This window comes from Sphingomonas sp. (genome assembly GCF_965200135.1).
Classification (GTDB): Bacteria; Pseudomonadota; Alphaproteobacteria; order Sphingomonadales; family Sphingomonadaceae; genus Sphingomonas.
Genome location: NZ_CBDATK010000013.1, coordinates 223,747 through 404,159, shown reverse-complemented (window position 1 = coordinate 404,159; position 180,413 = coordinate 223,747). Strand labels below are relative to the sequence as shown.

165 protein-coding genes, 1 tRNA gene and 4 pseudogenes (1 of these 170 running past the window's edge) are annotated in these 180,413 nt (G+C 68.2%); 72 read left to right on the top strand and 98 right to left on the bottom strand.

Annotated features, from left to right (window positions below; genetic code table 11):
* The coding region (locus ACOFKS_RS15555) for an ABC transporter permease (RefSeq protein ID WP_419810166.1) at positions 1 to 337 on the top strand (337 nt) is incomplete at its 5' end.
* On the opposite strand, the gene ACOFKS_RS15550 is transcribed toward ACOFKS_RS15555, so the two are convergent.
* The 4 genes from ACOFKS_RS15550 to ACOFKS_RS15535 all read right to left on the bottom strand — a co-directional run bounded on the left by ACOFKS_RS15550 (position 327) and on the right by ACOFKS_RS15535 (position 3,434).
* On the bottom strand, positions 327 to 866 hold the full coding sequence (locus ACOFKS_RS15550; protein ID WP_419810165.1) for a GNAT family N-acetyltransferase: 540 nt from the start codon (positions 864 to 866) through the stop codon (positions 327 to 329). The genes ACOFKS_RS15555 and ACOFKS_RS15550 overlap by 11 nt on opposite strands.
* Positions 867 to 877: 11 nt before the next feature.
* Positions 878 to 1,663 (bottom strand): LysR family transcriptional regulator, encoded by a 786-nt coding sequence (locus ACOFKS_RS15545; protein ID WP_419810164.1) that lies wholly within the window; start codon positions 1,661 to 1,663, stop codon positions 878 to 880.
* A 140-nt stretch (positions 1,664 to 1,803) separates the two neighbouring features.
* Positions 1,804 to 2,232, bottom strand: coding sequence for a Co2+/Mg2+ efflux protein ApaG (apaG, locus tag ACOFKS_RS15540; RefSeq protein ID WP_419810163.1), 429 nt, complete (start codon positions 2,230 to 2,232; stop codon positions 1,804 to 1,806).
* Positions 2,229 to 3,434 (bottom strand): trans-sulfuration enzyme family protein, encoded by a 1,206-nt coding sequence (locus ACOFKS_RS15535; RefSeq protein WP_419810162.1) that lies wholly within the window; start codon positions 3,432 to 3,434, stop codon positions 2,229 to 2,231. The genes apaG and ACOFKS_RS15535 overlap by 4 nt, the downstream gene beginning before the upstream one ends.
* Before the next feature lie 123 nt (positions 3,435 to 3,557).
* On the opposite strand from ACOFKS_RS15535, the gene ACOFKS_RS15530 reads away from it, so the two are divergent.
* Positions 3,558 to 4,907, top strand: coding sequence for a phospholipid carrier-dependent glycosyltransferase (locus ACOFKS_RS15530; protein ID WP_419810161.1), 1,350 nt, complete (start codon positions 3,558 to 3,560; stop codon positions 4,905 to 4,907).
* A gap of 9 nt (positions 4,908 to 4,916) precedes the next feature.
* Here the strand turns inward: ACOFKS_RS15530 and ACOFKS_RS15525 are convergent, their stop codons facing one another.
* The 6 genes from ACOFKS_RS15525 to uvrC all read right to left on the bottom strand — a co-directional run bounded on the left by ACOFKS_RS15525 (position 4,917) and on the right by uvrC (position 11,813).
* The gene (locus ACOFKS_RS15525) at positions 4,917 to 6,017 is read right to left on the bottom strand and encodes a glycosyltransferase family 2 protein (protein WP_419810160.1); all 1,101 of its coding nucleotides are present in this window, start codon (positions 6,015 to 6,017) and stop codon (positions 4,917 to 4,919) included.
* Complete coding sequence (gene leuB / locus ACOFKS_RS15520) at positions 6,018 to 7,061, bottom strand: 3-isopropylmalate dehydrogenase (protein ID WP_419810159.1); 1,044 nt, start codon at positions 7,059 to 7,061, stop codon at positions 6,018 to 6,020. It abuts the gene before it with no gap.
* A gap of 28 nt (positions 7,062 to 7,089) precedes the next feature.
* The gene (recO, locus tag ACOFKS_RS15515; protein ID WP_419810158.1) at positions 7,090 to 7,821 is read right to left on the bottom strand and encodes a DNA repair protein RecO; all 732 of its coding nucleotides are present in this window, start codon (positions 7,819 to 7,821) and stop codon (positions 7,090 to 7,092) included.
* Positions 7,822 to 7,838: 17 nt separating this feature from the next.
* A complete protein-coding gene (locus ACOFKS_RS15510) occupies positions 7,839 to 8,693 on the bottom strand; it encodes a GNAT family N-acetyltransferase (RefSeq protein WP_419810157.1) in 855 nt (284 codons plus the stop codon).
* On the bottom strand, positions 8,690 to 9,640 hold the full coding sequence (locus tag ACOFKS_RS15505) for a polysaccharide deacetylase (RefSeq protein ID WP_419810156.1): 951 nt from the start codon (positions 9,638 to 9,640) through the stop codon (positions 8,690 to 8,692). Before ACOFKS_RS15505 ends, ACOFKS_RS15510 begins: the two co-directional genes overlap by 4 nt.
* Positions 9,641 to 9,890: 250 nt before the next feature.
* Positions 9,891 to 11,813, bottom strand: a complete 1,923-nt coding sequence (gene uvrC, locus ACOFKS_RS15500; protein ID WP_419810155.1) for an excinuclease ABC subunit UvrC — start codon at positions 11,811 to 11,813, stop codon at positions 9,891 to 9,893.
* Positions 11,814 to 11,883: 70 nt separating this feature from the next.
* Between uvrC and ACOFKS_RS15495 the strand changes: the two genes are divergently transcribed.
* Entirely contained in the window at positions 11,884 to 12,642 is a 759-nt protein-coding gene (locus ACOFKS_RS15495) for a class I SAM-dependent methyltransferase (protein ID WP_419810154.1), read from the top strand.
* A gap of 254 nt (positions 12,643 to 12,896) precedes the next feature.
* On the opposite strand, the gene ACOFKS_RS15490 is transcribed toward ACOFKS_RS15495, so the two are convergent.
* The 9 genes from ACOFKS_RS15490 to ACOFKS_RS15450 form a co-directional block, all read right to left on the bottom strand.
* The gene (locus tag ACOFKS_RS15490) at positions 12,897 to 13,202 is read right to left on the bottom strand and encodes a hypothetical protein (RefSeq protein WP_419810153.1); all 306 of its coding nucleotides are present in this window, start codon (positions 13,200 to 13,202) and stop codon (positions 12,897 to 12,899) included.
* A gap of 22 nt (positions 13,203 to 13,224) precedes the next feature.
* Positions 13,225 to 13,863, bottom strand: a complete 639-nt coding sequence (locus ACOFKS_RS15485) for a F0F1 ATP synthase subunit B (RefSeq protein ID WP_419810152.1) — start codon at positions 13,861 to 13,863, stop codon at positions 13,225 to 13,227.
* Positions 13,856 to 14,347 (bottom strand): ATPase, encoded by a 492-nt coding sequence (locus ACOFKS_RS15480; protein WP_419810151.1) that lies wholly within the window; start codon positions 14,345 to 14,347, stop codon positions 13,856 to 13,858. The genes ACOFKS_RS15485 and ACOFKS_RS15480 overlap by 8 nt, the downstream gene beginning before the upstream one ends.
* Positions 14,348 to 14,389: 42 nt before the next feature.
* The gene (locus ACOFKS_RS15475; RefSeq protein WP_419810150.1) at positions 14,390 to 14,617 is read right to left on the bottom strand and encodes a F0F1 ATP synthase subunit C; all 228 of its coding nucleotides are present in this window, start codon (positions 14,615 to 14,617) and stop codon (positions 14,390 to 14,392) included.
* Positions 14,618 to 14,671: 54 nt separating this feature from the next.
* Positions 14,672 to 15,454, bottom strand: a complete 783-nt coding sequence (locus tag ACOFKS_RS15470; protein ID WP_419810177.1) for a F0F1 ATP synthase subunit A — start codon at positions 15,452 to 15,454, stop codon at positions 14,672 to 14,674.
* A gap of 34 nt (positions 15,455 to 15,488) precedes the next feature.
* The gene (locus tag ACOFKS_RS15465; RefSeq protein ID WP_419810149.1) at positions 15,489 to 15,803 is read right to left on the bottom strand and encodes an AtpZ/AtpI family protein; all 315 of its coding nucleotides are present in this window, start codon (positions 15,801 to 15,803) and stop codon (positions 15,489 to 15,491) included.
* Positions 15,804 to 16,089: 286 nt separating this feature from the next.
* On the bottom strand, positions 16,090 to 16,458 hold the full coding sequence (locus tag ACOFKS_RS15460; protein WP_419810148.1) for a YdbL family protein: 369 nt from the start codon (positions 16,456 to 16,458) through the stop codon (positions 16,090 to 16,092).
* A complete protein-coding gene (locus tag ACOFKS_RS15455; protein WP_419810147.1) occupies positions 16,458 to 16,631 on the bottom strand; it encodes a YnbE family lipoprotein in 174 nt (57 codons plus the stop codon). Before ACOFKS_RS15455 ends, ACOFKS_RS15460 begins: the two co-directional genes overlap by 1 nt.
* A 20-nt stretch (positions 16,632 to 16,651) precedes the next feature.
* On the bottom strand, positions 16,652 to 19,792 hold the full coding sequence (locus ACOFKS_RS15450) for an intermembrane phospholipid transport protein YdbH family protein (RefSeq protein WP_419810146.1): 3,141 nt from the start codon (positions 19,790 to 19,792) through the stop codon (positions 16,652 to 16,654).
* A gap of 78 nt (positions 19,793 to 19,870) precedes the next feature.
* Here ACOFKS_RS15450 and radC point away from each other — a divergent pair, with 78 nt between their 5' ends.
* The 6 genes from radC (at position 19,871) to ACOFKS_RS15420 (ending at position 24,544) form a co-directional block, all read left to right on the top strand.
* Positions 19,871 to 20,557: a RadC family protein gene (radC, locus tag ACOFKS_RS15445; protein WP_419810145.1), complete on the top strand. Its 687-nt coding sequence runs from the start codon at positions 19,871 to 19,873 to the stop codon at positions 20,555 to 20,557.
* Between the two features lie 65 nt (positions 20,558 to 20,622).
* Positions 20,623 to 21,060 (top strand): hypothetical protein, encoded by a 438-nt coding sequence (locus ACOFKS_RS15440; RefSeq protein WP_419810144.1) that lies wholly within the window; start codon positions 20,623 to 20,625, stop codon positions 21,058 to 21,060.
* Between the two features lie 58 nt (positions 21,061 to 21,118).
* Positions 21,119 to 22,453, top strand: a complete 1,335-nt coding sequence (purB, locus tag ACOFKS_RS15435; protein WP_419810143.1) for an adenylosuccinate lyase — start codon at positions 21,119 to 21,121, stop codon at positions 22,451 to 22,453.
* A gap of 56 nt (positions 22,454 to 22,509) precedes the next feature.
* Positions 22,510 to 22,812, top strand: a complete 303-nt coding sequence (locus ACOFKS_RS15430; protein ID WP_419810142.1) for a hypothetical protein — start codon at positions 22,510 to 22,512, stop codon at positions 22,810 to 22,812.
* Positions 22,809 to 24,350 carry a methyl-accepting chemotaxis protein gene (locus ACOFKS_RS15425; protein WP_419810141.1) on the top strand — a complete coding sequence of 514 codons (1,542 nt, stop codon included), beginning with the start codon at positions 22,809 to 22,811 and terminating at the stop codon, positions 24,348 to 24,350. The genes ACOFKS_RS15430 and ACOFKS_RS15425 overlap by 4 nt, the downstream gene beginning before the upstream one ends.
* A 44-nt stretch (positions 24,351 to 24,394) precedes the next feature.
* Entirely contained in the window at positions 24,395 to 24,544 is a 150-nt protein-coding gene (locus ACOFKS_RS15420) for a hypothetical protein (RefSeq protein WP_419810140.1), read from the top strand.
* 48 nt (positions 24,545 to 24,592) lie between these two features.
* Here the strand turns inward: ACOFKS_RS15420 and ACOFKS_RS15415 are convergent, their stop codons facing one another.
* The 3 genes from ACOFKS_RS15415 to dnaK all read right to left on the bottom strand — a co-directional run bounded on the left by ACOFKS_RS15415 (position 24,593) and on the right by dnaK (position 28,758).
* A complete protein-coding gene (locus ACOFKS_RS15415) occupies positions 24,593 to 25,651 on the bottom strand; it encodes a serine hydrolase domain-containing protein (RefSeq protein ID WP_419810139.1) in 1,059 nt (352 codons plus the stop codon).
* 22 nt (positions 25,652 to 25,673) lie between these two features.
* Positions 25,674 to 26,795 (bottom strand): molecular chaperone DnaJ, encoded by a 1,122-nt coding sequence (gene dnaJ / locus ACOFKS_RS15410; RefSeq protein WP_419810138.1) that lies wholly within the window; start codon positions 26,793 to 26,795, stop codon positions 25,674 to 25,676.
* 61 nt (positions 26,796 to 26,856) lie between these two features.
* Positions 26,857 to 28,758 carry a molecular chaperone DnaK gene (gene dnaK / locus ACOFKS_RS15405; RefSeq protein ID WP_419810137.1) on the bottom strand — a complete coding sequence of 634 codons (1,902 nt, stop codon included), beginning with the start codon at positions 28,756 to 28,758 and terminating at the stop codon, positions 26,857 to 26,859.
* Between the two features lie 163 nt (positions 28,759 to 28,921).
* Between dnaK and ACOFKS_RS15400 the strand changes: the two genes are divergently transcribed.
* The gene (locus ACOFKS_RS15400) at positions 28,922 to 29,341 is read left to right on the top strand and encodes a copper chaperone PCu(A)C (protein WP_419810136.1); all 420 of its coding nucleotides are present in this window, start codon (positions 28,922 to 28,924) and stop codon (positions 29,339 to 29,341) included.
* Here ACOFKS_RS15400 and ACOFKS_RS15395 read toward each other — a convergent pair.
* Both ACOFKS_RS15395 and ACOFKS_RS15390 read right to left on the bottom strand, forming a co-directional pair.
* Positions 29,338 to 30,198 (bottom strand): CPBP family intramembrane glutamic endopeptidase, encoded by an 861-nt coding sequence (locus tag ACOFKS_RS15395; RefSeq protein WP_419810135.1) that lies wholly within the window; start codon positions 30,196 to 30,198, stop codon positions 29,338 to 29,340. The genes ACOFKS_RS15400 and ACOFKS_RS15395 overlap by 4 nt on opposite strands.
* A gap of 104 nt (positions 30,199 to 30,302) precedes the next feature.
* A complete protein-coding gene (locus ACOFKS_RS15390; RefSeq protein ID WP_419810134.1) occupies positions 30,303 to 31,526 on the bottom strand; it encodes a threonine synthase in 1,224 nt (407 codons plus the stop codon).
* 108 nt (positions 31,527 to 31,634) lie between these two features.
* Here ACOFKS_RS15390 and ACOFKS_RS15385 point away from each other — a divergent pair, with 108 nt between their 5' ends.
* A complete protein-coding gene (locus tag ACOFKS_RS15385) occupies positions 31,635 to 32,081 on the top strand; it encodes a DUF4126 domain-containing protein (RefSeq protein WP_419810133.1) in 447 nt (148 codons plus the stop codon).
* Between the two features lie 211 nt (positions 32,082 to 32,292).
* Positions 32,293 to 32,541, top strand: a complete 249-nt coding sequence (locus tag ACOFKS_RS15380) for a BrnA antitoxin family protein (RefSeq protein ID WP_419810132.1) — start codon at positions 32,293 to 32,295, stop codon at positions 32,539 to 32,541.
* A 55-nt stretch (positions 32,542 to 32,596) separates the two neighbouring features.
* On the opposite strand, the gene ACOFKS_RS15375 is transcribed toward ACOFKS_RS15380, so the two are convergent.
* From ACOFKS_RS15375 to ACOFKS_RS15365, 3 genes are read right to left on the bottom strand one after another with little or no spacing between them, the layout of a single operon-like run.
* Positions 32,597 to 33,139, bottom strand: coding sequence for a nucleotide exchange factor GrpE (locus tag ACOFKS_RS15375; RefSeq protein WP_419810131.1), 543 nt, complete (start codon positions 33,137 to 33,139; stop codon positions 32,597 to 32,599).
* 13 nt (positions 33,140 to 33,152) lie between these two features.
* Positions 33,153 to 34,193, bottom strand: coding sequence for a heat-inducible transcriptional repressor HrcA (gene hrcA / locus ACOFKS_RS15370; RefSeq protein WP_419810130.1), 1,041 nt, complete (start codon positions 34,191 to 34,193; stop codon positions 33,153 to 33,155).
* Positions 34,194 to 34,234: 41 nt separating this feature from the next.
* Positions 34,235 to 34,492: a GCG_CRPN prefix-to-repeats domain-containing protein gene (locus tag ACOFKS_RS15365; RefSeq protein WP_419810129.1), complete on the bottom strand. Its 258-nt coding sequence runs from the start codon at positions 34,490 to 34,492 to the stop codon at positions 34,235 to 34,237.
* 179 nt (positions 34,493 to 34,671) lie between these two features.
* On the opposite strand from ACOFKS_RS15365, the gene rph reads away from it, so the two are divergent.
* The 3 genes from rph to ACOFKS_RS15350 are packed head-to-tail and all read left to right on the top strand — an operon-like array spanning position 34,672 to position 36,230.
* Positions 34,672 to 35,388, top strand: coding sequence for a ribonuclease PH (rph, locus tag ACOFKS_RS15360; protein ID WP_419810128.1), 717 nt, complete (start codon positions 34,672 to 34,674; stop codon positions 35,386 to 35,388).
* Positions 35,385 to 36,020: an RdgB/HAM1 family non-canonical purine NTP pyrophosphatase gene (gene rdgB / locus ACOFKS_RS15355; RefSeq protein ID WP_419810127.1), complete on the top strand. Its 636-nt coding sequence runs from the start codon at positions 35,385 to 35,387 to the stop codon at positions 36,018 to 36,020. The genes rph and rdgB overlap by 4 nt, the downstream gene beginning before the upstream one ends.
* A gap of 6 nt (positions 36,021 to 36,026) precedes the next feature.
* Positions 36,027 to 36,230, top strand: a complete 204-nt coding sequence (locus ACOFKS_RS15350; RefSeq protein WP_419810126.1) for a hypothetical protein — start codon at positions 36,027 to 36,029, stop codon at positions 36,228 to 36,230.
* 41 nt (positions 36,231 to 36,271) lie between these two features.
* On the opposite strand, the gene ACOFKS_RS15345 is transcribed toward ACOFKS_RS15350, so the two are convergent.
* On the bottom strand, positions 36,272 to 36,826 hold the full coding sequence (locus tag ACOFKS_RS15345; RefSeq protein ID WP_419810125.1) for a CAP domain-containing protein: 555 nt from the start codon (positions 36,824 to 36,826) through the stop codon (positions 36,272 to 36,274).
* A gap of 18 nt (positions 36,827 to 36,844) precedes the next feature.
* Between ACOFKS_RS15345 and hemW the strand changes: the two genes are divergently transcribed.
* Positions 36,845 to 38,056 (top strand): radical SAM family heme chaperone HemW, encoded by a 1,212-nt coding sequence (gene hemW / locus ACOFKS_RS15340; RefSeq protein ID WP_419810124.1) that lies wholly within the window; start codon positions 36,845 to 36,847, stop codon positions 38,054 to 38,056.
* Here hemW and ACOFKS_RS15335 read toward each other — a convergent pair.
* Entirely contained in the window at positions 38,011 to 39,198 is a 1,188-nt protein-coding gene (locus tag ACOFKS_RS15335; protein WP_419810123.1) for a penicillin-binding protein activator, read from the bottom strand. The genes hemW and ACOFKS_RS15335 overlap by 46 nt on opposite strands.
* An 11-nt stretch (positions 39,199 to 39,209) precedes the next feature.
* Between ACOFKS_RS15335 and rsmI the strand changes: the two genes are divergently transcribed.
* The 6 genes from rsmI (at position 39,210) to ACOFKS_RS15305 (ending at position 43,656) form a co-directional block, all read left to right on the top strand.
* Positions 39,210 to 40,052 (top strand): 16S rRNA (cytidine(1402)-2'-O)-methyltransferase, encoded by an 843-nt coding sequence (gene rsmI, locus ACOFKS_RS15330; protein ID WP_419810122.1) that lies wholly within the window; start codon positions 39,210 to 39,212, stop codon positions 40,050 to 40,052.
* A gap of 146 nt (positions 40,053 to 40,198) precedes the next feature.
* Positions 40,199 to 40,726 carry a hypothetical protein gene (locus tag ACOFKS_RS15325; RefSeq protein WP_419810121.1) on the top strand — a complete coding sequence of 176 codons (528 nt, stop codon included), beginning with the start codon at positions 40,199 to 40,201 and terminating at the stop codon, positions 40,724 to 40,726.
* A 225-nt stretch (positions 40,727 to 40,951) separates the two neighbouring features.
* A complete protein-coding gene (locus ACOFKS_RS15320) occupies positions 40,952 to 41,470 on the top strand; it encodes a hypothetical protein (protein WP_419810120.1) in 519 nt (172 codons plus the stop codon).
* Between the two features lie 116 nt (positions 41,471 to 41,586).
* Positions 41,587 to 41,937 (top strand): YraN family protein, encoded by a 351-nt coding sequence (locus tag ACOFKS_RS15315; RefSeq protein WP_419810119.1) that lies wholly within the window; start codon positions 41,587 to 41,589, stop codon positions 41,935 to 41,937.
* A gap of 38 nt (positions 41,938 to 41,975) precedes the next feature.
* Entirely contained in the window at positions 41,976 to 42,944 is a 969-nt protein-coding gene (gshB, locus tag ACOFKS_RS15310; RefSeq protein ID WP_419810118.1) for a glutathione synthase, read from the top strand.
* A gap of 115 nt (positions 42,945 to 43,059) precedes the next feature.
* The gene (locus tag ACOFKS_RS15305; protein ID WP_419810117.1) at positions 43,060 to 43,656 is read left to right on the top strand and encodes a DedA family protein; all 597 of its coding nucleotides are present in this window, start codon (positions 43,060 to 43,062) and stop codon (positions 43,654 to 43,656) included.
* 2 nt (positions 43,657 to 43,658) lie between these two features.
* Here ACOFKS_RS15305 and ACOFKS_RS15300 read toward each other — a convergent pair whose 3' ends face one another.
* Positions 43,659 to 44,531 carry a tyrosine-type recombinase/integrase gene (locus ACOFKS_RS15300; RefSeq protein ID WP_419810116.1) on the bottom strand — a complete coding sequence of 291 codons (873 nt, stop codon included), beginning with the start codon at positions 44,529 to 44,531 and terminating at the stop codon, positions 43,659 to 43,661.
* Between the two features lie 111 nt (positions 44,532 to 44,642).
* On the opposite strand from ACOFKS_RS15300, the gene ACOFKS_RS15295 reads away from it, so the two are divergent.
* Both ACOFKS_RS15295 and ACOFKS_RS15290 read left to right on the top strand, forming a co-directional pair.
* Positions 44,643 to 46,811 (top strand): primosomal protein N', encoded by a 2,169-nt coding sequence (locus ACOFKS_RS15295; protein ID WP_419810115.1) that lies wholly within the window; start codon positions 44,643 to 44,645, stop codon positions 46,809 to 46,811.
* 61 nt (positions 46,812 to 46,872) lie between these two features.
* Positions 46,873 to 48,438, top strand: a complete 1,566-nt coding sequence (locus ACOFKS_RS15290; RefSeq protein ID WP_419810114.1) for a tetratricopeptide repeat protein — start codon at positions 46,873 to 46,875, stop codon at positions 48,436 to 48,438.
* A 22-nt stretch (positions 48,439 to 48,460) separates the two neighbouring features.
* On the opposite strand, the gene ACOFKS_RS15285 is transcribed toward ACOFKS_RS15290, so the two are convergent.
* On the bottom strand, positions 48,461 to 49,108 hold the full coding sequence (locus tag ACOFKS_RS15285) for a hypothetical protein (RefSeq protein ID WP_419810113.1): 648 nt from the start codon (positions 49,106 to 49,108) through the stop codon (positions 48,461 to 48,463).
* Between the two features lie 72 nt (positions 49,109 to 49,180).
* Between ACOFKS_RS15285 and ispH the strand changes: the two genes are divergently transcribed.
* The 5 genes from ispH to dcd all read left to right on the top strand — a co-directional run bounded on the left by ispH (position 49,181) and on the right by dcd (position 53,733).
* On the top strand, positions 49,181 to 50,143 hold the full coding sequence (ispH, locus tag ACOFKS_RS15280) for a 4-hydroxy-3-methylbut-2-enyl diphosphate reductase (protein ID WP_419810112.1): 963 nt from the start codon (positions 49,181 to 49,183) through the stop codon (positions 50,141 to 50,143).
* A gap of 158 nt (positions 50,144 to 50,301) precedes the next feature.
* Positions 50,302 to 51,276, top strand: coding sequence for a hypothetical protein (locus ACOFKS_RS15275; protein WP_419810111.1), 975 nt, complete (start codon positions 50,302 to 50,304; stop codon positions 51,274 to 51,276).
* 295 nt (positions 51,277 to 51,571) lie between these two features.
* A complete protein-coding gene (gene thrB / locus ACOFKS_RS15270) occupies positions 51,572 to 52,522 on the top strand; it encodes a homoserine kinase (protein ID WP_419810110.1) in 951 nt (316 codons plus the stop codon).
* On the top strand, positions 52,519 to 52,983 hold the full coding sequence (rnhA, locus tag ACOFKS_RS15265) for a ribonuclease HI (RefSeq protein ID WP_419810109.1): 465 nt from the start codon (positions 52,519 to 52,521) through the stop codon (positions 52,981 to 52,983). Before thrB ends, rnhA begins: the two co-directional genes overlap by 4 nt.
* Positions 52,984 to 53,178: 195 nt before the next feature.
* Positions 53,179 to 53,733, top strand: a complete 555-nt coding sequence (dcd, locus tag ACOFKS_RS15260; protein ID WP_419810108.1) for a dCTP deaminase — start codon at positions 53,179 to 53,181, stop codon at positions 53,731 to 53,733.
* 1,404 nt (positions 53,734 to 55,137) lie between these two features.
* On the opposite strand, the gene ACOFKS_RS15255 is transcribed toward dcd, so the two are convergent.
* From ACOFKS_RS15255 to ACOFKS_RS15240, 4 genes are all read right to left on the bottom strand, one after another.
* Complete coding sequence (locus ACOFKS_RS15255) at positions 55,138 to 55,566, bottom strand: ExbD/TolR family protein (protein ID WP_419810107.1); 429 nt, start codon at positions 55,564 to 55,566, stop codon at positions 55,138 to 55,140.
* Positions 55,567 to 55,609: 43 nt separating this feature from the next.
* A complete protein-coding gene (locus tag ACOFKS_RS15250) occupies positions 55,610 to 56,089 on the bottom strand; it encodes an ExbD/TolR family protein (protein WP_419810106.1) in 480 nt (159 codons plus the stop codon).
* Between the two features lie 86 nt (positions 56,090 to 56,175).
* Positions 56,176 to 57,009, bottom strand: coding sequence for a MotA/TolQ/ExbB proton channel family protein (locus ACOFKS_RS15245; protein ID WP_419810105.1), 834 nt, complete (start codon positions 57,007 to 57,009; stop codon positions 56,176 to 56,178).
* Between the two features lie 63 nt (positions 57,010 to 57,072).
* The gene (locus ACOFKS_RS15240; RefSeq protein ID WP_419810104.1) at positions 57,073 to 57,741 is read right to left on the bottom strand and encodes an energy transducer TonB; all 669 of its coding nucleotides are present in this window, start codon (positions 57,739 to 57,741) and stop codon (positions 57,073 to 57,075) included.
* 237 nt (positions 57,742 to 57,978) lie between these two features.
* On the opposite strand from ACOFKS_RS15240, the gene ACOFKS_RS15235 reads away from it, so the two are divergent.
* Positions 57,979 to 58,827: a hypothetical protein gene (locus tag ACOFKS_RS15235; protein WP_419810103.1), complete on the top strand. Its 849-nt coding sequence runs from the start codon at positions 57,979 to 57,981 to the stop codon at positions 58,825 to 58,827.
* Between the two features lie 2 nt (positions 58,828 to 58,829).
* Here the strand turns inward: ACOFKS_RS15235 and ACOFKS_RS15230 are convergent, their stop codons facing one another.
* The gene (locus ACOFKS_RS15230) at positions 58,830 to 59,201 is read right to left on the bottom strand and encodes a dihydroneopterin aldolase (protein ID WP_419810102.1); all 372 of its coding nucleotides are present in this window, start codon (positions 59,199 to 59,201) and stop codon (positions 58,830 to 58,832) included.
* A 131-nt stretch (positions 59,202 to 59,332) separates the two neighbouring features.
* Between ACOFKS_RS15230 and ACOFKS_RS15225 the strand changes: the two genes are divergently transcribed.
* The 4 genes from ACOFKS_RS15225 to ACOFKS_RS15210 all read left to right on the top strand — a co-directional run bounded on the left by ACOFKS_RS15225 (position 59,333) and on the right by ACOFKS_RS15210 (position 62,284).
* A complete protein-coding gene (locus tag ACOFKS_RS15225) occupies positions 59,333 to 59,827 on the top strand; it encodes a GNAT family N-acetyltransferase (protein WP_419810101.1) in 495 nt (164 codons plus the stop codon).
* A gap of 116 nt (positions 59,828 to 59,943) precedes the next feature.
* A complete protein-coding gene (locus ACOFKS_RS15220) occupies positions 59,944 to 60,507 on the top strand; it encodes a DUF1285 domain-containing protein (protein WP_419810100.1) in 564 nt (187 codons plus the stop codon).
* On the top strand, positions 60,504 to 61,100 hold the full coding sequence (locus tag ACOFKS_RS15215) for a CoA pyrophosphatase (protein WP_419810176.1): 597 nt from the start codon (positions 60,504 to 60,506) through the stop codon (positions 61,098 to 61,100). The genes ACOFKS_RS15220 and ACOFKS_RS15215 overlap by 4 nt, the downstream gene beginning before the upstream one ends.
* Complete coding sequence (locus ACOFKS_RS15210; RefSeq protein ID WP_419810099.1) at positions 61,091 to 62,284, top strand: CCA tRNA nucleotidyltransferase; 1,194 nt, start codon at positions 61,091 to 61,093, stop codon at positions 62,282 to 62,284. Before ACOFKS_RS15215 ends, ACOFKS_RS15210 begins: the two co-directional genes overlap by 10 nt.
* On the opposite strand, the gene ACOFKS_RS15205 is transcribed toward ACOFKS_RS15210, so the two are convergent.
* Both ACOFKS_RS15205 and parC read right to left on the bottom strand, forming a co-directional pair.
* Positions 62,200 to 63,870, bottom strand: coding sequence for a putative bifunctional diguanylate cyclase/phosphodiesterase (locus ACOFKS_RS15205; RefSeq protein WP_419810098.1), 1,671 nt, complete (start codon positions 63,868 to 63,870; stop codon positions 62,200 to 62,202). The two genes, ACOFKS_RS15210 and ACOFKS_RS15205, sit on opposite strands and share 85 nt — an antisense overlap.
* A 42-nt stretch (positions 63,871 to 63,912) precedes the next feature.
* Entirely contained in the window at positions 63,913 to 66,171 is a 2,259-nt protein-coding gene (parC, locus tag ACOFKS_RS15200; RefSeq protein WP_419810097.1) for a DNA topoisomerase IV subunit A, read from the bottom strand.
* A gap of 273 nt (positions 66,172 to 66,444) precedes the next feature.
* On the opposite strand from parC, the gene ACOFKS_RS15195 reads away from it, so the two are divergent.
* The 7 genes from ACOFKS_RS15195 to purQ all read left to right on the top strand — a co-directional run bounded on the left by ACOFKS_RS15195 (position 66,445) and on the right by purQ (position 72,116).
* Positions 66,445 to 67,266, top strand: coding sequence for an alpha/beta hydrolase (locus ACOFKS_RS15195; RefSeq protein WP_419810096.1), 822 nt, complete (start codon positions 66,445 to 66,447; stop codon positions 67,264 to 67,266).
* A gap of 76 nt (positions 67,267 to 67,342) precedes the next feature.
* A complete protein-coding gene (gene kynU, locus ACOFKS_RS15190; RefSeq protein WP_419810095.1) occupies positions 67,343 to 68,569 on the top strand; it encodes a kynureninase in 1,227 nt (408 codons plus the stop codon).
* A gap of 83 nt (positions 68,570 to 68,652) precedes the next feature.
* The gene (locus ACOFKS_RS15185; RefSeq protein ID WP_419810094.1) at positions 68,653 to 69,510 is read left to right on the top strand and encodes a hypothetical protein; all 858 of its coding nucleotides are present in this window, start codon (positions 68,653 to 68,655) and stop codon (positions 69,508 to 69,510) included.
* A 2-nt stretch (positions 69,511 to 69,512) separates the two neighbouring features.
* Complete coding sequence (locus ACOFKS_RS15180; RefSeq protein WP_419810093.1) at positions 69,513 to 70,367, top strand: DUF4349 domain-containing protein; 855 nt, start codon at positions 69,513 to 69,515, stop codon at positions 70,365 to 70,367.
* 80 nt (positions 70,368 to 70,447) lie between these two features.
* A complete protein-coding gene (purC, locus tag ACOFKS_RS15175; protein WP_419810092.1) occupies positions 70,448 to 71,227 on the top strand; it encodes a phosphoribosylaminoimidazolesuccinocarboxamide synthase in 780 nt (259 codons plus the stop codon).
* Positions 71,224 to 71,454 (top strand): phosphoribosylformylglycinamidine synthase subunit PurS, encoded by a 231-nt coding sequence (gene purS / locus ACOFKS_RS15170; RefSeq protein WP_419810091.1) that lies wholly within the window; start codon positions 71,224 to 71,226, stop codon positions 71,452 to 71,454. The genes purC and purS overlap by 4 nt, the downstream gene beginning before the upstream one ends.
* Positions 71,451 to 72,116, top strand: coding sequence for a phosphoribosylformylglycinamidine synthase subunit PurQ (gene purQ / locus ACOFKS_RS15165; RefSeq protein ID WP_419810090.1), 666 nt, complete (start codon positions 71,451 to 71,453; stop codon positions 72,114 to 72,116). Before purS ends, purQ begins: the two co-directional genes overlap by 4 nt.
* On the opposite strand, the gene ACOFKS_RS15160 is transcribed toward purQ, so the two are convergent.
* On the bottom strand, positions 72,113 to 72,850 hold the full coding sequence (locus tag ACOFKS_RS15160) for a queuosine precursor transporter (RefSeq protein ID WP_419810089.1): 738 nt from the start codon (positions 72,848 to 72,850) through the stop codon (positions 72,113 to 72,115). The two genes, purQ and ACOFKS_RS15160, sit on opposite strands and share 4 nt — an antisense overlap.
* A gap of 59 nt (positions 72,851 to 72,909) precedes the next feature.
* Between ACOFKS_RS15160 and ACOFKS_RS15155 the strand changes: the two genes are divergently transcribed.
* Positions 72,910 to 72,986: transfer RNA gene (locus tag ACOFKS_RS15155), tRNA-Arg, on the top strand.
* Between the two features lies 1 nt (position 72,987).
* On the opposite strand, the gene ACOFKS_RS15150 is transcribed toward ACOFKS_RS15155, so the two are convergent.
* From ACOFKS_RS15150 to ACOFKS_RS15135, 4 genes are all read right to left on the bottom strand, one after another.
* Positions 72,988 to 74,310, bottom strand: a complete 1,323-nt coding sequence (locus ACOFKS_RS15150; protein ID WP_419810088.1) for a recombinase family protein — start codon at positions 74,308 to 74,310, stop codon at positions 72,988 to 72,990.
* Positions 74,311 to 74,748 (bottom strand): hypothetical protein, encoded by a 438-nt coding sequence (locus ACOFKS_RS15145; RefSeq protein ID WP_419810087.1) that lies wholly within the window; start codon positions 74,746 to 74,748, stop codon positions 74,311 to 74,313. It abuts the gene before it with no gap.
* Positions 74,749 to 75,035: 287 nt separating this feature from the next.
* Positions 75,036 to 76,952: a CocE/NonD family hydrolase gene (locus ACOFKS_RS15140; protein WP_419810086.1), complete on the bottom strand. Its 1,917-nt coding sequence runs from the start codon at positions 76,950 to 76,952 to the stop codon at positions 75,036 to 75,038.
* A gap of 476 nt (positions 76,953 to 77,428) precedes the next feature.
* Complete coding sequence (locus ACOFKS_RS15135) at positions 77,429 to 77,785, bottom strand: VOC family protein (protein WP_419810085.1); 357 nt, start codon at positions 77,783 to 77,785, stop codon at positions 77,429 to 77,431.
* A gap of 20 nt (positions 77,786 to 77,805) precedes the next feature.
* Here ACOFKS_RS15135 and ACOFKS_RS15130 point away from each other — a divergent pair.
* Positions 77,806 to 78,941 (top strand): IS3 family transposase gene (locus tag ACOFKS_RS15130; RefSeq protein ID WP_419810084.1). Its coding sequence is split into 2 segments (ribosomal slippage): positions 77,806 to 78,093 and positions 78,096 to 78,941, totalling 1,134 coding nucleotides; the frame shifts between segments, so codons are not numbered across the junction.
* 297 nt (positions 78,942 to 79,238) lie between these two features.
* On the opposite strand, the gene ACOFKS_RS15125 is transcribed toward ACOFKS_RS15130, so the two are convergent.
* Positions 79,239 to 79,745: an Lrp/AsnC family transcriptional regulator gene (locus tag ACOFKS_RS15125; protein WP_419810083.1), complete on the bottom strand. Its 507-nt coding sequence runs from the start codon at positions 79,743 to 79,745 to the stop codon at positions 79,239 to 79,241.
* Positions 79,746 to 79,843: 98 nt separating this feature from the next.
* Here ACOFKS_RS15125 and ACOFKS_RS15120 point away from each other — a divergent pair, with 98 nt between their 5' ends.
* A complete protein-coding gene (locus ACOFKS_RS15120) occupies positions 79,844 to 80,824 on the top strand; it encodes a DMT family transporter (RefSeq protein ID WP_419810175.1) in 981 nt (326 codons plus the stop codon).
* 277 nt (positions 80,825 to 81,101) lie between these two features.
* On the opposite strand, the gene ACOFKS_RS15115 is transcribed toward ACOFKS_RS15120, so the two are convergent.
* From ACOFKS_RS15115 to ACOFKS_RS15100, 4 genes are all read right to left on the bottom strand, one after another.
* A complete protein-coding gene (locus tag ACOFKS_RS15115) occupies positions 81,102 to 81,725 on the bottom strand; it encodes a helix-turn-helix transcriptional regulator (RefSeq protein WP_419810082.1) in 624 nt (207 codons plus the stop codon).
* Positions 81,726 to 81,953: 228 nt separating this feature from the next.
* Complete coding sequence (locus ACOFKS_RS15110) at positions 81,954 to 82,454, bottom strand: transposase (protein ID WP_419810081.1); 501 nt, start codon at positions 82,452 to 82,454, stop codon at positions 81,954 to 81,956.
* Between the two features lie 366 nt (positions 82,455 to 82,820).
* Positions 82,821 to 83,834 carry a phosphotransferase enzyme family protein gene (locus tag ACOFKS_RS15105; protein ID WP_419810080.1) on the bottom strand — a complete coding sequence of 338 codons (1,014 nt, stop codon included), beginning with the start codon at positions 83,832 to 83,834 and terminating at the stop codon, positions 82,821 to 82,823.
* Positions 83,827 to 85,119 (bottom strand): aspartate aminotransferase family protein, encoded by a 1,293-nt coding sequence (locus tag ACOFKS_RS15100; protein ID WP_419810079.1) that lies wholly within the window; start codon positions 85,117 to 85,119, stop codon positions 83,827 to 83,829. The genes ACOFKS_RS15105 and ACOFKS_RS15100 overlap by 8 nt, the downstream gene beginning before the upstream one ends.
* A gap of 106 nt (positions 85,120 to 85,225) precedes the next feature.
* On the opposite strand from ACOFKS_RS15100, the gene ACOFKS_RS15095 reads away from it, so the two are divergent.
* Positions 85,226 to 86,461 (top strand): MFS transporter, encoded by a 1,236-nt coding sequence (locus tag ACOFKS_RS15095; protein WP_419810078.1) that lies wholly within the window; start codon positions 85,226 to 85,228, stop codon positions 86,459 to 86,461.
* On the opposite strand, the gene ACOFKS_RS15090 is transcribed toward ACOFKS_RS15095, so the two are convergent.
* A complete protein-coding gene (locus tag ACOFKS_RS15090; protein ID WP_419810077.1) occupies positions 86,453 to 87,109 on the bottom strand; it encodes a TetR/AcrR family transcriptional regulator in 657 nt (218 codons plus the stop codon). The genes ACOFKS_RS15095 and ACOFKS_RS15090 overlap by 9 nt on opposite strands.
* Before the next feature lie 314 nt (positions 87,110 to 87,423).
* Between ACOFKS_RS15090 and ACOFKS_RS15085 the strand changes: the two genes are divergently transcribed.
* A complete protein-coding gene (locus ACOFKS_RS15085) occupies positions 87,424 to 89,655 on the top strand; it encodes a TonB-dependent receptor (protein WP_419810076.1) in 2,232 nt (743 codons plus the stop codon).
* Positions 89,656 to 89,889: 234 nt separating this feature from the next.
* On the opposite strand, the gene ACOFKS_RS15080 is transcribed toward ACOFKS_RS15085, so the two are convergent.
* A protein-coding gene (locus tag ACOFKS_RS15080) for an IS3 family transposase (protein WP_419807427.1) occupies positions 89,890 to 91,010 on the bottom strand; the annotation gives its coding sequence in 2 pieces (ribosomal slippage) (positions 89,890 to 90,761 and positions 90,761 to 91,010; 1,122 coding nt in all).
* 81 nt (positions 91,011 to 91,091) lie between these two features.
* On the bottom strand, positions 91,092 to 92,051 hold the full coding sequence (locus ACOFKS_RS15075) for an IS481 family transposase (RefSeq protein WP_419810075.1): 960 nt from the start codon (positions 92,049 to 92,051) through the stop codon (positions 91,092 to 91,094).
* A 452-nt stretch (positions 92,052 to 92,503) separates the two neighbouring features.
* On the opposite strand from ACOFKS_RS15075, the gene ACOFKS_RS15070 reads away from it, so the two are divergent.
* Positions 92,504 to 92,665 carry a hypothetical protein gene (locus tag ACOFKS_RS15070; RefSeq protein WP_419810067.1) on the top strand — a complete coding sequence of 54 codons (162 nt, stop codon included), beginning with the start codon at positions 92,504 to 92,506 and terminating at the stop codon, positions 92,663 to 92,665.
* A 304-nt stretch (positions 92,666 to 92,969) separates the two neighbouring features.
* Here the strand turns inward: ACOFKS_RS15070 and ACOFKS_RS15065 are convergent, their stop codons facing one another.
* The 8 genes from ACOFKS_RS15065 to ACOFKS_RS15030 form a co-directional block, all read right to left on the bottom strand.
* Positions 92,970 to 94,808, bottom strand: coding sequence for a sialate O-acetylesterase (locus ACOFKS_RS15065; RefSeq protein ID WP_419810074.1), 1,839 nt, complete (start codon positions 94,806 to 94,808; stop codon positions 92,970 to 92,972).
* Between the two features lie 181 nt (positions 94,809 to 94,989).
* Entirely contained in the window at positions 94,990 to 95,583 is a 594-nt protein-coding gene (locus ACOFKS_RS15060; protein WP_419810073.1) for a hypothetical protein, read from the bottom strand.
* A 394-nt stretch (positions 95,584 to 95,977) separates the two neighbouring features.
* Entirely contained in the window at positions 95,978 to 97,270 is a 1,293-nt protein-coding gene (locus ACOFKS_RS15055) for a DUF3320 domain-containing protein (protein WP_419810072.1), read from the bottom strand.
* Entirely contained in the window at positions 97,225 to 98,787 is a 1,563-nt protein-coding gene (locus ACOFKS_RS15050) for an AAA domain-containing protein (RefSeq protein ID WP_419810071.1), read from the bottom strand. The genes ACOFKS_RS15055 and ACOFKS_RS15050 overlap by 46 nt, the downstream gene beginning before the upstream one ends.
* On the bottom strand, positions 98,693 to 101,305 hold the full coding sequence (locus ACOFKS_RS15045; protein ID WP_419810070.1) for an AAA domain-containing protein: 2,613 nt from the start codon (positions 101,303 to 101,305) through the stop codon (positions 98,693 to 98,695). The genes ACOFKS_RS15050 and ACOFKS_RS15045 overlap by 95 nt, the downstream gene beginning before the upstream one ends.
* Entirely contained in the window at positions 101,305 to 102,111 is an 807-nt protein-coding gene (locus ACOFKS_RS15040; RefSeq protein ID WP_419810069.1) for a DUF4011 domain-containing protein, read from the bottom strand. Before ACOFKS_RS15040 ends, ACOFKS_RS15045 begins: the two co-directional genes overlap by 1 nt.
* A gap of 292 nt (positions 102,112 to 102,403) precedes the next feature.
* Positions 102,404 to 102,847, bottom strand: a complete 444-nt coding sequence (locus ACOFKS_RS15035) for a hypothetical protein (protein WP_419810068.1) — start codon at positions 102,845 to 102,847, stop codon at positions 102,404 to 102,406.
* A 334-nt stretch (positions 102,848 to 103,181) separates the two neighbouring features.
* Positions 103,182 to 103,343, bottom strand: coding sequence for a hypothetical protein (locus ACOFKS_RS15030; RefSeq protein WP_419810067.1), 162 nt, complete (start codon positions 103,341 to 103,343; stop codon positions 103,182 to 103,184).
* A 259-nt stretch (positions 103,344 to 103,602) separates the two neighbouring features.
* Between ACOFKS_RS15030 and ACOFKS_RS15025 the strand changes: the two genes are divergently transcribed.
* On the top strand, positions 103,603 to 104,232 hold the full coding sequence (locus tag ACOFKS_RS15025; RefSeq protein WP_419810066.1) for a DUF3800 domain-containing protein: 630 nt from the start codon (positions 103,603 to 103,605) through the stop codon (positions 104,230 to 104,232).
* A gap of 184 nt (positions 104,233 to 104,416) precedes the next feature.
* Here ACOFKS_RS15025 and ACOFKS_RS15020 read toward each other — a convergent pair.
* Both ACOFKS_RS15020 and ACOFKS_RS15015 read right to left on the bottom strand, forming a co-directional pair.
* Positions 104,417 to 105,375: pseudogene (locus tag ACOFKS_RS15020) on the bottom strand (IS1595 family transposase).
* An 84-nt stretch (positions 105,376 to 105,459) separates the two neighbouring features.
* Positions 105,460 to 106,785, bottom strand: coding sequence for a glycoside hydrolase 5 family protein (locus ACOFKS_RS15015; protein WP_419810065.1), 1,326 nt, complete (start codon positions 106,783 to 106,785; stop codon positions 105,460 to 105,462).
* Between the two features lie 81 nt (positions 106,786 to 106,866).
* Between ACOFKS_RS15015 and ACOFKS_RS15010 the strand changes: the two genes are divergently transcribed.
* Entirely contained in the window at positions 106,867 to 108,078 is a 1,212-nt protein-coding gene (locus ACOFKS_RS15010; RefSeq protein ID WP_419810064.1) for a glycoside hydrolase family 27 protein, read from the top strand.
* The gene (locus ACOFKS_RS15005; RefSeq protein WP_419810063.1) at positions 108,075 to 110,387 is read left to right on the top strand and encodes a TIM-barrel domain-containing protein; all 2,313 of its coding nucleotides are present in this window, start codon (positions 108,075 to 108,077) and stop codon (positions 110,385 to 110,387) included. The genes ACOFKS_RS15010 and ACOFKS_RS15005 overlap by 4 nt, the downstream gene beginning before the upstream one ends.
* Here ACOFKS_RS15005 and ACOFKS_RS15000 read toward each other — a convergent pair.
* Positions 110,384 to 111,976, bottom strand: coding sequence for an alpha-L-fucosidase (locus ACOFKS_RS15000; protein ID WP_419810062.1), 1,593 nt, complete (start codon positions 111,974 to 111,976; stop codon positions 110,384 to 110,386). The genes ACOFKS_RS15005 and ACOFKS_RS15000 overlap by 4 nt on opposite strands.
* A 65-nt stretch (positions 111,977 to 112,041) precedes the next feature.
* Here ACOFKS_RS15000 and ACOFKS_RS14995 point away from each other — a divergent pair, with 65 nt between their 5' ends.
* Positions 112,042 to 113,649 (top strand): DUF5597 domain-containing protein, encoded by a 1,608-nt coding sequence (locus tag ACOFKS_RS14995; RefSeq protein WP_419810061.1) that lies wholly within the window; start codon positions 112,042 to 112,044, stop codon positions 113,647 to 113,649.
* A 54-nt stretch (positions 113,650 to 113,703) separates the two neighbouring features.
* Positions 113,704 to 114,843 (top strand): endo-1,4-beta-xylanase, encoded by a 1,140-nt coding sequence (locus ACOFKS_RS14990; protein ID WP_419810060.1) that lies wholly within the window; start codon positions 113,704 to 113,706, stop codon positions 114,841 to 114,843.
* Positions 114,844 to 114,918: 75 nt separating this feature from the next.
* Here the strand turns inward: ACOFKS_RS14990 and ACOFKS_RS14985 are convergent, their stop codons facing one another.
* Positions 114,919 to 118,416 carry a TonB-dependent receptor gene (locus ACOFKS_RS14985; protein ID WP_419810059.1) on the bottom strand — a complete coding sequence of 1,166 codons (3,498 nt, stop codon included), beginning with the start codon at positions 118,414 to 118,416 and terminating at the stop codon, positions 114,919 to 114,921.
* Positions 118,417 to 118,650: 234 nt separating this feature from the next.
* On the opposite strand from ACOFKS_RS14985, the gene ACOFKS_RS14980 reads away from it, so the two are divergent.
* The 6 genes from ACOFKS_RS14980 to ACOFKS_RS14955 are packed head-to-tail and all read left to right on the top strand — an operon-like array spanning position 118,651 to position 127,588.
* Positions 118,651 to 120,165, top strand: coding sequence for a tryptophan halogenase family protein (locus ACOFKS_RS14980; protein WP_419810174.1), 1,515 nt, complete (start codon positions 118,651 to 118,653; stop codon positions 120,163 to 120,165).
* Entirely contained in the window at positions 120,165 to 121,637 is a 1,473-nt protein-coding gene (locus tag ACOFKS_RS14975) for a tryptophan halogenase family protein (protein WP_419810058.1), read from the top strand. Before ACOFKS_RS14980 ends, ACOFKS_RS14975 begins: the two co-directional genes overlap by 1 nt.
* Positions 121,634 to 123,265, top strand: coding sequence for a tryptophan halogenase family protein (locus ACOFKS_RS14970; RefSeq protein ID WP_419810057.1), 1,632 nt, complete (start codon positions 121,634 to 121,636; stop codon positions 123,263 to 123,265). Before ACOFKS_RS14975 ends, ACOFKS_RS14970 begins: the two co-directional genes overlap by 4 nt.
* A complete protein-coding gene (locus ACOFKS_RS14965) occupies positions 123,262 to 124,794 on the top strand; it encodes a tryptophan halogenase family protein (RefSeq protein ID WP_419810056.1) in 1,533 nt (510 codons plus the stop codon). Before ACOFKS_RS14970 ends, ACOFKS_RS14965 begins: the two co-directional genes overlap by 4 nt.
* Positions 124,791 to 125,795 carry a cupin-like domain-containing protein gene (locus tag ACOFKS_RS14960; RefSeq protein ID WP_419810055.1) on the top strand — a complete coding sequence of 335 codons (1,005 nt, stop codon included), beginning with the start codon at positions 124,791 to 124,793 and terminating at the stop codon, positions 125,793 to 125,795. The genes ACOFKS_RS14965 and ACOFKS_RS14960 overlap by 4 nt, the downstream gene beginning before the upstream one ends.
* Positions 125,792 to 127,588 carry a glycoside hydrolase family 9 protein gene (locus tag ACOFKS_RS14955; protein WP_419810054.1) on the top strand — a complete coding sequence of 599 codons (1,797 nt, stop codon included), beginning with the start codon at positions 125,792 to 125,794 and terminating at the stop codon, positions 127,586 to 127,588. The genes ACOFKS_RS14960 and ACOFKS_RS14955 overlap by 4 nt, the downstream gene beginning before the upstream one ends.
* A gap of 3 nt (positions 127,589 to 127,591) precedes the next feature.
* Here ACOFKS_RS14955 and ACOFKS_RS14950 read toward each other — a convergent pair whose 3' ends face one another.
* Both ACOFKS_RS14950 and ACOFKS_RS14945 read right to left on the bottom strand, forming a co-directional pair.
* Entirely contained in the window at positions 127,592 to 128,626 is a 1,035-nt protein-coding gene (locus tag ACOFKS_RS14950; RefSeq protein ID WP_419810053.1) for a cupin-like domain-containing protein, read from the bottom strand.
* Entirely contained in the window at positions 128,623 to 131,100 is a 2,478-nt protein-coding gene (locus ACOFKS_RS14945) for a glycosyl hydrolase 115 family protein (protein ID WP_419810052.1), read from the bottom strand. The genes ACOFKS_RS14950 and ACOFKS_RS14945 overlap by 4 nt, the downstream gene beginning before the upstream one ends.
* 143 nt (positions 131,101 to 131,243) lie before the next feature.
* Between ACOFKS_RS14945 and ACOFKS_RS14940 the strand changes: the two genes are divergently transcribed.
* Genes ACOFKS_RS14940 through ACOFKS_RS14930 form a run of 3 tightly spaced genes read left to right on the top strand, consistent with a single transcriptional unit; the run spans position 131,244 to position 135,222 of the window.
* The gene (locus tag ACOFKS_RS14940; protein ID WP_419810051.1) at positions 131,244 to 132,377 is read left to right on the top strand and encodes a fumarylacetoacetate hydrolase family protein; all 1,134 of its coding nucleotides are present in this window, start codon (positions 131,244 to 131,246) and stop codon (positions 132,375 to 132,377) included.
* Complete coding sequence (locus tag ACOFKS_RS14935) at positions 132,374 to 133,147, top strand: SDR family NAD(P)-dependent oxidoreductase (protein ID WP_419810050.1); 774 nt, start codon at positions 132,374 to 132,376, stop codon at positions 133,145 to 133,147. The genes ACOFKS_RS14940 and ACOFKS_RS14935 overlap by 4 nt, the downstream gene beginning before the upstream one ends.
* The gene (locus ACOFKS_RS14930) at positions 133,138 to 135,222 is read left to right on the top strand and encodes a GDSL-type esterase/lipase family protein (protein WP_419810049.1); all 2,085 of its coding nucleotides are present in this window, start codon (positions 133,138 to 133,140) and stop codon (positions 135,220 to 135,222) included. Before ACOFKS_RS14935 ends, ACOFKS_RS14930 begins: the two co-directional genes overlap by 10 nt.
* Positions 135,223 to 135,231: 9 nt before the next feature.
* On the opposite strand, the gene ACOFKS_RS14925 is transcribed toward ACOFKS_RS14930, so the two are convergent.
* The gene (locus ACOFKS_RS14925) at positions 135,232 to 136,647 is read right to left on the bottom strand and encodes a sugar porter family MFS transporter (protein WP_419810048.1); all 1,416 of its coding nucleotides are present in this window, start codon (positions 136,645 to 136,647) and stop codon (positions 135,232 to 135,234) included.
* An 84-nt stretch (positions 136,648 to 136,731) separates the two neighbouring features.
* Positions 136,732 to 137,790, bottom strand: coding sequence for a LacI family DNA-binding transcriptional regulator (locus ACOFKS_RS14920; RefSeq protein ID WP_419810173.1), 1,059 nt, complete (start codon positions 137,788 to 137,790; stop codon positions 136,732 to 136,734).
* Between the two features lie 159 nt (positions 137,791 to 137,949).
* Between ACOFKS_RS14920 and ACOFKS_RS14915 the strand changes: the two genes are divergently transcribed.
* The 4 genes from ACOFKS_RS14915 to ACOFKS_RS14900 are packed head-to-tail and all read left to right on the top strand — an operon-like array spanning position 137,950 to position 142,933.
* Positions 137,950 to 139,083 carry a glycoside hydrolase family 43 protein gene (locus ACOFKS_RS14915; protein ID WP_419810047.1) on the top strand — a complete coding sequence of 378 codons (1,134 nt, stop codon included), beginning with the start codon at positions 137,950 to 137,952 and terminating at the stop codon, positions 139,081 to 139,083.
* Positions 139,084 to 139,087: 4 nt separating this feature from the next.
* The gene (gene xylB, locus ACOFKS_RS14910) at positions 139,088 to 140,542 is read left to right on the top strand and encodes a xylulokinase (protein WP_419810046.1); all 1,455 of its coding nucleotides are present in this window, start codon (positions 139,088 to 139,090) and stop codon (positions 140,540 to 140,542) included.
* 5 nt (positions 140,543 to 140,547) lie between these two features.
* Entirely contained in the window at positions 140,548 to 141,861 is a 1,314-nt protein-coding gene (xylA, locus tag ACOFKS_RS14905) for a xylose isomerase (protein ID WP_419810045.1), read from the top strand.
* Between the two features lie 22 nt (positions 141,862 to 141,883).
* Positions 141,884 to 142,933: a Gfo/Idh/MocA family protein gene (locus ACOFKS_RS14900; RefSeq protein WP_419810044.1), complete on the top strand. Its 1,050-nt coding sequence runs from the start codon at positions 141,884 to 141,886 to the stop codon at positions 142,931 to 142,933.
* On the opposite strand, the gene ACOFKS_RS14895 is transcribed toward ACOFKS_RS14900, so the two are convergent.
* Positions 142,921 to 144,597 (bottom strand): glycoside hydrolase family 43 protein, encoded by a 1,677-nt coding sequence (locus tag ACOFKS_RS14895; protein WP_419810043.1) that lies wholly within the window; start codon positions 144,595 to 144,597, stop codon positions 142,921 to 142,923. The two genes, ACOFKS_RS14900 and ACOFKS_RS14895, sit on opposite strands and share 13 nt — an antisense overlap.
* A 153-nt stretch (positions 144,598 to 144,750) precedes the next feature.
* On the opposite strand from ACOFKS_RS14895, the gene ACOFKS_RS14890 reads away from it, so the two are divergent.
* Positions 144,751 to 145,773 carry a glycoside hydrolase family 5 protein gene (locus ACOFKS_RS14890; RefSeq protein WP_419810042.1) on the top strand — a complete coding sequence of 341 codons (1,023 nt, stop codon included), beginning with the start codon at positions 144,751 to 144,753 and terminating at the stop codon, positions 145,771 to 145,773.
* Between the two features lie 20 nt (positions 145,774 to 145,793).
* On the opposite strand, the gene ACOFKS_RS14885 is transcribed toward ACOFKS_RS14890, so the two are convergent.
* From ACOFKS_RS14885 to ACOFKS_RS14840, 10 genes are all read right to left on the bottom strand, one after another.
* Positions 145,794 to 147,227, bottom strand: a complete 1,434-nt coding sequence (locus ACOFKS_RS14885) for a GH1 family beta-glucosidase (protein ID WP_419810041.1) — start codon at positions 147,225 to 147,227, stop codon at positions 145,794 to 145,796.
* Between the two features lie 79 nt (positions 147,228 to 147,306).
* On the bottom strand, positions 147,307 to 149,172 hold the full coding sequence (locus ACOFKS_RS14880) for a hypothetical protein (RefSeq protein ID WP_419810040.1): 1,866 nt from the start codon (positions 149,170 to 149,172) through the stop codon (positions 147,307 to 147,309).
* A 382-nt stretch (positions 149,173 to 149,554) separates the two neighbouring features.
* Positions 149,555 to 150,049 (bottom strand): phasin family protein, encoded by a 495-nt coding sequence (locus ACOFKS_RS14875; protein ID WP_419810039.1) that lies wholly within the window; start codon positions 150,047 to 150,049, stop codon positions 149,555 to 149,557.
* Positions 150,042 to 151,535 carry a WS/DGAT/MGAT family O-acyltransferase gene (locus ACOFKS_RS14870; RefSeq protein WP_419810038.1) on the bottom strand — a complete coding sequence of 498 codons (1,494 nt, stop codon included), beginning with the start codon at positions 151,533 to 151,535 and terminating at the stop codon, positions 150,042 to 150,044. The genes ACOFKS_RS14875 and ACOFKS_RS14870 overlap by 8 nt, the downstream gene beginning before the upstream one ends.
* Before the next feature lie 206 nt (positions 151,536 to 151,741).
* Entirely contained in the window at positions 151,742 to 152,098 is a 357-nt protein-coding gene (locus tag ACOFKS_RS14865; RefSeq protein ID WP_419810037.1) for a cytochrome P450, read from the bottom strand.
* 73 nt (positions 152,099 to 152,171) lie between these two features.
* Positions 152,172 to 153,716, bottom strand: coding sequence for a DHA2 family efflux MFS transporter permease subunit (locus tag ACOFKS_RS14860; RefSeq protein ID WP_419810036.1), 1,545 nt, complete (start codon positions 153,714 to 153,716; stop codon positions 152,172 to 152,174).
* A 151-nt stretch (positions 153,717 to 153,867) separates the two neighbouring features.
* Positions 153,868 to 155,151, bottom strand: a complete 1,284-nt coding sequence (locus ACOFKS_RS14855) for an efflux RND transporter periplasmic adaptor subunit (RefSeq protein ID WP_419810035.1) — start codon at positions 155,149 to 155,151, stop codon at positions 153,868 to 153,870.
* Positions 155,148 to 156,554: an efflux transporter outer membrane subunit gene (locus ACOFKS_RS14850; RefSeq protein WP_419810034.1), complete on the bottom strand. Its 1,407-nt coding sequence runs from the start codon at positions 156,552 to 156,554 to the stop codon at positions 155,148 to 155,150. Before ACOFKS_RS14850 ends, ACOFKS_RS14855 begins: the two co-directional genes overlap by 4 nt.
* Entirely contained in the window at positions 156,551 to 157,006 is a 456-nt protein-coding gene (locus tag ACOFKS_RS14845; RefSeq protein ID WP_419810033.1) for a MarR family winged helix-turn-helix transcriptional regulator, read from the bottom strand. The genes ACOFKS_RS14850 and ACOFKS_RS14845 overlap by 4 nt, the downstream gene beginning before the upstream one ends.
* A 65-nt stretch (positions 157,007 to 157,071) precedes the next feature.
* Entirely contained in the window at positions 157,072 to 157,368 is a 297-nt protein-coding gene (locus ACOFKS_RS14840) for a hypothetical protein (protein WP_419810032.1), read from the bottom strand.
* Positions 157,369 to 157,455: 87 nt separating this feature from the next.
* Between ACOFKS_RS14840 and ACOFKS_RS14835 the strand changes: the two genes are divergently transcribed.
* Positions 157,456 to 157,773, top strand: a complete 318-nt coding sequence (locus ACOFKS_RS14835) for a PilZ domain-containing protein (RefSeq protein ID WP_419810031.1) — start codon at positions 157,456 to 157,458, stop codon at positions 157,771 to 157,773.
* 2 nt (positions 157,774 to 157,775) lie between these two features.
* Here ACOFKS_RS14835 and ACOFKS_RS14830 read toward each other — a convergent pair whose 3' ends face one another.
* Genes ACOFKS_RS14830 through ACOFKS_RS14820 form a run of 3 tightly spaced genes read right to left on the bottom strand, consistent with a single transcriptional unit; the run spans position 157,776 to position 161,419 of the window.
* Positions 157,776 to 158,321: a hypothetical protein gene (locus ACOFKS_RS14830; protein WP_419810030.1), complete on the bottom strand. Its 546-nt coding sequence runs from the start codon at positions 158,319 to 158,321 to the stop codon at positions 157,776 to 157,778.
* Between the two features lies 1 nt (position 158,322).
* Positions 158,323 to 158,775, bottom strand: coding sequence for a peroxiredoxin (locus ACOFKS_RS14825; RefSeq protein WP_419810029.1), 453 nt, complete (start codon positions 158,773 to 158,775; stop codon positions 158,323 to 158,325).
* Positions 158,750 to 161,419 carry a glutamine-synthetase adenylyltransferase gene (locus ACOFKS_RS14820; RefSeq protein ID WP_419810028.1) on the bottom strand — a complete coding sequence of 890 codons (2,670 nt, stop codon included), beginning with the start codon at positions 161,417 to 161,419 and terminating at the stop codon, positions 158,750 to 158,752. Before ACOFKS_RS14820 ends, ACOFKS_RS14825 begins: the two co-directional genes overlap by 26 nt.
* 98 nt (positions 161,420 to 161,517) lie before the next feature.
* Between ACOFKS_RS14820 and ACOFKS_RS14815 the strand changes: the two genes are divergently transcribed.
* Entirely contained in the window at positions 161,518 to 161,655 is a 138-nt protein-coding gene (locus ACOFKS_RS14815; RefSeq protein ID WP_419810027.1) for a hypothetical protein, read from the top strand.
* A gap of 225 nt (positions 161,656 to 161,880) precedes the next feature.
* Here ACOFKS_RS14815 and ACOFKS_RS14810 read toward each other — a convergent pair whose 3' ends face one another.
* From ACOFKS_RS14810 to ACOFKS_RS14800, 3 genes are all read right to left on the bottom strand, one after another.
* Positions 161,881 to 162,531, bottom strand: coding sequence for a sigma-70 family RNA polymerase sigma factor (locus ACOFKS_RS14810; RefSeq protein ID WP_419810026.1), 651 nt, complete (start codon positions 162,529 to 162,531; stop codon positions 161,881 to 161,883).
* Positions 162,532 to 162,626: 95 nt separating this feature from the next.
* Positions 162,627 to 162,767: a hypothetical protein gene (locus ACOFKS_RS14805; RefSeq protein WP_419810025.1), complete on the bottom strand. Its 141-nt coding sequence runs from the start codon at positions 162,765 to 162,767 to the stop codon at positions 162,627 to 162,629.
* A gap of 41 nt (positions 162,768 to 162,808) precedes the next feature.
* Entirely contained in the window at positions 162,809 to 163,621 is an 813-nt protein-coding gene (locus ACOFKS_RS14800) for a response regulator (protein ID WP_419810024.1), read from the bottom strand.
* 259 nt (positions 163,622 to 163,880) lie between these two features.
* On the opposite strand from ACOFKS_RS14800, the gene ACOFKS_RS14795 reads away from it, so the two are divergent.
* The 3 genes from ACOFKS_RS14795 to ACOFKS_RS14785 all read left to right on the top strand — a co-directional run bounded on the left by ACOFKS_RS14795 (position 163,881) and on the right by ACOFKS_RS14785 (position 166,102).
* A complete protein-coding gene (locus ACOFKS_RS14795) occupies positions 163,881 to 164,063 on the top strand; it encodes a NepR family anti-sigma factor (protein ID WP_419810023.1) in 183 nt (60 codons plus the stop codon).
* A complete protein-coding gene (locus tag ACOFKS_RS14790; RefSeq protein WP_419810022.1) occupies positions 164,056 to 165,687 on the top strand; it encodes a sensor histidine kinase in 1,632 nt (543 codons plus the stop codon). Before ACOFKS_RS14795 ends, ACOFKS_RS14790 begins: the two co-directional genes overlap by 8 nt.
* Before the next feature lie 280 nt (positions 165,688 to 165,967).
* Positions 165,968 to 166,102, top strand: coding sequence for an entericidin A/B family lipoprotein (locus ACOFKS_RS14785; protein WP_419810021.1), 135 nt, complete (start codon positions 165,968 to 165,970; stop codon positions 166,100 to 166,102).
* A gap of 58 nt (positions 166,103 to 166,160) precedes the next feature.
* Here ACOFKS_RS14785 and tatC read toward each other — a convergent pair whose 3' ends face one another.
* The 11 genes and pseudogenes from tatC to ACOFKS_RS14730 all read right to left on the bottom strand — a co-directional run bounded on the left by tatC (position 166,161) and on the right by ACOFKS_RS14730 (position 175,294).
* A complete protein-coding gene (gene tatC, locus ACOFKS_RS14780) occupies positions 166,161 to 166,940 on the bottom strand; it encodes a twin-arginine translocase subunit TatC (RefSeq protein WP_419810020.1) in 780 nt (259 codons plus the stop codon).
* Positions 166,937 to 167,341 carry a Sec-independent protein translocase protein TatB gene (gene tatB, locus ACOFKS_RS14775; RefSeq protein WP_419810019.1) on the bottom strand — a complete coding sequence of 135 codons (405 nt, stop codon included), beginning with the start codon at positions 167,339 to 167,341 and terminating at the stop codon, positions 166,937 to 166,939. The genes tatC and tatB overlap by 4 nt, the downstream gene beginning before the upstream one ends.
* A gap of 32 nt (positions 167,342 to 167,373) precedes the next feature.
* Positions 167,374 to 167,625, bottom strand: a complete 252-nt coding sequence (locus ACOFKS_RS14770; RefSeq protein ID WP_419810018.1) for a Sec-independent protein translocase TatA — start codon at positions 167,623 to 167,625, stop codon at positions 167,374 to 167,376.
* A gap of 30 nt (positions 167,626 to 167,655) precedes the next feature.
* Positions 167,656 to 168,197, bottom strand: a pseudogene (gene scpB, locus ACOFKS_RS14765) (SMC-Scp complex subunit ScpB).
* A gap of 9 nt (positions 168,198 to 168,206) precedes the next feature.
* Positions 168,207 to 168,589: pseudogene (locus tag ACOFKS_RS14760) on the bottom strand (segregation/condensation protein A); the annotation flags it as partial.
* Positions 168,589 to 169,590: a glycoside hydrolase family 3 N-terminal domain-containing protein gene (locus tag ACOFKS_RS14755; RefSeq protein WP_419810017.1), complete on the bottom strand. Its 1,002-nt coding sequence runs from the start codon at positions 169,588 to 169,590 to the stop codon at positions 168,589 to 168,591. The gene ACOFKS_RS14755 and the pseudogene ACOFKS_RS14760, both read right to left, overlap by 1 nt.
* A gap of 188 nt (positions 169,591 to 169,778) precedes the next feature.
* Positions 169,779 to 170,507, bottom strand: a complete 729-nt coding sequence (locus ACOFKS_RS14750; RefSeq protein ID WP_419810016.1) for an SPOR domain-containing protein — start codon at positions 170,505 to 170,507, stop codon at positions 169,779 to 169,781.
* Positions 170,507 to 172,231 carry an arginine--tRNA ligase gene (argS, locus tag ACOFKS_RS14745; RefSeq protein ID WP_419810015.1) on the bottom strand — a complete coding sequence of 575 codons (1,725 nt, stop codon included), beginning with the start codon at positions 172,229 to 172,231 and terminating at the stop codon, positions 170,507 to 170,509. Before argS ends, ACOFKS_RS14750 begins: the two co-directional genes overlap by 1 nt.
* Positions 172,232 to 172,315: 84 nt before the next feature.
* Positions 172,316 to 172,570, bottom strand: a complete 255-nt coding sequence (locus ACOFKS_RS14740) for a hypothetical protein (RefSeq protein WP_419810014.1) — start codon at positions 172,568 to 172,570, stop codon at positions 172,316 to 172,318.
* 155 nt (positions 172,571 to 172,725) lie between these two features.
* Positions 172,726 to 173,880, bottom strand: coding sequence for a DUF1501 domain-containing protein (locus tag ACOFKS_RS14735; RefSeq protein WP_419810013.1), 1,155 nt, complete (start codon positions 173,878 to 173,880; stop codon positions 172,726 to 172,728).
* 4 nt (positions 173,881 to 173,884) lie between these two features.
* Positions 173,885 to 175,294 carry a DUF1800 domain-containing protein gene (locus ACOFKS_RS14730; protein WP_419810012.1) on the bottom strand — a complete coding sequence of 470 codons (1,410 nt, stop codon included), beginning with the start codon at positions 175,292 to 175,294 and terminating at the stop codon, positions 173,885 to 173,887.
* Between the two features lie 174 nt (positions 175,295 to 175,468).
* Here ACOFKS_RS14730 and ACOFKS_RS14725 point away from each other — a divergent pair, with 174 nt between their 5' ends.
* Positions 175,469 to 175,753, top strand: a complete 285-nt coding sequence (locus ACOFKS_RS14725) for a hypothetical protein (RefSeq protein ID WP_419810011.1) — start codon at positions 175,469 to 175,471, stop codon at positions 175,751 to 175,753.
* Here ACOFKS_RS14725 and ACOFKS_RS14720 read toward each other — a convergent pair.
* From ACOFKS_RS14720 to ftsZ, 3 genes and pseudogenes are all read right to left on the bottom strand, one after another.
* The gene (locus tag ACOFKS_RS14720; protein WP_419810010.1) at positions 175,750 to 176,910 is read right to left on the bottom strand and encodes a deoxyguanosinetriphosphate triphosphohydrolase; all 1,161 of its coding nucleotides are present in this window, start codon (positions 176,908 to 176,910) and stop codon (positions 175,750 to 175,752) included. The genes ACOFKS_RS14725 and ACOFKS_RS14720 overlap by 4 nt on opposite strands.
* Positions 176,911 to 176,920: 10 nt before the next feature.
* Complete coding sequence (locus tag ACOFKS_RS14715; protein ID WP_419810009.1) at positions 176,921 to 179,287, bottom strand: SPOR domain-containing protein; 2,367 nt, start codon at positions 179,285 to 179,287, stop codon at positions 176,921 to 176,923.
* A 686-nt stretch (positions 179,288 to 179,973) separates the two neighbouring features.
* Positions 179,974 to 180,413, bottom strand: a pseudogene (gene ftsZ, locus ACOFKS_RS14710) (cell division protein FtsZ); it runs 1,019 nt beyond the window's last position.

Here is a 180,413-nt window from a genome sequence, read left to right as displayed (position 1 = left end):
CGGCTTTCTGGGCGCGATGTTCCTGTCACTGCTGGGCGTGCTGACCTCGATCTGGGCGGAGAAGTTCGACCACGCCGCCGCCGTCACCAACTTCGTCATCACGCCGATGGCGCTGCTGTCGGGCACCTTCTACTCCGTCGACCGCCTCGCCCCGGCGTTCCGCGCGTTCAGCCACGCCAACCCGTTCTTCTACATAATCTCCGGGTTCCGATACGGCTTCCTCGGCACCAGCGACTCGCCGGTGGCGATCGGCGGCATCGCCATCCTGGTGATCGACGCGGCGCTGGCGGCGCTGTGCTATGTGTTGCTGCGGCGCGGGTGGAAGCTCAAGAACTGACCCGCCATTCGTCGGCGAGCAGGCCCAGGATGACGCTGTCGCGCACGCCGATGTGCGTTTCCCACTCCGCGCGCAACAATCCCTCGCGCCGGAAGCCGAGCCGTTCCAGCAGCTGGAGCGAACGCGCATTGTCCGGGTCGACATCGGCGTAGACGCGCCGCGCCGCCGCCGTGCCGAACAGCAGGTCGATGAGCGCGGTCACCGCCTCGCCCGCATAGCCGTGGCCCCAATGGTCGCGGACGAGCAGATAGCCGATCTCCCACACGCGGGGCCGGTGCGGATGCGCGGCAAGCGTGCCGATCGCGGTATCGTCATCGCCCAGCGTGATCGCCCAGTTCTGCCAGTCGCGCCCTTCTCGCGGCGCCAGATAGTCGCGGGTGGTCTGGAGGTCGGCCTGCGGCGCGCTCGACCACCAGCGCATCAGCAGCGGGTCGCGATAGGCTTCATGCAGCGCCTCCGCGTCGGCGACGAGCGCCGGTCGCATGGTGAGCCGCGCGCTGGCGAAGCGGTCCGCGATCCGGTCGTTCAAACGCCCCCCGTTCAAACGCCCAGCGCCGCGACCAGCGCCTGCACCTTCTTCTGGCGCCATTGCGGCAGCGGCGCGACCAGCCAATAGCCGCTGGGCGACGGTGCGGGCGCGCCCACCGCGACGACCCGGCCCGAGGCGAGGTCGGCGCGCGCGATCAGCTCCGGCACCGTCGCGCGCCCCAGCCCGGCCGCCGCCGCGTCGACCGCCAGCCCCGCGTCCGCGACCCCGATCGTCGCCGCCGGGTCGGGCGCGCCGGGCCAGCCGATCGTGGCGCTCGTCGTGTCGCCGGGCGCGGCGACGGTGACCAGCCCGTCCGCCTCGATCGCCTCGCCCTCCTCCGCCCCCGGCCCCGCGCCCCAGCGGATCGCGAGGTCCAGGTTGGCCTGCGCGAAGTCCAAGCTGTCATCGGCGGCGAGCAGGATCAACCGCAGGTCGGCGTCGGCGGCGGCGATCGCGGCGAGGCGCGGCATCAGCCACTTCTCCGTCACGTCGCGTGGTGCTGCGATGGTCAGCGACTTGGACGACTGGCCCGCCTGCATCGCGCGCACCGCTTCCTCGAATTGGAGGAATCCGTCGCGCAGCGGCGCCAGCCCGGCCTCGGCCTCCGGCGTCAGCTCCAGCCCGCGCGTGGTGCGGCGGAACAGCACGGTGCCGAGCGTATCCTCCAGCGCCCGGATCTGTTGCCCGACCGCGGCCGGGGTCACCGCGAGCTCGTCGGCGGCGCGGGTGAACGACAGGTGCCGCGCGGCGGCGTCGAGCACGCGCAGGCCGTTGAGGGGGAGGTGGGTGCGTTTCACCTAAATCCTCCCCGGCACGGGGAGGGGGACCGCCCGGCGCAGCCGGGTGGTGGAGGGGGCCAACCGCGAGCGACTCGCTAATGGCCCACCCCCTCCGTCACGCGCTCCGCGCGCGCCACCTCCCCGTGCCGGGGAGGATTTCAAGAAGCCACCGTCGGGGCCACCAGCGCGAACTTCGGTATCTCGACCTCGAACGTCCGGCCGTCCTCGCCGATCATCCGATAGGTCCCCTGCATCGCCCCTGCGGGCGTCGCCAGCGGACAGCCCGAGACATAGTCGAAGCTGCCGCCCGGCTCGATCAGCGGCTGCTCGCCGACCACACCCTCGCCCTCCACCGAATGCCGCGCACCGCGCCCGTCGGTAATGACCCAGTGCCGCGTCAGCAGCTGCACCGACGCCGGGCCCTTGTTCTCGATGCGAACGTGATAGGCCCAGAACCAGCGCCCGCGTCGCGGCTCGGACTGTTCGGGCAGATAGCTGACCGAAACCCGCACGACGACCTCGCCGGTGGTCGCGGCGTGGGGAAACAGGAAGGTGAGCGCGCCCTCTCCCGCCCCCTCAGGCGTCACAACCCCACCGCCGTCAGCGCGCGGTCGAGGTCGTCGATCAGGTCGGCGGGGTCCTCCAGCCCGACGTTGAGGCGCAGCAGCCCCTCCGTCACGCCCATCTCCAGCCGCTTGTCCTCCGCGACGCTGGCATGGGTGGTCGACGCCGGGTGCGTCATCAGCGACCGCGAATCACCGATGTTGTTGGAGATGTCGATCAGCTCCAGCGCGTCGAGCAGCCCGTGCGCCTGCGTCCGCCCCTCCACCTCGAACGCGAAGATCGCGCCGGCGGCGTCCATCTGGCTCATCGCGAGGTTGTGTTGCGGGTGGCTCGCCAGCCCCGGATGCAGCACGCGCGGGACGCGACCCTCCAGAAACCGGCCGACCGTCACCGCCTGCTCCGACTGGCGCTTGATCCGAAGGTCCAGCGTCTCCAGCCCCTTCAGCACCACCCAGGCGTTGAACGGCGACAGCGTCGGCCCGGTGTTGCGCGTGAAGGGCAGCAGCGTGTTGTCGATGAACGCGCTCGTCCCGCACACCGCGCCGGCGAGCACGCGGCCCTGCCCGTCCATCATCTTGGTCGCGGAATAGGCGACGACGTCCGCGCCCCACTCCATCGGCCGTTGCAGCGCGGGGGTGGCAAAGGCGTTGTCGACGACCGTCACGATGCCGCGATCGCGCGCGATCCCGCACACCGCCTTCAGGTCGACAATGTCCATCGTCGGGTTGGCGGGCGTCTCGAAGAAGAACACCTTGGTCTCGGGCCGGCAGGCGTCGACGAACGCCTGCGGATCGCGCGCGTCGACCACCGTCGTGGCGATGCCGAATTTGGGCAGCAGCGTATCGGTCAGCCAGCGGCACGACCCGAACGCCGCGCGCCCGCCGACCAGATGGTCGCCGGCCTGTAGCTGGCACAACAGCGCCGCGGTCATCGCCGCCATCCCCGTCGCGGTGGTGCGGCACGCCTCCGCACCCTCCATCAGGGCGATGCGGCCCTCCAGCATCTCCACCGTCGGGTTCTGGAGGCGCGAATAGGTCATCCCCGCCTGCTCGCCCGCGAACCGCGCGGCGGCGTCGCCCGCCTTGTCGTAGCAATAGCCCGACGTCAGGAACAACGCCTCCGACGTCTCGCCCCATTCGGAACGCGCGGTGCCGCCGCGGACGGCGCGGGTGGCGGGACGCCAGCGGTCGGTGATCGAGCGGTCCTGCCCGGTATGGCGCTTCATGCCGCGCGCTTTGCCCGTTGCGTCCCGGTGCCGCAAGGGAGTGGTTGGGCGGCGGGTGTCGAGTGGACCGACGAGAGGGTGGGCTGTCCTACACGCCCCCGCCTGTGCCACACCGCGGGCACGATGGCCGACCCGACCCGCTCCACCCCCGCCCCCGGTCTCGCCGACCCCGCCCGCGCCCCGTCTTCCGCGCCGACGTACCGTGAGGATCGTGAAGTTCCGCGCGATACCGTCGCCGTCTGGCGGGCGCGAGCGACGCATCCGGTCGGGGCCGCGATCCTGCTCGCGGTCGTCGCGCAGCTGCTTTTCACCTGGCATCTGGCGACCCCGCACACGCTGGTGTTCGACGAGATCCATTACGTCCCCGCCGCACGTCGGCTGTGGGCGCTGACCGGCCCCGCCAATATCGAGCATCCGCTGCTCGGCAAGGCGCTGATCGGGATCGGTATCGCGCTGTTCGGCGACGACAGCTTCGGGTGGCGGATCATGGCGACGCTGGCGGGCACCGCGACGATGGTCGGACTGTACGCGATCGCCTGGCTGACGTTCCGCGACGTCCGCACGGCGGTCGTCACCGGGTTGCTCGCGATCCTGAACTTCACGCTCTACGTCCAGGCGCGGATCGCGATGCTCGACGGGTTCATGGCCGCGCTGGTGGTCGTCGGCGCGGCGGCGATGCTGTGGTCGATGCGGAGCGAAGGCGCGGCGGTCGGGCGGCGGTGGTTGCTCGGCAGCGTCCTGCTGGGTCTGGCGGCGGGGGTGAAGTGGGTGGCGGTGCCCTATGGCGTGCTCGCCGCCGTCGCCTACCTGCTGGCGCGCGGTCCGACGCGGTGGCCCGGCCTTACCATTTGGGACGCGGCGTGGCGGCTCGCGCTGGGCAGTGGCATCGCCTATTTCGCGACCTTCCTTCCCGCCTTCTTCTACGCGTCGGAGCCGCTGACGCTCGCGACGCTGCTGCCGTTCCAGCTCACCATGTTCACGCAGCAGACGCAGGTCTTGCCGCACCACACCTATCAGTCCGCGTGGTGGAGCTGGCCGCTGCTGATCCGCCCGATCTGGTATCTCTACGAGCCGGTCGACGGCGCGCAGCGTGGCATCCTGTTGCTCGGCAATCCGGCGATCATGTGGGGCGGGCTGATCGCGGTCGCCGCGTGCCTATGGGGGTGGCTGCGCGAGCGATCGGTGGCGCTGGGCGGCGTCGCGGCGCTGTGGCTCGGCGGCTGGGGGATGTGGGCGCTGATCCCCAAAAGCCTTGGCTTCTATTACTACTACTACCTGCCCAGCCTCTGGCTGCCGCTCGCGATCGCCGCCGCGTTCCACCGCTTCGGCCAGGGCCGCGCCCGGCATTGGGATGAGTCCTTCGTCGTGCTGAGCGCGGGGTTGTTCCTCTATTTCTGGCCGATCATCTCCGCCGCGCCGCTTTATGGCCCGCAGGCGTTCCAGCACTGGATGTGGTTCGGATCGTGGCTCTGATCGCGGCCCCTAGTATCGACCCCAGGTGAAGCGCGACGATAGCGCGTAGTTCCACACCGCGCCGACCAGTACCCCGACCAGCGCCGACACCGCCCAGGCGCCGCTTCGCACGTCGTGGAGGAACCCGGCGATGCCGACGTTCGCCACCGCCCCGACCGCGCAGACCGCCGCGAACGAGACCCAGCCGTCGACCAGCTGCCGCCAGCCCTTCAGCCGCCGGTCGCGATAGGTCAGCGCATTGTTGAGGAAGAAATTGCCCGTCAGCGCCACCAGCGTCGCGGCGATCTGCCCCGCCAGGAAGGTCGCGCCGAGCCCGAGGTAGAGCAGCGACAGCACCCCCATGTGCACCGCCGTGCCGAGCAGCCCGATGACCGAGAACATCGCGAACCGGACCGGCACCACGCGCCCGAACATCCGGTCGTAGAGCGCGATGAGATATTCCAGCGCCACGACATGGTCGAGCTTCGACTCGCCCTCCGTCCGCACGCGAAAGGTATAGGGCAGCTCGGCGAAGCGCAGCGGGCGGGGGCTGGTCGTCATCAGGTCGAGCAGGATCTTGAACCCGATCGCCGACAGGTCGGGCACCAGACCGCGCACGATCGCGGTGCGGATCGCGAAGAAGCCGCTCATCGGATCGGACAGGTCCGCCTTCAGCACGCGGCGCGCCAGCCGCGTCGCGAGCGCGGACTTCGCGACGCGGTCCTTGTCCCACTCGCCCGTCCCGCCGCCCTCGACGAAGCGCGAGCCGACGATCAAGTCGAGGTCCGGGTCCGCCGTCAGCCGGTCGAGCATCGCGGGCAGCAGCGTCTCGTCATGCTGCAGATCGCCGTCGATCACCGCCACCACGGGGGCCGCGGTCGCGCACATCCCTTCGACGCACGCGGACGACAGCCCGCGCCGGCCGATGCGCTGGATCACCCGCACCCGCGGGTCCGCGCGCGCCAGCTCGCGTGCGGCTTCCGCCGTGCCGTCCGGGCTGTCGTCGTCGACCAGGATCACTTCCCAGCCGCGCCCCGCCAGCGCGCGGTCCAGCCGGCTCACCAGCTCGGCGACGTTGCCGCGCTCGTTGAAGGTCGGGACGACGACCGCCAGGTCGAGCGGTCGCGCCATTCAGAGCGCCGCCAGCACCGCGTCGCCCATCGCGCCGGTGGAGAGCGACCCACCCAGGTCGGGCGTCCGCGCACCACCCGCGATCGCCGTCGCCACCGCCGCCTCGATCCGGTCGGCGGCATCCCCCTGCCGCAGCGAATGGCGGAGCAGCATCGCGGCGGACAGGATCGCCGCACACGGGTTGGCCTTGCCCTGCCCGGCGATGTCGGGGGCGGAGCCGTGGATCGGCTCGTACAATCCCTTGCCGTCCTCATCGAGGGCGGCGGACGGCAGCATGCCGATCGAGCCGACGCACATCGACGCCTGATCGGACAGGATATCGCCGAACAAATTGCCGGTCAGGATGACGTCGAACTGGCCGGGATCGCGCACCAGCTGCATCGCGGCATTGTCGACATACATGTGCGTCAGCCTGACCTCGGGGAAGTCGCGGCGCACCTCGTTCACCACCTCGCGCCAGACGGCGGAGGTCTCCAGCACGTTCGCCTTGTCGACCGACAGCAGCAGGCCCCTGCGCCCCGCCGCCGCCGCGAAGCCGATCCGCGCGATCCGCGCGATCTCCGCCTCGTCGTAGCGCATGGTGTCCTGGCCATAGCGCAGCCCGGTCTGCGTGCGCCCGCGGACATGCTCGCCGAAATAGATGTCGCCGGTCAGCTCGCGCACGATCAGCAGGTCGATCGCGCGCGCGATCTCGGGCTTCAGCGCGCTGGCGTCCTCCAGTCCGGGGAACAGGCGGACCGGGCGCAGGTTGGCGAACAACCCCAGCTTCTTCCGCAGCCCCAGGATCGCCTGTTCGGGGCGCAGCTCGCGTTCCAGCCCGTCGAACTGCGGATCGCCGACCGCACCGAACAGCACCGCGTCGGCGCGCTGCGCCAGCTCCAGGCTTTCTGGCGGCAGCGGATGCGCGGCGGCGAGGTACGCCGCGCCGCCGACCGGTGCCTCCTCGAACGTCAGGCCGAGGTCGAGCGCGTCGAGCACGCGCCGCGCCTGCGCGGTGACTTCGGGGCCGATGCCGTCACCCGGCAGAACTGCGATCAGAGCCATGCCCCTGCCCTTGCCGGTCGAAGCCGCCTCACGCAACCGCGCGCTGCAACCGTTCGACCAGCCGCTCGCGTGCGGCCAGCGCCGGCGCGCGGCGGTCGATCAGGATGTCGCGGGCGAGGAAGTGGCCGGTCAGCCGCAGCCCGTCGAAGATCTCGGGCCACCCCGCCGCGCCGCCGTCGCGCAGGAAAGCGGGCAACGGCAACAGCTTGGCCTCGTAGCCCAGCGCGCTCGACCGGCTGACGGCGCCGCCGCTGCGCGGGCTGACATAGCCGAGGTCGTCGGCCGCGCCGCTGTCGACGCAGCGGTCGAGGTCGAGCCCGAAGCCCAGCTCGGCGAGCAGCAGCAATTCGTACCGGACCAGCGCCGCCGCCCAGTCGCGCGCCGCCGGCGCCGCCTCGATCGCGCCGAGCACGCCGTCGAGCCCGTCGTGGAGGTGCGGATAGGGCTGCGCCTCGGGCAGCGCCGCCGCCGTCAGCGCGCAGGTCCAGTCGAGCGCCGCCGCCGCCAGCGGCTCGGCATGGAGCACCGCGCGCGAATGGATCGGCTCGACCGTCAGCGCCGCCAGCTGCTCGCCGGTACGCGCGCGCCACTCGCCGAGCACGGTGTTCGCCGGTTGCAGCACCGGCCGCAGCCGCCGCGAATGACCGCCACGGACATAGCCCGGCTGCACCCCGTCGTCGCGGGTGAAGCACCGCACCACCGCGCCATGCTCGCCATGGCTGCGGACCGCGAGGACGATGGCTTCGGCGCGCAGGTGCATCGCGGCCGTCTAGCAGTTCAGCGGCGAAAGCGCTTCAGCCCCGGTGTCCGGCGCTTGGCCATCGCGACCAGCGCATCCCACGCCCGCAGCGCCGCGACCAACGCCCGGTTCGCGGCCGTCGCGCGCAACAGCAGCAGGTCGACGCAGGGCACGCTGTTCGTGGCGAACCGTCGCTTGTGCTGGCCGTCACCCTCGGTGAAATCGAACCGGGCGAAGCGGTCCGCGAACAGATCCCCCAGCGCCTCGCCCTGCAACACTGCACCCGGCGACAGCTGCGACCAGGCCGGATCGTAACCGACATGCTCGTAGCGGAGGGTGTCGCGATCGGCGGTGCAGCAGAGATAGGCGACGGGCGTGTCGTCGACCCGCAACAGCCATGCCCGCGCGCCATCGGCAGCCGCGAGGCGGAGCAACGGCGCGGCGTCGGCGGGCAGACCCTCGTCGAGCAGTCGCTCCTGATAGGTACTGACCGACAGCGCGCGGGCGGCGGCGTGAAAGGCGGCGATCTCGTCGGGCGTGCGGTAGCGGCGGACCTCGTGGACCCCGAGCCGCCGCGCCTTGCGCCGCAGCTGTGCGCGGGCGTTGGCGGAAAGACCCGCGCGCCATGCCGCTTCGCCGGCCGTCAGGTCGATCCAGGAACGGTCGTAGCGCTGGCGGACGAAGGCGATGAGGCCGTCCGTCTTGATTGCGGGTAACGCGGCGACGGGCAACGAGGTCAGCAGAAACCCGTCTTCCTCGGCCGCGAGCGCGCCGCGCGGTGGCACCACGCCGGCGCGGACATCGTCCAGCGACAGGGCGATGCGTCGGAGCCGGCGGGACACGCTCAACAGCGTCCGCGCGCCGATCCCGAAACGCACCGCGGCGGCGGTCACGCCGCGCGTTCCTCGACCCAGTTGGACCAGAGCTGTTCCGCCTGCCGCCGCGCGGTGCGAAGCCGGGCGGGGCCGAGCGGCCGGTCGGCGCGGTCGAGCGGGAGGTCGGGGCGATCGCCGAACCATCGCGTCGGCAGCGTCGCGCGAGACCGGTCGAGCGTCGCGCAAAGCTGGTCGAAGCGGCGGACATGGACGGCGTTGGGACGAATGCCCGCGCGGTTCGACAGCTCGAAGCTGTGGCTGACGATCGTCACCGCCGCATGACCCTGCGCGATCGCGTGGTCCAGCGCGGCGGTCGCCTCGGCGCCAGACAGCGCGCAGGGCTGGAACGGCCGCAACCGGCCGGGGTGTTCCTCGATGAGCGAGACCGGCACCTCGACGACGCCGTGTCGCGCGACGGGCGCGATCTGCGCGGCGGGCAGGCCGATACGGCTCGACGCGGGCGCCTCCGCGCCGTTGTGGCTGCTGTCATAGGCGAAGCCGAGCCGCGCCAGCGCCGCCAGCGTCGCGTCGTCGGCGGTATAGCTGCCCGCCCGGAACGCGATCGGGTCGGACGCGCCCGCCGCGATCAGCAGCTCGGCGGCGGCGGCGATCAGCTGCTCCTGCTCGCGGCCGTCATATGCCCACAACTCGAACCGGCCATGCGCGTCCGCGTCGCCGGCGCGGGCACCGGCCCAGTGCGGATGCAGATGCAGCTGCACCTCCTGACCCGCCGCCAGGATCGTGTCGACGACGGCCCGGATCGGCGCGAGGCCATAAACCAGCGCCGGCAGCGGATCGACGAAGAAGCACGCCTTCAGGTCGTGTCGCGCGAGCAGGTCGAGCTGATACGACAGCCCGACGCCGCCGGGTTCGATCGACCGCCGCCACACCTCCGTTGACGCCAGCCCCGCGGCATGGTGCCGCCACGCGACCTCCGTGTCGATCGTGAGGAAGACCTGCGGCATCGTCGGCTGGGTAGCCGGGCGGGGTGAAGGAATGGTTGGCGCGGCCGAGGCATCGATCGTCCCTGTCGATCCACGGCGGGACGGTCGGTCGTTTGCGGGCCAAACGCTTGTTTGCCTTCACGTCGAGACGAAACGGATCTCCGCTCTATCGTCGAGATCAAGCAACCGCCAAATCTGGACATCGCAGGTCAGCACGTCACGCGGGCATGGCGCTTGATCTCGTTTTCAGCCCAGCCGCATCGTCGTTCCCTCACTTCGCGTGATAGAAGTCATACACCTGCTGCGCGACGCTGCCGCTTACGCCCGGCGCTCTCTGCAGGTCCTCCAGGCTGGCGTTGCGGACCGCGCGGCCGGTGCCGAAATGCATCAGCAGCGCCTTCTTGCGCGCCGGACCGATGCCCGGCACCTCGTCCAGCGGCGATGCGCCGATCGCGCGCGCGCGCTTTTCCCGATGCGCGCCGATCGCGAAGCGGTGGACCTCGTCGCGCAGGCGCTGGAGGTAGAACAGCACGGGCGCGTTGACCGGCAGCTGGAAGTCGCGGCCGTCCATCAGGTGGAACACCTCGCGCCCCTCGCGGCCATGATCCGGCCCCTTCGCGACGCCGATCATGCACACATCCTCGATCCCCAGATCCTCCAGCACCGCCTTGGCGGCGTTCAGCTGGCCGCGGCCGCCGTCGATCAGCACCAGGTCGGGCCAGGTGCCGCCGTCGCGGTCGGGGTCCTCGTCCAGCGCGCGCGCGAACCGCCGCTGGAACACCTCGCGCATCATGCCGAAATCGTCGCCCGGTACGGTCGCCTTGTTGCGGATGTTGAACTTGCGATACTGCCCCTTGCGGAAGCCCTCCGGCCCCGCGACCACCATCGCGCCGACCGCGGCGGTGCCCTGGATATGACTATTGTCATAGACCTCGATGCGGTCGGGCGGCTCGGGCAGATCGAACAGCTCGGCGACCTCGCGCAGCAGCTTCGCCTGCGTGGTCGATTCGGCCAGCCGCCGGTCGAGCGCCTCGACCGCATTGCGCTTCGCCTGATCGAGCAGGCGGCGCCGCGTGCCCCGCTGTGGCGTCCCCAACGCGACCTTGCGCCCGGCCTGCTGCGCCAGCGCCTGCGCCAGCACCGCCTGATCGGGCAGGTCGCGATCGACGAAGACGGTGCGCGCGGGCGGCACCTCCTCGTAGAATTGCATCAGGAACTTCGCGAGCACCTCCTCCTCCGGCACGTCGGCGACATGGCCGGGGAAGAACGAGCGGTGGCCCCAGTTCTGTCCGCCACGGATGAAGAACGCCTCGATCCCGACGACGCCGTCCTTCGCCGCGAGCGCGAAGATATCGGCGTCGCCGACCCCGTCGGCGTTGATGAACTGCGTGCCCTGGATGAAGGTCAGGGCTTTCAGCCGATCGCGCAGGATCACCGCGCGCTCGAAATCCATCGCCTCGGCCGCGCCCTGCATCTCCGCGCCCAGCTTGGCCTGGACCTGCGTCGCCTTGCCGGCGAGGAACTGCTTCGCCTCGCCGACCAGCTCGGCATAGCCGTCCGTGTCGATGCGGCCGACGCACGGGGCCGAACAGCGCTTTATCTGGTAGAGCAGGCACGGTCGGTCGCGGGTCTTGAAGAAGCCGTCGGTGCAGGAGCGGAGCAGGAACAGCTTCTGCAGAGCATTCAACGTGTTGTTGACCGACCCGGCGCTGGCGAAGGGGCCATAATATTCGCCCTTCCACTTGCGCGCGCCGCGATGCTTCTGGATGCGCGGGAAGTCCTGATCGCCGCGCAACAGGATGAACGGAAACGATTTGTCGTCGCGGAGCAGCACGTTGTAGGCGGGGCGATAGCGCTTGATGAGCTGCGCTTCGAGCAGCAGCGCTTCCGCCTCGTTGTTGGTCGTCACCACCGTCATCGCCCGGCATTGCGAGACCATCCGCTGGAGGCGTTTGGGCAGGTTCTTGACCTGGACGTAGTTGGCGACGCGGCTCTTCAATGCACGCGCCTTCCCGACATAGAGCACGTCGCCCTTGGCATCGAGCATCCGGTAGACGCCGGGCGCGGGCGGCAGCGTCTTCAGCACGTTGCGGATCGCCGCCACGCCCGCGTCCAGATCGGGCGTATCCGAGCCGCGCACGGTAAAGGTCGCCTGCTCCTCGTTGAAGCGGGTCGGGGGGCCATAGCCGGACATGACGAGCGATGTAGGAGTCGGCGCGGGGGCGGGCAACGTGTTAGGGTGCGACAGACCCAGGAGAGATGCCATGCGACTCGTCACGTCCTTCGCCGCAGCCGCCGTCCTGACCACCGCCGCGATGGCGCAGCATGCCGCCCACCGCGCGCCGTCGGCGATCACCGCCGCGCTCGCCGATCCCGGTCGCCCCGCCGCCGACCGTGAGCGCGACGCCAATCGGCACGCCGCCGACATCCTCGCCTTTGCCGAGGTGAAGCCGGGCGCGAAGGTCGCCGACTTCATCATGGGCGGTGGCTATTGGACGCGGGCGATGGCGCCGCTGGTCGGGCCGAAGGGCCACGTCTACGCCTATCAGCCGGCCGAGTTCATCCGGTTTCGCGCCGCCTACGGCACCGAGCAGGAGGCGGCCGTCGCAGGCCGCGCGAACGTGACCGCCAATCGCCAGTCGCTGGCGGACTTCGGGTTCGGCGAGCCGCTCGACGCGATCGTCACGGTGCAGAACTGGCACGACCTCCACCTCAAGATGGCGCCGCCCGAGGCGGGCGGCCAGATCGCGCGGCGGCTGTTCGGGATGCTCAAGCCGGGTGGCGTGCTGGTGGTGGTCGACCACGTCGGCAACCCCGGCGCGACGCCCTTCGCGGTCGCCGACACGCTGCACCGGGGCGATGCGGCGGCGACGCGCAGGGAGATCGAGGCGGCGGGTTTCCGCTTCGACGGCGAGCTGCCGGTGCTCCACAACGGCACCGATCCGCACACCGCGCTGGTGTTCGATCCGGCGATCCGGGGCAAGACCGACCAGTTCGTCTACCGCTTCCGCAAGCCGCGATAGATCGGCGGCTCAGCGCGGACCCAACCGGCGGACCGCGTGCACCGCGCCCGCCACATCGTCGATCTCGACCTGAGGCGTGGAACCCCGCACGATCGCGGTGACCGTTCAGACCAAGGCCCCGTCCCGTTCGACTGCCGATGCGTCGAGCATCGCCGCGGCGAGGACCGGGTATCGATCGTCGCGCGCGCGAGGGCCGCGATTAACCGTGTCGGCGGGAGTAAAGTTGGTTTCGGCTGTGTCCCGCCGAACCCCATCTACCTGATCGCGGCGAGGTCCGTTGCGACCTTGGTCATCACCGCGGCGGTCAGCTTGTCGGGCGCATAGCCCTGGAGCTGGGTGAGGCTCATCGTCTTGAACATCTCGTAGGACGGATGCGCGGTAAGCTCGGGCAGGTCGGCGTCGATCACCGCCTTGCCCTTGGTATCGGCGACGATCGTCTCGATCGGCGTGTCGAGGTTGAGCCGCGCCGCCGGGGCGGTGGCGGCGGGCGCAGCGGCCGGGGCCGGGGCCGGTGCGGCGGTGGCGGTCTGGGCGGTGGCGAGCAGCAGCGCGACGATCATCTGGTATTCCCTTCCGACGAAATCAGTTCGGGCGACCTAGCCCCGCGATGGTGCGATCGACCAGCGTGCGGTCGGCATCGACGCCATGCTTGCTGGCGATGAGCGAGGCGGCGGCGCGCGACGCGGCATCGGCGGCGTGGGCGCGGACCTCGGCCAGCGCGGCGCGCTCGGCGGCGGCGATCTTGTCCTCCGCCATGCGACCGCGACGCTCGACCAGCTCGGCCGCGTCGACGTTCGCCTTGGCGATCAGCGCGTCGGCCTCCGTCTGCGCGTGGGTCAGCATCTCGCCCGCCGTGCCCTCGGCGGCGGCGATCTTGGCGGCGTAGCCGTCACGCAGCGCCTCCGCCTCGGCGCGCAGCGCCTTGGCCTCGTCGAGCTGGCGGCGGATGTCGGCGATCTGCTTGTCGAGCGAGCCCGCGATGACGCCCGGCACCTTCTTCCACAACAGAATAGCGATGAACACGATCATCGCCAGCGACACCACCACCCCGCCGGTGACGTAGCCGCCGAGCAGCGACGCCTCCTCGTGATGATCGGCGCCGCCATTGGCCTCGGTGGTGGCGTGGCCACCGGTGTGCGGCATGCCCTGCAACTTGTCCGCCTCGGTCAGATTGTGGATCACGGCCGCCGTCTGCGGATCGCTGGAGGTTCGATCAGGCATGAAGCACCTTCTGCACGGCGGCGCGAGCCTCGTCGGCGGAGACCTGCGCCCCCGAGACGCGCGCGACGATCGCCTGCGCGGCCTCTGCGGCAACGCCCTCGATCTCCGCGATCGCGCGATCGGCGGCGGCGCGGATCGACGCCTCGCCGGCCGCGAGCTTGTCCGCCTGCTGGCGGTTGGCGGCGGCGAGCGTCGCTTCGCTCGCCTTGGCGGCGGTGGACCGCGCCTCCGCCAGCAACGCCTGCGCGCGCTCGCGGTTGGCGGCGTCGCGCGCCTGCCACTCGGTTTCGGCCTGGTCGGCGGCATCGCGCGCGGCGGCGGCCGCGGCGAGATCGCCGGTGATCTGCCCGTCACGTCCCGCGATCGTCGCCTGCACCTTGGGCAGCATGCCGCGGCCGACGACCATGAAGACCAGGCCGAAGGTCACCACCAACCAAAATATCTGCGACATGTAGGTCGCGGCGAGCTGCGAAATCTGGGGCATCGGGGTTCCTGCAGGGACCGGTAGCGACCGGCCCCCAGGGGGTTACGCGACGAAGATCAGGATCATCGCGACGACGAAGGCGAGCAGGCCCAACAGCTCCGCCGCGGCGAAACCGATGAACAGGCGGCCCTGCTGACCGTCGGCCGCGCCGGGATTGCGCAGCGCGCCCTCCAGGAACGAGCCGAACACGTTGCCCACGCCGATCGCGGCCATGCCCGCGCCGATCGCGGCGATACCGGCACCGATGAGCTTCGCTGCTTCTGCGTCCATGATTTCAGTCCTTTACGTATGTCGAAGTGGAAGAGGTGGAGGGCGTGATCGCCCCTAGTGAAGATTGACCGCGTCGTTGATGTAGAGCGACGTCAACAGCGCGAAGACATAGGCCTGGATGGCGGCGACCAGCACTTCCAGCGCGGCGATGCCGATCATCAGCAGGAACGACGGGATACCGACGCCGATGCCGAGGCCGATGCCGGCGTTGTTGCTGTTGATGACGAAGCCCGACAGCACTTCGAGCAGGACGTGCCCGGCGGTCATCGCGACGAACAACCGCAGCGCGAGGCTGAACGGGCGGACCATGAACGAGACCAGCTCGATCAGCGGGATCAGCGGCAGCAGCCAGACCGGGGTGCCGTGCGGCACGAACAGGCTAAAGAAATGGAGGCCGTGCCGCCAGAAGCCGACGATCAGCACGATCGAAAAGCTCATGATCGCGAGCACGCCGGTGATCGTGAAATGGCTGGTGAAGGTAAAGGGATGGACGCCGACGACACCTAGCGGCAGCAGGCCCAGGATGTTGGCGAAGAGGATGAACATGAAAAGCGAGAAGACATAGGGGACGTAGCGCTTCCCCTCCGGACCGACGTTCGCGGCGAGCATGTTGTCGATGAACTTCGCCGATCCCTCGACCGCCATCTGCCAGCGGCCGGGCACGAGGTCGCGCTTCAGCCCGCCGAGCATGAACACGACCAGCGCCACCACCGTCACGCACATCCACAGCGCGGAGTTGGTGAAGGCGATCTGATGCCCGCCGATGCTGAAGCCATCCCAGATCGTCTGCACCTCGAACTGGTGCATCGGGTCGATCTTGCCGCCGCCTGCCGCCACTTGGTTCAAGTCCCTAACGAAAACGCCCGAAGCTTCACTTCGAGCGTTTGGAAAGCCGAATAATGTTCCTGAACGCCACGCCGATCCCGAGGAACAGCAGCAGCAACAGGAGCGCTGGGGAGGTGCCGAACAGCCGGTCGAGGACCCAACCGATCAAGGCACCACCGATCATTCCCCCCAGAAGCTCGGCGAGCACACGGTTGCCGAGGTTGTAACTCTCGGTCGCATCCGTCTTGCCCGCACCCGTCCGGTGCGCCTCGGCAGCTTGCGCCTGCTTGAGCCGCGCATCGAGCGAGGTCAGGCGGGGGTCGTCGCCGAGGGGGTCTGGTCCGGACTCGTTTTCGGCCATGTACATGTCCCGTCACGAAAGACGGGCAGGCGCATGAGAGCCGAAAGGCGTGCCCGCCAAGGCATGGGCCGGTTAGCCGGGGGGTGCGGGGGTGTCAACCGCCGCGACCCCCATGCATGTTGCAAAGCAACATGCGAGACGGGCGGAGCCGCGCTTCGACGTCACGGGATTTTATTGCCGTGACGGCCCCGCCGCGGCAAAGCCGCGTCGGACGGGTCGGCCTCGCCGCTCGCCGGCCGAGCTTGGCGGTCGCGCGTGCTGCTGCGCTGCGCGCGTGCCGCCGGCGCTACACACAGCGCGAATCGCGTTCCGGTGCGCCGCCCCCGCGCGTCTGCCAAGCACCACCGGGGGTGCGGTATTTCTCCCCCGCCGAGGTCTTCGCGATCAGGTTGCAGCCCGAGGTGAACGCCAGCTGCTCCACAGTCGCGCCCGACGCCTGCGCTTTGGCCGTGTAGGCGGACTTGCGCTGGATATTGATCGAGCTGACCAGCGCGCGCAGGTCGGCCGAGCCGGCGCCGACGACGCCGAGATAGCCGTCGGGCTGCTCGCCCACCTGCCCCGCCGAGCGCGCGGCGGCATAGGCGGGATCGCGCTGCGCCAGCGCCGGCGTGGCGAGGGTCGCGATGAAAGCGAGAACGGCGATGGACGTACGCATCAGAATATCCCTGGGTTCTGCTGGATCACCGCCTTGGCTTCGCTGTCGAGGCGGTAGACGACTTCCTGTGTGACGCTGATGTTGAGGTTGATCTCGATCGGCTTGGTCGGCGCGGTGACATTGACGCACCCACCCGTCACCGCCGCCATCCCGACAATCAGAACTCTCGTCATCCTCGTCAACTCCGTTTCGGTCATGGCACGGTCTCGCTTTCGGGGGGCTGAATGGGGGCGGGTGCGCCCGGCGGTCCGGCGCGCTTGTTCTGTTCGTCGAGCAGCTGCGGCAGGTTGCGCTGAATCAGCCGCCGGGGGTCGTAGAAGCTGGCGGTCGCGTCCAGCAGACCCCGGAACGGCGCCTTGATGCGGATGTTGAACAGTAAGGGCAGGCGCTGCAACCGGCGCACCAGCAGCCCGGTGATGCCGCCGCGCGCCGCGCCCTCGCCCTGGCTGACGCCGGCGAAGCGCACTTCGGTCACCATCTCGCCCGCGAGCGGCCCGTTCATGACGATGGCGAGGTTACGATAACGCAGCGATTTCAGCGCCTGGAACGCGAGGTTGGGCCAGAAGCCGATGTCCTTCTGCCCCAGCGGCCCGACATAGGCGATCGTGCCGCCGCCCGGCCGCACCTGCAGCCGCCCGTCGACGATCCGGCCGCCGTCGGCGTCGAACACCATCGGCAGCACGCCGTCGAAGACGCCGGTCGCGTCGAGGTTCTTGAAGTCGAATTGCTGGAGGAACTGGTCGGCCGCGATCGCGTCGACGCGGAACACCATGCGGCGCTGCACGGCCTGGCCGAAGTCGAGCAGCGTCGGCTCCAGCGTCAGCGTGCCGCCCGCGAACGGCCAGCGCGCGCCCTCCACCCGGACCCGCGCGCTCGCCAGCGTCTGAAAGCGGACGACGCCGTCGGTCACCGCGATGCCGGGGTTGACCGACGCGACGGTGAACGTCTGGCCCGGCGCGCTCTCGAGCGCCAGCAGGTCGGTAAAGCGGATGGTGCCGGCGATGCCCTGCACCGGGCCGAAGGCGGCGGCGAGGTCGGTCGCCTGCGTGGTGAAGCTGCCGGTGCTGGTCACCCCGGCCGCGGTCCAGTCGATCGCGCCCTCGCCGGTGACGGTGCCGCGCACATCGGCGATGACGCCGAAGGTGACGGGCGTGAGCTGATCGGGTTGCAGCGCCTTGTCGAAGACGAGGCCGGGGACGGTGAAGCGGGCGTTGCCGGTGCCGCTGGCGAGCGCGTGGGTCAGGCGGACGTCGGCGACGGAGCGGGTGCCGCCGGGTGCGCGGACCTGGCCGGTGGCGGCGACCTGTCCGTTCGCGAGCGTCAGCGCGACGTCGCGGACGGGGAGCGACTTGAAGCGCGGCTGGCTAACCTGCGCGTCACTGACGGTGAGCGCACCGCCGAGCGTCAGCGCGCCGCCGGCGAGACGCCATTCGCCCGCCGCGTCGTACAGCAGCAGCGGCACCGCACCGATCTGGCCGCCCGCGCCGGCGAAGCGACCGGCGAGGCCCGCCGGCCACGCGCGACCCTCCAGCGTGGCGATGTCGAGCCGCGTCAGCCGCTCCGGCGACCCGAGCCGCGCCGCGACCCCGTCGATCGCGAAACCCCGATCGCTCAGCCGCAGCCGCGCGCCGGTCGCGGCGAGCGTCAGCGGCGTGGTCCCGAGCCGCCCGGTCAGCCGCGTCGCGCCGAGCGAGGCGCCGCCGCCCAGCGTGCCGCCGCGCATCGTCACCAGCGCAGGCCCGGTCGGGCAGAGTTTGACCCCACCCGGATCGAGCACGAGCCCCGAAGCGGCGACACGCTGCCACGTCACCGGCGCGCAGGCGGGGTCGAGCGTCAGCGCGCCGCCGGTCCAGCGCAGGTCGACCGGCGTCGTCAGCCCCTCCACCCGGCCGTCCCCGAGCGGGCCGGACACGGTGGCCGTCGTGGCCAGACGGACGTCGCCGCCGACCACCGCGAAGCGCACCGGCGCCAGCGCCAGCCGCGCGTCGCCGGCGACATAGGGCGCAACCGTCGCGGTGCCGCGATAGCCCGGCCCCGGCGCGAACCGGATCGTGGCATTCGGCAACCCGCCGCCGCCAAGCCGAGCGACCCCGGCCAGCCGCAGTCCGGCCGCCGGCGTCCAGGCGGCACTCCCCTCGCCTGCCGCCAGCATGGCGCGAGCGCCGCTGGCAGCGGTCAGCGCCGCGTCGGCGACGGTGACGCTGGTGCCGGCCGCGCCGATGCCGGCGACCAGCCCGACGTCGCCGTCGAACGCCCGCGCCGCGCCGGTCACGGCGGCCACGACCTGCCGGACCAGCGGGCCGACCGGCGTCCCCTCTCCCGCCGCTCCGAAGCCGCGCAAGGCGGCGTCCCAGCGCGCGCGGGTCCAGCGCAGCCGGCCGTCATAGCCGAGCGTGGTCGCCGCGGCAGGATCGCGGCGCACCGCCCCGGCCAGCGTCACCGTCTCCGCCGCCACACCCTCGCCGGTGACACCATGCGCGGTGAGGGTCACCGTGCCGCGCGCGTTCGACAAGCCACCGGCGAGAACGACCCGCCCGGCGAACCGCGTCGCGCGCGCGACCGGGTGGCGCAGCGCCTGCGCGGCGAGGTCGGCATCGACGCGCCAGGTGACCGCGCGACCCAGCCCGATCTCGCCGCTGCCGTTCACATTGGCATAGCCCGCCGCGACGCCGCCGCATGCCGCGCCGGCCGTCTCGCCCGACCCTTCGACCCGCACCGCGTTGCGTCGCGTCGTCACCTGCACCACCGCGCGCGGCATCGTCGCGGCGCATTCGCCGCCGAGCCGTGCGCTCGTCACCGCCAGCCGCCCGGCGAACCCGCCGTCCAGCCGGCCGCTACCGCTCAGCTTCGCGCCGATCAGCCCGACCGGCGTCTCCAGCCGCACGCGCGCATCCTCGACGTCCAGCGCCAGCGCCGGCAGCGCGAACGGCTTGCCCGCCTCGCCGGCGGGGATCAGGCGGTCGATGCTGCCGAACGACAGCTTGCCGTCGACCAGCCGCGCCCGCACCCGCACATGCCCGGCGCGGACGCCGGTCAGATACGGCCCGCGCAAGCCCACCGCGGTGCGCGCCTCCAGCCAGTCGGCGACCAGGTCGGGGTGCGCGGGATCGCCGAGCACGACGTTCACCAGCCGCTGCCGCCCGAAGCCCAGGTCGGCGATGCCGTAGCGCGCGGGCACGCCCTTCGCCGCCAGGAAGCGGTCGGCATAGCGCGTCGCGAGCGGCTTGCGCTCGATCCACAGGCCCACCAGCGCGACGACGACGAGGACCAGCAACGCCAGCAGCAGGCGTCGCCCGCGACGAGGGCGGCGCGGCGCTTCTTGCTCGTCCTCCACGCCTGCTCCCACGCTCACGCGCCGCCTTTATGCGGGCGTGACGCTTGCGTCCAATCGGACGTCGGTTAGGTTCTGCCGATGGCGGACGCCGACCCCCCTGCCGACGCGCTCGGCCACCGCGCGCGGCTGCGTGAGCGGCTGGCGGCGGGCGGGGGCGAGGCGTTCCACGATCACGAGCTGCTCGAGTTCCTGCTCGCGCTCGGCCGCCCGCGCGTCGATACCAAGCCGACCGCGAAGGCGCTGCTGCGCGAGTTCGGCGGGCTGGGCGGGGTGTTCGCGGCCGATCATGCCTCGCTGGCGCGCGTCCCCGGCATGGGCGAGCTGTCGATCGCGTCGCTGCGCGCGGTGCAGGCGATCGCGGTGCGGCTGGTCAAGTCGCGGATCGCCGACCGGCCGGTGCTGGCGAACTGGCAGGCGCTGCTCGACTATCTGCGCGCCGACATGGCGCATCACGCGGTGGAGCGGTTCCGCGTGCTCCATCTCGACACGCGCAACCACCTGATCCGCGACGAGGCGAGCGAGGGCACGATAGATCAGGCGGCGGTCTATATTCGCGAGGTCGTCAAGCGCGCGCTGGAGCTGGGGTCGGCGGCGGTGATCCTGGTCCACAACCATCCCTCGGGCGACCCGGCGCCGAGCCGCGCCGACATCGACATCACCAAGGCGATCGCCGCCGCCGGCAAGCCGCTCAACATCGCGGTCCACGACCACCTGATCATCGGCACGCAGGGACATGCGAGCTTGCGGGCGATGGGACTGATCTGAGTTGCAGCCCGCGCCGCATCGCGCATAATCGATGCTGTTGTCCCATGACCCAAGGAGCCGACTCGATGCGTGTACGCCCGACCAGTCTCGCCCTCACCGTGCTCATGATGTCCGCCGGCGCGATGCTGCCCGCTTCCGGCCTCGCGGCGCCGAGACGGCACGGCCGCGTCGCCACCCGACCCGCGCTCCCGCCCGGCAGCCATCCGGCGACGGGCCACACCTATCCGCACAGCTTCGGGCCGCTGACCGTCCGCACCTTCGACCAGACCCACTTCGTCGGCACCTACCCTTATCATACCGGCCGGATCGAAGCCGATGCGCGGGGCGATACCGTGACCGGCTACTGGTATCAGGTCGAGGGCGGCCACCCCTGCGACACCGAGCGCGGCGGCACCAGGAACTGGGGACGCGTCACCTTGACCTTCGCGCCCGACGGCACGTCGTTCCGGGGCGTGGAGGGCTATTGCGACGACGCGCCCAGCTATCCGTGGAACAGCCAATAACGACCGGCGCTTCCGGCTCGGATCGACATGCGCGCGCGTGCCGCCTAAGCGCGCGCGCATGATCCTGCGCTATTCCCGCCCCGCCATGACCGCGATCTGGTCGGCGGAGAACCGTTACCGCATCTGGTTCGAGATCGAAGCGCACGCCACTGATGCGCTGGCCGAGCTGGGCGTCGTTCCCCGCGAGGCGGCGGCGGCGCTGTGGCGGTGGTGGGACACGCAGCCCGCGATCGACGTCGCCGCGATCGACGCGATCGAGGCGGTGACCAAGCACGACGTGATCGCGTTCCTGACCTGGGTCGCCGAACAGGTGGGCGACGAGGCGCGGTTCATGCATCAGGGCATGACCAGTTCCGACGTGCTCGACACCTGTCTGGCGGTGCAGCTGGCGCAGGCGAGCGACCTGCTGATCGCCGATCTCGACGCGCTGCTCGGCGTGCTCGAACGCCGGGCGCAGGAGCACAGGCTGACGCCGACGATCGGGCGCAGCCACGGCATCCATGCCGAGCCCGTGACGTTCGGGCTCAAGCTCGCCTATGCCCATGCCGAGTTCGCCCGCGCGAGGACCCGCCTGCTCGCCGCGCGCGCCGACATCGCCACCTGCGCGATCTCCGGGGCGGTCGGCACCTTCGCCAATATCGATCCGCGGGTCGAGGCACACGTCGCGGCGAAGCTGGGGCTGACGATCGAGCCGGTCTCGACCCAGGTCATCCCGCGCGACCGCCACGCGATGTTCTTCGCGACGCTCGGCGTCGTCGCCGGCTCGGTCGAGCGGCTGGCGACGGAGGTCCGCCACCTCCAGCGCACGGAAGTGCTGGAGGCGGAGGAGTATTTCAGCCCCGGCCAGAAGGGTTCCTCGGCGATGCCGCACAAGCGCAACCCGGTGCTGACCGAGAACCTGACCGGGCTGGCGCGGATGGTGCGCGGCTATGTCACCCCGGCGCTGGAGAACGTCGCGCTGTGGCACGAGCGCGACATCAGCCATTCGTCGGTCGAGCGCTATATTGGCCCGGACGCGACCGTGACGCTGGACTTCGCGCTGGCGCGGCTGACCGGCGTGATCGACAAGCTGCTGGTCTATCCGGCGCGGATGCAGGCGAATCTCGACCGGATGGGTGGGCTGGTCCACTCGCAGCGCGTGCTGCTGGCGCTGACCCAGGCGGGGGTGAGCCGCGAGGATGCGTACCGGCTGGTGCAGCGCAACGCGATGAAGGTGTGGGAGTCCGACGGCGCGCTGTCGCTGGAGGAGCTGCTCAAGGCGGACGCCGAGGTAAACGCCGCGCTGTCGCCCGAGCGGATCGCGGCGGAGTTCGACCTGGGCTATCATTTCAAGCACGTCGACACGGTGTTCGCGCGGGTGTTCGGCGACGGAGCGGAGATACACGCCGGATAATCCAGGTTACCGGCGTGGCTAACGCGCGAGTAAGGTGCGTCGGATATGGCCCCGCCATGGACCTTGTCTCGCGATCCTCTCTGGCCGCGGCCGTGCTACAGGTGGGGGTGGTGGTGGCGGGGCTGGTAACGGCAGCGATCGCGCCGCCGACGACAGGCGCGATGCTGGCCGTGCCGCTGAGCGGAACAACGCTGGCGACGACGATCAACCTGGCCCTCGCGGCGGGCGCGACGATCGAAGGACCCGGACCGATCAGCGGCTCGGTCGTGGTGCGCGGCGAACGCCGCCGCCTGTTCGGACCGATGCGCGCCCACGGCGTCGCCCTGCTCGCCGCGTCTGCGTGGATGTGCGGCAAGTGACCGCGCCGCCGATCTCCGACGAGCTGATGCTGTTGCGCCGGCAGGGCACGATCCTGCTGGTCGGCATGGCCTGGGTGACGATCGCGCTGCTCGGTCTGTTCGGAATGCTCATGCCCGGCCGGGACGCACGGCTGGTGATCATGATCGGCCTGATCGCCAATATCGGCCCCAGCTACATGATCTGGCGCGGCCGGCAGGACACGGTCACGCGGCTGATGGTGGGAACGCTGGCGGCGATCTATCCGGCGCTCGGCGTTTCGCTGCTCGCGGGACATCCGTGGCAGATGGACGCGCATATGTACTTCTTCGTCGCGCTCGCGGCGCTGACGGTGCTGTGCGACTGGCGGCCCATCCTGCTCGCATCCGTCCTCATCGCCGCCCACCACCTGCTGCTGGAGCTGTTCGCGCCGGCCCAGGTGTTCACGGGCGTCGGCAATTTCGGGCGCATCGTCTTCCACGCGCTCGCCGTGGTGCTGCAATGCGCGCTGCTCGGCTTCATCACCGTCAAACTCCGCAACCTGATCCTGCGCGGCGATCGCGCGCGCACCGAGGCCGAGGCGATGGCGCGCGACGCGATCGCGGGCCGGGGGCTGCTGGAGGCGGCGATGGCGACGGCGACGGCGGCGGAGGCGCGTGTGACGCAGGAACGCGACCGGCGGGAGAACGCCGAACGCGAGGGAGAGCGCCGGCGTCGTGCCGACATGGTCGCGCTCGCCGAACGCTTCGAAGCGTCCATCGCCGACATGGTCGGCAGCGTCGGTGCCGCCTGCTGCGAGCTGGACGACTCCGCGCGTTCGCTGGCCGACCTGGCGCAGCGCGCCAACCGTGAGGCCGCGCAGACCGCCACGTCGGTGTCGGCCTCGACGCTTCACGCCGGCGCGCTGGCGGGACAGGTCCGTCATCTCAGCCACTCGATCGGGCAGATCGCGGGGTCGGTCGATCGCCAGGCGACGCTCAGCGGCGCCGCCCGCAGCGCGTCCGCATCGGTCCACGACGCGGTATCGGCGCTGACCAGCCGCACCGCCGCGATCGAGGGGTTCGCCGACACCATTCAGGAGATCGCCGGGCAGACCAACCTGCTCGCGCTCAATGCGACGATCGAGGCGGCACGCGCGGGCGAGGTCGGCCGCGGCTTCGCGGTCGTCGCGGGCGAGGTGAAACAGCTCGCCGGTCAGGCCACCGCCGCGACGGGCGAAATCCGCACCTTGGCCGGTTCGGTGGGGGCCGGGGCGGACATCGCGCGCGGCTCGCTCGACGCGATCGCCGCGATGGTCGAGGACGTCGCCCGCGCCGCCGAGGCGATCCGCGAGGAAGTATCCTCGCAACGCTCGACCGCCGCCGCGTTGGAACACAGCGCGGCGGAAGCAGCGGGCGGAGCCCAGATGGTCGCCGACGATTTCCGTGGTATCGTGCGGATGGCGGGCGACACGGAACGACTGTCCGTCAAGGTGTCGGCGTCCGCCTCGGCATTGACGGGCGTCTCGCGCGGGTTGCAGGCGGCAACCACCCGTTTCGTAGAGCAGCTGCAAGCCGCCTAGTAAGCGAGTTGCAAATTCTGCATTCGTGATCGCGCGTAACAAAATTGCGCGATGTCGAAACTTTCTCCACATGGGTCCGCGTCGGCATCGTGCCGGCAAGGAGACCAACAATGCGCGTCATGGAAACGCTGACCGGCAGCTTGCTGTCGATCGCGACCACCGTGCTGGCGGTCGGGGCGGTTTTCGCCTTTTAAGTCAGCCCAATCCCGCCCTCTGCGAAGAGGGCGGTGCGGGGCCGCTGTTCAGACCGTCGCCAGAGACTCCGCCAGCGACGAGATCGTCGCCTGCGCCACGTCGGTATTGTTGAAGATCACGATCGTCCGATCGCCGATGAGATCGTGGGCGATGAGCGCACGATAGCCCTCGACTTTCCCTGCCTCCCACGCCCAGCGGCGGCCGCCGATCGTCCGGACGCGCCCGCCCAGCGCATAGTCCTCTTGCGCCCAGGCGATCGTCGTCAGCGCCGCGCGCGATCGAGCGCTCAGCAGCGCGCCGGAAAAGATGCCGTGTGCGGCGCGTAGGGCGTCGTCCACGGTGGCGAATACGACGCCGCTCGCCGCCACGAAGGGCGGCAATGGCGCCATCTTCGGTTTGAGCGGGTCCAGCGTGGCATAGGCTGATGCGGTAGCCGCATCACGCCCGCCGCGCGTGTCGACCAGTCCCGCGCGCCACATGCCGAGCGGCGCGAAGACCAGCCGGTCGAGGATGCCGGCGAACGGCAGGCCGGTCACCCGCTCCAGCAGCGCGTGGACGATGACCCAGTTCAGCGCCGAATATTCCCAGCCCGTCCCCGGCGCGAACGCCACGTCGCCGGGACCAAGGCGCGCCACGATCGGCGCCGACCCCTCGGTGGACGCACGCAGGCTCGGGTCGGCGCGAAGCGCGGCGGCCAGGCGGTCGGGGATGCCGCTGGTGTTGGACAGGAGATGACGAAGCGGAACCGCCCCGCCCTGTGTCTCGCGCATCGCCGGCAGCCAGGTGCCGATCGCCCGGGCGAGATCGAGCCGGCCCTGCTCGACCAGCCGCAATACCGCGACCGTCGTCAGCCACTTCGATGCCGAACCGAAGGCGAAGCGGGTCGTGAGGCCGATGGGCCGGCGGCTCTCGACATCCGCCCAGCCGAACGCCTCAACGAAGTCGCGCCGCCCGCGCGTCGCACAGGCGACGATCCCGTTGAAGCGATGCTCGCGCGCGAAACTGCTCACGATCGATCCGGTCGCTGACGTCGGCCGCGTCGCGCGTGCCGGCAGCATCGCCAGCGCGCCGATGCCGCCGACGACCGCCCTGCGCCCGATCGTCACTACACCCGCTCCCCGTGGTCGGTCAGCCCGCCACAGCCTTCTTCAACTTCGCGAAGAACCCCTGGCTCGCCGGGCATTCGTCGCCCGTCTCGGTCTCGCGGAACATCTCCAGCAGCTCGCGCTGGCGGGTCGACAGCTTGGTCGGGGTCTCGACGTCGATCTGCACCACCAGGTCGCCCACGCCCCTGCCCTGCAACACGGGCATCCCAGCGCCCCGATGGCGGAGCTGCTTGCCGGACTGGATGCCCACCGGGATGCGGATCTCGTGGGTCTGGTCGTCCAGCCCCGGAATGTGGAGCGTGCCGCCCAGCGCAGCGGTGGTGAAGCTGATCGGCGCGCGCGCGAACAGCGTCGTGCCGTCGCGCTCGAACAGCGCGTGCCGCTTGACGTGGAGGAAGATGTACAGGTCGCCCGGCGGTGCACCGCGCGCACCCGCCTCGCCCTCGTTGCCCAACCGGATGCGCGTGCCCTCGTCGACGCCGGGCGGCACCTTGACCTCCAGCGTCTTGGTCTGTTCGACCCGGCCGTCGCCGCGACAGTCGGGGCACGGGTCGGCGATCATCTCGCCCGACCCCTGGCAGATCGGACAGGCGCGCTCGACGACGAAGAAGCCCTGCTGCGCGCGGACCTTGCCATGGCCGGCACACTGACGGCAGGTCGTGCTGCTGGTGCCGGGTCGCGCGCCCGAGCCGTGGCAGGTGCCGCACGGCGCCGACACGTCGACGGTGATCTCCGTCTCCTTGCCGTGGAACGCCTCTTCCAGCGTGATCTCCATGTCGTAGCGCAGGTCCGCGCCGCGCCGCGCCGCCTGGCGACCACCCCCCCGCTGGGCGCCGCCCATGAACTCGCCGAACACGGATTCGAAGATGTCGGAGAAGCCGCCGAAGTCCTGCGCGCCGCCGCCGCCAGCGCCGTTCTGGAACGCGGCGTGGCCGAACCGGTCATAGGCCGCGCGCTTCTGCGGGTCCTTGAGGATGTCATACGCCTCGGAGACGGCCTTGAACTTGGCCTCCGATTCCCGGCAACCGGCGTTCTTGTCGGGGTGATATTTCATCGCGAGCTTGCGATACGAGGTCTTGAGCGTCCCCGCGTCGGCGGTGCGCTCGCATTCCAGCAGCTCGTAGTAATCGATGGTGGTGGTCATCGCCGGCCCCGAACGCAAAATGGGCCGTCACTCCCGACGCGGGAATGACGGCCCGGACACATCACTTCGTCTCGTCGACCTCGGAGAACTCGGCGTCGACCACGTCCTCCTTGGGCGCCTCGCCCGCGCCGTCCTGCGACGGCGATGCCTCCGACTGCGCCTGCTTCTCGTAGATGGCCTGGCCGAGCTTCATCGCGACCGTCGCCAGCGCCTGCGCCTTTTCGGTCATCTGATCCGCGTCGCCGCTCTCGACCGCCGCCTTGGCCGCATCGACCGCCGCCTGGATCTCGGACTTGAGCGACTCGTCGACCTTGTCGCCGTTATCCGCCAGCTGACGCTCGGTGGTGTGGATCAGCGACTCGGCGTTGTTCTTCGCCTCCGCGCCCGCACGCCGCCTCTTGTCCTCGTCGGCGAACTTCTCCGCGTCGCGGACCATCTGCTCGATGTCGTTGTCGCTGAGGCCGCCCGACGCCTGGATGCGGATCTGCTGCTCCTTGCCGGTGCCCTTGTCCTTGGCCGACACGTTGACGATGCCGTTCGCGTCGATGTCGAACGTGACCTCGATCTGCGGCACGCCGCGGGGCGCCGGCGGGATACCGACCAGATCGAACTGGCCCAGCATCTTGTTGTCCGCCGCCATCTCGCGCTCGCCCTGGAACACGCGGATCGTCACCGCGCCCTGATTGTCGTCGGCGGTCGAATAGGTCTGCGACTTCTTGGTCGGGATCGTCGTGTTGCGGTCGATCATGCGGGTGAACACGCCACCCAGCGTCTCGATGCCCAGCGACAGCGGCGTCACGTCCAGCAGCAGCACGTCCTTGACGTCGCCCTGCAACACGCCCGCCTGGATCGCGGCGCCCATCGCAACGACCTCGTCAGGGTTGACGCCGGTATGCGGCTCCTTGCCGAAGAACGCCTTCACCGCCTCGCGCACCTTGGGCATGCGCGTCATGCCGCCGACGAGCACGACTTCGCTGATGTCGTCGGTCTTCAGCCCGGCATCGGCCAGCGCCTTCTTCATCGGCTCGATCGTGCGCTTGATGAGGTCGTCGACCAGCCGCTCCAGATCGGCGCGGTTGATCGTCTTCACCAGATGCTTCGGCCCGTTTTGATCCGCGGTGATGAAGGGCAGGTTGACCTCGGTCGAGGCGGCCGAGGACAGCTCGATCTTCGCCTTTTCCGCCGCTTCCTTCAGCCGCTGAAGCGCCAACTTGTCCTTCGACAGGTCGATGCCCTCGTCCTTCTTGAAGCCCTCGGCCAGATACTCGACCAGCTTGTTGTCGAAATCCTCGCCGCCCAGGAAGGTGTCGCCGTTGGTCGCCTTCACCTCGAACACGCCGTCGCCGATCTCGAGGATCGAGACGTCGAACGTGCCGCCGCCGAGGTCATACACCGCGATCGTCTTGCCGTCCTGCTTCTCCAGGCCATAGGCGAGGGCCGCCGCAGTCGGCTCGTTGATGATGCGGAGCACTTCCAGACCCGCGATCTGGCCGGCGTCCTTGGTCGCCTGACGCTGGGCGTCGTTGAAATACGCCGGCACGGTGATCACCGCCTGCGTCACCGTCTCGCCGAGGTAAGACTCGGCGGTCTCCTTCATCTTCTGCAGCGTGAAGGCGCTGATCTGCGACGGCGAGTATTCCTTGCCGCCCGCCGATACCCACGCATCGCCGTTCTGACCCTTCACGATCGTGTAGGGGACGAGCTGCGTGTCCTTTTTGGTGATCGGGTCGTCGAAGCGGCGGCCGATCAGGCGCTTCACCGCGAAGATCGTGTTGTCGCCGTTGGTGACCGCCTGGCGCTTGGCCGGCTGGCCGACCAGCCGCTCGCTGTCCTTGGCAAAGGCGACGATCGACGGCGTGGTGCGCGCGCCCTCCACATTCTCGATCACCTTGGGCTTCCCGCCCTCCATCACCGCGACGCAGCTGTTGGTGGTGCCGAGGTCGATACCGATTACTTTAGCCATGTGTCCGAATAGCCCCTGACAAGCATGAAAACCGAAAAGGCGGCGCGTCCGTTACGGCAGCGCAACCTGTGTTACTTGGCGCGATATAGGTGCGGGTCGGCTTGCCGCAAGAAGGGTGCAGGCGTAGGCGGCGGCGATGCGATTTGCGATACGGGACAGGGCGATGCGGGCGGCAACGGCGGCGACGCTGGCCGGGCTGTTGATGGGATGTCAGCCGCCGCAGCGCGAGATCGGCGACGTGTGGGTCCGCCTGCCCGCCGTACCCGGCCGCCCCGCCGCGGCGTACTTCCACGCGACCGGCGGGGTTCAGGACGTGGCGATTACCGGCATCACCAGCCCGCGGGCGGGACGCGCCGAGATGCACGAGAGCATGGCGGCCGGGATGCGCCCGATCGCCACGGTCGCGCTGGACGCAGGCCAGGACGTGCGCTTCTCGCCTGCCGGCCGGCACGTCATGCTCTACGATGTCGACCCGCGCGTGAAGCCGGGTACGACGATGCCGCTGCGGTTCGCCTTTTCCGACGGCATCCAGGTCACGCTGGACGCCAAGGTCGTCGCCGCCGCCGACCCCGCGCCCTTCTAGCCGGCCGGGGACCGCTCGCCAAACTGTCCGGCCAGCCACGCGCGGCGCAGCACCCACAGCCCGGCGGCGGTACAGATCAGCAACGCCGGCAGCGCCGCCTCCGGCCCGAAACGGCCGCCGTCCAGCCAGTCCGCGACCGCAGCCTTGGGCGTCGTCGTCAGCGGACCGCCGGCGAACCCGTCCGTCCCGCTCACCGCCGCGCCGAAAATCCACCCCTGCGTGAAGTTCCAGCCCATGTGGACGCCGATCGACGCCCAGATGCGCCCGGTCAGCATATAAAAGGCACCGAGCAGGATGCCCGCCTCGAACGCGATGCACACCGCCGCGAACGGCGACGCATTGGGGTTGGTCAGGTGCAGTCCGCCGAACAGCAGCGCCGACAGCGCCAGCGCCCACCACGGCCCGGCCGCGCGCCACAGGAGGCGGAACACGACGAGGCGGAACAGCAGCTCTTCCAGTATCCCTGACTGGATCGTGTTGGTGATCGCGCTTGCGATGGCGCTGGCGGGAACGGGTCGGACCGTGACGAAGCCGGCAAAAGCCATCACCCCGACCGACACCGCCATCAGCACGCCGCCGACACCCAGCCCCGCGAGCCATTCCGGCAACAACCGCGCCGCCGCGAACTCGCTCGCCCGGCGATCCTCGCCCAGCCGCACCGCGAGGAGGTAGGCCGCGACGACGATCGCCAGCGACACCGCCATCACACCGACGCCGATCCAGCCCGTCGCGATCGTCATCGGTCCGCCCCGCGCCGCGCGCACGACGAAACTAAGCCCCCCGACCGCCAGCCCGAACAGCACCCCCAGACCCAGAAACAGCCCGACCATCCAGCCCAGCGCCCGCAGCCAGCGCAAGCGCCCCGGCTTGAGTATGCGCCTGTCACCCAGTTCGACCATCCGACCCCCCGATTTCCGTCATGCAATAGAGCGCCGCGTCCGCCTCGTCACCCCGCGGGGAGCTACAATCCCGCAAGATCGATCGGGCCGTCCTTGTCGAGCGTCGCCCCCGCCGGCGGCAGCGGGTATTTCAGCCCCGTCGCACAGTTGAACAGCACCACCTGCTCGTCCTCGTCGACCTCGCCGGTGCGGACCGCCTCGCGATATGCCGCCAACGTCGCGCCGCCTTCGGGGCAGAGCAGCAGCCCGTCCTTCCTCGCGCAGTCGTCGGCGGCACGCAGGATGGCGGGGTCGCCGACCGCCAGCGCCTTGCCGCCGCTCGCCCGCACCGCGCGCAGGATCAGGAAATCGCCGACCGCCTTGGGCACCCGGATGCCGGCCGCGACGGTATGCGCGTCTTCCCAGCGCTCGGCATGCTCGACGCCCGCCTCGAACGCGCGCACGATCGGCGCGCAGCCCGCCGCCTGCACCGCGTACATGCGCGGCCGCTCCGGGCCGATCCAGCCGAGCCGCTCCAGCTCGTCGAACGCCTTCCACATCCCGATCAGCCCGGTGCCGCCGCCGGTCGGATAGAAGATGGCGTCCGGCAGCGTCCAGCCGAGCTGCGCCGCCAGCTCCAGCCCCATCGTCTTCTTGCCCTCGATCCGGTACGGCTCCTTCAGCGTCGAGAAGTCGAACCAGCGCCCTTCGGCCGCCCCGCGACCGACGATCGCGCCGCATTCGTCGATCTGCCCGTTGACGCGATAGACGCGCGCGCCCTGCGCGGCGATCTCGCGGATGTTGACCTCGGGCGTCTCCTCCGGCGCGAGGATCACCGTCTCGATCCCGCACCGGCTGGCATAGGCGGCGAGGGCCGCGCCGGCATTGCCGTTGGTCGGCATCGCGATCCGGGTCACGCCCAGCTCGCGCGCCATCGCCACCGCCATCACCAGCCCGCGCGCCTTGAACGATCCGGTCGGCAGCCGCCCCTCGTCCTTGACCAGCACGTTCGCGCCGCCGCTGGCGGGGATCGGCACCAGCGGCGTCTCGATCTCGCCCAGGCTGACGATGCTGTCGGTACGCCGCACCGGCAGCAACTCGCGCCACCGCCACAGGTCGGTCGGGCGCCGTTCCAGCGACGATCGCGGGAGCGTCGCCGCCACGCCGTCGAGGTCGTAGCGCACCAGCAGCGGCCGCCCCGCCCGGCTCAACCCGTGCAACCGGTCGGCCTCGTAGCGCTCGCCGGTCAGTGAGCATTCCAGATGCGTGACGAAGGTCGGACGCTCGGCGGTCAGGTTCGTGTTCATGCCCGACGCCTTATCTCCCCCGAGCCCCCGTCGTCATGCGCCAACTTGCCCGGCATCCATGCGCCGGCTGCGGCGTTGTCGCGGCAACCGTCACTTTGGAGCATGCCGATGAACCCCTCCTTCCTGATCGGCCTAGTCGCGGGCCAACGCGCGATGACCCCGCTGGCCGTCCTCGCCGGTGCCGCGCGCGACGGGCGGCTCGACGCCGACGCGCCGGGCGTCACGCTCCTGGCCAATCCACTGATCGCGGCAGGCGCGGTGGCGCTGGCGGCGGGCGAGATGGCGGGCGACAAGATGACAACCGCGCCCGACCGCATCGTCCCCGCCGGACTGGCCGCGCGGCTGGCGACCTCGACCTTCGCCGGCGCGGTGCTCGCCGCGCCGGGCAAGCGCCGCCGGGGTGCCGCCATCGCGGCGGCGGCGGCGGTCGCCTCCTCCTACATCGGCTGGCGCCTGCGCTGTGCCGCGATCAAGCGCTGGGGCCAGACCGCGACCGGGGTCGTCGAGGATGCGGCGGTACTCGCGGCCGGGCAGGCGATCGTTTCGCGTCGGTGATCGGCCGGCAAGCGCAGCGCCTCGCGTAGTTACAATCAGCCGTAAAGATTGAATTTCGACGCCGGAAAGGACGCGGACGACCGCGGCAAGAAAGGCATCTCGCTCGTGCTCGGGGCGCGGGTTTTCAACTACGTCGAGGTCGGGACCCGGACGGCGGTATATGTAAAGCGAGGCGTGGCCACACGCTTCATCTCTGTCAGGAGAAGCAACGATGGCGAGCGACGGCTCCGCGATAGCGCTACCAGCGGATCCGAATGGTCCCGAGGATTTCAACGTCACGGTCGAGGCGCTGGAACTGGCACTGGCCGAGCGCCGCGAGCAGTTGCGCGGGGCACAGCGGCTGCCGACGAAGCAGCAGGTGACGCTGCGCCTCGATCAGGACGTGCTGGCCCGGTTCCAGGCGACCGGCCCCGGCTGGCAGTCGCAAATCAACGCGGCCTTGCGCGCTGCGGAGGTCTGACGGCGCGGGCGCAGCGGTTCGAACTGAAACCATGGCCCGGCGCCGTCACCCGGCCCTATCCCGCCGCTTTCGCCACCCCGACCAGCGCCGGGCGGAGCAGGCGATCCTTGATCATGTAGCCCGCCTGCATCTCCTGCACGATCGTGCCCGCCGGCTCGTCGCTCGGCACCTCCAGCATCGCCTGGTGGCGGTTGGGGTCGAGCGTCTCGCCCAGCGCTGCGATCTTGGTGATGCCGTGGCGCGCGAAAACGCCGTCCAGCTCGCGGCCGGTCGCCTCCAATCCTCCGACCAGCCCTTTCATCTTGTCGTCGGCGCGCAATTCGGCCGGCATCGCCGCCAGTCCACGCCCCAGATTGTCCGCCACCGACAGGATGTCGCGCGCGAAGCTGGTCGCGGCATATTGGCGCGCGTCGGCGGCTTCCTTCTCGGCGCGTCGGCGGACGTTCTGGATCTCGGCCTGCGCGTAGAGCGTCGCCTGCCGCGCCTCGGCGAGTTGCGCCTCCAGCTCGGCGACCCGGTCGTGCGCGGCCACTTCGGGCGCGGCTTCGGCGGTCTGCTCGCGCAGGTCTTCACCCTGCTGCGTCGTCTCTTCGGTCATGTGGTTTCCTGTGTCAGCCCATCAAGCGGGCAAGCGTTGCTGCCGTAAAATCAACCATGGGCACGACGCGCGCATAGTTCAACCGCGTCGGGCCGATCACGCCGACGACGCCGACCACGCGCCCGCCCGGTCCGCGGAACGGCCGCGCGATCACCGACGAGCCGCTGAGCGCGAACAGCTTGTTCTCCGCGCCGATGAAGATGCGCGTGGCGTCGCCGGCCGCCGCCGAGTCGAGCAGCTGCGCGATTTCCTGCTTGCCCTCCAGGTCGTCGAGCAGGTCGCGGACACGCTCCAGATCGGCCACCGCCGCCGCGTCGATCAGCCGGCCTTGCCCGCGCACGATCAGCACCGGGCGACGCGCGGTGTCCTCGCTCCACACCGCGAGCCCCTCGCGGACCAGCGCCTGCGCCGCGCCGTCCAGCGCCGCGCGGCCCGCCGCGATCTCGCGCTCGACGCGCAACCGCGCCTCCGCCAGCGTCAGCCCGGCCAGCGTCGCGGTCATGTAGTTGCCGGCTTCCGTCAGCGCCGACGGCGTCATCCCGGCGGGCAGCGCCACCACCCGGTTCTCGACCGCGCCGTCCTCACCGACCAGCACCGCCATCGCCCGATCGGGCGCCAACGCGACGAAGCCGATCTGGCGTAGCCGCGCCTCGTGCTTGGGCACCATCACCAGCCCCGCGCAGGCGGATAACCCGCTCAGCGCCGCCGCCGTCGTCGCCAGCGCCTCCTCGACCGGCCCGCCGGCGCCTGCGCGCGTCTCGATCTGTGCGCGCTCTTCGGGCGAGGGCTCGGTCGCCTGCATCATGCCGTCGACGAACAGGCGCAATCCGATGTCGGTCGGCATCCGCCCCGCCGAGGTATGCGGCGCAGCAAGTAGCCCAAGCTCCTCGAGCTGTTGCAGTACCGTACGGATCGAGGCGGGCGACAGGTTCAACCCCGCCTGCGCGAGCGTCCTTGAGCCGACCGGCTGCCCGTTCGCGAGATAGCCGTCGACGACGCGACGAAAGATGTCGCGCGCGCGGTCGGATAATTCGGTGACGGGCAGCGACGCCATGCCGCGACTGTAGGACGGCGCCGCCCGCCCGTCATCCGACTTTAGCGATACCGCCAGCCACCGTGATGGCGGTAGCGGTTATGCCAATAGCGGCGGCCGTCCCAATAGCCGCGCCCATGGTAATAGTTGCCGATCACCAGCACTGGCCCGCGATGCAGATTGGGGCGAACGTTGGGACGACAATGGCCGTACGGACCGCGATGACCGCCCGGACCACAGCCCTGGCGGGCCTCGGCGGGAGCGGCGGCGGCGAGCGTGGCGCCGGATGCGAGCGCCAGAACGAGTATCTTCCTGAACATAGGCAGACCTTTCAGCTACTGGTAAGCGACACGGCGCACGGATGCGCCGGTAACAGAACGTCACGATCGTCCGAGCCGTTCCGATCGCGGCGCCCACGAAATTGTCGCGATTTGTCGCCGGGCTGGCCCGCCGCGCCGCACCCGGCTACGGCGACGGCTCACACCAGGAGTTCCCCTCTATGCGCCCCAGCGGTCGCGCCCCCGATCAGATGCGCCCGATCACCATCGAGCCCCGCTTCACGCGCCACGCGGAGGGATCGGTGCTGATCGGCTTCGGCGATACCAAGGTGCTGGTCACCGCCAGCGTCGAGGAGCGCCTGCCGCCATGGATGCGCGGCAAGGGCGAGGGCTGGGTGACCGCCGAATACGGCATGCTGCCGCGTGCCACCCACACCCGCGGCAGCCGCGAGGCGGCCAAGGGCAAGCAATCGGGGCGGACGCAGGAGATCCAGCGGCTGATCGGCCGTTCGCTGCGCGCGGTCACCGATCTGAAGCTGCTCGGCGAGCGCCAGATCACGCTCGATTGCGACGTCATCCAGGCCGATGGCGGCACCCGCACCGCGTCGATCTCGGGCGCCTGGGTGGCGCTCCGGCTCGCGATCGACGGGCTGATGAAGGACGGCAAGATCGCCGCCGACCCGCTGACGCAAAAGGTCGCGGCGGTCAGCTGCGGCATCTATGAGGGCACGCCGGTGCTCGACCTCGACTATCCCGAGGATTCGACCGCGCATGCCGACGGCAATTTCGTGATGCTGGAAGACGGCCGCTTCGCCGAGGTCCAAGCGACCGCCGAGGGCGCGTGCTACGACGAGGAGGCGCTGCTGCGCCTGCTGCGGCTGGCGCGGATGGGGTGTGCCGACATCTTCAAGGCCCAGGCCGAGGCGGTGCGGGCGTGAGCCTCGACCTGCCGGGTCCGCAGGCGGTCCGCAAGCTCGCCCCCGGCAGGCTGGTCATCGCCAGCCACAACGAGGGCAAGGTGCGCGAGATCAGGGCGCTGCTGGCGGCCTATGGTATCGAGCCGGTGTCGGCGAAGGAGCTCGACCTGCCCGAGCCGGTGGAGAACGGCACCACCTTCTTCGCCAATGCGGAGCTGAAGGCGCGCTCGGCCGCCGACCTGTCGGGGCTGCCCGCGCTGGCGGACGATTCGGGGCTGTGCGTCGATGCGCTGGGTGGCGACCCCGGCGTGTTCACCGCCGACTGGGCGGAGACGCCGACCGGCCGCGACTGGCCGCTGGCGATGCGAAAGGTCGAGGATGCGCTCGCCGCCAAGGGGCCGGACGCGAGCCGCGACGCGCATTTCGTCTGCGTCCTGGCGCTCGCCTGGCCCGACGGGCACGTCGAGTGGTTCGAGGGCCGCGCCGAGGGCTCGCTGACCTGGCCGCCACGCGGCACGGTGGGGTTCGGCTACGACCCGGTGTTCGTGCCGCTGGGCGACGACCGGACCTTCGCCGAGCTGGAGCCCGAGCAAAAGCACGCGATCAGCCACCGCGCCGATGCCTTCGCGAAGCTCGTCGCGGCGGTGTTTTAACGTCGAATGACGCCCGACATTCACCCTGTCACGCAGGGACCGGACCACGCGCTGCACCCGGTCGGCGGCGACGCCGGCCCGCCGCCGCTACTCGCCGCAGCCGGCACGGTGGTGGTGTGGATCATGTCGGGCGCGGTCCTGAGCGCCCTCGCGATCGCGGCCGGGTTCGTCTGGGCGAGGTGGAGGCTGGCGATCCTGGTCGGTAAATAGCTGCCTGCCGAATGCTCGGGCTTCGCCGGCGGGTGCGGCGGCTAATAGGCCCGGCGACCGGCCACGTTGCCCGGCATCAAATACCGGCACACCAGAAAATCGCGCCCGTGATCGCTGGCGAGGCCGCACCCTACCCGCGTCGTCCCGCGCCACACCATCTGCGTGTAATGCGCCACGTCGGCCCACCGGCCCGTCCGGCTGAAACCCGGCGCGGCGAGGTTGACGAACAGCCGTTTCTCCGCCGCCCAGCCATCGAGCATCTGGTCGTAGGTGTAGACACCCCGCGCACCGGCCCACAGGTTCTCGCCCTCGCGCCCGCGCCGCTCCGGCTGTTCGGAACGCGCGAACCGCCCAGTGACCGCCATCGACCGCGCATAGTCGAGCGCCTGCGCCGCCAGCCCCGCGTCCCAGACCAGCGGCGGCACCCCCACCGCCGCCCGCTCGCGCGCGTGCCGCGCCAGCATCGTCTCGCGCAGCAGCGCGGCGCTGCGCGGGGCGGCGGTCGGGCTATCGTCGCGCTTGTTCTGGCGACCGGGCAGTTCGGGCACACACGCGGTCAGCGCCAACAGGCTCAGCAGGTGGCGTCCGCGCGGCATCCGCGCCATATCGCGCGGGTGACCGACCCCGACAACCTCGCGCTCTACATCCATTGGCCGTTCTGCGTCCGCAAATGCCCCTATTGCGACTTCAACAGCCATGTCCGCGAGACGGTGGACCAGGACCGCTGGCGCGCCGCGCTGCTCGCGGACCTCGCGCACGAGGCGGCGCTGACGCCGGGCCGGCGGGTCGGGTCGGTGTTCTTCGGCGGCGGCACGCCCTCGCTAATGCCGCCCGCGACCGTCGCCGCTCTGCTCGATGCGACGGCGGCGCATTGGGGGTTCGCGCCCGGCGTCGAGATCACGCTGGAGGCGAACCCGTCATCGGTGGAGGCGGCGCGCTTCGCCGATCTCGCGGCGGCGGGGGTGAACCGCGTCAGCCTGGGGCTGCAGTCGTTCGACGACGCGGCGCTGCGCTTTCTCGGCCGGGCGCATGACGCGGCGGAGGGGATCGCGGCGCTCGCCACCGCGCAGCGGGCGTTCGCGCGTGTCAGCTTCGACCTGATCTACGCGCTGCCGGATCAGACCCTGGCCGCGTGGGAAGCGCAGCTCACCCGCGCGCTGGCGTTCGGGACCGAGCACCTGTCGCTCTATCAACTCACGATCGAACCCGGCACGCGCTTCGCGACCGAGGCGGCGGCAGGGCGGCTGGTGCTCCCCGATTCAGACCTCGCCGCCGACCTGTTCGAGGCGACGCGCGCGCGGACGGCGGCGGCGGGACTGCCCGCCTACGAGACCTCCAACCATGCCCGGCCAGGCGCGGAGAGCCGCCACAACCTGACCTATTGGCGCTACGGCGATTACCTGGGCGTCGGCCCCGGCGCCCATGGCCGGCGCGGCGGCTTCGCGACGCAACGCCGCCGTAAGCCGGAGAACTGGCTCGACGCGATCGATCGCAACAGCCACGGCCTCGAACGCGAGGACGCCCTCACCCCGCACGAGCGCGCCGAAGAGGCGCTGCTGATGGGGCTGCGGCTGGCGGAGGGGGTGGACCTGCGCCGGATCGCGGCTCTAGCCGGTGGAGAAGCACCGGTCGATTTCGACGCGGTGCGGCGGCTGGAGCAGCTCGGCCTGATCGCGCTGATGCCCGACCGGCTGCGCGTCACCGAGGCGGGCGCGCTGCTGCTGGATGCGATCTTGCCGGAGGTGGTGACGGATGCGCCCGTCCCGCCGGCGGGCGGCGACTACCGCCCGAACCCGCTCGGTGCCGGGCTGACCACCACCGCCTGACCGCCCCTGATCTCCTGCACCTCCAGCGCGCGCTCGGCGACGCCGTCGCGGCCGAAACGGAACGCGCCGTCCAGCCCGGCGAACCCGTCCGTATCGCGCAACCGCGCTTCCGGAAACCTAGCCCCGATCGGCCAGTCGCGCGCGATCCGCACCGTCAGCAGCACCGCATCGTACCCCAGGCTCGACAGCCGATACGGCCCCGCCCCGAACCGCCCGCGATATTTGGCCGCGAACTGCCGATACAGCCCATCCGAAACACTCGCGAACCACGCACCCGCCAGCTGCGGGCGCGCGGCGATGCCGGATTCGGTATTCCACAACTCGGTGCCGAGCACGCGCGCACTGGGCGAGCCGCGCTTCGCGCCCGCCGCCGCCGCCGCCGCGGTCGGCCCCGCATCGGCGATCAGCACCGCGCCATAGGGCGCCTTGGCCCCCACCCGCGCCGCCGCCGCCGCGATCGCGGCCGGGGTGCGGCTATAGGTCTGAAGCGACAGCACCTGGCCCCCGCCGGCCTCCACCGCGCGCAGGAACGCGGTCGACGCGCGCTCGCCGTACAGCCCGTTGGGCACCATCCCCGCAAAGGTCGTGACGCCGCGCGCCCGCGCGTAATCGACGACCCGCTCGATCGACTGCGCGGGAACATAGCCCATCACATAGGTGCCGCCGCCCGCGACGCCGGTATCGTTGGAAAAGCTCAGCACCGGCACCCCGGCGGCATGCGCGATCGGCCCGACCTGCCGCGCATCGTCCGCCAGCAGCGGCCCCAGGATCAGCTGCGCGCCGTCGTCGATCGCGCGCCTGGCCGCCGCTGCGGCGCCGGTCGCGGTGTCGTAGTTGGTGACGCGCACCTGCGTCGTGTTGGTGTCGAGCATCGCCAGCTGCGTCGCGTTGGCGATCGACTGACCCACCCCCGCATTGCCGCCGGTCAGCGGCACCAGCAGCGCGACGCGGTTGCGCGCGGTGTCGCGCGGGATACCGACCTCCACCTGCGGCGCCTGATAGGCGGGGCGCTGCACCGGCGGCGGTGCGCGCTCGACGCCGGGCGGCACGACGGTGGAACAAGCGGCGAGCAGCGCGCCCGCGGCGACGGCGGCGAAGCGCCCGATCCAGCCCCGTTGCCGGACCCCTTCACCCTCTGCCATGACCCGCTCCCATGAATGTTCTCGAGCCGGGCCTCTACATCGTCGCTACCCCCATCGGCAATCTCGGCGACCTGTCGCCGCGCGCCGCCGACATCCTGTCGCGCGCCGACCTGTTGGCGGTGGAGGACAGCCGCGTCACCGCCGGATTGCTCAGGCACATTGGTACGAAAACACCCATGACGCCGTATCACGATCACAATGCCGACGCGGTTCGTCCCGGCTTGGTAGCGCGGCTGGCGACGGAGGCGATCGCACTGGTCAGCGACGCGGGCACGCCGTTGATCTCCGATCCCGGCTTCAAGCTGGTCCGCGACGCGCGCGCGGCGGGGCATAGCGTGATGACGATCCCCGGTCCGTGCGCGGCGGTGGCGGCGCTGACGCTCGCCGGGCTGCCGACCGACCGCTTCCTGTTTCTCGGCTTCCTGCCGGCCAAGGCGGGCGCTCGTGCCGCCGCGATCGCCGAGGTCGCGGGCATTCGCGCGACGCTGGTGATGTATGAATCCGGCCCACGCCTCGCCGCCTGTCTCGCGACACTCGCCGAGGGGCTGGGCGACCGCGAGGCGGCGGTGACGCGCGAGATCACCAAACGCTTCGAGGAGGCGGTGACCGGCACGCTGTCGACGCTGGCGAGCTGCTATGCCGACGTGCCGCCAAAGGGAGAGATCGTGATCGTCGTCGCCCCGCCCGGCGAGGCGGCCCCCGCCAGCGCCGACGATGCCGACGCGGCACTGGCTGAGGCGCTCACCCGCCTGCCCGTCGGCAGGGCCGCGAGCGAAGTGGCCAAGCGCTTGGGCGTGGACCGGCGCGAACTGTACGCTCGGGCGATGCGGCTCAGGAAAGCGGCGGAGGAGTAATCGACGAACCTGCGACAGCTGCCGTCGGCGAGGATTGCAAATCGCGGACCACGTTGCGACCGTTGCACCATGTACGGTTGGGTGCGATCCGGGGGGATACGGAACGCTCCTGAGTAAGGCCGTCATGCCACGAAGGGGGGCGCAGCATGGATTTCAAGTTCAGGATTTTCGGCGAGTCGAGCAATCACGGCTTTACGTACCGCAAGGACAATCTGCCGTCGTTGAACGAGCTGGACATGATGAACGCCATTATGACGGCAGCGACGGGCGATCTCACGCTGCCGGGCATGGCGAAAACCGCCTTCGAGCTCCGCGATCCGACCGCGTCGGATGTCGGCAAGGCGGCGGGGATGGTGGGCAACATGGTGTTCGCCGAGCTGATCCAGTTGAACATCATGAATCTCGCCAAGAAGAGCGGCGGTCATGGCTGGGTGGGGCTGTGGACGTGGGAACACAACATCATCATGAAGGACCAGCACCGGTTTACCAAGGTGACGCTCGGCGGTGATAACCCCGGCCTGGACTTCATGCGAAAGATCAAGCCGACGCTTGAAGCCGCCGGGATGAGCAATCTGGGCGTGCTGAACGCGATCGGCATGGCGCTCAGCAAGTATGACGAGTGGATCGGCGACGGGCAGCCCCCCAGCTATTCGATACAAATCAAGAAAGGTTAGCAGGAGTCAACTGCCGGGCCAGAGTGGATCGTCGAACCCGCGCCATGAGCCGAACATGCGACGGGCATGCTGCCGCTCTCCCGCCGACCGCTTGTACTTGGGTCGGTGTTGATCGAATGTCCGGGTCCACGGTCCGGCAGATGTCGGCCGAACTCGGTGCGACGCCATGTTGTTGCTGCGCCACGACTGGATCGTCACTGGATTCACGGACTGAGAGGGAACACCATGTCGTTTCAGATCATCGCGTCGGGTGCCGGCGGTTTTCACTATCAGAACGACAATGCCGTCGATCTCGACGATTTCAACATGGTCAAGTTTTTGAACTCGGTACAGTTTTCAAAGCCGGAAGTATCCGATGCGATCCAGTGGGCCGCCGAGCAAGCCAGCCCTTCCGCAGATATGTCGGATGCGGTCGGTGCGGTCGCGCATATCGAGTTGCTGCAACTTCTCATCGAGTCGGTCGACATGCTTGCCACCTGTGGTGGCGCCGACAGCGGCTTTATCAGCTTGCTTACAATCCAAAAACACGTGCTTTGGGCGGATGACTCTCGATTGGAGAAGTTCAACTTCTCCGGCAAGAGCGAGCCCGGTCTGCAGTTCGTGCGGCACATCCGCAAAGCGCTTACCGATACAGACCTGAGTACCATCGGCGTGATCTTCCAGCTCGCCGCTGCGACGAGCAAATATCACAGCAAGATCGGGAGCGACGGGACGCCCAAGCTCTGGATCCGCCTCTCGCATTGAGTCCTCGCTGAGCCTGGAGGTAGCGTGACCACAGGTCGCGCTCGTCGCGCGGCGTGCCGGCACGGCTTGCGTGACATCGCCCCGCTCCGCTAGCCAAGGCCGTGCCGCGCTCCAGATTGTCCAGGCAAGCCGCCGACGCCGCCGGTCGTCGCGGCGAAACCTATGCGGCGGCGTGGCTGGAGCGGCGGGGCTGGACGATCCTCGACCGGCGGGTGAAGACCAGGGCGGGCGAGGTCGATCTGGTCGCGCGCCGCCCCGGCCTGGTCGCGTTCGTCGAGGTCAAGGTCCGCCGCACCGCCGCCGAACTGGACCATGCGATCGACGAGCCCCGCCTCGCCCGCGTCGCCGCCGCCGCCGAGCTGCTGATGGAGCGCTATGCCGAACCGGGCGACGACGTCCGCGTCGACGTCATCCTGCTCGCGCCGGGCAGCCTGCCGCGTCACCTGGAAAATGCCTGGCAACCTTGACCCTCCCCGCGACGCGGCGGGTGGGCTAAGGACAGCATATGACCACATCCCTCACCGTCGCCGTCCAGATGGACCCGCTCGCCGGTCTCAACATCGCCGGCGATTCGACCTTCGCGCTGATGCTGTCGGCGCAGGCGCGCGGGCACCGGCTGTTCCACTATCTCGCCGGCGACCTGAACTACGCCGCCGGGCGCGTCTGGGCGCGCGCGCATCCGGTGACGGTGCGGCGCGTGGCGGGCGATCACTTCACCTTCGGCGAGCCGGTATCGCTCGACCTCGGCGCCGACGCGGACGTGGTGCTGATGCGGCAGGACCCGCCGTTCGACCTCGGCTACATCACCGCCACGCACCTGCTCGAACGGATCGCTACCCGAACGCTGGTGGTCAACGACCCGGCGCAGGTCCGCAACGCGCCCGAGAAAGTGTTCGTCCTCGACTATCCGCAGTTCATGCCGCCGACGCTGGTCACCCGCAACCTCGACGAGGCGCGCGCCTTCCTGGCCGAACACGGCGCGATCGTCGTCAAGCCGCTCCACGGCAACGGTGGCAAGGCGATCTTCAAGGTCGAGGCGGGTGGCCTCAACCTGTCCGCGCTGTTCGAGATCTTCAACCAGACCTGGCCGGAGCCGCACATGGTGCAGGCGTTCCTTCCCGAGGTCGCGGCCGGCGACAAGCGCATCGTGTTGGTCGACGGCGAGGTCGCGGGCGCGATCAATCGCCTGCCGGGCGAGGGCGAGATCAGGAGCAACCTCGCGGTCGGCGGCTCGGCGGTGAAGACCGAGCTGACCGATCGCGAGCGCGAGATCTGCGCCGCGCTCGCACCCGAGCTGAAGCGGCGCGGGCTGCTGTTCGTCGGCATTGACGTGATCGGCGGCAAGTGGCTGACCGAGATCAACGTCACCTCGCCGACGGGCATCGTCGCGATCGAGCGGTTCGACGGGACCGACGTGGCGGCGATGATCTGGGAGGCGGTGGAGGCGAAGGTGGGTCAGCGAGCCCCCCTATAGGCGAGCGGACGATCATGTGCTTCGACTTCGCTCAGCACGAACGGACGCTTGGATGCGCCCGCCCGGACTCCGTTCGCCCTGAACGAAGTCGAAGGGCGGGAAGCGATCGTCGCACATGACCGACTTCATCCTCGATGCCATCACCCAGGCCGGCTATCTCGGCATCTTCCTCCTCATGGCGCTGGAGAACATCGTCCCGCCGATCCCTTCGGAGGTCATCATGGGGCTGGCCGGCATGGCGGTCGCGCGCGGCGACATGGCGCTGGTGCCGCTGGTGCTGGTCGGCACCGCCGGGACGACGGCGGGGAACTGCTTCTGGTACTGGCTGGGTGTGCGCTTCGGCTACGAGCGCTTTCGGCCGTTCGTCGAGCGCCACGGCCGCTGGCTGACGCTCGACTGGTCGGGCGTCGAGCGGCTCCACGCCTTCTTCGTCAGGCATGGCGGCTGGGTGATCTTCGTGTTCCGCTTCATGCCCGCCTTCCGCACGATCGTCTCGCTGCCGGCCGGCATGACGCGGATGCCGCTGTTCCGGTTTCTAGTCTGGACGTTCGCGGGCAGCCTGATCTGGAACACGGTACTGGCCGAAGCGGGCGTGCTGCTGGGCAGCCGCTTCCAGGACCTGCACCGCTATGTCGGCCCCGCGACGATCGCCGTCTTCGTGGCGATGGCGGTCGGCTACGCCTGGCGCGTCGCGACGTGGAAGCCGGACTAGCCTCACGCGCGCGGGTGTGCGCTCCGATAGACGTCCATCAGATACGCCGCGTCGACTGCCGTGTAGATCTGTGTCGACCCCAGGCTCGCATGGCCCAGCAACTCCTGCAACGCACGCAGGTCCGCGCCGCGCCCCAGCAGGTGCGTCGCGAACGAGTGGCGCAGCGCATGCGGAGTCGTCCGCTCGCCCAGCCCCAGCCGCCCGCGCGCCGCCCGCACCGCACGGCGCACCATGCCGGCTGAGAGCGGCCCGCCCTTCGCGCCCCTGAACAGCGGCTCGTCGCCGCGCACCGGCCACGGCGTCGTCGCCGCATAGGCCTCGATCGCGCCACGCACCTGCGGCAACAGCGGCACGACGCGGGTCTTGGCGCGCTTGCCGGTGACGCTCAGCGTCTCGCCCAGCGGCAGCACCCGCGCCGGCAGCGCCATCGCCTCACCGATCCGCAGGCCCGCGCCATATAGCAGCAACAGCACCGCCCAGTCGCGCGCGCCGATCCACGGCGCGGCGGCGTCGTCCGCCACCTCTTCGGCCAGCGCCACCGCGTCCGCCGGCGACACCGGGCGGGGAATGCCCTTCCTGACGCGCGGGCCACGCAGGCGCGGCGCGTCGGCCCCGGCAAAAGCGAGAAAGCCGCGTACCGCCGACAGCTCGCGCGCCGCCGACGCATTGGCCAGCCCCTCGCCACGCCGCGCCGCCAGGAACGCGCGCAGGTCGGCGGTGGTGACGCGGGTCAGGTCGGTCGCCGGGCCACCCCAATGCCGCTGCAGGAACGTGAGCAATCGCTCGGCCGTCGCCTGATACGCGCGCACGGTATGCGCCGACCGCCGCCGGTCGCGGGCGAGATGCTGGCCGTAGAGCGCGGGAAGGTCGGTCACGGCATTCCTTCGTCACCCTGGGGTCCGGCTGCTGCCCGCGGTTCAAGAAGAAGCCGGACCCTGGGTCAAGCCCGGGGTGACGCGACGCGGGGCAGACTCCATATGCCCTCCATGTCCCGCGCCCGCGTCGTCCTCCTCAATGCCGCACTCGGGCCGCTCGACTACCGCGTCCCCCACGGCATGACGGTCGAGCCCGGCTCCGTGATCGTCGCGCCGCTCGGCCCGCGCCAATTGCTCGGCTGCGTCTGGGAACCCGAGCGGATGCCGTCGGACGCGGAGGTCGGCGACAACCGCCTGCGCCCGCTGCTCGCCGCCGCCGACGTGCCGCCGATCCGCGAGCCCCTGCGCCGCCTGATCGAGTGGACCGCTGCCTATTATTTGGCACCACCCGCCGCCGTGTTGCGGATGACGCTCGCCTCGACCAGCGCGCTGGAGGGCGCGCGGCTGGCGATCGAATACCGCGCCACCGGCACCGCGCCCGAGCGCCTCACGCCGCAACGCGAACAGGCGCTGGCGCGGATCGGCGACCGTCAGGGGCTGATCCGCGAGCTCGCCACGATCGCCGGCGTGTCGGACGGCGTCGTCCGGGGGCTGGTGAAGTGCGGCGCGCTGGAGGCGGTCGAGGTCGACATCGACAGTCCCTACCCCGTCCCCGATCCCGACCACGCCCCGCCCGAACTGTCGGCGGATCAACACGCCGCCGCCGCCACACTCGCCGCCGACGTCGCCGCACGCACGTTCCAGCCGACCCTGCTGGACGGCGTCACCGGCTCGGGCAAGACCGAGGTATATTTCGAGGCCGTGGCGCAGGCGCTGCGCGACGGCCGGCAAGCGCTGGTCCTGCTGCCCGAGATCGCGCTGACCGAACCCTTTCTTCAGCGCTTCCACGCCCGCTTCGGCTGCGAGCCCGTCGCCTGGCACTCCGGGCTGCGCTCGACCCAGCGCCGCCGGGCCTGGCGCGCGATCGCGGCCGGCGAGGCGCGCGTCGTCGTCGGTGCGCGCTCGGCACTGTTCCTGCCCTATGCCGATCTCGGGGTGATCGTCGTCGACGAGGCGCACGAGACCTCGTTCAAGCAGGAGGAGGGCGTCCACTACCACGCCCGCGATGTCGCGGTAATGCGCGGCAAATTCGAAGGCTGCGCGATCGTCCTCGCCTCCGCCACGCCGGCGATCGAGACCCGCCATCAGGTGGCGCTGGGTCGCTATGCCGAGCTGCAATTGCCCGAGCGTCACGGCGCGGCGCAGATGCCGCATATCGAGGCGATCGACCTGATCGCCGAGCCGCCGGAACGCGGCCGCTGGCTGAGCCCCCGCCTGGTCAAGGCGATGATCGAGACGCGCGCGCGTGGCGAACAGGCGCTGCTGTTCCTCAACCGTCGTGGCTATGCGCCGCTGACGCTGTGCCGGACCTGCGGGCATCGTTTCCAGTGTCCCAACTGCACCGCGTGGATGGTCGAGCACCGGCTGATCCGCCGCCTCGCCTGCCACCATTGCGGCCATGCCGAACCGACCCCGCGCGTCTGCCCCGAATGCAAGGAGGAGGACACGCTGGTCGCCTGCGGTCCCGGCGTCGAGCGGATCGCCGACGAGGTCGCCGCGTTGATGCCCGAGGCGAAGGTCGCGGTGGTGACCTCCGACACGATCTGGTCGCCCGCCAGGGCAGCCGAATTTGTAGCGCGGATGGAGGCCGGCGACATCGACGTGGTGGTGGGCACGCAGCTCGTCACCAAGGGCTATCACTTCCCCAACCTGACGCTGGTCGGCTGCGTCGATGCCGACCTGGGGCTGGAAGGCGGCGACCTGCGCGCGGCGGAGCGCACGTTCCAGCAGATCCGCCAGGTCTCGGGGCGGGCCGGACGTGGCGAGAAACCGGGCCGCGTCTTCATCCAGACCCACTCGCCCAAGGCGGCGGTGATGCAGGCGCTCGTCACCGGCGACGCCGCCGCCTTCTACGCCGCCGAAACCGACGCGCGGGCGGAAGCCGGCGCGCCGCCCTTCGGCCGCTATGCCGCGATCGTCGTGTCGTCGGAGGATCAGGCCACCGCGCACGAGACGGCACGGGCGATCGGCCGCGCCGCGCCGGAGGTGGACGGCATGCACGCCTACGGCCCCGCCCCCGCGCCGCTCGCGATGCTGCGCGGTCGCCACCGCTTCCGCCTGCTGGTCCACGCCAGACGCGCGCTCGACGTGCAGGACGTGATCCGCGACTGGCTCGGCGGCGTGGACTGGCCCGCCAGGGTGCGGGTGACGGTCGACGTCGACCCCTACAGCTTCTTGTAGGGGCCTTGCGGCACCTGCCTTGTCCGCGTTAGCTTGCGGCAAAATAATGGGGGATTGCCGCATGTTCCGCCGCCTGCTTGCCGCCACGGCCGCCACGCTCCTCGCCACCACCGCCGCGCAGGCGGAGTGGTATGAGGCGAGTTCCAAGCATTTCGTCGTCTACTCGGACGACAGCCTGGACAACGTGAAGCGATATACCGAGCGGCTGGAGCGGTTCGACAAGGCGATCCGCGTTCTGCATAACGACCTCCGCGATCCGGATCGCGGCAAGGCCGGACGTGTGGTCGTCTATGTCGTTCCGTCCGTCGACGACGTGCAGCGGCTGCGTCCGCGTGCGGCGGGATTTTGGGTGCCGCAGGTCACGCCGGTCGTGGTCATGCCGCGCAACACAGGCGGCGGCAGCACGCACGGCTTCACGGCACAGGCGGTGATGTTCCACGAATATACCCACCACTGGATGCTGACGACGTGGTCCGACGCCGCGCTGCCGGCCTGGTACACCGAAGGCGCGGCTGAATTCCACGCCACCGCCATGATCCGCCCCGACGGCATCATCTTCGGCGCGCCACCGGCCTACCGTCAGTATGGAGTCGACACGTTCCGCAACCAGATGCCCGTCTCGGCGCTGCTGCGCGCGGTGCCCGGTCGACTGGAAGACCTGCAGAGCGAGGCGCTGTATGGCCGCGGCTGGCTGCTCACCCACTATATGACCATGAATGCCGATCGGCGACGGCAACTGGCGACCTATATCGCCGCGATCAACTCGGGCAAGACGATCGAGCAAGCGGCACCGCTGCTGGGCGGCGTCTCGGACCTGAAGCTTGACAGCTATGTCCGCCAACCGACCTTCCAGTCGATCACCATTCCGATGAGTGACCTGACGATCGGCACCGTCGATGTCCGCCGGCTGACGCCGGGAGAGGCGACGGTGATGCCGGCGCTGATTCGCTCGCGCTCGGGCGTGAACCGGCAGACGGCACCGGAGGTCGTGTCGCTGGCGCGGCGAATCGCGACGCAGTTCCCGAACGATTCCGCCGTCCAGAACGAGCTGGCGGAGGCCGAGTTCGACGCCGCCGGACTAGGTCGCCCGGCCGACTCGGCCGCCGGCTATGCCCGCGTCATCGCCGCTTGCGATCGTGCGCTCGCCGCCGATCCGAAGTCGGTCCACGCGCTAATCTATAAGGGCATGGCGCTGGAGGAGCTTGCGGTAGACACCGGCAAGACGGATGCCGCGATCTGGGCGGCGGTTCGGCGCTGGTACATCGCCGCCAATCGCGCGGACACGGAAGATGCCGATCCGCTGCTTCACTTCTACGACAGCTTCGGGCGCGCGCATCAAGCTCCCACCGCCGGTGCCGAGGGCGGGGCGCTCTACGCCTATGCGCTGGCACCACATTATGAGGGTGCACGGATAGACGCCACGAAGATACTGCTGCGCCAAGGCAAGGTGGCGCAGGCACGCATCGCCTTCGCGCCCGTAGCCTACAGCGGTGATGGCCGTAGCAAGGAAGCTGCCGACATCCTGGCGGCGATCGACGCCGGCAACGCCGAAAGCGCACTTGCGGTCATCGAGAAGCTGGAAGACAAGGCGGAGGAAGCACGCAAGAAGGCACGCGGACAGACGTAAGGCTGCAAGCGCTGCGCGGACCTTACCGCGTCGCGTTGTACCGCAGCTGCACATCGGTCAGCTGAAACCCCACCAGCGCCTCGAAGCTCGCGCGCAGTACCGCCTGGCGGACCTGCGGCTGCGTCAGCGGGTCGGTCGCCGCGTCCTCCTCGCCGGCCTTGCGGCGCCGGGTGAGCTGCGCGCGGATGTCGGCGGGCAGTGTCGCTGCCGCGCGCGACACCGTGGCCGACGCCTGGCCGCGTGTCACCGCCCGGCCCTGACCCGCGTCGAAGTGGACCCGCACCGTGCCGATGCGCTTCGCCACCACCGCGCTGCCGCCGCGCACCACCGTGATGAAATAGCGCAGGTCGACGTCACGCGGCCCCGTCGTCCGCATCCGCCGCGCGTCGATGTCGAAGGTCACCGCCGTGCCGATCTGCTCGCCCGCGTCGTTGCACGTCGACCGGACGTTGGTCAGCACCGCCGTCATGTCGATCGCGCTCGCGTCCTGGCTGGTCGCCGGATCGAACAGCGTCACGTCGCCCGTTCCCGCCGGCACCGCCACGGTCGGGCAGGCCGAGCGCACGGCGGTGACGCCGCCCGTCTCGTCCAGCTCGCCTCGCCCGGCGCACCCCGCCAGGCCGACCAGCCCCAATCCGACCAGGGCCGTCCCGAATGCCTTTACGCCCACGCTACTGCACTCCTTGACCATGGCAGCGCCATAGGAACCGCCTTTCGCGCGCGCAAGCAATGGCGTAGGTGGATGCCTGTGACCGATCTTCCCGCCAAACCCGCGCTCGAACTGCTGATCGCCGCCCCACGCGGCTTCTGCGCCGGCGTCGACCGTGCCATCCGCATCGTCGAACTCGCCATCGAGAAGCACGGCGCACCCGTCTATGTCCGGCACGAGATCGTCCATAACAAGTTCGTCGTCGACGGCCTGAAGGCGCAGGGCGCGGTGTTCGTCGAGGAGCTGGATACGGTGCCCGACGGCGCGCCCGTGGTGTTTTCCGCGCATGGCGTGCCCAAATCGGTGCCGGCGGCGGCGCAGGATCGCGGCCTCGCCTATCTCGACGCGACCTGCCCGCTGGTCAGCAAGGTCCATCGCCAGGCGGAGCGGCTGGTCGCGGCCGGGCGGCACATCGTCTTTATCGGCCATGCCGGTCATCCGGAGGTGATCGGCACCTTCGGTCAGGTGCCCGCGGGCTCGATGACGCTGGTCGAAACGGTCGCCGACGCGGAGGCGCTGGTGGCCGCCGATCCCGACAACGTCGCCTTCCTGACGCAGACGACCCTGTCGGTCGACGACACGGCGGCGGTGGTCGCCGTGCTTCTGCGCCGCTTCCCGTCGATCCAGGCCCCCAAAGGCGAGGACATCTGCTACGCTACCTCCAACCGCCAGGCGGCGGTCAAGGCGATCGCCGCGCGGTGCGACGCGATGCTGGTGATCGGCGCGCCGAACTCCTCCAACTCGCTGCGCCTGGTCGAGGTGGCGGTCCGCGAAGGCACGCCCGCACGGCTGATTCAGCGCGCCGCCGAACTCGATTGGGCGTTCCTGGACGGCGTCGCCGTGCTCGGCATCACCGCCGGCGCGTCCGCCCCGGAGCTGCTGGTCCGCGAACTCGTCGCACGGCTGGGCGAACGCTTCGACCTGACCGAACGCGAGGTCGAGACGACCCGCGAAACGATCGCCTTCAAGTTGCCGCGCGAATTGGAGGCGGCGTAAGGGAAAAGGATCGGGCCTCGCGGCCGCCGTCGAGCCGAGATCGATACTTCCCTCGTGGCGTGACCCCGAAACGGCGCCTGCACGGGGGCCACCATACAATCCGGGATGGTCACGCTTCTCGTCGCTCGCAATGGCCTCACGAAACAGAGGGTCATTGCATGTCGTTTCGCGTTCTTGCCGCTGCCACACTCGTTACCGCTCTGCCCTGTTCGACAGCCGCGAGTGCCCTCGATCCCGATCCGAACGCCGCTTCTCTCAACGGCGAGGCGGCGTTGCAGGCAGGCTTCCCGTCCGATCCGCGCGTCGTCGAGGTCCGCGCAGGGGGCGTCAACCGAGCCCGAACGGTCGGCACGCAGTGCACCGGCTTCATCGCCGATCAGCCGGACTACAAGATCACCTATCAGCCGCGCTCCGGCTCGCTGCCGCTGATCTTTTCCGTGGTCTCGGATAGCGACACGATGCTGGCGATCAGGGCGCCCGACGGTGCCTGGTACTGCGACGACGACAGCGGTGAGGGGAGCAATCCCGCGATCCGGTTCAACAATCCGCGCGGCGGCGGGTATTCGATCTTTGTCGGAACATATGATTCCGGTGGCAACGCCCGCGCGCAGCTCCGGATTTCGGAGCTTACCAGCTCGGTTCCCTCGGCGGCCATCTTCAACGGTGGCGGCACCGTCGCCGCGAGCGCCGGCTCGGCTGGCACGCGGCCAAATCCTGACACGCCGTCCTATAACGGCTCGGTCACGCTGGCGACCGGGTTCGGCGGCGCCCGACAGGTCAGGGTCCGGGCGGGTGGCGATATCGATGCGCGCATCGTCAGCCAGCAATGCACCGGCTTCGTCGGTGCCCGACCGGACTACAAGGTCGTGTATCAAGCGCAGGCGACCGGCGGAAAGGTCGGCAGCGCGCTACCGTTGATCTTCACCGTGCGATCGGACGCAGACACCATGCTGGTCATCAACGGCCCGGATGGCCGCTGGTATTGCGACGATGACGGTGGCGACGGCAACAATCCCCTGGTCCGCTTCGGCGCGCCGGCAAGCGGACGTTACGACGTATTCGTCGGGACCTATCGGGCAGGCGACACGGTCGTTGCGGACCTGAGTGTCGCGGAACAAGCCAGCGGCCGATAGCCTCGTTCGTCCGGCCACGCGTCGCGGACGCTTGCCGTCGTCGGCGATGTGCATGAGCGAGGCCGCGACGGGATGGCGCTCGTCTGATCGATAGCGACAAGGCGGCAAACGCGAGCTTCGCGCCGTCAGAGCCAAACGAACCCTGTCCTACACGCCCACCCCTCGCTAAGCGCGCCGGGATGCCGATCGACCTGCCCTGTCGCCACCGCGTCTCCGCTCATCGCCTCGCATCGGCGGTTCGTCGGAACCGTTGCGTATTCTCAGTGATCTTCGACATCGTTCGGCAGGCCCGCTGATGGCCGTCTACACCCATGTGTCCGCCGAATCGCTCGCGCGCTTCCTCGCCCGCTACGATGTCGGCGAGCTGGTGTCGGCGAAGGGCATCGCCGAAGGTGTGGAAAACTCCAATTACATGATCGACACGACGGGTGGCCGTTACTTCCTGACGCTCTACGAGAAGCGCACGGATGCGAATGACCTGCCCTTCTTCCTGGCACTGCTCGATCACCTCGCCGCGCGCGGGCTGGCCGTGCCGCCCGCGATCAAGGACCGCGCCGGCGTCGCGATTCAGCAGCTGGAGGGCCGCCCTGCCTGCCTCATCCAGTTCCTGCCCGGCGTGTCCGTCTCACAGCCGACCGTGGCGCAGGCACGCGGGGTCGGGCGTGCGATGAGCGACCTGCACCGCGCCGTGATCGGCTTCCCGCTCCAGCGCGAGAATTCGATGGGCGCGGGCCACTGGCGACCGCTGTTCGAGTGCTGCGGACGCAGCCTCGACCGCATCCAGCCCGGCCTCCACGACGCGATCGGCCATGCGCTCGACGTCGTGCTCGCCGCCTGGCCCGACCGCTACGGCCAGCGCACGATCGTCCATGCCGACCTTTTCCCCGACAACGTGCTGATGCGCGGCGACGAGGTGACGGGGCTGATCGACTTCTATTTCGCCTGCACCGACCTGCGCGCCTACGATCTGGCCGTCGCGCACACTGCGTGGAGCTTCGACGTCACCGGCACGCATTACGACTCGGGCGTCGGCGACGCGCTGCTCGCGGGCTATGGCGAGGGATCGGCGCTGAGCGGCTACGAACGCAAGGCGTTCCCAACGCTGGCGGCGGGCGCCTGCCTGCGCTTCACGCTGTCGCGTGCGTGGGACTGGCTCAACACGCCCGCCGACGCGATGGTGACGCGCAAGGATCCGCTCGCCTATTGGCGCCGCCTCGCGGTCTACGCGCCGGAGCTGATCGCATGAGCGACGCAGAGTTGGAGGGGGAGCTCCCCTTCGTCGAGATCGCCACCGACGGCGCCTGCAAGGGCAATCCCGGCCCCGGCGGCTGGGGCGCGCTGATCCGTTCGGGTACGCGCGAGAAGGAGTTGTCGGGCGGCGCACGCGACACCACCAACAACCGCATGGAACTGACCGCCGCGATCGAGGGGCTGAACGCGCTGAAGCGCCCGTGCCGCGTGAAGCTGTCGACCGACAGCCGCTATGTCATGGACGGGCTGACCAAGTGGATTCATGGCTGGCGCAGGAACGGCTGGCGGACGGCCGATCGCAAGCCGGTCAAGAACGCCGAGCTGTGGCAGGCGCTGATCGAGGCGAGCGCGCGCCATCGCATCGAATGGCTGTGGGTGAAGGGCCATGCCGGCCATCCCGACAACGAGCGCGTCGACAAGCTCGCCAGCGCCGCGGCGAAAGCGGCGGCGTCTTAGTTATTCCCTGCTTCCTGCCCCGCGAGCGGGCCGATCGGGAAACAAGGGCCTCGTGGACGACACCCGTGGGATGGCGGCGGCACCGCTGCCTCGCTTCACCCACCGCCGCCAGAGAACCGCCGTGCCTACGCGCTCCGGACCGTATCAGCGCCATCCCGCTTGCCCCGCCCACGCTTTGACCGCATCACGCGCGGCATGGCCATTCAATCCGACCGCTGGATCCGCGAGCGCGCGCTTGCCGACGCGATGATCGAGCCCTTCGTCGAAGCGCAGCGGCGCGAAGGCTGCATCTCCTATGGCCTCTCCTCCTACGGCTACGACGCGCGCGTCGCGGACGAGTTCAAGATCTTCACCAACGTGGATTCCGCGACCGTCGATCCCAAGGATTTCGCGCAGAACAGCTTCGTCGATCGCAAGACCGATTGTTGCATCATCCCGCCCAACTCGTTCGCGCTCGCTCGCACCGTCGAGTATTTTCGTGTGCCCCGTGACGTGCTCGTCATTTGCCTGGGTAAGTCCACCTATGCGCGGTGTGGGATCATCGTGAATGTAACCCCGCTCGAACCCGGTTGGGAAGGCCACGTCACGCTGGAATTCTCCAACACGACCCCGCTGCCGGCGAAGGTCTATGCGAACGAAGGCGCGTGCCAGTTCCTGTTCCTGCAAGGGAACGAGCCCTGCGAGATCAGCTATGCCGACCGTGCCGGCAAGTATATGGGCCAGCGCGGTGTGACGTTGCCTCGGCTTTAGGCCGTGCTGACCCAACGTCATTGTGACAGGGACGTACCAGACTGTCCGCCTCGGCGCGCAGGGACTTGCGAGACAAGAACCGCAAGCTCGTCACTGCCGCCGCAATCGTGGCCTTAACCGCTGCGAAGCTCCGCCAAGAATCGAAGTCTTCACCCGGACGGGCGCCGCACCGCTCCTTCACCAATGCTCGCGAGCGTCGCCCCCGCGCCTAGCTTCTCGCGGCCAGCCTCGCGCCGCCCACGTCGCGTGAATTGAAATGAGACTCGACGACCGCACTCGCCCACCACTCTTCAGGACGCCAGGTCATCGCCAACGTCGTAGACCCAAGATGCCGCCGGCGCACGGAGGGGACCAGCATAAGGGGCCCGCCCGGCCACCGCCTCCGATCAAAACTTCGTGCCAGTCATAGCCGCGGCCAGCGGTCGGCGATCATCCGCTGCGGCGGCACGATGTTTTCCGTGCCGGTGCCGATCCGTGGACCGGCGTGATCTTAGCGGTCGACGTCGGCGGCAGCATTCTGACGAGCAGCGACGCGGTCGATCGCTCGGGTTATCAATCACCTTGGCCGTGCGATCCTCATCCGTAGCGGTCGCCAAGGGCAGCGGAGAGTATCGATCCTCGTCAGGCGGCCGCAGCGGGCAACCCTGCCGCACGTCGACGTCGACACGTTGTTTCACTCCATTAGCCAGTCGGATCATTGAACCGATATCGCGCGACCGTTCGGCCGCGAACGGACGACCCCTTTGACATCGATGTAGAGGCGTCAGCCGCGTGAGGTCGTCGGCTTCCGGCCTTCAGCTATGCGGGATGGAGACTTACTGCATAGAAGCGCTGCTCCTCCTCCGCGCTTCGCCGCCACCGTAAGCTCAACGGAGCCGATCGGCCTGAAGTCGGCGAGTTCCTGCAAAAGATGAACGCCGACCGCTTCGCGCGGAGATCAGGAAGGCACGCGGTGGTGGCGACCGGCTCGTTTCAATCCGTGTCAGACCGCGAGTCGAAGCATGGTTGCGTCTATCGCAGTCGATCGACCTATACACATCGAGGCGGTCTCGACACGCCGGCACCGACCGGCTGAGAACGCCGCCATTTCCGATAGAGAACCAATCAAACTCAAGGGGCCGCATACGTGCGGACGCCAGCCGATCACGAATAGGCAGCGACAATCGTCCTTGGCCGGCATCTCCAGCGCGCCTCAAAATGCAACGGTACGCTTGAGCGGTGCGATGTACTGGCACGCGAGTTTCATGCCGGGCAGCTACTGCCATGCTCAGGATCGTCGAGCATCGTCCTTCGCTCACAGGAGAGCTCCAGTCACTTCCCGCAGCGGTGCGGACAGCGCATCTGTCTCAACAAAAAAGGGCAGCCCCGAGGGACCGCCCATTTCCGCCACTCGATACGACCGGATCAAAAACGATTGTAATACTGCTCGTTGCCGATGAATCCGAGCTTTGTGATCGCGGAGCGCTTGACGATCGCCAGCGTCTTGTCGACGATCTCGTAACGCGCGTTTGCGTCCGGCTGGAAGTGCAGCTCCGGCTCGGGATTGAGCTGAGCGCTCTGATCGAGATAACTCGCCAGCGTCGGCTCGTTCACTGGGACGCCGTTCCACGTCACGGTCCCGGCGGCGTCGATCGCAATCTTGTTCTTCTGCGGGTCGACAGGCGGCTTGGGCTGATTGGGATTCTGGACCGGCAAATCCACCTTCACCGCGTGGGTCTGAACCGGGATGGTGATGATGAACATGATGATGAGCACCAACAGAACGTCGATCAACGGCGTCATGTTGAGATCCATCATCGGCTCGCCATCGTCTTTGCCGCTGCTCATGGCCATGACGAACTAACTCCTGAATACGATTGCTGTAAGCCGGCCGCCGTTACAGGCGCGGCGAGTTTTCCACGGCGGTCGGCTCGGAAATGAACCCGACCTTGGCGAAGCCGGCCATCTGCATGTTGTAGATCGCCCCGCCTACGCAGTTCCACGGCACATTAACGTCGGCGCGGATGTGCGCCTCCGGCAACTCGAGATCGGGGTTGCCGACGCCACCCTGCCGCGCAATCTCGGCCCTCAGCTTGGCGACCGCACGAGAGAGCAGCTCGTCATGGCCGACGCGGGTCTGGCCCCAGAATACCGCGCACTGTCCGTCCGAGCCCTGCAGCACGGATAGCGAGACGTTCTCCGGCTTCGTCGTGGTCGGATCGAAGCGTACGTCGGGAAGCTTCAGCTTCACCGACTGGACCACGACCGGCACCGCGATCAGAAAGATGATCAGCAGCACCAGCATCACGTCCACGAGCGGCGTCGTGTTGATGTCCGACATTGTCGTATCGTTGTCGCCGCCAACGCTCATTGCCATTGCAAAATCACCTTACTCTGGTTCGGCAGGAGCGAGCCTCCGCCATATCAGCCCGGTGCCGCGACCGGCGACACCGGGCCAGTCGCTTAGCTGTTGTTCGGCGTGCTGCCCGTGGCGCCGAACGTCGACGAACCGCTGGTGGCGCGCGCCGGCGCAGCGGCGGCAGGCTTGTTGGAGCCAGTCGCGGTCGCAGGAGCGGCGGTGCGGATCGTCGGCTTCACCGCGCCATTAGAAGCGAGGAAGCCCAGCACGTCGTTCGAAAAGGCCGAGAGGTCCTCCTGGATCGACTTGTTGCGACGCTGCAGCCAGTTGTAGCTGAGCACTGCCGGCACCGCGACGACCAGGCCGAGCGCGGTCATGATGAGCGCCTCACCGACCGGACCTGCCACCTTGTCGATCGATGCCTGACCCGCCGCGCCGATGCTGAGCAGGGCGCGGTAGATACCCACCACAGTGCCGAACAGCCCGATGAACGGCGCGGTCGCGCCGACGGTGCCGAGGAACGCCAGGCCCGCATTGAGCTGCGAGTTGATCGACGCTTCCGAACGAGCCAGCGAACCGTGCAGCCAATCATGCGCCTCGACCGGATCGGTCAGCTTGCCGTGCTGCTCCTGCGCCGCGAGTCCGTCATCGACGATCTGGCGGTAGGCGGAGTTCTTCTCCAGCTTGGCCGCGCCCTCGCGCAGGTTAGCCGAGTTCCAGAAGCCCTGCCGGACGCGCTTCGCCTGGCCGCGAATCTTCTGCTGCTCGAACAGCTTGGTGAAGAGAATGTACAACGAAACGACTAGAAACAACACCAGGATACCAAACGTCGTCCACGAGATCGCGCCGCCGGCCTTGAGCGCGGGGACGAGGCCGTACTGCTCGGCGGCGGCGGCGCTGGCTGCGTTGCCCGCAGCGGAGAGGAAGGTGATGGGCATGATAGGGTCGGTCCTTCAGCAAAAGTTGGTGGCGGGCCGGAGCCTGCCGGTTTGAACAGCAGGCTAGTCTTGCGGGAGAACCCAACGGACCGGCAGAGTGTAACTCGACGTCATCGCGTTGCCGCTATCGTCCTTGGCCGGCGAGAATCGAACCCTGCTTCGGGCGATTCGGCACGTGGTGTCGTCAAGGTCGGAATTGCCGCTCGACGCGGAGACAGTGCAACCAGTGACCCGGCCATCGACACCCACGGTCAGTCTCGCGACGACGCGACCCTGTGCTCCGGCGCGCTGTGCCGCCGGCGGATAAGCGTCGGGCCCGAAGAAGCGACCGGGATCACCCTTCAGACCGGCCGCTTGCGAAACGCGCGGCGCAATCACGGGTGCGGGCGGAGACGGTGGCGGGGCGGTCGGCGTCGGAATGTAGACCGGCGGCGGCGTCGGCACCGTGTTGATGATGACCGGCGGCGGATTGTTCGTCTGAACGATCGGCGGCGGCGACACCACGGGCGGCGGCGGCAGGTTCTGCTCCGGCGGCGGGGGTGGCGGCTCCTCGGGCGGCGGCGGCGGCGGCGGCGGCGCGACGTCGAACACGTTGAGGTTCTTGTTAACCTTCTTCGCGAAGTCCATCGCGAGTCCGGTCACGAATGCGTAACCGACTCCCGCGACAATCAGGCAGACGACGAAGATCGCCACCATGCGGCTGCCGGTTGTGTCACGATCAGCGTATGCCATGCGGCTCTTGATCTCCTTGGAACGCTCGCCTCCGTGTCGAACGGGGGTGGAGCCCGTGGCATGAAAACGGTCGGCTGGGATGTTGTATCCCGGCAAACCCGATTCGTGTATCGCCGCCGTGGGCCGCACGCAAACGCTTTCCGGTTACACCTGCGAGACTCCCGACCGAACCAGCCATTGCCTCGACGCCCAAGTCGTTCCTTGGCGGTTCAGCCGAAAGGCGATACCGACGCCGCCATGACGCCACGTTTTCTGCTGTCGACCTTCGCCGTGCTTGCCCTTTCGCCAGCGGGCGGGGCGCAAATCGTCGTCCCGACCGCTGCCGCGTCCGCGCCTGCCGGACCTAGTTACGCCGACATGATCGACCTGGTGCTCGCGGCACCCGTAATTGCGGACGCGACGATCCGTTCGACGACCCGGTTGAAGGGGGCCGACATCGTCGGCGTTCCCGCCGGTATCGAGCGCCTTTATATCGAGGCCGACGTAACGGCGTTGATCCGCGGTGCCGGCGGCCTGCCGCCGCAGATCGGCTATCTGCTCGATGTCGCGACCGACGCGCGCGGCCGGACGCCACCGTTGAAGAAGACGCGCGTGCTCCTGTTCGCCCGCCCCGTTCCCGTGCCGGGCCAACTCCAGCTGATCGCGCCGGACGCGCAGCTCGGCTGGACTCCCGCTATCGACGGCCGCGTTCGCGATATCGCCCGCGCGGTGCTCGCCCCCGACGCGCCGCCGCGCATCACCGGCGTCGGCCAGGCATTCCACGTCGCCGGCGCGCTGCCGGGCGAGGGCGAGACGCAGGTGTTCCTGCAGACCGCCGACAGCCGCCCGGTCTCGCTGTCGGTGCTCCGGCGGCCCGGCGAACGTCCGCGCTGGGCGGTGGCGTTGTCGGAGATCGTCGACGATGCCGCCGCACCCCCGCCGCGCGACACGCTGCTCTGGTATCGCTTGGCCTGCACGCTGCCGCCTCAACTTCCCGCGCGCGCGATCGCCGACCTGGCGCCCGACGATGCGGCCAGGGCGCAAGCGGATTACGGCTTCGTGCTGGCCCAGCTCGGCGCGTGTGGCCGGACGAGGCCGACGCGCTGACGCTAGCGCCGGTGGCGCACCAACGTGATGCCGATCGATTCGCCCGCCTCCGCGATCGCCAGCTTGACGATATCGACCGTCACGCGCCGCACCCGTCGATCCTGCAGGAACAGCGTCTCGCAGATGTGGTCCGCCACCCCTTCGATCAGGGTGAAGTGCACCCCCGGCGGCAGCGCGGCGGTCGCCGCATGTTTCAGGTCGAGGTAATTCTTCGACGCCGACAGCTTGGTGTCGGGCTTAAACGATGCCGCGCAGTCGAGCTCCACCGCCAGCGAGATTCGAAGTGGCTGCGGCAGCCGCGTCTCCTCCGAATAGATGCCGGTCAGGACCTGCACTTCCAGATCGCGCACGTTCAGGGTCAGCCGGTCGTCCATGATCTGGTAATAGAACAACGCCTCGGATTCGTCATGCTGAAGTTGCGCCCGCTCCCCAGCACCCCACGCAGGCGGTTGCGCTGACTGCCCGCGACGCTACAGCGCCCGCCCTCCGCAATCCCGAGCCAGCCTTGCCCAACCTAGTTCCCCTTTCCGCCGTCGACCCCGCCGTGATCGAGATGTTGCTCGATCGTGCGTTCGAACCCGAACGGCGCAGGCGCACCGCCTACAAGGTGCGCGGCGACGCCCGCGAAGTCCCAGAACTCAGCTTCGCCGCAATCGACGGCGACGGGCTTGTCGGCAGCATCCAGTGCTGGCCCGTCCGCTTCGTCCCGGATCGCGACATATCGGTGCCGCTGGTTATGGTCGGACCCGTCGCGGTCGACCCCGCACACCAGCGCTCGGGGCTAGGTCGGCGATTGATGGATCATGCCCTCGCCGCCGCCGCCGCTTCCAGGCGGGACGACGGCCTCGTCCTGATCGGCGACCCGGAATACTATGGCCGCTTCTTCGGCTTCACTTCCGATCGCACGGGTGAATGGCGCCTCCCCGGCCCGGTCGACCGCCACCGTCTGTTGGCAAGGGGCGCGCGCGTGCCCGCCGGACCAGGCGAGCTGGGCCCTTAGTGCCTTGTCCTGCCGGGATCGGAACGGCAGGCGATTAAAGACTACTCACCAGCCCACGCATCGTCGGTTCAGGATGGCGGTTGCCCCCTCCCGTCCCCCACCCTACCTCCGCCCCCATGCCGTCCGATCCTCTTCCCGACCTATCTGCGCTGAGCCTCGCCGAGGTCGCGCAGCTCGTCGAGGAGCGCAAGCTCCCACCCGTCGAGCGTTGGAACCCGACCCATTGCGGCGATAGCGAGATGCGAATTGCGCGCGACGGCACCTGGTTTCATCAGGGGTCGCCGATCGGCCGTCCGGCGATGGTGCGGCTCTTCTCCACCATCCTGCGGCGCGAGCCCGACGGCGGCTTCGTCCTCGTCACCCCCGTCGAGAAGCTCGACATCGAGGTCGAGGACGCGCCGTTCACCGCGGTCGAGATGAAGGCCGAGGGCGAGGGCCGCGACGCGCGCCTCGCCTTCCGGCTCAACACCGGCGATCTCGTCACCGCAGGCGCGGAGCACCCGCTGCGCTTTGCCGGCACCGCCGACGAGCCCCGGCCCTATCTCCATGTGCGCGGCGGGCTGGAGGCGCTGGTGTCGCGCGCGCTCTACTACGATCTCGCCGAGCGTGCGCTGGCGGACGGCGACGACCCGCCGGGCGTATGGAGCGACGGCGCCTGCTTCCCCCTTCAACCGGCATGACGCTCGCCGAGCGGCTCGCCGCCGCACTCGCGCGCGGACATGACGAAGCGCCCGAACTGCTGACCGGCGATCAGGTCGGGCTCGATGCCGGGCCGGACGACGCGCTCACCCCGGCGGCGGTGCTGGTCGCGGTTACCGACCGTCCGCGCCCCGGCGTCATCCTCACTCAGCGCGCCGACACGCTGCGCCGCCACGCCGGCCAGGTCGCCTTTCCCGGCGGGCGACTCGATCCCGGCGAGACGATCGTCGAGGCCGCGCTGCGCGAGGCGGAGGAGGAGATCGGGCTCGACCCAGCTCTCGCGACGGTGATCGGCCCCGTCGACCGCTATCGCACCGTCACCGGCTTCACCGTCACGCCCGTCCTCGCGGCAATCCCCGCCGACCTCGTCTTCGTGCCGAGCGAGCACGAGGTCGCCGCCGTGTTCGAGGTGCCGCTCGACCATCTGCTCGATCCCGCCAACCAGATCGAGCAGGACACCGTCTGGCGCGGGGTCGATCGACGCTATTGGGAAATCCGCTGGCAGGACCGCCGCATCTGGGGCGCGACGGCGGCGATGATCGTCAACCTGTCGCGGCGGCTCAGATGGTCGTGAGCCTGCCGCCCTCGCCGTGGCGCGAGCGGCCGGGGCTTGCCGAACTGGTGACCGCGCTGGAAGATGCGCGCTACGTCGGCGGTGCGGTGCGCGACACGCTGCTCGGGCTACCCGTCGCCGACATCGACCTCGCCACGCCGGTCGAACCGCAAGAGGTCGTCCGCCGGCTGGAGGACGCGCGGATCAAGGCGATCCCCACCGGCATCGCCCACGGCACCGTCACCGCCGTGTCGCAGGGCACCGTGGTGGAGGTGACCACGCTGCGCCGCGACGTCGCGACCGACGGCCGCCATGCCGTCGTGGCCTATACCGATAGCTGGCACGAGGATGCCGCGCGCCGCGACTTCACGATCAACGCGCTCTACGCCGATCCGGCGACCGGCGCGGTGACGGACTTCTTCGGCGGCATGGACGACCTTGCCGCCCGCCGCGTCCGCTTCATCAGCGATCCGCTACGCCGCATCGCCGAGGACCACCTCCGAATCCTGCGCTTCTTTCGTTTTCACGCGCGGTTCGGCGAATCGGTGGACGAACCCGGCCTCGCCGCCTGCGTCGCGCGGGCCAACGACCTGATGGCGCTGTCGCGCGAGCGGGTCGCCGCCGAGCTGCTCAAGCTGCTGGTCGCGCCCGGCGCGGTGGCGACCGTGGAATTGATGCTCGCGCACGGCGTGCTCCGCCCGGTGCTGCCGGAGATCGCGAGCGCCGATCGCCTGCGTGCGCTCGCCCTTGCCGAAGCCGACGCCGGCATCGCCCCCGATCCCGTCCGGCGCCTCGCCGCGCTCCTGCCTGCCGACCCGGCCCTAGCTGAAGCGGTCGCCGGCCGCCTGCGCCTGTCGAAGGCGCAGCGGTTGCGCCTGACCCTCGCCGCCACGCCGCGCTCGATGCCGCCGCGCGAGGACGCCTATCGGAACGGCCATTACGCCGCGGTCGATCGCGCGCTTCTGACGGACGGCGATGTGAGCGACCTGCTCGACTGGTCCGCCCCGCGCCTGCCGCTCGGCGGCGGCGCGCTGGTCGCGCGCGGTCTCTTGGCCGGCCCGACCGTGGCGGCCGCGCTCCGGCAGGTCGAGGACCGCTGGATCGCAGCGGGCTTTCCCGCTCAGGCGCAGGTCGAGGGGATCGCCGATACGGTGGTGGCCGCGATCATCGCAAATGCGTCCGCCGCCTCCAGCGGTCGCGCATAGTAATAGCCCTGACCGTAGGTACATCCCAGCGCCGCCAGCGTCTGCGCCAGCGCGTTCGTCTCCACCCCCTCCGCGGTGGTCTGCTTGCCCAGCGCCTGCGCCAGGCTCAGCACCGCGCGCACGATCGCCACCTTGTCGCGATCCGCCAACATTCCCGTCACGAAGCTGCGGTCGATCTTCAGGATGTCGATCGGCAGCTGCTGGAGATAGGCGAGGTTGGAATAACCCGTCCCGAAGTCGTCCATCGCCAGCGTCGTACCCAGCGCCTTGAGCTGCTGTAGCGTCTCCGCGATCCGCTGCGGATCGCCGACGATCGCACTTTCCGTCAGCTCCAGCGTGAAGCGGTCGCCGGTCAGCCCGGTCGCGTCGAGCGCCGCCTGCACCACCGGCGCGATGGTGTCGCGCTGCAACTGGATCGCCGACAGGTTGACCGCCAGCTTCACCTCGCAGCACCCGCCCGCCATCGCGTCCCAGGCGGCGAGCGTCCGCGCCGCCTCGTCGATCGCCCAGCGGCCCAGCGGCACGATCAGCCCCGACTCCTCCGCAACCGGGATGAAGTCGTTGGGCAGGTGCTCGCGCCCGTCCTCGTCCGTCCACCGCGCCAGCGCCTCGAAGGCGACGATGCGGTTGGTGCCGAGGTGGCAGATCGGCTGGTAGTTCAGCCGCAACCGGCGATCTTCGATCGCGCGGCGCAGCGCGGTCTCCATCGCGAACTGCGCGCGGGCCACCGAAAATGCCTGAGGCTGATAGGTCTCCGTGCGGCCGGTCGCCTTGGCGCGCTTCACCGCGAACTGCGCGTGACGAACCAGCTCGGCGCTGTCCTGCTCGCCGTCGGTATCCATCGCGATGCCGATCCGGCATTCCACCGCGACCTCGAAATCGGTGAGCCGGAACGGGGCCTGCAACGCCGTCGAGATGCGGTTGGCCAGCACCTCCGCTTCGTCGGCATCATCGTCGATCGTCATCAACACGCCGAACTCGTCGCCGCCGATCCGCGCCAGTACGTCGCGCGCGCGCAACGCGCCCTTGATGCGACGCGCGACGGTAATCAGCAGTTCGTCGCCGACCAGCGAGCCCATGCAGGCGTTGACGCGGCCGAAGCGTACCAGGTCGACCACCAGCACCGCAAAACGCCCCCGCTCCGCCGCCGCCTCCAGCATGTCGCCGAAGCCTTCGCGGTTGAGCAGCCCGGTCAGGCTGTCGGTGGTCATCTCGCGGCGCAGGCTGCGTTCCGATTCCAGTCGCGCGGTCTGGTCGAGCAGCGTGATCGTGCAGCGCCGCCCGCCCAGCGCGACCCGCCCCAGCCCGACGCGATAGTGACGGCTGCCGATCGTCTCTCCGGTCGACCAGTCGAACTCGATATTGCGCTGTTCGCCGGCCATGAACCGGTCGAACGTCGCCGACAGCGAGAGCAGCACCTGCGAGCGCTCGGCGACGACGCCCAGACCCGTCAGCCGATAGGCTCGATTGATCGCCTCGAAGCGCCAGCCCTCGTCGCGCCGGATCAGGTGCGCGGCGGGCACCGGCACCAGCTCGACCCCGGCTTCCAGCAGCTCCGGCGTGATATGATAAGCAGCCGATGCCATGCGCTCGGCTCTAGGCCGGCGTTGGTTACGGCACCCTTAAATTTAATTGAGCTTTGCGAAGCGGTTATCTCGCGGGAAACCGGTCGGCGGCATCCGCCCGGCCGCCCCACGCGCCGCGCGCCAAGGCCCCATGTCGGCCTCGCTCCGCATGCGCCCGCTGTCACCGCCCATCGGCCAGCTGAGCCCGCGCGCAAGTGCAAAGGTGATCGCGTCGGACAGCCCGCCGTCGCGATAGCGCTGCAACTGCATACCCTGCCCGCGGCTCATCTCAGCCAGCTCGGCGAGCGGAAATACCAGCAGCTTGCGATTGTCGCCGATCGCGGCGACATAATCGTGATCGACGCCGACCGGCCTGACGATCTTCAGCTTCTGCCCATTGCGCGGCGTCACCACCGTCTTGCCCTTGCGCGTCTCCGCCAGCACGTCCGCGACCGGCACCACGAACCCGCGCCCGTCCGACGCCACCACCAGCAGCCTGGCATCGCGTCTGGCGGCCAGCAGCGACAGCACCCCGACGCTGCCGTCCAGATCGATCAGCGCGCGCACCGGTTCGCCGAAGCCGCGCCCGCCCGGCAGCTTGTCCGATGCGAGCGTAAAGAACCGGCCGTTCTCCGCCGCCAGCAGCAGCTTGTCGGTGGTCTGCGCGTGGAACGCGAAGGCCGGCCCGTCGCCCTCCTTGAACTTCAGCGTTTCCGCCGAGCCGAGATCGAGATGCCCGCGCATCGCTCTGATCCAGCCGCGCTGCGACAGCACCACCGTGATCGGCTCGCGCTCGATCATCGCTTCCAGCGGGATCTCGCGCGCCGGCGCCGCTTCCTCGACCAAGGTCCGCCGCTTGCCCAGCACGGTGTCGGGACCATAGCGATCGCGCAAGCGCTTCATGTCGCGCTTCAGCCGCGCCTTCTGCCGCGTTTCCGACGCCAACAGCTGCTCCAGCTCACCCGCTTCCTTGCTGAGCTGGTCGCGCTCCTTGACCAGCGCCATCTCCTCCAGCCGCCGCAACGATCGCAGCCGCATGTTGAGGATCGCCTCCGCCTGCCGGTCGGACAGGTCGAACTCGGCCATCATCACCGGCTTGGGCTCGTCCTCGGTGCGGATGATCTCGATAACGCGATCGAGGTTGAGATACGCGATCAGATAGCCGCCGAGCAGCTCCAGCCGGTCGGCGATCCGTTGCAACCGATGCTCGCTGCGCCGCTTGAGCACCACGAACTGATGATCGACCCACTGCGCCAGCGTCTCGCGCAGCGACAGCACGCGCGGCGTCCGCTGCGCGTCGAGGACGTTGAGGTTGAGGCTGAACCGCGACTCCAGCTCGGTCAGCCGGAACAGCGAATCCATCAGGATGCCGGCGTCGACCGTCCGGCTGCGCGGCTCGATGACGATGCGGATGTCGGCATCCGATTCGTCACGGACGTCGCCCAGAATGGGCAGCTTCTTGTCCTCGATCAGGCCGGCGATCTCCGCGATCAGCTTGCCCTTGGTCACGCCATAGGGGATTTGCGTGACGACGATCTTCCAGCCGCCGCCCTTCTCGCGCTCGAACCCCCAGCGCGCCCGGATGCGGAACGAGCCGCGCCCGGTGGCATAGGCTTCCGCGATCGCGGCGGGCGAATCGACGACGATGCCGCCAGTCGGGAAATCCGGTCCCTTCACATGCGCCAGCACCTGCGCGTCGTTGGCGGCGCGGTCGTCGACCAGCAGCATCGCCGCATCGAGCAGCTCGGCCGCATTGTGCGGCGGGATGCTGGTCGCCATGCCGACCGCGATCCCCGCCGCGCCGTTGGCGAGCAGGTTGGGGAACAGGCCGGGGAACAGCTCCGGCTCTTCTTCCTCATTGTTATAGGTCGCGCGGAAATCGACCGCGTTCTCGTCCAGCCCCGCCATCAGGTCGATCGCGACCTGCGTCAGCCGTGCCTCGGTGTAGCGATAGGCGGCGGGATTATCGCCGTCGATGTTGCCGAAATTACCCTGCCCGTCGACCAGCGGATAGCGCAGCGAGAAGTCCTGCGCGAGCCGGACCATCGCGTCATAGACCGAGGCGTCGCCGTGCGGATGGTATTTGCCGATGACGTCGCCGACGACGCGAGCGCACTTCTTGTAGCCCGACGCCGGATCGAGCTTGAGCAGCCGCATCGCCCATAACAGCCGCCGATGCACGGGCTTCAGCCCATCGCGCAGATCGGGCAGCGATCGCGCGGTGATCGTCGACAGCGCATAGACGAGGTAGCGCTCGCTCAACGCGCTATCGAACGGCGCATCCACGATCGCATCGAACGGGTCGGTTGTGTCGGTCACCATGCGCGCCGGTCGCTAGCAGAGCGAGCGATCGTTCCACAACCGTTCCCCTGTGCCTCGACCCCGAGTCCTTCGAATGTGGACGGACGACCGCTGTCCTGCACGGCCGCAATCTGCCACGCTGAACCCACCATGCCTGTCCCTCGCCTTTTCTCCCGCACCGTGAGCTCTTGCCATAGAAACGCGGCGGCGTTTTCGCGTCCCACGTACCGTAAGGTTAGTGAAATTCCACGGCGCCGACTCGCCCTGGCACTGCTCCTCCTGCCGCTGGCCGCCATGACCCCGCCCAAGCTCCTCACCTGGCCCGACCTCGTCTCCCGCCCCCGCCCCCATGCCGACGCGACGGTCAGCTACGGCACCGATCCGCATCAGAAGGTCGACGTCTGGCTCCCCGCCGGAGCCGGCAGGCACCCCGTCGTGCTGATGGTCCATGGCGGCTGCTGGACGACGAGCATCGCCGACCGCACGCTGATGGACTGGATCGCCGCCGACCTGCGCGCGAGCGGCGTCGCGGTGTGGAACGTCGACTATCGCGGCGTCGATCGGCCAGGCGGCGGCTATCCCGGCACTTTCCGGGACGTCTCGACGGCCGCCGACGCACTGAGGGCCAACGCGGCGCGCTTTCGCCTGGACCTCACCCGCGTCGTCGCGGTCGGTCATTCCGCCGGCGGCCACCTCGCGCTCTGGCTCGCCGCCCGGCCGAAGCTGCCCGCCGCCAGCCCGCTCCGCACGCCGCACCCGCTGCCGATCGCGCATGTCGTCAGCCTCGGCGGCCTGCCAGACCTGGAGGCCACCGCCGCCGCGCCAGACAATGGCTGCGGGACCGAGGTGATCCAGCAGCTCACCGGCGGGCATTTCGCGGACACCAGCGTCCCCCGCCTGCTCCCGCTCGGGGTGCCGCAGGACCTCGTCAACGGGACCGACGACAAGATCATCCCCGCCCGCCTCGCCACCGGCTATGTCGTGCAGGCAAAGGCGAAGGGCGACCGCGTCGCGCTGCACATGATCCCCGCCACCGGCCACGTCGAGCTGATCGCACCGGAAACCGCGGCATGGGCGCAGGCGAAGCGGCTGATTCTGGAGGTGCTGAAAAAGTGAAGATCAGCTCATCGAGAATAGTGACTTCCCCAATGTCGGTCATCCCCGCGTTCGCAGGGATGAGGGGGGTGTACCGATGACCCCCGCCGACGCCCGCGCCCTCGACGCCGCCGACCCGCTCGCTCCACTCCGCGAGCGCTTCGTACTGCCCGCCGACACCATCTATCTCGACGGCAACTCGCTCGGCCCCCTCCCCCGCGCCACCCCCGCCGCGCTCACCCACGCGGTCGAACAGCAATGGGGCGACCGCCTGATCCGCAGCTGGAACGAGGGCTGGATCGACGCCCCGCTGCGGGTCGGCGCCCTTCTCGCCCCGCTCCTTGGCGCGCAGCCGCACGAGGTGATCGTCGGCGACTCGACTTCCGCCAACCTCTACAAGCTCCTCGCGGCCGCGCTGCGCTATCAGGCGGACTTGGACCCAGCCCGGCGCACGATCGTCAGCGAACTCGGCAATTTCCCGACCGACCTCCACATCGCGCAGGGTGCCGCCGCCGCCGTCCCCGACGGCCGGCTCCACGCCGTGCCGCGCGGCGACGTGGCGGCGGCGCTCGGCCCCGACACCGCCGTCCTGCTGCTTACCCACGTTCACTACAAGACCGCCGAACGCTGGGACATGGCCGCGCTCACCGCCGCCGCCCACGCCGCCGGCGCGCTGGTGCTGTGGGACCTCAGCCACTCCGCCGGCGCCGTCGCGCTCGATCTCGACGGCTGCGGCGCCGATCTCGCGGTCGGCTGCGGCTACAAATACCTGAACGGCGGCCCCGGCGCCCCCGCCTTCCTCTATGTCGCGGAGCATCTGCAAGGCCGGCTCCACAATCCCATATCGGGCTGGATGGGCCATGCCGAGCCGTTCGGTTTCGCCGACGCCTATGCGCCCGCGCCGGGCATGAAGCGCTGGCTTTCCGGCACGCCCGCGATCCTCGGCCTCGCCGCGCTGGAGACGGGCTTGGACATCTGGACGGCGATCGATCGCGATCGGGTCTGGGCCAAGAGCGCCCGACTGTTCGACATCATGGCGGCGGCGGGCGATGCGCTCGGGCTCGATTGCGTCAGCCCTCGCGACCCGGCGCGACGTGGCAGCCATATCAGCTTCCGCCATCCCCACGCCTACGCGCTGGCCCAGGCCCTGATCGACCGCGGCGTCATCGGCGACTTCCGCGCTCCCGACATCCTGCGCCTCGGCCTCACCCCCCTGTATCTCAGTCAACAGGACGTGGCGCGTGCGGGCGAGATACTCGGTGAGGTGCTCGCGAGCGAGCCGTGGACCGAGGAACGATTCACTATGCGACACGCCGTCACATGAAATAAGGCAGATTGTGGCAAGAATGTGTCTTGACTTAATCTCCATCGGCTGAGTAGATATTAGGGGTTCAGGGGAGAGACGCGATGCGGTGGCTGCTGGTCGGGGTTGCGGGGTTGGCGCTGGCGGCATGTTCGCAGGCTCCTCAACAAGGATCGCCCTCTCAATCCACCGACGCCGCCGCGTCCGAAGCCGACGCCCCCGGCATCAACGTCACCGCCGCGCCCGGCGTCGCCTTCACCTATCGCTACGGTTTCCGCCTGCCCTCGGACCGCATCGCGCAGGTGCAGGAGGCGCACGCGCAGGCTTGCGAGAAGCTCGGCATCGCCCGCTGCCGGATCACCGGCATGCGTTATCGCCTGATCGGGGAGAACAACATCGAGGGCGAGATGGACTTCAAGCTCGACCCCGCTCTCGCGCGCGGCTTCGGCAAACAGGGAATCACCGGCGTCGAGCGGGCCGGCGGCAAGACGGTGGACGTCAGCATCGCCGGCACCGACGCCGCCGCGCAGATCAGCAGCGCCAGCACCGATCGCGCCCGCGCCGCCGACGAACTTCAACGCCTCGACGCCGCGATCGCGAAGGCCACCACCGGCACCGAACGCGCGGAGCTGCAAGCGCAGCGCGCCGACATCGCAAACCGCGTCGCCACCGCGACCAGCGCCGCCGCCGACGCACGCGACAGCCTCGCCACGACGCCCGTCACCTTCGACTACGGCTCCGGCCCGGCGGTGCGCGGGTTCGACACCTCCGCCCCGCTCACCAGCGCGCTCGACACTGCCGTCGCCTCGGTCCAGTTCACGCTGACGGCGGTGCTGGCCCTGCTCGCCATCTTCGGCCCGCCGGCACTGGTGATCGCACTGATCGTGTTCGGCGTCCTGCGCGCACGAGCCGCGTTGCGCCGGCGGCGACCGGCGATCGTGACCCCGACAGGAGGCGAGTGACGATGCGACGGCTCACGCTCGCAACGGCGATGCTGCTACCGTTCGTCGCCGGCTGCTCGGACGGGTCGCGCACCATGGAGCGCGGATCGAGCGGCAGCCCGGTGCTCGCCGAGGCGGCGGCGCCGTCAGCGGCCGACAACACGGCACCGCAGATCGCCTATAGCTACGCGCTCGGCTATTCGTTGCCCGCCGACACGATCGGCACCGTCCAGGCCAGCCACATCGCGCTCTGCCGTCAGCTCGGCCCCAACCGCTGCCGCCTGGTCAAGACCAGTCTCCAGCGTGCCACGTCCAGCCTCTACGACACCACCGCGGCAACCGAACTGCTCGTCGACGCCCGTATCGCCGGGGCGTTCGGCAGCCGTCTCGACGCGGCCACCACCGACGCGGGCGGCAGCGTCGCCAGCCGCACCGTCACCGCCGAGGACGTCACCAAGCAGGTGATCGACGTCGGCGCGCGCGTCAGGGCCAAGCAGGTGCTGGCCGACCACCTGCTCCAGCTCATCAACAGCGCCAACGCGCCGGTCGGCGACCTCGTCGCGGCGGAAAAGGCCTTCTCCGACGCGCAGGAGGAACTGGATGCCGCGCGGAGCCTGCAGGCGACGCTCAGCCAGCGCGTCCGCATGTCCTCGGTCGACATCAGCTATGGCAGCACCGCCACGACCGGCAACTGGGCGCCGGTCCGCCGCAGCCTCGCCACGGTCGGCGAGACGCTCGCGAGCAGCATCGCCGCGCTGGTGACGTTCGTGGTCGCCGCCCTGCCCTGGGTGCTGCTGCTCGGCGGGCTGATCTGGGTAATGCGCCGGTTGCGCTGGCGGCCGCGCTGGCCGTGGCGGCGGCGGGCGGCCGTTGATTGAGCGGAGCCGGGCCCGTATAGCGCGCCCCTTCACCGCCCCGGCTGCCGTGCCGCCGGGGCGCACCGTTTCAGGGGAAGCACATGGCGCGCCGCCGGCAGATCTACGAGGGCAAGGCCAAGATCCTCTACGAGGGGCCTGAGCCCGGCACGCTGATCCAGTATTTCAAGGACGACGCCACCGCCTTCAACAACCAGAAGAAGGGCACGATCAACGGCAAGGGCGTCCTCAACAACCGTATCTCCGAGCACATCTTCACGCTGCTCGACACGATCGGCGTGCCCACCCATTTCATCCGCCGCCTCAACATGCGCGAGCAGCTGATCCGGCAGGTGGAGATCGTGCCGATCGAGGTGATGGTCCGCAACGTCGCCGCCGGTACGCTGTCCAAGCGGCTGGGGATCGAGGAGGGCACCAAGCTGCCCCGGACGATCATCGAATATGCGCTGAAGGACGACGCGCTCGGCGACCCGATGGTCACCGACGAGCATATCGCCGCGTTCGGCTGGGCCTCGCAGGACGAAATGGCCGATATCGCCGATCTGGCGATCCGCGTGAACGACTTCATGTGCGGGCTGTTCGCCGGCGTCGGCATCCGGCTGGTCGATTTCAAGCTGGAGTTCGGCCGCATCTGGGAGAACGACTGGTCGCGCATCATCCTGGCCGACGAGATCAGCCCCGATTGCTGCCGGCTGTGGGACATGACCAGCAACGAGAAGCTCGACAAGGACCGCTTCCGCCGCGACCTGGGCGGCGAGGTCGAGGCGTATCAGGAGGTCGCCCGCCGGCTCGGCCTGCTGCCGGAGGGCGGCGACAATGCCGTGCTCGACCTCGAATCGCACCGCAAGCGGAGGGGCAAGTGAAGCTCCGCATCGTCGTGACGCTCAAGCCCGGCGTGCTCGACCCGCAGGGCCGCGCGATCCAGCATGCGCTGGCGGGGCTGGGCTTCGACGGCGTCAACGACGTCCGCGCGGGCAAGCTGCTGGAACTCGACGTCGCCGACGGGACCGACGACGCGACGATCGATGCCATGTGCCGCCGGCTGCTCGCCAACACGGTGATCGAGAACTATCGGATCGAAAAGGCGTGAAGACCGCGGTCATCGTCTTTCCCGGCTCCAACTGCGACCGCGACCTGGCCGTCGCGCTGGAGCAGGTGACGGGGACGGCCCCAACGATGGTCTGGCATCGCGACACCGAGCTTCCGGACGGCATCGGGCTGATCGCGGTGCCGGGCGGCTTCTCCTATGGCGACTACCTCCGCTCCGGTGCCATCGCGGCGCGGTCGCCGGTGATGCGCGCGGTGATCGACGCGGGGGGCCGAGGCATCGCGGTGCTCGGCGTCTGCAACGGGTTTCAGGTGCTGACCGAGGCGGGGCTGCTGCCGGGCGCGCTGATGCGGAACGAGGGGCTGAACTTCGTCTGCCGCGACGTGGCGCTGACCGTCGCCAACGCGCAGTCCGCCTTTACCGCCCGCTACGATGCCGGCGAGACGATCAAGGTGCCGGTGGCGCATCACGACGGCAACTACGTCGCCGATGCCGACACGCTGGACCGACTCGAAGGCGAAGGCCGCGTCGCGTTTCGCTATGCCGAGCCGATCAACGGCTCCGCGCGCGGGATCGCTGGCATCCTCAACGACGCGGGCAACGTGCTCGGCATGATGCCCCATCCCGAGCGCAAGGTCGAAGCCGCACATGGCGGGTCGGACGGGCGACGCCTGTTCGAGGGGCTGCTGGCAGCGGTCGCCTAGACGCGGGCCCGGAACGGCGTGAAGTTCGTGTCCCGGTCGAACACGTCCACGCCCTCGCGGCGCTTGAGCCACCCCACGACCGCGTAGGTCACCGGCGTCAGCACCACTTCCCAGCCCACCTTGAGCACCCATTGCGTGACGAGCACCCAGCCGACCTGCGCCGCCGTCCACCCCGGCGCGCCGAGAAACGCCAGCGGGTAGAAGATCAGGCTGTCGACCGCCTGCCCGACCACCGTCGATCCCACCAGCCGGGTCCACAGCCACCGGCCCTCGGTCCAGATCTTCATCCGCGCCAGGACGTAGCTGTTGACGAACTCGCCCGCCCAGAACGCGCAGATCGAAGCGAACACGATGCGCGGCACCTGCCCGAACACCGCCTCGTACGCCGCCTGCCCCGTCCAGCCCGCATCGGGCGGGAGGGCGACGACGACCCAACTCATAAACACCATGAACAGCAGCGCCGCGAAGCCCGCCCAGATGCACCTTCTGGCGCGGGCGTAGCCGTAGACCTCGGTCAGCACGTCGCCGAGCACGTAGCTGACCGGGAAGAACAGGATGCCCGCCCCGAACGGCCACGGCCCGACCAGCGGCAAATCGACCACCGCCCGCTTGCCCGCGCCGATCACGTTCGACAGCAACAGGATCGCGACGAAGGCGGCCATGACATAGTCGAAATAACGGAACTGCCCGCGCGGCATTCCGACTGCGTCCGTCTCGACCACCCGCTCGTCCATGCCCGCGACTATGCGGGTGGTTCCGTCGCCGCGCAATCGGCGCTACGCATCCCCGGTGCGCGCCCGTAGCTCAGTTGGATAGAGCACGTGCCTTCTAAGCTCGTGGTCGGTGGTTCGAATCCACCCGGGCGCGCCAATTACCTACCCATGAAAGGACGAACCGTGTCGTCGGCGGGCATGTCGCCCCCGGCAGCGAGTTCGAGGGCGCGGTTCGGGCCGCGGATGATGAGCTTCTCGCGGCTCATCACGACCTCGCCCACGAAGACGCGGACGTAGCGGCGGCGGACCTGCGGGTCGGCGGCGTCACGCAGTCTGGCGCGCATGGCGGCCGCGAACCGCTCGACCGTCTCGGGAGTGATCCGGCCGCTCTTGGCACCGATCTGGCGTTCGATCGCGACCATCTCCTCACCAAGCGAGGTGAGCCGCAGCTTGAGCGTCGCCAGCCGTTCCTTGAGGAACGGGTCGTCCGGCGCGGTCAGACCGCTTTCCACCATCATGAACAGCGGGCGGATCGAGGTATTGACCTCGGTCTCCTCGGTGCGAAGCACGGCAAGCCGCTTGCGGCGGTCGGTGTCGGCAGCATCTGACGCATCGAGCATCTCGCCCAGCAATGCCTTGAGCCGCTCGGGCTGGAACAGGTGCGTCTCCAGCGCGGACACGACCGCATCGTCGACCTTGTCCATCGGGACGTTGTTGCCGCCGCAGCTGAGGTCGCCCTTCTTCCGACGGTTGGAGCAGGCGTAGTAACGATATTTCCCGCCCTTGCCGGTCATCAGCATCATGGTCGCGGCGCAGCCGTTGCAGCCGCAACGACCGAGGCCGGACAGCGTCACCGGCAACGCGTGCGAACGCGGCGCCGAGACGAATGGGTTGCGCGCCTTGAGCCGCTGCTGGACCGCCTGGAACCGTTCCTCGGTCAGGATCGCGGGCACCTCGACCTCAATCCATTCCTCGCGCGGGCGCATCTCGTTGGTGCGGCTGTTGCGGCAGCCGTAGTAGTGCCGGCCCGCATACGTCTCGCGGGTCAGGATCGCGTAGATCAGTCCAGTATGAAAATACTGGCTGCGATGAGTGTAGCCATTGCGCCGCAGCCACTTGGTAGTGGCGTCGATGCCGAGCGGCTCGCTCGTGCCGTCGCCTTCCATGTACAGACGGAAGATTAGTTCGACGAGCGGCCGTTCAGCCGGATCGATCTCCAGCTTCTTCTTATCCTTCTTGCCACGCCGCTCGGCGACATAGGTGCGATAGTTCAGCGGCGGTATCGAGCCGTTGTGGAACCTCGCCTCGGCGTTGGCACTCATCACAACCTTGACCTGCTCGGCGTTGATCTCGCTCGACGCCGCATCGAGCGAAGCGAAGATACTGCGGATCAGCCGGTCGTGCGGACCTTCGCCGACGTCCTGCGTCGCCGAGATCAGCTTGACGCCGGCCTTCTCCAGCTTCCGCGATAGCCCTCGCACTCATATTCGTCGCGGAAGAAGCGGCTGAAGTTGTAGACGAACACGGCATCGTAGCGCTTCGGCTGCGCACAGGCGTCGGCGATCGTCCGCCTCATGCGCGCCGAAGAAACGGGAGCCGCGCCGAGGACGGTGCTGCCATTCGCCGAGCCAACTGAGCGGCACGACGAACTCATCGGCGCACATCGGGATGGGCTGAAAGTTCCCGCCGGCATCGGGATCTTCACTGACGTCGTGATCGTCGTCGGTGTCGGCGTCCTCCGGCGTGTCAGTATCTTCTTCGCCGGTGGCCACATCGTCGGCGACCGGTTCGACCGACGCTGCATTGTCGGCCTGGGGTTCGTCACCGGCTTCCACCGACACGGTCGCCTCGGCGTCGGTGCCGCTCTCGTCCTCGCTCGGGTTCTCGAGGGGCAGTTCATTCTTGTTGCTCGCAGCCATGACAGGTCTCCCGCGAGCCGCAGACGCACCATGCGCCGCGCACTCGCGGGAAACCCAATCAGCCGACTCGCGACCTAAACCTTTCCGAAGCTACAGGTCTCAGGACGGGTAAAACTGTCCCACAAACGATCGAGTTTCGGGAAAGCTGACGTTGCCCAGCCGTTGAAGTGTAGATGTCAGCGCTGATTGGCACGCGGCTGTCAGCGATAATTGGCAGCGAACGGTCGGGTTGGTGCATTGTGGCGCATCAGCTTTCGATCGAGCTAGATCGCATGATAGACATAGCGTTACGGGCCGATAGCGGTTGATGATGGCACGATCGGCAAGAGAACAGCACTCGCCCCGTTCGTCCCATGCTCGATCGTCACGGTCGCGGACCGATAGTCACTCGGCTTGGCAAAGAATATATTAGGAACATAAGTCTGCGGGTTGCGATCATACAGCGGAAACAGCGAGGACTGGACCTGTACCATCATGCGATGACCCGGTTTAAAGGTGTAATTCAGCGTTGGCAGTCTGAATTTATATTTCTGTATTAAACCTTGGGGAATTGCGGTCGGATGTTCGAGGCTCTGTCGATACCGGCCCCTGAAGATGGCAAGACTTACGGGAAGCTGGTAACCAGCGAGTTCGGGCGCGTCGGCGTTGCTTGCCGGATACACATCGATGATCTTAACTATGACATCGGTGTCGCTCCCGGTGGTGCTCAAAAAGATCTCGGCGAACGGCGCGCCTTGGACGCGCACGGTCGCTTTGAGGATAGGCGTTTGGTAGCTCAGCACGTCGGGCCGAGTGGAAACGAAGCGCTGATCCTGCACTAGCCACGTTGACCAGCTTGCGTGGTCGCCCATCCTTACCGGCAGCTGCTCGAACGGCACCGGCTTGCTGGGATCGGATACGTAGCTGTCGCGACCCATAGCCGGGCGGTTTCGCGCCAAGCCGCCCCCCGGCTGGAGGTACATCGGCGTGAGCGCGTCGGGGCCTGCACCGGGCCAGTCTGCGAATTTGTCCCATCTATCCTCGGCCGGATTGTAGAGGATCACATGGGGCGTAGGCTGCGCGGATTTTCGATCGCGCAGATAGGTGTCGAAGAACGGCGCCAGCACCTCGCGGCGAAACCAGGCTGCGGTGTCGCCGCTCCATTTCAGCGGACCAAGGACATCGCCGCGTCCGTTGACCTGGCTATGATACCAAGGCCCCATGGCGAGGTGATTGGTTGCCGCCATGCCCTTTGCCTTCAAGGCCTCCCAGCTATGGACAGCCCCATATATGTCCTCTTGATCCCATAGTCCTTGCAGCCACATCGTCGGAACGGAGGAGGGATGTGCGGCGAGGATCTTGTCGAGTGCCTGTCCCTGCCAAAGCGCATCATAGGCGGGATGGGTCGACAGGCGTTGCCACCAGGGCAGCCGGTCGATGCCGTGAGCCTTAGCATAGGCTCCAGCCGAGCCAGCATCGAGCATTTCCTGATAATCATCGCGCCCCGCCCGGGAAACGGCGCTGCCTGCTCCCTTCGCGCTGGTTTGTTCGGCAAAATAGTCGAACATCTTCTGTCGGAATGCGCCGTACTGAAACCAATCGTCTCCCATCCAGCCATCGATCATCGGGCTTTCGGGCGCCGCTACCTTCAGCGCCGGATGCGGATGCAGCAGTGCCATCACCACCGCCCAGCCGTCGTAGGACGAGCCAATCATGCCGACACGACCATTGCTTTCGGGGACGTGCTTCACCAGCCAATCGATCGTATCATAGGCGTCGGTCGTGTCGTCGGTCTTTGTCGGATTAAGCGGACCGATCGGAGGCCGCGTCATCACGTACGTGCCTTCAGATCCGTATTTGCCGCGCATGTCCTGGGCGACCATGATGTACGCGTTGTCCGCCCATATGCGATCCCCCGGCAATAGCCGATCGCGGAGTCTGGGGCTGTTGCCCGACAGAAAAGAACTCGCGTCATACGGTGTTCGTTCGAGCAACATGGGCGCGCTGGCCGAGCCACGCGGAAGCACGATCACCGTATGCAGCTTCACGCCGTCGCGCATCGGGATCATCACCTCGCGCTTGACGAAATCCTGATTGCTGGTGGGTTCTTGCCAATCCTTCGGGATGTCGCTGCCAAGCTGGACAGGGCTGACCTGTGCTACTTGTGCTTCAGCGGAGCAGGAGATCACAAGCAGCGCCGCAACAGCAAGTACCTTAGTTGGCATTCGTAAACCCTCGATGTGACCCGCCCCATCGACGGTTCGGACTGCGCTGATATGACGTTGCGGTAGCCCCCTCAAGCGCGGCCACCTCAATCCTCGCCTTGGCGCGGCAGGGGGCGTTAATGTCGGCCTCAGCATCCACGGAAACACACTTGAACGCCCGCAAATAATGTTGCCGTCCATCATGCCACCCTTGCGGCAGGCGCGGCGGGTTGGCGTCCAAGTGTCCGATATAGCTTTAGGCCGACTTCGCGACCGCCTTTCGACCCGCCGTCATCATGGCTTCAATCACTAGCAGTTCCGACATCCGCTTATTCTGTGTAGTTAAGTGCATAATTGCCGATTTTTGGGACAATCCGATTGGGAATACGTTTTGGGAAGGGGCGACGCAGGGGCAGTCGTCAGCCGATGTAGGGACAGCTTTCCCATTGGTCGTTCCCAATCGGGAAGGTGTAGGCTTACCGCACTTCAGACTTCTTCTATTTCGAATTGTAAGTCACGGCTTCGATCTTGTGGCCGTCTGGATCGCGCACGAAAGCGCCATAGTAATGTGCATCGCAATCCTGTCGGAGTCCCATAGGACCGTCATCGCTGCCTCCATGCGCTAGTGCGGCTTTGTAGAAGCGGTCCACCATTGTCCGATCCTCAACTGCGAACGCAACATGGCTGCCGTTGCCTACTGACGCCGATCGTCCATCAATCGGCACCTGAACGCTGAAGTGGAAGGTGCCGCAATGATAACCTATTCCGGCGTCATCATCCGATAGCGGTGAGAGGTGGCTCGGCAAATCTGCACAGGCTGGTAAGTGGAGTTTCTGCCTGAAGGCGACCGCCATGGCGCCGAACAGGAGATCAGATGACGAAGCGAACACGCCGGAACCACAGCCCGGCCTTCAAGGCGAAGGTGGCCTTGGCTGCCGTGAAGGGCGAGAAGACGCTGGCCGAGCTGGCACAGCAGTTCAACGTTCACCCGAACCAGATCACGACGTGGCGCGGCCAGCTGCTGGAAGGGGCGGCGGGGGTTTTTGGATCGGAGGGCCATAGCGAGCCGGCCGAGCCTGCGATCGACGTGAAGACGCTGCACGCCAAGATCGGCGAGTTGACGCTGGTGAACGATCTTTTGTCCGGGGCGCTCGGTAAGGCGGGACTGTTGCCGAGCGCAAAACGATGATCGACCGTTCGCACGCGTTGCCGGTGACGAGGCAGGCGCGGGAACTGGGGATCAGCCGGGGCAGCGTGTATTATCTGCCCAGGCCGACCTCGGCTGCCGACCTTGCCATCGTGCGGTGGATCGACGCGTTGCACATGGACTTGCCCTTTGCGGGCAGCGGGATGTTGCGCTACCTGCTTGCCGCCGAAGGCGTCCGGGTCGGCCGGCTGCACGCGTCGACGCTGATGAAGAAGATGGCGATCGAGGCGATCTATCGACGGCCGAACACGTCCAAGCCGGCGCCCGGGCACAAGATCTACCCTTACCTGCTGCGCAAGCCGGAGATCACGCGGCCGAACCAGGTATGGGCGACCGACATCACCTACATCCCGATGGCACGCGGCTTCGTCTACCTGGTCGCCATCATCGACTGGTTCAGCCGGCGAGTGTTGGCGTGGCGGCTGTCGATCACGCTCGAGACGGATTTTTGCATCGAGGCCCTGGGGGAAGCGCTGACGCGCTTCGGGGCGCCGGAATTCTTCAACACGGATCAGGGCAGCCAATTTACCAGTATGGCGTTCACCGCCGTCCTGCACCGCGAGAAGATCGCGATCAGCATGGACGGCCGCGGCGCCTGGCGGGACAACGTGTTCGTCGAGCGCCTGTGGCGCTCCGTGAAATACGAGGAGGTCTACCTGCGAGCCTATGGCTCGGTCAGCGAGGCCCGCGCCTCGATCGGTTGCTATCTGGCCTTCTACAATGGCCGACGCCCGCACTCGTCGCTTGACCGCAGGACGCCTGGTCACGCCTACTTCAACCGGCCGCTTCTCGCAGCGGCATGAAACCGGCGGACGCTCCACTTAGCAATCGCGCCGAGCTGTTCAAATGAACCGAGCCTCCTCTCATTGTGCGCAGTGTCATCGGTAAGATGGTTCGGTACCCGCTTGATATCGGACGCGATCGGCCGCTTCCTGATTGCGGAGGTACAATTGGTATACGCCTGGCGGCATGACGTGAATTATGATCGCCACTGTCGGCGTTCAGCACGTAGTGTCACAACCGAACGGGACTGTTGAAAAAGGCCTTACGCCTGCCCTGATCGTCCCGAATGGGATGGTCTGACGGGAAACCTCGCTCGCTCAGGCCCGGTTACAATCAGGCGGGATCATGAGTTCGCCACCAGCCTTGACACGATCGAGTGCGATGAGGCTACGAAAGCTCGCCACCGCATCGTTCTGCGCGAACAGGCGTCGGGTGATTGCTTCATAGGCAGCCATTTCAAACGTAACGATCACCAGCACAAAACTGATCCCGCCGGTGACGTAGTAACACTGCTGGACCTCCGGTGCGTCACGAAACAGCGTTTTGGCAGCGTCCACCGTGGCTGATCGCTCGTCGGTTAGATGGACCTCGACGATGGATGTAATTGCCATCCCCAAGGCTGCCGTGTCGACGATTGCGACGTTGCGCACGATAACGCCGGCATCCTCCATAGCGGCGATCCGACGCTGAACCGCTGCGGCGGAGAGGTTCACCGCCTCTGCAATCGTCCTCTGCGGCGTCTTGTTGTCGCGCTGAACGATGCGCAGGATTGCGCGATCGAAGGCGTCCAGAGATGGACGGCGGGCTGATAGCGTTCGGGGCATAAGCGAGTAATTGTTGCATTTGGCCGGCCAAGCAAGCGCGCACCGCTCGCACCGTCGATGATACGATCCGGCATCAGCAGCGAGGTTCAGCCGTGATCATATCGCCTCCCGACCAGGCCGGCACCAATCGAGCCACGCTTGGGATCGCCTGCGGCATGGGGGCCGGCGCGTTGTGGGGTCTTGTATTCCTCGCCCCGGAGCTGGTGCGTGACTTCACCCCGCTCCAGCTCGCGATTGGTCGCTATCTCGCCTACGGCATCATCTCGGCCGTGCTGATCGCGCCCCGCTGGCCCGCGCTCGTCGGCACGCTGGCGAGGCGTGACTGGCTGGCGCTCGTCTGGCTGTCGCTCGCCGGCAATACGCTCTACTACATCCTGCTATCAACTGCGGTGCAGAACGCCGGGATCGCCACGACCTCGCTCGTCATCGGCTTCCTTCCGGTTGCCGTGACGATCATCGGCAGCCGCGACCGCGACGCTGTGCCGCTCGCCCGCCTCGTGCCCTCGCTGCTACTCTGCGCTGCCGGTGCGGTGTGCATCGGGTGGCAGGCGCTCGGCCGCCCCGCCACCGGTGATGCCGCCCGCGAGTTGATCGGCTTCGCTTGCGCGATCGGAGCGCTTGTCGCCTGGACAGCCTATGCGGTCGGGAACACCCGCGCACTCAATCGCCTCGATCGTGTGTCCGTTCACGATTGGAACCTGCTGACCGGCGTCGTCACCGGCGCGCAGGCCGTGGCACTGCTCCCGGTCAGTGCGGCCGTCGAGCCGATCCGGCACGCAGCCGGTGCCTGGATGCAATTCGGCGCCGTGTCGATCGCCGTCGCGGTCGCTGCTTCGATCCTCGGCAACGCGTTGTGGAACCGCATGAGCCGCCTGTTGCCGCTGACCATGGTTGGCCAGATGATCTTGTTCGAGACGCTGTTCGCGCTGCTTTACGGCTTCTTGTGGGAACGGCGCCTGCCGGTGCTGCTTGAGGTTGCGGCCTTCGTCCTGGTCGCGGCAAGCGTCCTGACCTGCATCGCCGCTCACCGGCGCCACGTCCTACCGCCCCATTCTGTCGCGGGGGAGCAGTTTGCATGACCATCCGCTACCCAGCATTCCCGATTGGGTAGGGCAATTGGGGGGCGTTCTCGGAACTGATTGTGGATCGAGAATGCGAATAGCTTGCCAAAATTCGCGTATCGCGTCTTCTGTATGGCTCTTCGGTCCGTTCAAGTTACGCGCGCGTAGAGAGCCAGCTTGAGGGTTGGGTCGTCGTTGGCCTGAAAAGTGGCGTAGTCGAAGACTGTCCCGTCTTGTCCTTCCAGCCGGAGCGTTTTCCTACCCACGATGGTGTTGCCACCCGGTAGGAGGACCATCAGGCCGGGAACTCGGCAGAGGCCGTGACGAGAGCTGACACGATCGCCTCGAACAGAGGATCGCCACGGCGCTGGTCATATGTCACCCGGAACAACGCGATCATGCGCTGAGCCTCCTTTGCCCAGCTCTCTCCGAAGAGGTCACGCGCGGCATGGCTAGTCAGCATGTAGCACAGGATGTTTCGGTCGGCCCCGGGCATCTCAGAGAATCCGAAGAGCCGATCGGCCGAGCCATTCCAGCAAAGAGCATTCCAGCGCTCGCCCGTTACATAGGCGGGCTCGGGCAGACTCTGCACGATGGTGCGGACGATGTCTGACACCGTCTCGCGAACGAAAAAAGGCGCGGCTCCCCGGACGGCCAGCCTGCGCAGGTGAGCCGTCTCGCTGGCGTCGAGGACCAGCGCCCGCGCAAGCGCGGCGATGGTCTCGTGCGACGCCGAAATCGCACGACCCTGTTCGAGTTTCACGTACCATTCGCAGCTGATCCCCGCGCGCTCGGCAATCTCCTCGCGTCGCAGACCAAGCGTTCGCCGCCGCTTGACGGGCCTGATGCCGAGCGCGGTGGGGTCGAGCTTGTTTCGGCGCCACCTGAGGAAGTCCCCCGATGGATTGTTGTCGCTCACGTCTTCTCCAGAAGACACCTGGGACCAGTTCTTCAACGAGTACACGCCAGGAAACATGGTCTATGGGCATCGCGTATGAAACCTACGCACACCGTGTGGTCGCAGAGCGGGTCGGCTTCCCACCTGATATTGTGGCCGCGCTCGCTACCGGCGAACAATGTGACGGGCTTGGCAAGGCTGAGCAGGCGGCGCAGCACTTTGCGCTCGAACTCGCTCGCAATCGGTTCGTCAGCGATGCGATACACCCGCAAACCCCTTGGTCGTGCCGGACAGCTGAGCCGAAGCCCTCGCCTGATCGGCCAGCCATTCGCGCACCGGCCGGGTTGCGCAACTCGCGTCCGGCAGGTTGACTGGGAGTACCTTGCGCTGACAGCTCGCATCCGCGGCGATGAGCGAGGCGTCGATCGCGGCGTCCTTGCCGGCGACCAGTCCCTTCGTAATGCAGCGCCGGACCGTGTTCTCGAACAGCAAACGGAACACTCCGGCATCGCGAAAGCGGCCATGCCGGTTCTTGCTGAAGGTAGAATGATGCGGGACGGATGCCTCTGCCGAAAGGCGACAGAACCAGCGGTAAGCGAGATTGTAGCGCAGCTCCTCGCATAGTCGACTCTCCGACCTGATAGCGTAGATGCGACCGATCAGCGCCATCCGGATCAGCAGCTCGGGATCGACCGAGGGGCGATCGCGCTGACTATAATGCTGGGCCGACGCGGCCTTCAGCTCGCCCATTTCGAGCAGCCGGTCGACACGGCGAAGAAGGTGGTCGCGCGGCAACATGCCATCTATGGTTCGGGAGCCCGGCCCGGACCGTCCGTTATCGCAAGCCGTGCCCATCAGGGCGCCGCTCCTACTTTCTTTGAAAGCGAAACAAAGGGAAGAGATCAACGTGTCCGGTGTTTTTCAACAGTCCCGAACGGTTTTGACACCGAGCAAAGGGCGCCTTTCGACCATACCGTTCCCGAACCCCGCGGGACCGCAAGGCACCACTTTTTGTCATTCCTGGCCGGAGGCGAGTTGTCGCTAGGGCTTTAGCATACGGGTCAAGCAGCCTCTCACCGAGCCCTCTGAGGGTCCGCGAACTGAGCGGATCATGACTTAGAGTCTTTCTGATGATGCATCAGCCATGTAAAATGCCGCCTGATCGCGGACCCATTTGCACAATGCGTCAATTTCTGGCGGTACGATCACCTCCGGGCGTTCATGAAACCATCCGAGCTGCCCCATGCCGCGCGCCAGCATGAATGTCGGTAGCATCGCAAGATCGTGATCACCAAGCGAACGGTACGCGCGATAGCCGACAACGCACGCGTCACGCAGGATCGGATAGGCCGGATGATCCCGTAACCAAATCAGAGCAACCGCTAGATCGTAAATGTGCCAGCCGAAAGCGGTATCATCGAAGTCGATCATAGCGACCCCGGCTGTATGAACGATGATATTCCCGGGGTGGGGATCGGCGTGAATGACGCTGAACGTCTCGTTCGATACGCCATAGCGTTTAAGCTCACGCCGTATCGCGTCGCGACAGGCAAGCATGAGCGTTTGTTCGTGTTCGTCGAATTCGGAGTACTTCCAAAATGCCCCCCATATCGGGAACTCGCCCATAAGGCCTTCCGCATCCAACCGATGGCGGCGGAAAAGGGGCGGCGGGCTCCATCTCGTAGCTTGATTATGTGCGCGCGCTATCAGACCGCCAAGCTGGGAAAACAGGTCAGTGGCGGTTGCTGTATCGCCACTTTCCAGAACCTCGCGCATCATCCGTCCGTTCAGCCAGCGGGAAAGCGACACCCACCGCCGCTCGCCCAGAGCGGCGATTTCCACATCGACGTAACCACGTCCGTCGGATGCCAAAACGGGCTCAGGCACAGCTATTCCGGCGGCGGCGAGCGCGGCGGTCCATACCTGCTCGGAACGCAGTTCGTCTAAGTCGTGATATCCCGGGCGGTGAAAGCGCAGTGCGAACTCCCGCCCGGTGGAAGCCTCCTCCACCCGGAACGTCGCATTCTCGCTGAGATGGACGAACGTCACGTTTTGCGGCACGATTCCAAATTGAGATAGCGCGGAAACGATCGGGACCGCATAATAGTCCTGCCACGACGTCTCAGTCATGAAGAACCGCCGCGGTCGCTTCGGCCCACGCCGCCAGAAACGCATCGGCGTCGGCTGCGGTGAACACCATCGGCGGGCGAATTTTTATCATGTTGTGCAGAGCCCCCGCCGCAGTGGTAAGGAAGCCGAGGTCCTTGAGCTTGTTGGCCAGGTGACTGGCACGCGGCGGGTCCGGCAGGCGATCAGCACCCGGGTGCACGATTTCTACCCCAAGGAACAGCCCGCGTGCGCGAATGTCGCCGATCCGCTCGTTATCTTGTCGGAGCGCCGTTAGTCCGCCGAAAAGCCGTGCGCCCATCGTCCGGGCATTGGTCAACAAATCCTCGTTTTCGATCACGTCGATCACCGCAAGTCCTGCGGCGGCCTGCAATGGGCTGGAGGCAAAGGTGTTGAAGTAGCGGATGCGCGCGCGGAACCCTTCCAGAATCGCCGCGCTGGTGGCGGTGGCGGCGAGCGGTACGCCGTTGCCCATCGGCTTCCCGGTTACGACGATGTCCGGCACAAAACCGCTGGTTTCATAACCCCACCATCTGCCGGTGCGTGCATAACCGGCCTGTACCTCGTCGGCGATCACCAGTCCGCCGGCGCGATGCACGAGTTCGGTCGCCCGTGCCATGAACCCGCGCGGGATATCGGGTAGACCCTCGTTAGCGAAGATCGAGCACATGATGAGCGCAGCGAACCCGACGCCAGTCTTTTCGAATCGACGGATCGAATCCTCAAGCGCCGCGAGGTATGCGTCGCATAAGGCGTCCTCATCGGCCCCCGGCACCAGCGGGCGATAGGTTTGCGGGAATGGAAAGGCGTGCACCCCTTCCGACTCGGGTTGCACGGTGCCGACCAGGCTTAGCTTGCTCACAAGCTCGCTGTTGCCGTGGTACGTCTTATCGGTGCAGACGATGCCGGTACGGCCCGTCGCGAAGCGAGCCATACGGATCGCGGCCTCGTTTGCCTCGGTCCCCGTGCAACTAAACAGCACGCTTTCGATCTGGTTGCCATGCAGTCCGGCGATACGCTCCGCCAGTTCTATCGCTGCTTCGTGCAGATACCGGCTATGACAATTGTACGTGCCCACCTGCCGGGCGATCGCCTCGACGACATGTGGATGGCTGTGCCCCACACACGGCACGTTATTGTATAGATCAACATAGCGTCGCCCCTCGGCATCGAACAGGTGGACACCTTCTCCACGCACCAGATGCAGAGGCGTGTCGTAGAAAAGCGCCGCGCCGCGACCGAACGCCTTGTCCCGTCGCTGGATCAACAGCTCGTCCGAACGACCCATCACACCGCCTCCATCGTCTCAAGCCGACTTGTGTCGAATTCAATCCGCACAAACCATGTGTCTGTCAAGTATGTTCGCAGATTCATTAATTTATAATAGATAATTGTTGACTATCCTTGTCGTTTTCGATCCATTTGTCGGGCTGGGGCGCGATACCCGCAGGATATCTGGAGGCACGATGGATCAAGGAACACCGCGGCCCACCAGTGTCGCCGTGCTGGCAAACAGCATGGTGCTGGGCTCTGTCGGCCTTTTGATCTTCGGCGTTCAGCCCGCGATGCTTGGCGCGTTCGTCGTCGAAGGGCGCAGCCCCGAAGCCGGGGTGGGCGCGATCGTGACGGCCGAATTGTTGAGCATGGCGATCGGATCGGTGATCGGCGCGCGCATATTGCGTACCGCATCGCCACGCATGGTGGCCGCGCTGGCTGCGATTGCGTTTGCACTGGTGAACGCCGCGATGCTGCAACGTCACGGCCTGCCGACATTGCTGGGGATGCGCGCCGCGGCGGGGCTGGCGGAGGGCATTCTCGTTTCGATCCCGGCTGTCGCCATCGCGCAGGCCCGCCGCCCCGAACGCGCTAGCGCGATTTTCCTGGTTGCTCAGACGCTGTTGCAACTTGCGGTGGCGACCAGCCTGCCGCTGATCGTCGTGCGCGGATCGCCCGGTGACGGGGTATTGGCGACGATGGCGGCAGGCGGCGCGATCGCGGCTATGTTTGCCATCGGAACGCCGCGCGTGCTGCGGCCAGCCCCGACGGAAGAATCAACGCATGGCACGCTCACGCCCGGCGCCCTGCCAGCGTTGATCGCGGCCGGCGGTTATCTGGGTGCGATAATCGTGGTGTGGAGTTATTTCGGCCTGTGGCTGCATCATCTGGGCACGCCGGCCACCGTTGAACCCACCGCGATCGGTATATCCCTGGGCTTCCAGATCATCGGTGCGCTGGCGGCAGCGCGATGGAGCGACCGGCTGTCGAATCGCGCCGTACTGCTGGCCGCGGCATTGGGCGAAGCCGGGCTAGTCATTGCGTTGCTGCTTGATTCTGGTCGAATATCGACCGTTTACCTGTTCAGTGCCGCGTTCGGGTTCATCTGGCAGTTTGCAGCACCGTCGTTCACCGGACTTCTGATCGAGGTGGATCCGCGACGTCGTGCCGTATTGTTTCTTCCCGCGGCGCAATTGATCGGTGCCGCCGCGTTGCCCCTCGTCGCAGGTTCGGCGGTGGCATGGTCCGGTGTGATAGGGGCCATGATGCTCGCGGCAACGATATTGAGCGGCACCGCCGTCCTTCTGGCGATAACCCACCGGCGGCGCAACACGTCCGGCGTGACGCTAGCGTGACGCTGCGTCCCGCCTGGGCAGATATTCGGGCAGGAATGTGCGGGTGTAGCCAATCCGCGCGCGCCGGGCCTGCTCCTCCATCTCCTCGGTGATGAGGCCGCTGCGATGGATCGACAGGGACCACAGCGCATCGCTGATCACGATAACCTCGAGAAAGCGATCGACCATTCCCGGAGTGTCGGGAAGCGTGAACTCCTGATTCATCCGCTCGACCCCGCGCTCGGCAAGGACGCGATCGCTTTCGAAATCACGGCTGCGGATATCGTAGGAAAGCGCGGATCCCAGGATCACTTTTCGCGCCGCGACATGGCCGTTGAAATACTCACGCGACCGCCGGAAGCTGCGCGTCTGCGATTCCTGCCAGTTCGGCGAGACGACGCGAGGTTCTCCCTCGTCCAGCACCTCGATCTGCTGAATGTAGCGTTCGGCCAGGGCGCGGAACACCAATCCCGGCTCCGGGAAGAAATGATAGATCGAGGCAGCGGCAATCCCCAGCGTGGCCGCGATCTGATGAATCCCCACCTCTGCCGGGTCTTGCGTTTCCAGCAGCCTCTCCGCAGCATCGAGGATCGCGTCGAAGCGATCTCGGCTTCGTTGCTGTGTCGGACGCCGGATTTCGGTGCTGCTCGTCTCTTTCTTTCTAGCCATCCCGGACGCTGCGACGGGCATCGACGCAAGTCAATGTGCACTTGTCCCGATAAATGTCGCCTTGAGAAGGATTTTTTACCGGCCTTCTATTGACACATTCGCGTGAAAGGCATCTTATGCCGACTATTGTAGAACTATGAAGTTTTGCCAAGGCGAGAGCTGGCAAGAACGAAGATGCCCGAAGCGGGCACTAGCGGGACGTGAACAAATGCGATCTCCGCGTCCCCGTGCACCAAAGTGCGGGTGACGCTCCGACATTCTATCATTTGGGGGCAAAGCATATGCGCGTGTGGTGCAATCTGTCGGTTCCGATCGTGGCGCTGACGACGCTTCCCGCCACGGCCCAGACACAGGTCGTGCCCGCCACGGCGACGGCGCCCGCAGCGACGCAGGACCGTGACGCCGCCGCCCCGCTGGGGGATATCGTGGTGACTGCGCAGCGTCGCGCGCAGAACCTTCAGGACGTGCCGATCAGTATCACCGCCGTCAGCGGCGATGAGATGGTGGCTGCCGGTATCCAGGATCCGCGCGATCTCGGCCGGTTGATCCCCAACTTCAGCGCCCAGTCCGCCTTTTCCGTCGCCAGCACCTCGCTGTTCATTCGCGGCGTCGGCATCGGCGATTTCAACGCCAACAGCACCGGCGCGGTCGGCGTGTACGTGGACGACGTGTTCCTGGGTGCGAATTCAGGCAAGTTGTTCAACGTATTCGACGGCGACGGGGTGGAAGTCCTGAAGGGCCCGCAAGGCACGCTGTACGGTCGCAATACGACGGCGGGCGCAGTCCGCTTTTCCTCGCGCAAGCCCACCGACACACTTGAGGCGGACGTGTCCGCGCTATATGGCCGCTTCAACGAGGTTCGGCTGGAGGGCGGCATCGGCGGCCCGATCATCGACGATCTGCTCAAGGTCCGCGTTTCGGGCCTGTATCAGCGCCGCGACGGCTTCACGTTCAACCGGTACACCGGCCATTACGTGAACAACGTGAACCTGTGGGCGACCCGCGTCATCGCCGACCTGACGCCCAGCAACGACCTGCTGATCCGTTTCAGCGCCCACACCGGAAGGAATACCGGCGGCGCACGTCAGTTCCAGCACGTGGGCCAGGGCATCACGCTGGACGGAAAGCCCAACTTCTCGCCTACCGGCGTCCCGCTCGACGGATTCGGCTATGCCGATACCGACAATGATATCGATGCCGGATCGTACAATATTGAGGGACGCGAGCTTCTGGACGTATTCGGCGCGTCGATGAACGTGCAATATCATCTGGGTGGCGTATCGCTCACGTCGATCACCGCATACGAACAGGTCAATCACGCCACGCTGGAAGATACCGACGCCAGCCCGAACAACATGATTACTGCCGATTATCGCGACCGGCCGCGTCAGCTCACGCAGGAAATACGCCTGGCGTCGGACGCCGGTGGTCGGCTCACCTGGGTCGTGGGTGGTTACTACTTCAACGATACGCTGAAGGTCGACAGTGCATATGACATCCTTCGTGGTCTTCGCGACTCGGCGGATCCGCTGGCCTCGTTCGATCCCGTCAGCGGTGTCGGCCTGCTGCGCTTCCGCTATACGCAATATACGCGCAGCCTCGCCGCGTTTGGCCAGGCGGACTATCGGCTGACGGATCGAGTGACCGCGACGCTGGGCCTCCGTTATTCCAGCGACGACATCCGGTTGAAGTTCTCCAGCTTCTACGACGAGCCGGAGCCGGTGGGCCATTTCCCCGTATTGACGGATGATCAGTCGCAGACGTTCCCGGATTTGTCCTATCGCGCGGCGCTGAACTACAAGGTCGGCCGCACGCTGGTTTATGCTTCCGCGTCAAAGGGGTATAACAGCGGCGGATTCGCGGGCGGCGCCTCGACCGACGCCGACCAGCTGAAGCCGTTCCGTTCCGAGCGGCTATATTCGTACGAAGCCGGCCTGAAGACCGATCTGTTCGACCGTCACGTCCGCTTCAACACCGCCGCCTTCCTTTACGACTATAAGGACTTGCAGGTATTCGTCTTCGACGTGTCGGGGCCGATCCCGGTGCAGCGCAAACTGAATGCCGGTAGTGCACGTATCTACGGTGTCGAGGCGGAAGTGACCGCGCAACCGATCACCGGGTTGACCTTCAACGTGGCTGCTAGCGCGATGCACACCGAATATGTCCAGTTCACGGCGCTGGTCTCGGCCAGCTACACCGGCAACCACCTCATTAACGCTCCGGCCATTTCCGCGGCGGGCGGCGTCACATACGAAACCTCGGTGAGAAACGCTGGTTTACTTCGGGCACGAATAGATGGGTCCTATCAGTCGCGTACGTACCTATCGCCAGACAACATCAGCTCCTATCAGGTTGCACCTTACGCCCTCTTAAACGCACGAATCTCTTGTTTAACCCCCGACAAAAGCTATGAGTTCGCCCTGTTTGGGCGTAACATTACACAGAAGCGGTTTCTTACCTATCGCTCACCCGCCGTCACTCAGGATCAGCTGAACTATAACGACCCTGGAACGTACGGAGTCCAGGTGGTCGCGCATCTGAGGTGATCAATCCATCTTCGAGACTGCTTATATCAGTAACTGCAGGTGGCTAAATCAGGACGCGGCTAGACGCATTGCCCGGCCCGGTTCTCCGTTTTTTAGTGATCCCGCTAAATTTAGCACGGGCTGGGCATCTGCAGTCACGTTAGCTTGGACGAAAACAAGACTTTTGGTGGCGCGAACGATCCTGCCGTGCGCTTCCATAAGTGCGCCGCTCGCCGCGTGACCTGCTCCCCGTTTTCAGGCCGCTGATAACTTAGCTTCAGTGTCCATATGCCCCTGGCGGGGGCAGTTGGTGAACTCGGCGGGTGCCAACCCGCCAAGGCTGCTGTGCGGACGCACGGTGTTGTAGTCCGTCCGCCATGCCTCGATGATCCGTCTTGCCGCGGCCAGCGATGGGAACAGGTGCTCGTTCAGGCACTCGTCGCGCAAGCGACCATTAAAGCTTTCGACGAAGCCGTTCTGCTGCGGCTTGCCCGGCGCGATGTAATGCCAGTCGACCCCGGTATCCTGGCACCAGGCAAGAACGGCGTGACTGGTCAGCTCGGTGCCATTGTCGCTGACCACCATGCACGGCAGCCCGCGACGTTCGGCGATAGCGCTCAGCTCACGAACGACCCGCCGACCGGACAGCGACGTATCGACGATGCAGGCCAGGCATTCCCGGCTGTAATCGTCGATGACGTTGAGCAAGCGGAACCGCCGGCCGCAGGCCAATGCATCCGATACGAAGTCGAGCGACCAGCGCTGGTTGGGCTCCTGCGGGATTGCCATCGGCGCCCGCGTGCCCAGCGCGCGCTTGCGCCCGCCACGCTTGCGTATCGTCAGCCGCTCCTCGCGATACAGCCGATACACCTTCTTCAGGTTCATGCCCTTGCCCTCACGCTGCAGCAGGATCGCCAGCCGCCGGTAGCCGAACCGACGACGCTCGTTCGCGATCTCACGCATCCGCTCGCGGACAGCATCGTCCTTCCCGCGAAGCGGCTCATATTGCCATGCCGACCGATTGACCCCGATCAGCCTGCAGGCGCGACGCTCGGAGAAGCCGTGATCGGCCATCAGCTTCTCCACCGCAGCATAGCGCTCTGCAGACCGGGTCAGTTTTTTCCCAGCAGATCCTTAAGCGCCGACACGTCCAGCATCGACTCCGCCAGCAGCTTCTTCAGGCGTCGGTTCTCATCCTCGAGCGCCCGCAACCGCGCCGCGTCGGACACCGTCAGCCCGCCGTACTTCGACTTCCAATTGTAGAACGTCGCATCGCTGATCCCGTGCTTGCGGCACAGGTCCGCCGTCTTCACGCCAGCCTCGTGCTCGCGCAGCACGCCAATGATCTGATCCTCGGTAAATCGGCTTCGCCGCATCGCTCGTCTCCATCTGACGAGCTAACTTACCAATGGCATGATTTCCGGGGAGCAGGTCACGCGCCAGCGACGAAGTTGCAGCTAGGTGTTTAGTCCCGGCATCTGGTGGATCGGACTGACGATGAAGCGGTTTGGCCCTGACGCCCAGATCTTGGCTAGGTATTCGTAGGGCGTGAGGGCGCTGAGCGTCTTGAGCCGACGGGCAAAGTTGTAGGCGGCCATGAAGTCGGCGAGGTGCGTCCGGAGCTGGTCGTGGCTCTCATACTGGAAGCGTTTGACGGTGGCTTCCTTGATGGTGCGGTTCATCCGCTCGACCTGACCGTTGGTCCAGGGATGGTTCGGCCTGGTGAGCCGGTGCTCGATGTCGTTCGCCTTGCAGATCATGTCGAAGCGCATCTGACGCGACCAGGCGGTGTTACGGTTGCGGGGCTGCTCGGCGAACTGGATGCCGTTGTCGGTCAGGATCGTGTGGATCCGGTAAGGCACGGCTTCCAGCAGGTGTTCGAGGAACTCCCACGCCGTTCGTCGATCCGCCTTGTCGACCAGCTGCGTGACCGCGAACTTGCTGGTGCGGTCGATGCCGACGAACAGGTAGAGCTTGCCTTCGGCGGTCTGCACCTCGGCGATATCGATATGGAAGAACCCGATCGGGTAGCGCTTGAAGCGCTGACGCTTCGGCTTGTCGCCCTCGACATCCGGCAACCGTGAGATGCCGTGCCGCTGGAGGCATCGATGCAGCGCTGACCGGGTCAGATGCGGGATCGATGGCTGCAGGGCGTAGAGGCAATCGTCGAGCGGCAGCAGCGTTTGGCGCCGGAACGCCACAACCATCGCCTCCTCGGCCTCGGACAGGGTCGTTGAATGAGGGGCCTTCGGCCGGGTCTTCAGATCCTCGACCGTCGCCCGCTTGCGCCACTTCGCCACCGTCTTGGGGTTGATCCCCAGCTCCCGGCTCAGCGTCGCGAGCGAAGCTTGCGATCGCTGTATTGCTGCTCGGACGGCGTGCGTGGTCGTGGCGCTCCCGTGACGTACCTGTCCCATGCGGCTTCCTTCCATTCCAACGAAAGGATCGCACCATCAAACCGTGGGATCAAACACCTAGCAGCAGGCGCGTCATCCAACAGTAAAACCAGTTGGAGGATGGTATCTTTCCGGCAAAGGGGTTTGTATAACCTTCCATATTCTTCTTGTTAGACGCAACTACAAAATAGCGAGCATCAAGTTCTGCCATCATCTGACACGCTTTGAGCCGCTTGGCGGGGTTGAACCCAGAAAAGTGAATGTCAGGTCTCTGATGATTGCGAAACTCAGCCTTGATCGCGTCAACTCATTCTGGGACCTTCACTTGGTTCTCAGCGCGCACTACAACGGCTGATAGGATCAGCCGTTCACTTGAGCCGGGGCGGGAGAGTGGTTTAACTGCGCGTAGGCCGTCATCGCCAGCTTCATCGATATATGCTACGTAACCGTAGTCTGCTTGATCCGAGGTCATAATGCCCAACGCAACATCAGAGCGCCCCGAGAGTCAACTCGACAAGTTCAAAGCCCTTGCCCGCGAGCTAGAAGCAGACGAGGACGAGGCCCGCTGGGATGAGCGGTTGGAGAAAGTGGTGAAGCACAAGCCTGCGCCGGAAGAGACTGGTGACCAAGCCTAAGCGCTCCCGACAGGAGCGGCTTGGTGACGAACTTGCCTCGTTCGTCCGATCGGCAGGCCGGAAGGCACAACCGCGCCGCGATCCGAATGACCGGGATTACAGCGTTGAGCTTCAACGCGCCCTTCGCCGCAGGCCGCCTGACCAGATTGATGCACTGTTGAACGGCGATCCGGAGCCGGAGAAGACGGAGTGAAATGGCGGGCGGCGCTGTTTGGCATCGTCGTCTTCGTGCTACCGCTAGTCGCAATGTTCTACACAAGCATGTTCATGAACGGCGACCCTCGCTAGCCGTTGCGTTTGCAAACTACATAATGGCCCATTGAAAGGGCACCGCCGGCAGATCGTCGGCATTGTAGAGATTGACATAGGGCGCGTCGGCCCAGGCGTAGCGAACCCGGTCGATACCGGGCCTCGCCGCACCGTGCAGGACGATACGCTCGCCGTCGATCGTTCCGGCGATGAAGCGGCACACGGCAGCCGCACACGCCTCGAACCCGATCGCAGTGCCGGCGCTGTAGGCGCGCAGCCCACCGGTGGCGTTGCGGAAGCCGATTACCAGATCACCGTTCGCGCGGGTGACCGACGCGACCTCTGGCCCGCCGGGAGCATCAGTCCCGCCATAGGCGACCGCGCGCGCTGCCCGCGCGAGCCGCTCGCCCACCAGAAGTTTCTGGGTGGGATGGATATCGTAGCGGTCGCCGAGATCGAGCGTCACGACCAGCCCGGCATGCGGATCGGCGCGCACCGTCCGTGCCTGTGCATCGCGCAGCTCGGCCCAGCTCGACTCGGCCGGACTGGAGGCCGGCGTGCCGATGGTCGCGAGCTGCGCGACCAGGAACGGCAGCGTCGGCGTGTCCGTCTGTCGTCGCCAGTCGCTCATCATCAGCGGCAGCAGCGTTGCATATCCGGCGGCATCACCGACGTTCGCCTCGCCCTGATACCAGGCGGCGAGCTTGAAGCCGTAGCCGGCGATCGGGGCGATCATGCCGTTATAGAGCGTGGTCAGGCTGGTCGGCACTTCCCATGGCGGGCTCGGCGGCGTCATGCCCTTCAGCGGTGCGCCGACCTGATAGGACCATGGTCCGGCGAGCGACACGGCGCCGCCGTCGGTCAGCTTGATCGAGCGATCGGCAGGCTGGCCGATCGGCCCGCCGGCGCCCAGCACCCGCATCGCGATCACGTTGCGGCCGGCGTGGAAGGTGCCCCGCGGGATGGCATAGTCACGCCAGAACCAGCCGATGCCGTTGCTGCCGATCCAGCGTCCGTTGATCCACACTGTGTCGTGGCTGTCGACGGGTCCAAGCAGCAGCCGGTCGGCGGCGGCAGCCTGATCGGCGGTCATCGTCACCGTCTTGCGTAGCCAGACCACACCCTCGAAGCCGGCGAGCGCGGGAATGCCCGCCTCCTTCCATGAGCCGGCGAGGTCGATCCGCGGCCATGCCGCGTCGTCGAAGGCGGGATCGGCCCAGCGCATCGTCGCCTTCCAGCCCGGATCGGTCGCGCGCCACCAGGCGGTACTGCGTCGGTCTTCGTTCTCCCGCGCGGCGCCGGGATCTCGCGCCAGGGTCGCCACGCTGCGCACGCCTTCGGCGTAGGCAGGCTGGGTGGCGAGTGCGGCTGGGCTGATCCAGCTCTGGATCGTCGTGCCGCCCCAGTCGGCGTCGATGAAGCCGACCGGCACCTTCAGGCTGCGTTGCAGCGAGCGCGCCATGTAGAAACACACGGCGGACGCATCACCGGCGCTGGTCGCATCGACGATCCGCCACGGCGCCGGTTGCCGCAGGTCTTCGAGCGGCGCGGCCGCGCTCTCCTTTTCGATATGCGCGAAGCGGAGCTGCGGCTCGGGATGCGCCGCCAGTCCGCCCCAGGCGCCGGTCGACAGGCGCGCGGGGAACTCCATGTTCGACTGGCCGCCGCACAGATAGACGTCGCCGATCAGGACGTCCGACACCTGCTGCGATCCCCGGCCCGCCTTGACCGACAGCGTGTAAGGGCCGCCGGCCGGCATCGCCGGCAGCACGATGCGCCATCGCCCCTGCGGATCTGTCCGGCCTGTGGCGGTCTGACCGTTGAGTGAGGCGGAGACGATGCTGCCGGCTTCGGCGGTGCCCCAAAGCCGGATCGGGCGATCACGCTGCAACACTGCGTGGTCATTGAAGATCCGCGCTAACAAGGGTGGGGACGGCGGGGCGGCCGTCGCCGTCGAACTTGCCATGCTCAAGAACAGCAACGACGCCAGCATGCGGTTTCCTTTCGGGACGATCATCATTCGGTCGGACGGTCAGTCAGCGAAGCCTCAGCCTGCCCCACCCGAGCAGCGGCCCTCAGTCGTTCTTCGGCAGCGAGGCAGGGTCGACGTCGTGTCCCAGATCGAACACGCGCACCGGTCCAAGATCGATTACATGGCCTTCCGAGGCGAGGTGGATGCTCGCCGATATCGCATCGGCCGCATAGGCTTTCGAAGCCCTGCCGGACGCATAGAAAAGCTTCCACTGATTGGTGACGGTCGCCGTCGATTGGGCAACCATGTCGTATGGCGGCGCACCCTGATTGACCCCGAAATACGATACGGTGGTGGTGACGCCGTCGCGCAGCAGCGGCGCGCGCAGATACGCCGCCATCAACACCGTATCCCCGGCCGCGATCGGCTTCGTCAGCGGCGACCCCGCACCCACGTCCCAGGCATGGGCGCCCCTGTTTCTCACCGTGACTCGCGTGGCAGGGTAGTTCTGCGGACCGCCAGTGGGCAGCACCTCGCTGGTCTGGCCGGTTCCGTAAACGGTCCACATCGCCGTGCGCGGATCGTTGACGAGCTTGTCGGCAAGCCTGCCCGTGCCGGCGGCGGGAGCCTGCACGACGGCAGCGGACGCGGGCGGGGTGGTGGTCTGGTCCGGGCCAGCCGCGGCAAGCAGCGCCACCGATCCGGCCGCGAGCAGTTGAGTTCTCATCGGTTCCTCTCCCTAGCTTTTCGCCGCGCTCGGCGCGTCCCGGATACCGGCACGCAGGTCGAGGTCGGCAAACCGAGCATCCGCGAACTTCTGATCGTCGGACGAACCTGGATGATAGTCGCACGCGTAAAAGGCAAGGCCGGCAATCGCGACGAGTCCGACCCGCCGATCAGCGCATGGCGTGGCCTGCTTCGCCGACCTTCGGCCACGACCCGGAGAAGCGAGCCGGTGGGGGGCATGCTGACGTTGTCAGATGAACATCACAGGGCGGGGGGCATCCATGCAGTTGAAGAGCAAAAAGTTGGCGCGCCCGGCATAGCGAAGACAGGCACCGAGATCATTGGGAAATGCGCTTGGCGTTGGCTTAGTTCAGCTCGTTATCCTGCGAAGTCATCGCGGATATACGTCGCGGTCTGGCTGGGGTTAACTCCTGCGTGGAGTTGCCTGAGCGCACGAAGAACCGTTCGGCCGACACGTCGCGGGCGTCCTTGGTCGTTACGAACATCGGCGATGGCGATCGATCGATATCGATCCGGCAGACCTCGGTGCCTTCATGCTCGGGAAAGCCGATCCGTATACGCGCGGCCCGATAGGCCTGTCCGAAATGATTGGTCACCAGATTGGTCAGGTGGAGTTGCATCTTGTCGCGGTTGCCCCCGAGGCAGCCATAGTCGCGATCCAGCCCGCGGATGGTGCCATCGTCCGCGACGCCGATCAGCAGTGTGCCGCCGACACGGTTGGCGAATCCGGCGAGCGTCTTGACCGCGACATCCTCCAGCTTCTTGTTCTGGGTGGCGGCCAACACGTCCCACCGCAGCGTCTCCTTGAACTCCAGTCGCTCGTGCTCGCCCTCGGCAATCAGCGCGACCAGCGGCGATGGGGAGATGGCAGGAGCCGGGGCGACGGGTGCCTCGGCCCCTGTCACCAGCACGCCGTTCTTGCGGTCGATCCACCCTTTACTGATCGCCGCGGTGACGACATCGGCGATGAGCGTTCGCAGCTGGCTGCTGGTCGATTTAAAGCCGATCGCGCGCGACACGGCGAGGGCAATCTGGTCGTCGGTAGCGCCGAAGTGGGTGCTGACGATATCCAGCACGCCGCGTTCGAGTTCGGCGGGCGGCAACGCCTCGCAGCGGCGCAAGGTGGTCGAGATTACGTCGCCACGATCCCGGACCTTCGGCTCCCGACCGGGGATCGAGAGAAAGTCGCCGTCACGTGCCAGACGCCCCGTCCGCGCCGACACGTCCACGGCCTGCTCGATCGCTGTCTGAATCCGTCCGCCCGCCCGCTTAAGCGCCCAAGCGCTGCGGATCCTGGCGACAATCTCGTCGATGTGGACCGGGCCTTCGACGTCAACGACCTGTTCAGCCAGCCCGGAAAGAATGCCCCGTGGCGCGTCGTGCAGTTCGCTGATGATGTGTATGGGGCGTGTGATCGTCGCCTCAACGTAGGGAAGCACACCGGACGTCGGATCGTCGCTGGCGACGAGGCCGATCTCGGTCACGTCCTCGCGCTCGATCTTCACGATCTCGAAGGGGACTGCGCGTCTAGCAGCGGCTCCCGTTGCCTGTGCGTCATGCTCGGCCTTGGCGGCCTCTACACGGGCGAGGATCAGGTCGAGCTGTTCAGCCGGTCGCTGGAACAGTCGGTGCTCCACACCCGGTGGATCGACCAGCCATGGCTTTCGAGGACCGACTGGCGCAGCCGATCCCGGTCACGCGCCGACTTCGCACTATGATAGGATGCGCCGTCGCATTCGATGCCGAGCAGATAGCGGCCGGGCCGATCCGGATCGGCGACCGCGAGATCGATATAGAAGCCGGCCAGGCCGACCTGGCGGTGGACCTGCAGCCCGCGGGCCTGCAGCGCTTTGGCGACCTGTTCCTCGAAGACGCTGTCGTGATCGCGCCCGGTGCTTTCGGCGAGCGTCATCCGGCCAGTCCGGGCGAAGTGGAGGAACAGGCGGAAGGCGAACACGCCCTTGCGCGTGCTGGCGAAGTCGGGGTCGATGTCCTCGTCGGTCATCGATGCGAACACCTCGCACCGCTGTTTGGCGCGGCTGATGAGCACGTTCAGACGGCGCTCGCCACCATCGGTGCCGAGTGGTCCGAACCGCATCGGCACCCGCCCGCCCGGCACGGTCGGACCGTAGCCGACCGAGATGAAGATGACGTCGCGTTCGTCGCCCTGAACGTTCTCCAGATTCTTGACGAAGAACGGCTCTGCGTGATGCGCCTGGAAAAAGCGTTCGACCTCCGGCGGCAGTGCGCGGCGAAGTAGCTCCAGTTGATCGACGATCGCCCGGCGCTGCGCCGACGAGAATGCGGCGACGCCAAGCGACAGATCGGGATGGTCGCGGGCATGCGCGATGATCGCCTGCGCGACGATCTTCGCCTCGACCATGTTGGTCCGCGTCGTGCCGGTATCGAAGATGCCGTTGGGGATGTGGTGGAAGCGCAGACCCATGCCCGCCTCGGCGGTGTAGGGGCTTGGCACGATGAACAGCTTGTTCTCGTAGAACTGCCGGTTGCTGACCGCGATCAGCGACTGGTGCTTGCTGCGATAATGCCAGCGCAGCATCCGCATCGGCAGGCCACGCGCGGTGAACAGGCCGAGGATACTTTCGATGTCGGCAACGCGACCGACGGCGTCGTCGCCATCATCGTCGCTGTCACCACCGCTGGTCATCTTCGAGAAGAAGGCGGTCGGCGGCAGTTGCTTGGGATCGCCGACAACGACCACCTGTTTCGCGCGAGCGACCGCACCCAGCGCATCGACCGGCTGAATCTGGCTGGCCTCGTCCATCACCAGCAGGTCGAACTCGAGCACGCCAGGCGCCAAGAATTGTGCGACCGAAAGCGGACTCATCATGAAGACGGGTTTCAGCGCCTGGATCGCGGGTCCGGCCTGTTCCATTAGCTTGCGGATCGGCATGTGGCCGCGCCTGCGAGCAATTTCCGCGCGCAACACGCCGAGTGGGCCGACGGCACCGCCGTCACGCGCCGGTACACGTGCGTGGTGGGCGCGGACGACCTCCAGGCTGGCCGATGCGATCCGCTGACGGTCCATCTCGGCGAAGTCACGAGCGAGGCGACCGTGCAGCGTGCCGTCGAAACTGCCGAGCGCCGGGTCGGTCGCAACCTGATCGGCGTAGACCGCTTCGTAATAGGCCATTTCGAACGCAGGGATCGCATCCTCGGACGTCAGCCGACCATCGGCGAGACGACGGACGATATCCGCACAACCGAGCGACGTCGCACGCCCGGCGCGGTAGCGAGGCCACCCATTGGAAGAGTTGTTCACCGCTCGCCGCCCATTCGGCAAGCCGCGATCGCAGCAGCGTGAGTGGGATCGCAACGGTCTCGGCGACACCGATTGCGTATTGCCGATCGAGCCGAAGATAATCGAACAGCGCCGACACGTCGGCTTCCAACGCGGTCGTGGTCGATACCATGGCAGTCGCGATGCGCTTGGGTCCGGCATGATCGTCGATGCCGCTGACCAGCAGCCGGATGTCCGCATTCGTGCCGATCCACTCCGCTATGCCACGAAGCGTGGTCCAATCACTGCGTGCCGACCGCCAGCTGTCGCCGAGGACCGCGCTCCCAAGCGACTCCGCCTCGGCGATGGCGGCGGCGGCATGCTGGCCTTCCGCGAGTGTCGCCAGGCGTGAGCGACGCAGATCGAGGTCGAGTCGAACATCGCGCATCCATTCAGCGGATACCCTGTCGGCATGATGTAGCCGGGTTACCGATGCCGAGGTGGCCACCAGGTCCGCCACGCGCACGTCGTCGGCCTGGCCGAAGGCGACAACGCTCGCTTTCCAGAGGTCGTCGTGGATCGCCGACAAGAGCGTCGCCGCTGCCTCGACGCTTGCTCCGGCACGGGTCGTTGCGACACCGACCGCATTACGATCAGGCTGCCGTGCCGCAATCTGACGCGGTGCGGCCCCGGTGTCTTTCAGCGAACGCATCCAGTCGACCAGCCGGATCAACGACTCCGATGTCGATCGATCGCCGCGCCAGTCCCGACCAAAGGCCGTCCGCCCGAAGTCATGCTCTTCCTTCACAACGGCAAGCGCGGCCTGCCCGCGGGCCAGCGCGTCGAGGATCGCGAGCGTCGCCTCCAACAGCGCATCCGGTCGTGTCAACACCGACCGCGCCAGCCGGTTGGCCTGCCGCCACTCCCCGCTGAACAGCTTGAAGAAGCCGGAGCCGTGTGCCGCGAGCGTTGCCCGCGTCGCCGACATATCCATCGTCCAGGCAGCGTGGGTCAGGCCACCATCGATCGCGGCGCGGGCGGCTTCGAGCGTCGCGACGGCGTTGGCGACATCGGCGGCGCGTTCGGTCTCAGTTTCCCAGCAACTGGCCGTCAATGCCGCCGGGTCCGCGTCCGGCACCGCAGCGACGCGTTCACCAACGCTCGTCTGGCGTCGCGCCTCGGCCAGCGTCGTCGGTGGATCGTAACCGATCATCCGTGCTAGGGCACCGCTCTCTTCCAATACCCGCGGTAGGAGGGACTGTGCCTCGGCGAGACGTGCCAGCGCGTCGCCGGAGAAGCCCGACGGTAGCAAAGCAAGCGCAGCGATCGGCTCGGCGAGGTCGGCCGCCCAAGCTTCATCTGTAATCGCGTCGGTGAGTTCCGCGCGGATCGCCGCATGCCGATCGCCAATGACTATCAGCGCGTCGATCTCGGCGCGTTCCATATCCCAGGCGGGATGACCGATCGCCCTATTCGACACATCGGGCGCACCCGCGATCCGCGCAGCCAACGTCACCAGAAGATCCAACCCGCGAAGTTGCTCGGGCGCGGGCTGCCCGATACTCAGCGCGAGCGTCGCCAGATCGTCGATGCACTGGTCCACCCGCGTCACCAGTGCCTCGATCCTATCCCGCAACCGCTCGCCGTCGGTCGGGAGGATTGAGGACAATCCCACCCCCCGCCAGACATGGTCGTCCGCCCGCCCGATCGCGACGATGCGTTCGACCAGTTCGCCGATTACGCCATGGCGCTCGGCAAAGGCATCGGGCGACCAGCTTTGCGGATCATCCAGCGCGATATCGCCCGGCCGCTGGCCGTCCTGACGCAACCGCGTCAATTGGCCGGTGACCTGATAGGGTGTCAGCCCGGACGCGGAATGCGCGTGATGCATCCGGTCGGCATGGGCGTTCAGCCCGTCGCGTGCTTCGGTCAGTCGGGCATGCAGCGTCCCCGGATCGCGACCTTTCGGCGCGCCCAGCTCCCAACTGCGGCGCAATTCCTCCAGCAACGCCTTCTTGTTCGCCTTGTTGCTGTGCAGTTCGAGGCAGGCATCGCCGACCCCGGTCGCGTCGAGCCGGCGCTTCACGACCTCCAGCGCGGCCATCTTTTCGGCGACGAACAGCACGCGTTTTCCGTCGGCAACTGCGGACGCGATGATGTTGGCGATCGTCTGGCTCTTGCCCGTGCCCGGCGGCCCCTGGATGACCATATCGCGGCCCCGGCGGACCTCGTGGACGGTCAGCGCCTGCGAACTGTCGCTGTCCAGAATGTGCAGCATATCCGCCGGAGAGATATGCGCGTCGATGTGGCTGTCTTCCGGGATCATCGCCGCGTCCGGCTCGAAACCCTCGGACAGCAGGCCGCGGATCAGTGGTCGCTCGGTGATCCTGCCCGCTGCGGGCCAGTTCTCCGGGTCGAGATCGCGGTACATCAGGAACTTCGCGAACGAAAAAAACCGAGCACCATCTGGTCTGCGATGACTTCCCAGCCCCGTTTCGCGGACACGGCCTCGGCGACCTCGGCCAGATAGGCCGTGGGTTCGAAAGCATCGCCAGCCTCAAACATCGGCAGACCGATGCCGTGAAGCCGGTCGAGGAATATCTCCAGCGACAGGTTCGAGGCATAGTCGTCCGGACGCACCCGCAGCTTGAACTTCTCTCCCGCGTTACCGCGTTCAAGACTTACGGGCACTAGGATCAGCGGAGCATGGCGAATGTTAGCAGCGTTCTGCGGATCGATCCACTTCAACGCTCCGAGCGCGAGGAACAGGATGTTGACGCCCTGCTCTTCCTCCAGCGTACGCGCATCGTGATAGAGTTCCAGCAGACGCTTTTGCAACCCTTTCGGCGTGAAGCGTGTCTGGAGGCGGGTGTCGCTGTGCCGCGCGCTGATGCCGCGCTCGTCGGTCTCGTCGTCATCCGGCTGGGCAAGGTCGTCGATCTCGTCAACGTCGTCTGCCGGTTCTGCTTCGTCGCCGGCGCGGGCCGCCTTTCCAGCGACGAAGGTGAAGGGGCGACCGTCCCGCACCAAGAGGTGGAAGATCTCGGCGGTCTTCTCGTCCACGATCTCCACCGCCCGCGCGCCCTTGGCCGGGCGTGGCATGTTGAGAAGGCGATTTCTGGCCGATAGGTCGAGTAGCTCGGTTCGTGCGCGGTCCAGCTTTTCACGAAGCGGCAGGTTGCTCTGGAAGATCGAGGTCTGCTCGCCAGCAACATGTTGTTCTGGATTGGTCGCCATTCTGCCCCGCCTTCGATTCGAAGCGTCCATTAAGGTCGGGTGGGTAACGCAAGTCCATAGAAGGTCGAACGAAAGTGGCGACGTTGGCTGCCCCTGAGCGAACGCGATAGTCGCGTACCGTTGTATTGATGATACAACCGCCCTCGGCGAAGCTGCGTGAGGACGGCGGCATCATAGCCCTCCCAATCATTGTCATGCGGCTTCGGCGCGCTCGGCATAGCGAAGATAGGCGCTACGATCATTGGAAAACTTTGTTGCCATTCGACGGATAAGATTTTGTGTTGGTATATTGTCAGACCAAGCCATGACACCGGAAGAGGTCCGGCCGATCCTCTATAAGCCGGAATGCTTCCGTGAGAGCCAAGCTAGGATGATTGGCGAGATCCTTCCGTGAGCGTCTTGGTGCCGCGTCGAGTGCTTCAATGACATCCGCCTCGTCCTGAAACGGCGACGAGACTTTCTCGGCTTGCATCACCATGGCCGGCAGGTAGCGGAATAGTGCAATGAGATGTGCCGCCCTAAGTCGCACCGCCTCTTTCTCTTCGCCGTCAATTACGGCGCGCGCGAAGGCATCTAGATTCACCAGTTGCTGCAGCGTAGGACGCTTCGCTGCCCATGACTTTTCGCGGGGAAATCCCAGCGTCGTGAACTGTAGCCGCGGTTCGGCGAGGAAGCGTCGACGCGAAGGGCTGGCTCCAGCGGGATTTACTCCAACTTTCTCCGCGCCGAACAGCAATCGCGCTCGAATAAAAGGGCCATTATGTAGTTTGCAAACGCAACGGCTAGCGAGGGTCGCCGTTCATGAACATGCTTGTGTAGAACATTGCGACTAGCGGTAGCACGAAGACGACGATGCCAAACAGCGCCGCCCGCCATTTCACTCCGTCTTCTCCGGCTCCGGATCGCCGTTCAACAGTGCATCAATCTGGTCAGGCGGCCTGCGGCGAAGGGCGCGTTGAAGCTCAACGCTGTAATCCCGGTCATTCGGATCGCGGCGCGGTTGTGCCTTCCGGCCTGCCGATCGGACGAACGAGGCAAGTTCGTCACCAAGCCGCTCCTGTCGGGAGCGCTTAGGCTTGGTCACCAGTCTCTTCCGGCGCAGGCTTGTGCTTCACCACTTTCTCCAACCGCTCATCCCAGCGGGCCTCGTCCTCGTCTGCTTCTAGCTCGCGGGCAAGGGCTTTGAACTTGTCGAGTTGACTCTCGGGGCGCTCTGATGTTGCGTTGGGCATTATGACCTCGGATCAAGCAGACTACGGTTACGTAGCATATATCGATGAAGCTGGCGATGACGGCCTACGCGCAGTTAAACCACTCTCCCGCCCCGGCTCAAGTGAACGGCTGATCCTATCAGCCGTTGTAGTGCGCGCTGAGAACCAAGTGAAGGTCCCAGAATGAGTTGACGCGATCAAGGCTGAGTTTCGCAATCATCAGAGACCTGACATTCACTTTTCTGGGTTCAACCCCGCCAAGCGGCTCAAAGCGTGTCAGATGATGGCAGAACTTGATGCTCGCTATTTTGTAGTTGCGTCTAACAAGAAGAATATGGAAGGTTATACAAACCCCTTTGCCGGAAAGATACCATCCTCCAACTGGTTTTACTGTTGGATGACGCGCCTGCTGCTAGAACGGGTCACGAAGTTTGTCTACGATCGTGGGATTAAAGAGCATGGGGAGCCCCGCCCGCTGCGTATCGAGTACAGCGCGCGCGGTGGGTTAAGCTACTCGCAAATGTCGGCATATTATGAATGGATGAGACTGAAGAAGCACAACCCATATCTGCCATGGGGCAAGATATACTGGGAGGTGATGAGCCCGGATCAACTGCATGTGTACCCGCATCTTGACCGAGAGGGGTTGCAACTGGCGGACGTAGTGGCGAGCGCGTTCTTTAAAGCATGTGACAAGCACGACACGGGGGCATGTGATCCCGGGTTCGCCAAGGCCCTCCGCAACAGGATGGCTCGCGAACCGAATAAGGTTCGCGGCCAGATTTCAGGTTTCGGGGTTAAGCTGATGCCGAGCATGCGGAGGGCGAAGCTCGACACCGATCAAGCGGCGATCTTCAAGCACTATGGCTACCCCAGCCAGTGGTGGTGCCCGGAGGCGTTTAGCGACTGACCATTGAGCCCGACTATCGTCGCATCAAGCGTGTCGGTCGATGCCGCCGGAATACAAATACCGACGACCCGGCAACCGGCGCACCACCAGCTTCGGTATCGCATAAAGCAAGCTTTATATCAAGAATCTGTAAGATTCCATGAACTTAAAGCTAAGCTGCTGATTGTGAGTCGTTTTCAACGGCTTACGCGCCGGCAATGGCTTCGTTAGCCCGCCGATAGGTGATGCGCTTGCCCACAATGCCCTTCAACGCGGCATCGTTGCGGGCGCCGTCGTTGAAGCCCGTTGCTTCTCGGTTGGTGTAGCGGAACTCGAACTCCGCGACGTAGCGGTGCAGATGGTTTTCGCGCAATGCTGGTACACGCCTTTCATCCCGCGCTTGAAGATCGAGAACGCGCCTTCGATCGTGTTCGTGTGGATCGTCGGGTTCTCATAATCGACGTACTGGTCGGCGCCGTGGCACGTGAAGCCGTGGCCGGCGAAGTGATCGGCCAACGCGCGATATTGGCTCGCTTCATCGGTCATCACGAAGGCTTCCGCCGCGATGTTCGCCTTGAGGATCAGCGTCAGGTCGGCAGCCTTGAGACTGTCCACCACCATCGAGCGCTGACGGCCGGTGTCGCGATCGACCAGTGACAGCACCTTGTGCTTGTGCGCGTAGCCGCGACCCTTCTTCTCGCCCTTCGGCTTGATGGCCGTGTCGTGACCGATGAAGGTCTCGTCCACCTCCATGATGCCGCCGCCAACGCCGAACGGCGCGAGGTCGCCAGAGCGCATCGCCTCGCGAATGCGGTGAGCGAGAAACCACGCCGTCTTGTACGTCACCTCCAGCATTCGGTGCAGTTGGTGAGCCGAGACGCCCTTCTTGCTCGACGTCATCAAATAGACGGCCTGGAGCATCTTGTGGAGCGGTATGCGGGCATGCTCGAACACGGTGCCGATTTTGACGGTGAACTGGAGCTTGCACTGACCGCAGCGGTGCAGACCGAGGCGGATGCGCTTCTCGGGGTTAGCCTTCACCTTCGTGATCCGGTCGAAGCCGCCGCAGTGAACACACACCGGCTTGCCGTCCCAGATCATCTTTTCGAGATGGGCGAAGGCGGCTTCTTCGTTGTGGAACTCGGGGCGGGACAGTGCGGACATCGGGGTAGCTCCTTGCCTGATCCTTATGCCCGATCACCACCGTGTTTGCAAGGTATATAATCGCCTTCAATGGCCGGTCACGCCCTAGATCCGGGCGAGCGCCGTTGCGTGCGCGCGGATCACGGCGCGGGTCGAGGCGTCCGTGTCGAACACGCTGTACCAGCCCTGCGGCTCGTGGGGTGGATCGGCGACATAGGCGGCCGGTCCCGCCGTGAAGCGATGGTCGGCCCGCGTGCTGCGCCCCTCCCCGCCCCAGCCCCAAAAGTTCGACCCGGCGACCGGCCCGCCCGCCGCCGCGCCGGCGAGCACGGCGTCGTAGATCAGGCCGTAGAAGCGGTCCTTCCACTGCGTCGACGCGGCGGGGTCGTAACCGGCGTCGCGGGGGAAGCCGAACTCCTCGATCACCAGCGGCTTGCCCAGCCGCCGCGCCATCGCGACATGCGCGTCGACGTAAGCGCGCGACTTCGCCGCCCCCGCCGCCCAGGTGCCGGCCAGATCATGATCGTCGACCCAGCTCCAATTGAGCGGCCAGACATGCGCGGTAAGATAATCGATCTCCGGCCCGCGATGCTCGGCGACCACGCAGCCCTCGTCCTCGACACAGCCTTTCAGCCCTTCGCTGCCGGTCGAGACCAGATGGTTGCGGTCGATCGACTTGATGAGCCGCGCCGTTGCCGTGATCCAGCCGTCGAACGCGGCCATGTTGGCGCGCGCCACCGCCTCGCCGCCGCCCGGACGCGGCTCGTTGGCGAGCTGCCACGCCATGATCGTCGGGTCGTCGGCATAGCGCACGCCGGTGACGCTGTTGGTGCGACCGACGATCGCGCGGACATAGTCGTGATACAGGCGCACCGCATCGGCGTTGGCGTAGAAGTCGGACGCGCGATTGGCGAATTCGGGCCACGGGTGCGCAGGGTCGTTGTTGTTGATGTAGCTGCCGCCGTTGACCCATGACAGATAGGTCATCATGCCGCCCGACCACTCCCAGAAATTGGTCAGGTAGAGGACGCCGGTGATGTCCCGCCTGCCCATTTCAGCGAGCGCCACGTCGAGCCCGCGCAGCAGCGCCTCGTTGTAGTGCGATCCGCGGTCACGAAAGGTCGGCCGCACCGAATTGGTCAGCGGCGACAGCTCCGACGAGGCGAGCAGGCGCAGGTTGCGCACCCCCATCCCCGCGAGAGCGTCCAGCTCGCGACGCAGCCGGTCGCCGTCGCCGACCGGTGCCGCCGCGCCCAGATAGGCGGCATGCCACATGTTGGCGCCGACGTAGCGATAGCGCTTGCCGTCGCGCACGAGGCCCATCCCGACCCGGCGCACGAAACGATCGGGGGCCGCGCGCCCGGCGAGCGGCGCGGCGGCGACCGACACGGTGGCGGCGGCGGCCTTGAGCACGGTACGACGGCTTATCACGGCAATGCACCTATTCCGAAAACGATCGACGCACGTTACGGTAGCGCTCACATCGCGACAAGCGGATGGGGGGAGCGGATGATGAGGCGGTGGGCACGGACGATGGTCGGGCGCGTGGCGTGCGGCGCGGTGGCGGTGGCGCTGCTCGGCGGGCCGACATCCGTTGCCGCCGCCGCACCCCTCCCCGCTGCGGCACCGATGCTCGCGGCGACGCCGCCGATGGGGTGGAACAGCTGGAACCGGTTCCAGTGCAACATCGACGAGGCCAAGGTTCGCGCCGTCGCCGATGCGATGGTCGCGTCCGGGATGCGCGATGCGGGCTATCGCTATGTCGTCGTCGACGATTGCTGGCAGGGTGCGCGCGACGCCGACGGGTTCATCACCGCCGATGCCGCCAGGTTTCCCGCCGGGATCAAGGCGCTGGCCGACTATGTCCATGCCCGCGGCCTGCTGTTCGGAATCTACTCGGACGCCGGCGCAAAGACCTGCGGCGGACGCCCCGGCAGCCAGGGGCATGAGTACCAGGACGCGCTCACCTATGCGCGCTGGGGAGTCGACTATCTGAAATACGACTGGTGCGAGACCGGCCCCCGCAACGCCGAGGAAGCGTACCGCCTGATCGAGCGCGCGATCGCCGCGACCGCGCGGCCGATCCTGCTGTCGCTGTGCGAATGGGGCACCGCCCGGCCGTGGCTGTGGACGCCGACCGTCGGACAGATGTGGCGCACCACCGGCGACATCACCGACAAATGGGACGGCAAGCACGATTATGCCTATGGCGTGACGGCGATCGTCGACCTCAACGAGCCGCTCTGGCCGTTCGCCGGGCGCGGTCACTGGAACGATCCCGATATGCTGGAGGTGGGCAATGGCGGCCTCAGCGACACCGAATATCGCGCGCATTTCTCGCTCTGGGCGATGATGGCGGCGCCGCTGATCGCGGGCAACGACCTCGCGGCGATGAATGCGGCGACGCGGGAAATCCTGACCAACCGAGAGGTGATCGCGGTCGATCAGGACGCGCTCGGCCAGCAGGGCCACCGCGTTGCACGCGACGGCGACCGCGAGACCTGGGTGAAGCCGCTGTCGGGTGGCCGTCGCGCGGTACTGCTGTTCAATCGCGGCGCCCGGTCCGCCCGCATCGTGGCGAGCTGGGATCAGCTCGGCTATCCCCCGACCCTCACCGCGCGGGTGCGCGACCTGTGGGCGCATCGCGACCTGCCGCGAGCGACCGGCTTGGTGGCGGCGACCGTCGCGCCGCACGGCGTCGCCATGTTGGTGATCGCGCCTTGAGGCTGCTCGCCGCCTTCGCGCTACTCGGCGCCGCGCCGCTGGCCGCGACCGCCGATCCGCTCGCGACGATCGACCGCAACGGCGCGCTGGTTGCGGTGGAGCCCTATGGCCCCGGCATCGTCCGCGTGACGATCGCGGTCGATCGCGAGCAGGTCGCCGCCGCGCCGGGCTATGGCATTACCGCCCGACCCGACGCCACCGGCTGGACGCACAGCACGGACGCAGCGGGCGCGCATTTCGTCTCGGCCGGCCTGACGTTGACCGTCGCCGCCCAGCCTTGGCCTCGGCCGCCGAGCCAGATGGAGCGTTATTTCGCGCCATCGCTGCCGCCCGTCGCGATCGACATCGCGCTGCCCGACGGGCGCGCGCTCACCCGCCTGACCGGCTGGGAGATGGCACCCCACGATGTCGCCGGCGAACACACGTTCCGCGTCGGCGCGACCTTTTCCGACACGCCCGACACGCATTATTACGGGCTCGGCCAGTATCAGGACGGCGTGCTCGATCTGCGCGGCCGCACGATCGACTGCCGTCACGATTACGATCGGCCGGGCGGCGAGGCGGTCTGCGTGCCGTTCATGGTGACCGATCAGGGCTATGCGATCCTGTGGGACAACCCATCCGCGACCACCGTCTCACCCGGCCTGCTCGACGCGACCCATTTCCAGTCGAACGTCGGCGAGCGCGTCTCGTTCTTCGTCATCGCCGGCCGGACCGCCGACGAACTCTATGCCGGCTACGCCCGCCTGACCGGCCGCACGCCATTGCCTCCGAAGGCGGCTTTCGGGCTGATCCAGAGCAAGGCGCGCTACGAGACGCAGGCGGAGTTGCTCGCCGTTGCCGATGGCTATCGTCGACGCGGCCTGCCGCTCGACGTGATGGTGCTGGACTGGTTCCACTGGACGCGGATGGGCCAGCTGGACATCGATCGCACCGCCTTTCCCGATCCTGTCGCGATGAACGCGCAGCTGAAGGCGGCGGGAATGCGCAGTATCGTCAGTATCTGGCCCCGGTTCGAACGCGAGAGCCGCTATCACGACCTGCTTGCGGCGAGAGGCTGGCTGCTGAACGACCGGAACGGCAACCCGGTCGACGGCCTGGCGATCCGCTCGGATCGGGCCGGCGCGCTGATCGATTCGACCAATCCCGCCGCCCGCGCCTGGTTCTGGGATCGGATCCGCGACAACATCTTTTCTCAGGGCTTCGACTTCGCGTGGCTCGACGAGACCGAGCCGGACCTGGTGCCGGACGGCAATTTCTATGCGATCGGGTCGGGCGATCGCTATCACAATGTCTTCCCGCTCCTGCACACCGCCGGCGTCGCCGAGGGCTCGGCGCGCGATCGCCCGACCTTGCGCAACCTGATCCTCTGCCGCGCCGCCTATCTGGGCGCGCAGGCGAATGGCTGCCTGTTCTGGTCGTCGGACGTCCAGTCGAGCTGGGAGGCGCTGCGGCGTCAGGTGCCGGCGGGACTCGGCATGACCGCGAGCGGCATCGCCTATTGGTCGAGCGATACCGGCGGCTGGCAATGGCCCAACGGCCCCGCCGCGCGCCGCCCGGTGCTGATCGACCCGGCGGGCGCGACCGCGATGGCGCCGTCCTATCGCGACTATCCCGAACTGTTCGTGCGCTGGTTCCAGTACAACGCCTTCACGCCGACGCTGCGGATTCACGGTCAGCGGCCTGCGACCGCGATCTGGGACTATGGCGCGGCGGCCGAGCCGGTCCTCGCCGACCTGCTGCGGCTGCGCTATCGGCTGATCCCCTATCTCTACGCGCTCGGTCACGACACCTGGCAGAGCGGCGCGCCGTTCATGCGTGCGCTCTTCATGGATTTTCCCGACGATGCGACGGCGAAGACGCTGGGTGACGAGTACATGCTCGGGCCCGCGTTTCTGGTCGCGCCGGTCACCGAACAGGGGGCGACGACGCGGCGGGTGTGGCTGCCGGCAGGGACCGACTGGTACGACTGGTGGACCGACCGGCGCTATTCCGGCGGTCAGTGGGTCATCGCCGCCGCGCCGATCGAGCATATACCGCTGTTCGTCCGTGCCGGTTCGATCGTGCCGCTCGGGGCGGCGGTGCGGAGCACCGCGACCGCGCAGCCGCTGGAGACCATCCGCGTCTATCCGGGTCGCGACACGCGCTTTACGCTCTATGACGACGACGGCATGACCAACGCCTATCGCACCGGCGGCGGCCGGGCGGCGACGCTGATGTGGGACGACGCGAGCGGGCGACTGACCGCCAGCGGCCGGCTGCCGACCGGCCAAGCGCTCGCGCCATTGGTACGGGTGGTCGGGCGCTAGATCGACGCGTCGCCGTGTAGCCGCACCACCGGCACCATGTCGCCGGCGCGCGCGCGGGGCAGCGTCAGCTCGATCGCGCCGTCGACCGCGCGCGCCGTGACCGGCCGGCCGTCCGCCAGCGTCGCGCGCTCCACCCGGCGGCCGCCGAGCGATGCGACGCGCACCGGCGCGTCGGGCCATTCGAGCAGGATCGCGTTGAGCGTGCCGTCCTTGACGGTGAAGCGCACGTCCTTCGGCGTGAAGGCGACATGGCCCTCGGTGAACATCCCCGACGCCAGCCTGGTCGGGCCCTCGCCATAGCGCGTCCACGGCCGCGATCCGCCGATCGCCACGTCGCCGTTCACGCGCATCCAGGCGGTGATGCCGTCGAGCACGCGCTCCTCCTCGCTGTCGATCGTACCGTCGCCGCGCAGGGGGATCGAGAGGAGGAGATTGCCGTTCTTCGCGACGACGTCGACCAGCCGCTGGATCACCTGCTTGGCCGGGACATAGCTCTTCTGCTCGAACCGGGCGTGGTTGTAGTGCCAGTCGCCGATGCAGGTGCAGGTCTGCCACGGCTCGGCGCGCAACCCGTCGCTCCAGCCGCGTTCGATGTCTTCCGTCACCCCGAGACGCTGCGCGTCGTCGAGCTGCTTGGCGGTCACCACCACGTCCGCGGTCCCGCGCGCGGCAATCGCGCCGGAATAGTAGTGCGCCACCGCTTCGAGTCCGGTCTGTCCGAACGGCAACCCGAAGCCGTCGAGATAGACAAGGTCGGGCCGGTAGCGGTCGACCAGATCGTTCTGGCGGAGCAGCCACTTGGCGACAAAGGCGGGGTTGTTCGGCGGCGCTGATTCCAGCCACTGACCGTCATGCGCGTCATGCCACGCGTTCATCGCCGCGACGGTCGATAGCCCGGCGGGTGCGACCATGCTCGGCCCGGTATAGAGTTCCTGCGGATCGAGACCCTGCCACCATTTCCCCCGACCCTGCGCGCGGGTCAGGCGAAAGGCATCGTAGCGCTCGCCGGCGCGCGGCCCCTCCGCGTCATAGCCATAGGCGGTCTGCCACCAATGCCAGGCGTGGCTGGCATGGTTGCTGACGCCGAAGCGCAGGCCGGCGCCGCGCGCGATGGTAGCCCAGGTGCCAACGATGTCGCGCTTCGGTCCGACCCGCGTCGTGTTCCAGGCGTGATGGCGGCTGGCGTAGGTATCGAGATTGTCGTGATGACAGGCGAGCGCCACGAAATAGCGTGCGCCGGCCGCCTTGTAGCGGCGGATGAGATCGGCCGGGTCCCATGCCTCGGCGCGCCAGCGGTTCTCGATCTCCATGAAGCCCGTGTCGGCGGGATGGCCGTAGGTCTTCAGGTGATGGGCGTACATCGGGTGGCCCTGGACGTACATCAGTCGCCCGTACCAGTCGCCCTGCTCGGGCACGCACTGCGCCGACCAATGCGCCCAGATGCCGAACTTGGCGTCGCGGAACCAGTCCGGGCAGCGCCATGCGGCGGCGAGGCCCGGCCAGCTCGCCTCTACTCGCGGGTTTGCGGCGCGCGTCGGCGCGGCGGTGGCGGCGACGGCGGCGGCGGCGAGGAACTGGCGGCGGTCCATGGCGGTGCGATGATAGCGCAACCATCGCACGGGTGCTACGGTCGCGCGGAGAGGTTACGATAGGGATGATTTCGAAGCTCTGGTCCGCCGTGGTCGCGCTGGCCTTCGCAGCACCCGGCCTTGCGCAGGCACCCCTGCCCCGCATTGCGAGCGATCATGGCCGCCACCGTCTGCTGGTCGATGGGCGCCCGTTCCTGATGCTGGCGGCGCAGGCGAACAATTCCAGCAACTATCCGGCGGTGCTGCCGCAGGTCTGGCCGATGCTCGCACGGCTGCACGCCAATACACTGGAGATCCCGGTCGCGTGGGAGCAGATCGAGCCAGAGGAAGGCCGGTTCGAATTCGCGTATGTCGACGCGCTGCTCGCCGGCGCGCGTGCGCATCGGCTGCGCCTCGTCCTACTGTGGTTCGGCACCTGGAAGAACACCAGTTCCAGCTATGCCCCCGCCTGGGTGCGCACGGACCGGGCGCGCTTTCCCCGCATGACGACCGCCGACGGCCGGCCCAGCGTCACGCTGTCGCCGCACGGTGCAGCGACGCTGGCCGCCGACAGCCGCGCCTTCGCCGCGCTGATGCACCACCTCGCCGCCGCCGATCCGGATCATCGCGTCGTGATGGTGCAGGTCGAGAACGAGAGCGGCGTCTATGGCCAGAAGCGCGATCTCTCCGCCGCGGCCACCCGCCTGTTCCGCGCGCCCGTGCCCGAACCGCTCGCCAGAGCGACCGGCCGCCGGGGCGACTGGACTGCGGTGTACGGGCCGCTTGCGGAAACCGCGTTCAATGCCTGGCACGTGGCGCGCTACGTCGATCAGGTCGCCGCCGCCGGGCAGCGCGAACTGGCGCTGCCGATGTACGCCAATGCGGCGCTGAGCGACCCCTTCGCCGCGCCGGGCACGGGCGGCGGGGCGAGCGGCGGTCCCGACCTGCCGGTCATCGACATCTGGAAGACGGCGGCGCCGCATCTGGCGCTGGTCGCACCCGACATCTACAATCGCGACGGCCCGGCGGTCGCCGCAACGCTCGATCGCTATGCCCGTCCGGACAATCCGCTGATGGTGCCCGAGATCGGCAACGCGGCCGACTATGCCCGCTTCTTCTGGGCGGCGCTCGGGCGCGGCGCGATCGGCTTCGCGCCGTTCGGCATGGATGACACCGGCTATGTCAATTATCCGCTCGGCGCGAAGGCGCTCGACGACGCGACGATCGCCGCCTTTGCCGAGCCTTATGGCCTGCTCGCCCCGATGGTCGAGGGCTGGGCGAAGATCGCCGCCGAGCATGCGACATGGGGCACCGCGCGCGGTCGCGACGACGCGGACCAAAGCGGGACGCTGGGCGACTGGCGGATCACCGCGCAATATGGCCTCTGGTCGTTCGGCGAGCGCGACTGGACGTGGATCAGGACCGATCCCGCCCCCACCGCCGGCCGGCCGGTCGGCGGCGTCGCGGTCGTGCAGATCGCCCCGGATCGCTTCATCGTCGCCGGCGCCGACGTGCGCCTCCGCTTCGCCCGCGCCGACGGCGGCGCCGGTGAAATGCTGCGGGTCGAGCAGGGCCAGCTTGCCGCCGACGGATCGTGGGTGTCCGAGCGGGTGTGGAACGGCGATCAGACCGACTACGGCCTCAACCTGACGCACCCGACGATGCTGCGCGTCACACTCTCCCGCATCCCTTGACGGAAGTTCCGACCGCAGAAATGATAGCGTTAACAATGAATGGGGAGAGCTGAGATGATCGAAGTGACGCGCCGCGATGCGCTGGTCGGCGCCGCCGCCATGCTGTTGGTGGATCAGGCGGTCGGCGCGGTGCCGCCGAACGCCTCTCTTCAGGGTATCGCTGCCCAAAAAGGCCTGCGGTTCGGCTCGGCAGTCGCCTGGAGCCAATTGGGGGTCGGCGGCGGTTCGCCTGCCGAACCCGCCTATGCTCGGCTGGTCGAGGCGCAGTGTGGAATCATCGTGCCCGAAAACGAAATGAAGTGGCAGTGGCTGCGACCGACGCCCACCACCTTCGCCTTCGATCGGTGCGATGCGATCGTCGCGTGGGCGGCGCGGCATGGCTTGGCGGTACGCGGCCACAACCTGCTGTGGCATCAGCCCAAATGGCTGCCCGGCTGGCTCAACGACTATGATTTCGGCGCCCGTCCTCAAGCGGAGGCGGAGCGGTTGCTGACCACGCATATCCGCACCGTCGTCAATCGCTACGGCACTCGGATCGGAAGCTATGACGTCGTCAACGAAGCGGTCCGGCCCGAGGACGGCGTGCTGTACACGACGTCGCTGTCGCGCGCGATCGGGGGAGCGGAGCCGGCACTCGACCTGGCCTTTCGCACCGCGCGCGAAAGCGCACCGCAGGCGCAACTCGTCTATAACGATTACATGAGTTGGGAGCCGGGCAACGGCGCGCACCGCGCGGGCGTCCTAAAACTCCTCGAAGGGTTCAAGCGGCGCGGCGTTCCCGTCGATGCCCTCGGTATTCAGTCGCACCTCATCACGCAAGGCACCGGCGTCGGTGGTCACGTGCTGAGGCTACAGGGCGAGTGGCGGCACTTTCTGGATGCCGTCGTGGCGATGGGCTATCGGCTGCTCGTCACGGAGTTGGACACGCGGGACAACAATCTTCCCGCCGACATCACGATTCGCGATCGCGCCGTCGCCGATTACACCCGCGGCTATCTCGACGTGACATTGTCCTATCGCGAGGTGCGCAACGTCCTGGCATGGGGTCTTTGCGATCGCTACAGCTGGATCGAGGGATTTGAGCCGCGTCCGGACGGTGCCCGTCGGCGGCCGACACTCTACGACTCTCGATTCCACGCGAAACCCATGCGCGAAGCGGTCGCCGCCGCTCTCGCCGGTGCCTCCGAGCGCTGAGCGAAGCGGTCGCAGTATTCCAAAAAAAAGGGGAGCGCCGTTACCGACGCTCCCCTGCTCTGAAACTCTTGCGGCCTAGAAGTTGCCGCGGAGGATAAACGAGAAGCGGCGATCATTGACGAAATACGATCGCGGCGCCGTTGCATTCGAGCCGCTGATATAGGCCTGCTCGGTTCTAATGACCTGGTTGGCGAGATTTACGCCCTGTACGCCTACCTTGATGTATTTGTTCAGATTGAGGAATGCGGAAGCGTCCAGCTGACCGCCGGCCGACTGATAGATCGACGTGTACGGGAAGATCACGTCGGCCGCAGTCAAGAGATACCTAGACCGCCAATTATAGGCCGCCCGGATCGAAACCGGACCCTTCTCGTAAAAGACCGTCGCGTTGAAGTTATGCTTCGACAATCCTTCCAACGGCAGCGTGCCGGGCGTGATATTCGATGTCGCCTGAGGCGATCCACCATTCAGGAACGAATTCGGAAGACCTGAACTATCGATATACGAGTAATTCAGGCTGGTGCCGAGGCCACTGAATACCCATGGCAGAAAGTCAAAGGTCTGCTGGTAAGTGACTTCCACACCCTTGACCTTGCCGTACCCGTCGTAATTGGCAGGACCACGCACCTGCACCGTCTGAGTAATGCCGTTACTGTTGATCGTGCGGTTCAGCAGCGACTGGTAGAAGAAATTATGGATAGACTTGTAGAAACCGTCGATCGACAACTGGCCGACATGGCCGAAATACCACTCCACGGTCGCGTCAAACTGCCAAGCCGTGGCCGGCCGCAGATACGGATTTCCGGCCGTCGCGGTCGGCTGGCCACTGGTCGTATCGAATCCGACTTGAAGGAAATCGCGAATATTCGCCAAATCGGGGCGCGTCAGCACCTTTGACGCGGCGAGGCGGACGATCACATCACGGCTCAGCCCGAATTTCAGGTTCACACTAGGCAACCAGTAATCATAGTGCGTCCGCGCGACCTCGGGATTGGTGAGGCCCGTCGAAAACTGGCGCAACGCGTTGTACCCCGCCTCGCCCAGCGTACATGCCCCGGTCGGCTGCGTCGTCACCACCGTTCCGTCGGGGCGCGTTGTCGTCGTCGTGACGCAGCGGACGGAGAACGGATCCTGCGTGCCCGTTTGCTGCTGCGTCGGCGCGCCGATCGATCCTGCGGACGTGACGTCGGTTGCGACATAACGCACGCCGATGTTGCCGCTCAACCGTACGTTACCGAACAGTGTGCCCGGAGTCGCGAAGTTGACCTGGGCGTAGGCGTTCTTGTCCTGCTGAGTGACCCGCTGGATTTCGGACGGCAGATATGACGTACCACTGACCACACCAGCCCGCTCGCCCGCCGGCACCCAGGTGGTCGCGCCGGCCCCGTTCGCGGTATTCCAGAGGTTGCCGATCGATTTGAAATAGTTGACCGAATCGGCGTAATTCCCGATCAAGTCGCCGGTATAGAAATAGCCGCCGGGCGGACCGGCCGTCGCGCCGCGGAAGAAGTTAGGGAAGCTGTAGAACGCGGAGTTGGCGGGCGACTGTGCGTACGAAACCGGGTTGGTTCCTGCCCAGGTCTCGCTCAGCACGCCCCAGTTGTACGTGCTATAGCGCACGTCCTCGCTGCGATCGGCATAGCGCGCACCGAACTTGGCGTGCGTAAAAAACGCACCGTCGTCGAATTTGTAGTCGACATCGCCCCTGAACGCATACTCGCGTCCTTCGCTCTGTTCGATATGATCCATCGCGGCGCGCCAATATTCGACGCGGCGGTCAGAAAAATACTGGGAGTCCGTCGCCGACACCAGCGCGGGGTTCGGTGTCGCCCAGGCGGCCGCCAGCGTGACCGGCTTGTGCGGAACGACCACCGGCAGATTGCCGCTGATATCCAGTTCGGAGTCGGCGAAGGTCGAGCTGAACACGCTGAAATCGAGGTTGTTGTGCTCGGACCGCGTATAGTCTCCGTCGAGGTTGATCGACAGATGATCGCTCAGCTGGGTTTTCAGGTTGACGCCGAAATCCCGGTTGGTGTTCTCTTCATAGACCTGGCGCCGCGAGAGCGACTGCTGGGTGCCGCCCGTGGGCACGAAGCAGTCCGCCGAACCACTGCACGCCGACCGGTAACCGCTGCCGGGCTGCGTTATGTAACCCGACTGGAACAGCCCGTTAGCATCGTAAGTGTAGTTGCGCAGCGCGCTCGTCGGGCATTGCGCGCGAGTCGTGCCGTTGCCGTTCGACGCCGGGCCGTCGCCGTTCTGCTGACAGCCGTAGGGAAAGGTGTTGTACTCGGAGAGATCGGGCGCGGTCTCGAACGTATGTTCACCCCAGCTATTCGTGGTGTGGGTACGTAGAAACTGGGCGGTAAGCACGGTGTTTTCATCGTTGCTCTGCCATTGCGCGGCAAAGGCCTGGCCGTCACGCTTGCGGTCGAAGTCCTGGCTGCGGAACTGGCCGCCGATCGGCGCGTAGCGCGTGCCCGCATAATCCGCGAAGCCGTCTGCGCCCGCCGCGCCCGCCGCGCCGCAAGCCGCGCCTGCCGGCGGCAGGGTCATGACGTCGGTGCCGGCAGGCAGGGGGTTGCGGCAGACCGTCGTCGTCGTTGAGTTGGCGGCGATCGCCAGCATGTTGTCGCGGGTCTGGAAGTTGGTGACCTGAATCCCGTCGGCGCGGCTGCGGATGCGCGAGTAGGACACGTCGGCCAACAATCCGAATTTGCCGATCCCCGTCTGCCAAGTGTCGCTTACCAGGATCGACCCTGTCGGCGACCATCGCCGCTCGAAGTCGCCGTAGTTCGCCTCGGCGTCGACGCCGATGTGCAGGCCGTTATTATCGAACGGTCGTCGCGTGTTGAGGTTGACGGTTCCGGCGAGGCCGCCCTCGATCAGCTCGGCGGTCGAGTTCTTGTAAACCTCGACCGAGCCGAGCAGCTCGGCCGGCACGTCGGCAAAGTTGATCGCCTGCCCACCGATACCGGCGGCGAAGGTGTCGCGGCCGTTGAATTCGGACCGGACGAAGTTCAGGCCGCGGACGTTGACGCCCGAACCCTCTACCGAGAAGTGATCCGGGTCGTTGGTGCCCGCAAAGCGGCTGATCGCGACGCCCGGCACGCGCTGCAACGCTTCGGTAACGGACCGATCGGGCAGCGCACCGATGTCCGACGCCGTGATCGCGTCCACGACCGTATCGGAGTTGCGCTTGATGTTCTGCGCGTTCGCGAGGCTCTGGCGGATACCGGTGACGATCACCTCATTGGCGCCGTTGGTGCCTGCGTCCTGGGCATCGGCCGCGCTGGCGTCGGGAGTCTGGGCCTCGCCGATCGGGCTCTGCGCCGAGTCGGTAGCCGACGGGGCGCTGTTGACGGTCGCCCGGCCCGCCGTGCCCGGCCCGGACCTCGCGCCGGTCGGCGACGACTGGTTCGCGCCGGTCGCGGGAACCTGCTGATCGGCAGCCTGTGCCTGCACCTGCGCCGCGGTCGACAGGGCGGCGATGCAGAGCGCCGAGGCGGACGTACCGCGCAGCAGCCGCACGAACCGTGTTTTGGTGGCGTGCGAAGAAGCGATAAGGCGCATTCTTGAAATCCCCTCCCTTGGCCGGTGCTGTCGTCGCACCTGACCGTGTTCGATCCCGATCTAATGCAGAGCCGGGATGAGGGACAATGGTTGCGCTAACAATTTGCAGGTTGCAATACCGTTTGATCGATCGGTGTTGCGTTCGTGCAACGCTGACCCGGACAAGACTCGACGTGATTGACGCGACGAGCCGGATCGGGAAGGCGGTCAGAGAAAGAAGGTCAAAAGGCGATGATGCGCCCGGAGGAGAGGACCAGGATCGTCGTGGTCGGCGGCGGCACCGCCGGCTGGATGACCGCGACCGCGCTGGTCAAGCTGTTGCCGGGGCGCTGCACCGTTCGGCTCGTGGAGTCGGAGGCGATCGGCGTGGTCGGCGTCGGCGAGGCGACGCTGCCGCACATCCGCGCCTTCAACGAGCGGCTCGGCATCGCCGAGGCCGAGTTCATGGCGCGCACGCGGGCGACATTCAAACTCGGCATCGAATTCCGCGACTGGGGTCGGATCGGCGACAGCTATATTCACCCGTTCGGCACGTTCGGGCGAGGCACGGGCGCGATCGAGTTCCACCATTATTGGACGCGACTGCTGCGTGAGGGCGCGACGCTGCCATCGCTCGACCAGTTCTCCTTTGCCTGCTCGCTCGCCCGGCAGGGCCGCTTCGATCATCCGGCGACGGACCGGCGCCACCTCGCCGGCACGTTCGGCTATGCCTATCAGTTCGATGCGCTGCTGTTCGCGCCGTATCTACGCAGCCTGGCGGAGGCGATGGGCGCGACGCGGACCGAAGGCATTCTCACGGGCGTCGAGCGCGACGGCGGGAGCGGCGACATCGCGGCGATCGTGCTGGCCGACGGCGAGCGGATCGAGGGCGACCTGTTCGTCGATTGTTCGGGTTTTAGGTCGCTGCTGCTGGGCGGGACGCTCGACGAGCCGTTCGAGGACTGGTCACGCTGGCTGCCGACCGATCGCGCGGTCGCGATGCCGTGCCGCACGCGCACCGCGGTCACGCCCTATACCAGCGCGATCGCGATGCCGGCGGGCTGGCGCTGGCGCATCCCGCTGCAGCACCGGACCGGCAACGGATATGTCTATGCGAGCGGCTTCGTCTCCGACGACGACGCCCGTCTGGCGCTGGAACGCGCCGTCGAGGGCGAGGCGATCGCCGCGCCGCGCGTGCTGCGCTTCACCGCCGGAAGGCGGCGGCGCAGCTGGGTGCATAACTGCGTGGCGATCGGGCTCGCCAGCGGCTTCCTCGAACCGCTTGAATCGACCAGCATCTATCTGGTCCAGCAGGCGATCACCGCGCTCATCGAGTTGTTCCCCGAACGCCATATCGGCGACGTCGATCGCGACGAGTTCAACCGGCTCGTCGATCTCGAATACGATCGCATCCGCGACTTCCTGATCCTGCATTATCACGCCACCACACGCAGCGACTCGCCGTTTTGGGACTACGTCCGCACGATGGCGATCCCCGACAGCCTGGGCGAGAAGATGGAACTGTGGCGGCGCAGCGCCCGCATCGTGAAATATCGCGAAGGCGTGTTCCTCGATGCGAGTTGGGTCTCGGTCTATCTAGGGCAAGGCATCGTTCCCGACGGCTGGGACCCCCGGGCCGATGCCATGACCGCCGCCGATCTCGTCCGCGGACTCGACGCATTGCGCGGCGAGATCGCGGAAAATGTCGCCGCACGGCCGGACCACCGCGCGTTCATCGACCGGTATTGCGCGATGGCGGAGGCCGCCTGATGCGGTCCAGCGCGCTCGGGTCGGTGCTGGTGGCCGGAGGCGGGCTGACCGGCTGGTGCGCCGCCGCCGCACTGAAGCGGCGTGCGCCGTTTCTCGACGTGACGATGCTGGCCTGTCCGCCCTCGCCGGACGCGCTCGCCGACCGGATCGCCTGCACCCTGCCCTCGCTGCTCGGCTTTCAAGGGGACCTCGGCATTGGCGAGGACGACGGTGTCGCGCGCACCGGCGCAGGTTATCGGCTGGGCACCGCCTTCTCCGGCTGGGCGGCGGGCCTCCCCGACTACGTCCATGCCTATGGCCGCTATGGCCGCGCCTTCGGACCGACCTCGTTCCACCTGCACTGGCTTCGTGCCCGGCGCGACGGCGCGGTGGAGGCGTTCGACGCCTATTCCCCCGCTGCCGCGCTCGCGCGCGCCGACCGCTTCGTCCGGCCGCGGGCCGACACCGCGTTCGCCGATCACGAATACGGCTTGACGCTCGATCCTGCGCGCTACCTGACGATGATGCGAGCGTTCGCGCTGCATGTCGGGGTTCGCGAGGTAGCAGCCGGCGTCGGCGAGGTGACGATCGACGAGCGCGGCTTGATCCGCACCGTCACGCTGGACGACGGTCGGACGGTCGCAGCCGACCTGTTCGTCGACGCGACCGGCCCGGAAGCGCGGCTGCGCGGCGCGATCGACGGCGACCGCGACGACTGGAGCGGCTGTCTGCCGTGCGACCGGGTGTTGCTCGCGCAGGGCGATGCGACCGATCCGCCCGTGCTCACGCCGGTGACCGCGCATGCCGCCGGGTGGCACTGGCGCAGCGGCGCGCAGAATGGTCTCGCCTATGCCGCCGCCCGACTGAGCGACGGCAAGGCCGAACGGACACTGCGCAATGCGGCGGGTGCGGAGCCGGGCAAGCCGATCCGGGTGCGCGCCGGCACCCGGCGCGCACCGTGGCGCGGCAACTGCATCGCCATCGGCGACGCCGCAACCGAAGTCGAACCGCTCGAATGGTGCAATCTCCACCTCGCACTTAGCGCGATCGACCGGCTGGTGACGATGCTGCCCGGTCGCGAGCCAAGCGCGGTCGAAGCCGCCGACTTCAACCGCCAGACCCTGGCAGAGGCGGAGCGGGTGCGCGACTTCCTCGCGATGCACTATCGCACCGCACGCCGCGACGATCCGATGTGGCGCGAGGTCGCCGCCGCCGAGCTGCCGGCCAGCCTGTCTCACACGCTCGCCCAATTCGCCGAGCGCGGCCGCCTGCCCTTCTATGAAGAAGAGACCTTCTCACGCGACAGCTGGATCTCAGTGCTGCTGGGTCAGGGCTTCCTGCCGCGCCGACTGGACCCGCTGGTCGACGCGGTTTCTCCGGCGGACGCGAGCGCCGCGATGGCGGGGCTGCGCGCGGGCATCGTCGCGGCCCTGCTCCACGCCCCCACCCACGCCGACTATCGCGCGGCGCAAGCGAAACGCCTCTCCACATGAACGAACATTCGATCCGCCGCGTCGTGATCGTCGGCGGCGGCACCGCCGGCTGGATGGCCGCCGCCGCCTTCGCCCGCTTCCTCAACAACGGCTACACCGAGGTGACGCTGGTGGAATCGGAGGAAATCGGCACCGTCGGCGTCGGCGAGGCGACGATCCCGCCGCTGCTCAACTTCAACCAGATGTTGGGGCTGGACGAGAACGAATTCCTGAAGGCGACCGCCGGCACCTTCAAGCTGGGCATCGAGTTCGTCGACTGGGGCGCGCTGGGCGAGCGCTATTTCCACCCGTTCGGCAATTACGGCCATGACCTGCAGGGCGTACATTTCCACCAGCTTTGGCTGCGCGAGCGCGCGCGCCGAACGATGCCGGACATCGCCGCCTGGTCGATGAGCGCGGTCGCGGCGGCGAACGGCAAGTTCGGGCGCGCCACCGGCGACGCCCGCTCGCCGATCCGCGAGCTGTTCTACGCCTTCCATTTTGACGCCTCCCTCTATGCTCGCTACCTGCGCGCCTATGCCGAGCGCGCCGGCATCTCTCGCGTCGAGGGCCGTATCGCCGAGGTCAACCTCCGACCGACCGACGGCTATGTGGAGGCGGTGACGCTGGCCGACGGCCGGCGGATCGAGGGCGACCTTTTCATCGATTGTTCCGGCTTTCGCGGTCTGCTGATCGAAGAAGCGCTCGAAACCGGATACGAGAGCTACGCGCAATGGCTGCCGTGCGATCGCGCCGTCGCCGTGCCGTGTGCGCTGCCGACCCCCGGCGAACCCGACCCCTTCACCCGCTCCACCGCGCGCCGCGCGGGCTGGCAGTGGCGCATCCCGCTCCAGCACCGGATGGGTAACGGCCTGGTCTATTCCAGCGAGTTCCTGGACGACGACGACGCCGAAGCCCAGCTGCTCGCCAGTCTGGAGCGCGAGCAGCTCGCCGACGCCCGCCGGCTGACCTTCACCGCGGGACGACGACGTGAGTGCTGGAACCGCAACGTCGTGGCGCTGGGCCTGTCGGGCGGGTTCATCGAACCACTCGAATCGACCAGCATCCACCTCGTGCAGGCCGGTATCCAGCGGCTGGTCGCGCTGTTCCCCGACAAGCGGTTCGACCCGCGCGAGCGGGACGAGTTCAACCGCCAGATGAAGGACCTCTACGAGGACATCCGTGACTTCATCATCCTCCATTACAAGGCGACGCGACGGGACGACTCGCCGTTCTGGGATCGCGTCCGGACGATGAACGTGCCGGACAGCCTGCAACGCAACATCGACCTGTTCGCCGGCAAGGGTCGCCTGTTCCGCGAGGGCTACGACCTGTTCAGCAACCCGAGCTGGGTCGCGGTGTGTCTGGGCCAGGGCATCGTGCCCGCAAGCTGGGAACCCGCGGCGGACGCGCTCGACGAGGAGAGGGTCGCCCAGGCGCTCGATCAGATCAGGCGCGGCTATCTCGATACCGCGCAGCGGCTGCCGACGCACGGCCAGTTCCTGCGCATGACCGCGGCGTCGCCGCTCGCCGGCGCGGCGCCGTCGTTGGCACCGGTCGCGCCGCGCCCCGCCGAGGACGTCCCGTTCTTCGCGTTCACCGCCGAATCGCCGTTCGATGTCGGCTCCGGCGGCGGCTCGCCGCTGTGAGGCCGAACGGCATCCGCCGCGTCGTCATCGTCGGCGGCGGCACCGCCGGGTGGATGGCCGCCGCGGCGCTATCGCGCGTGCTCGGCGGCGACCCGACGTTGACCTTCGAGCTCGTCGAGTCGGACGAGATCGGCACGGTCGGCGTCGGCGAATCGACCATTCCTCAGATCGTGCTGTTCAACGCGTTGCTGGGGATTGACGAGGGCGAGTTCCTGCGCGCCACCAACGCCACCTACAAATTGGGCATCGAGTTCGTCGACTGGACGCACATCGGCGAACGTTTCATCCACCCGTTCGGCTTCTACGGCCTCGACATGCAGGGGGTGGAATTCCACCACCACTGGCTCAAGGCGCGCAGTCTCGGCGACGAGACGCCGCTGCAGGACTATTCGCTGAACATCATGACCGGGCTGCGCGGGCGCTTCGGTCATCCGCGCCACGACCTGCCCAATTCACCGCTGTCAAAGATGGGCTATGCCTTCCAGTTCGACGCCGGTCTGTATGCGCGCCTGCTCCGCCGGCTCGCGGAGAGCTGGGGTGTCCGCCGCCGCGAGGGCCGGGTCGTCGACATCGAGCAGGACGGCGAGACCGGCCATGTTAGCGCCGTCCGTCTGGCGGACGGCCGCCGCGTCGAGGGCGACCTGTTCATCGACTGCTCGGGTTTTCGCGGTCTGCTGATCGAGGAGAAGCTCGGCGCGGGTTTCGAGGACTGGTCCGCGCTGCTGCCGTGCGACCGCGCCTGGGCGGTGCCCTGCGAGCCGGGCGGGGGCAGGCTGCCGCTGACCCGCGCCACTGCGCGCGCCGCCGGGTGGCAGTGGCGCATCCCGCTCCAGCACCGCACCGGCAACGGCTATGTCTATTCCTCGGCGCATGTTTCGGACGACGAGGCGGCGGCGACGCTGCTCGTCAACCTCGACGGCGCGCCGATCGCCGATCCGAAGCAGCTGCGCTTCACTGCCGGGCACCGCCGCCGCGCCTGGATCGGCAACGTGGTCGCACTGGGCCTGGCGGGCGGCTTCCTCGAACCGCTTGAGTCGACCAGCATCCACCTCGTCCAGACCGCCATCGCCCGGCTCCTGACGTTGTTCCCGCATCGCGGATTTTCCACACTGGAGACGGAGCGCTTCAACGCGGAGCTGGCGCAAGAGTATCGTGACATCCGCGACTTCCTGATCCTGCATTATCACGCCAGCGGCCGCGAGGACTCGGCCTTCTGGCGCGATATCCGCGCGCTGACGCCGCCGGATGGAATGGTCTACAAGGTCGCGATGTATCGCGAGAACGGCCGCGTCTTCCGCGAGCATAACGAGGTGTTCACCGAGACCAGCTGGCTCGCGGTCATGGCCGGCAAGGGAATCCGGCCCGCCGGTTACCACCCCGTCGCCGACACGCTGCCGGACACGGAAACACTCGCGCGGCTGGCGGACATCCGCGCGATCATCGCCGAGACCGCAGACGCGCTGCCGCTGCAGGACGATTATCTGCGCCAGGTCGGCTGCGACCTGACCCCGGTCCGGCGCGTCGCATGACCCCGATCCGCGAGGTGCACGGTATCGACCGCGCCCGCTTCGACGCGGAGATCCGCGCCGCCGGCCAGCCGGTGGTGCTGCGCGGACTCGCCGCGGACTGGCCGGTGGTGTGCGCCGCGCGCGACTCAGACGAGGCGCTGGTCGACTATCTGAAGCGCTTCAGCCATGCCGAGCCCGTCAACGCCATCGTCGGCGCGCCGGAGATCGAGGGGCGCTTCTTCTACACGCCCGATCTGAGCGCGCTCAACTTCACGCGCGGCCGATCGCCGCTCGCCCCGTTTCTCGACCGCCTGCTGCGCGATCGCGGCGCGGCACGACCCTTTGCGATCGCGGTCCAGTCGATCCCCGCGCCCGACCTCCTGCCCGGTTTCACCGGCGAAAACGGCATCGATCTGGTGGACGCAACGGTCGTGCCCCGGCTGTGGCTGGGCAATGCGATCCGCGTCGCGACACATTACGACCTGATGGAGAATATCGGCGTCGTCGTCGCTGGCCGCCGCCGCTTCACGCTGTTCCCGCCCGATCAGGTCGGCAACCTCTACATGGGTCCTTACGAGCTGACCCCGGCCGGGACGCCGGTTAGCCTGGTCGATCCGGACGCGCCCGATCTCGACCGCTATCCGCGCTTTGCCGAAGCGCTGGCGCACGCGCAGCAGGCGATGCTGGAACCGGGCGACGCGCTTTATATCCCGTTCCACTGGTGGCACGCGGTCGCCAGCCTCGCGCCGGTCAACGTCCTGTGCAACTATTGGTGGAACCCGGCGCCCGCCGGGATGGCGAGCCCATACGACGCACTGCTGCTCGCGCTGTTCTCGCTGCGAACGCTACCGGAGGATCAACGCGCGGTCTGGCGCACGATGTTCGACCATCTCGTCTTCCAGCGCGACGGCGATCCGGTCGCGCACCTGCCGGCAGCCGTGCAGGGCGTGCTCGGCCCCGCCGGTCCCGACGGGCTAGAGCGGATGCGCGCGACGTTGCTCCAGTCGCTGAGCGCGGGATGAGGCGCGCCATCGGCCTGCTGGCCGCGGTGCTGACGCTGGGCGCAGCCGCGCCGGCGACGGTCCACTTCAATCAGCTCGGCTTCCTACCCGATACCGCGAAGCGGGCGATCGTCGCCGATCCGGCCGCCGCGCCGTTGCCGTGGCGCGTGATCGACGCTGCCGGACAAGTGGTCGCGGCGGGCCGGACGACCGTCTTCGGCAACGATGCGGCATCGGAAGATCATGTCCATCAACTGGCGTTCGACGCGGTACGGACGCCGGGCGTCTATCGGCTGGAGGTGGCCGGCGTGACCAGCCGCCCGTTCGAGATCGTGGCCGGACTTTATCGGCCGCTCGCCGGCGCAGCGCTCAATTACTTCTATCAGACCCGCGCCGGTATCGCGATCGAAGCGCGCTACGCCGGCGGCCGGCAATGGGCGCGTGCTGCCGGGCATCCGCACGAGGTGGCGGGTTGTTTCGCGGGTTCCGACGAACGCGGCACGGTCTGGCCGGGCTGCCCCTACACGCTCGACGTCACCGGCGGCTGGTACGATGCCGGCGATCAAGGCAAATATGTCGTCAACGGCGGTATTGCGCTGTGGACGCTACAGAACCTCTACGAAGCAAATCGCGCCACACCACCGTTCGCCGATGGAAGCGCCGCGCTGCCCGAGGCGGGGAACGGCCGCAACGACCTGCTCGACGAGGCGCGCTGGGAGATGCGCTTCCTGCTCGCAATGCAGGTTCCCGATGGGCAGCGGCTGGCGCTGCCGGTCGGGCGGCAAGCATCGGGGCCGCTCCGGCTCACCACGGTCGACGCGGGCGGCATGGCGCACCAGAAAGTCGCCGACCGCAACTGGACGGCGCTCCCCACCATTCCGGCCGAGGATCGGGAGGAGCGGCTACTCTATCCGCCGAGCACCGCCGCGACGCTCAATCTGGCCGCCACCGCGGCGCAATGCGCCCGCGTCTGGAAGGGCAGCGACGATGCATTCGCGCAGCGCTGCCTCGCCGCTGCGGCCCGCGCCTATGCCGCGGCGTTGCGCAATCCGCAGATTTCGGCGGCGCAGGCGTTCACCGGCAGCGGCGGCTATGGCGACGACGATGTCGCCGACGAGTTCTATTGGGCGACCGCCGAGCTTTACGCCGCGACCTTGTTGCCCGAGCTGGCACGGGCGCTGCACGCGATGGCGCTCCACGACGCGCCACTCCGCGGCGAGCCGGGCTGGAGCAGCACGGCCGCATTGGGTACGATCACGCTCGCCACGGCCACGGGCGTGCCCGCCCCCGAGCGCCAGGCGGCGCGCGCGAAGCTGGTGGCGCTCGCCGACCAATTTATCGCCGAGAAGGCGCAGTCGGGCTATGGTCTGCCCTATGCGACGACGCGCTATCCGTGGGGATCGAACGGCGCGATCCTCAACCGCGGTATCGTCCTGGCGCTCGCCGCGCGCTTCACCGGCGAGGAACGGTATCGCGACGCGGAGGTCGATACGGCCGACTATGTGCTCGGCCGCAACCCGCTCGGGCAAAGCTATGTCTCCGGATTCGGCTGGATGCCGATGACGCGCCCGCATCACCGGTTCTGGGCGCATCAGTTCGACCCCCGCCTGCCCGGCCCGCCGCCCGGCGTGATCGGCGGCGGCCCCAACAACACGGCGTTCGCCGACACCATCGCAGCGACGATGCGCGGGACCTGCGCCGCCATGCGCTGCTGGCGCGACGACGGCCGCGCCTATGCGTTGAACGAGGTCGCCATCAACTGGAACGCGCCGCTGCTGTGGGTCGCGACCGATCTCGCCATGCCGCGCCGATAGGCGTCAGGAGCGCTGGAGCATGCCGATCAGGAACTGCCTGATCTTCGCGCTCCGCGAGGCGCTCGGTGGCCCCATGATCCCGCGCGCCGCGGCGGGGAGATGATCGGCGGTGCGATCGGCGTCGGCTGCGAACACGAGATGGTCGAACCAGCTTCGCCACGCCGCCTTCTCCGCCGCCGGCAGGTCGCGCACTGCGCCGATCGCGTGCACCATCGCGAGGAAGGCGTCGCCGGACCGGTGCTCCCACCAGTAATTCACCAGCACGTTGAGCGGGGCGAACGCGCGGACGTGATGCCACCAGATCGGCGGTATGAAAATCGCGTCGCCAGGCTCCAGCTCCGCCACCAGCGCTTCGGCCAGCGCGTCGGCGAAGCGGGGATAGCGCACGAGGTCCGGCGCGTCGGGGTCGACCATGCTCGACGGCGGCCCCGCCAGCGTATGATCGAGCGGCCCGACATAGAGGTTGGCGAGCTGGTCGGGCGGGAACAACGTGAAGCGGCGTCGGCCGGCGACCACGCAGGCGATGTTGATCGACGTGTCGTAATGCGTCGCCACCCGCGTCGCGTTGCCGATCCACAGGCGCGCGGGCGCCTCGATGCCCAGCGCCAGCGGATTCGCCGCCTCCCAGCCGGGTAGGTGTTCTGGCGCCGTCGCGGCATTGGCGTAAAGCGCGTGCGGCCGCGCCTCGCCGCTCTCCGCATAGCGCAGCAGTTCGGCGACCAGCGCGCCGATCGGCACCTGCTGGCGATGAAAGTTGAAGTCGGTCAGCGTGTCGTCGGCGTAGAAGAACCGGCCCTCGATCGCCGGGGGGCCGATCAGCACCTCCAGCGGCTTCGCACCGCCGAACGCCGCAAGATACTCAGCCATCGCCCGGTCGCCGCCGCGCCCCGCCGCCACCGCCGCCCAGTGCGCGACCTGGCCGCGCAGCACGACCGGGCGATAGGCCGTGACGATCTCGCGCGCGAACGTCTCGGCGTCGACCGCCGCACGCTCGGCGACGCGCCGCTCGGTCGCGGCGGGCGGATCGAACCGGATCATGATCCGCTCATAGCGCGCCGCGTCGGCCGCCGCACCTCGATCCGTTCGACCACGATCTGCGGATCGACCAGCCAGAGGTGAAGCACATGCCGCCCTGCCGTCACGTCGGCCATCGTCACGCGTGCCACGCGCCGGTTGGCGATTACCGCCCGGCGCCAGCGCGCCTCGTCCTCACCGGCGAGCAGATCGACGATTACCGGCGCTCGCCCGTCCAGCGACAGCGCAAGCCGCTGCCGTCCGGTGCCGCGTACGTCGAGTCCCGGAGCGGCGACGACATCGACGGTGATCGCACCGGCGCGCGCCAGCGTCAGCGGCCAGGCGAGCTGCGGACTCGCACCGCCAGGCTCCTCGATCGGCGCGATCGTCGCCGGCCGCGCGATCATCGCCGCACCTTCCGCGGTGAGGCCCGGCACGCGCTGCCAGCGCATGCCCGCGCCGTCCACCACCCGGCCGGCGTCGGCGGTCAGCACCACCAGCGGCGGCGGCGGTTCGGCGGCGATGGCGGGCAGCGGCGTCGAAACGGTGGCGAGCGTCGGCATCACATCGGCCGGCGGCTGCTGCCACCCGGTATAGCCGATATGCGTCTGCGCCATCATGCCGGTCCATTTGCCGTCGGCGAGGCGATCGTAGCGGCGACGAAGCGCGTCATCCTGCGCGAAATAGCCGCGCGCCGCAGCGGCCCATCGCGTGACTGCGGCGGCATCGCCGAGGCGCGCGGCGGCGCGGTTCGCGGCGACGGCCGCGTATAGCCGGTGCAGATTGGTCATCGCGTCGATGCGATGGCGTACCAGCTCGTCATAGGCATCCAGACGGTCGCCGGGGATGTTCGCCGTCTCCCGGTGAGCGGCAACGGCGAGCGCCTCCCACTCGGCGAGCACCCGCCGCCACTCGCCGGGGAAAGCATAGCTGTCGGCATCGACCAGCTCGGGCTTACGGCGGCTCGCGAGCTGGCCATAGCGCGCGATCAGCGCACCGACCGCGGGTCCCTGCGCCGGACCGAACTGTCGCCCCGCCCAATCGCGGGGATAGGCGGCCATCGCCGCCACCGTCATCCGGTCGGGGTTCCAGGCCATGTCGAGGAAGAAGCTGGTGGCGTATTCCATCGGTTTCAGGTCGCCGACATTGACGATCCACAACCGGTCGGCGCCATGTTCGTGCGCCAGCGTCATCTGCTGCCACACCCGCGGGATCGCATTGGTATCGAGCCACTTGTAGTTGCGCGGATCGCCGACGTAATCGAAGTGGTAATAGACCCCCGAACCGCCCGCGCGCCGGTCGCCGGGCGCGGGCAGCCGGCGGATATTGCCCCAATTGTCGTCAGAGAAGAGCAGCGTCACATCGTCGGGGATGCGCATGCCTTGGTCGTAATAGTCCTGCACCTCCTTGTAGAGCGCCCAGACCTGCGGCGTCGCACCGGCCGGGCGGCCGGTCGTGTCGGCGATAATCCGCCGCTGGTCGGCGACGATGCGCTCCAGTACCGCCGTCGCGGTGCCCTCCGTCATCGGCTCGTCGCCGTCGCCGCGCATCCCGATCGTCACCAGATCCTCGGCCGCTCCGCGCCGCTCGATGCCGGCGCGCCAGAACGCCCGCAACGCCCCGGCGTTGGCGGCATAGTCCCACGCGCCGCCGCCCTGTCGCCGCCATTCTACATTCGCGCGCGCCATCGGCTCGTGATGCGAGGTGCCGAGAATGATCCCCATCTCGCGCGCCAGTGGCGCCGAGGCAGGATCGTCCTGCCACAGCGACTTGCCCCACATCGCGGGCCACAAGAAATTGGCCTTCGACCGGAGCAGCAGCGTGAACAGCCGCTCGTACACCGCGTGGTCGACCCCGCCGAACCGCGCCTTCGCCCAGCCGCCGAACGCCGGCTCCTCATCGTTGATGAAGATGCCACGATACTTCACCATCGGATGATCGGCGACGCGCCCGCCGGTCAGGTACAGCGTACGGTGACGGATCGCCGGCACGTCCGCCCACCAGGTCCACGGGCTGACGCCGGCCTTGGCGCTGATGTCGTAGAGGCCGAAGATCGTCCCGCGCCGGTCCGCGCCGACGATCACCAGCGCGCGGTCGACGCCGGGCACGGGGTGGTCGACCACCTGTTCGACATAGCCTTCCCACTGGCCGGCGAGGCCGTGCACATCGACCTTGCCCGCACGCACCAGCGCGTCGACGACGCCGCCATGTCCCAACGTGCCCGCGATCACCGTTGCGCCGCCGCGCGCATCGTCCGCCAGTCGCGCCTCGCCAGCGCCCACCGCCTTCAGGTCAGCGACCAGATCGCCTGCCGCGCGCCGGACCCCCGGCGCGTCGGCCGGATCGACGACCACCGTCGCGACCCGGCGGGGCATGATCAGCGCCAGCGCGCCCGCGACGGGCTTGGCGCAGGCGGCGACCGGTCCGGCACAGTCCTGCGCCAGCGCCGGTGTCGGCAACGACAGCAGGAGCAGCGGCAACAGGCGGTGCAAGATCATGCCTCTCTCATAACGGCGGCGAGACGTCCGCCGCCCGACCGCTCTGATACCGCTACCAGTCGCCGCACGGCAATCGGCATAGGGCGACCCTTGACGTCGTCCGGTCGCGACGACACTGTTAGCGCTATCACGCGGAGAGGGAAATGACCGGGCATCTCGCCTTCACGGCCGCCACCGACCTGCCCCGCGACTGGCGCGTGGGCCGGTTTCTGGGACGGTTGGAGCACGACGGCGCCGTGATTCCGGTGCTCGTCGCGCAAGGCGTCGTCCACGACATGAGCATGGTCGCGCCGACCGTGTCGCTACTGGTCGAGGCCGGCGCGTTCGCCGGCGGCCGTGCGCTCGGAGCGCTCGACGCGGTGCTCGGCGCCGGCGCGCGCCCGCTCAGCCCGATCGACCTTCAGTGCGTCAAGGCTTGCGGCGTCACCTTCGCCACCTCCGCCGTCGAGCGCGTCATCGAGGAGCGTGCGCGCGGCGACGCCGGTGCGGCGGTCGCGTTTCGCGCGCGGCTGGAGGAGCGGATCGGCGGCTCGATCCGCGCGGTCGTGCCCGGCTCGGCCGATGCCGCCGACCTCAAGGCCGCGCTGATCGAGGAGGGCGTCTGGTCGCAATATCTCGAAGTCGCGATCGGCCCGGACGCGGAGGTTTTCACCAAGGCGCCGGTCCTGTCGACGGTAGGCTGGGGCGCGGAGATCGGCGTCCGCTCCGACTCGAGCTGGAACAACCCCGAGCCCGAGATCGTGCTGATCGTCGCGCCCGATGGCGCGCCGATCGGCGCGACGCTGGGCAACGACGTCAATCTGCGCGATTTCGAAGGGCGCTCGGCGCTGCTGCTCGGCAAGGCGAAGGACAACAACGCGTCATGCGCGCTCGGCCCGCTGATCCGGTTGTTCGACGCCGAATTCACGATGGACGACGTCCGCGACGCGCAGCTGTCACTGCTGATCGAGGGCGAGGACGGGTATCGGCTCGACGGTGCGAGCTCGATGCGCGAAATCAGCCGCGATCCGCTCGACCTGATCGGCCAGACGCTGTCGGAGCATCAATATCCCGACGGGTTCGCGCTGTTCCTCGGCACGCTGTTCGCACCGACGCAGGATCGCGATGAGCCGGGGCGCGGCTTTACGCACAAGGTCGGCGACGTGGTGACGATCGCCAGCGACAGGCTGGGTACACTCGTCAATCGCGTCGTCCATTCGCGCGACGCCGCACCCTGGACGGTGGGCATCGGCGCGACGATGCGCGATCTGGTGGCGCGGGGGATGATCAGGTCATGATCGGCGCCGACGATCGCGCCATATACCCCAGCCTGCGCGACCGGCGTGTCGTCGTCACCGGCGGCGGATCGGGCATCGGCGCCGGGCTGGTCGAGGCGTTCGTCCGGCAGGGCGCGCGCGTCGCCTTCGTCGATCTGGCGGAGGAGCCGTCACGGGCGCTGGTCGCCGCGCTGACGCCCGGCGCGGCGCATGCGCCCGTGTTCCACCGCCTCGATCTCACCGACCTCGATGCGGTCGCCTCGACGATGCGCGCGATCGACTCCGCGCTCGGCGGCGTCGACGTGCTCGTCAACAATGCCGGCAACGACGACCGCCACCGCCCCGCCGACGTGACGCCCGCCTATTGGGACGAGCGGATGGCGGTCAATCTGCGCCACCTGTTCTTTTGCGCGCAGGCGGTGATCCCCGGCATGACCGCGCGCGGCGGCGGCGTGATCCTGAATCTCGGTTCGATCAGCTGGCATCTGGGGCTGGAGGAGCTGGTCGCCTATCAGACCGCCAAGGCCGGTATCGAGGGCATGACCCGCGCGCTCGCCCGCGAACTGGGCCCGGCCGGCATCCGGGTCAACACGATCGTGCCCGGCAATGTCCAGACGCCACGGCAGCAGCAATGGTACACGCCCGAAGGAGAGGCCGAGATCGTCGCCGCGCAGTGTCTGAAAGCACGCGTCCTGCCGCACGACATCGCGGCGATGGCGCTGTTCCTCGCGTCCGACGACGCACGGCTGTGCACGGGGCATGACTACTGGGTCGACGCCGGATGGCGCTGACGCGGTTGCTGGTCGCGGTCGCGCTGGCCGGCACGGCGACCGGTGCGATCGCGCGCGCCGCGCAATGGGTTCCGGCCTGGGGCGCGGCGCAGATGCGTAGCGAGGGGGCCGATGCCGATCGCCTCGCGAGCGCCGGCCCTTCGACCATCCGCCAGATCGTTCATCTCGCCGCCGGCGGCCGCATCCTGCGCGTGCGGCTGTCGAACGTCGCGAGTGACACGCCGCTGCACATCGGCGCCGTGTCACTCGCGCGTGGCGCGGCCGGCCGCGCCGCCGTGACCGATCTCCGGCCACTGACCTTCGACGGTGCGACATCGGTCGTGATCCCGGCCGGTGCGGAGATCTACGCCGACCCGGTGACGATGGTGCGCGTCGCGCCCGGCGACGATATTGCGATCAGCCTCTACCTGCCCGATTCCGTGCCACATCGCACCGGTCATCCGGGCGCCCGCGCAACGGCTTTCTTGGCCAGCGGCGACGTCACCGGGGCCGCCGATCTGCCGGCGGCACAGCGGATCGGCGGCTGGTGGAGCCTTGCCGATGTCGAGGTCGACGGCGGTCCGCAGTCCGGCGCGATCGTCGCGATCGGCGACTCGATCACTGACGGCTACGGAGTCCGTGACGACGGCAACGCGCGCTGGCCCGATCTGCTCGCGCGTCGTTTAGCAACCGACCCGGCGACGCGCACCTTGTCGGTGGTCAATGCCGGGATCGGCGGCAACCGCGTGCTGCTCGACGGCGTCGGACCGAGCCTGCTCGCGCGCTTCGACCGCGACGTGATCGCGCGGGCTGCGGTGCGTTACGCGATCGTGCTGGAAGGCGTGAACGACCTCGGCACCCTCACTCGAGACCAGCCGGCGACCCCCGCCCAGCATAGCGCGCTGGTCGCGGCGATCATCGCAGCCTATCGGCAGGTCGTCGTCCGGGCGCACGCGCACGGAGTCAGGGTGATCGGCGGCACGATCATGCCATTCGTCGGCAATGACTATTACCACGCGGGTCCCGACAGCGAGAGCGATCGGCAGGCGATCAACACCTTCATTCGCTCGGCGGGAGCGTTCGACGGCGTGGTCGATTTCGACCGCGCGCTCCGCGACCCGGCGCATCCCGACCGTCTCCTCGCCGCCTATGATTCCGGCGACCACCTCCATCCCAGTGAGGCGGGCTACCGCGCAATGGCGGACGCGATCCCACTGTCGTTGTTCGGCGACGCCCGCGCGTCCGCCGTCGCCGCCCGACGCCCGCAGATCGCGATCACCTTCGACGACCTACCCGCGCACGGACCGCTGCCGCCGGGCGGCGACCGACTGGCGGTCGCGCAGGCCATCATCGCCGCGTTGCGATCGCATGACGCGCCCGCCTTCGGGTTCCTGAATCAGGGCTTCGCGACCGGGGAGCCGCGGGCGCCGGCGGTTCTCGCAGCATGGCGCGCGGCCGGGCTGCCGATCGGCAATCATACCTTCTCGCACCTCAACCTCGACATGGTCGGTGCCGCTGCCTTCCTCGCCGACGCGCATCGCAATGAATCGTCGCTGGCGGCGATCGCGGGTCCCGACGACGGGCGCTGGTTCCGCTATCCTTTCCTGCTCGAGGGCAGCGGACCCGCCGTCCGCGACGCCGTGCGCGCCGACCTGCGTCGCAGCGCGTATCGTGTCGCGGCGGTGACCATGAGTTTCGGCGATTACGCCTGGAACGACGCCTATGCCCGCTGCGTGGCCAGGCACGACGGTTCCGAAATCACCGCGCTGGAAGCAAGCTTCCTCGCCGCCGCCAAGGCACAGGCGCTGCGATCGCGCCTGATCGCGCGCCAAGCGCTCGGGCGCGACATCCCCTATGTTCTGCTGATGCACCTCGGCGCGTTCGACGCGCACATGCTGCCGCGACTGCTTTCGCTCTACGAAGAGATGGGCTTCGCCTTCACGACGCTGCCGAAGGCAGAAAGCGATCCGTTCTATGCGGCGGCGGTCGATCTGGCGCTGCCCGGCTCCAGCCCGACACTGGAAGCCGCAGCGTCCGCGAAAGGCCTCGCCATTCCGGCGAACGCTCCATTGCCGGGCCCGACCGTCTGCACCTGACGTGGTGGCTCAACCGACCATATCCTCCAGCTCGCGCCCCTTGGTCTCGCCGATGAAGCGCTGGACCAGGAAGAAGCTGATGAGCGCCGACACCGCATAGAAGCTGTACGTCGCCGCCAACCCAAGCTTGGCCGCCATGATCGGGAAGCTTTGCGCGATCAGGTAATTGGCGAACCACTGCGCGAACCCGCACACCGCCAATGCCGATCCGCGTATCTGGTTGGGAAACATTTCTCCCAACATGACCCACATGATCGGGCCCCAGCTGAGATTGAAGAAGATCACGTAGACGTTGGCCGCGACCACCGCGACGAACCCGTCGTGAGGAGATAGCTGTAGCGCCCCCGCCGCGTCGAGCGTACCGTTGTGGAAGACATAGGTCATCACGAACAGCGCCACCGTCATTCCCGCCGAGCCGATCAGCAGCAGCGGCTTGCGCCCGATCCGGTCGACCAGTGCGATCGTGACGAAGCAGGCGCCGATCGACACCAGGCCCGAAATGATGTTGCGCTGGAGTGCGGTGTCCTCGCTCGCCCCCGCCAGCTTCCACAGCGTCTCGCCGTAATAGAAGATGACGTTGATGCCGACGAGCTGCTGGAACACGGCGATGACCAGACCTGCCCAGACGATCGGGCGCAGCCCGGTGCCGGGCGCGAGTACGTCGGACAGTCGCGGCCGGTGATCGGTGCCGAAACTCGCGCGGATTTCCTCCAGCTTCGCCTGAGCGACCGTCGCGCCGAACAACCGTGCCAGCACGCCCGCAGCACTTTCGTGGCGGCCCCGAGAAACCAGATAGCGAGGGCTTTCCGGAATGAAGAACAAAGCAAACAGGAACACCGCCGCCGGCAGCGCCTGGCAAAGATACATCCAGCGCCACGCTTCGATCCCGCCCCAGAACAGGTTGGTCGACTTGCCCGCGGCGGCGGCGAGGAAGTAATTTACCACAAAGGCGAGCGTCAGCCCGCTGATGATCATGACCTGCTGCACGGTCGTCATGCGCCCGCGAATATTCGCGGGCGCGACCTCGGCGATATAGGCGGGCGACAGCACGCTGGCCGTGCCTACGGCCATCCCGCCGCACAGTCGCGCGATGATGAAGATCAGATGGTCGTGCGCCAGCCCCTGAACGATCGCGCCGACCAGAAACAGGGCGGCTGCGACTATCATTACATTACGGCGGCCGAACAGATCGGCGAAGCGACCCGCGATGAAGGCCCCGATGAAGCAGCCGATCAGCAGCGAGCCGACCGTGAAGCCGAGGCTCGCGTCGGACAGCCCGAACGCGGCACGCAGGCCGTCCTGCGTACCGTTCACCGCGCCACTGTCATAACCGAACAGCAACCCGCCGATCGTCGCTACCGAGACGATCGCGGCGATAAATCCGAGGTTGGCGGTGTTCGATGCCGGATCGGCGCTTGTGGCCATGTGATCGTCCCTCTCCACAGTGTCGGACGGCGCGGTTCGATCCGTGCTCGTCGAGTGTTAGCGCTATCACGCGCCATTCACGTGTCAAGCGCCGTGCGGTCGCCGCGGTGATGCGTCCGACTCGCGGCGGACGAGCACGAAGTCGAGCAGCTCGACCGTGGCGGTCGCACCCGCCCCCGGTCCGCGGATGGCGTCGGTGAGCATGTTGACCGCGCACCGCGCCATGTCGGCGATCGGCTGACGGATGGTGGTAAGTTCCGGCCAGATCGCGGTGGCGAGCGTCGTGTCGTCGAACCCCACGACCGTCAGATCGCCCGGCACGTCCATCGCGTGGCGATGTGCGACCGCGACGGTCGCCGCCGCCATGTCGTCGTTGGACGCGAAGATCGCGGTCGGCGGCTCACCTAGCCCCAGCAGCAGCTCGGCGGCGTCCAGCCCGGAGCGATAGGTGAAGAGCCCCGGCACGATCAGCGTCGCTTCTTCCGGCAGCCCGGCCTCGACCAGCGCGTCGCGATAGCCTTGCAGCCGGTGCGCCGATGCCGACAGGTTGGGGTCGCCGATCACGAAGCCGATGCGGCGATGCCCGAGCAAGACGAGATGGCGCACCATCTCATGCGCCGCGCGGCGATCGTCGATCGCCACCGCCAGCTGATCGCGGTGGCGCTGCGTCGTTGCAAGCAGCATCGTCGGGATCCCCGCCGCGGCGAACAGGTCGAGCACGGCGGTGGATTCGCACAGCGGCGGCGTCAGCACGACGCCATCGACGCCATCGTCGACCAGCCGGGCGGCGGCCTGCACGTCGCGCTCGCCGGGCGCGCAGCGCTCGAACACCAGTTGCACGTTGCGTCGCGTCGCCTCGTCGAGGCTGCCGACCAGGAACTCGCCGACGAAACCCGCGCTGGGGTTGCCATAGAGCAGGCCGATCCGGACCTGCGCCGCGCCCGCAAGGTTGCGGGCGGACTGGTTCGGCGCATAGTTGAGCGCGGCGATGGCATCGTTGACCAGCTCGCGCGTCGCCGGCCGGACATTGCCCTCGGCATTGATGACGCGCGACACGGTCATCGGCGACACGCCGGCCCGCCGGGCGACGTCGCTGATCGTCGGAGCGCCGAGCTGGCGCCGGCTGGTTCGGTTCACTGCCAGGTCGTCTCTCCGATGGTAGGAATGCTTCCGGCCGTTAAGCCGATCACCGCATCCAAGGCAACATTGCCGTAACCTGCATCACAGGGGTTGCAGCGTCGCCAAGCTGTGATAGCGCTACCACAAGGACTCCGCGGGAGCCGTCGTTCGGAGAGGAACATGATGCGCCGATTTCCACTCATCCCGGCCGCGCTCGCGCTTGCCGCGCTGGCGGCCGGCGGCATCCTCGCACAGGGCCGCGCCGGCCGAACGACTCCGGCCGGCACGCCGCTGCCGACGGCCGCGCCCGATGGCCGGCACTATCTGTCGCAGCCGCTCACCACGGCGATCTACACCGCCGACCCTTCCGCGCACGTCTTCGGCGGGAAGATCTACGTCTATCCCAGCCACGACGTGCCGACCGCAACGGCCGACGACGATCTCGGCAACGAATACGCCATGCACGACTATCGCGTGCTGCGCCTCGACCGAATCGGCGGCCCGGCGACGGTCGGGCCGGTCGCGCTCGACGTCAGGGACGTGCCGTGGGCATCAAGGCAGATGTGGGCGCCCGACGCCGCCTATCGCAACGGCACCTATTTCCTCTACTTCCCCGCCCGCGACCGCACGGTCGACAAGAACGGCCTCGGCGCCTTTCGCATCGGGGTCGCGACCGCGCGCAACCCGATGGGACCGTTCAAGGCGATGCCGCGGCCGATCGCGGGCAGCTTTTCGATGGACCCGGCGGTGTTCACCGACACCGACGGCAAAACATATATGTATTTCGGCGGCATCTGGGGCGGCCAGCTCCAGCGCTGGCGCGACGGCCGCTACGACCCGAACGGCAGCGACACCGACCTGCACCGCGACGATCAGCCGGCGCTGTCCGGCAAGGTCGTGCGGATGAACGACGACATGACCAGCTTCGCCGAGCCGGTGCGCGACGCGGTCATCCTCGATCCAGCGACCGGCAGGCCGGTGCTCGGCGGCGATCACGACCGCCGCTTCTTCGAGGCGTCGTGGATGTTCCGGCGCGGCGGCACCTATTACTACACCTATTCGACCGGCGACACGCACTGGCTGAACTATGCGACAGGCACCTCGCCTTATGGCCCGTTCACCTATCGCGGCCACATCCTGAAGCCGGTGCAGGGCTGGACCAGCCACCATTCGATCATCGAATGGGATGGTCGCTGGTGGCTGTTCTATGCGGACACGCAGATGTCGAACCGCAATCACCTCCGCAACGTCAAGGTGACCGAACTCCGGTTCGGCACCGACGGTTCGATCCCGACGATCGATCCGTTCGTGGAGTAGGCCGATGTTCCTCGGCATCGACATCGGCACTTCGGGGATCAAGGCGGTCGTGCTCGACGAGCGCGGCGCGGTCGCCGGCCAGGGCATCGCCGCGCTGACCGTCCAGCGTCCGCACGCGGCCTGGTCGGAGCAGGATCCGGAGGCATGGTGGCGAGCAACCACCGCCGCGGTACAGGCGATCGACCCCACGGTCCGGCGCGCCGTTCGCGGGGTCGGCCTCGCCGGGCAGATGCACGGCGCAACGCTGCTCGATGCCGACGATCGACCCCTGCGCCCCGCGATCCTGTGGAACGACGGGCGCAGCGCCGCCGAGTGCGCCGCGCTCGAAGCCGCCCTGCCCGATCTCGCGGCGATCACCGGCAACATCGCGATGCCGGGCTTCACCGCGCCCAAGCTGCTCTGGGTCAAGGCGCACGAGCCGGACGTGTTCGCGCGCGTCGCGACGGTACTGCTGCCCAAGGATTACGTCCGCCTGCGCATGACCGGCGACAAGGCATCCGACGTGTCGGACAGCGCCGGCACGCTATGGCTCGACGTCGCGCACCGGCGCTGGAGCGAGGCCGTGCTCGCCGCCTGCGACCTCACCACGGCACAGATGCCGCGGCTGTTCGAGGGCACCGAGGTGACCGGGCGATTGCGCGCCGAGGTGGCCGAACTGTGGGGCATGGGCACGGTCCCGGTCACCGGCGGCGGCGGCGACAACGCCGCGGGCGCGGCCGGCGTCGGCGTGGTCGCGGACGGCGATGCGCTGTTGTCGCTCGGCACGTCCGGCGTGATCTTCGTCGCCACCGACGCCTACCGCCCCAACCCTGCCCGTGCAGTCCACGCATTCTGCCATTGCGTGCCGGACCTCTGGCATCAGATGAGCGTCCACCTGTCGGCGGGCAGCTGCATCGACTGGGTCGCACGGCTGACCGGCGCGAGCGGCGCCGCCGAACTGTTCGGGCGCGCCGAAGCCGCCGGTCCGGCGGCGGGACCGGAGCTGTTCCTCCCGTATCTTTCCGGCGAACGGACGCCGCACAACGACGTGGCCGTGCGCGGCGCCTTTCTCCACCTCGACAACGAAACCGACGCGAACCGCCTCGCCCAGGCGGTGCTGGAAGGCGTCGCCTTCGCGCTCGCCGACGGGCTCGACGCGCTGACCCAGGCGGGCACCCGCGTCGAGCGGCTGGGCGTCATCGGCGGCGGCGCGCGCTCTTCCTATTGGGGGCGGATCATCGCTGCCGCGCTGGCGACGCCGCTGGTCTATTTCGAGGGCGGCGAGGTCGGTCCCGCGCTCGGTGCCGCGCGGCTCGCCCAGATCGCCGTCGACGGCGGCGACCCCGCCACCGTCTGCGCCGCGCCGCCGATCAGCCACAGCATCGACCCCGATCCCTCGTTCGTCGAACGGCTCGGCGACAAACAACAGCTCTTCCGCGCCGCATATCCGCGGATCGCGCCAACCCCGAAAGGCCAGTGACTCCGATGGCGACCGACTATTTCGCGGATATTCCCACGATCACCTATCGCGGACCGGAAACCGACGACGAGTTCGCATATCGCTGGTACGACAAGGACCGCGTCGTGCTGGGCAAGACGATGGCCGAGCACCTGCGCTTCGCTGTCTGCATGTGGCACACCTTCTGCTGGCCGGGCAGCGACGTGTTCGGGCCGGGCACCTTCCAGCGGCCGTGGGCGGCGCACGCGCACACGCCCGAAGGCGCGGCGATGAAGCGTGACGCAGCCTTCGACTTCATCCGCCGGCTCGATGTACCCTTTTATTGCTGGCATGACGTCGATGTCTCGGCGCACGCGACCAACGTCGCGGACTGTGGCCGCTTCTTCGGCGAGGCGGTCGCTCATCTGGAACAGCTTCAGGCCGACAGCGGCATCGCGCTGCTGTGGGGCACCGCCAACCTGTTCAGCGATCCTCGCTACGCCGCCGGCGGGGCGACCAATCCCGATCCGGAGGTGTTCGCCTGGGGCGCGATGCAGGTCCGCGCCGCGCTGGAGGCGACGCATCGGCTGGGCGGTGCGAACTATGTGCTGTGGGGCGGGCGCGAAGGGTATGAGACGCTCGTCAACACCGACATGAAGCGCGAGCTCGACAATCTCGGCCGCTTCCTCGCGCTCGTCGTCGAACACAAGCACAAGATCGGCTACACCGGCGCGATCCTGATCGAGCCCAAGCCGTTCGAACCGACCAAGCATCAGTACGACTTCGACACCGCGACGGTGTACGGCTTCCTCAAGCGCTACGGCCTGGAGGACGAGGTCCGGGTCAACATCGAGGCGAACCACGCGACGCTCGCCAGCCATACCTTCGAGCACGAGATCGCGACCGCCTCGGCGCTCGGCATCTTCGGCTCGATCGACGCCAATCGCGGCGACTACCAGAATGGCTGGGACACCGATCAATTCCCCAACTCGGTCGAGGAGCTGACCCGCGCGACGCTGGAGATCGTCCGGGCCGGCGGCTTCACCACCGGCGGCTTCAACTTCGACGCCAAGGTGCGGCGCCAGTCGATCGACGCGGCGGATCTGTTCCACGGCCATATCGGCGGCATCGACACGGTGGCGAAGAGCCTGCTCAACGCCGCCGCCATCATAGAGGACGGCCGCATCGACGCGTTCAGGGCGCAACGATACGCCGGCTGGGACGGCGAACTGGGGCGGACGATCCACACCGAGGGCACCGGCCTCGCCGACATCGCCGACCTCGCGATCGCGCGCAACCTCGATCCACAGCCGCGTTCCGGTCGGCAGGAATGGCTGGAGAACCTCCTGAACCGGTTCTGATCGGGATGGCGAGGTCGACCGCATGACCGCTGCGCCGTTGGGCGTAGGGCTGATCGGCTTCGGGGTCGCCGGCCGCTGCTTCCACGCGCCGCTGATCGCGGCCGAGCCCCGGCTGCGCCTCACCGCCGTCGCGACCTCGCGCGCGGCGGAAGTGGCGGCGGCGTATCCCGCCGCCGCCGTACATGCCGACGCGCTAGGGCTGATCGCCGATCCGGCGGTCGCGCTGGTGGTCGTCGCCGTTCCCAACGCCCTGCACGCGCCGCTCGCCCGCGCGGCGCTGGCGGCCGGCAAGCATGTCGTCGTCGACAAGCCCTTCGTGCTCGATCCGGCGGACGGCGACGCGCTCGCCGCGACCGCGCGGGAGCGGGCGCTGACGCTCGCCGTCTTCCACAACCGGCGCTGGGACGCGGATTTCCTTACCGTCCGCGCGCTGCTCGATCGCGGCACGCTGGGCGATGTGCGTGACGCCGTCCTCGCCTGGGATCGTTTCCGCCCCGCGATCAAGCCGGGGTGGCGTGAGGAGCCGGGGCCGGGTGCCGGACTGATGGCCGATCTCGGCCCCCACCTCGCCGATCAGGCGCTGGCGCTGTTCGGGCCGCCCGACCGCGTTACCGGCGATCTCGCGATCCAGCGCGACGACGCGCGGGTCGACGACTGGTTCGCGATCACGCTCCACTATGGCGAGCGCCGCGTGCTCCTCGCCGCCTCGACGATGACGGCCGCGCCCCGCCCCCGGTTCGCGCTCCACGGAACGCTGGCGAGTTACGTCAAGCACGGCATCGACCCGCAGGAGGCGTGGCTACGCGCCGGCGGCGCGCCGGGCGACACGGGCTATGGCATCGAGCCGGCAACGGCGTGGGGTCGGCTGGTCACCCCCGATCGCGAGCGGCCGGTGATGAGCGAGCGCGGCGATTGGCGACGCTTCTACGCCGGCGTCGCCGCCGCGGTCGGCGACGGCGCACCGCCGCCGGTCACCGCCGCCGACGCGCTGGCGGGCCTCCGCCTGCTCGCGCTGGCACGGCGCAGCGCGGCGGACGGGCGGACGCTCGACTGGAGCGGTCAGGGCGCATAGGCGTACATCCCGATCGTCGTGCCGACGAAGCCGCCGCCCTTGGCGGTGCTAAGTATCGTCCCGTCCGCACCATTGAGCAGCCGCGTCCATCCGCCGCCGCCGACCGCATAGTCGAACGCGTAAAGCCCGCCGCGCGCCACGATGCGCAACCGGACGGGCGCGGCGGCGACGGGCAGCGCGCGGCTGGCGAGCACGACGCCGTCGACCGGATCGCCCTTCCCGCTGCGCCGTTCGACCCGCACCAGCCGCCGGCCGCCGTCGTTGACCAGCCCGACGAAGTAATAATGCGCCTCGTTCTGATAGGCGACGAGTCCCGCCTTCGCGCCGACGCGGTCGAGGTCGGCCCTCACCTCGGTCGAGGCGGTGGCGTCGAGATGCTGCTGCCGACGCGCGACGAAGCTGGGCTGTCCGAGCCCGCCGATCGGCTCTGCGCGCGCGTCGAGCGCCAGCCCGCCCGCTCCCGCGTGCCACCAGCGCGTCTTCGGCGTCCGCACCATCAGCCAATAACGCGCGAGCGTCGGCCGGGCGAAGGCGTCGCGCAGCGTGAAATTACCCGCTAGCGGAAAGCTGCCCGAAGGCGTCGCCGGCAGCGCCGGGCGCCGCGCGGCATAGGGAATGACCTCGCCGGGATCGGTGACGATCGGCCAGCCGTCGCGCCAGGTCACCCGCCGCAGAAAGGTCTCTCGCCCGGTATTGTAGAGATCGCCGGTGTAGGGCCTGGTCGCCAGGAACACGGCCCACCAGTCGCCCACAGGCGTGTCGACGAACTGGGCGTGCCCGGCCGAAGTGATCGGATCGGCTCGACCGGCCGGCAGGTCGCGCTGCGTCAGGATCGCGTGCGGAAAGGGCGTGAACGGGCCGTCGGGGCGGTCGGCGCGATAGACGGTCTCGGAATGTCTCTCCGACGTCCCGCCCTCGGCGGCGATCAGGTAATAGCGCCCGTCGTGCCGAAAGAGATGCGGGCCCTCCACCCAGACCGGCCTGGCGGCGAGATCGATGCCGCCGTCGACGATCATTCGGGCCGGGCCGCGCGTCTTCAGCGTGGCGAGATCGAAGCGGCGGATCCAGATCGCACGATGGCCGTCATAGCGCGGTGCCTCGACGGGGGCGTCGTTGTTGACCAGCCAGGTGCTGCCGTCCGCGTCGGTAAACAGGGAAGGGTCGATGCCGCCGACGTCGCGCACCCAGACCGGGTCCGACCAGGGGCCGGCCGGGTCGCGCGCGGTCAAGACGAACGTACCGCCGCATTCGACGCAGGTGTTGACGATGTAAAACCGACCGTTCGCGTGGTGTAGCGACGGGGCGAACAGCCCTTCCGACAGCTTGCGTGCGGTAAGGTCGATCTGGCCGGGCCGGTCGATCGCGTTGGCGATCTGCGTCCAGTGGACGAGGTCGCGGCTGTGGAAGACCGGCAGACCGGGGAAATAGGAGAAGGTCGAGTTGACCAGGTAATAGTCGGCACCCACCCGAATGACGCTGGGGTCGGGATAGAAGCCGGGCAGGATCGGGTTCGCATACTCACCCGGTCGCGGCCGCGCCGAGGTCGCGTCATGCCCCTCATAGCTGAACCATGCGAAGCGCACCGGCGCCGGCCGGGCCGGAACCGGCGCCGCCGCGACCAGCAGCGATGCGATCGCGGCCCACAGGAGCAATTGACGGCGCATCTTCCCCTCTCCCCATAGGCGCCGCGCCGATGTCGACGGCGGTCGCACCACGAGGTAGCGTTATCATCCAGCCGCAAGGCGATGCAAAGCTTTGGGCAAAGCTTTGGGCAAAGCTTTGGGCAGAGCGACGGCGATACTGACGGGAGGACGACGATGACGACTCGCTTGGGGACGATTCTCGCGACGCTGTACGGCGCGATGACATGCGCGACCGCAACGCCGGCGACCGCCGCGCCAGCCTCCGATCGCGCCGCGACCACCGCCGCCCGCCTCCATCGCGGGGTCAACGTGCTGGGCTATGATCCGATCTGGACCGACGCTCGCCGCGCGCGTTTCCAGCCGCGCCATTTCGCCGTCATCCGCCGTGGCGGCTTCGATTTCGTTCGGATCGTCCTCCAGTCGTTCGCGCATATGGACGGGCGTAACCGGCTCGATCCGACATGGCTGGCGACGCTCGACCGGCTGATCGGCCAGGCCACCGCCGCGGGCTTGTCGGTGATCGTCGATGAGCATGATTTCGACATCTGCTCGGACGATCCCGACACCTGCGAGCCGAAGCTGCAGGCGTTCTGGCGCCAGATCGGCGCGCGTTACCGCAACCAGCCCGCGACCGTGCTCTTCGAGCTACTCAACGAACCGCATGGCAAGCTCGACGCCGCCCGCTGGAATGCGATGCTGGCGCGGCTGATCCCGATCGTCCGCGCGACCAATCCGGACCGCACCCTCGTGATCGGGCCGACCGACTGGAACAATCTCGCGCGCCTGCCGGACCTCGCGTTGCCGGCGGACGACCGCAATATCCTGGTGACGTTCCACTATTACGAGCCGTTCCGCTTTACGCATCAGGGTGCGTCCTGGACGCCGGAAACGGCGCAGCTGCGGGGCGTCCCGTTCACCGCCGACGATGCGGCTCGGATCGCCACGGATTTCGACACGGCGGCGGCATGGCGCGACACCCATCATCGCCCCGTCATGCTCGGCGAATTCGGCGCCTATGACGGCAGCGGCACGCCCGTGGCGGATCGCGCGCGCTACGCCGCCACGATCAGTCGCGCCGCCGCAGCGCGCGGCTTCCCCTGGGCATATTGGCAGTTCGACAGCGACTTCGTCGTCTACGACATCGCCCATGACCGCTGGGTCGAGCCGATCCGCCGGGCGCTGATCGGCGCGCCCTGACCGGTCAGGCTCCCAATCGGTCAGACCAGCGCGTTGCGCCGGATCACCTCCTTGTACCAGGCGGCGCTGAGCTTGGGGATGCGCCGTTGGGTGGCGAAATCGACGTAATGAATGCCGAATCGCTTGGTATAGCCGTCCGCCCACTCGAAATTGTCCATCAGGCTCCACAGGAAATAGCCCTTGAGCGGATAACCCTCGACGGCGGCGCGCCGGAACTGGGTCAGGTAGTTGCGCAGGTACATGACGCGATCGGCGTCGTCGATCCGGCCGTTCGCGACCGGGTCGTCCGCCGATGCGCCGTTCTCCGAGATGAAGAGCGTCTTGGGCTGCCACAGTTCGCTTACCGTCCGCACCCCCCAATAGGCGACCTCCGGCCCCATCACGAGCCAGGGTGACGCCATGCGCGGCGACGAGGCGATGTGCGGGATGGTCGCGTACCCCTTCGGTCCGGTATCCGCGCGAACCCATTCCGGCGTGTAGATGTTAAGCGCGACGAAATCGAGCGGGCTGCCAATTGCGGCCATGTCGCCGCTCTGCACCTTCGGCGCGGCGGCACCCTGTTCGGACAGATACTCGTCGATGTAGCGCCCTTCCATGATCGCGGTCAGGAACATGGCGTTCTGTTCGCGGGTCGCCTTCTTTGCGGCGGCGATATGCTCCGCCGTCTCGATGACCGGCGTGAAGATGGCCGTGTTGTCGGCGATCCCGACCTGCGTGCCCGCCTTCGCATGGGCACGGATCGCCTGCACGCCGAGGCCGTGCGCGAGCACGCCGTGATGGCGCACCTGGTTCACCGCCGCCGGTGCGAGCTTCAGCCCCGGCGCGTGGATGCCCTGCTGATGACCGAGATCGGTGAAGCAGCGCAATTCGTTGACCGTCATGAAATGCCTGACGCGGTCGGACAGCTTGCCCGCCATGAACCCCGCATAGTCGGCGAACGCCAGCGCGGTGTCCCGGTTCTGCCAACCGCCCGGCAAAGCCTGCGGCAGGTCCCAATGGAACATGGTGACATAAGGCGTGATGCCGGCGGCGAGCAGCCCGTCGACCACCCTGTTGTAATAGTCCACGCCCTTATGGTTCGGCCGGCCGCGCCCCTCGGGAAAGATGCGCGACCAGGCGAGCGACATACGATAGGTGCCGACGCCCAGATCCTTGAGCAACGCGGTGTCCTGTGCGTAGCGATGATAGCTGTCGCACGCGACGGCGCCGGTGTCGCCGTTGGCGATCTTGCCCGGCGTACGGCTGAACACGTCCCAGTTGGTGTCGCCGCGACCGTCCTCCTTCACCGCGCCTTCGATCTGATAGGATGCGGTGGCGCAACCCCACAGGAAGTCCCTTGGAAAGCCCAGATCCATCGGCCGCACCGCTGCATCTGCGACCGAACCGAATGGACCGGCAGCGACGGCACCGGCCCCTGCCGCAACGCTTGCCCCGATAAACGCGCGCCGATCCATCCTGCCTCTCCCTGTTAACGCTATCATCGCCAGCTTGTCAGAAGCGGGCCTTGGGCGAAAGCTCTTTCCGTCCGGCCGCTCAGGGTGACGGGGCGGCGAGCAGCGCGCGTGCGCCGTCGCGTTCCGGGCTATCATAGGCTCCGACTGCGACAGGCAGCGCGACCGCGCGCGCGGCGTCGGTTTGGCCCCTCGCGGCAAGATCGTTCGCGAGCGCAAGTCGCGTCGTCGATGCGGCCGGTACTGCCTGCATCGCTTTTTGCAGGCCGTCAGTCGCTGCAACCGGCGGCATCTGCCCCGCCGCCACGAAGCTCTGGTGATAGGCGAGCAGCGGATCGATCGCCTCCGGGTTGCGGCGGTTGGCGTCGGCGATCACACTGCGCGCCGCCGCCAGCCCGGTCTCGCGATCCGCGCCCTGCGCTTCGACGGCGGCCAGCGCGAGCGCCAGCCCCCGCCAGGTCGAGGCGCGGCCGTCGCTCGGCGTCAACGCCTCCGCGCGTTGCGCGGCGGCGAGGCAGGCCGCCGGATGATCGCTGCGGCACTCCGCCTCGGCGAGCAGCAGCTGCGCCTCAGGATCGGCGGTGAACCGTTCGGCATCGCGGTGCAGCCCGGCCAACCAGCGATCGCGCCGGGCCAGCGCGTCGCTGTGCACGCGGTCGAGCACCCGCGCCTGCGTTGCGTCCGCCCCCGCGGAAGCCGCCGGCGGGATCGTCACCCGCGCGTCCAGTTCCAGCCTGCCCTTGACGAACGCCGCCTCGCCCTCGGTCAGCCGCCGGACCACCGGCTCTTCGTTGCGCGTCGGCGGGTACGTCACCCGCTCATAGGGTTTGCGCGCCCCGAAATAGGCACGCAGCTCACGGGCGAGCTGGCGCTGGTCGCCGAACACCGCCGCCGCGGTCGCCGCATCCGCTCCGTTGGCACGCAACGCGAGATACCGCCGCAGTTGAGGCCGTCTCGTGTCCGAGAAGAACAGGAAGTGCGTTAGCAGCCAGGCGTGGATCGGAGTCCACCCGGTCTTGTGCTGTCGTTCGGTCAGATAGGTGTCGTCGAGGACGGCGGCGAGCGGAAATGGGCCGAACTCGTTGAGCACCGCCGAGGTGCCCCTGGGGCTGCGGCCGAACTCGATGACATTATCGCCACGCACCACCATCGAGGCGAAGATCTGTGCGAAGCCGTCGAGATACCAGCGGGGATAGGCGGCGGGAAAATAGGTCAGCAGAAAATGCTGGGCATAGCCCGCGTACAGCAGACTTTCCGCAGAAACCGGGATCGTCCGCTCGCCGGTCCCCACTACCAGGTCGCGCGGCCCGCGCAGCCCGCCGGCGAAATTGCCGATCAACGCGCTCTGCAACGCCGCGCTGTCCGCCGGATTGCCGCCCGCCGCACTGCCCGGCGCCGGCGCGCCGCCGCCCGTGTTCAGACCCTGCGCTTGCAAGGTGCCCAATACCTGCGCCGCGGTAGCGGTGGTGCGTGCGATCGCGATTTGCTGATCCACCCTGGTCGTCGCCATCACCGCGCCGTTGCCGCGCGGATCGTAGAACCGGGTCAGCGTGAACAGCTCGTTGAACGGCCCCTGCTGCCAGCGGATATTACGCAGATCGAGCGCCTGGAACTCGGGCACGTCGCCGATCAGCGTCACTCTCAGCTTGACCGTGTCGTCAGGCGCGTCGACCCGTCCCGTCAAGCCCGACAGCAGGAAGTGCAGCCGCTCGACGTTGCGCGCGAGGCGCACAAGCTCGGCTTGCGGCCCGTCCGACAGGATCACGACGTGGCTGGTCTCCGCCTCACGCCAGCCGCTGGGCCGCGTGCGAGTGCCGGTCACCAGAACATCATTACCGGTCTGCGGCGCCGTCACCGCGCTTGCTTGTGCCGCGACGCTCCGGGTGACACCGGTTTGAAGGACGACCACCATCACCGCCGCACTCGCCGAAAACCACGATCTTGGCATCGTCATCTCCTTACCCAATCCGCTCGCCCGGCCGCCGTCTCCCGCTGGCACCGCTCCAATGTCAGCATCGGCAGTTCACGCTCGCCTGATAGTCGCGGGCATAAGGTTACGCGTTCTTGTCACTGGTGAGCCCGTAGGTATCGGTGATGTGATCTCGACCTGCTCGGCTTCGGTGGTATCGACTACCGCGTTGGGCGGACCGCGGGACTTTACCTGAAGCCGGATTAGCTCAGGCCCTCGCCGAGCGGTATGATGGCATGTCGGTGCAGGGGCAGGCTGAGAGCAGAAGACAAGGCCGTCGAGCGTCGCGACATCGAATGCTCCGATGATCCGGCCGCCCGTTCATTTCAATGTCGGGCGCGCCAGACCATCGATCGCCTGCTTACTCGCCGCCGGTGCGCTGACCGCCCTCGCCGCGCATCGCGCCGACCGCGTCGCGGCCGAAGCTGACGATCAGCTCGCCGATCTCGCGGGCCTGCGCCATCGAGCGCTGGCTTTGTTCGCGAAGATAGTCGCCCTGGACGCGCATCACCTCCGACAGGTCCTTGGCCTGCGCGGCGTTACGCATCGCAGCGAACGCCTCGCGCGTGTTCTGTTCGGCCTGATCGATCATCTTGACGCCGATCTGCTGGTTATTCTCCGCGACCTTCTGTCCACCCTGCCGCAGCGCTTCGCCGGCGCGTTTCGCCGGTTCGACGATGCGTTCCTGAAAGGCGGTCTGTGCCTGACCGCCGGCATCGCGCATCCGATCGGCGGCGTCCTTGGCGAAGTTCGCGGCCTGATCCGCGCCCGATTTCGCTTGATTGGCCGCGAAGTCGGCGGTCTTCTTCGTCTCGTCGGCGGCGGTATCCGCGACGTTACCGGTGTCCTCAGCCATTGTTCTTCCTCCTGCTGCCGGCCTTGGCGGCGGGCTTGTTGTCATTCTGCTCAACCGGTGGCGGGGTGAGGCGTTCCGTGATTGCCTTCAGCGCGTTGAACGAGCCACGCAGCGCGTCGGCATAGGCGCCAGGGTCGGGCATCGCGTCGCGATCCGACGTGAAGGAAATCGCGATCGTCGGGCCATAGCTGTAGATCGTGTTGATGAGGCCCATGCCGTCGAACACCGGCCCGGTGCCGTACATCGCGACCATCCGCGCGCCCGCGAAATAGAGCGGCACCCGGCTGCCCGGCACGTTGGTGACGACGCAATTGAAGGCGGGCGCGTGCGCGTTGGCGGCGCCGACGCGGGTATAGAGCCGCGCCGCCAGCCCGGCGAGCGCGCTGGGCATCAATTGCGAATAGTCGGTCAGCGTTCGCGCCCCGACCGCGCCGGTCAGCGCCTTGGAATTGACCGCCTCGTCATGCACGAAGCGCAGCCGTTCCAGCGGATCCTCGACGGTGGTGCCGAGGCCCACCACCATGGCGGAGACGAGGTTGCCGAGTGCCGCCTTCTCGCCCTCGCCCCGCACCGAGATCGGCGCCATCGCGGTCAGCGTCTCCTTGGGCAACAGGTCCTTGGCCTTGAGATACTGGCGCAGGCCACCGCCGACGATGGCGAGGATGACGTCGTTGACGGTGGCGCCTTCGACCTGATCCTTGATCGCGCGGATGTCGGCGAGCTTGAACGGCACCGCGTCCCACACCCGATGCGCGGAGACCTTGCCGTTGAACGGCGTCTTGGGCGCAGGGCGCGCGTTGCGGATCGACACGTCGCCCTTGCCGACCGACGTCGCCAGCCGCCCCATGCCGGGCAGCGAGCGGCCGATCGTCTCCATGATCCGCATCGGCTGAATCAGATTGTTGACATAGGAGCGCGCCAGCAGATCGGCGACCTTGGGCATGTCGTCCGGCTTCCACCCGTCCTGCTTTTCCGGCGTGGTCATCGCCGCGTCGAGATCGTGGACCGCGGCGGACATCTCGACCCCCGACATGCCGTCGATCGCGGCATGGTGGACCTTGCTCATCAGCGCGAAGCAGCCGGGCGGCAGGCCGTCGATGTTGTCCAGCCCCTCGATGATCGTGAACTCCCAGAGCGGCTTGGTCAGGTCCATCGGCCGCGAATGGAGACGCGCAACCTGGATGCAGAGCTGACGCCAGTCGCCGGGCTTGGGCAGCGCGATGTGGCGGACGTGATATTCGATGTCGAACTCGGGGTCCTCGATCCAATAGGGATGGTCGAGGTCGAACGGCACGCGCACCAGCCGCTGCCGGAACGAGCGCGCCCCGCCCAGCCGCTCGCCGACGAAGCGCAGAATGTCCTTGAACCGGACGAAGCCGCCGGGCGCGGTGGACGGATCGTAGATGCCGACCGAGCCGATGTGCATCGGCGTGTGCGGCGTCTCCAGATAGACGAAGGACGCATCCTGCGCGGATAATTGCTGCATCGCTCTCTCCTCAGGGTCGACGCCTCTGACGGACGCGAACCCATGTTGGACGTGACAACGTCTTTCAGCAACGCCCGTTGCAACGCGCCGAATGCCGCCGCGGAGCACCCTGCACCAGCGAGCCTAACGCCTTGGCGGCACGCGGGACGGCGATCAGGCCAGCGTGACGCCCAGCGCCTTTGCCAACGGGTCGTCGACGCGGGCGTTCAGCAAATACCCCGCATCGCCCGCTGGCTGAACGCCGGGAGCAGGATGCGGTGCGCCTTGCCCCAGTTGGGCTCGTCGCTGAACGCGGTGAACAGGCCGTCGCCGGCGAAGCGCCGGACGACGCGCAGCCCGGGACCCGGCATCTTGCGGAAGCGGCGCTCGTCCGACAGCGCGGCGACCACGTCGGGATCGGTGACGAAGATGCCGACGCGACTGCCGAACTTCAGCTGGAAGACGCCGCCGGGGAACTCACGCGCGACGGCGAGCAGGTGGCCGACCAGGCCGGCGCGGGCGATCTGGTGCAGGTGGCCGACGACGGGCAGCCCCTTGGGCGCAGGAAACCGGTCGGCGGGCATCGGCAGATCCTCTCGGGCGCGAGTGGACCATAGCCACGGTGGTGCCGCAATCCCCCGCCCGACGACGGAGGGCTCAGTCCGCCGCTACCGGCCCCGTCGGTGCCGCGGGTCGGCGACAAAGCCACACCAGCACCAGACCGCCGACGCACAGCACCGCAGAAAGCCAGAACAGGTCGGTGGACGCGAGCAGATAGGCCTGGCCGACCATCTGTCGCGTCACCGCGCCCGCCGCCTGCGTGGCGCTCATGCCCATCCGCTCCATCTGCTCCATCGCCATCTGCACGGGCACGCCGTGACCGACGCTTTCCGAAATGCGGCTCTGGTGCAGCGTTTCGCGCCGGTCCCACGCGGTGGTCACGATCGACGCGGCGAAGGCGCCTGCGGTGATGCGAGTGAAGTTCGACAGACCGGTCGCCGACGGCAGTTTTTCCGGCGGGATGCGGTCGAGGCAGATCGTGACCATGCCGAGGAAGAAGCATCCGGTGGCGACCCCCATCACCAACTGTGGCGCGATCAGGTGCCACAGATCGGTCTGCGTCGTCAGCCCGGCGCGCATCCAATAGGAGATCCCGAACGCGACGAACGCGATCGTGCCCAGCCAGCGCACGTCGATCCGACCCGACGCGCGCGCGATGAACGGCGTCAGGATCACCGCGATCGCCCCGCCCGGCGCGGCGATCAGCCCCGCCCAGCTCGCGGTATAGCCCATCTGCGTTTGCAGCCAGAGAGGCATGATGAGGATGTTGGCGAAGAAGACCGCATACCCCACGGCGAAGGCGATATTGCCGAAGACGAAGTTACGGCGCGTGAACAGGCGCAGGTCGACGGTCGGATTGGCGTCCGTCAGCTCCCAGATCATCCAGGCGACGAAGCCGATCACGGCGACCACCGCCAGCACGGTGATCTGCGTCGAGGCGAACCAATCGGCGTTCTTGCCGAGGTCGAGCATGACCTGAAGCGAGCCGACCCAAACCACCAGCAGGATCAACCCGACCGTATCGATCGGCAGCTTGCGCGTCGGCGTCTCGCGATCCTTCAGCCCCGTCCAGCAGACGGCGGCACACAGCAGGCCGACCGGCACGTTGATGAGGAAGATCAGGCTCCAGTGGTAATTGTCGGATATATAGCCGCCGAGCACCGGCCCCATGATCGGAGCGACCAGCGTCGTCATCGACCAGATGCCGAGCGCGGCGGCGCGGCGTTGCGGCGGAAAGATGGAAATCAGCAGCGCCTGGCTGCCCGGCATCATCGGCCCCGACACCGCGCCTTGCATGACGCGGAAGACGATCAGCGATTGCAGGTTCCAGGCGATGCCGCACAGGAACGACGCGATCGTGAACAGGAACACGGCCGTGCAGAACGTGCGGACGACGCCGAACCGGCCCATCAGCCAGCCGGTCAACGGCACCGCGATACCCTGCGCCACGGCAAAGGCGGTGATGACCCAGGTCGACTGGTCCGACGCGACGCCGATGTTGCCGGCGATGGTCGGCAGCGAAACGTTGGCGATGGTCGAGTCGAGCACGACCATGAAGGTGCCGATCGCCAGCGCCAGCGCGATGACGCCGAGCTTCGCGCCCGCGAGGGGCGCGGGTCCGGCGGCGGCGGGAGCGGCCATGCTTACATTCCTCCCCGGCACGGGGCGGTGGCGCGCGCGGAGCGCGTGACGAAGGGAGTTGCCCGCAGGCGGTGCGCTCGCGGCACACCCCCTCCGTCAGCGCTTCGCGCTGGCACCTCCCCGCGAGTGGCGAGGATTTGAGGCCCGCCCCTCACCGGTTGCTCGCGATGATCTGGCGGATCTTCGCTTCGACCGCCGGATCGCCCGCGTCGGTCGCAACGCCGCGATAGGCCTGCTGCGCGGGCGCGCCCAGACGCGCGCCGGACAGGTCGGCGGTGTCCACCGTCGTCTTCACCGACAGGCCGACGCGCAGCGGATTGCGGCGGAGCTCGTCGGGCGAGAGCGCGATGCGGACGGGGACGCGCTGGACGACCTTGATCCAGTTGCCGCTGGCATTCTGCGCCGGCAACAGCGCGAAGGCGGCACCGCTGCCCGCGCCGACGCCGATCACGCGGCCATGATAGACGACGTCGTCGCCATAGACGTCCGCGATCACCCGCACCGGCTGGCCCAGCCGGATGTCCTTGAGCTGCGTCTCGCGGAAGTTGGCGTCGACCCAGACGCGATCGAGCGGCACCACCGCCATCAGCGGCGCGCCGGCCGCGACCTGCTGCCCCAGCTGTACCTGGCGTTGCGCGATCACGCCGTCGATCGGCGACACCAGCCGCATGTGCCCGCGAATGATCGCGGCGCGGCGATAGGCGGCGGCGGCGGCCAGCACCTGCGGATTGGTCGACGCATCGGTGCCCTGCACGGCGGCGACGCTCTGCCCCCGCTCCGCGACGGCGGCGTTGAGCTGCGCGCGCGCGACCTTCACCTCGTCGGCGGCGTGGCTCAGCTCCTCGCCGGAGATCGCGCCCTCGGCGGCGGCACCGCGGCGGCGGCGGTAATCGTCCACCGCGCGGGCGAGCTGCGCACGCGCCAGCACCACCTGCGCGTCGGTGGCGCCGATGCCGGTGATCGCGCCGCGCGTCGTACGCACCGCGCGGGCGAGGTCGGCGGCGGCGGTGGCGAGGCCGACATCGGCGGTCGCGGCGTCCAGGTCGATCAGCGACTGCCCCGCCCTGACCGTCTGCGTGTTGTCGGCGTGGATCGCGAGCACGACGCCGGGATCGCGCGCGGTGATCGCGACGACGTCGCCCGCGACATAGGCGTCGTCGGTCTCCTGCTCGGGCTTGGCGAGGAGGAAATGCATCACCGCCCACACGATCGCCGCGATCGCGACGATGACACCGAGGATGATGAAGCCGCGACGGCGTCCGCGCGGGTTACCCTTGACGGGCGGCGGACCGACGGGAGGCTGCTCTTGGGCCGCCTGTTCTTGAGCAGGCTGCTCTCGGGTCGCCTGCTGCTGCGCCGGCTGCTCGGCCGGCGGGCGATCCGGTCGGGCGTCCGGCCGGTGGACCTCTGAGGACGGGTCGCGGGTATCGGTCATCGGATAGTCCTCTGGGGCACGGTGCCGTCCCAGCCGCCGCCGAGCGCGAGCAGCAGCTGGACGCGCGCACGCGCGGCCTCGGTGGCGAGATCGGCTTGGGTGAGCTCGGCGTCGAGCAGGCGGACGTCGGTGTCGACCAGCCCGAGCTTCGAATCGAGACCGGCGCGGACGCGGACGCCGTTGAGCCGGTCGGTTTCCGCGAAGCCACGCGTGACGGCGGCGGCGTCGGCCTGTTGCTGGCGCAGATTACCGGCCAGCGCGATCGCATCGGCGGCCTCGCGCATCGCGCCGATCACGTCGGCGTTATACTGGGCGACGGCGAGATCGACCCCCGCCGTGGCGCCGGCAAGGTCGGCACGGCGGCGACCACCGTCGAACAGCGGCAGGCTGAGTGCCGGGCCGACCCCGACCTGACCCGCGTCGAGCGACAGCAGGTTGCCCAGCCCGATCGCTTGCAGACCGATCGCCGCATTGAGGTTGATATTGGGATAGAAGGCGCGTCGCGCGACCTGCTGCCCCGCCTGCGCCGCCTCGACCCGCACCAGCGCGGCGGCGATGTCGGCGCGGCGCGCGAGCAGGTCGGCAGGCACGACCGCCGCCATCGGCAGCCCCGCATCGAGCCGGAGCGCGGCAGGAAGAAGGGCGGCGGCGTAATCGGGTCCGCGCCCGGCCAGTGCCGCAAGTGCGTTCGCCGCCAGCGCACGCTCGCCCGCCGCTCGCGTCAGCGCGCCCTGCGCCTGCGCGAGCAGCGTCAGCGCGGCGCTCTCCTGTACCTTGCTGGCGAGGCGGTTGCGGATCTGGACGCGAACGAGGCGCAGCGACTCCTGGCGGGTGGCGATCGTGCGCCGGGCGACGGCGCCCTGCAGCTCGGCGCGCGCGAGATCGAGATAGGATTGCGTCACCGACCCGGCGAGCGCCAACCGCGCCGCCGCGAGGTCCAGCGCCGCCGCCTCGGCCGTCGCGCGCGCGCCGGCGATGGCGGCGCGCTGACGCCCGAACAGGTCGAGGTTGTAGCCGAGGTTCACGCCGATGTTGCCCACCGTGCGGACCGAGCCGGCGAACGGCGGCGGGATCGTGTAGCGGCCCGACAGTCGCGCCGCCTGTACCTGCCCGTCGAGCGTCGCTTGGAGCCCGGTATCCGCCTGCCGCACCCCGACCTGCGCCTGTGCCTGCGCGATCCGGGCCAGCGCCTGATCGAGCGTCGGGCTGCCCGCCAGCGCGTCAGCGACGACGCGATCGAGCTGCGGATCGCCGAACGCGCGCCACCATTGCGCGTCGACGACCGGCGCGGGCGCGCCGGTCAGCCCGAGTGCGGTCGCAGACACGGGCGTCACCGCCTGACGCGTCGCGGGCGCGGCGCATCCCGCCAGCAGCGCAGCGGTCAGGAGTGCGGCGCGCTTCATGCGGTCTTCCTTTCAAGCGTCGCGCGCAGCCGCTGGAGCAATGCCACCGCCGCATCGATATCCGCATCGGGCCAATCGCCGAGCCAGTCGTTCCACGCCGCGATCACCATATCGCGGCAGCGATGCGCGAGTCGCTGACCGTCGTCGGTCAGTTTTAGCGCGATGAGGCGGCGATCGTCATGCTCACGCGCGCGAACGACCCAGCCGCGCTTTTCCAGCGAGTCGATCAGCCGGGTGGTCGCGCCCTTGTCATAGGCGAGATCCCGGGCGAGCGCCGCGCTGGTGAGTCCGCGCCCAAAGAAAATCGAGATGAGCGCGTGCCACTGGACATAGCTGAGTCCCTCGCGCGCGAACATCGGCTCCAGTCCTGCTTGCGCGAGCTGGTGGATACGCTTGCTGAGATAGCCAAGCGAGACGTCGGGTTGGAAATCGGCATCGGAGTAGAAGCCCATGTCGTTGCTTTGGCAATGATTGCTTCGGCAGTCAACAAGGTTTCGATCCGCTACGGGCTGTCGATTTACCTGGACAAGTGGCCGAGCTCGCGCGCGTCGTTGACGACCGCCTGGCGTCGCGCCTCGGCGGCCGCCTGTGCGTCGTTGCCCTCGTGGGAGACGGCTACGTCGATCGGGCTGTTCGGACTGGCCGCGCCGCTCTGGCCCGCGCCGTCGCCGGCCAGCGCCGCGCCGCTGCCGAGGCCGCCTCCACCCGCCGGACGCTCGAGCGCGTCGTCGCGCAGCAAAGTGGCGGCGGTCAAGTCCTCCCTGGGCTCGGGCGTGGACCCGGTCGGGGCGCTGGAAGGCTGGCTGTCGGGCATGGTCGAAACTCCTTTCGACATTCAACGCCGACCGCCCGCAGTTGCTCCGTTAACCATCTTTCAACACGCACATGATACTCAAACAGGATGGCGACCGATGTATCGCAGCTGGTGGAGACGGATGCTGGCGAGCGGCGTCTCGACCGCCGCGCGCTGGCGGTCGGTGCGGCGCGGATCGCCGACGGCGGCGGACCACCCGATGCCCGGCTGCTCGACCTGTCGATCTATGGCTGCCGGTTGGCGGCGGAGGTGCGTGACGTCGGCGAGCGGCTGTGGCTGCGTTTCGACGGCGGCGCGCCTATCGAAGCGACGGTGGTGTGGGCAGCGGCCGGGCGGCTCGGCTGCCGCTTCGACGCGCCGATCGCGCGGCAACTGATGCGCGACCTGACGCGGGCGCTACACTGAGCTCAGGGCTGGTCCGCCTGCCACGTCTTGAGTGCCGCCGCGTAGCGCGCCTCCGCCTCGTCTCGCTTGCCCTCCAGCCGATCGCGTTCGGTCAGCCAGTCCGTGCGAAGGCGGCGGCGGCGATCGGCCAGCGCCTGTTCTTCGACGGCGAGCGCCTGGTCGGCGTTGCGATGCACGGATGCCGCGGCGGCGAGCGCGGCATCGGCCTCGTCGACCGCATCGCGTTTCGGACGTGGTGATGCCTTCCCGGCTTTGACGGGGGACTTGACAGCTACCCTCGCTACCCTCGCTACCCTCGGCGGCCGCTCCTTCTTCCTCGGCGGGGCCGCGGCGAGCTGTTCGTCGGCGGTGCCGCGCAGGCGCTTGACGACCTCGCCGGGGCGGGCGAGCGGCTCGGCGGTGAGCGCTTCGTCAGTGACGACCTCGGCGACGCCGCGCGCGAACAGATCGGCGTCGCTGCCCCAGGCGGCCAGCGCCGCCTTCTGACTGGGCGCGGCGACATAGGCGTCGTGGAAGCCGATCGGCGTGCGATATACCTTGAGTGCCACCTCAGCCGAGCGCGGCGAGGACGGCGGCGGCGTGGCCCGGCACGCGCACCTTGCGCCATTCACGCACGAGGCGACCGTCGGCGCCGAACAGGAAGGTGGCGCGCTCGACGCCCATATAGATGCGGCCGTAGAGCTGCTTTTCGCCCCAGACGCCAAACGCCTCGCACGCAGCACCGCTCTCGTCGCCCGCGAGGCGGACGGTGAGCCCGTGCTTGGCGGCGAAGCGCCCGAGCTTGGCGGGCGGGTCCTTCGAGACGCCGATCACGGTCGCCCCAGCGGCGGCGAACTCGTCGCCGAGCGCGGAGAAATCCTGCGCCTCGCGCGTGCAGCCCGGCGTGTCGGCCTTGGGGTAGAAATAGATCACCACCGGCTTGCCCGCGAGCGTCGACAGCGTCAGCGGCGTACCGTCGGCGAGCGTCACCGTCACCTCAGGCAGCGTCGTTCCCGGCTCCATCCGTCACCTCCGCCCAATAGCGCCGCACCTCCTGCCGCGTCGCGTCGAGCGTGGCAACCACGCCCGCCCAGTCGTCCGCCCCGACCGCGCGGGCGATCAGCGCCTGCGTCACCGCGGGCGGCGCGGCGGCGTCGGTCGCGACCAGGCGGAGCGTGACGAGCAGGCGGGTGAGGAAATCGTGTGCAGGACGCAGCGTCGCGGGTGCGAGGCCGGCGGCGGCGAGCGCGTCGATCGCGGCGGCAAGGTTGGGGTCGTAGCCCCGGCCGCTCGTCAGCTGGACGGCGTGTACCGCGAACTCCAGGTCGACCAGCCCGCCCGGCAGCAGCTTGGCGTCGAGCGCACCCTGCGGCGGTTTATGCGCGGCCATCTCGTCGCGCATCTTCACCGCGTCGGCGATCACCGGGTGCGTGGCGCGGTCGCCGGCGAGCACCGCGTCGATCACCGCCTGGACCTCCGCGCGTGCCGTGGCGGAGCCGAACACCGGACGGGCGCGGGTCAGGGCCATGTGCTCCCACGTCCAGGCGTCCTCGCGCTGGTAGCGCGCGAAGCTGTCGAGGCTGACGACGAGCGGCCCCTGCGCGCCCTGCGGGCGGAGGCGCGTGTCGACCTGATAGAGCGGGCCGGCGGCGGTGGCGACCGACAGCGCGGCGGTCACGCGCTGCGCCAGGCGGTTGTAATAAAGCGTCGCGCCGAGCGGCTTGGCACCGTCCGACGTGGCCGCGAAATCGCCGGTGAAGAGATAGACGAGGTCGAGGTCGCTGGCGTGGGTCAGCACGCCGCCGCCGAAACGCCCGAGCGCGAGGATGACCAGCTCGCTGGCGTGGACGCGGCCGTGCGCCTCCTCGAACGCGGCGACGGTGGCGGCGGTGAGCACCTCGGTCGCCGTCTCGGCGACGCGGCCATAGCCGGCGGCTACGTCGAGCGGATCGGCGCGTCCGGCGACGATCTGCGCCCCCAGCGCGAAGCGGCGCTCGCCGACGACGCGACGGACATGATCTAGCCGCGCGCCATAGTCGGCCGCATCGCCGCCGCGCATCTCGACCGCGAGTTCGGCGATGGTGCCGACGCCCGCGAACGCGCTGGCGTCGACCAGCCCGTCGAGCAGCGCGGGGCGACGGCCGAGTTCGTCGGCGAGCGGGGCGGCGTGGCTGAGGATCTGGACGAGCAGCTGCAAGAGGCCGGGCCGCGCCTCCAGCAGGCGAAAGATGTTGAGCGCGCTGGGCAGGCGTTCCAACATCGCGTCGAAGCGCAGCAGTGCCGCGTGCGGGTCAGGCGCGTCGCCGAGCGCGGGGATCAGCATCGGCAGCACCGCCTCCAGCGCCGCCTGCGCCTCCGCCGACCGGGTCGCGCGATAGGTCCCCGCGCGCCACGCCGCGATACGCTGCGCGCCTCCTTCTCCGACCAGCGTTTCCAGCGCGGTGGCGTCGCGCGACACCGACGCCCGCGCCTCACCCTCCAGCGCGTCGTAGCGGCGGCCGACCGCGGCGACATGCGGGCGCAGCAAGGCGAGCAGGTCGTCGGCGGCGGGCAGGCCGTGCAGCCGCGCGACGTTATCCAGCGCGGCGCCGGTCGGGAGCGTGTGGGTCTGGCGGTCGTCGACCATCTGGACGCGATGCTCGATCGTGCGGAGCAGCGTGTAGGCGTCGGCCAGCGCAGCTGCGTCGTCGTCGCCGATCCACCCCGCCCGCGCCAGCGCCGCCAGCGCGTCGCGGGTGGCGGGCGCGCGCAGCGTCGCATCGCGGCCACCGTGGACGAGCTGATGTACCTGCGCGAAGAACTCGATCTCGCGGATGCCGCCGCGCCCGCGCTTGAGGTCGTAGCCGGGGCCGAACGCCTGACCGCTCGCATAATGGTCGCGGATACGGCCGGTCAGCGCGCGGATCTCACCGACCGCGCCGAAATCGAGCGCGCGGCGCCAAACGAATGGCCGGATCGCGGCGAGGAAGCGCTCGCCCAACGCGATGTCGCCCGCCGCCGCGCGGGCGCGGATGAACGCGGCCCGCTCCCACGGCAACGCCTGGCTTTCGTAATAGCCGATCGCGGCGTCGACCGGCAGCGCGATCGGCGTCACCTCCGGCGACGGCCGCAGCCGGAGGTCGACGCGCAACACGTAACCGTCGGCGTCGCGCGCCTGGAGCAACTCGACGACGCGGCGACCGATGCGGATGGCGGCGTCGGCGGGTTCCTCGCGCGGACGTCGCGGCAGCGTCGCCGGGTCATAGAGCAGGATCGGGTCGATGTCGGACGAGTAATTTAGCTCGCGGCTACCCTGTTTACCGAGCGCAATGGCAACGAAGCCGATGACGGGCGCGGCGGGGGTGCGCTCCCGGATCGCGGTCGCGATCGCGTCGTCCAGCGCCGCGTCGGCGAAGCGGGTGAGGTGGCCGGTGACGGCCGTGAGGTCGAGCAGTCCCGCCAGGTCGCCGAGCGCCGCCGTCAACGCCAGCGCGCGGCGGCGGCGGCGCAGGCGGGCAGCGGTCGGAGCGTCGGCAGCGACCGTGTCGACATCGAGGTCGATGCGGCCGGCGGCGGCAGCGGCGGCGAGCGCCGGATCGCGGTCGAGCAGCATGGCGAGGAACGGTGAATGCGCGCGGGCACGGGCGGCGGCCCCGGCGAGCGCGGCCCCTTCGAGCGTGATCCTCATGTCACGCCTTCGGCCATTTCGACGCTTTCATGTCAATCGGCGTGAAACCATGACCGGGTCGGGCCGTTGATCGCGCGATGTCCTCGCTTCCACCGCCAATGGCCCGCGATGCCGAAGTGGTTCAACGTCCTCGCTCGACCGATGCGCTCGGCACGGCGCTGCGTGGGGCGTTTGCATTGCCGCAGCCGGGCGACGAGATGGCGGCGCTGTTGCGGCAGTTGGATCGGATGCGATAGGCCGATTATACGGGTTGCCGGTGGTCACTCCGTTATCGGGTGACGACCACACCGTCGTGCGCGACCCATCCGGGCGGTGATCCGGCTCAAATTGGCAACCGACCTTTTCGTCAGGATCACGCTGCGCGTTAGCAGTCGAGACGCCTACTCGCGCCTCACTCGAAGAGGAGAAGCACTGCCGCGAACCGACTATATGGGCAAGGTCAAAGTCGCCCGTCGGACGACCTACCGTCCCCGGCTCAACGTTTCCACGTCGCCCATGATCGTTTCCAGCGCGGTCCTCGACGTGTCGGTTTCGTGATCGCGCCGCGACGGCAGCACGCCCTCGGTCAGCAGCGCTTCCAGTGCGACCCGGCCGCGCGCCACGCGGCTTTTGATGGTGCCGACCGCTACCTGACAGATTTCGGCCGCTTCCTCATAGGCAAAGCCGCCGGCTCCGACGAGGATGAGCGCCTCGCGCTGCGGCTGCGGCAGGTGCATCAGCGCGCGTTGCATGTCGCCCAATTCGACATGGCGGTCCTGGCTGGCCGGCGCCGCAAGGATGCGATCGGCGACCAGATCGTCCCACTCGCCCTTGAACCGCGCGCGGCGCATCTGGCTCAGATAAAGATTGCGAAGGATGATGAAGGTCCACGCGCGCATGTTCGTGCCGGCCTGAAACCGCAGCCGCGCCGCCCATGCCTTGAGCAGCGTCTCCTGCACCAGATCGTCGGCCAAGTCGCGGCTGCCGGAAAGCGACCTGCCGAACGCGCGCAGGTGGGGAATGACCTGCGCCAGCTGCTTCTTGAACTCGTCGTCGGACAGCGAGACATGCTCGACGGGAGCCGCTTCGGGCGCATCGCCATCGTCTTCGCCATGAAGAATGGTGGAAGTCACACGGGTCCGATCGAAATCGCTGAACGAGGCGCATATTTAGGAACGCACGCGCAACAAACAACCTGCGTCAGAAGCGCTTAGCGGCCAAGACGCGATTATCCGATCAGGTAGATCGCCAGAAAGGCGACGACGACCAGGATCAACGAGGCCGCCAGCACGTAGCGCGTCATGCCGGGCGTGGACCCACCGCGTGCTTCGGTGGTGGTGAGGTGGATCTGTTCGTTCGGGTCAGCCATGTGCCCTCAACCCTCCAGTAACGTTTTGGGTCCGTGACCGCTCACGCATCCGCCGGCAGCGTGTTCTGGTCGAAGAACAGCGCCTGCGCGATCGCCGCCTTGACGGTGGAACGCTGGAACGGCTTGGTGATGAGAAAGGTCGGCTCCGGCCGCTCGCCGGTGAGCAGGCGCTCGGGAAAGGCGGTGATGAAGATCACCGGCACCGCGAACTCGGCGAGGATATCCTTGACCGCATCGATGCCCGACGAATCGTCGGCAAGCTGGATGTCGGCGAGCACCAAGCCGGGCCGGTCCTCCATCGCCAACGCCACCGCCTCGTCGCGGGTAACCGCCACGCCCGTGACGTCATGCCCCAGATCGCGGACGATCGTCTCGATATCCATCGCGATGATCGGCTCGTCCTCGATGATGAGGACGCGCGCATGGGTCTGTTGCTCGATTTCCTTCAGCGCGTCGCTGACCAGCGTTTCCAGCTCGTCGCTGTCGACCTCGACCAGGTACGCCGCGTCTTCGGGCGTGAAGCCTTCCATCGCGGTCAGCAGCAGCGCCTGGCGCGACAGCGGCGTGATCTTCGACAGGCGCGCACGCGCAGTCGCTTCGTGGTTGCCGGTGCCGGTATCGCCGACCGGCTCCGCGCCGGTCTCATCGAAATTGGCCGAGTTCCAGATGCCCTGGAACATGCGATACAGTCCGAGCCTCGGATCGACGTCGCTCGGAAACTGATCGGGCGCGGCGACGATCGCCTCCAACGTCGCGCGAACGTATTTATCGCCCTGCTGCTGGCTGCCGGTGAGCGCCCGACCATAACGCCGCAGGAAGGGGAGGTGCGGGGCGAGCTGCTGTCCAAGCGACATGGGTATGCGATACTCCCTGATGCCCGCGACCCGATCGGGCGGCGCGGCGTTCGTTACGTCGTTTCGGTCGACACCCGTGGCCCCCTGGGCTGACCGGATATTTCGCGCAAGGGGTGGAACCAACATCGGCATCTTTGGTTTCCAAGTCCCGACAATTCAATAATGCGGCTCCCTGCGAAACTACGGGGTGGTGCTGTTCAGGTTACCGCTGATGCCGTCCCCGAGGCATAACGGTAGGCCGTTTGGGGGTTGATTGAGCTTGGCCGACCGCACCGACAAGATATCTCAGCCCGGCGGCGGCCCTCGTGGGCCTTCCCGTCGCACCAGCGACAAGCTACCTGAAGATCCGCAGGTCGGCGCGGCGCTTCGGTCCGTCTATCAGAAGGCGGTCGAGGAAGACGTGCCTGACGAGATGCTCGCCCTCCTTTCCAAGCTTGGGTGATGAAGTCGTCCGCTTGGTCGGCGCGGCGATGCCGCCGACCCCATCGACGCGCGTCGACCTGATGGGATTTTCGTGGATCGCGCGACTGCCCACCGGCGGCAAGCTGTTCCTGATCCTCAGCATCTGCCTGTTGCCGCTGGCGTTGATCGCGATGGCGGCGACGTTGCAGACCACCCGGCTGACCGATGCGGAGGCGCGTGGCCGGCTTCGCATCGCCAGTACCGAAAGCGCGCGGGCGATCGCGATCGAACTGGTCGGCGACATGACCGCGCTTCACGCCGCTGCGACCGCACTCGGGGCCAATGCGAACGACGCCCCCAACGACGCGCTGAGCTGCGCGCGGGCGCAGGGGGTCTTCGCGCAGCAATCGTCGGCGGGAACCCGGTTCGGTATCGTCGATCGTGCCGGACACGTCGTCTGCGGCGAGCCGCTGGCCGGCGCAGACCGCCGGCCGCTCCGCGAGGCGGCCGTCGCAGGGCGATTCGTGAAGGGTGCTGGCGGGCCGGGCGTGTTGCTCTCGATACGAACCGCGCGCAGCGGCTATGCGGCCCGCGCGTTCTTTCCCGCGGCGACGCTGGCGGCGCTGAGTCAACCGACCGGTCGCGCGACGACATTCACGAGCACGCTGGAGCTTGACGGCGCGATGCTGCCGCTGGAAACGGCGGCCGACATCGGCCCGCTCGATCGCGTGGAGGCGATGCGAACCGACCTCGGCGTTGCCGGGCTGCGGCTCGACACCGCGATCCGCGCGGCGCCGATCAGTTCTTCGTTGATCGTCGCGCTGCTGTTGCCGTTGCTGATGTGGCTGGCGGCGGCGAGCATCGCTTGGTTCGTGGTCGACCGCCTGCTCATCAAGCCGCTGCGCCGGCTGCGGACCAGCGTCGCCGCCTTTACGCCGGGCGAGGTCATCAACGCGGCCCAGACGGGTCCGGCAGCGGAAATCCGCGAGCTGGGCGATACCTTCCGCGCGATCAGCCGCACCGTCGCGATCCACGAGGCAGGGTTGGCGAAAGGGCTGGTGCGGCAGACCAAGCTGACCCGCGAAGTACACCATCGCGTCAAGAACAACCTGCAGGTCATCTCCAGCCTCATCAACCTGCACGCTCGCGGCGCGCCGAGCGCGGACGCGACCACTGCCTATGCCTCCATCCAGCGCCGCGTCGACGCGCTGGCGGTCGTGCATCGTAACCACTTCGCGGAGAACGAGGAGACGCGCGGGCTTAACCTGCGGACCATGATCGGCGAGGTGGCGGCGAACCTGCGCGCGACGGCGCCCGAAAACTCGGCTGGGCTGGGCCTGACGCTGGACGTGGAGCCGTTCATGGCGAACCAGGACGTGGCGGTGGCGATCGCGTTTCTGGTGACCGAGACGGCGGAACTGGCGATGAACGTCGACCCTGCCGCGCAGATCCGGATCGCGATCCGTACCGCCGAACAGCCAGACCGCGCCGTCCTGCGCGTTGTCTCGCGCGCATTGGTGGAGAGCGACGCGTTGCGCGTGCTGCTTGGCAGCCGCTACGGCCGGGTGATGGAGGGGCTGGCGCGACAGCTGCGGGCACCGTTGCACCACGATCCACTAGCGGGGACATATGAGATCGGGTTCGCGGTGCTCGGTCGCGCGTAGCGGCAAACGCTCACCGACTTATGTCGGTTGCACTAAAAATTGAGAGCGCGCCGGAACCCCAATCCGAAAACCACGTTTTGCTCTATGGATAGCGGCCAAGCACCCCCCCCCGCTACGTTATCCACGACACAGGCCCGGAAGCGCTCCCTCCCCCTCGGAGACGCTTTCGGGCCTTTTACGTGCCCGGTCTACGGTGCGCTGCCAATCGGCTTGATGGAACCAGCGCCCGTCGACAGTCATTTCATCCGCGAGGGCATGGTGTCCGTGTTGGAGAATGAAGATGCGTAAGGTCTTGGGCGTCGCGATGTTGGCCGGCATGCTGGCGGTGACCGCGTGCAACACGGTGTCGGGTATGGGACGCGACGTCAGCTCGGCAGGCACCGCGGTCAGCAACGCCGCCGACGGTTCTCACTGATCCGACAGAAGGACCGTCATCGCCTCGGGGCCCACGGCCCCTGGGCGGTGCCGGCTCGTCAGGGCTCGACGGTCTGCGTTTTCAGGTCGTCACGCTTGCGGCGCCGTTCGGTGATCAGGATACCGACAAGAGCCAGTTCGTAGAGAATCACAAGCGGCAGCGCCAACAACAGCATTGACCACGGATCGGGTGGCGTCAGCACGGCTGCGATCGCGAAGTTTCCGACGATCGCGTACCGTCGCGCACTGACCAGCTGGGCGCGCGTGACGACCCCGGCGCGCTCCAGCAGCATCATGAAAACGGGCAGCAGGAACGCGAAGCCGAACCCGAACAGGAACTGCATCACGACCTTCAGGTAGCTGGCGACATCGGGCAGCGCCTTTTGCGTGACCCCGCCGAGATCGCCCTGAAAGCCGAACAGGAACTTGAGCGCGGGCGGGATGACGAAGAAATAGGCCAGCGCCGCGCCCAGCCCGAACAGCACCGGCGTCGCGAGCAGGAACGGCAGCAGCGCGCGCCTTTCATTCTTGTAAAGCCCCGGCGCTACGAAACGCCAGATCTGGTTCGCGGTGATCGGGAAAGAGATCATGACCGCGGTGAAGAAGGCGACCTTCACCTCGACCATGAAGCCGCCATAGACGTCGGTGTTGACCAGCACGAGCTGCCCGGCCTTCCGCAGAGGTGCCACCAGCACGGTCAGGATCGGGCGGGCGAAATAAAGCGACGCGCCGAACGCGACCACCATCGATCCGATCGAATAGAGCAGGCGGCGACGCAACTCGATCAGATGATCGAGCAGCGGCGCGCGGCTGGCGTCGACCTCGGTGCCGTCGCTCACGACGAAGCCTTGGTGTCGGCGGGGAGCGGCGTAGCGTCAGGCGTAACGACCGGAGCCGCTTCGACGACGGGCTTCTCGACCATCACCGCCTCGGTCGACAGATCGTCGGCGGGCGTCGCTGCGTCGGGCGGCGGTACGGCAGGCATCTCATCGGTCGCGGGCGTGTCGGGATGTTCGGCGAGGATGCGCGCATTCTCGTCCGCCCACTTCTTTTCCATCTCGGCCAGCTCGGCCTCGCGCACCATTGAATCGAACCCGGAGCGAAACTGGCGCGCGACCCCGCGCGCCCGGCCTACCCAATAGCCGAGCACGCGCAATGCCTTGGGAAGGTCCTTTGGCCCGATCACCAGCAGCGCGACGATCGCGACCAGCAGGAACTCGGACGGCGCGATGTCGAACATGCGAGCGGATCAGCCGAACGGGAGGAAGTTGTTCAGCGGTCGTCGCGGACCCGGTTGCCGTCGCGGTCGAACGCAGGCGCGGCACCCTGTTGCGCGTCGGTGCGCTTGCCCTCGATGCGCGACGCAGGACGGCTGGGGTCGTGATCTTCCTCGGCCATGCCCTTCTTGAAATTCTTCACGCCCTTCGCGACGTCCCCCATCAGGTTGGAGAAGCGGCCGCCGCCGAGCAACAGGATGGCGATGACCGCGAAGATGATGAGATGAACGGGACTGAGGCCACCCATGGCGCTTACTCCTGGAATTACTTCCGCTATCTAGTCGTCTTTGCCCGCCTTTTCCACCTCCCCGTTCACGTCGGCGAATGCGAAGTCGATCGGGCCGAGCAGCCCGGCGGCGCGCAGGTCGTCGAGCCCGGGCAGGTCGCGGCGACCATCGAGCCCAAAATGGTCGAGAAAGGCGGGCGCGGTGGCATGGGTGAACGGCCGGCCGGGGGTCTCGGGGCAGCCGGCGGCACGCACCCAACCCTGTTCCATCAGCACGTCCAGCATCCCGCGCGCGATCTGCACGCCGCGGATCGCCTCGATGTCGGCGCGCGTCACCGGCTCGTGATAGGCGATGCCGCCAGCGCCTCCTGCCCGGCGCGGCTGAGGCGGCGGACCTCCTCGCGGTTGCGGCGCAGCAGCGTGGCGAGATCGGGCGCGGTCTGGAAATGCCATGCCGCGCCGCGCCGGACGAGCGTGATGCCGCGCCCGGCATAGTCCGCCTGAAGCCGGGCCAGCGCGACGTCGACGTCGCTTTCGCCGACATGGGCACGGGTCCGGTCGGGGTTGAGCGGCTCGGCGGCGGCGAACAGCACCGCCTCGACCTCCGGCGCACCGCGCGGCCAGACGTCGCGGCCCATCCGGTCGCGCGCGAGCAGCCGCACGCCCGCCTCGCGCATCGCGTTCAGCCGTTCGAGCCGCAGTTGCAGCCGCAGCGCCAACTCTTCGGGATCGGACTGCGCCGCCTGATCGCGGGGCAGCAGCAGCGCCGACTGGAGGTAGGCGAGCCACGCCGCCTTCACCAGCCAGTCGGCCGCGACCTTCAGCCGCAGCGCGTCGGCGCGGTCGAGGACGCCCAGATACTGGTCGACCGGCTGCAGGATCGAGATTTGCCGGAGTCCATCTTCTGCGCGCGGGCGAGTGCCAGCAGCAGGTCGAGCGCCCCCCCCCCCCGCTGATCGAGGTCGAGGATGAGCGTGTCGTCCATCACACCAGCGCGAGGAAGGCATCCCGCCGCGCGATCAGCTCCGCCAGCTCGCCCGCGGGCGCGTCGCGCATCGCCATCGCGCGGTCGAGCCGCGCGATCGTCACGGACGGCGCATCGCCGAGCCGGTCGGCGATCGCGACCATCTCGTCCATCCGGCCCCAGCAGTCGAGCACCACGTCGCACCCCGCCGCGATCGCGCCCGCCGCCTTGTCCGCCGGCGTGCCGGACAGCGCCTTCATGTCGATGTCGTCGGTCATCAGCAGCCCGTTGAAGCCGATCGCGCCACGGATCACCTGCTCGACGACGATCGGCGACAGCGTCGCGGGACGCGCGGCGTCCCAGGCGTCGAAAACGATATGCGAGGTCATCCCCATGCCGGCATGCGCGAGCGAGCGGAAGGGCTCGAGGTCGACCTCCAACTCGTCGGCCGTCGCGGTGACGGTCGGCAGCAGGTGGTGGGTGTCGACCTTGGCGAGGCCATGGCCCGGCATGTGCTTGACGACGCCGACGACGCCGCCGGCCGCCAGCCCCTCCAGCATCGCGCGGCCCAGGGCGGCGACCTGCATCGGCTCCGCGCCATAGGTGCGGGTGCCGATCGCGTCGGTGGTGTCGGGCCGCGCGACGTCGAGGATCGGAGCGCAGTCGACGGTGATCCCGACCTCGCTCAGCATCACCCCCAGCGCCTGCCCGTTGGCGCGCATCGCCTGGATCGCGGACATCGGCGCGAGGCGATAGAGCGCGTCGAACGCGGGTCCGGCGGGAAACGCGGGCCATTCCGGCGGTCCCATCCGCGCGACGCGCCCGCCCTCCTGATCGATCAGGATCGGCAGGTCGTCGCGGCCGGTCAGCGCACGCAGCGAGTCCGTCAGCGCAAGCACTTGCGCGCGGTTCTGGATATTGCGCTTGAACAGGATGAAGCCGAGCGGCGCGGCATCGGCGAAGAAGGCGCGCTCGTCGGCGGTGAGCGTCGGGCCGGCGAGGCCGTAGATGACGGGCTTCATGGCCGGGAGGTGTAGTCCCGCCCGGCCGGCTCGTCATGCTGAAACGAGTTCAGCACGACCACCTGGAGCGTGGTGACGTACACTGATCCATCGCTCACCGTTCGCCCTGAGCGAAATCGACGGGTATGAGACCCACCTGTGCTTCGACTTTGCTCAGCACGACCGGGGCAAGGTGAAGTCATCCCGCCCTACGGCGCGACGAAACAGCCCTCGCCGGCGACCTTCAACCGCCCGCAGATGGCGGCGGCCTGGTTGGCGCTGCCCGCGTTGACGCGCAGGCGGTAGAGCGTGCGGCCCTCCGTCGCGACCGGCTGCACCGATTTGCCGAGCGGCGCGAGATAGGCGAAGCGCTTGGTGAAAGCGGTCCACGCCGCGTTGGCGGTGCTCTCGGTCGGATAGGCGCCGAGCTGGACCAGCGAGCCGCCCGCCGCGCTCGCGGGCGCGGGGGCGCGGGCGGCACCGACCGGGGCGGGAGCGACGAGCCTGCCGCCCGAGGGGGGAACGCTGGACACCGCGTTGCGTCCGCCGGCGGGGGCGGAAGGCGCGGGCCGTGGCGCGCGACGACCGTCGACCGGCGCCTCGGGCACGGCGTTCAGGTCGATCGCGCCGGTATGCGGGCGCCCGGCGCTGGTCGCGACCGCGGCGCTGCCCTCACCGTCGACGCGCAACCCGCCGGGGTCCTCGGGCTTGATCTTGTAGTCGCCCTCCTGCGCCGCGATCAGCTCGCCCTCGGCGGCGGGTTCGCGATGCTGGAGCTTGTAGATGCCGAACACCATCGCGGCGAGCATGGCGAGGCCGATCAGGACGAGGGCGACGACGCGACCGAGGCCGGGACCATCCGGCTCGTCCGGCTCGACCGTCTCCAGCCACGGCAACCGGTCCTCGTTCCTCAGCTCGAAGTCGCTCGTCGTGCTCATCAGCTCATCTCCGACACCGCCTCCACGCCCATGAGCGCGAGCCCGTTACGGATAATCTGTCCGACCCCATCCGCCAAGGCGAGACGCGCGCGCGTCGCATCGTGGTCGTCGGGCTGTAGGAAGCGCCGCGCGGGATCGTCGTTGCCGGCGTTCCACTCGGCATGAAACGCAGCCGCCAAGTCATAGAGATAAAAGGCGATTCGGTGTGGTTCGCGCGCCGCCGCCGCGGTTTCGACCACGCGCGGAAACTGCGCCGCCAGCCGCACCAGACCGAGCGGCTCGGTCCCGAGAAGGGACAGGTCGCGCGCCCCCGCCACCACGCCAGCCTCGCCCGCGCGGCGATGGAGCGAGGCGATGCGGGCATGGGCATACTGGACGTAGAAGACGGGGTTGTCCTTCGACGCCTCCACCACCTTGGCGAAGTCGAAATCCATCTGCGCGTCCGCGCGCCGGGTCAGCATGGTGAAGCGCACCACGTCCTTGCCGACCTCGGTCACGACGTCGGCGAGCGTCACGAAATTACCCGAACGCTTCGACATCTTGACCGGCTCGCCCGCCCGCAGCAGCCGCACCATCTGCACCAGCTTGACGTCCAGCTTCTTCTCCCCGCCGGTCAGCGCGGCGACGGCGGCGACGATGCGCTTGACGGTGCCGGCATGGTCTGCGCCCCAGATGTCGATCAGCTGGTCGGCGGCCTGACTTTTCTGGAAATGATAGGCGAGGTCGGCGCCGAAATAGGTCCAGCTACCGTCCGACTTGCGGATCGGCCGGTCCTGATCGTCGCCGAACGCGGTTGAGCGGAACAGCGGCAGCTCGACCGGCTCCCAATCGTCCGGCGTCTCGCCTTTGGGCGGCGGCAGCGTGCCGTCATAAACGAGGTCGCGCGCGCGCAGCTCGGCTTCCGCGGCGGCGGGCTTGCCCGCCGCCTGGACTTCCGCCTCCGACGCGAACACCTGATGATGGATGCCCAGCAGCGCCAGGTCGGCGCGGATCAGGTCCATCATCGCCGCCACCGCGCGGGTGCGGAACAGCGCCAGCCACTCTCCCTCGGCCGCGTCGACGTAGCGGTCGCCGAACTCGGCCGCCAATGCTTGGCCGACGGGGATCAGGTAATCGCCGGGATACAGCCCCTCCGGAATCTCCACCGTCGCGCCCAGCGCCTCGCGGTAACGCAGGTGGACCGAGCGGGCGAGCACGTCGACCTGCCCGCCGGCGTCGTTGACGTAATACTCCCGGATCACCCGCGCGCCCGCGAACTCCAACAGGCTGGCGAGCGCATCGCCGACCACCGCGCCCCGGCAATGCCCCATGTGCATCGGGCCGGTCGGGTTGGCGGAGACATATTCGACGTTGACCGTCGTCCCGGCATAGCGATCCGAGCGTCCGTAATCGGCGCCCGCGACCGCGATCGCGGCCAGCTCGTCGCGCCAGGCGGCGTCGGTCAACCGCAGGTTGATGAAGCCGGGGCCGGCGATCTCGACCGCCGTCACCTCGGGCAGCTTCTCCAGCTCTGCCGAAAGCGCCGTCGCCAGCGCGCGCGGATTGGTGCCCGCCGGCTTGGCGAGCACCATCGCGGCGTTGGTGGCGAGGTCGCCATGCGCGGCGTCGCGCGGCGGCTCGACGGTGACGTTGGCGCGGTCGAGCCCGCCGGGCAGCTGGCCGCTCGCGACCAGGGTGTCGAGCGCCGCGTCGATGTGCGCGGCGAAACGGGTATAGAGTGTCATGATGCGCGGGGCTCTAGCCGACCCGCGCGGCGGCTTCAAACCGGGCGGGGACGGATGCGTCGCACCCCCCCCCCGGCGCTCGCTTCACGCCACGCGGACGCCGTTGACCTCGATCCGCAGCCCCAGTGCCGCCCAGTCGGCGGGCAGGTGGCACCGCGTCGCCCGCACCGGCATGCCCAGCCGCACGGCTTCGGCATCGGTCGTGGCGCGCAGGCAGACATGGCCCGACGACCGCACCTGCGCCACATAGCCGCGCCCGGCGGGCTGCGCCTTGGCGAGCGCGACGTTGGGGAACAGCGCGCAGACGGCGGTGGCGACGGCGAAACACAGCTTGATCATGGTCTTACTCCCTGAGAGCGCGAGGCCGATAGCTTCGCGACGGAAGCTGTGCAGGAGGTGTGCCAGTTAGGTAACGCACTGAAAACAAGCATTTCGGCCCATCGTCATAGCAATCAACCCCGAAGGACTCGCGCCAATGTCGCCAACGATTGGCGTCAGGCGCGCAATAGGCCCTCACTGGCTCTCGCCCCAGCGCTGCCCGGAAAGAGCGTTGGCAACGTGCGCGCCGCATCGAGACCGAAGTGGCCAGCCACCGCGCCCGCGATCAGGCCGTCGAGGCTGGTAGTGGGGCGCAGGTCGCGCGCCTCGTGTAGCTGCGCGGTCGCGAGTCCCGGCCAGTCGGCGTGCACCCGGCCACCGCGCACGCCGCCGCCGAACAGCATCGCCGCCGACGCGGTGCCGTGATCGGTGCCGCCGGTGCCGTTGACCGCGACGGTCCGCCCGAACTCGGTCGCGACCACCACCAGTGTGTCGCGCCATAGCGGCCCCATGCCGGTCTGGAGCGCACCGATCAGCGCGTCCAGCCCCTTGAGCTGCACCGCCAGCCGCCCGCGCTGCCCGGCATGCGTGTCCCAGCCGCCGGTCTCGATCATCAGCACGCGCGCGCCGTTGTCGGGCACCAGCAGCCGCGCCGCCAGCGCCCCGGTCGCCGCCGCGTTGCGGCCATCGTCGGCGGCCAGATCGCCGGTGAGCTGGCGCGTCTGCATCGCCTCGTTCCACAGCCCGTGAAGCTGCGCGTCGCCGCCATAGAGTTGGCCGACGCGGGCGAGCAGATCGTCGGACGCGGCGGGCAGCGCAGACGGCGCATAGGACGCCACCTCGCGCGGCCCCCGCAATGCCAGCGGCACCGTCGCCGACACCGCGATCGCGCGCGCCTCGTCGGGCGGCAGCAGGCCGAGCAGCCGGTTGAGCCACCCGTCCTTGACCTGGTACGCCCCCGCCCCGCCGGTCTCGAGCACGTTCTGTCCATCGAAATGCGAGCGGTCGCGATAGGGTGAGGCAACGGCATGCGCGAACAGCGCCTGACCCTGGCCGTAGAGGCTCCCGACCGCCGCCAGCGCCGGGTGCAGCGTGAAGGTCGGGTCGAGCTTCAGGCCCGTCGCGAAATCCGCCGCCAACTGGCCCCGCGCACCGGCGAAGGCGGGGTCGCCGACCGCGCCGATCGTGCCCAGCCCATCGGCGGCACCGCGCTGTATCACGAACACGAGCCGTTTGGACGATGCCGCGCGGGCAAAGGCCAGACGCGGCGCGAAGCCGCTCGCGGCGAGGCCGAGTGAGCCACGAACGAGCAGGGTACGACGGGTAATCATGTGCTTACCTCCGCATCATCTCAGGCGACACGAGCAACAGCGCCAGCGCCTGCCCCGGACTGTCCGCGCGCGCGACGCCCTGCGCGGTGGCGGGTGACAGCGCGCCGGGGAACAGCGCCTCACCCAGCGCGCGCGCGTCGACCGGTCCGGCACGCGATGCCAGCCGCTCCGCCGCCTCGACGCGCCGCAACACCGCGTCCGGCCCCGCCCAGCTCGCGGCGATGTCGTCGTAGCCCGCGGGCGACCCCGGCCGCCACGCGGGCTGCCCAAGTTGCGCCAGCAACCCCACCATCGCCGGCCCCGGCACCTCGCGATAACCTAGCGCGCGCAGGCTGGCGACGGACCACTCCCACGGCGTGCGGAACTTGACCGACGACGGAGTCCACGCCTCCGGCGCGGCGATCAGCGCGCGATAAACGGTCCGCAGGTCGCCGCCGGACGACAGGAACGCGCGCTCCAGCCGCGCGACCAGTGCAGGCGGCGGTACGTCGCCTGCGAAATGCCTCGCCAGCTTGGTCGCGAGGTGGCGCGCGGTGGCGGGATGGATCGCGAGCGCATCGAGCACCGCTTGCGCCTGCGCGTCGCCCGCCTGGGCGTAGCGCTTGCCCATGATCGTCCGCTCCCCTGGCTCGTGCAGGGGCGGGGCAAACAGGAACGCCCCCGGCCGGCCGTCGGCGAACCGTGCCGCCGCGCCTTGCCCAAGCCCCGCAACGGTCCAGCCGGTCAGCGCGCGCGCGAACTCGGTCACGTCCGCCTGCGTGTACCCGGAGCCGACGCCCAGCGTGTGCAGCTCCATGATCTCGCGTGCGAGGTTCTCGTTCAGCCCGACGCGGTTGACGCCGCGCGCCGCCGCCCGCAGCCCGAGCGGGCTGCCCGGCCCGGCCGACTGCGCCTGATCGAGGTAGAGCAGCATCGCCGGGTGGCGCTCGACCGCCGTCAGCATGTCCCCGAAACGACCGAGCAGATGCGGACGGATCGCTTCGAACTCCAGCGTCGGGGCCAGACCGACCACCGTCTGCTTGTCGGCGGAAACCGCGAAGTGGTTGGCCCAGAAATGGACCAGCCGCTCCGCGAACGGCGTCGGCGTCGTCAGCGCGGCCCCCATGCGCGCAGCAACGGCGGTGCCGTATTGCTCCTGCCCCTGTTGCCGGAAGAGGCGGCGCGCGTCCGCCATCGCCGGATCGGGCGCCGTCGCCACTCCGGTCGACGCGCGGCGCTGCTGGCGCTGCTCGGCGAAGTAGGCGGCGAGCCCGATCGCGACGGTGGTACTGGTTGCGGTCTCGGTAAGCGGTGCCGGGCGCGGATCGAACCGGTCCAGCTGCTCGGTAAGCCAGCGGCGCGGATCGGGGACCAGCGCCTGATCGAAACGCGCGCCCAGGCCGAAGCGGTTCAGTGCGATCGTCACTTCGCTCACGGCCGTCTCCCTTCGCACGCTGGTCTACGCCCGACTTGTCGCAAGAGTATGCCGGTTGCAGTGCGCGCAATCGTGTTCGATCGGTTTGCATTTGCAACTGATCTGCGGTCGGGTTCTACCTCGCTGCGAGAGGATCTGAACGGCGTGACATAATCTTCACGCGGGAGTTCGATCATGACGAAGCTGTTCACCATTCTGGCCCTGCTGGCCACCGCCGCCGTTCCCGCCCCCCTGCTGGCGCGTGACGCCGGACAGCGCTTCACGCGCGACGGCGAGACGTACGTCTACACGGAGAAGCGCACCGAGGACGGTCGCCGCGTGATCTCGGGCCGTCGCCTGCCGAGCGGCTCCGCGTTTCGGCTGGTCGTCACCGGCGATCGGGTCGACGGCATCTCGGGCGGTCAGCCGGTAGCGTTCCGCCTGCCCGCGGCGGGCGCGACGCAGGTCGCCGCGCGCTAGAATCCCTCCGGCAATTCCACCGGGCCGACCGTCTTGCGGTATTGCGACACCGCATAACGGTCGGTCATGCCAGCGATATAGTCGGCGACCTGCCGGCTGCGCCACGGCTCGTCGGCGGGCACCGCACCCCACTCCGCCCCCATCCGCGCGGGGTCGGCGTGATAGACCTCGAACAGCCCGGCGACGATCGTCCACGCCGCCTCGGCAGCGGCGAGCTGATGCGGGTGGTGATAGAGGTTGGCGTACATGAAGCGCTTGAGCGCGCGTTCCTCGTCACGCATCCCGGCGGTGAAGCCGACGAGCGCGTGGGCGGTCGCGCGTACCGCGTCGGCACTGTCGACCTGGGCCTCGGCGATACGGGCACGCGTCTCGTCCAGCAGGTCGTTGACCATGGTGCCGATCTGCGCGCGCACCAGTTCGCGCGCCAGCCGCGCGGGCGCCACATCGGGGTATCGCGCGCGCACCGCCGCCCAGCCACGCGCGACCAACGGCACCGCCATCAGCTGATCCAGGCTGAGCAACCCGGCGCGCAGCCCGTCGTCGATGTCGTGATTGTCATAGGCGATGTCGTCGGCCATCGCCGCGACCTGCGCTTCCAGCGACGGGCGGCTGTCGAGCGCCAGCGGATAGTCGGCATCCGCCGCCCGCATCGCCCAGCCGGGATGGCGCACCGGACCGTTGTGCTTGGCCAGCCCCTCCAGACATTCCCAGCTGAGGTTGAGCCCGTCGAAGCGCGGATAGGGCCGTTCGATCGCGGTCAGCACGCGCAGCGTGTGGCCGTTGTGGTCGAACCCGCCCTGCCCCGCCAGTGCCGCCTTGAGCGCGTCCTCGCCGGCATGGCCGAACGGCGGATGGCCGATGTCGTGCGCTAGGCAGATCGCCTCCGTCAAATCCTCGTTCAGCCCCAGCGTGCGCGCGACGGTACGGCCGATCTGCGCGACCTCCAGGCTGTGGGTCAGGCGGACACGGAAATGGTCGCCGTCGGGCGCCATGAACACCTGCGTCTTGTGGCGCAGGCGGCGAAAGCTGATCGAGTGGATGACGCGGTCGCGGTCGCGCTGGAACGCATCGCGGGGGCCGCGCGCGGTATCGGCGGGCTCGGCGTGGCGGCGACCGCGGCTGTGTGCCGGGTCCGCCGCGTAGGGAGCGGGCGTCACCTGCCGAAGATCATCGGGTCGGCAGCCGGGTGACCTTCTGCCCCGCCTCGCTGGTAAAGGCGAACGCCGGCACGCCCGCCTTGCCGAGCTGGTTGACCAGCGCGCGCGCCTCCGCATCGGTCCTGAACGGTCCGGTGAGGACGCGGTTGGTGGCGCGCAGCGGCGTCGTCCAGGCCTGGCGACCGGTCAGCTGCTGCGGCGCGCGGCCGCGCATCGTCGACCAGGCGAGCGCCAGCCCCGCCTCGTTGGCGCCGCCCGCGACCTGCACCCAGATGCGTGCCGGTTCGGACCGGGCGACGCGGCGGGCCTCGGCCGCTTCGCGCGCGGCGTCACGCGCGGCTTGCGCCTTGGCGTCGGCGGCGGCCTTGCGGTCGGCGATCGCCTTGCGGTCCGCCGCCGCCCGACGCTCCGCGGCGCGGCGCTCGGCCGCCGTAGGAGTCGCCTGACCCGGCGTGGTCCGCGCTGCGCCGACATCGAGTTCGGAAGCCGGAATCGACAGCCCCGCGACGATGCGGGCAAGCACCGCATCGGTCTGCGAGCGCCCGCGCCGCATCGGCAACCGCGCATTAGTCAGCGGCGCGACCAGCAGCGGTGCGGGCGGCGTGGACATGGCGATCGCCGGCGGGGCGGGGGTGGGGATGGCCTCGTTCGAACTCGACGCCAGCGGTGTGACGCTCGCAGACAGCGGCTCCGTCGTGACCGCCACCGCGGCGAGTTCGGTGCGCCCGGGTGGCGTCGGGATCGGCTCGACGACAGTAGATGGGGCGTCGTCGATGCCCGACGTCGCCGGGGTCAACGCCGTGATGAAGCCCGGCGTGGGCGCCGGTGCGGTCGCCGCCGCGAGCGTGGACGTGGGGGTCGCCGCGACCGTTGCGGGAGGCACCGGCGCGCCGGACGCACTCGCCACGACAGCCGGCGCGGTAACCGCGGCCGGCGTCGCGACCCCGCTCACGGCTGATCGCGGCCGACTCGCGGCGGGCAAGGCGACGATGAGCGGCGCCCGGCCCTGCGTCGGATCCGACGTGAGCGGCCGGCTCGGCGTACGCAACGGCGCCGTCCGGACCGGAGCCGCCATGACGCTTGCGATGATCGGCGCCGGAGTCGGTGTGACGCTCGGCGCCACGGGTGCCGACACTCGCGCAGCCGCCGGCAGGACGACCGACGCGCCGGGGACCGATGCAGGAGGGACCGACGCGAGGGGCACGCGCGCGGGCACGACGTTCGCCACGATTGGAGCACGGGTGGGCACGGCGAAGGTGGCCGACGCGCCGCTGCCGGCCCCCGCGAGGTTCGCCTGCTGCGTCGGCGACAGCGGGCGGGACGCCATCGTCGTCGCGGGGCCGCGTCCCGTCCGGCGCGACGAAGCGCGGTTGCCCGCCGCCGCGAGGCTCGCCAGCTCGCCGCCGGTCAACGGCCGGTCGTTGATCGGGACCTGATAGGCGGGTGGTTGAAGCTGCGGCTGCGATACAGGTTGAGGCACCGGCACGAGCGCGGCGACCTGCGTCTCGCCTCGGCGCTTGCGATCGCGGCGATCGCGGCGGGAGTCTAGCGGCTGCACGCTCGCGACCTGGACCGGCCGCGGCAGCGGCTCCAGCGCCAGCGGCGCGTCGCGCGGCGCGAAGCGGGCGTCGGCGAGCCGTTGCGGCGTCGGCCGGACCTCGCCGAAATGGACCGCGAACGCACGGTCGACCGGCGGCAGCCCCGGCAGCTCGGTGAAGAACTGGCGCAGCGAAGCGGCGGCGCCCGGCGGCATCATCGTCTCGGCGATCTTGAGCGCCTCGGTCGCATTGCCGCCCATCGCCAGCACGAACGCCCGCGTCCGCCAGGCGGCACGGTCGTTCTGCCGGATCAGCGGTGCCAGCTGGTCCAGCGCCTGCGCCTGCCGCCCGGCGATCGCGAGCGACAGCGCATAGCGCCGCCGCGTCTCGGCATCGTCGCGCGACTGCAACGCCGCGCGATAGTCGCGCTGCGCCCGGCCGGGGTCGCCGAGCAGGTCGTAGGCGAGCCCGCGCTCGGCCGCGAACCGCGCGGGCGCGAAGCCGAACTGCTCGGCCTGGGCGAAATAGCGCAGCGATTCCGCCGGGCGTTCGGCATGGACCAGGATCGCGCCCTCACCCGCCTTGGCGCGGCCGCTGCGCGGGTCGATCTTCTGCGCCCGCGCGAAGAACGCGCCCGCCGCGCTGTAATCCTCCAGCCGGATCGACAGCTCACCCGCCGCCAGCAACGCCTCCAGATCGAGCGGATTGGCGCCGAGCCGCCGCACCTGCTCGGCCAGCCCGTCGGCATCCGACATGCCCACCGGCAGCACCGGGCCTTGGGCGAGGGCGGGAAGCGGCGTGAGGATGAGGGCGAGAGCGAGGGCGCGGGGGAGCGGCATGAAGGTCCCAGTTAGGACGCGGGGGTGCGTTCGGAAAGGGTTAAGGCGGCGGTCACCGGTGGGGCAAGCCGCCGCTGGGGCCGGCGCGGCGGGGGGTGGCGGCGGGGCGATGAACGGTCGGGGAGTGGCTCGACGCTCGACCTCATCATCCCGCGAAGGCGGAGACCCGGCTCATGCGCTATGGCGCAGGGCAAGCATGGCACACGCTCGATCTTCAGGCGATGGGTCCCCGCGTTCGCGGGGATGACGGACAAAGCGACAGCCCTCTACCGCCTTCGCGAGAGAGGGTGGGAGGCGCCACAGGCATCGGCGGGGTGAGGGAACGACGCGGGTGGCGCGCCGAGAGACCTGCCTCGTCGGGAGTAGGCTGCTCGGGTGAGCGAGTGGTCGTGCGTGAACAAGGACTCGCCGGGAAATGATCTAGCCCCCCCTCCCCTTCAGGGGAGGGGCCGGGGGTGGGGCGTCCCCGTCTCACCGAGCTTCACGACTGAGAAGATGGCACGCAGAGAAGACGAACTTGCGGGGTCGGCTTAAAATCTCCGAACCCCAATACAGGCTCGGCCCGTCCCACCCGACCCGCGCGACACGGGCGCAGCCCGCGTCGTCGGACGGGTTCGCCACTGGCGACCCGCCGGCCACGCTAGCCGGTCTCGCGCGCAGCTTCGCTGCGGCATGCCGGCTGCGCGTTACTGGTTGCCCTGCCGATGCAGGAACCGCGGGATATCGACCGCTTCCTCACCCGCCGCCGCCTCCTCGCGGGCCGTGCCGCGCGCGGCGTTGGACATCCGCTCGAACAGCGTGCCGCCCAGTTTCACCTTGGGCGTCGGCTGACCGCCCTCGGCCTCGTTGCCGGTGGCGAGGCGGAACCGCGAGGGCGAGTCGGCAGGCGGTGCGCCATAGGCGTCGTCGTTGAACACCTTGGGCGGCTGCGCGACGATCGCCTCGGCGCCGAGCACCAGTTCCTCGTCGGCAGCATCGGCGGTCTCGGGCGCCTCATCGGCGACCTGCGCCAGCTCCAGCGGCTCCTCCTCGGATGCGACGGTCGGTTCCGGCTCCGGCGCGACGGCGGGCTTGGCGTCGCTCGGTCGGAACGACTGCGCTTCCTCGCGACGAGCACCGCCGAAGG

Coding starts and splice junctions, on each gene's coding strand:
- dcd (WP_419810108.1), top strand. CDS start 53,179: ATGGCCATTCAATCCGACCGCTGGATCCGCGAGCGCGCGCTTGCCGAC.
- radC (WP_419810145.1), top strand. CDS start 19,871: ATGGCGGACGCCGACCCCCCTGCCGACGCGCTCGGCCACCGCGCGCGG.
- ACOFKS_RS15000 (WP_419810062.1), bottom strand. CDS start 111,976: ATGGACCGCCGCCAGTTCCTCGCCGCCGCCGCCGTCGCCGCCACCGCC.
- ACOFKS_RS14880 (WP_419810040.1), bottom strand. CDS start 149,172: ATGCCAAGATCGTGGTTTTCGGCGAGTGCGGCGGTGATGGTGGTCGTC.
- ACOFKS_RS15375 (WP_419810131.1), bottom strand. CDS start 33,139: ATGACCGAAGAGACGACGCAGCAGGGTGAAGACCTGCGCGAGCAGACC.
- ACOFKS_RS15350 (WP_419810126.1), top strand. CDS start 36,027: ATGACGCCCGACATTCACCCTGTCACGCAGGGACCGGACCACGCGCTG.
- ACOFKS_RS15185 (WP_419810094.1), top strand. CDS start 68,653: ATGCGGTGGCTGCTGGTCGGGGTTGCGGGGTTGGCGCTGGCGGCATGT.
- ACOFKS_RS15430 (WP_419810142.1), top strand. CDS start 22,510: ATGGACCTTGTCTCGCGATCCTCTCTGGCCGCGGCCGTGCTACAGGTG.
- ispH (WP_419810112.1), top strand. CDS start 49,181: ATGCCTGTGACCGATCTTCCCGCCAAACCCGCGCTCGAACTGCTGATC.
- ACOFKS_RS15205 (WP_419810098.1), bottom strand. CDS start 63,870: ATGGCATCGGCTGCTTATCATATCACGCCGGAGCTGCTGGAAGCCGGG.
- ACOFKS_RS15400 (WP_419810136.1), top strand. CDS start 28,922: ATGCGGGCGGCAACGGCGGCGACGCTGGCCGGGCTGTTGATGGGATGT.
- ACOFKS_RS14960 (WP_419810055.1), top strand. CDS start 124,791: ATGACCCCGATCCGCGAGGTGCACGGTATCGACCGCGCCCGCTTCGAC.
- ACOFKS_RS15210 (WP_419810099.1), top strand. CDS start 61,091: ATGGTCGTGAGCCTGCCGCCCTCGCCGTGGCGCGAGCGGCCGGGGCTT.
- ACOFKS_RS15025 (WP_419810066.1), top strand. CDS start 103,603: ATGATGGCAGAACTTGATGCTCGCTATTTTGTAGTTGCGTCTAACAAG.
- ACOFKS_RS15365 (WP_419810129.1), bottom strand. CDS start 34,492: ATGTTCAGGAAGATACTCGTTCTGGCGCTCGCATCCGGCGCCACGCTC.
- ACOFKS_RS14860 (WP_419810036.1), bottom strand. CDS start 153,716: ATGGCCGCTCCCGCCGCCGCCGGACCCGCGCCCCTCGCGGGCGCGAAG.
- ACOFKS_RS14755 (WP_419810017.1), bottom strand. CDS start 169,590: ATGAAGCCCGTCATCTACGGCCTCGCCGGCCCGACGCTCACCGCCGAC.
- ACOFKS_RS14875 (WP_419810039.1), bottom strand. CDS start 150,049: ATGGCTGAGGACACCGGTAACGTCGCGGATACCGCCGCCGACGAGACG.
- ACOFKS_RS14770 (WP_419810018.1), bottom strand. CDS start 167,625: ATGGGTGGCCTCAGTCCCGTTCATCTCATCATCTTCGCGGTCATCGCC.
- ACOFKS_RS15100 (WP_419810079.1), bottom strand. CDS start 85,119: ATGGGTCGTTCGGACGAGCTGTTGATCCAGCGACGGGACAAGGCGTTC.
- ACOFKS_RS14865 (WP_419810037.1), bottom strand. CDS start 152,098: ATGCCCGCCGACCGGTTTCCTGCGCCCAAGGGGCTGCCCGTCGTCGGC.
- leuB (WP_419810159.1), bottom strand. CDS start 7,061: ATGGCTCTGATCGCAGTTCTGCCGGGTGACGGCATCGGCCCCGAAGTC.
- ACOFKS_RS15295 (WP_419810115.1), top strand. CDS start 44,643: ATGTCCCGCGCCCGCGTCGTCCTCCTCAATGCCGCACTCGGGCCGCTC.
- ACOFKS_RS14970 (WP_419810057.1), top strand. CDS start 121,634: ATGAACGAACATTCGATCCGCCGCGTCGTGATCGTCGGCGGCGGCACC.
- ACOFKS_RS15325 (WP_419810121.1), top strand. CDS start 40,199: ATGGATTTCAAGTTCAGGATTTTCGGCGAGTCGAGCAATCACGGCTTT.
- purB (WP_419810143.1), top strand. CDS start 21,119: ATGATCCTGCGCTATTCCCGCCCCGCCATGACCGCGATCTGGTCGGCG.
- ACOFKS_RS14950 (WP_419810053.1), bottom strand. CDS start 128,626: ATGATCCGGTTCGATCCGCCCGCCGCGACCGAGCGGCGCGTCGCCGAG.
- ACOFKS_RS14980 (WP_419810174.1), top strand. CDS start 118,651: ATGCGCCCGGAGGAGAGGACCAGGATCGTCGTGGTCGGCGGCGGCACC.
- ACOFKS_RS14925 (WP_419810048.1), bottom strand. CDS start 136,647: ATGGCCACAAGCGCCGATCCGGCATCGAACACCGCCAACCTCGGATTT.
- ACOFKS_RS15090 (WP_419810077.1), bottom strand. CDS start 87,109: ATGGCTAGAAAGAAAGAGACGAGCAGCACCGAAATCCGGCGTCCGACA.
- ACOFKS_RS15240 (WP_419810104.1), bottom strand. CDS start 57,741: ATGGCATACGCTGATCGTGACACAACCGGCAGCCGCATGGTGGCGATC.
- ACOFKS_RS15440 (WP_419810144.1), top strand. CDS start 20,623: ATGCGTGTACGCCCGACCAGTCTCGCCCTCACCGTGCTCATGATGTCC.
- ACOFKS_RS15215 (WP_419810176.1), top strand. CDS start 60,504: ATGACGCTCGCCGAGCGGCTCGCCGCCGCACTCGCGCGCGGACATGAC.
- ACOFKS_RS14845 (WP_419810033.1), bottom strand. CDS start 157,006: ATGGGCTTCTACTCCGATGCCGATTTCCAACCCGACGTCTCGCTTGGC.
- ACOFKS_RS14900 (WP_419810044.1), top strand. CDS start 141,884: ATGACCGCTGCGCCGTTGGGCGTAGGGCTGATCGGCTTCGGGGTCGCC.
- ACOFKS_RS15160 (WP_419810089.1), bottom strand. CDS start 72,850: ATGGACGAGCGGGTGGTCGAGACGGACGCAGTCGGAATGCCGCGCGGG.
- gshB (WP_419810118.1), top strand. CDS start 41,976: ATGACCACATCCCTCACCGTCGCCGTCCAGATGGACCCGCTCGCCGGT.
- ACOFKS_RS14835 (WP_419810031.1), top strand. CDS start 157,456: ATGGCGACCGATGTATCGCAGCTGGTGGAGACGGATGCTGGCGAGCGG.
- ACOFKS_RS15135 (WP_419810085.1), bottom strand. CDS start 77,785: ATGGCGGTCGCCTTCAGGCAGAAACTCCACTTACCAGCCTGTGCAGAT.
- ACOFKS_RS14935 (WP_419810050.1), top strand. CDS start 132,374: ATGATCGGCGCCGACGATCGCGCCATATACCCCAGCCTGCGCGACCGG.
- ACOFKS_RS15030 (WP_419810067.1), bottom strand. CDS start 103,343: ATGCCCAACGCAACATCAGAGCGCCCCGAGAGTCAACTCGACAAGTTC.
- ACOFKS_RS15045 (WP_419810070.1), bottom strand. CDS start 101,305: ATGTACCGCGATCTCGACCCGGAGAACTGGCCCGCAGCGGGCAGGATC.
- ACOFKS_RS15460 (WP_419810148.1), bottom strand. CDS start 16,458: ATGCGTACGTCCATCGCCGTTCTCGCTTTCATCGCGACCCTCGCCACG.
- kynU (WP_419810095.1), top strand. CDS start 67,343: ATGACCCCCGCCGACGCCCGCGCCCTCGACGCCGCCGACCCGCTCGCT.
- ACOFKS_RS15125 (WP_419810083.1), bottom strand. CDS start 79,745: ATGCCCCGAACGCTATCAGCCCGCCGTCCATCTCTGGACGCCTTCGAT.
- ACOFKS_RS15335 (WP_419810123.1), bottom strand. CDS start 39,198: ATGGCAGAGGGTGAAGGGGTCCGGCAACGGGGCTGGATCGGGCGCTTC.
- dnaK (WP_419810137.1), bottom strand. CDS start 28,758: ATGGCTAAAGTAATCGGTATCGACCTCGGCACCACCAACAGCTGCGTC.
- ACOFKS_RS14870 (WP_419810038.1), bottom strand. CDS start 151,535: ATGCAGCAATTATCCGCGCAGGATGCGTCCTTCGTCTATCTGGAGACG.
- ACOFKS_RS14995 (WP_419810061.1), top strand. CDS start 112,042: ATGATTTCGAAGCTCTGGTCCGCCGTGGTCGCGCTGGCCTTCGCAGCA.
- ACOFKS_RS14735 (WP_419810013.1), bottom strand. CDS start 173,880: ATGATTACCCGTCGTACCCTGCTCGTTCGTGGCTCACTCGGCCTCGCC.
- rsmI (WP_419810122.1), top strand. CDS start 39,210: ATGAATGTTCTCGAGCCGGGCCTCTACATCGTCGCTACCCCCATCGGC.
- ACOFKS_RS15010 (WP_419810064.1), top strand. CDS start 106,867: ATGAGGCGGTGGGCACGGACGATGGTCGGGCGCGTGGCGTGCGGCGCG.
- ACOFKS_RS15050 (WP_419810071.1), bottom strand. CDS start 98,787: ATGGCCTATTACGAAGCGGTCTACGCCGATCAGGTTGCGACCGACCCG.
- ACOFKS_RS15490 (WP_419810153.1), bottom strand. CDS start 13,202: ATGATCGTCGCGCTGCTGCTCGCCACCGCCCAGACCGCCACCGCCGCA.
- ACOFKS_RS15105 (WP_419810080.1), bottom strand. CDS start 83,834: ATGACTGAGACGTCGTGGCAGGACTATTATGCGGTCCCGATCGTTTCC.
- ACOFKS_RS14955 (WP_419810054.1), top strand. CDS start 125,792: ATGAGGCGCGCCATCGGCCTGCTGGCCGCGGTGCTGACGCTGGGCGCA.
- recO (WP_419810158.1), bottom strand. CDS start 7,821: ATGCACCTGCGCGCCGAAGCCATCGTCCTCGCGGTCCGCAGCCATGGC.
- hrcA (WP_419810130.1), bottom strand. CDS start 34,193: ATGGCGTCGCTGCCCGTCACCGAATTATCCGACCGCGCGCGCGACATC.
- ACOFKS_RS14975 (WP_419810058.1), top strand. CDS start 120,165: ATGCGGTCCAGCGCGCTCGGGTCGGTGCTGGTGGCCGGAGGCGGGCTG.
- ACOFKS_RS14740 (WP_419810014.1), bottom strand. CDS start 172,570: ATGATCAAGCTGTGTTTCGCCGTCGCCACCGCCGTCTGCGCGCTGTTC.
- ACOFKS_RS15535 (WP_419810162.1), bottom strand. CDS start 3,434: ATGAAGCGCCATACCGGGCAGGACCGCTCGATCACCGACCGCTGGCGT.
- ACOFKS_RS15485 (WP_419810152.1), bottom strand. CDS start 13,863: ATGCCTGATCGAACCTCCAGCGATCCGCAGACGGCGGCCGTGATCCAC.
- ACOFKS_RS15505 (WP_419810156.1), bottom strand. CDS start 9,640: ATGCCGCAGGTCTTCCTCACGATCGACACGGAGGTCGCGTGGCGGCAC.
- ACOFKS_RS15250 (WP_419810106.1), bottom strand. CDS start 56,089: ATGGCAATGAGCGTTGGCGGCGACAACGATACGACAATGTCGGACATC.
- ACOFKS_RS14820 (WP_419810028.1), bottom strand. CDS start 161,419: ATGAGGATCACGCTCGAAGGGGCCGCGCTCGCCGGGGCCGCCGCCCGT.
- ACOFKS_RS14945 (WP_419810052.1), bottom strand. CDS start 131,100: ATGATCTTGCACCGCCTGTTGCCGCTGCTCCTGCTGTCGTTGCCGACA.
- ACOFKS_RS15040 (WP_419810069.1), bottom strand. CDS start 102,111: ATGGCGACCAATCCAGAACAACATGTTGCTGGCGAGCAGACCTCGATC.
- ACOFKS_RS14930 (WP_419810049.1), top strand. CDS start 133,138: ATGGCGCTGACGCGGTTGCTGGTCGCGGTCGCGCTGGCCGGCACGGCG.
- ACOFKS_RS14840 (WP_419810032.1), bottom strand. CDS start 157,368: ATGCCCGACAGCCAGCCTTCCAGCGCCCCGACCGGGTCCACGCCCGAG.
- ACOFKS_RS15245 (WP_419810105.1), bottom strand. CDS start 57,009: ATGCCCATCACCTTCCTCTCCGCTGCGGGCAACGCAGCCAGCGCCGCC.
- ACOFKS_RS15180 (WP_419810093.1), top strand. CDS start 69,513: ATGCGACGGCTCACGCTCGCAACGGCGATGCTGCTACCGTTCGTCGCC.
- uvrC (WP_419810155.1), bottom strand. CDS start 11,813: ATGTCCGGCTATGGCCCCCCGACCCGCTTCAACGAGGAGCAGGCGACC.
- ACOFKS_RS14815 (WP_419810027.1), top strand. CDS start 161,518: ATGGCCCGCGATGCCGAAGTGGTTCAACGTCCTCGCTCGACCGATGCG.
- ACOFKS_RS15345 (WP_419810125.1), bottom strand. CDS start 36,826: ATGCCGCGCGGACGCCACCTGCTGAGCCTGTTGGCGCTGACCGCGTGT.
- dnaJ (WP_419810138.1), bottom strand. CDS start 26,795: ATGACCACCACCATCGATTACTACGAGCTGCTGGAATGCGAGCGCACC.
- ACOFKS_RS14915 (WP_419810047.1), top strand. CDS start 137,950: ATGCGCCGATTTCCACTCATCCCGGCCGCGCTCGCGCTTGCCGCGCTG.
- ACOFKS_RS15495 (WP_419810154.1), top strand. CDS start 11,884: ATGCGACTCGTCACGTCCTTCGCCGCAGCCGCCGTCCTGACCACCGCC.
- ACOFKS_RS14990 (WP_419810060.1), top strand. CDS start 113,704: ATGATCGAAGTGACGCGCCGCGATGCGCTGGTCGGCGCCGCCGCCATG.
- parC (WP_419810097.1), bottom strand. CDS start 66,171: ATGGTGACCGACACAACCGACCCGTTCGATGCGATCGTGGATGCGCCG.
- ACOFKS_RS15290 (WP_419810114.1), top strand. CDS start 46,873: ATGTTCCGCCGCCTGCTTGCCGCCACGGCCGCCACGCTCCTCGCCACC.
- ACOFKS_RS14985 (WP_419810059.1), bottom strand. CDS start 118,416: ATGCGCCTTATCGCTTCTTCGCACGCCACCAAAACACGGTTCGTGCGG.
- ACOFKS_RS15385 (WP_419810133.1), top strand. CDS start 31,635: ATGAACCCCTCCTTCCTGATCGGCCTAGTCGCGGGCCAACGCGCGATG.
- xylA (WP_419810045.1), top strand. CDS start 140,548: ATGGCGACCGACTATTTCGCGGATATTCCCACGATCACCTATCGCGGA.
- ACOFKS_RS15230 (WP_419810102.1), bottom strand. CDS start 59,201: ATGGACGACCGGCTGACCCTGAACGTGCGCGATCTGGAAGTGCAGGTC.
- ACOFKS_RS15480 (WP_419810151.1), bottom strand. CDS start 14,347: ATGCCCCAGATTTCGCAGCTCGCCGCGACCTACATGTCGCAGATATTT.
- thrB (WP_419810110.1), top strand. CDS start 51,572: ATGGCCGTCTACACCCATGTGTCCGCCGAATCGCTCGCGCGCTTCCTC.
- ACOFKS_RS15305 (WP_419810117.1), top strand. CDS start 43,060: ATGACCGACTTCATCCTCGATGCCATCACCCAGGCCGGCTATCTCGGC.
- ACOFKS_RS15110 (WP_419810081.1), bottom strand. CDS start 82,454: ATGGGCGAGCTGAAGGCCGCGTCGGCCCAGCATTATAGTCAGCGCGAT.
- ACOFKS_RS15380 (WP_419810132.1), top strand. CDS start 32,293: ATGGCGAGCGACGGCTCCGCGATAGCGCTACCAGCGGATCCGAATGGT.
- ACOFKS_RS14785 (WP_419810021.1), top strand. CDS start 165,968: ATGCGTAAGGTCTTGGGCGTCGCGATGTTGGCCGGCATGCTGGCGGTG.
- ACOFKS_RS15475 (WP_419810150.1), bottom strand. CDS start 14,617: ATGGACGCAGAAGCAGCGAAGCTCATCGGTGCCGGTATCGCCGCGATC.
- ACOFKS_RS14715 (WP_419810009.1), bottom strand. CDS start 179,287: ATGCCGCTCCCCCGCGCCCTCGCTCTCGCCCTCATCCTCACGCCGCTT.
- ACOFKS_RS14750 (WP_419810016.1), bottom strand. CDS start 170,507: ATGAGCACGACGAGCGACTTCGAGCTGAGGAACGAGGACCGGTTGCCG.
- xylB (WP_419810046.1), top strand. CDS start 139,088: ATGTTCCTCGGCATCGACATCGGCACTTCGGGGATCAAGGCGGTCGTG.
- ACOFKS_RS14855 (WP_419810035.1), bottom strand. CDS start 155,151: ATGACCGATACCCGCGACCCGTCCTCAGAGGTCCACCGGCCGGACGCC.
- ACOFKS_RS15140 (WP_419810086.1), bottom strand. CDS start 76,952: ATGCCAACTAAGGTACTTGCTGTTGCGGCGCTGCTTGTGATCTCCTGC.
- ACOFKS_RS15070 (WP_419810067.1), top strand. CDS start 92,504: ATGCCCAACGCAACATCAGAGCGCCCCGAGAGTCAACTCGACAAGTTC.
- tatB (WP_419810019.1), bottom strand. CDS start 167,341: ATGTTCGACATCGCGCCGTCCGAGTTCCTGCTGGTCGCGATCGTCGCG.
- ACOFKS_RS14800 (WP_419810024.1), bottom strand. CDS start 163,621: ATGTCGCTTGGACAGCAGCTCGCCCCGCACCTCCCCTTCCTGCGGCGT.
- ACOFKS_RS15075 (WP_419810075.1), bottom strand. CDS start 92,051: ATGGGACAGGTACGTCACGGGAGCGCCACGACCACGCACGCCGTCCGA.
- ACOFKS_RS15255 (WP_419810107.1), bottom strand. CDS start 55,566: ATGGCCATGAGCAGCGGCAAAGACGATGGCGAGCCGATGATGGATCTC.
- ACOFKS_RS14885 (WP_419810041.1), bottom strand. CDS start 147,227: ATGGATCGGCGCGCGTTTATCGGGGCAAGCGTTGCGGCAGGGGCCGGT.
- ACOFKS_RS15465 (WP_419810149.1), bottom strand. CDS start 15,803: ATGGCCGAAAACGAGTCCGGACCAGACCCCCTCGGCGACGACCCCCGC.
- ACOFKS_RS15235 (WP_419810103.1), top strand. CDS start 57,979: ATGACGCCACGTTTTCTGCTGTCGACCTTCGCCGTGCTTGCCCTTTCG.
- ACOFKS_RS15145 (WP_419810087.1), bottom strand. CDS start 74,748: ATGGCTGCGAGCAACAAGAATGAACTGCCCCTCGAGAACCCGAGCGAG.
- ACOFKS_RS15390 (WP_419810134.1), bottom strand. CDS start 31,526: ATGAACACGAACCTGACCGCCGAGCGTCCGACCTTCGTCACGCATCTG.
- rnhA (WP_419810109.1), top strand. CDS start 52,519: ATGAGCGACGCAGAGTTGGAGGGGGAGCTCCCCTTCGTCGAGATCGCC.
- ACOFKS_RS14805 (WP_419810025.1), bottom strand. CDS start 162,767: ATGGCTGACCCGAACGAACAGATCCACCTCACCACCACCGAAGCACGC.
- purC (WP_419810092.1), top strand. CDS start 70,448: ATGGCGCGCCGCCGGCAGATCTACGAGGGCAAGGCCAAGATCCTCTAC.
- ACOFKS_RS15530 (WP_419810161.1), top strand. CDS start 3,558: ATGGCCGACCCGACCCGCTCCACCCCCGCCCCCGGTCTCGCCGACCCC.
- ACOFKS_RS14890 (WP_419810042.1), top strand. CDS start 144,751: ATGACGACTCGCTTGGGGACGATTCTCGCGACGCTGTACGGCGCGATG.
- ACOFKS_RS15275 (WP_419810111.1), top strand. CDS start 50,302: ATGTCGTTTCGCGTTCTTGCCGCTGCCACACTCGTTACCGCTCTGCCC.
- ACOFKS_RS15455 (WP_419810147.1), bottom strand. CDS start 16,631: ATGACGAGAGTTCTGATTGTCGGGATGGCGGCGGTGACGGGTGGGTGC.
- ACOFKS_RS15320 (WP_419810120.1), top strand. CDS start 40,952: ATGTCGTTTCAGATCATCGCGTCGGGTGCCGGCGGTTTTCACTATCAG.
- ACOFKS_RS14725 (WP_419810011.1), top strand. CDS start 175,469: ATGACGAAGCTGTTCACCATTCTGGCCCTGCTGGCCACCGCCGCCGTT.
- ACOFKS_RS15220 (WP_419810100.1), top strand. CDS start 59,944: ATGCCGTCCGATCCTCTTCCCGACCTATCTGCGCTGAGCCTCGCCGAG.
- rph (WP_419810128.1), top strand. CDS start 34,672: ATGCGCCCCAGCGGTCGCGCCCCCGATCAGATGCGCCCGATCACCATC.
- argS (WP_419810015.1), bottom strand. CDS start 172,231: ATGACACTCTATACCCGTTTCGCCGCGCACATCGACGCGGCGCTCGAC.
- ACOFKS_RS15195 (WP_419810096.1), top strand. CDS start 66,445: ATGACCCCGCCCAAGCTCCTCACCTGGCCCGACCTCGTCTCCCGCCCC.
- ACOFKS_RS14825 (WP_419810029.1), bottom strand. CDS start 158,775: ATGGAGCCGGGAACGACGCTGCCTGAGGTGACGGTGACGCTCGCCGAC.
- ACOFKS_RS15525 (WP_419810160.1), bottom strand. CDS start 6,017: ATGGCGCGACCGCTCGACCTGGCGGTCGTCGTCCCGACCTTCAACGAG.
- ACOFKS_RS14895 (WP_419810043.1), bottom strand. CDS start 144,597: ATGCGCCGTCAATTGCTCCTGTGGGCCGCGATCGCATCGCTGCTGGTC.
- ACOFKS_RS14940 (WP_419810051.1), top strand. CDS start 131,244: ATGACCGGGCATCTCGCCTTCACGGCCGCCACCGACCTGCCCCGCGAC.
- ACOFKS_RS14850 (WP_419810034.1), bottom strand. CDS start 156,554: ATGAAGCGCGCCGCACTCCTGACCGCTGCGCTGCTGGCGGGATGCGCC.